Origin of the sequence: Vreelandella neptunia (genome assembly GCF_034479615.1) — a bacterium.
Taxonomy (GTDB): domain Bacteria; phylum Pseudomonadota; class Gammaproteobacteria; order Pseudomonadales; family Halomonadaceae; genus Vreelandella; species Vreelandella neptunia.
Map to the genome: position 1 here is coordinate 513972 of NZ_CP140255.1, position 230686 is coordinate 744657.

A 230686-nucleotide genomic window follows, 5' to 3' on the forward strand; every position below is an offset into this window, starting at 1 on the left:
TCTGGGGGCTAGCTATTTTCGCGCTATTGGCGAAGGGCAGGTTTATGGGCTTTCAGGGCGAGGACTTGCCGTTGATACAGGGCTACCTTCGGGAGAGGAGTTCCCTCGCTTCACGGAAATGTGGATCGTCGAACCTGGCCCGGAAAGCCAGTACTTGACTATTTTCGCACTGCTTGACTCACCTAGCGTGGCCGGTGCCTACCGCTTCGTGCTACGTCCCGGAGACGACACTCTGGTAGACGTACAGTCGCGCCTATACTTGCGCCGGGCTGTCGAGAAGCTTGGGATAGCGCCGCTAACCAGCATGTACCTTTACGGCCCAGAGCAGCCCTCTTCGACACAACACTATATCCCGGCAATCCACGACTCTAATGGCCTTTTGATCAATGATGCTGAGAATGGCTGGCTGTGGCGCCCGCTGGCCAATCCAGCCAGATTGATGATGAATAGACAGGCAACGCCTCAGTTACGCGGTTATGGCTTGATGCAACGTGGTCACAATTTTAGCGATTATCAGGATATTGCCGCACGCTATGATCTGCGCCCAAGTGCCTGGGTCGAGCCACAAAACGAATGGGGGGCCGGTAGTGTTGAGCTGATTCAGATTCCGACAGACAACGAGACCAACGACAACATCGTATCGATGTGGCTGGCTGATGAAGCGCAGGAGCCGGGAACACCGCTGGCATTCGATTACCGTATTACGTTCACAACCGATGAAAGCCGTCACCTTGATCCTCAGCTTGCGTGGGTTGAAGAAACGCGTCGCTCACGGGGAGAAGTGATCCGCGATAACCTGGTGCGCGAGCCCGACGGGACACTCGCTTTTGTCCTCGATTTTATCGGGCCCTCGCTTTCCGGTATCGGCAGCGATGCAAATATGAGCGTTGAGGCAAGCGTTGGCGATAATGGCGAATTAGCCAATAGTCGCGTTGTTTATAACCCGGCGACTAACGGTTGGCGTGTGTTTGTCAACGTAACACGTAGCAATGGCAGCCAGCCTTTGGATATCAGGGCCAAGCTAATGCTCGATGGCAAGCAAATGTCCGAAACCTGGTACTACAGGCTGCCCGCTAATGGCTGAAATGATGTCTTCATCGCAGGCAACGCCAACGGATATTTATTTAGAGCGCTTGGCGTTGGAAACCCAGGATCGTAAGGAGCGCTACAAGTTACTGGTCGGTGATCTAGATAAGCACGACATGGCGTCGCTACACGCTGCGTTGAGCGAGGATAGTGATGGACATGGTGAGGGGCATAGAAATTGGCAAAGCAATGGGCAGAGTGATGGCAATAGTGATCCGGCAGCGCTGTCAGTAGGTCGACGCCTGGCGCTTGCCTATGCAGAGCCGCCGCTAGCGCCGCCAGACGTGCTGTCTACGGACACCGTCGGCACTACCCGCCTGCAAACTGCGCCACCTATGAAGCGAACGCCGTTGGCACCCCAGCAGTGGTCGACCAATCCTTTCGTGAATATTGGTCGCCGCTTTAAGCGCTGGGCAAATGGTGATTTTCGTCGGCGCAGAAGAGAGTCACCCTCCGCCTCCTGGAAGTGGGTCGCCACCAGGCGTCGTTGGGTTTTGCTGGTGCTTATTTTCGGTCAAAGTATCATCGCCGCCAATCACATGCGTACCGTCCTCCCTGGCCAGGGCCTTCAGTGGCTTGAGATAACTATCCTGTCGCTGTTTGTGTTGCTATTCGCCTGGGTATCCGCCGGATTTTGGACCGCCTTGATGGGGTTTTTCCAGCTATTACGAAGCCATGATCGCTACGCCATTGACAGCGAGGTGGGCGACGAGCCGATTGATGATGAGGCACGCACAGCGCTATTGGTGCCAATCTGTAACGAGGACGTTGCCAGGGTTTTTGCCGGGGTGCGCGCCACCCTGGAATCCCTGCGCAGTACGGGCAATGACCGGCATTTCGACATCTTCATTCTGAGCGATACGTCCGATCCCGATATTGCCATTCAAGAAACCTATGCCTGGCTGGTGTTATGTCGTGATCTTGGGGCTTTCGGTCAGGTTTTTTATCGTCGTCGACAGCGTCGAGTCAAACGCAAGAGCGGTAATCTCGACGATTTTTGCCGCCGCTGGGGGGCGCTCTATCGTTATATGGTGGTGTTGGACGCCGATAGTGTCATGAGCGGCAAATGCCTGACGCGACTGGTGCAAATGATGGAGGTGCACGCCAGAGTCGGCATTATCCAAACAGCACCACGCGCTTCGGGGCGCCTCAATCTGTACGCTCGGATGCAACAGTTTGCGACACGGGTGTACGGACCGCTGTTTACTGCCGGGCTCCATTTTTGGCAATTGGGTGAGTCGCATTACTGGGGCCATAACGCGATCATTCGCCTCGCCCCGTTTATGCAGCATTGCATACTGGCGCCACTGCCCGGTAAAGGCTCGATGTCGGGTGAGATACTATCCCATGATTTTGTCGAGGCGGCGCTGATGCGGCGAGCCGGTTGGGGGGTATGGATTGCCTACAAATTGGAAGGCAGCTTTGAAGAAATGCCGCCTAATCTGCTGGATGAGCTCAATCGCGACAGACGCTGGTGCCACGGAAATTTGATGAACTTCCGGCTGTTTTTCTCGCAAGGTATCCACCCTGTCCATCGTGCCGTTTTCCTGACCGGTTTAATGTCTTATCTTTCAGCGCCGCTATGGTGTCTTTTTTTAGTGCTTTCTACCGCACTTTTAGCAGTGCATACCTTTAGCACGCCCGACTACTTTCCTGAGCCGGGAATGTTGTTTCCTGTTTGGCCACAGTGGAATCCAACCTTAGCGGTGGGGTTGTTCGGTGTTACGGCGTTACTTCTTTTCTTGCCTAAGCTGCTCAGCGTGTTGCTGGTGTGGATACAGGGGAGTCGTCAATTTGGCGGGCCACTCAAGGTATTGGAAAGTATGATTCTTGAGTCGCTATTCTCGATGCTATTAGCGCCAGTAAGGATGCTGTTTCACACCCGCTTTGTGCTGACGTCATTAATGGGGTGGGCGGTTCAATGGCGCTCACCATCACGTGAAAATAGCGACACGACGTGGGGGGATGCTTTCCGCGCACATTGGAGTCAAACCCTAATAGGGGCGGTTTGGGCAGCGGGTGTTTACGTTATGGAGCCTACATTTCTTTGGTGGCTCTCGCCCATCGTCTTCGCTTTGATGCTGTCTATCCCGGTATCGGCCCTGTCGAGCCGTGTCTCGTTAGGGCGGTTCTGCTTTCAAAAGCGGCTTTTCCGGATTCCAGAAGAAACACAGCCGCCCAGTGTGTTGCGGCGCATGGTGAGATTGCTCACCCGCATGAATACTGGAATGGCGGCGCCCTCTTTTGCCCAAATGGTGGTAGATCCTGTGCCGAATGCGTTGGCCACTGCTTTAGGGACATCACGGCATACCGATGCCGAGCCAATACGCAAGTGTCGGGCCGAACGGGTTGCACGCGGAGCCAGGATGGGGCCTGCGGCAATGAGTAAGCTGGAGCGTTTGGATTTTCTAGATGACCCGGTGATGATGTCGCAACTGCACTATCACGTTTGGGAAGACAGCAAGGCGCATCACAGTTGGTTTGACTGTGGTCTGCCAGGCCGTGAATCCAAGCACCTCCCAACCTTCAACTAAGCTGACTGTTTTTTAGCTACTCTCGTATTTAATCAGGCCGGCTGAGAGGCTGGCTTATATTGCCGCTCGCTGACTCGCTCAGAACGTTTTTGCACTGAGCGTTTGCGACGGGCTCTCCCCGAACTGCTGCTTGTAGTCGTGGGCGAACTGACCCAAGTGCCAAAATCCCCAGTAGGTGGCTATTTCCGTGACCGATTGCTGCGGAGATGCCGCGCGCAGCGCCCGGCGCACGCGGTTCAACCGGGTCAGGCGTAAAAACTGCAGCGGGCTGATGCCCAGGATGGTGGTAAAGCTGTACTGCAGGGTGCGGCGGCTAACGTGAGTGAGCTGACAAAGCTCCTCCATCGTCACCGGGCCATCCAAGTGCTCATCAACATAGCGTTTAACCCGGTCTACCACTTCCTTACGATGAGTGTAACTGGGTGGCAGCTCTGCGCCAGGCTGCTCGCCCTGCAGCAGTTCGAGTAACGCCATCAGCAGAATGTCTTGATGAATATGGCTAGCGATCGCCAGGGTCTGGCTGGTGAGGAGACGTTCAATAAGAAATGACACCGCATTGAGCGTTTCGCCAGCCGCTTGCCGACGCGGCTTTACTTGCCAGCGTTTATCCAGGCGCACCCCCTGCCGTTTAGCCGCCGCGGTCAATGCGGGCAACTGGATCACCAGCCCATAGATATCGAAGGCCTGTGGGGTAACCAGTTCAAAATCCCGACCGCCGGGGCGGCACATCACCTCGCCCGCGCTAAGCGTTTGACCATTGATACGCGTGCCTTGACGAGTAGTGGGAATCCCAATCCACAGCGAATTTGGCCATACCCGACAGTCCTGGCGTAGCGCTTGCCCGGTGTACTCCTTAAACACCTGCATCGTCTCTAATGCCACTTCATCCAGGCGACCATAGAAACTGCCAGGACTGAGCTGGTCGTACTCCTGCTGCCAACGCGTCAGGTTTTGCGCGTGCTCATCAGCATCAAACGCTTCCTGGACGCATCTTTTTGGTGCAAATGCGCTGTCGAGCGTGGTCATGGGTATCTCCTCAAGACGTAATACGCGCCCAATACTGCCTGGTTAACGCCTTAACTTTTTGTATTTATTTGAATTTATTAAATATTGAAGGGTTTGCCAAAACTCGATACTCCCTTTCTAGTGATAGCGCTATGGTAGAAACAAGCAAGTTTTATACCTCAACGCGCATGCCGTGACGCTGTGTCTGAAATATACGTAGAAATTGAAATATAAAAAAGGAAGGCCCCATGACGCAGACCTATCACACGACGGTGGGGAGCCGCAGCTATCGCTTTGCAAGCCTGGCAGAGCTAATGGCTAAAGCCACACCGCCCCGTTCCGGCGACCGTTTGGCCGGGGTAATGGCGGAGAGCGCCGAAGAGCGCGTGGTCGCTCAGATGGTATTGGCTGAACTCCCGCTCACCACCTTTTTGAACGAGGTCTTGATCCCCTACGAAGAGGATGAAATCACTCGGCTGATTATCGATGACCATGACGCCGACGCTTTCGCTCCCCTCCGTCACCTCACCGTCGGCGATTTTCGTAACTGGCTGCTCTCCGATCACGCTACCAGTGAGGTGTTAGCAGAAGTAAAAGCGGGGATTACCCCCGAAATGGCCGCTGCCGTCAGCAAGCTGATGCGCAATCAGGATTTGATTCTGGTGGCCAAAAAGTGTCGGGTCACCACCGCCTTTCGCAATACGATTGGCCTGCCGGGGCGGCTTTCCACCCGGCTTCAGCCCAATCACCCCACCGATGATGTGACCGGCATTGCGGCCAGTATTCTGGATGGCCTGCTCTACGGCAGCGGCGACGCGGTGATTGGCATCAATCCCGCGACGGATAACGTTGCCCAGAGTGTCAAGCTGATGCGCTTGATGGATGAAGTGATCCAGAAGTATCAAATCCCCACCCAGTCCTGTGTGCTTACCCACGTAACGAATACGCTGGAAGCGATCGAGCAGGGAGCCCCGGTGGATCTGGTATTCCAGTCGATCGGCGGCACCGAGGCCACTAACCGCAGTTTTGGCTTTGACTTGAGCACTCTCGCCGAAGCCGAAGCGGCGGCCCAGTCGCTCAATCGCGGTACGGTGGGGAGCAACGTGATGTATTTCGAAACCGGCCAGGGTAGCTCGCTCTCTGCCGACGCTCACCACGGGCTCGACCAGCAAACCTGCGAAGCCCGCGCATACGCTGTGGCGCGCAAGTTCAATCCGCTGCTGGTCAATACCGTGGTGGGGTTTATCGGCCCCGAGTACCTGTTCGACGGCAAGGAAATCACCCGCGCCGGGCTCGAAGACCATTTCTGCGGCAAGCTGCTGGGCGTGCCCATGGGCTGCGATGTCTGCTACACCAACCACGCCGAAGCCGACCAGAATGATATGGATAATCTGCTCACGCTGCTGGGCGTGGCGGGCTGCAACTTCATTATGGGTATCCCCGGCTCTGACGACATCATGCTCAATTACCAGACGACTTCCTTTCACGACGCGCTCTATGCACGGCGGGTACTGGGGCTCAAGGCCGCGCCGGAGTTTGAGCGCTGGCTCGAAGAGATGCAGATTTTCCAGGATGTCAGCACCCACCGGCTCAATGACCAGTTGCCCGCCGCCTTTGCCAACAGCCTGCGCCACCTGCCTAAGGAGCCGCGCCATGGCACATGATCCATCATCCCCCATCGTAGTGGAGAACCCTTGGGAGCGGCTGAATGCCTTTACCGACGCGCGAATTGGCCTGGGGCGTGCTGGGGTCAGCCTGCCGACCAGCAAGCTGCTGGCATTTCAGTTGGCTCACGCCCAAGCACAGGATGCGGTTCACTGTCCGCTTGATGTGGAAGCGCTCTCCGCAGAGCTGACCCAGGCCCTGAGTTTATCTGGGGCTCCGATTCGTCTGCACAGCCATGCCCAGGATCGCGCTATGTACCTGCAGCGGCCCGACTATGGCCGTCGCCTTAACGACGAAACCCGTGAGCACCTACAGAAAGCCGCCGCGTCTCAGCAGCGCTATGACCTTGCGATTGTCGTGGTCGATGGGCTTTCGGCGTTGGCTGTACAGCAAAACAGTGCCTCATTTCTTAGCGCGCTTTACCAGATGCTGAGCAGCGATGCCGTCGACTGGCAGCTAGCGCCGCTGACTATTGTCGAGCAGGGGCGAGTAGCGATTGGCGACGAAATTGGCGCCCTGCTCAATGCCGACGCCGTGCTCGTCATGATCGGCGAACGGCCGGGGCTAAGCTCGCCGGATAGCCTGGGGCTATATATGACCTGGGCACCGGAACCCGGGCTTAAGGATGACCGGCGCAACTGCATCTCCAATGTACGCCCGGCGGGTTTGCAAGTAGAAGAGGCCGCCCGGCGCTTTTTTCTGCTGTTAAAAGAGGCCCGCCAGCTCAAGTTGTCGGGCGTTAAGCTGAAAGACCGCAGTGAAGACGATGTGCTGGAAGGAGACTCCGCATCAGGCTCGACGCGTAACTTCCTGGTGGCGGACTAACGTCACCCAGCAAGCGACACCCTATAACAACGATCACACAACAAAACGGAACAACGTTAGTAAACCACAGCACGCCGCTGACGACGATTTCGTTCCACACTTAAAGGGCAAAACGATGACACAACCAACGATAGATCAAGCGTATCTGGCTAAACGCCAACTGCGCAAAGGCACCGCTGGCTGGATGTTGCTGGCGGGCCTCGGGGTTTCCTACGTAATTTCCGGTGATTTCGCCGGGTGGAACTTTGGTATTGCTGAAGCTGGCTGGGGTGGCTTTGCGATAGCCGCGTGTCTGATGGCGTTAATGTATCTGGCGCTGGTGCTGTCACTTGCCGAAATGTCGGCGGCGATACCCGCGGCTGGGGGTGGCTACAGCTTTGCCCGTCAGGCAATGGGGCCTGCTGGCGGCTATCTAACTGGGCTGGCCGTATTGATTGAGTATGCCCTGGCACCGGCGGCCATTGTGATCTTCATTGGTGCCGCCGTAGAGTCGTTGCTGGGTATCAACGGCCCGCTGGTCTACCTCATTTTCTACGCATTGTTTATCGGCATTCACCTGGCGGGTGTGGGGGAAGCGCTAAAAGTCATGATGGTCATCAGTGGCTTGGCAGTGTTTGCTATCCTGGCCACCGCCGTCGCACTGATCGGAGATTTTGATGCCGCCAACTTGTTCGATATTGCCCCCACCGATGCGGCGGGTGCGAGCACCTTTATGCCGTTTGGCTGGTACGGCGTCTGGGCGGCACTACCCTTTGGTATGTGGCTGTTTCTAGCGGTGGAAGGCGTACCGCTTGCTGCCGAAGAGGCGAAAGATCCTGCCCGGGACATGCCCAAAGGCATTATCGGCGCGATGTTGTTTCTGCTGTTCACGGCGCTGTTAGTGGTGGTGCTGCTGGCCGGTGCGGCGGGTGCCGAGATGATCGGTCAAAGCGGCGTGCCGCTGGTGGATGCGTTGAACGCAGCGGGCAATCCGACCCTGGCAACCGTGGTGAACGTGCTGGGCCTGGCGGGGCTAATTGCTTCCTTCTTCTCGATTATTTATGGCTACAGCCGGTTGGTGTTTGCGCTCTCACGGGCGGGGTACCTCCCCAAGGCCCTGTCGCTGACCAGTGGCCGTAAAGTGCCCTATCTGGCCCTGATCGTGCCCGGTGTGTTTGGCTTTCTGGTGTCGTTGAGCGGTGAAGGCGACCTGATGCTGGGCATGGCCGTGGTTGGTGCGACGATCTCTTATGCGCTCATGGCACTCAGCCATATTCTACTGCGGGTAAAACAACCCGACCTGCCGCGCCCGTATAAAACCCCTGGCGGTGTCGTCACCTCAGGGATTGCACTGGTGCTTTCCCTGGTTGCGCTCACCGGGGTATACGCCTTCGACCCACGCGCCTTTAACTACACCATTGTGCTGTTCATTGTTGGCGCAGCCTACTTCTTCCTCTACAGCAAGCATCACCTCGTAGCGAAAACCGCCGAGGAGGAGTTTGCGCTGGTGGTCGCTTCACCTGAAGATCTGGAAGGTAGTGATTCAGACCCAGCTGTCACGACAGCGAAGCTGTAATTTGCGAGGTTAATCGCCTAGGCTAAACAAGCCTCTTTGCCCTGCGGCAAAGAGGCTTTTTTGGCTAATGATAAAGGAGTCGTCATGACGTTGACATTTGATCGTCCCAGCGAGCAGCAGCGCTGGTATGCCGTTGATGATGACGTAATGGGAGGCGTTTCAAGGAGCGCTTTTCGCGTTACTGATGGCGAAGGACATTTTCATGGCGAGGTGTCACTGGAAAACGGCGGTGGCTTTGCCTCCGTTCGGCGCGAGCCCAACGGTTTTGAACCCACCCTGGCGGATGCCCAGGGTATAGCGCTGACCGTGCGCGGCGATGGACGTACCTATCAACTGCGCCTGAAAAGCACCTCCCTTGGCAATGCCTCAGCGTACCGAGTGAAGTTTACGCCTTCTCAAGATGCCTGGGAGACGCTGCACTTCTCATGGGATGCTTTTGAAGCGGTGCGGCGGGGAACGATACTGAGTGACGCCCCAGCAGTAACGCCAAGCGAGATTCACCAACTCGGCTTTTTAATCGCTGACCGCACCGCGGGGCCTTTTTGCTTACGGCTCAAACGTATTGCGTCAGTGAGCTAAGAAGGGGGCTACCCAACCAAGGTCGTCTCGCATGTCGTTTCCGGTTACGCCAAGCTGGTGAAAATAAACAGGAGCCCGGCCCGTGAAGCACTCACCTGCATACCGCTTAGCGACGACGATTTTGCATGGCTTCGATGAGTATCGCGCGCGTTTTAAAGAGATCACTGCCGATGCCAGCCGTCGTTTCCGTGACGCGGCGTGGCGCGAAACGCAGCAGGCATCCGCCGAGCGCATCAATCTTTATAAGGAAAAGATTGATGACACTCTGGGGCGCTTAAAGCGTACCTTTGATCCCGAGGTGGTGTCTCACTGCGAGTGCTGGCGCGAGGCGCGCAACCACTACGCTGAGTTGATCAGCCACCGACTCGATTATGAGCTCGCTGAAACCTTCTTTAACTCGCTGTTCTGCGCTATTTTCCATCATCGCCATATCCGCAACGACTGGATGTTTGTGTATAGCTCCCGGGAGGATGCCGCCCACCGCTCGGGAATTGACCTATGCCGTCGCAAACAGGTTAATGGCGACTGGCAGGCTGCCCTCAAATGGGCGCTTATCGATGCCCCCTTCGAAAATCGCTTTGCGGAAATAGATCAGGATACTCATCTCGGCGCCACCTTCTTACAGCAGCACTTACCCACGGCGATTTTGAACGCCGGTGATGCTGAAATCGAGTTGCTGAATAGCGTCTTTTATCGCAATAAAGGTGCCTATTTGGTGGGGCGAATCCTGGGCGGCGGCGAGCAGGTGCCGCTGGTGCTGCCGGTACTCCATGGCGAAGGGTTTGGCGAGCAGCAGGGGGGCGACCCTTGCCTACACCTGGATACGGTACTGATCGAAACCGACGAGGTGTCGATTATTTTCTCCTTCACCCGCGCCTACTTCCAAGTTGAGGTAGCGGTACCCAGGGAGTTTGTCGATTACCTGCAGCAGCTGATGCCGCACAAACCGGAAGGCGAACTCTACGCTGCCATCGGCTTCTTCAAACATGGTAAAACCGAATTTTTCCGGGCACTGAATCGTCAGGTGGCGAAGCGCGAGGATCAGTTTATTATCGCCCCAGGCGTGCGCGGCATGGTGATGGCGGTGTTTGTACTGCCTAGCTTTCGCACCGTCTTTAAAATCATTAAAGATAAATTTGATCCGGCCAAAGACGTGACCCACGCCGTAGTGCGCGAAAAGTATCGGCTAGTAAAGCGCCACGACCGGGTAGGGCGCATGGCCGATACTCAAGAATTCTCCAATTTTATTGTCCGCCAGGATCATTTTGCACCGGAGTGTCTGGAGCACTTACTGGAAGTGGCTCCCTCAACCGTTGTGTTGAAAGACGATAAGGTGATTATCAAACACTGCTACACCGAGCGTATGATGACGCCGCTGAACATCTATCTGGAACAGTGTAGCGACCCAGAGAAGGAGATGGTGCTTAAGGATTACGGCAATGCCATTAAACAAATGGCGGCGGCTAATATCTTTCCCGGTGATATGCTGCTGAAAAATTTTGGCGTGACACGCCATGGAAGGGTGATCTTCTACGACTACGATGAAGTCTGCTACCTCACCGAGTGTCGTTTTCGGCATATACCCAAATCCCAGGGTAATGACTTCCAGGGGGGGGATACGTTGTCCATCGGCCCTAACGATATTTTTCCAGAGGAGTTTGGCCCTTTCATGTTCGCTAATAAGGCGCTGCGGGATATGTTCACGGCCCAGCACCCCGAGCTATTTGATCCGGAGTACTGGCTGGAACTGCAGCAGGCCATCATCGATGGCCGTGTCATCGACGTTTATCCTTACCGTAATAAGCAGCGTTTTGCGGGCAGTATCGGCCAGCTAGTATATTAGGCCTCTATTTAAGGCGCAGTAGAACATAAACGACGAGGTAAGCATGGCAGCAAGCCCGCATTTGGTGGTATTTACCGGCTCGGGGATTAGCGCCGAGAGCGGGATTAAAACCTTTCGCGCTAGCGACGGCCTGTGGGAGAACCATCCGGTCGAGGATGTGGCGACCCCCCAGGCGTGGCAGCGCAATCCGCAGCAGGTGTTGGATTTCTATAATCAGCGCCGCGAGCAGATCCGTCGCGCCAAGCCCAACGCCGCCCATAAAGCGCTGGCTGCACTAGAGCAAGGTGGCTTTAGCGTCAGTATCATTACCCAAAATATTGATGACCTGCATGAACGTGCAGGCTCTCGCCATGTATTACATCTACACGGCGAGATTTTAAAAGCACGTTCGTCAATCGATGGACGCATGCGCTACCCGCTGCCGAAAGGTGGCATCGAACTGGGCAACGTGTGCGACAAGGGCAGCCAACTTCGACCCGACGTGGTCTGGTTTGGCGAGTCGGTGCCGCTGTTTGAAGATGCCTGCGAGCTTGTCAGTCAGGCTGACTTTCTGCTGGTCGTCGGCACGTCGCTGGCAGTCATGCCCGCCGCTTCTCTGCTCTCATATATTGACTACGACACACCCTGCGCACTGGTCGACCCGGAGGCGGATAGCCTCAGCCCGCCGGGGGTGCTGGCGATTAACACCACCGCTGGAGAAGGCGTGCCAGCGCTAGTGAATCGCTGGAAGCAGCAGGGTAATTTGTTGTTGTCTTAGGGCGCTTTCAGCCCCCTCCCACAATAGTTCGCAACCTGATACCAGTACTGGTGCCTAAAGCCACTTGTGGGAGGGAGCTTTAGCTCGCGAGTGGGCTCTTGGCCTAACGACACTGCCGCTTAGCGGCGGCTAAACCACGCCTTCATCACCTCGGTAATCTGGGTAATTTCCGCTTCCGAGGTGATATAGGCGGGCATGGTATACAGCCAGCGGCCAATGGGGCGCAGCCAAACGCCGCACTCGCGGGCGAAAACGCCTACGCCCTTTAGCGCCTCGGTGGAGTGCGCTTCGATCACGGCGGTGGCGCCGAGTACTCGAACGTCGGCTACGTCCGGATGTGCGTTCAGCGCCTCATCATCTAAAAGCTCACGGCGTAGTATCTGGTTTAAATGAGCAATCTTACCGAGATAGTTTTCGCCTTCAAAAACCCGCAGGCTTTCCAGCGCCACCCGGCAGGCCAGCGGGTTACCCATAAAGGTAGGCCCGTGCATAAAGGCGTGGTGGGGAGTATCGCCGATAAAGGCATCGTGGACGCGATCCGTGGCGAGCGTTGCGGCGTGACCCAAATAGCCGCCGGTCAAGCCTTTGGAAAGCACCAGAATATCCGGCGTGACGCCCGCGTGGTCGGCGGCAAACAGTTTTCCTGTGCGGCCAAAGCCAGTGGCGACTTCGTCAAAAATTAGCAGCACTCCAAACTCATCGCACAATTCGCGGGCGCCAATGACATAGCTCGGGGAGGTCATATTGAGTCCGCCCGCTGCCTGTAAAAGCGGCTCCATGAGCAGCGCGGCTATCTCATCATGGTGGCGCTCAAGTACGCAACGCAGGGCGCTAAGATCGTGCTCGACCTGCTCAGCGGTGGCATCAAATGGGGCCGTGGGGGCCGGGGCAAAATGGTGCTGGGGCAGTAGGCTGGCGAACAGACTGTGCATGCCTTCTTCAGGGTCGCATACTGCCATGCAGCCGGTGGTGTCACCGTGGTAGGCCTTCATCAGCGAGAGCATCTTTTGCTTGCCGGGGTGGCCGGTGAGTACCTGGTATTGAAGGGCCATTTTCATCGCCACTTCCATACCCACCGAACCGCTGTCTGAATAGAACACATGATTCAGCCCGTCCGGGGTAATGCGCACCAGTTCACGAGCTAATTGATCGGCGGGCTCATGCGTCAAGCCGCCAAGCATCACATGGCACAGCTCGCCTGCCTGCTCGCGAATGGCCGCCACCAAACGGGGGTGGCCGTAGCCGTGAATCATGCACCACCAGGAGCAGGTGGCATCCAGTAAGCGCTCGCCACTCTCAAGCACAAAGTGAGCACCGTCACCGCCAACCACCTTAGGTGCGGGCGTCTGGGTTTTTAAGTGGGCATAGGGGTGCCAAACCGGTGACTTCATAACGGCTCCAGGGAGAGATAGGGGGCGGCATTCGCGGCGTCGGGGGCATCAAGATGGGGAATAATGCCTAAACAGGGGGCTGCGAGTTTGGCGTTTAGATGGGCAATATTGGCCTCAAAGCGGGCTGTGTCAGCCGCAAAAGCGGGATCTACCACGCTGCCTGCCCATCCTGCTACTACCAAGCCGTCGGCGCGAATGGCTTCTGCCGTTAAGCGGGCATGATTCAAGCAGCCTAGCTTTAGGCCAACCACCAGAATCACCGGTAGCTCAAGCGCCATCGCCAGGTCGGCGAAATCTTCCTGTGCGTTTAACGGTACGCGCCAGCCACCGGCGCCTTCAATCAGGGTGACGTCTCTGGATGTTTGGTTAAGCGTTTCGTGCAGCAAGCTAACGATGGCGCTAATCTTGAGCGGCTTGCCGACCTCTAACGCGGCAAGATGAGGCGCGATGGCGGGGGCAAAGGTGATGGGATTAACCGTGGTGTAGTCGACCGGCGGCACGCTTTGATGCTGAAGGGCGAGAGCATCGCTATTGTGCAGGCCTTCAGGCGTCGCTTGGCTGCCCGAAGCGATAGGTTTTAAGCCCAGCGTGCTCAACTGCTGTTGGCGGGCGACATATAGCAATCCGCTGGTCACCAATGTTTTACCCGCATCGGTATCGGTGCCAGTCACAAACCAGACGTTCATAGCGATTTTTCCAAGTGCAGCGTTAAGCAGTGGTAGCTCACGGGTAGGCCTTCCGGCTGGCGGAGTTGTTCAAAGCGCGCTTGTGCGGCGGCGACGTCATTTCGGCTAAGGCTGGCCTGTGGCCGGGCAATCTGGGCGCCGACACCTTTGATAGATGCCATCACCGCCTTCAAGTCAGGGTAATAGAAGCGCTCAACGGTGGCCGCCTGGCGGGCAATGGTTAAGCCGCTTTCACCGATGGCTCTCTCGACGCTGGCGCGATCAGGTGTTTGCAGCAGCGCCTCCGGGCGCTGCCAGGCAAAGGCGATCTCCTCCAGGGTGCCGGGCAGCAGCGTCGTAATATGCGCCTGCCCGCCGGGTGTGAGAACCTGGTAAAGCTCCTCCATCACCGCGCCAATGTCGGGGCACCATTGCACCGCCAAGTTGGAAAACACCAGATCAAATGCATGCTTACCAAACGGCAGTGCCGCAGCGTCGCCCGGTTGCCAATAAATGCTTTCACCGTGGCGCTGGCGGGCCTGTTCCAGCATGCCGGGGGCTAAATCTAACCCCGTTATACGAGCATTCGGGTAACGTTCAGCCAACCGCTGAGTCCAGTAACCGGTACCGCACCCCATATCCAACACGTTAAAAGCGTGTGGAGGTAGCGAACCCCAAAGCTTCTCGCCTATTTGGCGCTGGGCAGTGGCGAGCACATCATAGCGGGGAGCAGCCCGGGAAAAGGCGTGGGCGACCAGTGCCTGCCAGTTGGCCTCACTGTTCAGCATTAGGTCGCTCATAAAACCGCCATGGTGGCGTTAGCCATCTGGTGGGCATGATGGCCAATCGTGGTGGCGAGTGCTTGGGGCTGCGAGAGCATCGGGCAGTGGCCGACACCGTTTAAGTTTTCGCTTATGCGGCGCTGGGCGGGGCTGATTAATGGATCATGTTCGCCGGTGAGACGTACCACCGGGCAAGGGGAAGCCACTAGGCGTGGGCGATTATCAATCGACCCCAGCCACTGCAGGCCGGTAGCCAAGGTGATGCTGTCGGCGGGCGGGGTATCGCCTAATAAATCACGTAGTTGCCGGTGAGCCTGCCGGGGGTTGGGCTCCCCTTGGGTCTGCCAGCGCAAGAAGTGTTGCCACGTCGCGGTGGGATCGCGCTGAAAGGCGCGTTGGAAGGCGTGCAGCTCGGCGCTAGTGACGCCTCCTTTGGCGCTGACCTCGTCTTTGACACAGAAAGCATCTCCCGCACCAAGCAGAATCAGGCCCCGAGGTGGGGGGAGGTATGCCAGTAGCGCCGTAGCGAGTAGTCCGCCCAATGACCAGCCGACCCAGACTGCATCGCTAGCTAACGGCTCGGCCATAGCGCCTGACAGCTCTTCCAGCGTCGCGTTGGCCCCCAGCGGGGGCGCATCGCCGTAGCCAGGCCACTCCACCTCCTGGGCTGCTAGGTGTGTGGGCCAATGCGCCTCAAGCGGCTGCCAAATACGCTGGTCGACTCCCCAGCCAGAGAGCAGGATTAAACGCGGGGGCTGCATAACGCCTCTTGATGCTGGCAGTGGTGGAGCGCGGCTAATAGCTGGTCAATATCGTCGTGCTGATGGCGAGCGCTTAACGTCACACGCAGACGGGCCTCACCCTTGGGCACCGTTGGCGGTCTAATCGCCCCCACTTGTATACCCTGTTGCTGGAGCTGCACTGCCCAACTTAGGGTGCGCGCTTCCTCTCCCAGGATCAGCGGCTGAATGGGGGTGGCCGAATCGCTGAGAGGTAGCCCCAGGTGCAGCGCCTCATGGCGAAAGTAAGCGATATTGGCATTTAGCTGGGCGCGGCGTTCCGGTTCTCCCTGAACGATCTCCAGCGCTTTTAACGTCGCGGCGGCGATGGCCGGAGGCTGGGCGGTGGTATAGACATAGCTGCGGGAAAACTGGATCAGGTGATCGATTAACTCGGTATCGCCGGCAACAAACGCTCCGCCGGTGCCTAACGCTTTGCCTAAGGTTCCGACCAAAATCGGCACCTCGACGCTATTCCAGGTGCTGCCCACGCAGCCGCTACCATTATCGCCAAGCACGCCAACGCCGTGGGCATCATCGATCATCAGCCAGGCGTTGTGCTGCTGACTCACTTCGACAAGCGTGGCAATATCGGCGATATCGCCATCCATACTAAAAACGCCATCGCTGACCACGAGTTTGTGCGCGCACTCACTACGCGCCAGTAAGTTTTCCAAGTCACGGGTATTGCGGTGATGAAAACGCCGCGAGCGGGCACCGCTTAACGCAGCGCCATCAATTAGCGATGCGTGGTTGAGGCGATCCTGGAAAATAGCCGTATGGCGATCAGCCAATGCTTGCAGCACGCCGAGATTGGCCATATAGCCGGTAGAAAACAGCAGCGCACGTTCGCGGCCTGTCCAGCGTGCTAATGCTTCTTCCAGGGCGTCGTGAACCTCCAGATGGCCATTGACCAAATGCGAAGCGCCTGCACCTGCACCGTAACGGCGAGCGCCCGCTGCCTGGGCCTCACTAACGCGTGGGTCTTGGGAAAGACCCAGGTAGTCGTTACCGGCAAAGTCGAGGGTATTGCTTTTGGCTACCTGTCGAGTGCGCCAGCGCTCCGTCTGTTGACGATGAGCGCGGGCGTCGGCCAGGCGCTGTTGCCACGCTTTAGACACTGGCGTCTACCGCCAGCTCGGCAACCCGTTCGGCGTGCACCTGCTGCTGTGCCTGTTGGGCAAGGCGTGCCGCTTGGGTATCTTCGCTCTCGCAGGTTTCGCGCTTTTCAGGGTGCAGGCCCAGCTTGGCAAACAGCGCACGGTCACGATCCACTTGGGGATTGCCGGTGGTCAGCAGCTTGTCGCCGTAGAAGATCGAATTGGCACCTGCCAAAAACGCCAGCGCCTGGGTCGATTCGTTCATCTGCTCACGGCCAGCGGAGAGACGCACATGGCTTTGCGGCATCATGATGCGGGCGACCGCAATGGCGCGTATGAACTCAATGGGGTCTAAGTCTTCGACATTTTCCAGCGGTGTGCCGGGCACTTTCACCAGCATATTGATCGGCACGGATTCAGGGTGCGGCGATAGCTTGGCCAGCTGTTGCAGCAGGGCGCTACGATCCTGGGCATCTTCGCCCATACCGAGAATCCCGCCAGAGCAGACCTTCATGCCCGCATCGCGCACGTTGGAGAGCGTTTCCAGCCGGTCGGAGTAGGTGCGGGTGGTAATGATCTCGCCGTAGAACTCCGGCGAGGTATCCAGGTTGTGGTTGTAGTAATCGAGCCCTGCCGTGGCCAAGCGACTGGCCTGTTCCCCGTCGACCATCCCCAGCGTCATGCAGGTTTCCAGACCTACCGCTTTCACCTGTCGAACCATCTCTTCGACCAGCAGTAAATCCTTATCCCGCGGGCTGCGCCAGGCGGCACCCATGCAAAAGCGGCTGGCACCGGCTTCTTTCGCTGCCTTGGCTTGTTCGACCACCTTTTCAATTTCCAGCAGCTTCTCTTTCTCCAGCTGGGTGTTGTAGTGGCCGGACTGCGGGCAGTACTTGCAGTCTTCCGGGCAGGCGCCGGTCTTGATCGACAGCAGGGTAGAGACCTGCACCGCGTTAGCATCAAAGTGGGCCCGGTGAACCTGCTGGGCTTGGAACAGCAGATCATTGAACGGCAGCGCGAACAGCGCGTTGATCTCTTCTAGCGTCCAATCGTGGCGCTGTTCGTGAAATCGCTCGTGGGGCACGGTCATGGTGTAAACCTTTTTAACTTTAATAGTTGACGAGACTTTAGCGGCGTTGCGCTTTGGGTGTCAACGTTGGAGGTTTTTTAGGTTTACGGTGGTGGCGAGGAAATATGCTAGCCTTTGCATAACCCCACCCTAGGTGAGCTACTATGCGTTTGAGCGACTATCAGCGCCAAATGATCGTCCAGTCAGTAAAAAGCTGTTTCGGCCCCAAGGCACGGGTGAAGCTATTTGGCTCGCGTACGGATGACAGCCGTCGAGGCGGTGATATCGACCTACTGATCACCACGGACATGCAGGATGTTAATGATATCGTCCGGGCCGAAATGCGTTGTCAGGTGCAACTTCAGCAGGCGCTGGGCGAACAAAAAATCGATATGTTGATCGACTACCCCAATAGAGGTCACTACCCAGCCATTTTCCGCATAGCCGAACAATCAGGTATTGCGTTATGACTCAAGATATTTCGCAACAGCGTTTACTTGATGCTTGGCGGGAGTGTCAGCGTCATCGGCATTTCATTGACTATGCGTTGTCGTCTTTGCAAGCGTCGCTACCTATTACCGGCGAGCGCCTTACGCGACTAAGTGATGCAGAGATCCAAAGCCTGGATCAATTCGTGCTTCGGTTTGGCAAATTGCAGGATGCTATTGGTACGCGATTGCTCCCTTCTGTGCTGCTGTATTTACAGGAGCCTTATGAGGATCGCCCCATGCTAGATAAGCTTCACCGCTTGGAAAAGCTGGGCTACATCGAAAACAGTGAGCAATGGCAAACGCTTAGAATACTGCGCAATCGCTTCGCCCATGAATATCCAGATGACCCCGATAAAAATGCGGCGATCCTGATGTTGGCGATTGAGTCAGTAGCCAGTTTGGGTTCTATTCTGGAGCGCATTGACCAAAAGCTTGCGCTTTCTTCTATCGCGTAATCATTTCCTTATAGCCCTGTTCTTATGGCTCTGCTCTTATGACAAAGTGCCTAGCTGATCAGCGCTACCCTGCTTTATACTCTGCGCCCTTTTCCATTCTCGTTAGTTCTTGTTTTAACTTTTTCACTCTTGGCTTTTTCACCCTCTGGAGCGCGGATGTCTGTTTTTGAAAGCTCTGTCGATAAAACCGCTGTGAATGATCGCTCTGTTGTTGGCTCGGGAGATAATTCAGCCACCGAGTATCCGCGTCCGCCGCGCCGCGAGTTCAAGGCGCGGGGCAGTTTTGTCACCCGCTGCGATCACTGCCAGCTACCCATACTGAATTGCCTGTGCCCCTATCAGGTGAAGGCGGAGAGCCATGCTCAGGTCTGGCTAATAACGCATCCGATAGAGCACTTTAAGCCGACCAATACCGGGCGCTTGATTCGCGATGTGATCACGACGACCCAGGTGTTTACTTGGTACCGCACGGCGCCGGATGCTCAGTTAGCTGAGTTGCTAAAAGACCCGCGTTACGCGCCCTTTGTGATCTTTCCGGATGATCAGCCCGATTACGCGGATCGGGTGGTGGGTATCGACGCGGTTCACTCGGCGAAAGAGCAGGCGCGCATTCCGGTGTTTATCATTCTGGATGGCACTTGGCGCCAGGCGCGGCGTATGTTCCGTAAAAGCGCCTATCTGGATGCGTTGCCTGTGCTGCCATTGCGAACCGAGCGCGAGACGCGCTACCGGCTGCGCAAACCGGCGTCAAAAGCACACCTTTGTACTGCGGAAGTGGCTATCGAGCTGCTGCGCCAGGGCGGGGATACGGTTGCTGCGGACGTGCTGGATGACTACTTTGAGGTGTTTAACGATAGTTACGCGGCGAGCCGATTGCATCATAAAATCGACCCGCCTACTGCAGCGATGCGGCGCCTAGCCGCCAAATAGAGCGCCGGCAATTCGGAATCCGGCCACCCAAGTGCCCACCGCGGAGCCTAGCGTGGCGAGAATAAACACCAGCAGAGTGCGCGATACGCGGTTTTGCCACCAGCCTTTCAACTGCGTGACATCGTGGCGTAGCGATGAAAAATCGCGCACTTTGGGTTTGCGCATATAGAGCTCAACCCCGGCGGCCACAAAGCCAGCGCCGATGGTGGGGTTCAGCGAGGTGAGCGGTGCGGCAAAGAAGGTAGCAATCACTGTCACCGGGTGGGCCATGGCGATAATCGTTGCACCGCCCGAGAGAATGCCGTTAATCAAGAACCACTCAAGCACCAGTTGCCAACCAAGATCAGTGTTTCGCGAAAAACCAATCGCAAAGCCGGTAAGCACCAACGCGGTAATCAGCCACGGCAGTGCTTTCCAAAGCTTGGATGGCGGCGGGGTGGCCTCAAGCGATTCGCGCTCTACCTTTGGCTCGGCGGGCAGCGGGGCTTCAAGGTGCTCGCCGGTGCCTTTGAGATGGCCTGCGCCGAGCACTATTAGCACGTGTTGGTAACGCCCCGGTGGCGCCTCTTCAGCTAAGCGTAACGCCATATAGCGGTCACGCTCGCGAATCAGTGGGGTATACAGCGCTTCCGACTCAGCGGCAAACTCGTTGAAGGTGGCTTCCAGCATATCGCCTTCTTTGAGTTTTTCGATATCTTCTTTAGAGACATCCTGTCGAGAGAGCACGCTGCCGATAAGGCCTGAAAACAGCGAGAAGCGCTGCCACCAGGGTACATTGCTGTAAATGCGTTTTAGCGTTATGCCGACATCACGGTCGACGAGCATCAGCGGCAGCTTCAGTCGGTTAGCTTCCTCAACTGCCGCACGCATTTCGGCCCCCGGCTGGATGCCGGACTGATCGGCAATCCGTTGCTGAAAGGCACCCAGTGCCAGGCTCGCAGCGACCATGCCCGCTTTGCCTTCTCTGAACACCTGAAACAGATCCTGCTCGCCCATGGCATCCGGGTTGGACATGCTGTGATGGCGAGCGTCGCAGAGCTCAATCGCCACTGCATCAAAAGCCCCGCTATCGAGTAGGGCTCGCACATCGTCGGCGCTTTCCGCCGACACATGAGCCGTGCCCAGCAGGGTGTAGCGTGTTTCGCCAACAGTGAACGTTTTTAACGGCCCACTGGTAGCTGGCAGCGAAGTCGGGTTTTCAGCCAGCGACTCCGCTTCAGCGTTGGGCGTTTCGTCGTGAGATGTATCTTTGTGGTTCATTAACAGCTCTCAAATCGGTCAATAAGGGGCAGGCGTGAAGCGCTTAACGCCGCCAGAAAGCGGGGGTAAACAGCACTAGAACCGTAAAAATTTCCAGGCGTCCAAGCAGCATGGCGAGTACCAGGATCCATTTCGCTATACTGGGCATGTCGCCGTAATGGGTGTGGGATTCACCCAGTGCAGGGCCTAAGTTGTTGAGGGCAGAGCCCACCGTCGACCACGCGGTCACCTGATCAACCCCGGTCGCCATCACTCCCACCAGCATTAAAAAGAACAGCATTACGTAAACCGAAAAGAACCCCCAGACCGCTTGAGCAATGCTGTCGGGAACGCTGACCTTGCCCACTTTGACCGCAATCACCGCATTAGGGTGGATCAGCCGCATGATTTCGCGCATGCCCTGTTTTATGATCAAAATAATCCGAATCACCTTCATGCCGCCACCGGTCGAGCCGGAACAGCCCCCAACGAACGCGGCCACAAACAGTAGAAAGGGCAGCGCACCGGGCCACATGGAGAAGTCGGCGACGCTAAAGCCTGCGGTGGTGGCCACAGAGACCACCTGGAAAACGCCGTGGCGAAGGCCGCGCACGGTGTCATAGGTGTCTGTCAGCCAGAGTGAAAGCACGGTGATCACACTCAGGGCGAGCAGAAATAGCATCAAAAAGCGCGCTTCGGGGTCGTGAAAATAGTGCATCAGGCTTTTTTCACGCCAAGCGATAAAGTGCAGGCTAAAGCTGAACGCTGAAATCAACATAAAGCCTACGCATATCATCTCGATGGTAGCGCTATCGAAATAACCGATGCTGGCGTCGTATGTGGAGAAGCCACCGATAGCGACAGTCGAAAAGCTATGGCTCAAGGCATCGAACCAGCTCATGCCCGCTAACATATAGGCGATCATGCAGGCCAGGGTGAGCGTGGCGTAGATGTACCACAGCGCCTTGGCGGTTTCGGTGATACGCGGTGTTAGCTTGGAGTCTTTTAGTGGCCCAGGGATCTCGGTGCGATACAGCGCCATACCGCCCACGCCAAGGGTGGGCAAAATGGCAACGGCTAGCACCACGATCCCCATGCCGCCCAGCCACTGGAGCTGCTGGCGATAGTAGAGAATCGATTCGGGTAAAAAGTCGATGCCGGTAATCACCGTGGCGCCGGTAGTGGTCAAGCCGGAAAACGACTCGAATACCGCATCGGTGATGCCCAGCGAGCCTTCGCCGAATAGCATCAGCGGCAGCGAGCCGAACAGCGCCAGCACGGTCCAGAACATTGCGGCAATAATAAAGCCGTCGCGGATGCGCAGCTCTTTTTGCGAGCGTCGATTGGGAAGGTAAAGCAGTAATCCCGTTGCTACCGAAATCGCAATGCCGCTAATAAAGGCGCTCCACACGCCGTCGCGAAACCAGAGTGAAATCAGCGTTGGGGGGAGCATGGTAAGGCTGAACAGCATCAGCAACAGCCCCAAAATGCGCAAAATAACCCGCAGACTCATGGTTGTCGCATGCTCCTGTTATTTGCAGCCAGTGGTCGTGGCGCGAGGGTTATCAAAAGAACGTCAAGCCGACCTGGAACAGGCGCTCCACGTCGCGAATGCGGCGCTTGTCGATCACGAATAGAATCACGTGGTCACCGCTCTCAACCATCACATCGCCGTGGGCGATGATGACCTCTTTGCCGCGCACAATCGCACCGATGGTGGTGCCGTCGGGCAGTGCGATATCGCGGATGGTACGGCCCACCACTTTTGATGACTGCTTATCGCCGTGGGCGATGGCTTCAATGGCCTCGGCGGCGCCCCGGCGCAGCGAGTGGACGTTGACGATATCGCCCCGGCGCACGTGGGTCAGCAGGCTGCCAATGGTCGCCTGTTGGGGAGAAATAGCGATATCGATCTCGCCCCCCTGCACCAAGTCCACATAGGCGGCGTTGTTGATCAGCGTCAGCACCTTTTTGGCGCCTAGGCGTTTGGCGAGCAGCGACGACATGATATTGACCTCGTCGTCGTTGGTCAGCGCGCAGAAGATATCGCACTCTTCGATATTCTCCTCTTCCAGCAGACGCTTGCTGGTGGCGCTGCCGTGGAGCACCACGGTGCGATCCAGCCGCTCAGAGAGGGTGGTGCAGCGCTCCAGGCTGTGCTCGATGATCTTGACCTGGTGGCTATGCTCCAGGTGTTCGGCCAGGCGCTCGCCGATATTGCCACCCCCGGCGATCACCACGCGGCGGAAGTCCCGCTCGACCCTCCGTAGCTCGCTCATTACCGCACGAATATCCCGGCGGGCGGCGAGGAAGAACACCTCGTCGTCGGCTTCGATGACCGTATCACCACGGGGAATAATCGGTCGGTTACGGCGGTAAATGGCGGCTACGCGGGTGTCCACGTTGGGCATATGGCGGCGCAGAAAAGCCAAATCCTGGCCCACCAGCGGGCCGCCGTAGAACGCTTTCACCGCGACCAGCTGTACCAGGCCACCGGCAAACTCCAGCACCTGCAGGGCACCGGGGTGCTCGATCAGGCGGCGCACATGGTCGGTAACCACCTGCTCGGGGCTGATCAGTACATCAATGGGGATCGCTTCGTGGGCAAAAAGGCCTTTACGGGTCAAATACGCCGTGGCGCGCACCCGGGCAATTTTGGTCGGCGTGCGAAACAGCGTATGGGCGACCTGGCAGGCGATCATATTGATCTCGTCGCTATTGGTGACAGCGATCAACATATCGGCGTCTTCGCAGCCCGCCTGGCGCAACACTATCGGGTAGGAACCCGCCCCGGTGACGGTGCGGATATCGATTTTGGTGTGCAGCTCGCGCAGTTTTTTGGCGTCAGTATCAACGACGGTGATGTCGTTCTCCTCGCGGGCGAGGTGTTCAGCCAGTGTGCCGCCGACCTGGCCGGCGCCGAGAATGATGATTTTCATTGCTGAGCATCGGTTCCATTAAAAGCGCCAGCGCGCGATGTTGTTGAGACCATACCCTGAGATCGGGACGGTCTATCATGCGCTGCAATAAAGACGGCGGCCAGTGTAAACCAGCCGCCGTCGAAAAGCAGGTGAGGATTATTCTAGCGTAAAGCCGACTTTAACCGTGACCTGCCAGTGGGCCACCTGGCCGTCTTCAATATGGCCACGGGTATCGACAACTTCCAGCCAGCGCATGTGCTTAATAGTCTCTGACGCCTTGGCCAGAGCGTTCTGAACCGCTTCTTCAATACCCTTCTCGGAAGAGCCGGTCAGTTCCACGTGCTTATAAGTATGATGACTCATAGTACCTCCTTCCTTGTCATAAATTCACTGCCTCGGCATCAGTGAGCGCCTAGGCAGTGCGCTTCTCTAGTCTGGCATAAAAAAAGCCATCGTGACTGCTCTGGGCCGGAAACAGCTGGCGACCTGCACCGCTGGCAATGCCCCAGGCAACGTCGTTAGGCGTGGTGACATGGGCGTCAGGGGTGCGGGCGAGAAACGCCTCAATCTGCTCACTGTTCTCCTCCGGCAGTACCGAACAGGTGGCATACAGCAGGATGCCGCCCTCGCGCAGCATCGGCCAAAGATTGTCTAACAGCTGGCGTTGAAGCTTGGCCAGCGGCCGGATATCGTCTTTGCGCCGCAGCTTCTTGATATCCGGGTGGCGGCGGATAACGCCGGTGCCAGAGCAAGGGGCGTCGAGCAGGATGGCATCAAACGGTGTGCCGCTCCACCAGTCGCGCTCGGTGGCATCGGCGTGTTCGAGTACCGCCTCAACGCCGAGACGGCTAAGGGTGTCCTCCACCCGCGCTAAGCGCTGGTTATCGCTATCGATAGCCGTTAGGGCAATATCAAACTGCTCTAGCAAATGAGCCGTTTTACCGCCGGGGGCGCAGCAGGCATCGAGTACACGTGCACCTGGTCGTGGCGCCAGTGCGGGGCCAAGTAGTGCCGCAGAGAGTTGGGCGGCTTCATCCTGAACGCTAACGTGGCCCTCTTCAAAGCCGGGCAGCGCGGTCACATCGCAGGGTGTTTCCAGGGTGATAGCGTCAGGGGCATGGGGGCATAAGTGGCCGTTCAAGCCCTGTTCGGTGAGCATACCCAAATAGGCTTCACGGTCGTTGTGGTGCTGATTCACCCTTAACGTCATGGGGCCGGCGTGATTGTTGGCTTCGATGATATCGCGCCACTGCTCTGGCCACGCCTGGCGCAAGGCGTTAAGCAGCCAGGGCGGATGCTCTAACGCGACGCTTTCATCCCGGTCTACCTGGGCCTGGAGCGCCTCGGATTCGCGCTGTAGCCGCCGCAAGCAACCATTTAAGACGCGGGTAGCCCACTCCTTATTCAGTAAGCGCGCAGCGCCAGCGGTTTCGCCTACCGCCGCGTGGGCGGGAATGCGCATGTAGAGCAGCTGGTAAATACCCAGCAACAGAAGCGCCTGAACATCGCTATCGCGCTTTTTAAACGGCTGCTTAAGCAGCACGCCCGCTAAAGCTTCCAGACGCGGCAAGCGACGGCAGGTGCCGAAGCAGAGCTCTTTGAGAAGTCCGCGGTCGCGAGCCACCACGCTGTGCTCATCCAGCCCCGCCAGGGAGCCCTGGTCGCTGAGCACCGGGGCCAGCGCGCGGGCCGCAGCGGCGCGGACTTCCTGACCACTGCCGCCTTGGGGGGAGCGCTTTTGGCTCATGGTGTTTCTCCTTCGCTGGCTTGCGCCGCAGAATTTTTAAAACGAGCATCAAGACGAGCACCAAGACGTGTGCCGGTAGCAAGGCGCGCGTGGCGCGCATTCAGTAAGTCACGTACGTCCATGGCTTTACCGCCGGGCAGCTGTGCTCTGGTCACACAAAGTACCTCGCGGCCGTTTGGGCCACAGGCAATCCGCAGATAATCGTCGCCGTGATCGAGTAGCGTGCCGGGCTCGCAGGGTGGCTGCTCGCCCTCTTCTACGTGCGCCATGAGCAAACGTAGGCGCTCCTCACCTAACGCGCACCAGGCCACCGGCCAGGGGTTAAAGGCGCGAATTTTACTGGCTAACTGCTGAGCGGGCTGGGCAAAGTCGAGCTCGGCTTCCGCTTTGCTCAGTTTGGCGGCATAGGTTACGCCCTCTTCGGGCTGAGGCGTTGCCTGCGCGGTGCCGGTGGCCAGGGCATCCAGCGTGTTGATCAGCGCATTGGCACCTTGAATGGCGAGGCGGTCATGCAAATCGCCGCCGGTGGTGCGGGCGGTAATGGGTGAGCGCACTTCCGTGAGCATCGCACCGGTATCCAGGCCAGCATCCATCTGCATGATGGTCACACCCGATACGCGATCACCTGCTTCGATCGCCCGCTGAATAGGGGCAGCGCCGCGCCAACGGGGCAGCAGCGAAGCGTGAACGTTAACGCAGCCGAGACGCGGTATGTCCAACACGGCCTGAGGAAGCAGCAGCCCGTAGGCCACAACGACCATGATGTCGGCATTGAGCGCGGCCAGCTCGGCTTGAGCCTCGGGCTGCTTTAGCGTCTGAGGCTGATAGACAGGCAGGCTGTGTTCCAGAGCCAGCTGTTTGACCGGGCTGGGCGTTAGCTTACGACCGCGACCCGCAGGGCGGTCTGGCTGGGTATACACCGCCACCACTTCGTGCTGACTTTCCAGTAGCGCGGCAAGACTAGAGGCGGCGAATTCAGGCGTGCCAGCAAAAACAACGCGCAATCGTGACATATAAAGAGGGCTACCTGGCTTGAGTAAGAGAAGTGTTAGGCGTCCTGCATCTGCTTATGGCGTTTCTGCATTTTCTTGCGGATCCGGTCACGTTTTAGCGGCGACAAGTAGTCAACAAACAGCACGCCCTCAAGGTGGTCGTACTCGTGCTGAATACAGTGTGCCAGCAGACCCTCTGCCTCTAACTCATAGGCATCGCCATTACGATCCAGCGCGTTGAGCTGCACCTTAAGGTAGCGCGGCACTTCTGCATAGTGCTCGGGAATCGACAGGCAGCCCTCCGAAAGCAGCTCTTTCTCGTCGCCAATCGGGGTGTAGCGCGGGTTGATAAGTACCAGCGGCTGGGAGTTATCGTCGCTGACATCCATGACGACAACACGGCGATGGACATCGATCTGGGTCGCGGCTAGACCGATACCACGGGCGTCATACATGGTCTCCAGCATATCGTCGACGAGCTGGCGTACCTCATCGTCGACGGTTTCCACCGCAGCGGCCTTGGTGCGCAGGCGCTCATCGGGGAATTCAAGAATAGGAAGTTTGGCCATGGCGTTACAATCACCGTTATGCTGAGTCTAAATTAAGTCAAGCTAGGCAGTGACGAGCGTCTTCTAACCTAGGTACTTTATGATGGGTCACTATATCATGCTGTCAACGTTTCTGGGCATGGGCGCCCTATGCGCAAAGGTTCCAGCAGCAACATAATGACTGCGCTTATGCAGCGTTTCGACATGGAACTAAGAGTGATGCATTTTATTGGGGAGAGCAGGATGGCGGCAAAACAATACGCCTACCGAAGGGTTTTGAGTGGTTTGCTGCTGAGTGCAGTGGTGCTGGTGAGTAACAATGCCACCGCTTGGGAGCGTGATCAGGCAGTGATTAAACTCTCGCCGCAGGTGCGTACCTTACCCCATCGTGAAGCGATCGAGCCTATCGCCTTGGAGGAAGCCCAGGCCTTTTTGCGCGAACACCGGGTTGTCGATGATGCCGAGGCGTTGCAGGAACTGGCTTACGTAGTGGCGGGAGACGATCGCCGTTTGATCAGCGGCGCGGGAGATCGGTTATACGTGCGTGGTGATGTGCCACGCCATGGTCAGTTGGGCATCTATCGGCAGTCGGAGCCCTACCTGGCGATGGATGGCATGCCGCTGGGCTTAGAGCTGATTAACGTTGGCATCGCTCGCCACGTCAGCAGTGAAGGCGATATTGCGCAGCTTGAAATCGTTAGCTCCCATCAGGAAGTAAGGGTTAACGATATTGTACTGCCCTTGGAGGAGCATGAGTTAAACCGTGAGTTTATGCCCCGCGCGCCGCTCAATGCGGTTGAAGGACATATTATTGCCGTGCCAGGTGGCGTGCGTTTTATTGGCCGTTTTCAGATCGTTGCGTTGGATCTTGGCACCCTGGATGGTTTACAGGCGGGACATGTCCTGCGAGTCAATCAGCAGGGTGAGCTGATCAACGACCCACGTACCCAGGAGCTAGTGCAACTGCCCAGCACAGAAGCGGGCAATGTAATGGTTTTCAAGCCCTATGATCGCGTCAGCTACGCCCTGGTGATGCAGGCCTCTCGGGTGCTGGAAGTGGGCGATGAGGTTGGGTCAGCGACGAACTAGCGGCCGGTAAATAAAGACGTTTAAAGATAGGAGGGAGTATGGACGCCCAGGCGTGGCTGGTGGTCAATGCGTTGCCGGGTATGGGGGCGCTGCGTATCGCGCAATTATTAGCCCGTCAGCCGCAGTGGCCGGAAGGGTGGCTGGCAGCGCTGCCCAGTCGTGCAGCCAGCGAGTTGCGCCTGTGGCTTGAGCATCCCACGCGCAGCCCGTTGCAAAATGTGGTTGATGAGACCCTGGCGTGGCAGCAGAGCGGGCCTAGTCGCCATGTGCTGCATCGCGACCACCCCGCCTGGCCTGCACTGTTAAATGAGTTGCCCGACCCGCCCGTAGTGCTCTGGGCCCAGGGAGATCTTAGCGCACTGGAGGGCCCCAAACTTGCCATGGTAGGCACCCGACGCCCCACCGGCGAAGGTACCCATAACGCCCAAACCTTCGCTCGCGATCTAGCCCGCCGTGGCTGGTGCGTGGTCAGCGGTATGGCCTTGGGCGTTGATGGCGTAGCCCAGCGCGCAGCGCTAAATGCCGGTGGACGCACGATCGCTGTACTCGGCTGCGGCGTGGATGTGATCTATCCCGCCTCCCACCGTGATCTTCACGAGCAGCTTAGTTCTCTACCCGGTGGCCTAGTGGTGTCGGAACATCCACCAGGTACGCTGGCGCGCCCGGCGTTTTTCCCGCGGCGCAACCGCATCGTTACCGGTCTCTCGCTCGGTACATTAGTGGTCGAAGCCACCGAAAAAAGCGGTTCGCTGGTCAGTGCACGGCTCACTTTAGAGCAAAATCGCGAACTGTTTGTGCTGCCCGGTTCGCTACACAACGTACAGGCCCGCGGCTGTTTGGCACTACTGCGCCAGGGCAGTGCCCATCTAGCCTGTAGCGTCGACGATATTATTAGCGACCTTGGCCACTGGGCCAGTGAATTTATCCCGGCCGATGACGCCATGCAGCAAACCTTACTAACGTCTGCAGAAAAACCACCTGAGCAAGAATCGCTGCCTGATGGCGTGTCTGGCGATAGCTTGCCAGATTCATTATTAGCGTCTTTATCCGCCACGCCAACGCCTATTGATCTCTTGGTACACGCCACCGGTGTGACGGTCAGCGACTGCCAGCAGCGCCTGCTGATGCTGGAGTTGGAAGGCTGGGTTGCTCAGCAGGCGGGAGGCTGGGTGCGGCTGCCGCGGCCATGATAGGATAAAGTCATTAAAGGCCTGTTAGCCGTGAGGAGAGAGCATGAGTTTGGCGACCGATCTAGCCCCTGCGATTAGCGCGCTGCGTAGTGGGGGAGTGATTGCCTGTCCCACTGAAGCGGTGTGGGGGCTTAGCTGTGACCCCGAAAACGACGCAGCCTTAGCCCATCTAATGCGTATGAAAGAGCGCGACCCTGCCAAGGGCGTGATCCTTGTTGCCGCGAATATCGAACAGTTCCAACCCTGGTTGAGCCAGCTCCCATTAGCGATGCACGCTCCCCTAGCGGCAAGCTGGCCGGGGCCCAATACTTGGCTAGTGCCTGATTATGGCCGCAGCCACGGACTGGTGCGTGGCGCCCACGAGCGCGTAGCGCTGCGGGTGACCGACCACCCAGTGATGAAAGCCCTGTGCGAAGCCTTTGGGGGCCCGCTGGTATCCACCTCGGCCAATCGTTCGGGGGAACCGCCTGCGATGAGCGCCGCTGAGATCACTGAAATCTTTGCTGATGAAGTGGCCCATGTAGTGCAAGGCAAGCTGGGTGGCAATGCCAAACCCAGCACCATTAGAGACCTAGCCACTGGTAAAATCATGCGCTCTTAACCGGCACTCCATCCATTCACTATTCACCACTCACTCATTACTACTCACTAATGCCCCAGGAGTTACCGTGGCCCACGAGCACCTTGATGACGTTAAACGCTACCTTCTTGATTTGCAGGATCGGCTCTGCGCCGGATTGGCGAAAGCCGATGGGGCTGCACAGTTCCAGGAAGATAGTTGGGAGCGTGCAGAGGGGGGCGGTGGTCGATCACGGGTGATGACCCATGGCGGCGTGTTTGAAAAGGGCGGCGTCAACTTCTCCCATGTTTATGGCACCCAACTGCCGCCTTCGGCCACCGCCGCGCGCCCTGAACTGACCGGACGCAGCTTTCATGCGGTGGGGGTCTCCTGGGTGCTGCACCCGGAAAACCCCCATGTACCCACCAGTCATGGCAACGTGCGCTTCTTTATTGCCGAAAAAGTCGGTGAGCCGCCGGTATGGTGGTTTGGCGGCGGCTTTGACTTAACGCCGTTTTATCCCGTGTTGGAAGACGTGGTGCACTGGCATCGGGTGGCCAAAGCCGCCTGCGACCCCTTTGGGGACGATGTTTATGCGCGCTATAAGGCCTGGTGCGACGAGTACTTCTACCTTAAGCACCGCGATGAAACCCGCGGTGTCGGCGGGTTGTTTTTCGATGACCTAAATGAAGGCGAGTTTGCCGACTGCTTTGCCATGCAACAGGCGGTGGGCGACAGCTTCCTAGAGGCTTATTTACCCATCGTTGAGCGCCGCAAAAATGACGCCTGGGGCGAGCGGGAGCGCGATTTCCAGCTTTACCGCCGTGGCCGCTACGTGGAGTTCAACCTGGTGTGGGATCGCGGCACGCTGTTTGGCTTACAAAGTGGCGGGCGTACGGAGTCAATTTTGATGTCTATGCCGCCAATGGCGCGCTGGGAATACGCCTTTGAGCCAGAGCCCGGCAGTGCCGAAGCGCGCTTGCAGGATTTCTTATACCCCCGGGACTGGCTCGGCGAATTCGCTGAGGATGCAGGCCAAAGAAAAAGCGGAGAGCTCTCATGACTGATCGCTACTGCGTGTTTGGCAACCCGGTCAAACACTCTAAATCCCCGCAGATCCACTCTGAGTTTGCCCATCAAACCCAACAGGCTCTTGAGTACACCGCTGAAGAAGCACCGGTGGATGGCTTTGCCGGTGCCTGGCGGGCATTTATCGACGCGGGCGGGCGTGGCGCCAATGTTACCGTGCCGTTCAAGGGTGATGCCTTTGCGCTTTGCGACACCTTGAGCCACCGCGCCCGTCGTGCAGGGGCGGTGAATACGCTGATCCTGGGGGGGAATGGCCGTACCTACGGCGATACTACCGATGGCATTGGCCTAGTGCGTGATTTGGCCTATCACCGCGTGGCGTTAGCGGGAAAGCGCATTTTGGTGGTAGGCGCAGGTGGCGCCGTGCGCGGCATTCTGGAGCCCCTGCTTGTCGAGCAGCCCAGTAAAGTCGTCGTGGTCAACCGCACCGCCGCCAAGGCCGAGCAGCTGGCCAGCGATTTTGCTGATCTGGGGACTGTCACTGGCGGCGGTTTTGACACTCTTGACGGTACTTTTGATGTGGTGATTAACGGCACCAGCGCCAGCCTCTCAGGCGATTTACCGCCGTTGCCTGATACGTTGTTCAATACTAATGCCTGGGCCTACGACATGATGTACGGGGCCGAGCCGACGGTGTTTTTACAATGGGCAGGCCCGCGTGGCGCGAAGTTGCTTGATGGCTTAGGCATGCTGGTCGAGCAAGCCGCCGAGTCGTTTTTTCTATGGCGCAATGTTCGTCCCGAAACGGCACCCGTGCGCGAAATGCTGCGCCAATCGCTTAACTATTCATAGCCGCATCCAGTTAACACAACTTAAAAAGCGGGGGCGGATACCGTATCCGCCCCCGCTTTTTATGTGTGCCGCTAATAACGCTTTACTTAGCGCGCTTGACGTACAAACCCACCATGCACATTACCAGCCCCACCACCGAGAGCAGCATGCCGCCATTGACTAACAGCGGCGAGCGCTGCAGCCAGGAGACGAACGGTTGCGGTGCGTCTCTACAAACACTCTCAATATAGTCCCAATGGCCGCCATCAAGCTGACAAGCACGGACGTCGTTGAGCTCCCAGAAATACACACCCATCAGCACAAACAGCGGCAGCACTAGCAGCAGTAAACCTAACTTGATCATCTAAACCTCAAGAGCCGTTAAGGGCGTGGGCAGTTGGGGGTGCGACCATTGCTGCGTGCTTGTTGGTAGCGTGCCAGGGCATGATCCATATTGGCTTGCAGGCCTTCAATGCGCTGGCCTTGGCCAGGGTGAGTCGACATCCACTCGGGGGGCGCACCGCCACCTGTGGCCGCCTGCATATTTTCCCAAAGGGTCACGCTTTCACGGGGATTGAAACCGGCTTGGGCCATAAGATCCAGGCCAATCACGTCAGCTTCGCTCTCATGAGCCCGGGAAAAAGGCAGTACGATGCCGTACTGCGCGCCCATGCCGAGCACGCCCATGAGTTGCTGGCCACCGGCAGACTGCATGCCCGAGGTGCTGGAAATTACCGACAGGCCTAACGAGGTGGCGCTCTCGGTTGAGGCGCGCTCATTGGCATGGTTGGCCAGTACGTGACCAATTTCGTGGCCGATAACGGAAGCAAGCTGATCCTGATTTGTAGCAATATCCAGCATACCGGTATTCACGCCCATATAGCCGCCGGGAAGCGCGAAGGCGTTGGGCTGTTCGGACTCAAACACGCGGATTTGCCAATCTAGCTGTTGCTGCTGGGCGGGGAGCTCCGCCACGATGGCATCGGCAATACACTGGACATAGCGATGACTGGCTTGGCCGGCGGTAGGCAGTTTCTGCTGATATTGAGTGAACGCCTGGCGGCCCATCTCATTGAGTTCGCTATCGGAGAGCAACAGTAGTTGCGAGCGTCCGGTAGGCGAGGTGGAGCAAGCGGCGATGGACGCGCATAGCGCGGTAATAGCAAGGGGGCGAAGCCAGCGCATGAGACGGTTTCCTTATAGACGAATGGGTTTCTTGGACACAAGATAACCGCTGATAGCAGTAAATCAATCCCCCATCATAACCCACCTAGAGGGTGAGTATGGATGCTGAATTAACCATCCTTTTCTGACCCAATGCTAGGCACCAGACCGTTGGCTGCGAGCTCCTAGACATAACCCTTCAGCGCTGGGGTACTAACTGCCCATCGGCGCCTACATTGAGGCGAATAGTGGGCGTCAACAAACCGGCAGGTAACCGCATACCTAAACCGCGCAGATCCCCTGGTGTGATGGCCAGTTGACTGCCGGGCGGTAGCTCGCCTTGGGACGCCAACTGACTGGCAAGTTCCAGCATGGGGGCCATGCGTTGGGTGTCGGTGGCGAGGACATCAAAGGCAACCGGTAGGCGTAAGTTAGCATCATCACCAGAGGTCAGCGTGACGTCCTGCTCATAGTTCCCCTGCACAGGGTCAATGCCCGGCATATCCAGCGCCCAGCGAAAGCCTGACATCTCCACCGGTGGCATACCTGCGGGTAAGCCCAGCCCCATGGCAATGGTGGCCTGAACGGGCAGACTGCCCGCGCCGAGGCTAGACGCAATCAGGCTGGTTAGATCACTTGTATCTAGCCCCGCATTGATACTGTAAGGCCCAATGCGAACATCCTCGACCCCCAGGGAGGTTACTGCCAAACGAAACGCAAACAGGCCGGTTTGGGGGAGGGCGAGACAACCCGTGAGTAGGCTGGCAAAGCCAAACAGAGTCAGCCATCGCCAATAGCGAGCAATATAAAGCATAAGAGTCCCCTTCAATAGGGCGTAAGTAAGTAGTGGGGTAGCAATGCTAAGAGTAAGGTGTTGTTGCGCACTTACTAGGTTCAGGCTAATAAGCGCGGCTATTTGAGGGCTGAAGCCATATTCTGTCAAGACAATTTGCGTGTTCAGGTGCTTATTGAAGGCTAGAACCAAAACGCCCGCTTGGCGATGCAAACGGGCGGGTTCAAAAGGCAGCTACTAAAATGATTAGCGACGGCTTTTGCGCGCCTCTTTGGTGCGGTTAAGCTCGCGCTTTTTGGCCTTCTCTTTGTCGCTGGCGCCCGCCATGTCATCAAACGGGTTACTGCCGGAGCGAAACTCAAAGCGAATCGGCGTGCCGCGCACCTTGAGCACCTTGCGGAAAGTGTTGGTCAAATAGCGGCGGTAGGCTTCGGGTAGCGACTCGGTTTGGTTGCCGTGGACGACGATAATCGGCGGGTTGCTTCCACCCTGGTGAGCCATACGCAGCTTGATACGCCGTCCGTGCACCATCGGCGGTGGGTTTTGGCTGACCGCGTCCTGGAGCAGGGTGGTGAGGCGGTTGGTCGACCAGTGGGCGTTAGCGGCGTCAAAGGCGCGATCAATCGAGGGGTAGAGATCACCCACCGCCGTGCCGTGCAGGGCAGAGATAAAGTGCAGTTCGGCATAATCCGCAAAGCCTAGGCGGCGCTTCACTTCAGTGCGCATTTTATCCTTGGCTTCGGTCTCCAGGCCGTCCCACTTGTTGACTGCCAGCACCAGTGCACGACCGGTGGTCAACACATAGTCCAGCAGGTGCAAGTCCTGCTCCACCAGGCCGCTGGAGCCATCCAGTACCATGATTACCACATGGGACTCTTTGATCGCATCCAGGGTCTTGATGATGGAAAATTTCTCGGCGATTTCGCGCACGTTCTTGCGCCGCCTAATACCCGCGGTGTCAATCAGTACATAGGGCTTGCCGCGGCGCTCAAAAGGAATCTCGATGGCATCGCGGGTGGTGCCCGCTTCATCAAACACGACGACCCGATCTTCGCCTAGCAGGCGATTGACCAGGGTCGATTTTCCCACGTTGGGGCGGCCAATCACGCCGATGCGAACGCCTTTGCTGCCGGTGTCGGCAGGAATGCTGGCGTCACGCTCGGGAAACGGTTCGAGTACCACATCAATCAGGGTGGAAACGTTGCGCCCGTGGGCGGCAGCAATCGGCCAGGGATCGCCGAGGCCGAGCGACCAGAAGTCGCCCATGGCCGAATGCTCTTCCAGCCCATCGGTTTTATTCACCACCAGCCAGGTTTTTTTCTGATTGACCCGCAGGTGGTTGGCAATCGCCTGGTCAGCGGCGATAAGGCCGGCGCGAGCGTCGACCATAAACAGCACAATATCGGCTTCATCAATGGCGGCGAGTGACTGCTCCGCCATGGCAGCGTCGATGCCTTCTTCGTCACCGCTGATACCGCCGGTATCAATCACGGTATAGACCTTATCGCCCAGCATGCCATTACCGTACTTACGGTCGCGGGTGAGGCCAGGAAAGTCGGCCACCAGTGCATCACGCGAGCGCGTTAGGCGGTTAAACAACGTCGATTTGCCCACATTGGGGCGACCGACTAAAGCAATGACGGGTGTCATGGAGTTACTTCCAGGGTTTCCAGGCGACCATTGTTGGCCTGGACATGAATGGTGCTGCCTTCAGTGACCGGGCGTACGCTGATGCCCGAGCTGTGCACGCGAGTGCGACCCACGATATCGCCTTCGCGAGCGTCGATCAGGTGAAGATAACCGTCAAAATCGCCGAATACTAAACGCCCATCGGCGAAGGCGGGGGCGGTTAACCAACGATCTTCTAAATCGTCGTTGCGCCAAATTTCGCGGCCGCTGTTAGCGTCGAGGGCGACGACTTGGCTGTCATCGGTGACCACAAACAGAAAGTCGCCGACCAGAATCGGGGTATGGCGGCTGGAGAGATCCGCTTCCCAAAGTACGTCGCCTTGGGTTGCTTCCAGCGCCACCACCCGGCCGTTATAGCTGGTCACAAACAGGCGGCCATCGGGGCTGATGACCGGCTGGCCAGAAAGATCCACCAGGCGTTCCACTTCGCTACGCCCTTGGGGAGTGGCAATCTGCATTTCCCATAGCGGCTGCCCGCTACGGTTATCCAGGGTGGCCAGACGGCCATTGGCTAGGCCAACAAAGCTGACTGGATCAATGACCATTGGCGTGCCGGTGCCGCGCAGGGTGAGTGACGGCTGCGAACTGGTGTATACCCAGCGTTCTGCACCCGTGGCGCGATCCAAAGCCGTGACACGGCCATCGACACTTTGCACAATCAGCAACTGCCGGTTGGCCTGGGGCGCGGCCAGCACTTCGCTGGATACCCGCGAACGCCACTCTTCGCTGCCGTCACCTTGATCCAACGCGATCACTTCGCCGTTGCCAGTGGCCAGATAGACCTGACCGGCAATCGCCGTTAGCGCGCTGGAAATAGTCGTATCAAGGTCGATTTCCCACTTGACGTCGCCGCTATTGGCATCCATCGCCATTACCACGCCCTCGACATCGGCTGCAAACACGGTGTCGCCTTCACGGGAAGGCGCGATGGGGTAACGGGCATGGCCCAGGCCATCGCCCACTTTGCGATCCCATTGGGTCTCTAGCGAAGAGGTTTCGTCGAAGCTACGCAGCTCTTTGGGCGTATAAGCTGGCTCACCTTTACTAGCGCAACCGACTAGCAGTGCCAGCGACAGCGCGCCTAAACTTGCGCGTACTAGCTGTTTTGTTGGGATACCAAACGTCATTGTGTCGCCTCCTCAGCGCTGAGATCGTCAAGCTTGAACTGCACGCCGTAAAGCGGCTGGTCTTGGGTTTGTGACACTTCCAACGCCGTTTCCCAAGCATCGCGGGCTGCATCAGTGTTGCCTTGAGCGGCGAACGCATCGCCGCGTACGTTAGCACGCTGTGCTGCCAGGGCGTCAGTAATTGGCTCATCCAGCAGCGCATGCGCCTGTGTGGGATTGCCGTCGGCAAGCTCAACACGCGCTAAGCGAAGCCACGCCAGGCTTTGCACATAGCGGCGCGAGGAGTCGGCTGCGCTTTCCAGTGCGGTACGTGCTGCTTCCAAGTCGCCTTGCTGAACAGCCAAGCGGGCGTCGAGCAGAAGGGCGAGTTCGGCGTAGAGCGTATCGCCATGCTCGTTGGTCAGCTCGCTGACCATTTCCCGCGCGCTTGCTAGTTGCTCCTCGTTAAGCTCGTTGCCAGCGGTCATATTAACCAGCTGCTGATAGCGCATGGAGGCCGCTTCAGCTTGGCCCTGTTGATAGTTCTGCCAGGCATTCCAGCCGAATACTCCAGCCGCCGCCAGAACAGCGCCTGCAATCAACGACATGCCGTTCTCTTTCCACCAGCGCTTAACGGCGTCTAGCTGCTCTTCTTCGCTTCTCAGCTCCACCACGGGCGGGCTCCTTTCTTCTAAAGTCGTATGTTTAGACCGTCGCATGCAAGCAGGCTGCCTGCAGGGCTTATGCGTTAGCCGTTAAAAGCTCGCCCAGCGTGCGGCCTAATGCGGCTTGAGGAACGCTTTGCTGTTCGCGGTCATCGCGCAGAAACTTGACCGTTGCCGACCGCGCTGCGATTTCATCTTCACCGATCAGTATGGCTATCGTAGCAGCGCTCTTGTCGGCTTTTTTGATTCGGCTTTTAAAGCTGCCGCCGCCGCAATGAAGCTGCAGACGCAGTTCAGGCAGCTCGCCACGCAGTTGCTCGGCCAGGGTAATGGCTGCTGTGGTGGCGCTATCATCCATGGGCAGTAAATAGACATCGCAGCCGCCAAGGGCGTTCTCAGGGATCAGCTCAAGCGTTTCGAGCAGTAGAATCAGCCGCTCAATGCCCATGGCAAAGCCCACCGCTGGGGTAGGCTTGCCGCCCAGCTGTTCGACCAGGCCGTCGTAGCGTCCGCCGGCACATACGGTGCCCTGGCTGCCCAGCGCAGTCGTGGTCCACTCGAACACGGTACGGCAGTAGTAGTCGAGCCCCCGCACTAAGCGCGGGTTGATCACATAGGCAATGCCTGCTGCTTCAAGCATTCTGGTGAGCTGCTCAAAGTGTTCCTGGGATTCGGCATCCAGGTGATCCATCAACTGCGGCGCGCCGTCGAGCATCTCAGCCATGGCCGGATTTTTGGAGTCGAGAATACGCAGCGGGTTGCTGGTCAAACGGCGCTTGGAGTCTTCATCGAGGACGTCTAGGTGCTGCTCAAAGTAGGCCACCAGCGTATCCCGGTAGGCTGCCCGCGCCTCAGACGAACCCAGTGAGTTGAGCTCCAGGGTGACGTGCTCCATCAAGCCGAGTTCTTGCCATAGGCGTGCCGAAAGCAGGATCACCTCGGCGTCGATATCCGGGCCATCAAAACCGAAGGTCTCGACGCCGATCTGGTGGAACTGGCGGTAGCGGCCTTTTTGCGGACGCTCATAGCGAAACATCGGCCCCTGGTACCACAACCGCTGAGTTTGGTTATACAGCAGGCCGTGCTCCATGGCCGCGCGCACGCAGCTTGCGGTGCCTTCGGGGCGTAGAGTCAAACTCTCGCTGTTGCGATCGTCGAAGGTGTACATCTCTTTTTCGACGATATCGGTAACTTCACCGATAGAGCGTGCAAACAGCGCGGTTTGCTCAACGATAGGCGTGCGGATTTCATTAAAGCCGTAACGCAGCATTAGCTGGCGTACTTTGGCTTCAAAAAATTGCCAGCGTGGGCTGTCGCTGGGCAGTAGGTCGTTCATACCACGAATGGCTTGAATTTTTTTAACGGCGGACTTGCTCAAAGAAAACTCCTTATTCTGCCATCAGGCGTGGTTCACCCAGGCTGGCAGCCAGCCCCAGCGGTTAAACGCTGCGGGCAATCATATCGTCTTGCTGCTGCTGTTTTTCGCGCACTTTTTCGCGAATCAGCTGCTCCAGGTCATCTACCAAGTGGTCGTTGCGCAGCTTGCTGGCGGGCTTGCCGTCGATATACACCAGGTTGGCGGGGCTGCCGCCGGTCAGGCCGATATCGGTCTCTTTGGCTTCGCCGGGGCCATTGACCACGCAGCCGATCACCGAGACGTTAAGCGGCGTCATCACGTCTTCCAACCGCTCTTCGAGCTGGTTCATGGTGCTAATAACGTCAAAGTTCTGGCGCGAGCAGCTGGGGCAGGCAATAAAGTTAATACCTTTAGAGCGCAGTTTGAGGCTGCGGAGCATATCAAAGCCGACCTTGATCTCTTCCACCGGGTCTGCCGCCAACGAGACACGGATCGTGTCACCGATGCCGTCCATCAGCAGCATGCCCAGACCAATCGATGACTTGACCGTGCCCGAGCGCAGACCACCGGCTTCGGTAATCCCTAAGTGCAGCGGTTGCTCGATGCGCGCGGCCAGGTCGCGATAGGCGGCCACGGCCATAAACACATCCGAGGCTTTGACGCTGACTTTGAAGTCGGGGAAGTCGAGCCGATCCAGGTAATCAATATGGCGCATGGCGGACTCCACCAATGCCGCCGGGGTAGGCTCGCCATACTTCTTCTGCAGGTCTTTTTCCAACGACCCTGCGTTGACACCAATCCGGATCGGAATGCCATGGTCGCGGGCGGCGCTAACCACCGCGCGTACGCGGTCTTCACGGCCGATGTTGCCTGGATTGATGCGCAGGCAGTCGACGCCGAGTTCGGCGACACGTAGGGCTATTTTGTAATCAAAATGGATATCGGCAACGAGCGGTACATTGACGAGTTTTTTGATCTGACCAAAGGTTTCGGCGGCGTCCATATCGGGTACTGAAACGCGCACGATATCCGCACCGGCTTTTTCCAACTGCTGGATCTGGGCCACGGTCGCGGCGACATCCAGGGTGTTGGTATTGGTCATGCTTTGAACGGCAATGGGGGCATCACCGCCCACCGCGACGTTTCCAACCTGAATCTGGCGGGAATGGCGGCGCTTTATCGGAGAAGGGGCGTGCATAAGACGGGTCACTCTCCCAAGGTGAATCGGGCAACATTGTTGGCGCCTGCGCGGGCGGGAAGGTCAACTTCCTCGCCTTGGTAGCGCAGCTCGACGCCGGTGGCATTGCCTACGGTTAAGCGAAACGGGGGCTCGCCTTCGACGGTTGTCGAGGTGCCGGGCGTTTGCAGGCCAACGAAGACGCGCTGGTTGGTGGCGTCAAAAATCTCCGTCCACGACTGCTCGTTAAACGTTAGCTCAAGGACGTTGGCATTGGCGGTCTGCTCGGCGGCAGCGGTTTGTTCGCTATCAGTGTCGTTCTCTTCAACACTGCTTGGCTCAGGCTCGCTCGGCTCATCGCTATCCTCCGCGGTGCTGGCCGTATCGGTGGTGCTATCCAGTGCGGATTCGTCAAGGCCTGTAATCGCGTCAACATTATCTTGAACGCTGGGCGCTTGTTCTTGCGCAGCCGTCGGTGAAGGCGCGACGTTGGTGCCATTGCTGGGCAACGTCGCGCTTTCATCGCCACTGGTGAAGCTTGAATCCGTACTCGCTGCAGTGTCATCGGGCTCACTGGTCGGCTCTGCTGGGGCGGTAGCGGTCTCTTCCGTAGAGGTTGAGCCAAAGCCCGGTGGCTCGTTGCCACCCCGGCTTTGCCACCACATCACGGTTACAGCGATAAGTCCCACAATTACCAGCAGGGTAACCAGCTTAAACAGCCACGCGCCAACCCGGGAGGGCGGCCTCGCCGTAGAGACCGGGGTCACTTTGCGTTCGGTGTCGGTACCGCCACTGCGGGCTTGATAAGCCTCAAGCACTAGCCGGTCATCCATGCCCAGGTATTTGGCGTAAGAGCGCAGGTAGCCGCGTCGATAAGCGGCGACAGGAATCTCTTGATAGTCATCCTGCTCAAGACCTCCCACGACGGCGGGGCGCAGGTTGAGCGCCCGGGCCGCATCGGCAAGCGGAATACCAAGCTGCTCGCGCTGGCGAGCAAGAAGTTCGCCAGGAGAGGCGCTAGTGCTAGGGCTATCAATGACGTTTTCTTGTGACTGTGTATCGCTCATGGCTGAGCATCCTTCATTAAATAAGCGGTGATCAGGGCGTCAATCAGTCAGTCGTTGCCAAGCAGGCGCTGGTATTCAGCGGCGACGCTATGCTCGCCGCGCTTCTGTGCGATATCAACCGCCATTCTTAGCGCTGCTTGGTCGGGCTCGGCGAGCTGCAAATAGGTTTGCAGCGGTGCCCAGGCCTGAGAGTAATTGCCCTGCGAATATTCGAGTTCAGCTAACATTAAATAGCCGCGTGAATTACGCGGATCAATACTTTGCGCACGCTCCAATCGAGCGCGCGCCTTATCAAATTCTTCCAGCGCCATGTAACACTGCCCTAAATTAGTAAATAGCTGGGCACGGTTGGCGTACTGGGCATCCTGTGATGCGGTTTCTAACTGCTCACAGGCGGCATTGAACTGACCCTGACCGTATAAGAACGCCGCATAGTTGTTGCGGGCGCGGGTGAAGTCAGGTTCGGCATTCACCGCCTGTTGAAAATAGTCGTTGGCAAGTGCACTTTCGCCCTGGCGTTGATAAACCAGTGCCAGTGCTTGCAGCGCTTCTGCATGGTGAGGGGCAATTTCAAGTGCCCGATCCAGTGCGTTGAGGGCGCGGGGAAGATTATCGCGCTCTAGATAGGCGACGCCAAGCTGGGTATAGGCTTCTGCCGCCGCGGGGTTGGCTTGCGGTGTAAGGTTGTTGGACGAGGCACAGCCGGCTAGCCACAAGCTACCGATAAGCACGGTGAGCATGGGCACCCGCGATGGGTGTTGGCGCCTGCGGTGAGCGATCATGTAAATCCTCGTGTGGTGAACGTCCAACTGCTAGTAAGGCAATACTGACAAACAGCAGTGCTAATCTAAATAAAAACCGTGACCATCAAAGCGCCGTGCCAAGCGGAAGTCAAGATAAGCCCGGTTTTCTACACTCCCACCTTAGGCTTAGTACGCAAACTGCCTTCGTTCGCCGACTTTTCGTACAAACCCTAGTCAGCATCGAGCTGGACTGACTGAATATAGCGCGCGCTGCGTTTGGTGCGGTCTTTCACGCGACCAACGAGCTGGCCACAGGCAGCATCGATATCTTCACCTCGGGTTGTTCTAACCGTGGCGTTGTAGCCTAAATCATACAACCACTGCTGGAAGCGCATCACCTGGTTGCGTGACGGTTTTTCGTAACCCGAATTGGGGAACGGGTTAAACGGAATCAGGTTGATCTTACACGGCAACTCTTTCAGCAGTGCAGCAAGCTGCTCGGCGTGCTCCTGCTGATCGTTGACGTCCTTGATCAGCGTGTACTCAATAGTGACCTGACGATTATCCGGGCACTTGGCAAGGTACCTGTGGCAGGCATCCAACAGCGCACGGATATTGTACTTACGGTTGATGGGCACCAGCTCATTGCGCAATTCGTCCGTAGAGGCATGCAGCGAAATTGCCAAGCTAACGTCCATTTCGTCGCCAAGCTTGTCGATCATTGGCACCACGCCAGAGGTCGACAGTGTCACGCGGCGCTTGGACAGGCCATAGCCGTTGTCATCCAACATCAGCTTCATGGCGGGCACAACGTTATCGAAGTTGAGCAACGGCTCGCCCATGCCCATCATCACCACGTTGGTCACCGGACGGTTTGCCGTATCCCGCCGCGGGCCAACGCTGCGCTGGGCAACCCATACCTGGCCGATAATTTCAGCAGCGGTTAAGTTGCGCTGAAAACCCTGCTTGCCGGTGGAGCAAAAGCTGCAGTCCAGCGAGCAGCCGACTTGAGAGGAAACGCATAGCGTGCGGCGTTTACCGTTCTCAGCCGGAATCAGCACCGTTTCCACATAGCTGCCGTCCTCCACTTCCAGCACCCACTTACGGGTACCATCGCTGGAAGTACCTTCATAAATCACCCCTGGGCCACGAATTTCTGCCAGCCGGGCCAGTTTTTCACGCAGCGCTTTGGAGAGGTTCGTCATGGCAGCAAAGTCATCACTGCCTTCCTGGTGAATCCACTTCATTAGCTGTGCGGCACGGAACTTCTTTTCGCCGATCGACAAAAAGAAAGCTTCCATCTGCTCGCGGGACATGCCAAGCAGGTTTTGCCGCTCAGGCGTCGCTTTTTCAGCAGATTTGCTGGCGGCGCCAGTACTATCGGCTTCAGTACTATCGGCGCCTGGACGGGGGGCGGGCGTATGTTGGGCTACAGTGGTGGTCATGGCGGTCAGCGTTATAGAAAGGGGCGGGGGACTAGCCCCCGCAAAATGGCCGGCAACGAAAGTTGTTTCGGCGGCGCTACCTTAAAGGCTTAGCGCGGGCAGATTTCGTCGTTGCCAAAGAAGTAGCTAATTTCGCGCTCAGCGCTTTCTGGAGAATCAGAACCATGGACAGCATTGGCGTCGATTGTTTCCGCAAAATCGGCGCGAATAGTGCCGGGTGCTGCTTCTTTAGGGTTAGTTGCACCCATCAGATCGCGGTTTTTAGCAATAGCGCCTTCACCTTCAAGCACTTGTACAACCACCGGGCCAGAGGTCATGAAGCCAACCAGGTCTTTAAAGAACGGACGCTCTTTGTGCTCTGCGTAGAAGCCGCCAGCCTTCTCTTCTGAGAGATGTACCATTTTGGCAGCGACGACTTTTAAACCCGCTTTTTCGAAGCGAGCAATGATGTCACCGATGGCATTTTTAGCAACGGCGTCAGGCTTGATAATAGAAAGAGTGCGTTCAGTAGCCATGTAAATGGTCTCCTCAAAAAGGCTTAAGCAAAAAGTGCCGCCCTAGAAGGCCAGGGCGGCCCAGAAGATGATTCAGTTAATAGCGCTTCGGCAGCTAGCGTTTTTAAACACTAATGCGTCAAAAAAGTATGCGGGCATACCCCGGCTGCCTGAGCTTATGTATCCAGGTGCGCGATTATAGCGCTTAAGCCGGGGGATGAATACCGGCGATGAAGCTGACCAAGCAATGCTTAGACGGTAAAGCTCTCTCCGCAGCCGCACTCATCTTTGACGTTAGGGTTGTTAAAGCGGAAAAAGCGGTTCAGCCCTTCGCTGACGTAATCCACTTCGCTGCCGTTAAGCATCTCCACCGCATCGGGAGCAACATAGACGCTGGCACCGTGGGCTTCAAAATGGATCTCTTCGTCGCTGACGGTGTCAGCAAAATCGAGCACGTAGCTATAGCCTGAGCAGCCGCTTGGCTTGACCGAGACGCGCAGGCCAAGGCCTTGCCCGCGCTCGTCGAGCGCGTGGCGAATCTGTTGTGCGGCAGCCGGGGTAATATTGAGTGTTGCCATGAGGCGTCCTCCTTAAAAATAGTCAGCTAGTCAGCCGCTTGACGGGGCGGTGTACGTAAACCGCTCACCGCATGGCGTATGAGCGTTAGCGCATAATCAATGTCGGCTTCGGTGGTAAAGCGCCCGAAGCTAAAACGCAGCGATGAGAGCGCCAGCGAGCGTGGCGTGCCGATGCCGAGCAGCACATAGGACGGATCGACGCTGGCCGAGTTGCACGCCGAACCGGTAGACACCGCCACATCGCGCAGCGCCATCAGCAGCGATTCACCGTCGACGCCTTCAAACGCCAAGTTGAGAATGTTGGGCACTGAGCGCTGCTCTTTATCACCCAATGGCGTGTTGGAAAACACACCGTCGACGCCTTCAAGGCCGCGCAGAAAGCGCTGCTGCAAGGCCGTTATATGGGCGTTGTCTTCGTCGTACTGCTGCTGCATCAGCGCAAAGGCTTCACCCATGCCTGCGATCTGGTGTGTCGGTAGGGTGCCGGAGCGCATACCGCGCTCGTGGCCACCGCCATGAATCAGCGCCTCAACGCGAATGTCCGGATGGCGCTTCACATACAGCGCTCCGACGCCTTTAGGGCCGTAGGTTTTATGGCCAGATAGCGACATAAGGTCAATCTGCTGGGCCACTACGTCTAAGGGAATACGCCCCACCGCCTGGGCGGCATCGGTATGAAAGGCCGCGCCAAACTCATGGGCAACGGCCGCCAGAGCCGCAATGTCGTTGATGCTGCCCAGTTCGTTGTTAACCGCCATCAGTGAGACCAGCGCGGTGTCGTCGCGCATCGCTGCGCGCAGCTGTTCGGGTTCAATGCAGCCATCCCGGCCCGGCGTTAGCCAAGTGACCTCAAAGCCCTCTTTCTCCAGCGCATGGGCAGTGTCAACGATAGCTTTATGCTCAATCGTCGAGGTAACCAAGTGTAGGCCGTGCTCGCGGTTGGCGCGCATAAAGCCTGTCAGCGCCAGGTTGTCTGCTTCGGTGGCGCCGCTGGTCCAGACGATTTCTCGCGGGTCGGCGCCAATCACATCGGCCACCTGGCGGCGTGCCTGCTCCACCACCTGCTCTGCCTGCCAGCCCAGCATATGGCTGCGTGAAGCCGGGTTGGCAAATAGCTGATCAACCGTCAGGTAGCGTTGCATCACCTCAACCACGCGGGCATCCGCCGGCGCGGTGGCGGCGTAATCCAGGTAAATGGGCAGCGTGGGTGTGGTCATCGTTACGTTCCAGCGGTTGATCGGTCAGGGCAATCGGGATTGTGTCTTGGAGTCAGGGTGAAGAGGCGAGAATGCCTGCCTCTGCACGCTGTTTCTGTCGCGACGCAATACGTATGACATCAGGACGCAGCATCAGTTGTGCCAGGGTCATATCGTCAAGAAAATGGCGTATCTGTACGGAGAGCTCGCACCACAAATGATGCGTCAGGCAAGTATCGCCCTGTTGGCAGTCAGAGAGCCCCTGGCAACGGGTGGCATCTACGCTTTCGTTCACCGCGTCTATCACTTTTGAGACGCTAATCGCGTCTGCAGGCTGCGAAAGCAGGTAGCCACCGCCCGGGCCGCGCACGCTGTTGACCAAGCCTGCACGGCGCAGGCGAGCAAAAAGCTGCTCTAAATAGGAGAGCGATATCTCTTGACGCTGGGAGATATCGCTTAGGCTGGTCGGGCCGTTGTGGGCATGCAAGGCTAAATCGAGCATGGCAGTAACGGCGTAACGGCCTTTAGTGGTCAAGCGCATGGCAAGCCCCTCGACGCTGAAAACTCAGCGCACTAACGGCAAATGTGCTGCCATTATGGGAAAACCTGAGTGCTTTGGTCAACCATTACGCGGCGGCAGTGTTTCTTACTCGGCTGATGGCGGAGTGGCCGAGTGCTTGCCAACACCGGGGCAGCCGGTATCGTTCTCGTCCAGAACGTCGGCAAAATCTTCATCGCGCAGCGCCGGTAGCTGGCCGTCGCGGTAGTTGTCATCTAGCTTACGCAGGGTAGAGCACATGCGCTCAATGCGCTCATCCACGGCGTGCATATGGTCGAGCATCGCCTGCATCGAACGGGCTACGGGGTCGGGCATATCCTGGCTGACGCCGTAGGCATCAAAGCCAAATTTTTGGCAGATGGCTTCTCGGCGGGCGGGATCCACATCCAGTGCTTCTTCCACATCGGGGTCGGCGCGTTTAACGATTTTGCCGGGTATGCCCACCACAGTGGCGCCGGGGGGCACTTCTTTTGTGACCACGGCATTAGAGCCAATTTTCGCCCCAGCGCCGACCGTAAAGGGCCCCAGTATTTTGGCACCTGCGCCCACAATCACGCCATCGCCCAAAGTGGGGTGACGCTTGCCTTTGCTCCAGCTGGTGCCGCCCAGGGTGACCCCTTGATAGAGCGTGACGTTATCGCCCACCAGCGCCGTTTCGCCAATCACCACCCCCATGCCGTGGTCAATAAAAAACCGCCGACCAATCGTGGCGCCCGGGTGAATTTCAATACCGGTGAGCCAGCGTGAAAACGTCGATAGCGTCCGCGCCAGCCACTTGAGGTTTTTTTTCCACAGCCAGTGGCCGCAGCGATGCAGCAGCAGGGCGTGCAGGCCAGGGTAGTTGGTCAGCACCTCAAGAAAGTTACGTGCGGCCGGGTCGCGTTCAAATACGCTGTTGATGTCTTCACGTAGACGTTGAAACATGAGGTGTTCCTTGGCGTTATAAAGGCGGCGTCTAGCTATTGAACTATTAGAACGGATTCTTGAAATATCGCCGGTTCTTGGAATATCAATAGAGAAAATCAATAGAGAAATCACATTAGCAGAATAGCGAAGTTGGGGCACGCAGCATCAACTTCAAGTTTAGCGTTTCCTGTCTAATAAATTACGGCTTGCGTGGCTTGGTATTCGCAGCCTTTTCGGTGGCCGATAGAATTCCACGCAAAATATTCATTTCCATGCGCTCTGGGCGGGCGCGCAGGTACAGGCGGCGCAGTCTCGCCATTAGCTGTCGCGGCTGCTCAGGGTCGTGGAAATCAATGCCAATCAGCGTGCGCTCTAAGTGCTCAAAGTAGCGCTCTAGCTCGGCGTGGGTGGCCAGATCATCGTCATCATTTGGCACAGTTGGAGGTGCATCCGCTTGGCCATCTGATTGGCTTAGCCACGCCATGCGACACTCATAGGCAAGCACCTGCACCGCTGCGGCCAAATTGAGCGAGCTAAAGTTGGCATTGGTAGGAATATGCACGTGAGCGTGACAGCGTTGTAATTCAGCATTGGTAAGGCCGCTGTCTTCTCGGCCAAACACCAGTGCCACCCGGGCGCCTGCGAGCTGGCACTCGTCGGGCAGCCGGTCAGCTAATTCCCGCGGTGAAATCATCGGCCAGGGTAGGGTGCGCGAGCGTGCACTGGCACCCACGGCCAGGGTGCAGTCGGCTACTGCGTCTTCCAGGGTTGCGTGAACCTGGGCTTGGTGAAGCAGGTGATCTGCGCCGGAGGCGCGGGAAATGCTGTCCTGGGTAATCACCTCACAGCGGGGGGCGACCAGGGCCAAATCTGCCAAGCCCATATTGTGCATGGCGCGGGCGACGCCGCCGATGTTACCAGGATGGCTAGTGCCGATTAAAATAATGCGGATGCGCTCAAGCATGAATAAGGCTCGGTGAATAAAGAGGGTGATTATTATCGCGTAAAGCGCGCAGTCTAACATGAGTCGGTGGTATGCCCGAGAGCGGTCTGCTAGAATTGCGCGCCAAAGGCGGCACCTGCGCCTACTTATGCTTTAGCATCACGTTCTTTAACATCACTGTCACAAGGCCCGATCATGAATCCGATGGTCCAATTTACGCTGCGTGCTGCACGCAGCGCTGTTGAACACTTCCTCCGCGTACGCGAACGTATTGAAAATGCGCACGATGAATTTAACCTTGACCGCCTGCTCGACGAGACGGCGCGCAAGGCCGAAGCGACGATTGTGCAGCAGTTGGAGCGCGGTTATCCCCAGCACGGTGTTACCGGCCGCTTTACCCCGCACCGCGCGGGTGAAGGCGAAGGCGCGGACATCGTCTGGAAAATTGAACCGATGCACGGCTACTCCAATTTAGCCGTTGCCGGTAAGGGCTTTGCACTCTCAGTGGTGTGTCTTATCAAAGGTCGTCCCGAGCACGCAGTGATTATCTGCCCGTTCGCCGACGACGAATATATCGCCAGCCGCGGCCGCGGCGCCCAGCACAACGACAAGCGCATGCGCGTTAGCAAGCCAACCGCCATTAGCGGTACGCGTATGGCCATGAGCCTGCCGGAAGTCTGGCTACGCCCGCGCAATTTACCTGCCTATTTAACCGTTTCACAGCAACTTGCTCCGCAGATAGAAAATCTGCTGGCCACGGGCTGTGGGCTGCTGGATTTGTGTGAGTTGGCCACCGGGCGAGTGGATAGCGCTTTTGTACTCGGCTTGGAAGAGCAGGATATGCTGGTAGGCACGCTGTTCCTGAAAGAGGCGGGCGCCTTGATGGGCACGCCGGACGGCCAACCCACAGTGAAAGTGGAAGGGCAGTTAATGGCCGCTGGGCCGCGTCTCTACAAGGCGCTGATCAAGCAGCTAACGCCGCACTTTTAAGTAAGTAGCCATGCTAAGCTTTTAAAGGTAAAAGCGTTAAAGACGACCGTTTTTAAAGACAAAAAAAAGCCCCTGCTGGGTTTCCAGTAGGGGCTTTTTTGTAGGCTAAATAAGAGGAGTAAAGAGATGCGCCGTTAAGGCAGCTCTTCCTCTTCTTCGTCCAGCTCTTTCTTGGTGGGAATCAAATCTTCCCGTGACAGTTTTAGCGGTAGCAGAAGCGCCGCGGCAATGTAGATAGACGAGAACGTGCCCACTACGATACCGACCAGTAGTGCAATGGCAAAGTTCTCAATCATATCGCCGCCCAGCAGCAGCAGAGCGAGCAGTACCAGGACAGTGGTCCCAGAGGTGGCCAGAGTGCGCGAGAGCGTGGCGTTAATCGCTTCGTTGAAGATCTGCGGCATATCGTCGATGCGCGAGGTACGGATGGCTTCGCGGACGCGATCATAAACCACGATCGTATCGTTCAACGAGTAGCCGATCACTGCCAGGATGGCCGCCAATACGGTAAGGTCGAAATCGAGCTGAAACAGCGCAAAAACGCCCACCACAATCAGTACATCGTGTAGCAGTGCCAGCAGTGCACCAATCGCAAACTTGTACTGGAAGCGGAAGGCGACATAGAGCATGACCACGCCGAGTGCGACCAGCATGCCCAGTCCGCTCTGGTCGCGCAGTTGGTCACCCACCTGGGAGCCAACAAACTCGGAGCGAATAAGATCCACGCTATCGCCACTGGAGCGCAGCAGGTTAACGACCTCGCCGCCTACGTCGGCATCAAATGCCTGTTGTAGGCGAATCAATACTTCGGTTGATGCCCCAAAGGTTTGCACTGAGACATCCTGGAAGCCGCTCTCCTCGAGCAATACCCGAATGGCATCTAATGAAGGTGCAGCACCGTAGCGCACCTCAATCAGCGTGCCGCCAGTAAAATCCAGCCCGAAGTTAAGCTGTTGAAAAACGATGGCAGCAATCGACGCGATTATCATTGCAGCTGAGACGATATACGCAAATTTACGTCGCCCCATAAAGTCGATTTGCAGATGTGATAGGGGTTTCATTACCACCTCTTAAGTTCTGGGCTAGGCACGTGGTTCAAATCCATGCATTTCAAATCCGTGCATTTCAAATCCGTGCATTTCAAATCCACAGCTTTTTGACGGGTTTGCTGCCATAAACCAGGTTAACCATGGCGCGAGTCACCATTAGAGCAGTGAATAGCGACGTCAAAATACCGATAGAGAGCGTGACGGCAAAACCTTTGACCGGGCCGGTGCCAATTGAAAACAGGATTACGGCCACCAGCAGTGTGGTGATGTTAGCGTCGACGATGGAGGTGAAGGCTCGTTCGTAGCCGGCTTGAATGGCCTGCTGAACCGACATTCCATTGCGTAGCTCTTCGCGTATTCGCTCGAAAATCAGTACGTTGGCATCTACCGCCATGCCCAGCGTCAGTACGATGCCGGCAATGCCCGGCAGTGTCAGCGTGGCGCCCAGCATCGACATCACCGCGACCAGCAGCGTTAAGTTCAGCGCCAGGGCAATGTTGGCAAACACGCCAAACACCTTGTAGCGCACCAGCATAAACAGCACGACCAGCAGTAAGCCGATCTGTACCGAGAGCAGGCCCCGCTCGATGTTTTCAGCGCCCAGGCTTGGCCCAATGGTGCGCTCTTGAACGAAGTAGATGGGTGCCGCAAGTGAGCCAGAACGCAGCAGAAGCGCCAGTTCAGCCGCTTCTGTCGGCGAATCCAAGCCGGTGATACGGAAGCTGTTGCCCAGGGCGCTTTGAATCGTTGCCAGACTAATCAGGCCGCGCTCAACGTAGGGCTCGCGCTCGATGGTCTCTTCGCCGGTTTCCGGGTCGGTCACCACGGTGTCTTCGCTCTTGTGCTCAATGAACAGCACCGCCATATTGCGACCGATATTGGTGCGTGTGGCGCGGTTCATAAGCGTGCCACCGGTACCGTCCAGATCAATGTTGACCTGCGGGCGGCCATTCTCATCAAAGCTGTTGCTGGCACTGGAGACACTATCGCCGGTAATGATCACATCGCGCATTAGTTCAGCAGTGCGCGAAGGCTCATTGCGAAAGGTGAGGGTTTCCGTTTCGTTATCCGGCGTATCGTTGCGCGCTTCCAGGCGGAACTCCAGATTCGCCGTTGCGCCAACAATGCGCTTAGCTGCCACGGTGTCCTGGATACCCGGCAGCTCCACCACAATCTGGTTGGGGCCTTGGCGCTGCACCATGGGCTCCGCGACACCCAGTTCGTTGACCCGGTTGCGTAGGGTGGTCAAGTTCTGGTTGATCGCGTAATCCTGAATTTCGTTAACCGACTGATCGCTAAGGGTCATAACCAGCGTTGAAGCGCGGCCATCGCCTTCACTGCTGTATTCAAACTCAGGAAAGTCACGGCTGATCAGGCTGCGTGCCGTGTCGCGGTCTTCGGCACTGGCAAAGTCGATCGACAGCGAGCGCTCTTCGATATCGGTATTACGATAGCGAATCCGCTCGTCGCGCAGCAGCTCACGCATGGCGCTAGCGTTGACTTCCAGGCGCTGGGTCAGCGCGGCATCCATATCCACTTCGAGCAGGAAGTGCACACCACCGCGCAGATCAAGACCCAATGTCATGGGCGAGGCGGAAAACGCCTGCAGCCATTCAGGTGTTGCTTCAGCGAGGTTGAGGGCTACCGTTGCGTCATTGCCTAATAGCTCAGTGGCGATGTCGCGTGCGGGGAGTTGATCGTCATCGTGACGCAAACGAATAAGCCACTGCCCGTTCTCTTCTTCGAGGGCTTTGATCTCAATATCGTTTTCGTTGAGCGCGGTTTCAACACGGTCTATCTGACGCTCATCCAGCGAATCGCCTTGGGCGCTGCTAATTTGGATGGCGGGATCTTCGGGGAATAGATTGGGAAGCGAGTAGATAAGGCCAACCACCAGGACGACCAGTATCAGTAGATACTTCCACAGGGGGTAACGGTTGAGCATGCAAGCCCTGCCTTCAATTACAAACGGAATGCTGTGCACGAACACGCCGCGCACAGCAAAGTTCACCATCATTCATACCATGTCACCCCTGCCGGGGTGGCTGGCACTGGCTCGGCAGGGGTATTACAAGGTTTAGATGGACTTGATGGTGCCTTTAGGCAGTACGGCGGCAACGGCGTTCTTCTGCACGTTAACTTCGGTGCCTTCAGAGATCTCGATGGTCAGGAATTCGTCGCTCACCTTAGTGATACGACCCACCAAACCGCCGCCAATGACGATCTCATCGCCTTTGTCCAGGTTGCTGACCAGTTGCTTGTGCTGCTTGGCGCGTTTGGCCTGCGGGCGCCACAGCAGGAAGTAGAAAATCAGCACGAAGCCGACCAGCATGACGATTTGCGCAATACCACCGCCAGCGGCGGCTTCTTGGGCATGGGCTGGTGAGATGAAGAAATCCAGCATTGTAGAGAGCTCCTGAGTTAGAAAAAGCTTAGGTTTTTAAAGGCTTAGTTATGAAAGCTTGGTTGTTAAAAGCTTGGTTCAAAAAAACATAGTCGAACAGTTTAAACCACGCGCCAAGGCGCGTGGCGATTAATTCGCTTGATTTTAGGTAGCAAGGGGAGGCACTGGCAGGCCGCGCCGTGCATAGAAGCCTTCCACAAAGGTCGTCAATGTACCCGCTTCAATTGCCGCGCGCAAATCAGCCATCACACGCTGGTAGTAACGTAAGTTGTGGATGGTGTTGAGCATTGAGCCGAGCATTTCATTGCAGCGGTCTAAATGGTGCAGGTAGCCACGCGAGAAACTCTTGCAGGTATGGCAGTCGCACTCTTCATCGAGCGGACGGGTGTCAAAACGGTGCTTGGCGTTACGAATTTTGACCGTGCCTTCCGAGGTGAACAGGTGGCCGTTACGCGCGTTGCGGGTGGGCATTACGCAATCGAACATATCCACCCCTCGCCGCACGCCTTCCACCAGGTCTTCGGGTTTGCCGACACCCATTAAATAGCGCGGTTTGTCATCCGGCATCCAGGTGGGCAGGTAGTCGAGCACCTTGATCATTTCTTCTTTAGGTTCGCCTACGGAAAGCCCGCCAATCGCAAGTCCGTCAAAGCCGATCTCTAACAGCCCTTTGAGCGAGCGCTCGCGCAGCTCAGGGTGCATCCCGCCCTGGATAATGCCGAACAACGCGGAAGGCGAGTCTCCATGGGCATCCCGCGAGCGTTTGGCCCAGCGTAGCGACAGCTCCATGGACTTCTCGGCTTCGTCAAAGGTGGCCGGGTAGGGCGTACACTCGTCAAAGATCATCACCACATCGGAGCCTAGCGAACGCTGAACCGCCATGGACTCTTCCGGGCCCATAAAGACTTTGCTGCCATCCACCGGCGAGCGGAAGTGCACGCCCTGCTCAGTGATCTTGCGGGTCTCGCCCAGGGAAAAGACCTGAAAACCGCCGGAGTCGGTGAGGATCGGTTTGTCCCACTGGGCAAAATCGTGCAGATCGCCGTGAGCTTCAATTACCTCGGTGCCGGGGCGCAGCCATAGATGAAAAGTGTTGCCCAGGATGATTTCGGCGCCAATTTCTTTGACGGAATCGGGCGTCATGCCTTTCACCGTGCCGTAAGTGCCCACCGGCATAAACGCCGGTGTTTCCACCGTGCCACGGGGGAAGTGGAGGCGGCCACGGCGGGCGCGGCCATCGTCGGCCAGGCGCTCAAAGCGCATAAAGCATTCATTTCGCATATAAAGTAACTCGTTAATCTCGTTCGTTTGGCGCGACGGGTGCAGGGCAAGCGGGTCAACAATCAGCAACAATACCTAGCGGGTTAACAACATGGCATCGCCGTAGCTAAAAAACGCATAGCGCTCGGCCACTGCCCGTTGATAGGCGTGCATGATGGTGTCATAGCCGACAAAGGAGGACACCAGCATCAGCAGCGTCGATTCGGGTAGATGGAAGTTGGTAATTAAAGCATCCACGCAGCGCCACTGGTAACCGGGGTAGATGAAAATATCGGTGTCGCCGCTATAGGGCGCGATCTGCCCATCGCTGCTTTTCATGCAGGCGCTTTCCAGGCAGCGCACGCTGGTGGTGCCCACTGCCACCACGCGCTTACCTGCTGCCAGGGTCTCGCGCACTTGCTGACAGGTGGCCTCCGTGACCTCAATCCACTCGCTGTGCATATGGTGTTCAAGGATGTTGTCGACGCGCACCGGCTGAAAAGTGCCTGCGCCTACGTGCAGCGTCACAAAGGCACGATTAATGCCTTTATCGGCAAGGGCATCCAGCAGCGGCTGATCAAAGTGCAGCCCGGCGGTCGGCGCCGCCACCGCGCCGTCACGCCGAGCATAGACGGTCTGGTAGCGCTCACGGTCGCTGAGTTCGTCTTCGCGGGTAATGTAGGGCGGCAGCGGCATATGGCCGTGCTTTTCAAGCAGCGCAATCATCGGCGTATCGCCCAAAAATCGCAGCTCAAACAGCGCATCACGGCGGCCTTCTACAATGGCGTGAATATCACCCTCGAAAATCAGCTCGGTGCCGGGCTTCGGGGATTTACTCGAGCGAATATGCGCCAAACCGCGGTGGGCATCCAGTGGGCGCTCCAACAGCATCTCCACTTTGCCGCCGCTGGCCTTATGGCCGTGCAGGCGCGCTGGAATTACCCGGGTGTCGTTAAACACCAGTAGGTCGCCGGGTTCCAGAAGCTCAAGCAAATCGGGAAAACGGCGGTGTTCCAACGCGCCGCTCTGGCCATCCACGCACAGCAAACGGCAGTCGCTACGCTGTTCAGAAGGGTAGCGAGCAATTAATTCGTCGGGTAGCTCGTAATGAAAATCCGCGCGCTGCATGGCGTATAACTCTTAACGTTGATCAAACAGGCGGCATAGGATAGCGCTTTGGCTGCATAAAGTCAGTCAATGTGATTGACCTACCTCGTTAATTACGTATAATGCGCATCCATTGCCGGTATGGCGGAATTGGTAGACGCAGCGGATTCAAAATCCGCCGCCTTTACGGGTGTGCCAGTTCGAGTCTGGCTACCGGCACCATCTTTAAAATCAGGCACTTAGGTGCCTTCTTTTGTGTCTGCGATTTGAGTTTTTCCCTTCCTAAGTCCCTGATTGTGTCCACAAAGTGTCAACGGAGAGTTCGGCGCTTACTTTTTCTTCTTAACCAAACTTTCAACCACCAGCTTTCGATAAAGAGCAACCAGCTCGGCACTTTTGGAATCTTCGTGCCAGCTAGCGGCGTAGGTGTGGGCGCGTTCGGTTAGCTGTTGGCGCAGGGTTTCATCATTTAGCAGGTGGTTGACCTTGGCGGCGAAGTCGTCATGGTTATCCTCGGCGATCAGGCAGCCTTCTCCTTCTTTTAATACATCCAGCGTGCCCATCATGGCGGTGGAAACCACCGGTGTGCCTAGCGCCATCGCTTCCAGCAGCACTAGCCCCTGGGTTTCCGTGCGTGATGCAAATACAAAAACGTCGGCGGCGCGGTAGGCGGCTTGCAGTGGGCCGTGGCGGTCGAGATAGCCAAGGAAAAGTACGGCGTCTGCCACGCCAACTTCCTGGGCGCGCCGGACAAGCGAGTCATGGGCCGGGCCTTCGCCGGTAATGATCAGCCGGGCGGTGGGGTGTTCGGCTAATACCTTGGGCAGCATATCGATCAGAAAATCGATGTTCTTCTCAAAGGCAGCGCGGCCTACATAAAGCAGCAGGCGCGCATCTGTAGGCAGATCGTAGTGGGCTCGAAAGTCGCTATCATCCTGGGCTCCTTGAGGGTGGCAGAACGCCTCCAGCGACAAACCGGTGGGAATTACCGTGGAGGGCGTGGTCACGCCGTAGCGGGTAAGGGCTTCCTGCATTGCCCTTGAAGGAGCGACCAAGGCGTCGAGCTGCTGGCACTGGTGCACTGAAAGACGACGCGCGGCAAGTCGCAGCCAGCGTCGTGGAAGCCAGCGGATATAGTGGTGAACATACTCCTCAAACAGGGTGTGGTAGGTCGCTACCACCGGAAGCCCGAGCCGACGCCCCAGCGCTACACCGGCATAGTGAGCGGTAAACGGCGTATGGACATGAATAAGGTCAAAGGCTTCGGCGGCAAGCTGCGGTGCCAGGGCGATCAAGTCCCGATAGCGCATCATGCGATCCTCTGGGTCGCCGGGTACCTGGCGCGAGTCGATGCGCAGTACGCCCGGCTCGTCCACTTGGCCTACGGGATAATCGGGACAGATCAGCGTGACCGAGTGGCCCAAACGCTCAAGGGCACCGCGAAAACTGGCGATAGAGGTGGAAACGCCATTAACGCGAGGGAAGTAGACATCCGAAATCATCAGTATCTTCATACCGCTCAGCGGCGTCTCGGTCGTTGACGCCACTGAGTGAAACAGCGTTAAAGCTGACGCCAGCCGTGCCTCGCGGTCGGCTTTACGCTGCAGGTGAAGGGCATTGCCGTTGGCTAATTGCGTTAGGGCCGCGACTTCCTGGTCACTGAGAGGAGAGCTGAGAGAGGGGCGTCGGCGCTGTGGCATGTTGTTTGGACTCTTTTGGCAGCTTATTGCCACGCTAACCTGAGTCCATGACTGGCGGATGACAGCCAGTACCCAGCTTGCACCCATCAAGCTGAGTGTTTGTACACAGTGGACGGCTCCCTCGCTTTTTGTTGCCTAGCCGTTTTATAGTGCTGAAACAGCATTCGACGAAATACGGTAACCTTCCATGGCCCTTTTTGAGCTGCACAGCCGCAACTTAGCCCAAGAACAGGTGGCCCATACCCACGACTTCCATCAACTTATTCTGGCTACCTGTGGCGTTACGGAGCTCTCGATGGAGGGGCACGGGGAAAGGGTGACCGCCCGCCGTGGGTGTCTGATTCCTTCGTCGCGCCACCACGAGTACCAGGGCGATGGCAGCAACCGTACCTTGGTGTTGGATATACCCGTTGCCCAGTTAGCGTCGCTTGAGAAAGGCAGCGAGATTGAGCGCCTCTTCGATAAACCGCGCTTTTTCAGCGTCCCTCCCGCGTTAAACCAGCTCACTCACGCCCTGGCCAATCAGCTTGAGCAGTGCCCTGGGCTGCAGAATGAAATAGCTATTCTGCTGCTACGCGCGCTGACCATGTATCTGCATGACGCTACTCCCGCAGCGGTTGGGCAGTTGGGCCAGCACTGTATTAGCGAACGCCTCGACCTTGCTCGTTTGGATGCCTGGCTGGATCAACATCTGGCTGAGGAGATCCGCGTGGAGCAGCTCGCCTCCCTATGTGCCTTGAGCCCAGGGCACTTCCACAGCTGCTTTCGTGAGCTAACTGGAGTGACGCCGCTGGCGTATGTACAGCGCAGGCGCCTAGAGCACGCCCGTACGCTGGTTCGCCATAGCACGCTGAGCCTGGGGCATATCGCTATGCTGGTGGGCTTTCGCGATCAGGGCAGTTTCTCCCGCGCTTATCGGCGCTATTTTGAAGTCTCTCCTTCGTCTGATAGATAGACCCTCTCTTAGATAGCCATACCTCCCAGATAGCCGCTTTCAGTAAATGGCTTCTTCCTGAAAACTGCCTGCATGACTTGCGGGCAAATCTACCGCAGTGTCGGGCAAGTAATTTGTCGGCGAGCGCACTAGTCTTTGATGATCCCTTTTAAATCAACACAACCTCTTTCAAGGAAAACACCATGGGCGTTACCTACCAAGACAGCAATGCACGTATGAGCCAAGTGGCGATTCACAACGGCACCGTTTATCTGGCTGGCCAGGTTCCACCTGATGCCACGGCGGATATGCGCGGCCAAACCGAGCAGGTGCTGGCGCGTATCGATCAACTGCTGGCCCAGGCGGGCACCTCGAAAGAGCATTTGATCTCAGCGCAAATCTGGGTCACCAGCATGGCGGAGTTCGACCAAATGAACGCTGCTTGGGATGCCTGGGTCGTGCCCGGTCGTCCGCCGGTGCGTGCCGCGCTTGAAGCCCAGCTCGCCAAGCCCGAGTGGAAAGTTGAAATTATGGTGGTAGCCGCGCTGCCGGAGGCCTGATATGCGGGTTGTTTCTGCCGAAGAGGTCACGCGCCACCTGACGTGGGATGGCTTGATCAAGCGGCTACAAACGACGTTCGTGAACGGCGTGGAGTCTCCTCCCCGCCATCACCACGCGATGCACCGGCCGGATGGCGAAGCCACTATGCTGCTAATGCCCGCCTGGGAAGCGGCGGGCTATATCGGCGTAAAAATGGTCAACGTGTTTCCGCAAAATGCCGACCACGGTATCCCGGCGATCTCCGGACTTTACCTGCTCAGCGAGGGTAAGCACGGCCAGCCGCTGGCGTGTATCGATGGCAGTGAGCTCACCCGGCGTCGCACGGCGGCTGCTTCCGCGCTGGCCGCTCAGGCTTTGGCCAATGAGAACGCAGAAACGCTGCTGGTGGTGGGTACCGGCAAGTTGGCGCCCATGGTGATCGAGGCCCACGCCAGCGTGCGACCCATCAAGCGGGTGCTGATCTGGGGGCGTAACCCCAGCAAGGCGGCGGCGATTGCCGACGAGTACGCCGAACGCTTTGAGACCCACGTAGTGGAAGAACTCGCAGAAGCGGTAGCCGAGGCAGACATCATCAGCTGCGTAACGCTCTCCAACCAGCCGCTGATCAAAGGTGAGTGGCTGACGTCTGGCACTCACCTGGATCTGATTGGCGCGTTTCGGCCGCAAATGCGCGAGACCGATGCGCTGTGTCTGCGTCGCTCAGAGGTATTTGTGGATACCTACGCCGGTGCCAAGGGCGAAGCGGGCGACATTCTGCAAGCCATTGAAGAGGGTGAATTCCAGTTCGACAAGATTCAGGCGGAGCTTGCTGAAGTGCTGACCGGGGCTAAGCCGGGGCGTTCTGCACCGGAGGCCATCACGCTATTCAAATCGGTAGGTGCTTCGCTGGAAGATTTAGCCGCTGCCATTGAAGTGTGGGAGTCGCTGCCAGAACAGTCATAACGATTGCCATAAAAACAACACCATCCCTACCCGATGGGTAGCAACGCCACTCATAACGAAGACCGACCAATAATCAAAACGAGGTGTGTTATGAACGCTAAAAAATCCGTATTTATCGCCGCCCTGGCGGCACTCCCACTGGCGATTGCCAGCGCCAATGCCCAAGCGCAATCCTATGAAATGGTGATTGCCACGCAACTGCCCGAGGATATGAGCAATAACGAAATATATCCGGCGCTGGTGCACTTTAAAAACCTGGTAGAGGCGCGCACCGACGGGGATCTTGAGGTCACCATTTTCGGTGGCGGCCAGCTAGGTTCCGAGGTGGAGAATGGCTCGGAAGTGCAGGGCGGACGAACGCTACAGTCGACGATTATGTCTGCGGGGGCGATGTCATCCTTCTACGAAGACTATCAAGTCGTCACGGCACCGTTCCTGTTCACCAACTGGCGGCAGGCGTGGAGCTTCTTTGATAGCGAGTGGTTCGCCGACTTTATGTCCGGCACCATCGAAGACGCCGATTTGCGCTACTTGGGCACCTTCGATGATGGCGGTGGTTTTGTCGCCTTCACCAATAACGTGCGCCTAATAAAAACCGTCGAAGATTTAGAAGGTCTGAATATTCGCACCGAAGAGAACCCTGCCCACGTGGCGATAATGCAATCGTTAGGTGCTTCGGCCACTCCGCTGCCCTGGGGCGAGCTGATCACTGCGTTGGAAACCGGTCTTGCCGATGGGCAGTTCAATGCGCCGGTGCTCAACACCACCTTCAACTTTGATGCGGTCACCGACTACACCACGCTCACCGGGCATGTGTATAACAGCGCCCCCTGGGTGGTCAGCGAGTCGTGGTACCAATCGTTGCCCGAAGAACATCAGCAGGCGGTGATCAGCTCCGCGCGGGAAGCGATCCAGTTAAGCCACGGTATGTCTGGTGCCCTGGCTACCGCGAGTTGGGTGGAGTCCTGTGAACGCTTTGAAGAGTGCTACCTGATGCCCGACGCTGAGCGCGAGCGGATGGCGGAAATTGCCCGCCCCGCTTGGCAAGAGTGGATCGTCGATGACTTCGGCATGGACGAAGCCCGCGTACAGGGGCTGCTTGACGAAGTTGAACGTGTCGGACAACAGTTGGCAGAAGACGACTACCGCATTTATGGTCAATAAAGCCGGGGCCAATAACGGTTAGCGAACGATAAACGCTGGGGCGATGTGAGGCCCCAGCGTGAGGAAAAACCATGGGCGTTTTAACTCCTTTGCGCCGCGTGAGCGACCTCGTCAATCAGGTGGCTATCGTGGTGTGTGTGGGCTGTATTCTGGCGATGCTGGGCATCTCGTTCACTGCGTTTCTCTACAAGCTGATCACCGGCAGCACGCTTAGCTGGACCTACTCGCTGGCGCGGCTGTTTCTGCCCTGGATCGGCTTTCTCTCCATGACGATTTCGCTGCGCTACGGCGAACATGTCGCCATGACATTGCTGGTTCGCAGTTTGCCCCGTGTGATGGTGCAAGTGGCTGCCGGGCTGTGTTTGGCAGTCATTGGACTGTTTGCACTAATGCTCACTTGGTACGGCTGGGGCTATTTCACCAGCGCCACCCAGGTCTACATGGTTTCCGACCAAATCCAAATCCCTAGTAAGTTCACCGCAATAGTGGTGCCCATCAGCGGCGTCATGATGCTGCTGCATCTTGTGCAAGGCTTTGCTCTGCTGGAACACTTCATTGATGAGCAGGACGTGATTGGTGGACTCATCGACACCACTGACGGGGAGCACCGCCCATGACCCCTGCAATTATTGCGTTTGTCGTGCTGCTGTTTATCGGTGCGCCGGTAGCCGTGGTGATGGCCATGTCGGGTTTGGCGGGTGGCTTTGCCATGGGAGGGGAGAGGATGCTCGGCATCATCGCTGATCGCATGTTCTCCGGCGTTTCGGGCTTTCTGCTGATTGCCGTGCCCTACTTTATTTTCACCGCTGAGCTGATGAACCAGGGCGGGCTGACCCACAAGCTGATCGCCTTCAACAATGCGCTGTTCGGCAGGGTGCGCGGGTCACTCTCCCACGTTAATATCTCGGTCTCGGTGTTCTTTGCGGGCCTCACCGGCGCGGCGGTCACCGATACCGTCGCCATCGGCAAAATCATGATCCCTGAGATGAAAAAGCAGGGCTACGATGCCGAATACGCCGCTGCGGTGACCGCCTGTTCTTCCATCATCGGGCCGATTATTCCCCCTAGCGTGGTGATGGTGGTGTACGCCACGCTGCTGCGGGATATTTCGGTGATTGACCTGTTTGCCGGTGGCATTATTCCCGGCCTGTTGATGGCGCTGGCGCTGCTGGGTGTTAGCTTCTTTTTGGCCTGGAAGCGCAACTACCCGAAACAGGCGCCGACGCCGTTTAAGATGGCCGTGATGTCGTTTGTGATGGCTCTGCCCGCCATGGTGGTGCCGCTGATTATTCTCGGCGGAATTCTCTCGGGGCTCACCACGATTACCGAAGCCTCGGGGTTTGCGGCGGTTTACGCCATCGTGATTGGGATGGTCTTCTACCGGAATCTGACTTGGCGCAAAATCTGGGATGCGCTGGTGACCACGGTGCGCTTCTCCGGCGTGGTGTTTTTTCTACTCGCAACGTCAGCAGTATTGGGCTGGTTTGTCACCCGTTCAGGGATAGCCAGGGATGCGGCCAGTATCATCACCACTTTCAGCGATGCGGCCTTTGTGCAACTGATGCTGGTGTGTCTGCTACTCTTGGTGATTGGCACGGTGATGGATGTGCTGCCCGCACTGGTAGTCATTGCGCCGGTGCTGGTGCCAGCGATGATCCAGCTGGGCTTTGACCCGCTCCACTTCGCGATCCTGATGATAGTGGTGCTCAATATCTCCAACGTGACACCGCCAGTGGGGATGACGTTAATGACCGCCGCGCGAATAGCCGAGGTGCCTTATGAACGGGCAATCGTGGCATCGCTGCCGTTTTACGTGTCGTTTCTGGTGGTGATTGTGTTGCTGGCGGCGTTTCCGGCGCTCTCTACCTGGATTCCGTCACTGCTGTAATTTAGCTAAGGACTGCGACCCATGAAGTGTTTTTATCACCCTGATCAGGCGTTGCATGCGCCGCCGACCTTTCTGCTGCGTGGCCAGCCTGCGCCTTCGCCGGAAGGCCCTGTGCGCGCCGAGCTGCTTAGCCAAGGTTTGGCCAGTGCAGGGCTTACGTTGACCACACCCAACAAGGCGGATTCGCCTACGCTGCGCAAGCGCCTGGAACAGATCCATACGCCGCGCTACCTCACTTTTTTGAACACCATTTACGCCCGCTGGCAAGCTCTGCCCAATGCGGCAGAGGTAGTTGCGCCTAATATTCACCCCTGTGGTGGCGGCTACCACTACCCGCGCCACCCGATTGGCCAGGCTGGCTGGCACCTTCACGATATGGCCTGCCCGCTAAGTGCGACCAGCTTTCAAGGCGCGCTGGCGTCGGCTGCCAGTGCCGAAGCGGCGGCAGAAGAGGTGCTGAATGGAGTGCCAACGGCCTATGCGCTGTGCCGCCCGCCTGGACACCATGCCGGGCCGGAGCGCGCTGGGGGCTTTTGCCTGCTGAACAATTCAGCGCTGGCCGCCACGGTGCTGCGCGAACGCTTCGCCAAAGTAGCGATCATCGATGTGGATCTGCACCACGGCAACGGCACCCAGGATATTTTTTATCACCGCAGTGATGTCTGGACAGGCTCGCTGCACGCCGACCCCAGTGATTTCTATCCGTTTTTTTGGGGCGGCGCTGATGAAGAGGGTGATGAAGAGGGTGTAGGCGCAAACGTTAATCTGCCCTTGCCGGTCGGCAGCGACGGGGAGGTCTATCTGGACGCCCTGGCGGTGTTAATTGATCACCTGCAGCGCTACGAGCCCGATGCCGTGGTGGTAGCGCTAGGTTTGGACGCCCATAAAGATGATCCCCTGGCGGGGCTCACGGTGGAAACCGAGGCTTTTATCGAGGTGGGCAAGCTCTTGGCGGCCCTCTCGCTGCCCACGGTGATTGTTCAGGAAGGCGGTTACCCCACTAAGCATCTAAGCGCCAATCTGACCGCCTTTATGCAGGGTTTTACGGCATGAGCAGAACCGGTTTCTACTGGCATGAACGCTGCTTTTGGCATGATCTGGGCGCGATTGGGGTATTTTCCGCGCCCGGTGAATTTTTACAGCCCCAGGCCGCCTCGGAAAGCCCGGAAAGCAAACGACGGCTGAAGAACATTCTTGAAGTCAGCGGGCTGATTGATGAGCTGAACGTGGTGAAACCACCCGCCGCTTCGCTTCCTGACCTGCTGCGTTTTCACACCCCGCGTTACCTGGATGAACTGCAGACAGGGGATAAAGCCCGGGGCGGCAACGGCGGCGACTGTGCACCTTACATGCCCGGCAGTTGGGCGGCGGCCACGCAGTCCGCAGGGCTGGCCATTGCCGCCGTTGAAGCTGTGGCGCAGGGCGAGGTGAGCAACGCCTATGCCCTATGCCGCCCACCGGGGCACCATGCCGAAGCCGATCAAGGTCGTGGGTTCTGCCTACTGGGCAATATACCCGTGGCGGTGATGCGCGCTCGGGCCTTGGGGCAGGTTAACCGTGTGGCGATACTCGATTGGGATGTTCACCACGGCAACGGCCAGCAGGCGGCGTTTTATGACGAGCCCGATGTGTTGACCCTTTCAATTCATCAAGCCGCAAACTACCCGCTGGAAACCGGCAGCTTTGACGAACAAGGCGAAGGAGCAGGCCTGGGCGCTAATCTCAATCTGCCGCTGCCACCGGGCTGTGGCCTGGGCTCCTACGCCTACGCCATGGAAAAACTGGTGCTGCCCGCGTTGGAAGCCTTTAAGCCCGAACTCATCGTGGTGGCCTGCGGTTACGACGCCTGCGCTAAGGATCCCTTAGGCAAAATGCTGCTCAATAGCCAGGCGTTCGCCACCATGACCGCCCAGCTTAAAGCGCTGGCCGAGCGTTGCTGTGAAGGCAAGCTGGTATTTATTCACGAAGGCGGCTATTCGGAAGGCTATGTGCCGCTCTGCGGCCACGCGGTGATCCAAACCCTGGCGGGCAGTGCCATTGCCGTGCCCGACCCACAAAACGATGAAATTGCCGCTTGGGGCTATCAAGCCCTGCAACCGCACCAGCAGACGTTGATCGATGACTGGTGCCAACAGTGGGAGCAACGCAAACAATGACACCGCTTTATGACCGCGATGGCTGGATTTGGCACGACGGTGAATGGCTGGAGTGGCGCGAGGCCAAGGTGCATGTCTTCACCCATACGCTGCACTACGGCATGGGCTGTTTTGAGGGTGTACGCGCCTACGCTGGCCCCAGCGGTACGCATCTATTTCGTGCTGCTGAACATACCCGCCGCTTGGCAGAAAGTGCTCATTCGCTGGATATGCCGCTGCCGTTTAGTGAAGCGGAGCTGATCAACGCCCAGCGCGAGTGCCTGACCAAAAACGGCCTGAGCAATGCCTACCTGAAACCTACCGTGTTTTTTGGTGCAGAAGGTTTAGGGCTACGCGCCCAAGGGCTGACTACCCACGTGATGGTTGCAGCGTGGGATCTAGGCCCCTACATTTCACCCCAGGCCGCCACCCATGGTTTGCGCGCGCTGACCTCTTCCTGGGCGCGCCACCACGTCAATATCAGCCTGTGCCGGGCGAAAACCAATGGCCACTACGTCAACTCGATACTGGCGCTGAATACCGCGATCAAAGCCGGGTTTGATGAAACCATCATGCTCGACCCGGAAGGCTATGTGGCCGAGGCCTCGGCGGCCAACGTCTTTTTACTCCGCGATGGCGTGCTGCATACCCCGGAAGTGACCTCCTGCCTTCAAGGCATCACCCGGGATAGCGTGATTCAGCTGGCGCAAAAGGTGCTGGGTATTGAAGTGCGCGAGCGGCGAATAACCCGCGACGAGCTGTATACCGCCGATGAGGCATTTTTAACCGGCACCGCCGCCGAAATACTGCCGCTTCGGGAACTGGATGGCCGCCGTATTGGTGGACGTGCTGGCGCACCGCCCGTCAACGAACCCATCAGCCCCAACAGTGTCACGGCTCAACTGCAGGGCTTATATCGCCAGGCGGTACGCGGTGAGCTGGACGATTTCAGGCATTGGTTAACGCCTTAGGAGTATTCTGGCGGGCAATCAGCATGCCCCGGTGCGAGGGCAGGTTTCCGCGAGGGCGCTGTGAACCCGTCCATGGGCGCTACTTTTGTCATCCATGACAAAAGACCCTCGCTCCAACCTGCCCTCGCCCCTAGTGATCAAATTTACCAAGTTAATCAGGCGTGCTCTTTAATCGCCTGTTCGAGAGCCGCCAATCTTCCCGGTTCCAGTGCGGCTTGTACCGCCGTAATGCGTATTACATTGGCCAGCTCTGGGTGCGCCAGGCGAGCGACCAAAACGCCTTCGGCGAGTAGCTGCTGGTGTACCTCGGCGGCGAGGTCGGCGCTGGGCAGGCGGATGCCGATAAAGTTGGTGGCGCTGGGCAACACATCGGCCCCTAGGGCGCGAAAGTGCTCCGCCAACTGCTCACGGCGGGCTTTTACATCGGTAACGTGTTGGTGAACCTCGTCAGGGTGGTCGAGCACCACTTCGGCGGCGGCCAGGGTCAATGACGATACCGCGTAGTGAATGCGCACCTTCATCATCATCGTCAGTACTTCAGGGTCGGCGATGGCGTAGCCAATGCGCAGGCCCGCCAGGCCATGAGCCTTGGAAAGCGTACGCAGGCGAATCACCCCTGGTATTGCTTTACCAGCGAACTCGCTGTTGGCATCGTCGCGGAAGTCCCCATAGGCTTCGTCCAGCAGCAGCCAGCAGGTATCGGGCAGCGCTTCGCGCAGCTTGAGGATGGCATTGTCGCTATGTAGATGACCGCTGGGGTTATCCGGATTGGCCAGATACACCAGCCGGGCGTTTTCCTGATGCGCCGTTGCTGCCAAGGCTTCCAGATCGGGGGCCAGCACGCCCGGTGCTTCAAAATAGCTGGGCTCGATCAGGCGGCAGCCCTGGCCTTTGGCGAAATAGCCAAAGGTGGGGTAGGTACCCGCCGTGCAGACCACCGTTTCACCGGGCATACAGGTAGTGCGCAGGGCCAGAGCGATCAAGCTGTCAGCGCCGGCGTCTACCAACAGCGTTTCCAGCGGAATACCTTGCTGAGTACTCAAGCGCTGGCGCACGCCCAGCGCTTCGGCATCGCCGTAGCAGTAAACGTGTTCGGCAAGGGCATCGCCAAAGTGATCGCGCAGGGCGCGGTGGGGCATATCCAGGCCTTCGTTAGAGCCCAGCCGGTGGGGGATCTCCTTGCCAATGCGGCGCTCTAATACTTTGATGCCTGGGAAGGGGTTATGCGGGCCTTCGCCAGTTAAGTGCTCGGGGTAACGGGACATGTTGATTCCTGAAAACACAATGAATGTTTAACTTAAAATGTTTATTGAAGTACTTTACCGCGGTTCAATAGATTAAGTGGGTCGAGCGCTTGCTTGAGGGTATGCATCAGTTCGATCTCGGCGCTGGAGCGACAGGTGCTCAGCCATGGCCGCTTCTCCAGGCCAATGCCGTGTTCTGCGGAGACTGAACCGCCCAGTGTGGCTAGCGGCTGGTAAACCATGGCTTCAACCTCTCGCCGAACTTCGATCTCAGCACTCCCCACGCTAACGGAAATATGCAGGTTGCCATCGCCGAGATGGCCAAATACCACCAGTTTCGCCTCTGCCCAGCGCTGGGTTAGCTGCGCTTCCAAGGCATCCGTGTAACGCTGCATATCGGCAATCGGCAGGCTGACATCGAAGGTAAGCACCGGCGCAAGGCCCTTGACCAGCCCCTCGATATCTTCACGAATCGCCCATAGTCCATCGCGTTGGGTAGTCGACTGCGCGATCACCGCATCGACAATCAGCTCGCTCTCTAACGCACTTTCTAATGCTTCGCTAAACTGGTTGGCATTGCGCTCGGCATCGCTGCCCAGGGAATCAATGATCACATAAAACGGATGCTCGGTGGCAATCGGCGGAGTGTGGCGGCCCAGGGTTTCAGTGAGCAGCCGGTAGTGGTTTTGCCACATCACCTCAAAAGCGCCGAGGCCTCCGCCAAGCGCTTTGCCCATATGGCTGAGCAGCCCGGTAAGCGCCTCAAACGAGGGGCAGGCCACCATCGCCGTTTGCTCGCTTGGGGTAGGTGGCTGCAGGCGCAGCACTGCGCGGGTCACAATCCCCAGGGTGCCTTCGCTACCGATAAAAAGCTGCTTTAAATCGAAACCGGCGTTGTTTTTCAACATGTGGTTCATGGAGCTGACCACCCGGCCATCGGCCATCACCGCCTCCAGGCCGAGCACTTGCTGGCGCATCATGCCGTACCGAATCACCCGCACGCCGCCTGCGTTGGTGGCGATATTGCCGCCAATGGTGCAGCTACCCCGAGCGCCCAGATCCAGCGGGAACTGTAGGCCAACCTCTTTCGCCGCTTCTTGAACCCGCTGCAGCGGAGCGCCTGCCTGTACGGTGAGGGTGCCGCCCACTTGATCTATTTCTTCGATCGCGGTTAGCCGTTCCAGGGAAATCACTAGCTCATCGGGGCTAGCTTCTGCGCCGTGCACCAACCCGGTTAAGCCGCCGTGGGTGACCACCGGCTGCTGCACGGCGTAGCAAGTCTGCATCACGGCAGCGACCTGCTCGGTATCCGCTGGGCGAACGATCGCCCCGGCTTGGCAGGGCGCTCCGGTCATCCAGTCCACGCGGCGGCTGTGTACATCGTCGCCGGTCAATACATGGGCCGGGCCCACAATAGCGCGCAGCGCCTCCAGGGTTATTTGCATTGGGTATCCTTTTTACCATTAAACAATTTACGCAGTGGCCGCCACGGGGGCCTCACGGCCGGGAATCGCCCTGAGCAGATCCTGGGTATACGTCTCTTGCGGATCAAGAAAAATCTGCTCGGCGCTGCCTTGCTCAACAATGCGGCCATGCTGCATGACCACTATGCGGTCGCAAATCTGGGCCGCAACGCGTAGGTCATGGGTGATAAACAGCAGCGAGAGCGAGAGCCGCTGTTTCAGTTCCTCCAGCAGTTCCAGTACCTGGGCCTGGATCGACACATCCAGCGCAGAGACGGCTTCATCCGCCACAATCAGCTCGGGGTTGAGCGCCAGCGCCCTGGCAATACCGATACGCTGACGCTGGCCGCCGGAAAACTCGTGAGGAAAGCGCTCCACGGCGCTGGCGCCCAAGCCCACCATGTCGAGCAGCTCGCCCGCCTGCTTGAGCGCTGCGGCTTTGGGCGTGCCGTTGGCAATCGGCCCCTGGGCTATCGCCATGCCCACTTTGGTGCGTGGGTTGAGCGAGGCGTAAGGATCCTGGAATATCATCTGCACCCGGTGGCGTTCCCGGCGTAGCGCATCGCCTTTGAGCTGGGAAAGATTCACCCCATCCAGCAGCAGCTCGCCGCTGTCGGGGTGCTCCAAGCGCACCACGCAGCGTCCGAGGGTGGACTTGCCCGAGCCGGATTCGCCTACGATGCCCACCGTTTCTCCCCGCGCCAGGGTGAGCGAAACATCGTTAAGCGCATGCACTTCCCGGGCAGGTTTGAGCCAGCCGCCCCGAGAGCGAAAGACTTTATTGAGCTGCTTGATCTCCAGCAGCGGGGCGACCTGGCTGGTCTCACGGTGAGGCGGCACCGCATTGCTGGGAATCGCGGCAATCAGCGCTTGGGTATAGGCGTCTTGCGGGTTCTCAAGCACCGACTTGGCGTCACCCAGCTCGACGATCTTGCCGTGGCGCATGACGCAGACGCGATTGGCGATTTCGGCCACCACGCCAAAGTCGTGGGTGATAAACATCACCGACATACCGCGCCGCTGCTGTAGGTCGCGAATCAGCTCCAGAATCTGCGCCTGGGTGGTGACATCCAGCGCCGTGGTAGGCTCATCGGCAATGAGCAGAATGGGCTCCAGCGCCAGCGCCATGGCGATCATCACCCGCTGTCGCTGGCCCCCGGAAAGCTCAAACGGGTAGGCTCGAATGGCCTTTTCCGGCTGTGGAATTCCCACTTCGATCAGCAGTTCCAGGGCGCGGGCCTGGCGCTCTTTGGGGTTGAACTGGCCGTGGGCCTCGAACACTTCGGCAATTTGTGCGCCTACCCGCATCAGCGGATTCAGGGCAGTCATTGGCTCCTGGAAGATCATGCCGATTTTTAGCCCACGCAGGGCGCGGTGCTGTTTTTCCGACAGGGCAAGTAGATCCTGCCCTTCAAAGAGTATCTCGCCCTGGGTGGCGTTCACGCCCTTGGGCAGCAGCCCCATCACGGCGTTAGCGGCCATCGATTTGCCGGAACCGGACTCGCCCACCACGCACATGATTTCGCCGCGCTTCACGTCGTAGCTAACGTCCTCCACCGCCAGGGCGCGATCCGCCCCTTTGGGGAGTGCAATGTTGAGGTTGCGAATGCTGAGGACGGTGTCAGCCGATTGATTCTCTGTAATAGGCATATAAAGTCCTTAGCGCTCGCGGGATAGTTTGGGGTTCAAAGCGTCGTCCAGCCCTTCACCCACCAGGTTTAACGCCAGCACGGTGAGCAGAATCGCCACGCCCGGAAAGAAGCTTAGCCACCACGCCTGACGAATCACCGTGCGCGCCGCGCCGATCATATAACCCCAGGACATCACGTTAGGATCGCCCAAACCCAGAAACGACAGCGCCGACTCCAGCAAAATCGCGGTGGCGACCATGAGCGATGCCAGCACGATAATCGGCGACAGCGTGTTGGGCAGAATCTGACGCAGAATGATCGTGGTGTTGGACTGGCCGACCAGGCGCGCGGCTTCGACATACTCGCGGTTGCGCAGCGACATAAACTCGGCGCGAACCAAGCGGGCCACCGGCGGCCAACTGACAATCGCAATCGCCAGTACAATCGAAGTGATGCTGGGTTGCATAATCGCCACCAACACAATTGCCAGCGCGAAGTTGGGGATGGTCTGGAAGAACTCGGTAAAGCGCATCAATACATCATCAATGATGCCGCCGTAGTAGCCTGCAATCGCCCCTAGGGGAACGCCAATCAGCAGTGCCACGCTGGTGGATACCAGCCCGATCAATAGCGATACCCAGGCGCCGTGCATCAAGCCGGATGCCACGTTGCGGCCCATGGTGTCGGTGCCTAGGGGAAAGCCATCCTGGGAGAGCGGTGGCAAAAAAGGCCGTTGAACCATGCGCCAGGGCGACTCAGGAAATAGCAGCGGGGCCAGTATCGCCATGGCGATAATGACCAGCAGAATGATCAGGCCCACCAGGGCGCCACGGTTTTGCGCGAAGCGTGCGAAAAAGCTCATGCGGCCCCCTTCTTGATACGTGGATCAGCCAGGCTGTAGACCAAATCGGTGATGATGTTGAAGACAATCACCAAGGCCGCCGAGAAGAAGAAAATACCCAGCAGCAGGTTGTAGTCACGTTGTTCAAGGGCTTCAAACATCAGGCGGCCGATGCCCGGCCAGGCAAACACGGTTTCGGTCAGGATGGCCCCGCCGACCATCTGCCCCGCCTGCAGGCCTGCCAGGGTAATAATCGGTAGCAGGGCGTTACGCAGCACATGGCGACGCTGAATAATGCTGGGCTTCAAGCCTTTGGCACGGGCGGTTTTGACGTAATCCTGCTGAGCGGCATCGAGCATGGAAGTGCGCGTCATACGGGTGTAAATCGCCATAAAGAACAGCGCCAGTGTGGTTGCCGGGAGCACCAGGTGTTGGGCAACATCGAGCATCAGCGCAAACCCGGTGTGATCGGCCCCGACGGTATAAAGCCCGTAGGCGGGCAGCCAGCCCAGGTAGACCGAAAAAACCACCACCGACATCAGCGCCACCCAGAAAAGCGGGGTAGCGTAGAACACCAGCGCCAGCGCCATAATCAGCGAGCCAGAGGGTTTTTTGACCCGTGCCGCGGCCATGGAGCCCGCCACGATGCCCAATACCAGCGAAAGCACAAAGGCGGTGCCGGTGAGCAGTAGGGTGGCGGGTAAGCGCGCCATAATAAGATCAAACACCGGGACACCCAAGCGGTAGGAGTAGCCGAAATCGAGCATGGCAATACCCGATATATAGCGCCACAGCTGCACGTACATTGGCTGATCAAGACCGAATCGCTCGCGCAACTGGTTGAGGAACTCCTGATCGGCAGCGCCCGCTTGCCCAGCCAAAATAGCCGCCGGGTCGCCGGGGGCCATTTGAATCAGGAGAAAATTGAAAATAACGATCAAAAACAGAACGATAACGGCTTTAAGAAGCCGCATGGCAATTAACCTAGCGTAAACCATAGACACCTTCCTGATGTAGCTGAAATACCCAGGCGGTGTCGACCGCCTGGGTATGGCTAAGCCCTAGCGGTCTAGCCAGGCATCTTTAAAGCCGTCGTTAACCCCTACGCCGGAGGTGACCAGGTTTTGCACATCGCAGCGGTAGAGCGTCGGGAAGCCTAGCTCCATCAGCCAACCAACGGGCACGTCTTCGTGCAGGATTTCCTGCACTTCACCATAGAGTTTTTCGCGCTCTGCATCGGGGAATGCCGTGGCGGCCTCGTTAAACAGCTCATCGACACGCTCGTTTTCGTAACCTTCCACGTTATTCCAGGGCGAACCCTTGGCGATGTTGTCGGAAAGGTAAGTGCGTGAAATACCCAGTGCCGGGTCGCCGTACTGGTAGAGATAGGTGAAGGCGAGATCGTAATCCCAATCGCCCAGGCGCTGGTTCCAGCCGCCCACATCGGTGGCTTGGGTTTCAACGTTAATACCCACTTCGCGCAGGTTTTGCTGCACGGCTTCGGCCCAGCGCGTCCAGGTTTCCCCATAGGGCAGCGGCAGAATAGTGATCTCTTCGCCGTCGTAGCCCATTTCATCCAGTAGCTCACGGGCGCGTTCGGGGTTGTGATCGTAGGGTTCCAGGTCGTCGTTCTGGAAGCGCGCATTGGAGCCAAAGGCGGAGAGCGGCACATTACCCAGGCCGTTCCACAACACATCTTTGGCGAACTCGCGATCCATGGCGTACATGACCGCCTGACGGAAACGTTTATCCGCCGTGGGGCCTTCGCGGTTATTCATCCACAGCATGGCGAAGGGGCTGAAGTACTCATGGCCCTCTTCGGTCATGCAGACGTTATCCATCTCGGCCAGGCGGGGAATATCGAAGTTCTCGACGGTACCGCTGGGCAGCACATCAATGGTGCCGTTCTCGAATGCTACTGCGCGGGAGGCTCCGTCGGGGATGACGTGCCAGTTAACGCCGTCCAGGTAGGGCAGGCCGTCTTCGTAATACTCTTCGTTCTTAACCAGTTCGATCACCGTGCCGCGTTCCCAGTTGTCGAACTTGAACGGGCCGGTGCCGATGGGGTGATCATTGTGCTCGTTATTGCGGAAATCGGTACCCGCATACAGGTGCTCAGGCACCATGGTAAAAGTGCCCGCTTCAAAGGAGAGCAGGAAAGGGCCGAAGGGTTGAGTCAGAGTAAATACGACGGTGTGGTCGTCCGTGGCTTCGATGCTCTCCACGTGCTGCAGCACGGCGCGGGCGCTGGGGTTCAACTCACGGTGGAAGACATCGGCGGAGAACACGACGTCATCGGCGGTAAAAGCTTCGCCATCGTGCCAGGTAACGCCTTCACGCAAATGGAAGGTGTAGGTACGGCCATCGTCGCTGACCTCCCACGACTCCGCCAGCTGCGGCATGGGTTCTAGGTCGGTGGTATAGCGCAACAGGCCTTCGTAAATATTGCCCGCCACGGTGCGGGTTGGGGCATTTTGTACCATGCCCAGCACCAGGCCGGGCGGTTCCGGCTGGATAATGGTGTTAACCACGCCACCCTCTTTGGGGTCATCGGCCAGGGCGGCGGAGGTAAAAGCGAGTGCTGCAGCGGAAATAGCCAACGCTAAAGGTTTCTTCATGTTTCCTGCTCCTCGGTTATTAGCACGTAATGAGGTTACGTCGTCGTTAGGCGAGCGAGGCGTGATGTGTCAGGCCCTGTTGTGAGGTTTTTTGGGGGCCTGCTTTGACCATAGCAGCACACGGTAAAACTGTCGACAGTCGGCAATCGTTCGTCGACAAGTGGCTTTTTTTCGTCATACTGGGAAGAACACGTCATACCCCATGAGTGAATGCGATGGCTTCTTCTACGTCGGCTCCCAGGGCCTTTATCCAGCAGCAAAACCTCGTCGAACAGGTCGCTGACTACTTAACCCAAGCGATTATTCAGCAACACTTTTTACCCGGTGAGCGACTTTCTGAAGTGCAGCTTTCCCGCGACTTGGGGGTCAGTCGCGCGCCGGTTCGTGAGGCCGCTCGTTTACTGGAAAGCCGTGGTTTATTGATCTCGAAGCCGCGCCGGGGCTTCTTTGTTCGCGCGTTGAATGCCGTTGAACTCGAAGACGTGTTTGATTTGCGACTGTGTCTGGAACGTCACGCTATTCAGCGTCTGGCCGAACGCTATACGCCAGAGGCCCAACGTGCTTTGAAACAACAGGTAGACGTACTTTGTGAGGCGGCCGTGGGTAACGATGGCACCCGCCGCATCGAGGAGGATTTGCAGTTTCATCGCTTAATGCTTCACTACGCGGGCAACGAGCGGCTGCTGCGCGCCTTTGATGATTTAACCCATGAACTGCGTCTATGCATCACTTTAATCACCAAGACCCATGAAGCCCCCGACACTATCGCGACCAGCCACTTTAAACTGCTAGATGCGCTGGATAGCGGCAGCCCTGCCGCTTGCCGCGAGGCGATTGACTACCACATAGGCGTTGCCCGCCATTTCGTGGTGAAGGGCGTGGGCGAAACCGGAGATAGTTCTGATGAAGATAGTGCCGATGAAGACGTTCTTCCACGCTGACCAACTGCTTCATCAGCCGCAAACTTACTTCTCCCGTGGCAAGATGCGCATTCCCCAGGAAGTGCCTGAACGGGCTACGCAGCTGCTGGCCGCTGCCAAGCAGCTAGGGTTTGATATTCAGGCTCCCGCGGATCATGGCGTGGCGCCTTTAAGGGCGGTGCATTCCCTGGCCTATCTGCGCTTTCTGGAAAGTGCCCATCGGCGCTGGCATGTCCTTGGTGAAGACTGGGGCGAAGAGGTTATCTCCAATATTTTTGTGCGTTCGCCCAATGCTCTGCACGGCATATTGGCGGAAGCCGGGCGCTACCTGGCCGACGGTAGTGCGCCAGTGGGCCAGCATACCTGGCAAGCCGCTTATTGGTCGGCGCAAAGCGCGGTCGCCGGGGCTGAGGCTCTGTTAGCCGGGGAGCGATTTGCCTATGCGCTATCGCGCCCGCCGGGCCACCACGCAGGTATCGATTCCGCCGGTGGCTTTTGCTTTCTCAATAATGCCGCCATTGCCGCGCAGCGCCTCACCTCACGATACCCCCGCATCGTGGTGCTCGACCCCGATATGCATCATGGCCAGGGCATTCAGGAGATTTTCTACCAGCGCGACGATGTGATGTATATCTCGATCCACGGCGATACCACCAACTTCTACCCGGCGGTAACCGGCTTTGAAGACGAGCGCGGGCAGGGCGCTGGGCTGGGCTATAACCTCAACCTGCCAATGCCCCATGGATCAGAAGAAGCGGTGTTCTTTGATCGCCTGGAGGAGGCCTGCCAGGCCATCCGTCTGTTCGAGCCTGACGCCATCGTGCTGGCGCTGGGGTTTGATATCTACGAGCGCGACCCCCAAGCCAAAGTGGCTGTTTCCACGCCGGGGTTTGGTGAACTGGGCCGCCGGGTCGCGGGCCTCAACGTACCCACCCTGGTGGTACAGGAAGGCGGCTACTACTTGGAAGGGTTAGAGGCCAATGCAGTGAGTTTCTTTGAGGGACTGCTAACCAATAGGTAATGAGTAAGACAAGCCATCAAGGTGTCTGGCAAAATGGCTGCTTTCAGCGATCAGCAAAACGATCCTGATCGCCCTTGAAATCGTCATCGAAAGGACACGGCATGGCCCACCTGCTACGCATCGTGATGATTCACGGCCACCTGGAAGGGGTGGTCGAACTGAGTGTGGACGGTCACACCAATATTTGTGGCACCAACGCCTCCGGTAAAACCACGCTGCAGCGGCTGGTGCCGGTGTTTTATGGTGAGCTACCCAATAAAGTAGTGCCCAAAACGCGCATGAAGTTTGATGCGTTCTACCTGCCCCACCGCAACAGCTACCTGGTGTACGAATACCGCCGCGAAGCGGGCAACATCTGCCAGGCGGTGCTGACCCGCAAGGCCGAGGGCGGGGTGGAGTACCGCTTTGTCGGCGCGCCCTACCAGCCGGAAGACTATCTTGTGGAGAGCGACGCGGGTGTGGCGGCGCTGGACTACACCCAGTGGGCCAGCGGCCTGCGGCGCAACGGCACGCCGGTGTCGCCCAAGCTGGGCGCGACCTCTGAATTTCGCTCGGTGATCCAAAACGACTTTACCCAACTGCACGGCAACAGCCGCGACGGCCTGAAGCTGCGCCAGATCGCGTCGCAGTTCAGCCTGGTGAAACCCGAGCGGCGCATCCGCCATATCGAAAAGCTGGTTTCTGCGGTGCATGCCAAAGAGGGCAAGATGGACACCCTCAAAACCATGCTGGCGGCGATTTTCGAAGAGGATGGTGTCGAGCTGCCGGTGACCCGGATTCGCAACACCAAGGCGCGGGAGTGGATTGCCCAGATGCGCCAATCCATGCGCCTGGAACCGCTGCAGGCCTCGCTGGCCCGGCTCGCCGGTATTGATCGTGAACTCGCCGACCTGGATGCCACGCTGTGGCAACTGAAGCCCCAGCTCGAAGATGACCGCCAGCGGACCGAGCGCCAAATGGCCGATCTGGATGCCGAGCTGGCCCGCCACCAGCGCGACTTCCAGCAGCGGGAGAGCGACTACGCTGAAGCACGGGATAAGCTGAACGACCGCCACAGCGAAGTGGTCAGCGATTTACAGCAGACCCAGCGCCGTCTCAACGACCTGCAAACCCAGTACGAGCAATACGCTGATGCAGACATGCCCGCCCTGGAGCGCGACATCAACGCGCTGCCCCAGTGGCGGGAGCAGCGCGACCAGTTGCGCACCCACCTGAACGTGATGCAGGACGCGGTAAAAGAGAGCCAGGCGCGCCTGGACGGGCGGCTGCGCGAGCTTTCCGAAGCGCTGGCCCGCCAGACCCGTGAATCCCAGGAACTGATCGACGCCCTGGTCGAAGAGAAAGCCCTGCGCCGAGAGCAGCAGTGGGAGTCCGAACAGCAGCTCAACGAACGCTACCAGCAGGAGCGCCAACGTCTTGAAGGCGAGTACCAGGCGCAGCTGGAACTCGGCGTCGAGCAGCTAGCCGAACTAAAGGCACAGCTCTCGCTCTCGACCCAGACCGCCGAAGAGGCTTCCGAGGCGGAGCTTGCCCAGGCGCGCCTTGATCAGGCCCAGCAGGAGCGCAACGCCTCGGCTGCTACCCTGGATGGCCTGCGTCGGGAGTTTGAAAGCCGCAAACGCGAGCGCGACAGTGCCGAACAGCAGCTGGTGCAACTTCGCCAGCAGTTGGAGCGCGCCGAGCAGCGCTGCTTTGCGCTCTACCAGCAGCGCGACCCGGAGCAGGGCAGCCTGCGCCACTTCCTGCGCTACCACCGCCCCGGCTGGGAGCAGCAGCTAGGCAAGGTGATTGCCCCGGAGCTACTGGAGCGGCGTGACCTCGCCCCGCAGTTGGCAGAAGGCGCGAGCGATGATCTGTTCGGGCTGGCGCTGGATCTTTCCGCGATTGCTTTGCCCGATTACGCCCAGGATGAAGCCAGCCTGCTGGCCGCCATCGAAGAAGCCGATGGCGCCAAGCGCCGGGTACACACGGAGAGCCAGGCCGCCGAGAAAGCCCTCAAGCAGCAGAACGAGCGGGTGCAGCAGGCCGACGAAGCCCAAGATCAAGGGCGCATGGCCCACAAGCGCGCCGAGCAGGAAGTCGAGTTTGCGATAGAGGCCCGCCGCCAGCAGCAGGAGCGCCATACCAAGCGCCAGCAGGAGCGCCGCGCCGCCCATCAAACCGCATTAGCCCGCCAGGAGCAGACGCAAAAGGAGCTGCGCGAAGAGAAGCAGCAGGCGCTCGCCGCCCTTAGCGAGACCCATCAAAGCCAACTGCTGGAGCTCAAGGCCGACGGCCAGAGCCAGGTAGATAGCCTGGATGCCCAGCTGCACCAGTATAAGCAGCAGCTTAAAGATGCCAACGCCGAGCACCAGCGCCAACGTGCAGAGCTGGAAGAGGCCTTTAGTCAGGAACTGGCCGACCAGGGTGTCGACCCCGCCAAGCTAAAAGATACCAAGGCGCGGCTGGCAAGCCAGGAGGAGCGCATCCGCGTCACCGCCGCCCGTCAGGATGAGCTCACCGAGTACACCCGCTTTATGCGCGTGGAGTGGGGCCAGCACAAGCCGCAGCTGGTCGCGCAAGAAGCCGAACTGGAGCAGGCGGAGCAAAAGCTGCAGCGCGATAAAGAGCACCTGAAAAACGACTTCCAGGCGGCGCGCAAAACCCACCAGAGCACGGTCAGCACGCTGAAAACCCAGCGTGAGAGCGAATACGCCTGCCTGGAAGCCTTGAAGCCGCTACTCACCCAGCTGGAAACCTTGGCCATTGAACCCGATGGTCAGGCGCCCGGCACGCCACTGGGCGATGTGGACGAGCGTATCGAGCGCGCCCGCCAAGCATTGGGCAATCGCCACCAGCAAATCGAGCAGCTGCGCCGTGGCTGCCTGGAAGTCGAAAGCCAACTAATCAAGGACGCCAGCAGCGGCTTCGCCGAAGCGCTGGAGAGCGAGCGCAGCAAGCTGCAGAGCGATAACCCGCGCCTACAGCTGCCGCTACTGCGCGACATGCTCAAACTGCTCGAAGATCAACAGCAGCAGCTGATTCAGGAAGGCCGCAACCTAAGCGACGACCTGGATAAATTCTTCACCGTATTCCGCGATTTGAACCGGCGCATCAGCGCCCAAAGCCGTAGGCTCTCTGAAGAGGTTGCCGATGACCTGCGCCTGGAAGGCATCACCAAGGCCGAAGTGCGCATTCAGTCCACCATCGATGAACTCGGCTTCTGGGAGCCGCTGAAGCTGTTCGCCCAGCGCTATAAAGAGTGGCGGGAATCCGGCCAGACGCTACCCAGCGACGACTACCTCAACGCCCTGGCGGATGTTGTCGATCTGCTGCGCAGCGACCAGCAGTACAGCTTCGAAAGCCTGCTGCGCCTGGAGCTGCACCTGAACGAAGGCGGCACCGATCTGGTGATCAAGAACGACCGCCAACTGCTGGAGTCCTCCAGCCACGGCATGGCGTACCTAATTCTGTGCAAGTTCCTGCTCGCCTTTACCCGCCTGCTGCGCGGCGATGCGGAAATCGCCATCCACTGGCCCATCGATGAGATCGGCACCCTGGCCTACCACAACGTCGAAAAACTGTTCGACGCCTGCGACAGCAACCGCATTCATATCGTCGGCGCGTTTCCCAACCCCGAGTCCGATGTGCTGCTGCTGTTCGCCAATCGCTACCTGATTGATCGCGATGAGGCCAACCCCAACAAGCGGGTATTAAAACGCATCGAGCCACGGCTAAGCCGCCTGGCCGAACGGCTCCAGGAACGCCAGCAGGAGGTGACGGTATGATCGAACATGGCCCACTGCTTGAACGCCTGCTGGCGGGTGAGTTTGTCTGCCCGATCAGCGATGAGAGCGGCTATCGGCATCTCACCAATGAAGAGACTCGCGAAGAGATCGATACCTACCTGCGGCCGCTTAACCGGCGGCTAGCCAGCAATGAAGACGGCAGCGTCTACTTTCTAGCCTGGCGTCAGCTCAATGACAACGCTCGGGATCAGCTCTCCCGCCAGCTAGGCGATACGCTCAATAGCCTGCTGCCGCTGCTGGAGTGGCTGCAGTTGGTTCAAGAGGCGCTGGGCCGCGATACCCTGGCCGCCCCCGGCGATGTACTCAAACCCGCCGAGTTCAGCGCCAAGTGCGAAGACAACCAGAGCCTGCGCGAACGTCTGGAGCGCCTGGCCACCGACAGCTTTTTTGGCTCGCAAAGTGACCAACTCGATGCCCAGGTAAAGCAGGTCTTTAAGCGTCTGAAAGAGCACGGCTACCTGCTTCAGCCCCATTCAGAGCGGCAGGTATTCGTGGTTACCGGCAAGATCGACTACCTGGTGGATCTGGTGCGCTTTATTCGCGATGAAGAGAACCTGCCCATTGAAGAGGGTAGCGAGGAGGGCTCCGGTTCCCAGGAGGCCCTGTTGTGAGTTCGAACGGAGAACATGCCCTGGAAAGCCGCCTGCTCAAAACCGGCAGCGAACGGCTGGCGCTGCTCGGCAAGCATGCCGATGTGCTGATGCAGGCCTATACCCGTGATGAAGTGCCGCTGGAATCGCTCAGCGACAGCGCGCTACGCAAATTGCTGGCGGCGCGCATTCTATGGCGGCCGGATGAGCAGAGCGGTGTGAAGCTGGCGCCCAAAGTGCGCGAACTGATCGCCGAGATGCTCGCCGACGAGACCCGCCGCCATGTGAACGCCGATGTAGCGGAAACCCTGGAGCTGATTCGCGCCCTGGTGCACAGCTACCGGGAGGCGCGTAGCCGCGGCGAACACTGGCGGCTGGAGCAGCAGTTGATGCGCCTGCGCCAGGAGGTCGACGACCTGAACGGGCGCTTCGCCGATGCCATCGACAGTTTATGGCAGCGGCTGAATAGCGATTTTGGTTTCGTCAGCCAGCTTAACGACAAAATCCGCGAAAACGACCGCGCCCAGAAGCAGATCGCGCGGCTGCTGGATGGCCTGGCGTTGATCGATTTCGACGAGCTGATCGAGCTAGTGGGCAGCGACGGCGGCCTGCGCAAGCTATTGATCAGCCAGCTACAGCAGCAGCTAAGCCACCACTACACCAGCCTGCGCGAAGTGCAGCGGCGATTGATCGAACTGATGGCGCGCTTTCGCAAGCAGCAGGCGCGCAGCCGCCTGATCAGCGGCATGGCTGCCTTTATGCGCGAACACCCCGGCTTTGTGCCGGGCAACTATGCCCGGCGTAGCGAGGTACCAGGGCTGGTCAATCAAGCCGCACCGCTAAGCGCCGCCGCCGCCCCGGCGCTGGATCGCAACCTGGATAGCCGATTGCTCGCCGATCTGCTGCACCAGCTTCCCCAGCCGCGCCACACTACGCAAACCGTTGAAGCCGCGGCCCCGGCCCAAGCCCAGAAAAGCAGCCTCGCCACCGCTCGCCAGCAGGCGCTCAAGCAGGATGTGGAACACTTCTATTTGAGCGTGATCGACCAGCCCCAGGCGGCACCGGTCAGCGCCCTTGAGTACCTGCGCGAAAGCCCGCTGGAGTGGCCGGATGAGATTTGGCTCTTCCAGGTGATTTCCGAATACCAGGGCCTGCCGCGCAGCGACCAGAAAGCCTTTCGGCTCAAGCAGCAGGAGAGCCAGGCGAGCCAATTCAACCACCTGCGCCTGATCCACGATGTAGAACTGCAGCTGGCCGTATGAACCTACCCAGCCGCGCACGAAATGGGCTTAACGGCGTCGCCCGCGAACTTCTCCGCCAGCACGCGGTGGAGAAGCCGCGCCGCCAGTGGGTAGACGACGTAGTGGCCTGGTGCCACCAGCACGACATTGACCTGGCCACACGAATCAACGGTAAAACTCTACGCTTTGACGCCGCCTTGTTGGCGCAGATCAATGACGTGTTAGAGAGCGCCCGCCTAGCACCACTAGGCCGCTCACTCAGCGGCCTGAGCAGCAGCGCCCAGGCAAAAGAAGGCGTGGAAGAAGACAAAGCCACCCGCGAAAGCCCCCGCGCACGGCGGGTGCTCGTCAGCTTTCCGCCGCAGCCAATAGCAGGGCTTGCCAACGAACCATGTGCTATTCGCGATGTAGATGTACTCGGCCTAAAGCTAAGCGCGTTCAGCGCCCTAATTCAGGTCGAAAACCTGGACAGCTTCTATGAGTTTTCGCCGCATATTTCAGCGCTAAGTGGCTACGTTAACCCGCTGGTTGTCTACCGCGGCGACAGCCACTACGGCGGCGGCTTTGCGTTACTGGCTGATGCTTGGCACAAAACCCGTCGAACGCATATCTACGCCGGTGATTTCGATGTAAAAGGCATCACGCTAGCGCTCGACAGCAGCGCCACTCATTTACTCCTGCCCGACATTGAATGGCTTGCCCAAAACGCCACGCCGTTGCACGTGACTGCTGAACAGTTTCCTTATCAGCGCAGGCTGCGTAAGCACCTTGCTGCGCTGCCATCTGCTCATCCATTGCGTGACTACCTTACACTGTTGTTGGAAAAGCAGCGGGGGCTTAAGCAGCAGTGGTTTGGTGGGGAGGTGAGGTGTGTGGGGATTGGCTAAAATTGGGAGGAGCAAAACAATACGGCACACGAATTTTGGCTATGCCACCGAAATTTACTTTGCAGGCAGAAGAATCAATGAGGTAGAGTCATTTTGGTGGCTACATAACCCCAATCATTGCGCCCGCACGTTCATTGAGGTTATAGGATGGGTGTGTAATTACTTTTAAAAGATATTACGGAGATACTATCAGTGTTAATAAAAAAAATATCGATCAAAAACTTTAGGTCTATAGAAAATTGTCGGATAACCCCTAGAAATATGAATGTTTTCTCTGGGTGCAATGATTCGGGAAAATCAAACCTTCTTAAGGCTTTGAATCTGTTCTTCAATAATCAGACCGATCATAATACAAATTTTGATTTTGAAACTGACTTTTGTCATTTTTCAACAGTTCCTAATAAAACTGCTAAAGAGATAAAGATAGAGCTTACTTTAAGTCCCCCGTCCTCTTATAGAGATTCAAGAGATATAGTGTGGAGGAAAAAGTGGCGTGAGGATTTTATTGATGCGTATGAAGACAAAATGTTTGTTCCGCCGTCTCCTAATACGCAAGTTCACTATTCTTCCAAGAATTGGGCTAAAAAAATAAGATATAGATACGTTCCTGCTATGAAAGGTGATAATTATTTTCCACACCTATTGCGAGACCTCCATAATACTATGGCGATCTCCATAGATGCTGAGCTTAAAGGAGCGTCAGAAAAATTTGTGGAAACAATAACAGATAATACAGCCACTATGATGGAAGCGCTCAACGAGCAGCTTCATATAGGAAGTCGAATACAGCTTCCAGAAAATCTAAGCAGTCTTTTTGAGGTTTTAGACTTTGGTACAAATCATAACGGAGTAAGTATATCTATAAATAAACGTGGAGACGGAATAAAGGTTAGGCACATACCTAGTATATTGGCATTTCTTCATGAAGAGGAGAATAGGGTAAAGACGCGAGGCTCAGTTAAGGTTAACACCATATGGGGATATGAAGAGCCAGAAAATAACTTAGAATTTTTGTCTGCATTTTCTAAAAGTGATGAATTACTTGCTATTTCAGAAGAGATACAGATGTTTATATCATCTCACTCGCCTGCATTTTATGGGCTAAAAGAAGCAGGAGATAATGTAAGGCTTTATTATACAACACAAGATGAATTAGGTACTGATTATACCCAAATAAAGTCAGACGAAGACATAGTTTTGGCAGATGAAAATATGGGACTGCTTCCTATTGTCGCTCCGTATATTAAAGAAAAAGAAAACGAGTTAAGAGCGACGAGAGATGCTGTCGATAAATTAAAAGAATCGCAGACACATAATGCGGACACACTATACGTCGAAGGAGAAACTGATAAGCTCGTAATAAAATATTATCTCGAAAGCATTAATGCCGAAAGTATTGACATTGAGGTTAGATCGGATGTGTCGGCCGGCTCTTCTTGGGTAAGAAATAATCTACTAGCTTGGGCATTGAGTCCTGCTGTCGAAAGAACAAGCCATAAAGCTTACGGCATGTTAGATAAAGACAAGGCAGGAAAATCGGCTCATGATTCTTTTATTGAGTATATGGCGCATACAGACAGGAAAGCACATGAAGGAAAGGTAAAGTCATCGCTGCTAACCCCTCCGCCACACATAGTTAGTATACTTAGAAAGCCTGGTTTTAAGATTGACTTTTCACTGGAAGAGCTATTTCCTCCGGAAATATGGGATCACGCTATGAAATCAGGATGGCTTGTTGAGAGGAGTCTTGTGGACTGTTATGACATTAGTAGGCTGCCGAATGATAAATCGCTCGCCCAAGTTATAGATGAAGAATTTGGTCAAGAAAATTCAGCTATATATGTGCGTTATCGTGTAGCAGAAGAACATAAGAGAAATTTTTCTAGATATATTACCAAACAAACAGATCCTTCGATCTTCGAAGGTGTAAAAATTAATATCGACAATGTGATAGAGTTCATGCGTAAAGGCCGCTCTTAATAATTTCTGCTCACGGAGAAATCACTCGCTTCACTCCCGGTTTCCTGGTGAGCAAAGCGTTAGGCACTACTGGAGTATAAATATTGAGTGAAGTATTCGAAGGGAAAGCAATTGTTTTGCTGGGAGCAATGTTTGCGGCACTGGTCGCTGGCTTCTTTGCTTTCACTAACCTTGTTGCGTCCAAAGAAAATAAAATTTCGGAGTTCAGACAGGACTGGATAAACTCACTCAGAGAATCAATTTCCTGTTACATCTCATCACTCACGTACTTATCTACTTTGTATATTCATTATTCTGCCCGCCAAGAAGAGCATCGAGATAAATTCGAAATGGCTAGGGATGTGGAGGAAGTATATGCAAAGGTCAACCAGTCGTATAACGACATAATTTTTCGAATTAACGATAGCGAAAAACGAAAAAAAGGAAAAGATTTAAATGATGCCTTCCTTACTGCGTTGAATAAGACTCGCGAGTATTATCTTAATAATAATTTGGTTGAGGCGCGTTCCGCGTGTGAACCGCTCCGAAAAGCTAGCAAACCCCTTCTAAAGCATGAGTGGAAGCGAGTAAAGGCTGGTGAGTGGAGTTATAGAATATCCAAATATTTCGCGATTCTTGTATTAGTTCTGGGACTAGCAGCAGCTCTTACTAATGCATATTTTATATGGAACGAAAAAGCTTCATCTGCTTCGAATATAACCCGAGAAATGCCTAAGGATGCAATACAGACGACTACTTATATGACGATGGATTGAGGCGTTATGAGCTACCAGCGTTGATCTTTAAACTTAGCTAGCTGGCAGCTTAGTGGCGTAGCTAAAAAGTGGGCGTACCAGAGAGCACGAACAAAATATGAACTTACTCTTCCTAGGCACCTCCGCAGGCGTGCCCACCAAGCAAAGAAACGTCTCCGGAATCGCTTTGCGAGAGAGCAGGGGGAAGGGCTGGTATCTGATCGATTGCGGTGAGGGCACCCAGCATCAGGTTTTGCACACGAAGCTGTCGTTCCATTCTTTGAAAGCCATCTTTATTACCCATGTACACGGCGACCACTGCTATGGGCTGCCGGGCATACTGGCGAGTGCGGGCATGGGGGGCCGGAAAGCACCGCTGACCATTGTGGCACCCGCAGGTATCAAGGTATGGCTGGAAGCCACCTGTGAGGCCACGCAGCTTTGCTTGCCCTTCGCCCTGGAGTTTATCGACTCTGACGAGCTGCCCAGCGTTGAGTTTGAAAGCATCGCGGTTACCACCTTCAGGCTTTCACACCGGGCGCCGTCCTATGCTTATGGGTTTACAGAGACAAAGGTCGATGCTGCCTTGGATGTGGATAAGCTAGCGCAAAAGGGTATTCCGAGAGGGCCGTTGTGGGGGCAGTTGAAGCAAGGGTTTGATGTTGAGTTCGAGGGCGAGCGGTTAAAAAGCCATGACTACCTGATCTTCAAGCACAAGCCGAGAAAAGTGGTGATCGCTGGGGACAATGACCAGCCTGACTTGTTGTTTGAGGCGTGCAAGGGCGCGCAGGTGCTGGTGCATGAAGCCACCTATACCGAAGAGATGGCACAGAAGGCCGGTGATGTGGGGCATAGCTACGCCAAGCTTGTCGCTGAGTTTGCCGAATCGGTAAAGCTGCCTAACTTGGTGCTGACGCACTTTAGCCCCCGCTACCAGATCAACCCCCAGGCGTCGCCTTCCATTGAGGACATCCGAGAGGAGGCCCAGCGCTTATATTCGGGTTCCCTTTACCTGGCGCGGGATTTTGACGAATACACTTTGGATAAAGCGGGTTACTTTTCTGAACTGGCGGGTGAATAGTCTTTTCGTATGTCGATCATTCTTGAAAGCAGCGTGCTACTCGAAAATGCATAGCTCAATTGCTTTTGCTCGCGTTCGTTCATAAAGTCATCGGTAGCGCTTTCGCCACCTGAATCCATAGAATCACGGCAACACTTTGGCTAGTGAGGTATGTGTGAGATCACCGCAGTCGGTTAAGACACTCGAAAGTCTAGGACGCGTTCGTCTTTCGGAGTCTTTTTTTATGCGAGATTTCTTATACTCCGAAATCTCCCAGATTGAAGGGATACCCAATATTCCCGACAATCCATATCTTGCGATTGAAGCTGGTAGGTTTCTTTGCGAAGAGGTTCTCGAACCTATCCAGCAGCACTTTGGCCGTATCAGTATTCGCTCCGCTTATCGATCAAGTGCCGTTAATGCCAAAGGAGCAGAAAATAAGAACCAATATAACTGCGGCAGCAACGAGCACAACTATGCTCATCACATATGGGATTTTCCTGACAAGAACGGTCACATTGGGGCAATGGCGTGTATCGTCGTTAATAAGTACGTGCCGTACTTTGAGCGGACTGGGAACTGGCAAGCACTTGCTTGGTGGGTGCATGATGCCGTGCCAGGTTATGCGTCGATGTATTTCTTTCCCAAGCTCTGTGCCTTCAACATCGGCTGGCATCAGAAACCTGAAAAATCCATACGAAGCTATATTTCGCCAAAGGGGTGTCTCACCAAACCCGGTATGTCCAATTTCGAAGGAGACCATAGTGCGGAGTATTCGGACATGCTCCGCGAGTTAGGGTTAGGTCTTTAACTTTATACACGTACCATGCTGGACGTTAACTGATTTCGGGCGCCCAGCCCGCCGATGTGTTGGTCGATGTGCTTCGTCAGGTGGCCGAGGAAAACGCTAGCCGCTAACATCCACCACCCCTTGAGTGCTTGCCGCGCAGGTCAGTCGCGGCAATAGCCTTCACCTGTTGCGACTACCAGGCAGTCTTCCTTTTCCAATAGCCACTTCATGCCGGTGGCTTCGCCGTCGCCCGCTCGAAGCAGCTGTTGGCCGCCCTCGCGGTTGAAGCGAATGCTCTCGGCGGAGGCCTGTCCTTCGAAGGTGTCGATTTGATCGGCATCCAGGCCGTAGCGCATGTGAAGGAGATAATGGCCCGGGCCTGCAGAATCGTCCTTGCTGATTTCCAGGAATAACCCTTCTACGCCAGTCCGTCGGCCGACCCATTGATCGGTCACTTGGTGGGGCTGGTTTTGCTCGGTTGTAGTATCTGAAGCGGGCGCGTTTGATGCGGAGGTGTTGCTGTTGCTACACCCGCTTATCAGCATCGTAGCGATTAGCGCTAATAATGCTTTTTTCATAGCTGGCTCCTTATCATTACTGGGTGTTGCTCAGTGTAGGACGAAATTTACTCTCATCAGTTTGAACGTATTTGGGTATATGTCGATGGGCTATGTGCTGCTGAGGTATTTTAAAAAGTTACACACCGGCTTGCTGATTATGAACAGGGGTACGCCCGGTGATTGCTTCAAACACTGCTGAATTTATTTTTGCTCGTGAGGGAATCAATGGGGTAGAGTTAAATTAATTTATGAAATCACTGTTAGTTAGATATCTTCAGGATTTCCCATGTCTTCAGACCACTGGCTTCAACGCTGGTTACCTCTTATCACTGATCGAGCTCACTGCGGGCCAGTCCTAGAGCTTGGTTGTGGTGCTGACCCATATCGCGAAGCGCTCAACGTGAAGAAGCTTGTTGCGGCCTGAAATAGCACATAGCCAGGTCATTCTCCAGGTGTCATATCCTTCGAGTCGCAGCGGTTTTGCCGCTGGTGATGGCAGGCGCTATAAGTTTCTATAGCGCTTGAGAGTGCCAAACTGTAAACGGTTTTTCCCAAAATAGACAAATTTAAATGTTACTTAATATTCCAAGTAAATCCCGGTTAAACTGCTGGTTAGTGACAACACCCTGCTCTAAATCAAAATTGTCGAAAAAGCTTGGTAAGGTAAGCGCGCCTATAACGGTTGCTGAAAAATAGGGTGCTGACGCTTGAGCGGAAGCTAAAACACTTTGTGCCCCACTTTGGCCAGGGGAGGTAGATAGCATAAGAACGGGTTTATTTTGAAATACTTTCATATCTATTCGTGATGTCCAGTCAAATAGATTTTTATAGGCTGACGAATAGGATCCGTTGTGTTCCGCGAATGACATGACAATGACATCTGCCTCACCGATAGCGTTGTAAAAAGCGTGCGCCAATGCAGGGATGCCAGACTCCTTTTCTCTCTCTTCGCTAAATATTGGCATTTCAAAGTCGTTAAGATCGATTAACGAAATATCTGCATCGCTGATTTGTTGTGCTGCATAAGAAGCCAGCTTTTTGTTAATGGAGCTTTTGCTGTTGCTAGCGCCGAAGGCAAGTACTTTCATTTTAAATCCTCTGGGTTGATTTTTCCAAGGGTGTGGTGTGGTTTGGTTTTAGTTACACGTGTTTAATAAAAATATTATCTGAAGCGATAAGCTTGAGTTGGCTTTGACGTAGGGCTATTCTGAAACCTCAACTTAGGTTGAGGTCAAGAGGGGGGTGAAAAATAAACTGATAGGCATTTTATTTGAGCTTGAAGAGCTTCCGAATCATACCCGTATCACTCTTGTTGATTGGGACAAATTGGGCTCTAGGTGGCGAGGCGAGCTAAACAGGAAGATAACGCAGTTAATTGAACTGAGAGATATGATGACAGACTGCATCGGGTGTGGTTGCCTTTCTCTTGATCGCCGCGTTTTCCGAATCGACAGAGCTGCCCACCTGGTGCTGACGCACTTTATTCCTCGTTATCAGTTCAACCCCCAGCGTTGGAACCAGTAAGCTGCTAAGCCGTGAGTAAGAGGCTTTTGCTTTCCAACGCCGTCAATGGGTTGGAAAAAGTGCACAACCGACTGGGCGGATTGCGTTTAGGTGTTGCTTGATAAAATCCAAGGCTTAGCGCAGTTTGTGCGCTGATGACCGAACCCAAGGAGGAGATCCATCATGCAGAAGGTAAGAATTGATCTAGTATCCGATGTCGCCTGCCCGTGGTGCGCGATCGGCTATCGGCGCTTGGAGCAAGCGCTAGAAATCCTTGAGGGCGAGATCGACGTTGAGCTCTTCTGGCAGCCCTTTGAACTCAACCCGGATATGCCGCCCGAGGGCGAGCCGATTTTAGAGCACTTGTGCCGCAAGTACGGTAAGGATGCTGCCAGCATGGCGCAGTCCCAGCGTGAGATTATGGCGGTGGCCGAAGAGCTTGGCTTAAATTTTCGTGGCGCCCAGGAGCGTCGGGCGAACAATACCTTCGCTGCCCACCGCGTGCTGGCGTGGGCCGCAACGCAAAATCTAGAGACGCCCCTGCAGTTAGCACTTTTCGATGCCTACTTCGGTGAGGCGAAAAACCCTTCAGACCCAGAAGTTCTGCGGGAGAAGGCCATTGAGGTCGGGCTTGACGGTGGTGTTGCCGAGGCCATCGCCCGGTCTGATCAGTACGCAGACGAAGTACGCGCGGCAGAGCAGCATTTCATGGAAGCGGGTGTAAGCGCCGTGCCGGGATTCATTCTGGATGGACGTTACCTGATTCCTGGTGCCCAGCCAGCTGACGTGCTTGTCGATGCGCTTCGCCAGGTAGCCGAAGAGAACGCTAGCCGATAATGTTTTAGCGGCTCTGGCCTGAGATGAGGATAGCTATCGTTGTCGCTGCTAAGCGAGCATGGACGCAATAATTTTGAACCTTAAATCCCAGTAACGGCGAGATTAAGCGCACCTACAATCGGGCCCCTAAAATGTGAAAGGGTACCGACGGGGGTTTTGAGGTGTTTCTCTGGTACGGATGAGACCTGCGGTGTCAGTAACAACAGCTCCTGACCGTTGAACGTTATTTCCGGCGTGAGGCCTTGCATGGCGTTGCCACTAAAAGCCGCCCGATTACCCAGTGGGATCACATTGCGTGTTGCCAGATCCGTGAGGAGGCTACTTTGGATATCCACCAGGTAGGGGGAGTGCGCCCTGCTGGTCTTGCTGGGGTTAGGGTAAACATCGAACTGAGCCGTCAAAACTCCCGAAACTCGTCACCGAAGCAGCCATGCTGCTCGACAAGTTCGTTGTAGCTTGTGATTGCAGCTCGGTTGTCTTCAACCCACTGGGAAGCCTCGCATTTTGCCAACTCTTCTCTCAATGCGCGTTCTAGTGTGGCCGAGAGGTTAATGTTCAACGCGCGAGATTTTTGAAGCAAGTCGCTGCTAACTGAAAAATTTTCGGCCTTTTTCGGTGCTGCGGTGTTAAATAGCGCGGCCATTGCAGCCCCCTGTGCCTGTCATAAGCATAGAAATAGGATATGCGCACGGTAGTGCGCACTCAAGCGGTTAACACCATAAATATTGTCAGCTGCACTTGGGCGCTGGCTTTAACCAAAAAGCCAGCGCTCACTCAGTTAGCGCAAAAACGCCCGCAGCGTATCGCTCGCTTGCTCGATGGAAACAACGCCATCCAAGTGGCCGCGATTGCCTTCCAGGGTTTCAAGCGTCACGTCGGTGCCGTCTGCTTCAATCAGCTCGGCAGTGCGGCGCACGCCTTGGGGGGCGAAGACGAGGTCGTTTTCGCTATACAGCATTAGCGTTGGTGCTTCGATGGCGGCAAGCCCTTCCTCTAACGATTCGCCATGGCCCGCCATAAAAGTTTGGTTGGCGCGCACCAGGTAGAGCAGGTGGTTGGCGTCAGAAGTGGCAGCCCGGGCAGCAGCAATGTCATCCAGCGTTTGCTCGATGGCGTAGCGGGCGTTGATATCCTCAGCCGGGTTGCGTTCTTCATCGGCCCAGTCGCGGTTGAAGGTTTCGTTGGCCCATTGCCAGTGGTTGGCGTTGAGTGTCACCAGTTTCAGCGCTTCTTTTAGGCCCTCGGTAGGCGGTTCGCCGTCGTAGTAATTACCCTCGTTCCAGTTGGCATCCAATCTAATCGGCGCTGCCCAGGCGCTCAATGTGGCCAGCAGCCAAGGGTCGGCAACGCCGCCGCCAATCACTGAGATTAGCCGCTCTACGCGATCAGGGTAGGCGCTGGCCCACTCGATGGCCTGTAGCGCGCCCATTGAGGCACCCATCACCGCATGCAGTGATTCAATCTCTTGGCTCTCTAACAGCTCGCGCTGTATCTCGACAAAGTCGCGGATGGTGACGACCGGGAAATCCATCCCCCAGGGCTCGCCGGTGTCAGGGTTGATGGAGGCGGGCCCGGTGGTGGTGACGTTGGGGTCATTGGCATTCAGGTTAACCAGCGTATCCGAGGAGATGATGTAGTACTCATCGGTATCGAGTGGCTTGCCGGGGCCAATGATGGCATCCCAGTAGCCGGTCGGCTGCCCATCTATCTCATAGCGGCCTGCCGCATGGCTGGTGCCTGAGAAGAAGTGGGTGATTAGAATGACGTTATCGCGGGCGTCGTTGAGTTCGCCGTAAGCTTCCCAACCCACCGTGACGTTGGGAATCGTCTCGCCGCCCTGGGTAGTGAAACTATCCATTTCGAAGGTCTGTTTCTCGACGACGCCATCCCAAGCCCAAAGGGGGAAGGCCATCAGCAGACCAAGGCCCGTGATTACGCAAGAGTGTCGCTGTGTACTTCGCATGAGACGTCCTTTACTGAGAAATTGTCATTGTTATTGGCCGCCAGGGGCGGCGCTTACTCAGCATAGTCAGGTTTAGCGCTTTTTATATCAAAACAGCCCACCGAGGGGGGGGCTGCTTAAGGAGGGTTTATGGTGCTAGTAGGCGTGATGGGCCAACGCCATTGAATTATCCCCTTCGCTAACCTTGAAGCGGCCCACCATGTCGGCCATATCGCCTGCCTGATCGTCGAGCGAACGGCTCGCGGTGGCCACTTGCTCGACCAGCGCCGCGTTTTGCTGGATTACTTCTTCCAACTGGGTCAACGCCTGGTTGATTTGTTCAATACCGTGTGACTGTTCGTTAGTGGCAGACGATATTTCTGACACCAGCGCGGCGGTGTGCTGCGCGCGTTCTGCAATAGTTTTTAGCGTTTCACTGGTGGACGTTACAAGGTTGCCGCCTTCCTTGATGCTTGCCACATTGTTTTCGATGAGCTTACGGATTTGCTTGGCTTCTTCTGCACTGCGGCTGGCTAGATTGCGTACTTCGGAGGCCACAACAGCGAACCCTCGACCTTGCTCTCCCGCACGCGCAGCTTCGACGGAGGCGTTCAAGGCGAGCAGGTTAGTCTGGAAGGCAATGTTGTCGATAGCTTCAACGATCGCCGTGACTTTTTCGTTGGCTCTTTCGATCTGCTCCATTGCCACGCGGGCCTGTTCGGCTATCACGTTCGCATCATTGGCCTGATTAGCCATGTCTTGTGTGGAGCGACGTGCTTCCTGGGCGGTATCTGCACTCTGTTTTACGGTCGCCGTAATCTGTTCCATGCTGGACGCCGTTTCAACCAGCGAAGCGGACTGCTCCTCTGTGCGTTGCGCGAGATCTGCATTGCCATTCGCAATCTCTTTACTGGCTAGCTCAACGGATTGAGCGCCCTGTTTGATGCCAGCCACTAACTCTTCTGTTTTACTCGTCGATTCATTGAAGGCTTGATAAAGCTGAGACAGTTCATCGCTACCAGGCACGGCTAGGCGCTGAGTGAGGTCGCCACCGCGTGTTTGGACATTTTTAAGTGCTATTTGTAAGGGCCGCGCGATACTACGGACAATCAGCACCGATAGCACAATGGCTAAAATCGCGGCTGCCAAAGACAAAACCAAGTAATACGTCAGTTCACTTACCGCTTTATCACGCAAGTTTTGAGCCGTCTCAAGCAAAACCTCGGCTGCCTTCTGTCCAACCACTGCGATTCGGTCAATGAGTGCGGTCTGCTGTTCAAACCATTGTTGGTGGTCAACGTTAAAATTGCCCGCCGTCCCTTGTTCAATGGCGATACCACGCATCTCTAACAGGTTTTGGGCAAGATCGCTTGCCAATACCCCAGCCAGCTCGTTTTGAATACTCTCATTCGCAAAACTGTTAAAACTGCTGATATACACGCTAGAACGGCCCGTTAAAGAGAGAAGGTTGGAGTGCATATCGCTAGACATGGCATCAGTACTGAACGCGGTGGTTAACATGGCGCGCTCTATGCCAGCCAGCTCTTTAATGTTCAATAAGTTGTAGTAAGCATTGAGCTGTCTGATAACTTCGCCTTGTTCGACGCTGAATGTTAATTGGCTAACAATACTAATTAAGAAGTTATTAATGCTTGTGTAGTAGCCATTAGATTGCTCACCTACTATATCCTGGCTATCAACGCGCTGGCGGTGGGTGGTTAACTCTTTTAAAAGGCTGTTGGCCTGGTTCACCTGGGCTTGAACTTCGGCATCAGCGTCAGTAAAGACTAGGCTAGCCGTATAGGTGTTGAACTCGTTGAGTCGCTTGTCAGTTTCTCGGCGCTGGTCGGGGAGTTCCGCACGGAAATTATTCCCATTGCTACCTAGAAATGCCGCTGACATTCCTCGCTCACGCTGAAGCTCATGAACCAATTCACCGGCATATTGGCTTAGCACGGTCATTTCCTGAAGGTGGCTCATTTCAGAGACAAGTTCTTTTCGTTCCAAAATACCTGCCACGGCTAACCATGTCATGGCTATCAATGGTAAGGCTAGAACTAATATAAATTTACGCCCTAATGAAACACGGTGGAGTGCCTGCAGCATTATCTTTTCTCATATAGGAAGGGGAGTCATGAAGCTTGCGGGAAGAGCCCTGTAAACCGCATGGTGGGGGAGCACCCAAGGCTCCTTTTCTACTATCGGCACCCAGGCTTGGTGCTAAAGAGTTAAAGTAAAAAAACTTCCATTAGGCTGACATGTATAAGGTTTATAAGATTGGTGCTACTCACGAGTAAGCTTGCACAGTGAATACTGCTGTTGTCTTTAACGTTTCTTGTTATAGGTTTTAGAATTCGCTAATAGTTAAAAGAATAATGAAACTCATTTTTATCCTTATGAAGAGGAATTGGTTAATAGAGTTGAAAGATGGCTGTTTTGTAGCCGCATTGCGCTAGTGCGGACGGGGATAGGTTGGATGGCTTAAGCCTTGTTGTAGAGTTGTTAAAACCGCCAAGCTGGATTATGGCGAAGCGTTTTGTGGGGCAGAGGGCATCGTGAAGGCTACAAGCGCCTCTATATCTTTCTGCAACCCTTACTGCTCGGTTCAGAGCGAAAAGCTGATGCCCTAATAGTCAGCTAAGGGCAGGGCTTAACCGTTTGGCCCTTAGCTGAATAAACGCATACTGCCCGCCATTAGCGCATTTTAAACGGATTCAACCCGTTGGCTTGTTGCATCATCATGCGTTTGGCGAACGGGAAACGCTCGGCGAGCTGCAGGCTTAAATCGCCTAACTGGCGCAGCGGTTTGGCGCCGGTAAATAGGTGGTGAAAACTATCGGTGGCGGCGATCATCGCCTGGTTAGCCGCCCGGCGCTGGCACTCAAAGCGGAGCAGGTTGAGGTAATCGCCGGGGTCGCGACCCTGAATGACAATCTCGGCAAGAGTGTCGGCGTCGTGCAGGCCAATATTTAGTCCCTGACCTGCCAGCGGGTGTACCACGTGAGCCGCGTCACCTATTAGCGCTAAACGTTTACCGATATAGCGCTTGGCGTGCTGGCGCTTAATCGGGAAGCTGGCGCGCGCGACTACCCGGGTGATATTCCCCAGGCGGCGGGGGAAGGCGCCCTCAATAGCGGTTTTTAGCGTCGCGTTATCCATCGCCTCGCGGGCACGGGTGGCGTCTTCGTGGTCGTACCACACCAGTGATGCGCGGTGGCCGGGTAGCGGCAGCATGGCAATCGGGCCGGTCGGCGTGAACACTTGCCAACTGACATCCTGCTGGGGCAGCTCTGTTTCCACGTTAATGATCATGGCGCGCTGGTGGTAATCGTAGCTCTCCACTGAAATCTGGGCCAGCTCGCGCAGGGTCGAGCGGGCGCCGTCAGCCCCAACCACCATGGGCGCGCTCAGTGTCTGACCGTTATCCAGTTCAAGCTGGCGGGCAGACGTTGCCGCAATAGTGCTCAGTGGCGCACAGTGGGTGTAACAAGTGACGCTGGGCAACTGCGCCAAGCGCTGCCAAAGGGCGTACTGCAGAGCGCGGTTTTCAATAAAAATGCCGAAGTCATCCATACCGCTATCGGCGGCGGAGAACAGCGCGTGGCCGGTGCCGTCCTGGTTGGCGACATCGATATGCCGGAAAGGGCAACTACGCTCTTCGGGGAGTGCTGTGCCGCTGGCCTTTACAAAAGCGAGCGAACGGGCGTTTAGCGACGAGATACGCAGATCATAGTCGCCGCAGGGCTCGCTTGGCTCGGCACCTTTCTCTACCAGCCCGACAGAGAAGCCCGCATGACCCACCCGCGCGGCCAGGGCGGCGCCCACCATGCCGCCACCGACAATAATAATGTCATGATCGTGCTGCATAAGAGTATCTCCTGGGTGCACAATAACCGTTGAAGGGCGCGTTGCATGGCCCGCTGTTGCTATACAGTATCGTTGAGTTCGAGCCACATTGCCTAGAGGTGAACGATTGACGCAGGCCGTGGAAATTGCAGAAAGCGTTGCCCAGGCGGGCGAGGAACTGGCTGATTTTATTCAGCGGCACCCAAAACTGTGGGTGATTACCGGTGCCGGTGTGAGTACCGATAGCGGTATTCCGGACTATCGCGATGCGGATGGCCAGTGGAAGCGGCCACCCCCGGTGCAGCATGGCGACTTCATGAGCTCTCATCACGTTCGCCAGCGTTACTGGGCCCGCGCACTGATCGGTTTCAGCGCCATGCGCGAAGCCCAAGCCAGCGGCGCGCACCGTGCGCTCGCCGCGCTGGAATCCCAGGGCTACATCCAGCAATTGGTGACCCAAAACGTTGACCGTTTGCATCAACGCGCCGGTTCCCGCCGAGTGATCGACCTGCATGGTCGGGCGGACATGGTGAAGTGCATGGTGTGCGACTATCAAATGATGCGCCACGCCATGCATGCCGAAATGGCGCGCATGAACCCAACATTTGCTGGTTTGCAGGCAGGGCACGCCCCGGATGGCGACGCTGACCTGGAAACCGACTTCAGCACCTTTCATATTTTCGATTGTCCGCGCTGCAGCGGCATCCTGAAGCCTGACGTAGTGTTTTACGGCGATGTGGTGCCCGCCGAACGGCGGCTGGCAGCGCAGGTGGCGCTGGCCGAGTCGAATGCGGTACTGGCAGTGGGCACCTCGTTAATGGTGTTTTCCGGCTACCGTTTCTGCCGCGCCGCCCATGAGCGGGGCATGCCGCTAGCATCGCTCTCCCTCGGCGTCACCCGGGCAGATGCGCTATTGACCCACCAGTGGCGGGCGCCGTTGACGCCGGTGCTCGAGAAGGCTGTTCGCTGTTTGCAACGGCGTTAACTTGACTAAAGTGCTAGGGTATTAGGTAGATATCGCCATCAACAGCGGAGCCTAACGTGCTGTCATTTGAACATCTCTATTCCACCTTACCCGAACCCCTGTGGGTTGCCACCCAGGCAACGCCTGTATCCAGCCCTGAGCTGATCGCGTTTAATGCCCCGCTGGCTCATGAGCTAGGCGCCAAAGAGATACCTGACTCCGAAACGCTGGCCCAGTGGTTTAGCGGCAACCAGCTCATGCCAGAAGCCAAGCCGGGGGCGTTAGGCTATGCAGGCCACCAGTTTGGCAACTTTGTGCCGCAACTGGGCGATGGCCGTGCGCTGCTGCTGGGTGAAGTGATCGACCAGAACGGCGTGCGCCGAGATGTGCAGCTAAAAGGCAGCGGCCGCACGCCATTTTCCCGTGGTGGCGATGGCCGTTCGCCGTTAGGGCCGGTGTTGCGTGAATATTTGGTTAGCGAGTTTATGGCCGCCATGGGCATTCCCACCACCCGCGCTCTGGCAGCGGTGACCAGCGGCGAGCGGGTGATACGGCAGATGGCTGAGCCCGGCGCGGTGTTTACCCGCGTGGCCAGCAGCCATATCCGCGTAGGAACCTTCCAATTCGCCGCCTCACGGCGAGATGAAGCATTGTTAAAAGCGTTGGCGGATCATGTCATTGAACGCCACTACCCAGTTGCCGCCAACGCCGAAGATCCTTATTTAGCACTGCTGGAAGCAGTCGTTGCCCGCCAAGCGGTGCTGATTGCACGCTGGATGAGCGTTGGGTTTATCCACGGGGTGATGAACACCGATAACTGCAGCATCGCCGGGGAGACTATCGATTACGGTCCCTGTGCCTTTATGGAGCAATTTAATCCGCAGAAGGTGTTTAGCTCCATCGATCAAGGTCGCCGCTACGCATTTGACAACCAGCCCGCCATTGCCCAGTGGAATCTTGCCCGCTTTGCCGAAACGCTACTGCCGCTGATGCGTGAAGAAGGCGAAGCGTTGGTAGAGCAGGCCACCGAGATTATTCGCCGCTTTGAGCCACTGTTTGATGCTGAACAGCGCCGTTTGCACGCCGATAAGTTGGGCCTCACGCCAGAAAGTGATCAGGCAGTGCCGCTTATGGAAGGGCTAGAAAGCCAAATGCACCAGGGGCGAATGGATATGACGGCTACCTTTGATGCGCTCACCCAATACGCTAACTCAATGAGTGATAAACACCGCGAGGCCCTGCTGGCGCTAACGACCCAGCCCAATGAGCTAACCGCGTGGCTAGATACGTGGCAGGTCGAGCAGGCAGCTAATCAAGACAGCGAGCGATTAGCCGCGATGCGCCACGCTAACCCGGTGATTATTCCCCGTAACCACCGGGTACAAGAGGTCATTGATGCCGCTTACGACGGTGATTTTGTGCCTTTCCATACCCTTCTCGCGGTGGTGACCAAGCCGTTTGATGAGTCGGTTGAAGCGCGTCGTTTGGCAGCGCCTGCGACGGAAAATGAGCAGGTGCTAAGAACCTTCTGCGGAACATAAAAAGCTAATCCCTGTGATAAACTGTGATTTTTTACAGTTAGAAGGGTAGCCGGTGCGCAAAATCATTCACTGCGACTGTGACTGCTTTTATGCAGCAGTGGAAATGCGCGATAACTCCGCGCTGCGGGATATCCCAATTGCCATTGGCGGCAGCGTCGAGCAGCGTGGGGTGGTCGCTACCTGCAACTATCCTGCCCGCGAGTTTGGCATCCATTCAGCGATGCCAATGGCCCAGGCACTCAAACGCTGCCCCCATCTCACCGTGATTCGCGGTGAGATGGCCAAATACAAAGAGGTCGCCCGCCAGGTCTTCGCCATTTATCGCGATGTAACTGAACTGATTGAACCGCTCTCCTTGGATGAAGCCTTTCTGGATGTCTCGGAGACCACCCTGCATCACGGCAGCGCGACGCTAATGGCCGAAGCGATCCGCGAACGGGTCAGCCGCGAAGTGGGGATTACTGTTTCAGCGGGCGTAGCGCCCAATAAGTTTCTGGCCAAAATCGCCAGCGACTGGAACAAACCCGACGGCCTTTGCGTAATTACGCCGGATAAGGTCGATAGCTTCGTACAACAGCTGCCGGTCAAGAAAATCCATGGGGTAGGGCCGCGCACGGCCGAAAAGTTGGCAGGGCTGGATATCCACACCTGCGCCGACCTGCGTACCCGCACGCTGACCGACCTGGTTGAGCATTTCGGCCGTTTTGGACGGCGGCTACACGAGCTAAGTTGGGGGCGGGACGAGCGCCCGGTAAAAACCCACCGTGAGCGCAAATCGGTCAGTACCGAACAGACCTACGCTCAGGATTTACCCGACCTCGACGCCTGCCGCCGTGAACTCCCCGCGCTGATCGAAGATTTAGAGCGCCGCTACGCACGGCTTGACCCACCACTGGCGGTGCGCGGGCTAATCGTCAAAGTGAAGTTTAGCGACTTTACCCAAACCACCGTCGAGCATGCCGACCCCGCGCCCAACCTTGAACAGTTTGAAACTCTGCTTAACGTCGGTTGGGCCAGGGGCGAGCGTCCCGTACGCCTGCTTGGCGTAGGGTATCGGCTGGCGGACAACAGCCAGGAGCATCAACTGTCGCTGTTTTAATTAGCCTGTTAACCCTTATGCTCATTGACGCTCATTCAGTAGCGCGTTAAAACAGATGTATGATAGGCGGCGTAAATAATCATATTTCACATTAGCCGTCTTCCTGCCTTTTTAACGCGCGAGCCTTGCCATGTCTGCTAATGCTGCCCAACGTCCCCGTTTAGTGTTTGCTCACGCCAATGGTTTTCCAGGGTTAAGCTATCGCAGCCTGTTGAATCCCCTGGCAGAGACCTTTGATCTGCACCCTCTGGATCGCCTGGGTCACCACCCTGACTACCCCGTAAACCACAACTGGGGCAATCTGGTGGATGAGCTGCTGAGCTACCTACCTGAGAGCGATACGCCGCTGCTGGGCGTGGGGCACTCGTTGGGTGGCACCTTGATGGCCATGGCCGCGGATAAACAGCCTGAGCGCTTCTGCGGGGTGATCATGCTCGACCCGCCCTTGATGCTGGGAACGGACGCCTGGGCAATGAAAGCCGCCAAGCGGTTTGGCTTTGTGGATCGGGTTACCCCTGCAGGTAAAACCCTGGGTCGGCGCACCGTGTGGCCGAGTCGCGAAGCGATGGCAAGCTCGCTGGGTCGCCGGGGGCTGTTTCGTCGCTTTACCCCGGAGGCGCTCAACGACTACATTGAAGCAGGGACGCGCTTACTGGATGACGGCAGTGCTGAACTGACCTTTGACCCGAGTATTGAGGTGGAAATTTTCCGCCATTTGCCGGATCACCTTTCGCGCCTGCCCCAACGGCTGGGCGTGCCGTTAGAGCTGGTGGCGGGCAAAGAGTCCCACTTACTGACCGCTTCACGGATAAAGCGCTTGAAGCGCAAGGGGTTAACGGTGAGCGAGGTTCCCGGTACGCATATGTTCCCGATGGAGCATCCGGACGAGACCCGTGCCGCTATTGTGGCTGCCTGGCAAAGATTATCCGTAACCAGCAGGCCCTCAAACACAGCGTGAGGAGGCGTTATGTATCTTTCCGTACAGCTTAGCTACTACCCACTGGCCGATGACTTCAAGCCGGTGGTCAAAGAGGTGGTAAAACGCCTGGAAGCGACGGGATTGGAAGTACACCCGAATCGCATGAGCACCCAGGTATTTGGCGAGTTCGACGAAGTAATGGCAGCGTTAAGCGAGGTGATGAAGTGGTCGTTTGAGACCCATGGCAAAGCGGTCTTTACGGCTAACTTTTTGGAAGGCGATCGTCGGCCTCGTTAAACCAAAACGCCGCCCAAATTGGGCGGCGTCGTATTCACGTATGCACTAACGTCAGTTAGCTTGGCGTTACACCAGTGAATCCAGGCAGGACTCAATAATATCTAGGCCTTCATTGAGCACATCATCTTGAATGGTGACGGGCATCAGGAAGCGGATGGTGTTGCCGTACATGCCGCAGGAGAGCAGGATCAAGCCCTCTTCACGGGCTTTCTTGCACAGCGCGGCAGCCAGTTCCGGGTTAGGTGTGTGGTCGGCTTTGTTCGACACTAGCTCAAATGCAGCCATGGCACCCATGTTGCGCACATGGTCGATGCAATCAAACTTGTCTGCCCACACATTGAAGCGCTTGGCCAGCTTGTCGCCCAGGGCCTGGCTCTTCTCCAGAATGTTCTCTTCTTCAAACACTTCCATGACTGCCAACGCGGCCGCACAGGCGGTGGGGCTGCCGGTGTAGGTACCGCCCAAGGAGTTAGGGCCTGAAGCGTCCATCACCTTGTCAGTACCCACGATGGCGGAGATCGGCATGCCGTCGGCCATACTCTTGGCCATGGTCATAATGTCCGGCTCAACGCCGCTATGCTCGATGGCAAACATTTTGCCAGTACGGCCAAAGCCCGACTGTACTTCATCGATGATCATCAGCATGCCGTGCTCATCGCAGATTTCGCGAACTTTGGTCAGGAAGCTAGTAGAGGCCGGGTAGAAACCGCCTTCACCAAGCACCGGCTCGAGCACGATGGCCGCGGTATCTTTCGGGTTGGCATCGGTTTTCAGCGTCATCTTCAGACCACGAATGGCCTCGTCCTCGCTAACGCCGTGGTAAGGCACCGGGTAGGGTGCACGGAACACGGTGCCCGGCATCGGGCCGAAGTCGCTCTGGTAAGGCGCCACCTTGCCGTTCATTGCCATGGTGAAGAAGGTACGGCCATGGTAGCCGCCATCGAAACAGATAACGTTGGAGCGGCCGGTGGCGGCGCGGGCGATCTTGACCGCGTTTTCCAGCGCTTCCGCACCGGAGTTGGCCAGCATGACTTTAGCATGACCACGCACCGGTACGATGTGGCTGAGCTTTTCCGCGACCTTCACGTAGCCTTCATAAGGCATGACCGTTTGGCAGGTATGCATCAGCTTATCGAGCTGGGCTTTTACCGCTGCGACTACTTTAGGGTGGCGGTGACCTACGTTGAGTACGCCAATGCCGCCCGCGAAGTCGATAAAGCGATTGCCGTCCGCGTCCCAGATTTCAGCATTTTCAGCGTGGTCAGCAAACGCCGTTGCGGGGCTAGCGGCGCCTGCAGCGACGTATTTATGTTTTAGCTCGTTCAGTTCGGCATTGCTGCTCATGGCTTACTTCCTAATTGAAGATGAATGTTCTTTCAGCATAGTACTTATAAGCATAGTGCTTAATAGCTTTGATTACATTGATGACTAGGCAATGACAACACGATTACGTCCCGCCTGTTTAGCTTGGTACATGGCTTTGTCGGCACGTTCGAGGAGTCTTGAGCCCGAGCCTTCAGCGTAGCTGGCAATCCCCGATGAGAGCGTTACCGTTAATTGATGTTCGGTAAATGACTTTTGCGCAATGCTTTTACGCACACGCTCCATGCCCTGATAGGCTTCTTCTGCGGTTACGCCTGGCATAATGATGAGAAACTCTTCGCCGCCTAGGCGGATATGCGAATCTGTGTCGCGCAGTATCTCGCTGATCAAGGTTGTGATCTGTTGCAGAACGCTGTCGCCTGCGCTGTGCCCGTAGGTATCGTTGAAGGCTTTAAAGTCGTCAAGGTCATACATGGCGATACTTAAGGGCGTGCCATAACGCTTAAAGCGCTTAATCTCTTCATCCATGCGCTGCAAGCCAGCACGGCGATTGAGTAGTTCGGTTAGCTCATCGTGGTGGGCCAAGTGATCCAGACGTTCATTAGCCTGCTTTAGCCGCTCCTCTAGCCGCTTGCGCTGGGTAATGTCGATAATAAAAGTGACTTTACGCGGCTCTCCATCGTCAGCTTCAATGCGTGCGGCTTCGGTAATAACGGTGCGCCTCTCGCCGTTTTTAATGACAACATCCCACTCTTGGCGCAGTTCCTGGTTCTCGTTGCCCTGCATAAACTCTTCATGCAGGGCTGATAAAACCGCCCGGCTCTCTTCAGGTACTACTTGAGTAAAGTGCTGACCTAAAAGCTCTTCTGGCTGGTAGCCATAAAACTCGCAGTACGCTGGATTGACCATTTCAAAGTGGCCAGAGGGGGTCGTAATACAGATCCCAATCGGCGCTGCTTTGATAACATTTTCGGTATTACGCTTTGAACGGTTAAACAACTGGTAGAGTTGATCAGGGCTAATCTCTTTCATTCACCGCTCCTGTGCTGGTCTCTACGTCACTTTTTAACTCCGTTAGCTCTCTTTTTAACCCCATCAACAGAGGGGTAATATCGGTGCCAAGAGAATTAATTGCGGGTTTCGCGAAATAGAAACCCTGTTGACGAACAATCCCCGCGCGGGCCAGCCATAAAGCTTCAGCGCGGGTCTCCACACCTTCGGCGATGAGGGTCATATCAAGCTCTTGAGCGAGCAGGATGATCGCGTTTAACAGCGCCTGGCGGCGAAAATCGCTATCGCAATTCATGACCAGTTCGCGGTCAATCTTGAGCTTATCCGGCGTTAGATCGGTCAATAAGTCTAAATTGGCGTACCCGTTGCCAAAATCATCTAGCGCCGTTTTAAAGCCCATGGAGCGGTAGGCATCAATGATATTGCATAGGTGCTGCCGGTCGCGGACGCGTTCGGTTTCGGTGATTTCAAAAATTAGCCGATGGGTTGGCCAGCCCACGCGCTTGGAAACTTCTAACGTCGCCTGGATACAAGCTTTCGGCTCATAAACGGCGTTGGGTAAGAAATTGATCGAGAGATCGGTTTGCATATCCAGTGCGCTGGCCATTTCGATCGCTTTTACCCGGCAGGCCTGATCAAAACGGTAGAGGAGGTCATCAGTCACCTGTGAAATAACGCTCCAGGCGGATTCTCCGCGCAAACCACGAACCAGTGCTTCATAGGTGACGATTTGGGCCAGCGATAGATCCACGATTGGCTGAAAGGCCATGGTGAACTCAAAGGGCAAGTCGCCTTCACAGCGTTTGCAACTGCCATTAACGCGTGCGCACTGGCTCATAGCTGCTCCTGTGGATGGGTGTTGGATGAGGCTATTAATGCCTTAACATTAGATAACATAATGCCTACAGCCTACACTGAAGCATTCAACGCTATTTAGCTTAGCTCTTGATATATGTTTTGTATAGGAATTGTACAGCTTTTGATCGCGAAGCACTAGCCAATTGCTCGCCTCTTGGTTTGCCATGTTGGCCGGTATCTGTGGCTTAAAAAAAAGCGCCGGGTGAGGCGCCTAAGAGGGGATGCATTGACCTTTGGGTCATTAAATGATGCCAGCTGCGCGCATCGCAGTGCGCTGCTCCAAGCTAATGCCGAGCTCTTCAAGCACGCTTTCAGTATGCTGACCTAGGTGGGGCGGCGCCGTAGTGGCGCTCATTTGGACACCGTTAAAACGAATCGGGTTAGCAACCAGATCCACCTGACCCGCTTGGTCGTGGGGCAGGGTTTGCTTAAGTCCGCGGGCTTTCACATGGGGGTCGTCAAACACCCGATCCAGCGTATTGATCGGCCCGCAGGGCACGCCTACGGCTTCAAAAGCGGCTAGCCATTCATCAGTGCTGCGCTGGGCCAACGCCGCTTCCAACTGCGGCACGAGTAACGCGCGGTTATTTACCCTAGCCCCATTGGTGGCAAAGCGCGGATCTTCCGCCAAAGCCGGTAGCGAAAGCACCGCGCAAAAACGCTTGAACTGCTCGTCGTTGCCGACAGCCGTGATCATATGGCCATCCTGGGTGGCAAACGCCTGATAAGGCACGATGTTGGGGTGGGCATTACCCAGCCGTTGGGGCACATTGCCGGAGGTGAGGTAGTTCAGTGCCTGATTGGCGAGCACGCCTACCTGGACATCCATTAGTGCCATATCGATATGGCAGCCCTCGCCGCTATCACGGCGCTGATAAAGCGCCGCTAAAATTGCATTAGCGGCATAGAGCCCCGTGAAAATATCGGTAAAGGCAACGCCGCTTTTTACCGGGCCACCGCCGGGTTCACTGTCGGGCTTGCCAGTTAGGCTCATGATCCCGCCCATGGCTTGGATCATAAAGTCATAACCGGCGCGGTGAGCGTAAGGGCTCTCCTGGCCAAAACCGGTGATGGAGCAGTAGATCAGTCGTGGGTTCAGCGCTTTCAAACTGGCGTAATCCAGACCGTAGCGTTTCAGGCCGCCGACCTTGAAGTTTTCTATCAACACGTCGGAGTTAGCCACGAGCTGCTTGATCACTGCCTGGCCTTCGGGTTTGGCCATATCGACGGTCACCGAGCGTTTACCCCGGTTAGCGCACAGGTAGTACGCCGACTCTTCGCTGCCCGCCAGCCAAGGAGGGCCCCAGTGGCGGGTGTCATCGCCGCTACCGGGACGCTCTACCTTAATCACATCTGCCCCCATATCCGCGAGCATTTGTCCGCACCACGGCCCGGCCAGTACGCGGGAAATATCGAGTACTTTTATACCGGCCAGTGGTTTGGTTAGCTCGTTCATAGAGGCTCCGTTAATAAGTGACAAGTGATCAAGGTGCGGTGATTAAAAGAACGACTGAATACCCGTCTGCGCGCGGCCAAGAATCAGAGCATGCACATCGTGGGTGCCTTCGTAGGTATTTACCGATTCCAGGTTGACCATATGGCGAATGACGCCGTATTCGTCGGAGACGCCGTTACCGCCGTGCATATCGCGGGACTGGCGAGCGATATCCAGCGCTTTGCCGCAGTTGTTGCGTTTGATCAGCGAGACCATTTCCGGTGCCCAGTTGCCGCTATCCATCAGGCGACCTACTTGCAGGGCTGCCTGCAAGCCCAGAGTGATCTCGGTCTGCATATCGGCGAGCTTTTTCTGGATCAGCTGGTTGGCGGCCAGTGGGCGGCCAAACTGCTTGCGGTCGAGGGTGTATTGGCGCGCCGCGTGCCAGCAGAACTCGGCCGTGCCCATCACGCCCCAGGCGATGCCATAGCGCGCTTTGTTTAAGCAGCCGAACGGGCCTTTCAAGCCGCTGACGTTAGGCAGCAGGTTCTCTTCGGGAACGAAGGCGTTGTCCAGCACGATCTCACCGGTAATCGAGGCGCGCAGCGAGACTTTTCCTTCGATTTTGGGCGTGGTGAAACCTTCGGTGCCGCGCTCGACAATAAAGCCTTTAATCTGATTGTCGTGGGCTGCTGATTTCGCCCATACCACCGCGATATCGGCAATCGGGCTGTTGGTGATCCACATTTTGGCGCCGGTTAGGCGGTAGCCGCCATCGACTTTTTCCGCGCGCGTGATCATATTGCCGGGATCAGAGCCGTGGTCAGGTTCGGTCAGGCCAAAGCAGCCGACCATTTCACCGCTGGCAAGCTTGGGTAGGAATTTTTGCTTCTGCTCTTCCGAGCCGTAGGTCTCGATGGGGTACATCACCAGCGAGGACTGCACGCTCATGGCCGAACGGTAGCCGGAGTCTACGCGCTCTACTTCGCGGGCAATCAAACCGTAGGCCACGTGGTTAACGCCAGCGCCGCCGTACTCGGGGGAAACGGTAGCACCCAGCAGACCAAGCTCGCCCATCTCGGTCATGATTTCGCGATCGAACCGCTCTTCACGGAAGGCGGTCAGTACGCGGGGCTGAAGGTTTTCCTGGCAGTAGTCGTAGGCCGCATCACGAATCTGGCGCTCTTCATCGGTGAGCTGTTGTTCCAGAAGTAGTGGGTCGTCCCAGTTGAAATGCGTCATGGCGTAGATTCCTCGGATAGTGGGCAGGAATAGATGCAAAATAGCTTGCAGTCAATGTATCGCCGTTTTTTTAAAATATCTACATTTTTTTAAAACGTAGAACTTTGGTCTGGGGCGAAGAGCCGAAGCGAAAAGCTCAACTGATGCCGCGCTCTTGAAGGACGCGGGTAATTATCGGTACGGGGGTCATCAGGTGATCGCGCATCAGGGTGTCGGCTTCGGCGGTATCGCGAGCCAGAATGACCTCGACCAATTCGGCGTGCTCCTGGCGCTTAAGCTCCAGCGCCTGGGATGACATCACGGTTTCCTGCAGCCACAGGTGGCGATAGCGCTCTACCTGATCAAACAGAGTATTGCGCATTTGTAGCAGGTGAGGGGAGTTGCAGCCGCTGGCAATGGCGGTGTGGAACGCTTTGTGGCGCTGATCCCAGATATCCAGCAGGTCATCGGGGGTGTTGATGTCGGTGACCTTGGCCAGCCGATGCGCGGTGGCCAGTACGGTGGCCTCCCAGTCGTCGTCGCCGCGCTCAATGGCCAATCTCAGGATCAGCCCTTCAAGCTGAGCCCGTGCGTCGTAAATATCGTTGAGTTCGGCCAGCGACATGGGAGCTACCCGGTAGCCGCGCTGACTGATAGCGACCACAAGGCGGTCAGAAACTAACTGTGACAGCGCTTCCCGTAGCGGCCCGGTGCTGGCGCCGTACTGCTCTTTGAGGCGGCTCATCAGCAGTTTCTGCTCTGGCGCATAGCGACCACGAATAATGTCGTGCTTGAGTTGGCGGTAAGCACTAATGGCCAGGTTTTGCCGCGGCGCGTCTTTTTCCCGACTACCTTCTTCTTTAAAACCGGGCTCCATAGCAGTGTGGCTCCTATCCTGAATCAACAATAACGATGGGGTGGGCGAAATTAACGGCCATTTTTAATAAATAATAACAATTCGGCATAAAATAAGACATTTATGCTGAATTTCATGATTTTAATAGTTTTGGCTATTCGATCTAACTGCTGGGCGGTTACACCTTCTTAGGCACTCACGGCTGTAGAGGTAAAGGCGCTGCTGCGCTGATAACGCCTATTAGCATCTAACGCATAAGCCGTGCTAACTTCACTTCCACCGCTTCCGGTTCGTCGTGACGGCAGCCAGAAGCTGGGGCTTCAACACCTCCTTTTATCGTCAACCATACCTATAAGTCCAAGCAGGACGGAGGAAATGCTCATGAAAACTCTACGCTCTCTATACGCCACAGCCGCTGCCGCTTCTATGCTCGCGGTCGCGCTTCCAGCAAGCGCTCAACAACTCTCAATCGCGACTGGCGGTACCGGTGGCGTTTACTACCCTATCGGCGGTGGTTTTGCCGAAATGATCAACAACCATATCGAAGGCGCTCAGGCGACGGCTGAAGTGACCGGTGCCTCGGTTGAAAATATGGGGCTGATCATGCGCGGTGACGCGGATCTTGCCCTGGCTCTGGCCGATACGGTCTATCAGGCTTATACCGGCACGGATGATTTTGAAGGCCGTCAGGTTGAGAACATCCGCGCGCTCGCCTCGGTTTATCCCAACGCGGTACAGCTGGTAACGCTGGCCGAGTCGGATATTGAATCGATTGCTGATCTAGCGGGCAAGCGTGTTTCCGTCGGTGCACCGGGTAGCGGCACCGAGCTCAATGCCCGTGCTCTGCTTGAAGCCAATGGTATTAGCTATAGCGATTTCACCCCCCAGCGCCTTAACTTCAACGAAACTGCAGATGCCATTCGCGACGGTGATATCGACGCCGGTTTCTGGAGCGTTGGGCCGCCCACCAGCTCGATTCTCAACCTGGCAGCCACCCGTGATATTCGCCTGATTGGCCTGTCCGATGAAGAAGTGGCCAATGCTCGGGAAGAAGAAGAAGTCTTCGCACCTTACAAGCTTGCCGCCGGTATGTATGACGGTATGGACGAAGCCGTGCAGACCCTGGGTATTCCCAACGTCCTCGTCGTTAACTCTGACATGGACGAAGAGCTGGCTTATCAGTTGACTCAGCTACTGTTCGAAAACACCGACGAGCTGATTGCCGTTCACCCGGCGGCTAACGACACCACCATTGAGTTCACTATGGAGTCGACTCCTGTGCCGCTGCACCCCGGTGCGCTGCGTTATTTCGAAGAAGTTGGTGCTGAAATCCCGGATCGTCTGCGTCCTTAATCGCTAACGTGCATTGAAGGATATTGCCATGCAGTGGCAGCAACGACTGATGGCACTACTGATTGCATGTTGTCCGTTCGCCGAAGTGGGGGCTTCCCCCGCTTCGGCGTCGGCGTTTATGCGCCTAGCGGTGGTGACCGAACAGGGCGACACGCTAGTGGATGAGGCAGTACCTGCTGGCGGTCGCTGGTGCATCAAGTGGCAACACTCCGTTGAACATTTCACGGTGCTGGACTGCTATCGTAATGTAGCGGGTGTCATGCAATTGGAGCGTAGCCATCAACCCGATTTCGCCGCAGGGCTTGGGCATATTTTTGGCCGCGGTGAGCAGGTATCAGACGGTGAAGGCGGTTATTGGATTAATGCCATTAACGAGCCTGTCACCAATAACCGTTATGTGTTGAGGGTAGGTTCACCGGCTGTTAATCATCGCGTGGTGTGGCCAGGCGGTGAGCATGCGCCAGTCAGCCTAAGTGAACACGCCGCTGGGCAACGCGTGACCATTCAGTTGATAGACCCTCACGCATCCCCGCGTGAATAAAAACGACATTAGTTAACGCTTCCGAGGACTTCATGAGCGAATCCAATCAACCGTCGAGCGTGGTGCCGGGCGGTAATGTGATTCAACCCCGCATGGTGCTGTGGTCGATCACCATTGTGGCGGTGGGTCTTTCCCTGTTTCAGCTCTACTCTGCTGGCATTCAGCCCTTAGGGCTTTTTTATCAGCGCAGTATTCACCTGGCACTGATTATGGTGCTGGCATTTTTAATGTTTCCAGCCTTCGGCCCCACCCGCAAGCGTGGTGTATTGGGCTGGGGGCTTGATCTGCTGTTTTTCGCCGGGGCTATTCTCACCGGTGGTTACTTGGTACTCAACCTGGATGAGATTTTTAGCCGTGCAGGTTTTTGGAACAGTACCGATATTCTGGTCGCCTGTATTGCCACGGTGACGGTATTGGAAGCCAGCCGCCGCGCGGTAGGTTTTGGTATGACCGTCATTGGTCTATTGGCGATTGTGTACGCCTTTGCGGGGCCGCGGGGCGAGCTACCGTGGCTTGGTGAGTGGATGCCGGGCATTCTTGAGCACCGCGGCTATACCATTGACCGGGTCGCTGGTCAACTTTACCTGGGGCAAGAGGGTATTTTCGGGCTGCCGCTGGGCGTGGCCGCGACCTATATCTTTATTTTTGTCCTCTTTGGTGCTTTTTTGGAGTGTACCGGAGCGGGTAAGTTCTTTATCGATATGGCCTATGCGGCGACCGGACGCCAGCGTGGCGGGCCAGCCAAGGCGGCGGTATTAGCGTCGGCAGGCATGGGCTCTATTTCTGGCAGCGCGATTGCCAACGTGGTCACCACCGGTGCTTTTACCATTCCGCTGATGAAGCGATTGGGCTACAAAGCCAAGCAGGCAGGCGGTATCGAAGCGGCGGCCTCAACCGGTGGGCAGATCATGCCGCCGTTGATGGGGGCAGGGGCGTTCCTGATTGCTGAGTACACCAATACGCCGTACCTGGATATCGTCAAAGTCAGCATCCTGCCGGCAATTATGTATTTCGCCACGGTCTATCTTTTTGTGCATATTATCGCTCTTAAGCAGGGCATGCAGGGGCTACCCAAGGATGAGCTGCCGCAGATGCGCCAGGTCATGAAGGATGGCTGGCACTTCCTGCTGCCGTTGGCGGTGCTGGTCTGGCTGCTGGCCATGAGTATGTCGCCCATGCGGGTGGGCTACTACGCAGTGATTACTATTTTGGCGGTAGCGGTATTGCGCTATGTGCTGTGGTTCTTCTTTGTGGCGCCCAGGCAGGGCCAGCCGGTGACAGCAACAGCGATTAAAGACGTGGTACGTACAGGCTTTGCCAAGCTGATCGAAGGCCTGGAGCTAGGCGCGCGCAATGCGGTAGCGGTTTCCATGGCTTGTGCGGTCGCCGGGATTATCGTTGGGGTCGTGGGGTTAACCGGCCTGGGGCTGAAATTCTCCTCCATGATGCTGGCTTTCTCCGGCGGCAACCTGGTATTGGCGCTGGTGATGGTGCTGTTGGCAAGCCTGGTGCTGGGGATGGGCCTGCCTGTTACTGCCAGCTATATCGTACTCATTGTGCTCGTCGGGCCTGCATTGACAGCCGAGTTTGGTGTGCCGCTGCTGGTCGCTCACTTGGTCGTGTTCTGGTACTCCCAGGACTCCAACGTGACGCCTCCCATCGCCTTGGCAGGCTTTGCCGGGGCGGCGATTGCGGGCAGTAAGCCGATGGAAACCAGCTTTCAGGCGTGGAAGTTTGCCAAAGGTCTCTACCTGATTCCGCTGTTTATGGTCTTCAACCCTGAGATTATCATTGGTGGCCCGGTGCCGGTGGTCATCTGGAATGGGGTGATTGCCATTCTGGCATTAGGTGCCTTTGCCGCGGCGTTGGAAGGGTATCTGTTTACCAAAATGTCATGGCTACCACGCATTGCGATTACCGCTGCGATTTTTGGGGTGTTCTACCCTAATCTGATGACCGAAATTGCCGGTGTCGCGGTCATGATTGTCGCCATAGGGGCTAACTGGTTGGCCAGTAAGCGCGAAGCGCCTGCGACACCCGTTAGTGGTTAAACGCTACAGACAGACCCAAAGGTAGCCAGCAACAGAAAAGGCCCGGAGATTATCTCTCCGGGCCTTTCGTTTGGTGTACTACGGGATTGGCAGGTCTAGAAGACTGAGTTAGAAGATCGACTCAGCGGTACCTGACCCCTGAGAACCACTGGCTTCTTCCAGCTCGCGGCTAATGCGGCGCTGCTGGTAATCCGGCAGGTGATCCTGATGGAACAGCTCGGTAATCCCGCCAGACTGGCCGTCTGCTAAGCGTTGGCCTGTATCCGGATCCACGCGGGCGGTGACAATCGTCGCGGGCCGCTCGGGTACGGCGTTCGGGGTGCCTTCCAGGGCATCACCCATGAACTCTATCCAGATAGGAAGCGCGGCCTGAGCCCCATATTCAGAAATGGTCTCGTTGCTGTCTTTACCCACCCATACCGTGGTCACCAGGTTGCTGTTAAAGCCCGCAAACCAGGCATCACGCTGGCTGTTCGTGGTGCCGGTCTTGCCGACGATATCCTCACGGTTAAGGCTAAGGGCACCGCGGCCAGTGCCCGAGGTGATAACGTCACGCAGCATATCGCGCAGAATGTAGACAGCGGCCGGGTCGGCCACCCGTTTGGCGATCGGGTATTCGCGGCCATCAATTTCCACCGTCTCCTGGTCTTCGGCACAGCTGGAGCAGGCAACCTGTGGCGTGGCTTCATCGATCAGCTCATTGTCGTCGTCGCGGGTAACCCGCTCAATAAACCAGGGCGACACCTGGAAACCACCGTTTGCGAGCACTGCGTAGGCATTGGTCATCTCCATCGGCGTTAAGCTTGCGCTGCCTAGCGCTAATGATAAGCCACGGGGGAGCTGGGCAGGAGAGAAGCCGAAGCCTTCCAAAAAGTTAATCGTGTAATCCAGCCCCATGGTTTGTAGAACGCGAATAGTGACCAGATTGCGCGAACGGGCAAGTGCCGGACGTAAGCGCATAGGGCCCTGGAAGTCACGGCTGGAGTTGACTGGACGCCACAATGAGTTACTGCCGTCGTCAAGAACCACGGGGGAATCATTAACGACGCTGGCGGCGTTCATCTCTCCATCTTCAAGGGCCGCTAAGTAAATAAACGGCTTGAAGATAGAGCCAGACTGGCGTCGTGCCTGTACAGCACGATTGAACTTACTGGCGTTAAAGTCGAAACCGCCCTGGAGTGCCAGGATAGCACCCGTTTGTGGGTCTTGGGCGACCAGCGAGCCTTCCGCATCCGGCTGTTGAGAGAGGCGTAGCGATCCGTCTTCATTCTCAACTACGCGGATCATATCGCCTCGTACTGCGATCTCCTCCGCCGAGCTGGGCTCGGCTCCGCGGCTCCGCGGGCTCAAATAGGGGCGTGCCCAGCTCAGACCTTCCCAACCGATCGTCTGTAGACCGTCGTCGCGAGTGAGCACCTGCATTTCACGGCCGCTGCTCTCTACCACGATGGCGGGCTGGAGCAGACCATAGTTGGGCGTGCGCTCAAGCACCTGCACCCAGTTGCTGACGTCGCCATCGATACCTTCGACTTGGGTTTGACTGCGCTGGGCGGCTTGCCGTGCGGTCTCGCGAATCTCGGGTGACTCGGCAAGCTCCTCTTCAAGGCCTTGGGTCGCGGTTTGCTCCTGTGCTTCGACAAGGCTTGCGGCAATCTCACGCTGTTCTGGCCCGCGCCAACCGTGGCGTAAGTCATAATCCGTTAGCCCATTGGCCAACGCTTGACGGGCAAAGGGCTGCAACTCGCTATCAATAGTGGTGTAAATGCGATAGCCGCCGGTGTAAGCCTCATCGCCGAAGCGCTCCACCGCATACTGACGCGCCATCTCTGAAACATAGGCAGCATCGACTTCGGCTTGGGTGTAGTGACGACGGGCCGTGACGGGTTCCTGAACGGCCGCTTGGTAGGTGGCGTCGTCGATATGCCCCAGCTCGCGCATACGGAATAGAATCCAGTTGCGACGAATCAGCGACCGCTCGGAGTTAGCCAGCGGGTTAAAGGCAGAAGGTGCCTTGGGTAAACCGGCAATCATGGCCGTTTGTGCCAGGCTAAGCTCGGCGAGTGGTTTGTCGTAATAGGTTTCGGCGGCGGCAGCGATACCGTAGGCGCGGTTGCCCAGGAAAATCTTGTTGACGTAAAGCTCGAAGATTTCCTCTTTATTGAGGATCTGCTCCATTTGCAGTGCCAGCAGGATCTCACGAATTTTACGCGTAAAGGTCTGATCGAGCGTCAGCATATAGTTACGCGCGACCTGCATGGTGATTGTCGAGCCGCCTGATTGAATATCACCACTCATCGTCAGTTGAACTAAAGCCCGCGCCAAGCCTCTGGGGTCGACGCCAGCGTGGTCGAAATAGCTGGCATCCTCGGCGGCGGTCAAGGCGTTGATCATATCTTGTGGAACTTCATCAAAATTGATCGCCATGCGGCGCTCTTCACCAAACTCACCAATCAATTTACCGTCCTGGGTAAAAATGCGCAGCGGCGTGTGCAGTTCAAAGTCTTGCAACTGGCGAACGTCGGGCAGCCCTGGGGCAAAGTAAATGGCGGCGCCAATCACGGCTAGCGCGCTAGCCCCTACCAGCGACACAATCATGAAAAACAGCGACAAAATAAGGGTTCGAAGAAACGTCATGTACGGAGAGCACCCTGGGAAGAATGAAAAGATCGGCATCTAAAACGGCCGTATCATGCAATTGGCAGCCATTATAGGAACCTGAGGCGGCGGCCACCAGTGTTGATGTGCGCTAAGTTGGTTCGCGTGTGACGTAACTAAAAATCATGTAACCTCAAACGACATGTAATAAACGGGCGACAATCAGGCGGAGCCAGACCCAATATGCGCTTTCTTAAATCTGGTAAAGGGTTGATCGGCGTCGATATTACCTCGGCGACCGTCAAGCTGCTTGAGCTAAAACAGTGCCACGATAATTACCAGGTAGAAAGCTATGCCGTTCGACCACTGCGCGAAGGGGCCGTGGTGGAGCGCCGTATCCGCGATATCGATGACGTCGCCAGTGTGCTTAGCCGTGCCGTGGAACATGCCAAACCCTCTACCCGCAAAGCAGCGGTGGCTGTTCCAGCCAGCGCTGCGATCACTAAAACGCTGAGCTTCCCTATCGGGCTGAGTGAAGAGGAGATTGAAGAGCGCATCGTGGCCGAATCCGACCGCCATATTCCATTTCCGTTCAATGAAGTAGCGTTTGATTTCGAGTGTCTTGGGCCCGCGCCCTTTGACGATGAGCAACAGCAGGTGGTGCTGGTCGCCTGCCGGCAGCAGGATGTGACGCAGCTCACCGACACGCTAGAGCGGGCAGGCTTAGAGCCCGCAGCAGTGGACGTGGAAACCTTTGCCATGGAGCGATCGCTTGCCGAATTGCGCCGCCAGCTAAACGTAGAGAATGATCCTACCGCCTGCGTTGGGCTGGTGGATATTGGTGCCAATATGAATGCCTTCCACGTCGTTCGCGGTGGGCATATCGTCTATACCCGCGACACGGTTTTTGGCGGCCGCCAACTCACCGATGCCATTCGTGACCGCTACGATTTGAGCATGGAGGAGGCGGGGTTCGCCAAAAAGCGCGGCGGACTGCCTGATGACTACCATGAGCGTGTGCTCAACCCTTTTTTGGAAACCGTGGTGCAGCAGGTAGGGCGCTCTCTGCAGCTCTACTACACCGCCGGGCGTCAGCAAGAGGTGAAACACATCGTATTAGCGGGCGGTTCGAGTGTGATTCCAGGGCTTGCCGAACGCATTGCTGAAGATAGTGGTATGTCGGTGACCATTGCCAATCCCTTTCAGCGCATGCGGGTCAACAAGCGCTTGAACCTTCAGGCGTTGACCAACGATGCCCCGGCGATGCTCACTGCGGGTGGCTTGGCGATGAGGGTTAGCCAATGAGCATGACGATTAATCTTCTGCCCTGGCGGGAAGCGCAGCGTGAACGGCGAACCCGCAAATTCTACGTCGTGGTAGCCGCCATGCTGGTGGTGGGCGTCGTGCTTGGCCTACTGATCGCGCATTTTTACCAGCTCAAGCTGGCAGCCCAGCAGCAGCGTAATGCTTATATTAGTGACCACATTGAGCGTCTTAATACCGATATTGCTGGCGTATCACGCTACGCCAGTGACGCCGAGCGCTTAGGTGAGCAGATCGCGGTGTTTCAGGCGCTGCAGTCTGAAAGGACGGATGCCGTGCAGCTATTTAATGACGTGGCGGAGAGTGTGGCCAATGGCGTCATTTATCAACGCTTAGCTAAGAACGGTAATACTGTCAGCGTAACGGCAGTGGCCGGCAGTGAGCGCCAGGTTTCCGAACAACTGCGCCGTATTGCCGATCTACCTGGTTTGGCAGTGCCCTCGCTCTCGGCAGTAGAGAGTGAGCAGAATGGCTCAGGCCGCGTATTTCGTTTTGAGGTGGAACAGACCGCCAGCGAACTGTCGCAGGGCGTTGAGGAGGCGCTTCCATGAGGTTTAACCGCGAGCGGTGGGCGCTTGAATGGCAGCGTCTGCGCGATGTTGATTGGCGGGATCTCGACGTTAAAGAGGCCGGTAGCTGGCCGTGGCTACTAAAAGCATTGTGCGGCTGCTTGGCGCTGCTGGCGGCACTGAGTGTGATGATGTGGCTGGTGGTGAGCGAACAGCGCGAAGCCGTGATGGCCGCCCAGCGCCAAGAAGCCAGGCTGCTGAGCGAATACCGCAGCAAAGCTTCACAAGCGGCATTCCTGCCAGAAATGCGTGAGCAGTTGGCGACCCTGGAAGAGCAGATGGGGCGTTTTCGCACCATGCTTCCCACCGATGCAGAAATCCCGTCACTGCTGGATAGCATTAGCGATGCCGCCGTCGATAACCGCTTAACCATTGAAACGATTCGGCTGCGTCCAACGCAAGCCCAGGCCCATTATGTCGAGCAACCGCTGGATATACAGGTGCGGGGCGGCTATCACCAGTTGGCGCGCTTCAGTGCCGACATTGCCTCGCTGCCCCGCATGGTGACCCAGCACGATTTTAGCCTGGAACCCGTCGATGGCCGTGGCGATGCGCTGCGCCTTTCGCTCTTGGCTCGCACTTATCGCTATGTGGAGGAGGGCGACCAAGCCTCCGCAGAGGGGGCGGGGGAACCATGAGGGCTAAACAACTACCTTTTGCGGTAAGGGCGGTCTCTTTCATGGTCTCCGCAGTGGCGCTTACAGGCTGTGTGGACGCCGATTTGGCACAACTTGAAGGCACGCTGGCCGATATTCGTCAGTCCCCTGGCGGGCAGCCGCCGGTTATGGCTGTTGCGCTGCCCGAGAGCGCGGATTTGTCCTATTTATATAGCAACGAACGTAGCCCCTTTTTACCCCCTGAAGAGATTGCTCAGGGGAGCGCTGATCGAAGCGAAGGGTCACTTGCCCCTGACCGGCAGCGCACGCCAGAGCCACTGGAGCGCTTCTCGCTGCAAGAGCTGCGATTGGTCGGTACCATGCGTATGGGAGGGCGACAAGTGGCCTTGATTGCATCCCCAGATGGCAGCGTGACCAGCGTTAAAGAGGGTAACTATATGGGCACCGACTATGGACGTATTGCTCAGATCAACGCTCAAGAGATACGCGTGACAGAACGGGTGTTCACCCAGCCTGAAGGGTGGCAGGAGCGGCAAGTGTCGCTAGTCATCAACGAAAACAACGAGTAAGCGGATAATAGCTCATGGCAGTTACAGCTTGGCGAATCACTTTCTACATGGCCATGGCCGCACTATGCTCACTGTTGCCCTCAATGGCGGCTGCCTCGGTGCTGACAGATATTGGCGTTCAGCCCGCCGAGAACGGTGGTGCTCACCTTGACCTGCGTTTCACCGGTGGCGTGCCTGAGTTACGCAGCTACCGATTGGACTCCCCTCCTCGAGTGACGCTGGATTTGGCAGCAACCCAAAGTGGACTATCCAATCGGCGCATTAATGTTAACAACCTCGGTATCGAGCAAATTACCGCTCTGGAGGGCAGTGGCCGCACGCGTTTGGTGGTCAATCTCCGCGAATCGCAGACGTTCACATCCAGCGTGCTGGGTGATCGTCTACGTATTACCTTTGCTTCAGGTGCCAATCGCTCGCTTAGCCCTTCTCCCAGCATCGCTTCAGCGGGACTTGAAACCGACGAAGGGCCGCAGATTGAGAATATTGACTTTCGTCGTGGTGAAGACGGCGCCGGACGGTTGATAGTGACCTTTGATCGCGAAGGCGTCGAGGCGAACGTGCGAGAAGGCGGCCCCGATCAAGTGATGGTGGATCTGCGCGATGTGGCGATTCCAGACTCGCTTAACCAAGTCTACGATGTCACCGATTTCGCCACCCCCATCACACGGATTACGCCCCGTGCCCGCCAGGATGCCACGCAGCTAGCAATCGCTACCCAGGGCGCTTATGCGATGATCTCCTCGCAAAGTGGGCGCACCCTGACCGTAGAAGTGCAGCCCGCCAGTCAGGAGGCGCAACCCTCTCAGGCAACCGGAGAGCGCTTCACCGGCGAGCGGCTGAGCCTTAATTTTCAGGACATCGAAGTACGCTCGGTGCTAGCGACGCTGGCTGAATTTACCGGGCTAAATTTAGTCGCCAGCGACAGCGTAACGGGGCGTGTAACGCTCAATTTAAATGATGTGCCCTGGGATCAGGCGCTTGAGCTGATTCTGCAAAGCCAGGGGCTATCGAGTCGAGAGCAGGGCAATGTGATTGTGGTGGCGCCCGCTAGTGAGCTGGCCGAGTTGGAGCGCCAGGAGTTAGAGGCGCGCAACCAGCGTGAGACGCTCTCGCCCCTGGTCACCGAGTTTATCGAGATCAAATATGCGCGGGCTGAAGATTTAGCTCAGTTGCTGCGCGGGGGCGACGGTGACGGTTTTGGTCTGCTCACCGAGCGGGGGCGCGTCAGCATTGATAACCGGACTAATACGTTGCTGGTGCAAGATACCGCTGATCAAGTGCGCGATATTGCCCGTACCATTGACCGTCTGGATGTTGCCGTTCGGCAGGTACAGATTGAGGCACGCATTGTCATTGCGAGGGACACTGCTTCCCGTGAGCTGGGTATTAACTGGGGTATGTCGAGTACCCGCGGCTTTCAGGAGGGGGAAGACGGCACCTTCAGCCGACGTGATATCAACCCCGATGGCATCAACCGGGCGCAGGGCGGCTTAGCGGTGGATTTAGGCGCTGCCACAGGGCCGGGCACCGGCTTTAGCTTTGGCTATTTATCCGGCGATATCCTGTTGGATTTAGAGCTGCGCGCACTGGAAAGCGAAGGTAAAAGCCAGACTATTTCTCAGCCTAGAATTATTACCGCCAATCAACGTACCGCCAAAATTAGCCAGGGTGAAGAGCGTGCCTTCCAGAGTGTGGATGGCAACGACAATCCGGATACCGAGTTCAAAGAGGCCGAACTTTCGTTGGAAGTTACCCCGCAGATTACCCCGGATAACCGCATTATTATGGATCTGGTGATCAAAAATGACAGCTTCCGTGAATCGGAGTTTGGCGGTGAACCGCCGATTGATACCAACCAGATTGAGACCCAGGTGTTGGTAGATAACGGCCAAACGGTGGTGTTAGGCGGAATTTTGACCACCGAAGAGCTACGCCAAATCGCCAAAACACCGCTTTTGGGTGATATTCCTTTGCTCGGTAGACTGTTTCGCTATACCGAAGAGAGCAATGAAAAGGTAGAGTTGTTAGTCTTTATTACTCCACGACTCCTAGACGATGGCTTAACGGTTCGCTGATGCAGGATTTACCCAATTTATTTCTCATAGGCCCCATGGGGGCTGGCAAAAGCACTATTGGTCGCCTATTGGCGGCTGAGCTTGCGCGCCCGTTTTACGACAGTGACCACGCCATCCAAGACCGCTGCGGGGCAGATATCCCGTGGATTTTTGATGTCGAGGGCGAGCAGGGCTTTCGCCTGCGGGAAATTCATATGATCGATGAATTAACCCGGCTCTCACCGGTCGTCGTCGCCACTGGCGGCGGTGCGGTGCTCCGTGAAGAGAATCGCCGCGCACTGCGCGAGCGTGGCACGGTGGTGTATCTGCTGACCACCGTCGACCAGCAGCTCAAACGGACAGCGAAAGATCGCAACCGGCCGCTATTGCAGTGTGCCAACCGCGAGCAGGTGCTTAACGATATGTTTGCCCAGCGCGACCCGCTCTATCGCGCCACCTCGGATATTGCCGTGCGCACCGACCGGCGCAGCCCGCGAGCGGTGGTCAATGAAATTCTGCGCCGGGTGCATCGCCTGGTGGATCCACTCGAGCCCTCATCGTCATCGGCTGGAACGTTTAACCATAAGGTATCGCAATGACCTCGACTGCCAGCGCGCAACGCACCCTTCATGTTGCTTTAGACGAGCGCAGCTACCCGATTCATATTGGCACCGCGCTAATGGGGCGTGCCGAAATGCTGACGCCTTATCTGGCCGGCCAGCAGGTGATGGTGGTGACCAACGAAACCATCGCACCGCTCTACCTGGAAAAGCTCTGCGCTAGCCTGCCGGATCATCTGGAAGTGCGCACCGTCGTGCTACCGGATGGCGAGCAGTATAAAACCATCGAGCAGGTCAGCCGTATTTGGGATGCGCTGCTAGAGGCCGGTTTTAACCGCCGCTGCACCCTGATCGCCTTAGGCGGCGGGGTGATTGGCGATATGGTCGGCTACGCTGCCGCTTCCTATCAGCGCGGCGTGGCGTTTATCCAAGTACCCACCACGCTGCTTTCCCAGGTGGACTCATCGGTAGGCGGTAAAACCGGCGTTAACCATCCGCTGGGTAAAAACATGATTGGCGCCTTCTGGCAGCCCAAAGCCGTGCTGGTGGATATTGATACGCTGAAGAGCCTGCCCCGTCGCGAGCTCTCCGCTGGTCTTGCCGAGGTTATAAAGTACGGCTTGATCCGCGACGAAGCGTTTCTAAGCTGGCTGGAAGCCAACATGGCGGCACTGCTCAACGTGGAGCCTGAGGTCGTCGCAGAAGCCATTGCGCGCAGTTGCCAAATCAAAGCAGACATTGTCGCCGAAGATGAGACCGAACAGGGCGTCCGTGCGCTGCTCAATCTGGGCCACACCTTTGGCCATGCCATTGAGGCGCATCAGGGCTACGGCAACTGGCTACACGGCGAAGCCGTGGGCGCGGGCATGGCCATGGCGGCAACGCTTTCCCGGCGCTTGGGCTGGCTCACCGATGCAGCGCTAGCACGTAGCCTGGCGGTGATCGAGAGCGCCGAGCTGCCGCTAGCGGCACCGGCGAATATGACCAGCGATGACTTTTTAACCCGCATGCGGCTGGATAAAAAAAATACCGGTACTCGGCTGCGCCTAGTGCTGCTTACCGCCCTGGGTGATGCCTGCGTCAGCGATGCAACGCCCGTTAGTGTTCTTCGCACGTTGCTTAACGATTATCCGCGCTGCTGAGAGGCAACCTAATCCTTTCAAAAATCTCTTCATCAGGCTCGGTTATTGCAAACCCCGTCAGCAAAACCTAGTCAGCGATACCGTCCAAGAAACCGCTTCTTACGTTGAGTGGTTTCATTGGGCGGTTTTTTATTCGCTCGGCTACATCGTGAGCCCATTTGTCGAACACTGTTTTATATAATCCGTATGCCTTATGCGCTATCGGCATGGGTTTGTGGACGCCATTTAGACTAAAGTTTAATGGAAAATAAAAAGCGTTAAAATAGCGTTTTACCATACTACAAGTGGTTGAAGTATATATATTTTTTCCTTGGGTGAGGGTGCAAATACAGGATTTGAAAAGAGTTTCTCTAACGATGTGGGCGCCAAGAGATTGCGCAAAGTGGTTAGCAATCGCTATGCTGACCGGCCATTTTGTTGCGGCAGCGAACGTGGGAAGTACCCCATTCTGGGCAGGTTATAAGCACTATAAAAAAAGCGAAACCGTCCTTTATACCATAAGCACGCTGCTAAAAAAATACGCTGACTAGTAGAGGCACGCCCATGAATAGAGGTCTTCACCAGCCTGGCGAGTTTCGCGATAACTGTGGTTTTGGCCTGATTGCCCATATGGAAGGCCAGGCTAGCCATGATTTGCTGAAAACTGCCATTGAATCCCTGACCTGCATGACCCACCGGGGTGGTATCGCTGCCGACGGCAAGACCGGCGATGGCTGCGGTCTGCTGTTGAAAATGCCCACCCCGTTTATGCAGGCGCTGGCCAAAGAGGCGTTTGATGCTGAGCTTGGCGAACGCTTTGCTGTGGGTGTGGTGTTTCTACCCAACGATGATGCCCGTGAAGCGCATGCCCGCGATATCCTGACGGGCGAGCTGGAAGCACGTGGGCTGAACGTGGTTGGCTGGCGTGATGTGCCCACCGATTCCAGCGTGTGCGGCCCCATGGCGCTGGACTGCCTGCCGCGTATTCGCCAGCTGTTTGTGCAGCCAGGCGAGGGCGAACACTTCGATGTTGACCTGTTTATGGCCCGCCGCCGCGCCGAGCAGGCGCTGCGCGATGAAGAAGACTTCTACGTCGCCTCACTGTCGTCAGAAGTGGTCTCTTATAAAGGTCTGGTGATGCCGGAAGACCTGCCGGCGTTTTATCAGGACTTGAATGACCCGCGCCTGGAAACCGCTATTTGCGTGTTCCACCAGCGCTTCTCGACCAATACCGCGCCGCGCTGGCCACTGGCGCAGCCGTTCCGCCTTTTGGCCCACAACGGTGAGATCAACACCATTGAAGCCAACCGCGGCTGGGCGAACTCGCGAAAAGCCAATTTCGTTAACGACCGCCTGCCGGACATCGCTGAGCTGGACGAAATCGTCAACACCACCGGCTCCGACTCCTCCAGTATGGACAACATGCTGGAAGTGCTGCTGACCGGCGGTATGGAGCTGCACCGCGCAGTACGCATGATGGTGCCGCCCGCCTGGCAGAACGTCGAAACCATGGACGCCGAGCTACGCGCCTTCTACGAATACAACTCCATGCATATGGAGCCGTGGGACGGCCCGGCGGGCGTGGTGATGACCGACGGACGTCAAGCGGTGTGTATGCTCGACCGTAACGGCCTGCGCCCGGCGCGCTGGGTAATTACCAAGAATGGCTACATTACCCTGGCCTCTGAAATCGGCACCTACGGCTATAAGCCGGAAGACGTAGTTGCCAAAGGCCGTGTAGGTCCTGGCCAAATGCTCGCCGTGGATACCGAAACCGGCGAAGTGCTGCATACCACGGATATAGATGAACGGCTGAAGTCTGCTTATCCCTATAAGCGTTGGCTTAAGCAGGAGGCGAACTATTTAGAGTCGGCGCTGACCGAGCTGGCGCGTTTCCAAACCATGGATACCGATTCGCTCAACGTGCAGCAGAAATTGTTCCAGGTTAGCTTCGAAGAGCGTGACCAGGTGCTGCGTCCGCTGGCGGAAAGCGGCCAGGAAGCCGTTGGTTCCATGGGCGACGATACGCCCATGGCGGTGCTTTCAAGCCGACCGCGCCTGCTGACGGACTTCTTCCGTCAGAAATTTGCCCAGGTCACTAACCCGCCCATCGACCCGCTGCGCGAAGCGATCGTCATGTCGCTGGAAACCTGCTGTGGCGCCGAGCTTAACGTCTTTAAAGCGACGCCTGAGCACGCCCACCGCTTGATCTTGACCACGCCGGTACTGTCGCCACGCAAATTTACCGCCCTGGTTAGCCAGGACGATCCGGCGTTTGCCAGCTATACGCTGTCGTTGGGATACGACCCTGAGCAGCAGAGTCTGCATCAAGCGCTAAAAGCGCTGTGTGAAGAAGCCGAAGCTCAGGTGCGCGCCGGTAAAGTCATTCTGGTGCTCACTGACGCTGAACTGACGAAAGGGCTGATTCCCATTCAGGCCGCCCTGGCCGTGGGCGCCGTGCACTCTCACTTGGGCCGGTTGGCGCTTCGCCCCAACGCTAACATTGTGGTGGAAACCGGCTACGCTCGTGATGCCCACCAAATGGCCGTGCTGTTTGGCGTGGGCGCCACGGCGGTTTATCCGTGGCTCGCCTATCAGGTCATGGCGGATATGCACCGCACAGGCGAACTGACCGGTAACCCGGCGGACGGTCGTGAGAACTACCGTAAAGGCCTGCAGAAAGGTCTGTTCAAGATCCTGTCTAAAATGGGTATCTCGACGCTGGCTTCTTATCGCGGGTCGATGCTGTTTGAAGCCGTGGGCTTGGCAGATGAAGTGATGGATCTGTGCTTTGTCGGTATGGCTTCGCGCATTCAGGGCGCCGGTTTTGCCGAGCTGCAGATGCAGCAGGCGCTGCTGGCTAAAGATGCCTGGATTCCCCGTAAAGGCATCTCCCAGGGCGGCATGTTCAAGTATGTTCACGGCCACGAGTACCACGCCTACAACCCCGATGTAGTGATGTCGCTGCAGGCGGCGGTTCAGGAAGGCAGCTATACCAAGTGGAAGAAGTTTGCCCAGCTGGTGAACGAGCGTCCGGTGGCCACCATTCGTGACCTGCTCAAGCTCAAGCCTGCTGAGACACCGATTGCGCTGGATGAAGTAGAGCCGGTTGAAGATCTGCTGCCGCGCTTTGATAGCGCCGGTATGTCCCTGGGCGCGCTATCGCCAGAAGCCCACGAAGCGCTGGCCCAGGCCATGAACGAAGCGGGCGGCCGCTCAAACTCTGGTGAAGGCGGCGAAGACCCGTCGCGCTACGGCACTATCCGTAGCTCTAAAATCAAGCAGATCGCCTCCGGCCGCTTTGGCGTCACCCCGGCGTACTTGGTCAATGCGGAAGTGCTGCAGATCAAGGTTGCCCAGGGTGCTAAACCCGGCGAAGGCGGTCAGTTGCCCGGCGGTAAGGTAAACCAGCTGATTGCACGGCTGCGCTACGCGGTACCCGGTGTGACGCTGATTTCACCGCCGCCGCACCACGATATTTACTCTATCGAGGATTTGGCTCAGCTGATTTTTGACCTTAAGCAGGTCAATCCGGATGCCCAGGTGTCGGTGAAGCTGGTCTCCGAGCCGGGGATCGGCACGATCGCCACCGGTGTGGCCAAGGCCTACGCGGATCTGATTACCGTGTCTGGCTACGATGGCGGCACCGCGGCGAGCCCGCTGACCTCGATCAAGCACGCCGGTTCGCCCTGGGAGTTGGGGCTGCCGGAAGTGCACCAGGCGCTGCGTATCAACGGCCTGCGCGACAAAATTCGCCTGCAGACCGACGGCGGTCTGAAAACCGGCCTGGATGTAGTGAAAGCGGCGATTCTGGGCGCTGAAAGCTTCGGCTTCGGCACCGCGCCCATGGTGGCATTGGGCTGTAAGTACCTGCGTATCTGTCACCTCAACAACTGTGCCACCGGTGTCGCCACTCAGGATGATTTCCTGCGCGGCGAGCACTTCCGCGGTACGGTGGACATGGTCAAAAACTACTTCCGTTTTATCGCCGAAGAAGTGCGTGAGCTGATGGCGGCGCTGGGTGTGCGCAAACTCACCGACCTGATCGGGCGTACCGATCTGCTGGAAGTACTGGAAGGCAATACCGCTTCCCAGCGCAAGCTCGATCTAACGCCGTTGCTGGCTAATGACTTTGTACCTAAAGATGCGCCGCAGTTCTGCAAGGTCAGCCGTAATGTGCCTCACGACCCGGGCGCTAAAAACAAAGAGGTGCTGGCGGCGCTGAAAGATGCTATCGAAAGCCAGTCGGGCGGTGAGTTTGATTTCACCATTACCAACTGTGACCGCAGCGTGGGCGCACTCACCTCGGGTGCCATTGCCAAACGCTACGGTGAAGAGGGGCTGGAAGCGGCGCCGGTCACGGCTAATTTCGTCGGCGTGGCGGGGCAGAGCTTCGGGGTATGGAATGCTCGGGGTCTGAATCTTTTCCTGGAAGGCGACGCCAACGACTACGTCGGCAAGGGCATGAACGGCGGCAGTATTGTGATTGTGCCGCCCAAAGTGAGTCAGTTCGAGAGCCATAAAACGGCCATTATCGGCAACACCTGTCTGTACGGTGCCACCGGCGGGACGCTGTTCGCCGCCGGCACTGCGGGTGAGCGCTTTGCGGTACGTAACTCCGGCGCTTCAGCGGTGATTGAAGGCGCAGGCGACCACTGCTGCGAATATATGACCGGCGGCTTGGTCTGTGTGCTGGGAGAGACCGGAGTCAACTTCGGCGCGGGCATGACCGGTGGGTTTGCCTATGTGTTGGATGAAGAGCGCACCTTCGTGGACAAGTACAACCACGAGCTGGTCGAGATCCACCGCGTTAACACGGAGGCAATGGAGGCGTATCGTCGTCACCTGCGTGAAATGATCGAAGCCTATGTGGCCGCGACGGGTTCCGCGCGTGGGGCGGCTATTTTGGAAGACTTCAGCGACTATGCGCGCCACTTCTGGCTGGTTAAGCCAAAAGCGGCCAGCTTGGGTAGTTTGCTGGATCAGTCTCGGCGTCAGCCGGAATAACCCGCTTATGCCCCTCACGCTGACAGGAGAGAGATCATGGCTAACCGTTTAAATAACGATTTTCAGTTTGTTGATGTGGGTCGTAAAGACCCGGAAAAGAAAGACGCCCGCGCCCGTGCCAAAGAGTTTGCGGAAATTTACGAACCGTTCAAACCCACCGATGCGGCCAGTCAGGCGCATCGCTGCCTGCACTGCGGTAACCCGTACTGTGAGTGGAAGTGCCCGGTGCACAACTACATTCCCAACTGGCTACAGCTGGTGGTGGAAGGCAACATCATTGAAGCCGCTGAGCTGTCGCACAAAACCAACTCGCTGCCCGAAGTGTGTGGTCGCGTGTGCCCGCAGGATCGCCTATGCGAAGGCGACTGCACGCTGAATGATGGTTTCGGCGCGGTGACTATCGGTTCGGTGGAGAAGTACATCACCGATACCGCGTTCGCCATGGGCTGGCGCCCGGACATGTCCCACGTTACCTGGACAGATAAAAAAGTCGCCATCATTGGCGCAGGCCCTGCGGGCCTGGGCTGTGCGGATATTTTGGCCCGTAACGGCGTTAAGCCGGTGGTGTTCGACAAGTACCCGGAAATCGGTGGCCTGCTGACCTTTGGTATTCCCGAGTTCAAGCTGGAAAAAAGCGTGATGGAGCGCCGCCGCGCGGTCTTTGAAGAGATGGGCGTCGAGTTCCGCCTGAATACCGAGATTGGTACCGATATCGAGTTTGAGACCTTGATGCAGGAGTACGACGCCGTGTTCCTGGGTATGGGGACTTATAAATACATGGAAGGCGGATTCCCTGGTGAAGATCTGCCGGGCGTTTACAAAGCCCTCGATTTTCTGATTGCCAACGTCAACCGCTGCCTGGGCTTTGAAAAAGACCCCGACGACTATATCTCCATGGAAGGTAAGCGTGTGGTCGTGCTGGGCGGCGGTGATACGGCGATGGACTGTAACCGTACCTCGATTCGTCAAAACGCCACCAGCGTGACCTGTGCGTACCGTCGTGACGAAGGCAACATGCCGGGGTCGCGCCGTGAAGTGTCCAATGCTCGTGAAGAGGGCGTTGAGTTTCTGTTCAACCGTCAGCCGGTGGCGGTCGTCGGTGAAGAGAAGGTCGAAGGCGTGAAAGTTGTGCGCACACGCTTGGGTGAGCCGGATGAAAACGGCCGTCAGCGTCCTGAAGTGGTACCGGGCTCTGAAGAGATCATTGCGGCGGATGCTGTGGTTATCGCTTTCGGCTTCCAGGCAAGCCCGGCACCGTGGTTCGATAGCGCCAATATTCAGGTCGACGAGCGAGATCGCGTCACCGCGCCGGAGCACGGCCAGTACGCGTTCCAAACCAGCAACGAAAAAATCTTTGCCGGTGGCGATATGGTGCGCGGCTCTGATTTGGTGGTCACAGCGATTTACGAAGGCCGCCAGGCAGCCGAAGGTATTCTGGATTACCTGGGAGTGTAAATCGGAGCAATGGGGTGCCTGCGGCACCCTTCGCCGAAATGTCGAACCACGCTGAAGCTCCCTCCCACAATTGCTGCAGGCACTTCTTAGTCTCACCAGGCTAAGGAATATTGTGGGAGGGCGCTTTAGCGCGCGATGGGTGCCGAAGGCACCCCTTAATTTCATCGGGCTGGCAGCCCACACATTCGCGAGCTAAAGCTCCCTCCCACAAGGGCAACAAGCACCACCTGAGTCCCATCAGGATTCGAACTGAAGCTCCCACAAGGGCTGCAAGCACTCCTTACTCTCATCAGGCTCGGAACTATTGTGGGAGGGAGCTTTAGCTCGCGATTGACCTTTTATACAGGCGAGCCAATCGAAGAGTAGTTCAAATTGAGCCTTAGGTCGTAATCTGCTAGTCTGTCGACCCATCCTGGCGTGGCTTTCTGCCGTGCCTTCTGATCACGTTTCGACAGGTTATCCATGACACGATATATCTTCGTGACCGGCGGCGTTGTGTCCTCTCTTGGCAAGGGCATCGCCTCCGCCTCGCTTGCGGCGATTTTAGAGGCCCGCGGCCTTAAGGTCACCATGCTCAAGCTCGACCCGTACATCAACGTGGATCCGGGCACCATGAGCCCCTTCCAGCACGGTGAGGTGTTCGTCACAGAAGATGGCGCCGAAACCGATCTTGATCTCGGGCATTACGAGCGCTTTATTCGCACCAAAATGACCCAGCGCAACAACTTTACGACCGGCCGTGTTTACGAGCACGTACTGCGCAAAGAGCGCCGTGGCGACTATCTTGGTGGCACCGTTCAGGTCATTCCGCATATCACCGATGAGATTAAACAGCGCGTTTACGCGGGCGGCGAAGGTTTTGATGTGGCGCTGGTAGAGATCGGAGGAACGGTCGGTGATATCGAATCGCTGCCTTTCCTTGAGTCGATCCGCCAAATCCGTAGTGAACAGGGTGCCAACCGCGCGCTGTTTATGCACCTGACCCTGGTGCCCTACATCAAAACGGCAGGTGAGACCAAAACCAAACCGACCCAGCACAGCGTTAAAGAGCTGCGCTCTATCGGTATCCAGCCGGATATTCTGATTTGCCGCAGCGAAGTGGAGCTGGAAGAGAGCGAGCGCCGCAAAATCGCCCTGTTCACCAACGTCGAAGAGCGTGCGGTGGTACCGCTGCAGGATGCCGATACCATCTATCGCATTCCGCTAATGCTCCACGAGCACGGCTTAGACGAGATCGTTTGCGATAAGCTGCGCCTTGAAGCGCCTGACGCCGATTTATCTGAATGGGTGAAGGTGCTGGATGCCAAGCTCAACCCGCTCAAATCCGTCAGCATCGCCATGGTCGGTAAGTACATGGAGCTGCTGGATGCCTACAAGTCGCTCAACGAAGCGCTGATTCACGCCGGTATCCAGGGCCGTATCAAGGTCAACGTCGACTATATCGATTCCGAAGATATCGAGCGTCATGGCACTGAGCGCCTGGCAGGTAAAGACGCCATTCTGGTGCCCGGTGGCTTTGGCGAACGCGGCGTAGAGGGCAAAATTATGACCGCTCAATTCGCCCGGGAAAACAGCGTACCGTATCTGGGGATTTGCCTGGGTATGCAGGTAGCGGTGATTGAGTTTGCCCGTAATGTGGCAGGCTGGAACGACGCCAACTCTACTGAGTTCACCCACGACACCCAGCACCCGGTAGTCGGTTTGATCACCGAATGGCTAAGCCCGGAAGGCAAAATCGAACTGCGCGATGCGGCGTCCGATCTGGGCGGCACTATGCGCTTAGGTGGCCAGGTATGTCATTTGGCGTCGGGTTCTAAAGCGCGCGAAGCCTATGGTTCCGACGAGATTGTTGAGCGTCATCGTCACCGCTTCGAGGTCAATAATCAGTTTATCGATGAGCTTGAAAAAGCCGGGCTGGTTATCTCGGGTAAGAGCGTTGATCAGTCGCTGGTGGAAATGGTCGAGTTGGCGGATCACCCCTGGTACGTGGCCTGTCAGTTCCATCCAGAGTTCACGTCGACGCCCCGTGATGGACACCCACTGTTCTCGGGCTTTGTTAACGCCGCCCTGGATCACAAAACAGCGCGTAGTCGTGCCCATGCGAATGCGCAGGAATAAGAGGGCAAAAGCATGGCTTCTCAAGATGGATCGCAAGAGCGTCATATTAATGTTGCCGGCTTAACTGCCGGCAATTCATTGCCGCTAATGCTGCTGGGTGGCATGAACGTGCTGGAGTCTGCCGAGCTTGCCGACGAAGTTGCCCAAGCTTACGTCACGGTGACCCAGAAGCTGGGTATGCCCTACGTGTTCAAGGCCAGCTTCGATAAAGCCAATCGCAGTTCGATTCACTCCTACCGCGGCCCGGGTATCGAGAAAGGGTTGCAGATCCTGGCCGATATCAAAGCTCGCCACAACGTGCCGGTCATCACCGACGTGCACGAGCCCTGGCAGGCGCAAGCAGCCGCTGAAGTGGCTGACATTATCCAACTGCCGGCCTTTTTGGCTCGCCAAACCGATTTGGTGGTCGCCATGGCCAAAACCGGTGCGGTCATCAATATCAAAAAGCCGCAGTTTTTGGCGCCCCATGAAATGCGCCATATCCTCAGCAAGTTCCAGGAAGCCGGTAACGACCGGCTGATGCTCTGCGAGCGCGGCTCAAGCTTTGGTTACAACAACCTGATTGTTGATATGCTGGGCTTTGGTGATATGAAGCAAACCGGCTATCCGGTAGTTTTCGATGTGACCCATGCGCTGCAGCGCCCCGGTGGGCGTGCCGACAGTGCTGACGGTCGTAGGGCACAGGTGGCCGAATTGGCCCGAGCAGGTGTGGCTGTCGGCCTTGCAGGGCTGTTTTTGGAAGCCCACCCTGACCCAGACAACGCCAAATGCGATGGGCCCTGTGCGCTGCCGCTGGATCAATTAGAGCCGTTCTTGACTCAACTTGTGCAGTTAGATGCGCTGGTTAAAGGGTTTGAGCCGCTAACGATTCGCTAGGGCGTTATATTAATAATTTTATCTGACTAACAGGAAAGGATACTGCCATGACCAAAATTGTTGCTATCAGTGCGTTGGAAGTGCTGGATTCTCGTGGTAACCCGACCGTGCAAGCGCACGTCCGTCTAGCTAGCGGTGCTGTCGGTGAAGCCTGTGCCCCCAGCGGTGCCTCAACCGGCTCCCGGGAAGCGTTAGAGCTGCGCGACGGCGATAAGTCGCGCTACCTGGGCAAGGGCGTGCTGAAAGCAGTCGATGCGGTCAATGGCAAAATTCGTGATGCGCTGCTGGGTATGGACGCGCGTGATCAGCGTGGCCTGGACGATGCCATGCTGGCGCTGGACGGCACTGAGAACAAGGCGAACCTGGGGGCGAATGCCATTCTAGCGGTTTCCCTGGCGGCGGCTAAAGCAGCTGCGAATGCCAAAGGCGTGCCGCTGTATGCTCATATTGCCGAGCTCTACGGCCAACCTGGCCAGTACAGCATGCCGGTACCAATGATGAACATCATCAACGGCGGCGAGCACGCGGATAACAACGTCGATATCCAGGAATTTATGGTGCAGCCAGTGGGCGCCCCTAACTTCCGCGAAGGGCTGCGCATGGGCGCGGAAATTTTCCACGCGCTGAAGAAAGTGCTCTCGGCCAAAGGCCTCTCTACATCCGTCGGTGACGAGGGTGGCTTTGCGCCTAACCTGGCGTCTAACGCCGATGCGCTAGCGGTTATTAAGCAGGCCGTTGCCGATGCAGGCTATGAGCTGGGTAAAGACGTAACGCTAGCACTGGACTGCGCGTCTTCCGAATTCTACAAAGACGGTCAATACAACCTTTCCGGTGAAGGCAAAAGCTACGACGCCCAAGGCTTTACTGATTACCTGGCAGGCCTGTGCGCCGATTACCCGATAGTGTCCATCGAAGACGGCATGGATGAATCCGATTGGGCAGGTTGGAAAGCGCTAACCGACAAGCTGGGCGATAAAGTGCAGCTGGTGGGTGATGATCTATTCGTCACCAATACCAAGATTCTCAAGCGCGGTATTGATGAGCAGATCGGTAACTCTATCCTGATCAAGTTCAACCAGATCGGCTCGCTCTCCGAGACGTTGGATGCGATCAAGATGGCTCAGGATGCAGGCTTCACGGCGGTTATTTCTCACCGCTCCGGTGAAACCGAAGACACCACCATTGCGGATTTGGCAGTGGGCACCTGTGCCGGTCAGATCAAAACGGGCTCACTGTGCCGCTCTGACCGGGTTGCCAAGTACAACCGTCTGTTGGTGATTGAAGCGGAGCTGGGTGATGTGGCCTACCCCGGTTTGAAAGCCATTAAAGGGCAGTAAAACGTCGATATCGAGCGAATTTTTAGAGGTGCTTGTAAGAGATGTCTCAAAATTTTGTAAGAGATATCTTACAAATGCCGACGAGATTCGCTCGGTTTGGGGTAAGAAATAGCCTAATTTACCACTAATTTAAATTTAATTTATTGTTTTTAAAGTACTTTTTGAAAATTGGCGAGTCGACTAGACTCGCCTTTTTGGATTTTGGCTTTGTTGAGAAGCCGCTGTGATATGCCACAATATACACAGGACAAGGGGAGGCAAGGACGCTTCAGTCAGGATGCAGCGGGATGTAGGCAGATGCGCCGGGTGATACAGTGAGGTAAGCCCCGGCAAGGAAGTCATCTGAGGAGGTTGATCCAGGGAGTGGTCAGAGGAAGTGCTTGGAGCGGGCGGCCTACGGGCCGCCTTTTTTTGTCCGTAATTTGGCGGCACATCTTTGACGCGGTACTTTCGATGTCACAAAAAAACCAACGCAGTTTTTAACAACAAGCGTTGGTTTTAAAGGTGGTTTTTAAAGAGAGCCTTTAAAAAGAGCGATGTGCTGATGTTAAATCGTCGCAGCGTTTAGCGCTCTAATTTCTCAAGCTTCCCGGGCTTGCCATCCCACTCTTCGGCGTCTGGCAGCGGATCTTTTCGCTCGGCTATGTTCGGCCATACTTCGGCCATCTCAGCGTTAATCTCGATAAAGGCCTCCTGCCCATCCGGCAGCTCATCCTCGGAGAATATCGCCTCGGCGGGGCACTCGGGCTCACACAGCGCGCAGTCGATACACTCGTCAGGATGAATGACCAGGAAGTTCGGGCCCTCGTAGAAACAGTCGACCGGGCAGACTTCCACACAGTCGGTGTATTTGCACTGGATGCAGTTCTCGGTAACGACAAACGTCATCTTGCTATCCCTCTTGCAGGGCCGGGTAACTCCCAGCCATGGTCAATCGTGAATGGTTATAAATCAGCCGTTTTTTATAAGCTAAAAGTTTGAGCGACATTCTAGAGGTGCGCCTACCTGGCGGCAAGCGCCATCTGAATCCAGTTGGTAGCAATGCCAGTACAGGCTTCCGCGAGGGCGCCGTGAGCCCCACCGTGGGCGCTACTTTAAACGGCTCTGTCGAAAGACCCTCGCTTCAACCTGCCCTGATACCTGAATCTCACTTATCGCCTTTCATGCTATAAGCACCATTAGATCAGGTCTCGCCACTGATACAACAGCGATAGCGCTTCCCGCGGCGTTAAGTCATCCATATCGACGTTTTCCAACGCCTCGACCACCGGGTGTGGTGCAGCGGCGAACAGATCGTTTTGCTGCGGTGCGGTTCTCGGTGCCTGCGCCGTATTATCCACATCGCGCTGCTCCAAACTTATCAGTTTCTCGCGGGCACGCTTAATCACATGGTTGGGTACACCCGCTAATTGCGCCACCTGCAAACCATAGCTCTGGCTGGCCGGGCCTGTTTCGATGCGGTGCATAAACACAATGCTGTCGCCATGCTCGGTCGCCGTTAGGTGGATATTGGCCACCCCTTCCATATGCTCAGGCAGCGCCGTCATTTCAAAGTAGTGGGTCGCAAACAGCGTTAGCGCACGCCCTTTGGCCAAATGTTCAGCGCTTGCCCAAGCCAGCGACAAGCCGTCAAAGGTGCTGGTGCCGCGGCCAATCTCATCCATCAGGATCAAGCTTTGCTGGGTGGCATTATGGAGAATATTAGCCGTTTCGGTCATCTCGACCATAAAGGTAGAGCGTCCGCCCGCCAAGTCATCCGATGAGCCAATGCGGGTGAATATTCGATCCAGCGGGCCGATCTCGGCGGCGTCGGCGGGCACAAAGCTACCGCAATGGGCCAGTAGGGCGATGAGCGCCGTCTGGCGCATATAGGTCGATTTACCGCCCATATTGGGGCCGGTAATAATCAACATATGCTGGTCAGGGTTGAGCGTCACGTCGTTGGGTACAAAGGGCGTCTCGCTGACCTGCTCGACTACCGGGTGGCGCCCCGCATCAATTTGAATGCCGGTGGATTCACTTAGCGTTGGGCGTACCCAGTTCAACGCCTCGGCGCGTTCGGCAAAGGCGCACAGTACGTCCAGCTCGGCTAGCGCTTGAGAGGTGCTTTGTAGCGCGTGAAGGCTGTTGTTAAGGTCGCCCAGCAGTTGGTCGTAAAGCCATTTTTCGCGAGTGAGCGCACGAGATTTGGCCGATAGCGCCTTATCCTCAAACTCTTTAAGCTCAGGAATAATAAACCGTTCGGCATTTTTCAGCGTTTGGCGTCGAATATAGTCGGCAGGCGCCTGCTGGGCTTGTGAACGCGGTAGTTCAATGAAGTAGCCGTGCACCCGGTTGTAGCCCACTTTGAGATTGGCTAGCCCCGTGCGCTCACGCTCGCGAATCTCTAGCTGAATCAGGTAGTCGCCGGCGTTCTCTGCCATGCCGCGATGCTCATCCAGCTCGGCATCAAAGCCGTCGGCAATTACGCCACCATCGCGGATCACCACCGGCGGATTTTCTACCAGCGCGCGGCTGAGCATATCGGCCATTTCTGGGTAGGGGCGAATATGCGGGCGCAGGTTATCCAGCGCGCTGCCGCTCTCAACCTCGCTAAGCTGCTGCTCCAGTTCCGGGAGTGTTACCAGTGCATCCCGCAGCCGCGCCAAATCGCGTGGACGGGCACTATATAGCGCCACCCGGGCCAAAATGCGCTCCACGTCGCCCACTGCGCTCAACGTCTCGCGCAGCGGCATATAGGCAGCGTCCAGACTTAGCAGCGCTACCCCCGCATGACGGGCCTGGACAATCTCGCGTTGACGCAGCGGGCGGTTAAGCCAGCGTTTGAGCAGCCGCGAACCCATGGCTGTGGTACAGGTGTCCAGCACGCTGGCCAGGGTGTTGTCGCTACTGCCGCCCAGGTTGATATCAATTTCCAGATTGCGGCGGCTGGCAGCGTCGATCACCACTGCGTCGTCGCGGTTTTCAACGCTGATCGCGGTTACGTGGGGCAGGCGCGAGCGCTGAGTGTCACGGGCGTAATCGATTAATACCCCGGCAGCAATCAGCGCGGTGGTTAAGTGTGCACAGCCAAAGCCGCGTAAATCCTGTACTTCAAACTGATCACACAGGCTGCGGGTGGCGCTTTCCAAATCAAACAGCCACTCGCCCTGGCGGCGCAGGCTGCGCTTTTGTGACCAGGCATCGGGTAGCGTTAGGCTTTCGGGCACCAGCAGCTCGGCCGGGGAGAGGCGCGTCAGCTCGGCGAGCATTTCGGCTTCGCTGTCTACTTCCAGTACGTTGAAGCGGCCGCTGGAAAGCTCCAGCCAGGCAAGGCCCCAGCTCTCTTTTCCAGGCGAAACGGATACCAGTACGTTGTCGCGGCGCGCATCGAGCAGCGCTTCATCGTGGAGCGTACCGGGAGTGACAATACGCACCACCTGGCGCTCAACAGGCCCTTTGCTGGTAGCAGGGTCGCCAATTTGCTCACAAATAGCCACCGACTCGCCGCCGGCGACCAAGCGCGCTAGATAGCCCTCAGCACTGTGGTAGGGTACGCCCGCCATCGGGATCGGCTTGCCGCCAGACTGCCCGCGCTGGGTGAGGGTAATATCCAGCAGCGCGGCGGCGCGCTTGGCGTCGTCGAAAAACAGTTCGTAAAAATCCCCCATGCGGTAGAACAGCAGTACCTCGGGGTGCTCGCGCTTGATCTTTAAATATTGCGTGATCATGGGCGTGTTAGGGGGAATGGCCTGTGACATGGGCGTCCTGATTGAGCAATTTCTTTGAGAAAGCTAAACGCAGTATTCTACGCTGAACAGACGACTCACTTGAAGGAGCGACCATAGTGCCCAGCGAAACTAGCCTGAAAAATCTCGATTTAACCCTGTTAGCTCAGCGGCTGGGGCGGCTGTGTAAGCAGCAGGATGTGGAAGTGACCGCTGCGGAATCATGCACGGGGGGCGGTATTGCCAGCGCCATTACCGAGGTGGCGGGTAGCTCAGCTTATTTCACGACGGGCTATGTAACCTATGCGAATGCCGCTAAAACTCGCTTACTGGGTGTGCCCGAGACCACGCTGGCCGATCACGGTGCCGTCAGCAAAGAGGTCGTTAAAGCCATGGTGATAGGCGCATGCCGTGAAAGTGGTGCAGGACTAGCCGTTGCCGTTAGCGGTGTGGCTGGCCCAGATGGCGGTAGCGATGCGAAGCCGGTGGGGACGGTGTGGCTGGCCTGGGGAGATACCGCTTCCCAGGAAGCTGAGTGCTTCCACTTTCCTGGAGATCGCTCGGCAGTTCGGGAGCAAGCCGTGCGTCAGGCCTTGGTAGGGCTGGTGGCACGCCTGAATGCGAGTGAAAAAGCGAGCAAGACGAACTAACCGTAAGAAAAAGGTGCTTAGGCAAAAAAGAGTGTTAAGAAAATAGATGAGAGAAAGCGCGATCAAGGATTTGTTTACGGCGTAATCTTTGGCATACTACTGGCTAATTATACAGCTTGTTATGAGGAATCTCTGAATGGCTCAGGATGACAACCGCACTAAAGCGCTAAACGCTGCACTCACCCAAATCGACCGTCAGTTCGGCAAGGGCACCGTCATGCGTCTAGGCGACGCGCCGCGTGTCGTCATGCCGTCGGTTTCCACCGGTTCATTGGGTCTGGATATCGCCCTCGGCATCGGCGGCCTGCCGTTTGGCCGTGTGTGTGAGATCTTCGGCCCGGAGTCGTCGGGTAAAACGACCCTGACCCTTTCGGTGATTGCTCAGGCGCAGAAGCAGGGCAAAGTGTGTGCCTTCGTGGATGCCGAACACGCCCTTGACCCCAGCTACGCAGAAAAACTGGGTGTTAATCTGGATGACCTGCTGGTTTCCCAGCCGGATACCGGCGAGCAGGCGCTGGAAATTACCGACATGCTGGTTCGCTCCGGCGGTGTTGATGTGATCGTTATCGACTCGGTCGCAGCTCTAACGCCGCGGGCTGAAATCGAAGGCGAAATGGGTGATTCCCACGTTGGCCTGCAGGCGCGTTTGATGTCTCAGGCGCTGCGTAAAATCACCGGTAATATCAAAAACGCCAACTGTTTGGTGATCTTCATCAACCAGATCCGCATGAAGATCGGCGTCATGTTTGGTAGCCCCGAAACCACTACCGGCGGTAACGCGCTGAAGTTCTATGCCAGCGTGCGTCTGGATATTCGTCGTACCGGCTCGGTGAAAGTGGGTGATGAAGTCACCGGTAACGAAACCCGCGTGAAAGTAGTCAAAAACAAGGTGGCGCCGCCGTTCCGTCAAGCTGAATTCCAGATTCTTTACGGTAAGGGTATCTACCACGCCGGTGAGGTCATCGACCTGGGCGTGCAGTGCAACCTGGTCGACAAAGCCGGTGCCTGGTACAGCTATAAAGGTAAGAAAATCGGTCAGGGTAAAGCCAATTCAGCGCTCTATCTGGAAGAGCACCCGGAGATCATGCTCGAAATCGAAACACAGATTCGTGAACAGCTCCTGGCCAAGCCCGATCCTAAAAAGGAGAAGGAAGATGCACCTGCCGAAGCAGCGGCAGAGCTGGATGCGGGTGATGACGATCTGCTTTAAGCCGATTCTACCCAAGCCGACGATGTCCAAGACAAACTGATGGCATTCACCTCCCAGCGTGATGCCACGCCCCGTGATATCGCTATTGGCTTACTGGCTCGGCGCGAATACTCCCGCGCCGAGCTCGCCCAGCGCCTGAAGAAAAAATCCTTCGACGATGCCGCTATTGATGAATGCTTGGATGCCTTGGTTGAGCAAGGGCTGCAGTCTGACGGGCGCTTTGCGGCCAGTTTCGTGCGCTCGCGCATTCTGCGTGGCCAGGGCGTGATTCGTATTAAAGGCGAGTTGCGCCAACGCGGTGTTGACCAGGAAACCCTTACTGCCGCTTTTGAAGAGGTGGAGGAGGGCGAGCAGGTCGACTGGTTTGAGCTGGCCAGGGAAACCCTGGCGCGGCGGTTTGATAGCCCCGGCGAGACGCCGAAAGAGCGCGCTAGGCGCGAACGCTTTCTCGCCAGTCGCGGCTTCGATTTCGAACAAATTCGCTACGCGCTCTCCTGTCTTTAATACGTTTTCCCCAGCCTGTAAAAATCCCCCTCTTACATTTCTAATGGCGCTCTAATACGCTTGTTCACCTGGTTGACCACACCGCTGATTTCCTTTCTGCCACTAAGTGCGGCTTTAGTCGTTTGACAACTGCGCTATAATGGCTGCTTTGCGACCCCTGAGGGTAGCGGCAACAGCGCCCTGGGACATCACGCTTTCTTGTTACGGATACCCTATGAAAAGCGCAGAGATTAGACAGGCCTTTCTTTCCTTCTTCGAAGAGCAGGGGCACACGATTGTACCCACCAGCTCCTTAGTGCCGGGCAACGACCCGACGCTGCTGTTTACCAATGCCGGTATGGTGCCGTTTAAAGATGTGTTTCTAGGCCGCGACCCGCGTCCTTACGTGCGCGCCACCTCTGCGCAGCGCTGCGTTCGTGCAGGCGGTAAGCATAATGATTTAGACAACGTCGGCTATACCGCGCGCCACCACACCTTCTTTGAGATGCTGGGTAACTTCAGCTTTGGCGACTACTTCAAGCGCGACGCCATTCGCTTTGCCTGGGTGTTTTTAACCGAAACGCTGGGGCTCCCCAAAGACAAGCTGTGGGTAACGGTACACATCAGCGATGACGAAGCTGAGCGCATCTGGAAAGATGAGATCGGCATCGACCCTGAGCGCTTCTCCAAGCTGGATGAAGATAATTTCTGGCAGATGGGCGACACCGGCCCCTGTGGCCCCAGTTCGGAAATCTTCTTTGATCACGGCCCTGAGGTTTGGGGCGGCCCGCCGGGCAGCCCGGAAGAAGACGGCGACCGCTACATCGAAATCTGGAACCTGGTGTTCATGCAGTTTGATCGCGATGCCCAGGGCACGCTCAACCCGCTGCCCAAGCCCTCCATCGATACTGGTATGGGGCTGGAGCGTGTTGCTGCCGTGATGCAGGGCGTGCACTCCAACTATGAGATCGACCTGTTCCAGAACCTGCTGCAGGCTGCAGCTAAAGCGACCGGACACCCTGATACTGCTACGCCCTCGCTGCGCGTGATTGCCGATCATATCCGCTCCTGTGCCTTCCTGATTGCCGATGGCGTGCTGCCTTCCAACGAAGGGCGCGGCTATGTACTGCGTCGAATCATTCGCCGCGCGATTCGGCACGGCCATAAGCTGGGCGCAGTAGAGCCGTTCTTCCACAAGCTGGTTGAGGCGCTGGATGCGGAGATGGGCGATGCCTATCCGGAGCTACGTGAAGCGAGTGATCAAATTGCCCGTGTACTGCTAAAAGAAGAAGAGCAGTTTGCACGCACCCTGGATCACGGTATGGGGCTCTTAAATGCGGCTCTGGCCGAGCTGGATGGCAAGGTGCTGCCCGGTGAGACGGTGTTTAAGCTTTACGACACCTACGGCTTTCCCTTCGATCTCACCGCCGATGTTTGTCGTGAGCGCGGCGTTAGCCTGGACGAAGATGGCTTTCAGCAGGCGTTAGAGGCCCAGCGTGAACGCGCGCGGGCGGCAAGCCAGTTTGGCGCCGACTACAGCGCTTCCATCGAGCTGGAGGGTGAAACGGCCTTTACCGGCTACGACCGCTTGGAAGATCAGGCCAAGGTAACCGCGCTGGTCGACAGCGAAGGCAATGCACTGGCCGCGCTGGAAGCGGGGCAGAAGGGTGTCGTGGTACTAGACCGTACGCCATTTTACGGCGAGTCAGGCGGGCAGGTGGGCGATACCGGCTACCTGTACGTTGACGGCGGCCGTTTCCAGGTCACTGATACCCAAAAGCAGAGCGGCCATCATCTTCACCAGGGCGTGATGGTGGAAGGCTCGCTAAGCGTCGGTGCCAGTGTGCGCGGTGAAGTGGACGCCAGCCTGCGTACAGCCACCCTCCGCAATCACTCGGCCACCCATCTGCTGCATCAAGCGCTGCGTATGGTGTTGGGTGATCACGTGCAGCAAAAAGGCTCGCTGGTTAACGCCGAGCGCCTGCGCTTCGACTTTAGCCACTTCGAGCCGATGACCGCCGAGCAGCTGGCGGAAGTCGAGCGGCTGGTCAACGAACAGATCTTGGCCAACGCGCCGACCAAGATCGAACAGATGAGCCTGGATCAAGCCAAGGCCAAGGGCGCAGCAGCGCTGTTTGAGGCCAAGTACGCCGAGAACGTGCGGGTACTGACCATTGGCGCCGACGACTTCTCTATCGAATTGTGCGGTGGTACCCATGTGGCACGCAGCGGTGATATTGGCTGCTGCCATGTGATGAGCGAAGTGGGCATTGCTTCCGGTGTGCGCCGCATCGAAGCGATTACCGGCGAAAATGCGCTGGCCTACTTCCGCGAGCAGGAAGCCCGCCTCGAACGCTTGGGTGAACGCTTGAAGACCAAGCCCGAACAGGTTGAAGCGCGGGTAGAATCACTGGTTGAGCGCAACCGTAGCCTGGAAAAAGAACTTGAGCAGCTCAAGGCCAAGCTAGCCAGCGCGGCAGGTAGCGATATGCTCAGCCAGGTGCAGGAGATCAACGGCGTTAAGCTGCTGGCGACGCAGCTGGATGGCGTGTCAGGCAAAGATCTACGCGGCGTCCTTGATCAGCTTAAGAACAAGCTAAGCTCTGGGGTGATTATCCTCGGCGTTGCCGATCAGGCGGCGGGCAAAGTGAGCCTGATTGCTGGGGTGACCCAGGATCTGACCGGCCGAGTGAAAGCCGGTGAGCTGGTTAACCATGTTGCTTCCCAGGTGGGAGGGAAGGGCGGCGGCCGCCCCGACATGGCCCAAGCGGGAGGTAGTCAACCCGACGCCCTGCCGGATGCGTTGAAGAGCGTACCGGTATGGTTGGAAAACGTTCTTAGCTAAACCTTAAGGCCGGTGGCATTATTGCTACCGGCCTTATTATTTATTTAAAACTGATGACACTTTCACCCTCCATTCCCGAACGCATAGGAAAAACGGCATATGGCACTATACGTACAGAAGTTCGGCGGCACTTCGGTGGGCTCTGTCGAGCGTATCAAGGCCGTAGCGGAAAAGGTTAAGGGTTTCCGCGATCAAGGCCACCAGGTAGTGGTCGTGGTCTCCGCCATGAGCGGCGAAACTAACCGCCTTACCGATATGGCCCAGGCGCTTAACGACGATCCCGCACCGCGCGAGATGGACATGCTGCTGTCGACCGGCGAGCAGGTCACTATTTCACTGCTCGCCATGGCGCTTCAGCAAATCGGTGTGCCAGCCACTTCGCACACTGGCGCCCAGGTAGGTATTCATACCGATAGCGCCTATACCAAAGCGCGTATCCAGCGCATTGAAACCGAAGACCTAAAGGCCGACCTGGAAGCAGGGCAGGTAGTGGTCGTAGCCGGTTTCCAAGGGGTCGATGAAGACGGCAATATCACTACCCTGGGTCGCGGTGGCTCCGACACTACTGGGGTAGCCCTTGCTGCCGCGTTAGGTGCAGATGAGTGCCAGATTTACACCGATGTGGATGGGGTATACACCACCGACCCCCGTGTCTGCTCCAAAGCCCAGCGTTTATCGAGCATTACCGTGGAAGAGATGCTGGAGCTGGCCAGCCTCGGCTCTAAAGTGCTGCAGATTCGCGCGGTAGAGTTTGCGGGTAAATACAACGTGCCCCTGCGGGTGCTGTCGAGCTTTGAAGATGGCCCCGGTACCCTAATTGTTGCAGAAGCAGACCAAGACGAGGACGCTATGGAAGAACCACTGATCTCCGGTATCGCTTTTACCAAAAATGAAGCAAAATTAACCCTGCTCAATACCCCGGACGTGCCGGGTGTCGCATCGCGCATCCTAGGTCCTATTGCCGATGCCAATATCGAAGTTGATATGATTGTGCAGAACGTGGCGCCGGCCGGTGACTATACCGACTTTACCTTTACGGTTGCTAAGGGCGACTATAAGGCCACTAAAAAGCTGCTTGAAGAGACGGTGATCCCTGATTTAGGTGGCGGTGAGCTGCGTGGCGATGACAATATTGCTAAGGTTTCTTTAGTGGGTGTGGGTATGCGTTCTCACGCTGGCGTGGCGTCAAAAATGTTCCGCGTTCTCGCCGACGAAAACGTCAATATCCGTATGGTCTCCACCTCTGAGATTAAAATCTCGGTCGTTATTGATGAGAAGCATATGGAGCTGGCTGTTAACGCATTACACAAAGCTTTTGGTTTAGATAAGGCAGATATCGAATCTGAATAACATTTATGCCTTAAACCTTCTACGCTGAAGGGGTACTTGCTGCCGTGTGGTGGTGAGCTTTCTTTCAACGGGAGGTATAAGGTGTCATGGAGCCGGAGTCTTTGGTGATAGGCAACGCTATGCCGCATAATGGCGTAGTGTTGCCCCCGGCTGACATATCCCGTTGCATAAAACGTCTGAAAAGGAGATCAGCCATGCTCATCCTAACTCGCCGTGTTGGCGAAACCCTGATGATCGGTGATGAAATCACCGTCACCGTGCTAGGTGTGAAAGGCAATCAAGTACGTATTGGCGTTAATGCGCCTAAAGATGTGGCAGTTCACCGTGAAGAGATTTACCAGCGTATTCAGCGTGAACGAAACAGTGAAAACGAAGTGGAATAAGACTTGCGGGCTTGCATAATGACTCAATGCTCAAGGCGTAAGATTATATGTAAGATATGGCCGGTGCGAAAAAAATCCGTATAGGACTAGACACAAGTAGGCTAAATCGGTAATATTCGCGCCGTGCCGTTAAGGAGAGGTGGCCGAGTGGCTGAAGGCGCTCCCCTGCTAAGGGAGTATAGGGTTTATAGCCCTATCGAGGGTTCGAATCCCTCTCTCTCCGCCAACCGCATGGCCAGTACTTAGCTAGTAAGTGGTATTTAGTGAGTATGTGGTCACAAGGTATGCGCCCGTAGCTCAGCTGGATAGAGTACCTGACTACGAATCAGGGGGTCGGAGGTTCGAATCCTCCCGGGCGCGCCACCTTACTATAGAAGCAGATGTTCGATAAAAGCAGGTGTTAGTCATCTGTTGGTTAAAGCATTAAAAGTGCGAACAGCACATTGAAAATGTAAGCGCTAAAAACGTTAGACGCAACATTACGCGCCCGTAGCTCAGCTGGATAGAGTACCTGACTACGAATCAGGGGGTCGGAGGTTCGAATCCTCCCGGGCGCGCCAGATTCCAAAACCCGCTCTCTTATTGAGAGCGGGTTTTCTGTTTCCAGCCTGACCGGCAGTTTCTAGCCTGACCGGAAGTAGCTCGCGCCCCGGTCTTGCGATCGTGTGTAGCGCCCCCGCTTTGCGGTAGGGCGCTTTTTTTTGCCTGTTGATTGGGTAGGTGTGATCGAGAGGGGGTTAGGCCGGTTCGGCGTGCTGTTCGTTGACGACAAGGCTGTCGAGCAGTTGATCTAACTCGGTGAGGCGCTTTACACGCTGAAAATTGTGTTCGGCTGCACTGCTGCCTTGGCGCATTTGGGCGAGCCACTGCTTTACCAGGGAGGCCACAACGCGGTCTGGAAGCTGTTGGCGCTGAAGGGCGGCGTACTCTTTGAGCACGTTGGCACGCATCGCCCAGCTGCTTTCGGGGAGCCGCTCGCCGGTTTGTAGCCAGTGGCGAATGCGTGGCGCCAACCAGGGATCGGCCAGCGCGCTACGCCCTAGCATCACATCACTGCAGCCTGAAAGCGTGCGGGCTTTCCAGTAATCTTCCAGTGTCCAGATATCGCCGTTAGCGACCACCGGAATGCTCACCTGGCGGCGAATTTTGCCGATCCACTCCCAGTGTGCCGGTGGTCGGTAGCCCTCGTCTCGGGTGCGCGCATGAACGACCAGCTGGGCTGCACCGCCCGCTTCTGTGGCCTGAGCGCAGGCAACTGCTAAGCGGCGGTTAGCGAAGCCCAGACGAATCTTGGCGGTCACCGGGATTTCACCCTCTAAAGCGTCGTGAACGGCTTTAACCGCCTTATAGACTCGATCAGGCTGGCGTAACAGCGAGGCGCCGCCATCGTGCCGGTTAACCAGTTTGGCAGGGCAGCCGAAATTAAGGTCGATGCTTACCGCGCCTAAGCTAAGCGCCTGACGCGCATTAGCCGCCAGGGCGACTGGGTCAGAGCCTAGTAGCTGTAAATGTACGGGAATGCCGCTCGGTGTGGCCACAGGCGGTTGCTTAAGCTCGGGACAGTGCTTATAAAACACTCTTGGTGGCAGGCGGGCATCAACAACGCGGACAAACTCGGTGACCGTCCAGTCGAACCCGGCATGTCGGGTAAGCAGGTCACGAGTCAGTGCGTCGATCACACCTTCCATCGGGGCTAGGCCGATTCTGCCGTTATGTAGTAAATTAACAACCATGACTTCCACTATCGCGCCATTGCATTCTATTCTGGGTGTGGCAGGTTAGTGTATTCCCCTTACTGCGCCAAGCGCCTTTCTTCGTATTGGCATAATGATGTGCGTAAGAATGCACTTGAACGGTAGCTAAAGACAGTTTTGAAAACATAGGAGAGCGCCTTATGCAGGATCTAGAGTTATTGCAAGATGGGTTGGCATTGATGGCGCTCGGTATGGGCGTAGTGTTTGTTTTTCTTACTATTTTGGTCATTAGCGTTACGCTGATGTCGAAGCTTATTGGGCGTTTTCAACCCGTTCCCGCCGCGGTTGATACGGGTAAAAAACCGATGCCAGCTTCGGCTCCCTCTGCCCAAAGCGACGAGGTTATGGCAGTGATCAGTGCTGCAGTGCATCGTTATCGCTCAACGCGGCGTCGTTAACTTTCTCAATTTTTTTCATTTTGGCCCTCTTGTGGCTATTTTTTTGTTATTTTTACTACAAACTTACAATTCTACTACTGTGAGCCAAGACCATGAACGAACAAAAACGCCCACTAGGCATTACTGATGTCGTGCTGCGCGATGCCCATCAATCGCTATTTGCCACGCGAATGCGGTTGGACGATATGCTACCGATCGCCGAAAAGCTGGATCGCGTTGGCTACTGGTCGTTGGAAACTTGGGGTGGCGCCACTTACGACGCCTGTATCCGCTATTTGGGCGAAGATCCGTGGGAACGCATTCGTGCTTTGAAAGAAGCCATGCCCAATACGCCCCAGGCCATGCTGCTACGTGGACAGAACCTGCTGGGCTACCGTCACTACGCCGATGACGTTGTCGATAAGTTTGTCGAGCGGGCGAAAACCAATGGCGTTGATGTCTTCCGCGTTTTTGATGCGATGAATGATCCGCGCAATCTCGAAAGCGCCATCCAGGCAGTGCGTAACGTGGAAGGCCATGCCCAGGGCACTATCTCTTATACAGTGAGCCCGGTGCATACCCTGGATAGCTGGGTCGATCTGGCTAAAACCATTGCCGGTTTGGGCGCGGATTCATTGGCTATCAAGGATATGGCGGGGCTATTGACGCCCTACACGGCATTTGATTTGGTCACAAGGCTCAAGAAAGAACTATCGATACCGGTGCACCTACACTGCCACGCCACCACCGGTCTTTCTACGTCGACTATTTTGAAGGCGGTAGAAGCGGGTATCGATAACGTCGATACCTCGATCTCGTCCATGTCGATGACCTACGGTCACAGTCCCACCGAGTCAGTGGTCGCGATGTTGAAGGACACCGGTCGCGATACCGGCCTGGATCTTGACCTGCTGGAAGATATTGCCGGTTACTTCCGCGAAGTACGTAAGAAGTACGCCGCCTTTGAAGGCTCGCTGCGCGGTATTGATTCGCGCATCCTGATTGCTCAGGTGCCCGGCGGCATGCTGACCAATATGGAAGGCCAACTGAAAGAGCAGGGCGCGGGCGATAAGCTGGACGACGTGCTAAGCGAGATTCCCCGCGTGCGCGAAGATCTTGGCTTTATTCCGCTGGTGACGCCGACGTCGCAAATCGTCGGCACCCAGGCGGTAATGAATGTGATGATGGGGGAGCGCTACAAGTCGATCTCCAAGGAAGTCCAGGCGCTACTCAAAGGCGAATATGGCGCTGCCCCTGCCCCCTATAACGCCGAACTGCAGAAGCGCGTGCTAGAAGGCGGCGAGCCAATTACCTGTCGCCCGGCGGATAACCTCTCGCCAGAAATGGATAGACTGGCCGCCGAGTTGAAAGAGAAGGCCAGTGCTGAAGGCATTCGTTTGGCTGAAGGCAAGCGCGAAGTGGATGACGTTCTAACCTACGCGCTATTCCCGCAGATCGGCTTGAAATTCCTGAAAAATCGCGACAATCCAGACGCCTTTGAGCCTGTTCCCCAGGCCGCTGCAGTCAATGCTGAAAAGCCCCTCGCTAAGGTAGAGAGCAAGGCACCCGTGGCTAGCAGTGGCCCGGAAACCTACACCGTTAAGCTCAACGGTAAAGCCTTCGTGGTGGAAGTGTCTGAAGGTGGTGAACTGGGCGAAGTGCAGGAGCAAACGGCAGCCACTACTAGCGCCCCCAAAGAGGAAGTATCTGCACCCACTGGTGAGAGCATCGATGCGCCGCTGGCCGGTAATATCTTCAAGGTTAATGTACGCCCTGGCGATAAAGTCGCTGAAGGGGATGTGGTGATCATTCTTGAAGCGATGAAAATGGAAACCGAAGTGCGTGCCAGTATCGCAGGCACTGTGTCTAAGGTTAACGTCAGCGAGGGCGACAGCGTAGCCGTAGGTGATGCGCTGATCGAGCTCTAAGGGCCCCCCAGTACTGGATAAAAAGTAATGGATAAATTAGTAACGTTATGGGAAGGCTCTGGGCTGTATAACCTTGAGCTTGGCCAAGCCATGATGATTATGGTGGGGCTACTGCTGCTCTACCTGGCCATCTATAAGAAGTTTGAGCCGCTGCTGCTGGTGCCGATTGGCTTTGGTGGCATTCTGGCCAATATCCCAGAGGCGGGGCTAGCGATTTCAGCGCTCGATCAAGCGATTGAGGTGGCGAAGCCCGCGGTGCTACAGCAGATAGCGGCAGCGCTGGGCGCGACGTTGGATCCGCTAGCGAACGCGGAAGCCTGGCGTGAATCGTTAAAAGCGATTGCCCACGACGGCGTTGCACCGGATCAGGTGCGCGCCGCACGTGACATTGCCGTGGGCGTCGGCTATAGCGATGGCATGCTTTACAACTTCTATAAAGTAGCGATTGGCTCGGGTATTGCCCCGCTGATTATCTTTATGGGCGTGGGTGCCATGACCGACTTCGGCCCGCTGTTGGCCAATCCGCGCACGCTGTTTTTAGGTGCGGCCGCTCAGTTTGGTATTTTTGCCACGCTGTTTGGTGCCGTGGCGCTAACCTCGATGGGCATCATGGATTTTTCGCTCAATCAGGCCGCCGCCATTGGTATTATTGGCGGTGCCGATGGGCCGACCTCCATCTACGTCTCCAGCGTGCTGGCGCCGGAGCTGCTGGGTGCTATCGCGGTGGCTGCCTACGCCTATATGGCCTTGGTGCCGCTGATACAGCCGCCCATCATGCGTCTGCTGACCACCGACAAAGAACGTCAAATCAAGATGACCCAGCTGCGCCCTGTTTCCAAGCTGGAAAAAGTGGTCTTCCCGCTGATGCTGTTGATTTTGGTCGCGCTGTTTCTGCCCGATGCAGCACCGCTGCTGGGCATGTTCTGCTTCGGTAATCTGATGCGTGAGTGCGGCGTAGTCGAACGCTTGTCGGATACTGCGCAAAACGCCTTGATCAATATCGTGACGATTATTCTGGGGCTGTCGGTAGGCTCCAAGCTGATGGCCGAGAGCTTTCTGGCGTTTGAGACGCTGGGGATATTAGGTCTGGGCATTGTCGCCTTTGGTATCGGCACGGCTGCCGGAGTATTGATGGCCAAGTTGATGAACCTGGTGAGCAAAATGCCCATCAACCCATTGATCGGTGCCGCGGGCGTTTCCGCCGTGCCTATGGCGGCGCGGGTGGCGAATAAGGTGGGGCTGGAGTCCAACCCGCATAATTTCCTGCTGATGCACGCCATGGGCCCCAATGTGGCCGGTGTTATTGGGTCGGCAGTCGCAGCCGGGGTAATGATTAAATACCTGGGTTAATACTTAATGGGCTAATGCTTAACGAGTGACCAAATGAGCGCGGCGTACTGACACTTTCAGTATGCCGCGTTTTTTTGATGGGCTATTTCGATGGGCTATCTAGTGGGTGAGAATGTCGATAGCGCTCTTCAGGCGGTTTTCTAACGGGGCAAGATCAAGCGGACAGTCCCTTGGCCAGCCTATGGTCAGGCGAACGCCATCACCATCGTAGTCGGCTTGCTCAATAGGGATGTCGTGCTCTTCGCACCAGCCGCGGGCAATCGCTTCATTGGCAAAGGTAAGGCGCAGAGTGTAGGTGTCGCGCTCAACCACTTCCCGGGTAGCAAGTGTCTCAAGGGCATGGCTAACTGCCTGAGCGTAGGCGCGGGCTAAGCCGCCGGTGCCGAGCTTGGTGCCGCCAAAATAACGAATGACCACACAGCCGATCTGGCCCAGTTGGCTCCCCTGGAGTACCTGATACATGGGGCGGCCAGCGGTGCCGCCAGGCTCGCCATCATCGGAAAAGCCAATCAGGTTTTGCTCGCCGGGTGGCCCGGCAATGTAGGCAGTGCAGTGGTGGCTGGCATTAGGGTGCGCGGTTTTTGCCGCATTCAGCAGATTAGTGAATGCGTTAATATCGGGAGCGTGGCAGATCCAGGTGATAAATTGGCTCTTTTCTACTTCAATGTCAGCCGTATGCCATGACCCTGTGGGTAGCTCGGGAACCCGATAGCGCATTAATGCTCCGTGAAGGTAGTCTCACTTTTCACACCCATTACCATGCCGAGTACCTGAATATCCCGGTTGTGCAAAAATAGCGCTGGCTGCAAAGTATCTTCTGGCCATAGCTCCACGCCAAAGCGGCTGATAGTGAGCTGTCTCAAGGCGATTGTTTGCTGGTTTATTTCGGCAACGGCAGTTTCTGTCTGGGTATCGTGTTGATATCGCCGGATAATAATGACATCGCCATCGAACAAGTTGCAATCACACAGTGCATTGCCACGCACTTTGAGTGCATAGGTGTTGCGTCGGGTAACGCTAGGTGCCATCGCGTATGGGCGCGGTGCAGGTTGTCTACGGCCGAACGTAGCGGTAGGTGCTGCCATCGATAGGGTCATTATGAAATCTCCATTGCATGTTTTTTCATACAGTGGTTTTCATTGTAGACCTGTTTTTGCATACAGTGCTAGAGGTAATTGGTCTTAAGGCATCTTGACGGAGATCACGCTGCGACCCAGCGCCGCATTGTGTGAGTGGCGAGAAAGGGGCTTTACGTGTAGAGTTCGACGCGAAATCAATATGCCAGGAGAGACGCTTGAGCCTGTGTCTACAAGCCCGACAGCTTGCCTGTGAACGCGACGATCGTTGGCTGTTTCAAGGGTTGGATCTTGATATTCGCAGTGGTGAAATTGTGCGTATTGAGGGCCCCAATGGCAGTGGTAAAACCAGCCTGCTAAAAATTCTCTCCGGGCAGCTCAGCGACTATCAGGGCGAGCTGTTCTGGAATGGCGCTGCGATGAACGAGGCGCGTGAACATTTTCTGGCAAATTTGCTCTATTTAGGACACGCCCCAGGCATTAAGTCAGGGCTTTCCCCGTTAGAAAATTTAGCCTGGTATCAGGCGTTGAGCGGGGAGAACAGTAATGAAGAGCAGCGCCTGGATGCCCTTGAAGGGGTTGGTTTGGCAGGCTTTGAAGACGTGCCCTCCGGGCAACTCTCGGCAGGTCAGCAGCGCCGTGTAGCGCTGGCGCGCTTAACGTTAACACCGCGCGCCCTATGGGTACTGGATGAACCCTTTACCGCGATAGATCGACACGGCGTCGCTGATCTAGAGAAACAGCTGGTTGCCCATGCTCAGGCAGGGGGCTGCGTGCTGGTAACGACACACCACGAGTTAACCGCTTCACCGTTGCTCAGACGGATATCCCTAGGGTAGAAAGCAGGACTATCTCAGTTGGAAATAGCGGCTTAAATAACTCTCAACAACGTGGTGCCAGGGGAGGTTGAAGCGAGGGTCTTTTGTCATGGACGACAAAAGTAGCGCCCAAGGAGGGGTTTACAGCGCCCTCGCGGAAACCTTCACTGGTACCGATGCTTATCTAGGGGAGAGGAGAGAGGGTTGCACAGCTCTTTACATGGCGCTTCAAATAGCTCTTCACATGGCTCTTCACAAAGCTCGGAGACCCCTCAACAGGTTTCAGCAGTGCCACTGCGTGAGCATAATGGTGGGCTAATGACCGCAGTGAAGGCCACGCTCGTGCGTGACTTAACGCTATTGCTAAGACGCCGTGGCGAAGTGCTCAACCCGCTGGTGTTTTTTGCCCTGGTGATCACGCTGTTCCCGATCGCTATTTCGCCCGACCCTGAGCTGTTAGCGGTGATTGCTCCAGGTTTGCTGTGGGTCGCAGCTTTGTTAGCCGCGCTGCTTTCACTGGATAGCCTGTTTCGTAGCGATTATGACGATGGCAGTTTGGAGCAACTGCTATTGGCGCCGCAGTCGTTAGTCGCGCTAAGTTTGGCCAAAGTGGCCGTGCACTGGCTGCTCACGGGTCTACCGTTGGCGCTGATGGCGCCGATATTGGGTATTATGCTGGCGCTGCCGGCGGGCAGCTACGCCGTGCTGGCGCTGTCGCTTGCACTGGGTACGGCAAGCTTGAGTTTGATTGGTGCCATCGGTGCAGCGCTAACCGTTGGCCTGGCACGGGGCGGAGTGCTGCTCTCGCTACTGGTGCTACCGCTGTACATCCCGGTACTTATTTTTGGCGCAGGTGCGGTGCAGGCGGCCATTTTCGGAGAGGGTGTCTCCGCACACCTGGCTATCCTGGGCGCGCTGCTCGCCGCCTCACTCATGTTGGCGCCGTGGGCGATTGCCGCATCGCTGCGTATCAGTATTAACGGTTAAGGACAGGACACGCTATGTGGGCCTTTATACATAAGCTGGGATCACCCAAGTGGTTCTACGGCATTAGTGCCAAATTACAGCCCTGGTTTTGGAGCGCGGCGGCGCTGTTGATCGTCACTGGCTCGCTGTGGGGGTTGGCGTTTGCCCCTGCAGATTACCAGCAGGGTAATAGCTTCCGAATTATTTACGTCCATGTGCCAGCGGCTTTTTTGGCTCAGTCTATTTTTATTGCCATGGCGGTTTCCGGCCTGGTGTTTATGGTCTGGAAAATCAAAATTGCCGATATGGCTGCGGCGGTGATGGCGCCTCTTGGCGCGGCCATGACCTTTGTCGCGCTATTTTCCGGCGCCGTATGGGGCGTGCCCACTTGGGGAACCTGGTGGATGTGGGATGCACGACTGACGTCAATGCTGATTCTGCTGTTTTTGTACTTGGGTGTCATTGCGCTGCGTGGGGCTTTTACCAGCCGCGATAGCGCCTCACGGGCAGCCTCGGTGCTGGCCATGGTGGGTGTGATCAATATTCCCATCATCAAATACTCGGTGGACTGGTGGTACACCCTGCACCAGCCCGCTTCGTTTACGCTGACCTCGCGCCCGGCCATGCCTACTGAAATGTGGCTGCCTCTGGTCATTATGGTGCTGGGTTTCTACTGCTTTTTCATTGCCTTAACGCTAATGCGCACACGCAGTGAAATTTTGCGCCGCGAAGCTAACAAACGCTGGGTACAGGAACTGGTGACCGGCCAAGTGGTGAAAGTACCGGCAGAGGAGATCCGCTAATGGCATTTGACTCATTTTCCGAATTTCTCGCCATGGGTGGTCACGCGCCTTATGTATGGTCTGCCTGGGGCGTGACTGCGCTACTGCTGCTCGTCACCGTATGGCATGCGCGTGCTGAACAGCGCCAACTGATCAAAGGCTTGAAACGCCGTGCAAGACGCGCAAATAGCGCAAGGGGGAACGCCCAATGACGCCTAAACGTAAACAGAAACTCTTTATTATTCTGGGGCTTGTGTCGCTGGCCGCGATCGCTGTGGGGCTGACCTTGTACGCGCTGCGCGCTAACATCAATTTGTTTTTTAGCCCGGTACAGATCGCCCAGGGTGACGCGCCAATGGAGCGGCAGATTCGCGCCGGTGGCATGGTGAAAGAGGGCTCGGTCTCCCGTGACCCCGAAAGCCTGGACGTCGAGTTTGTCGTCACCGATTACGTCGATGACCTGGAGGTCTACTACAGCGGCATCTTGCCCGACCTGTTCCGCGAAGGCCAAGGCGTGGTGGTAGTTGGTGAGCTTCAGGCCGATGGGCGTCTGTACGCCGATAAGGTGCTTGCGCGCCACGACGAGAACTATATGCCCCCTGAAGTCGCCCAGGCGCTTGAAGAGGCAGGCTATTCGCCAGCCGACTATCAGGCCAAAGCTGCCGAGGTGGGTAAACGCCTGGACGAAGAAGGCGTACCCCAAGCAAGTGAATACTAGTTTCCGTCCCTCAGGGTTGGCAACAAAGCCGGAGCACACATGCTTATTAAATTAATCCCTGAAATTGGCCACTTCGCCCTGATTATTGCGCTGCTGATGGCGGCAGTGCAGGCGGTAATGCCCCTGGCCGGTGCGGCGACTCGACGCCCACTGTGGATGGCCTATGGTCAGCCCATGGCGGTGGGGCAGTTTGTGTTTATTGCCATTGCCTACGCCTGTTTGACCGCCAGCTATATGCTGGACGACTTTAGCGTGGCGAACGTGGCCAACAACTCCAACTCGCTGCTGCCCTGGTACTACAAGTTCAGCGCGGTGTGGGGCAACCATGAAGGGTCGGTGCTGCTGTGGAGCTTTATGCTCGCGGGCTGGGGGTTTGCGGCCAGCCTATTTACCGGCAATCTGCCGCGGGATATGGTCGCGCGGGTAATGGGCGTGATGGGCATGGTTTGTGTCGGCTTCTTACTGTTTATTCTGATGACATCGAATCCCTTCGAGCGGCTACTGCCCGATATGCCCCAGGATGGCGCCGACCTTAACCCATTGCTGCAAGACTTCGGGCTAGTAGTTCATCCGCCGATGCTCTACATGGGCTATGTGGGCTTTTCCGTGGTCTTTGCGTTTGCCATTGCGGCGCTAATGGGCGGGCGTTTAGATGCAGCCTGGACTCGCTGGGCAAGACCTTGGACGAATCTGGCCTGGGCGTTCCTGACCGTGGGTATCGCGCTGGGCAGCTGGTGGGCCTATTACGAGCTTGGCTGGGGTGGCTGGTGGTTCTGGGATCCGGTCGAAAACGCTTCACTGCTGCCCTGGCTGACGGGAACCGCGCTGGTTCACTCGCTAGCGGTCACCGAGAAGCGCGGCTCGTTTAAAAGCTGGACCGTACTGCTGGCGATCTCGACCTTCTCACTGTCGCTAATGGGCACTTTCCTGGTGCGCTCTGGGGTGCTGACCTCGGTGCATGCGTTTGCCAACGACCCGGCCCGCGGTTTCTTTATCCTGATGCTGCTGGCCATTACGGTAACGCTGTCGTTGCTGGTGTTTGCCCTACGCGCACCGCGGGTGAGTCATAAAGTAGGCTTTAACTGGCTCTCCCGGGATGCGCTGCTTCTGGTTAATAATATCTTTCTGGTGATTATGACCGTCACCGTGCTACTGGGTACCGTCTATCCGCTGATTCTGGATTCTCTGGGACTGGGGAAAATCAGCGTGGGCCCGCCTTACTTTAATGCCCTGTTTGTGCCGCTTACCGTGTTGATGTGTATCTTTATGGGGCTCGGCTCGGTAACACGCTGGAAGAGCATGGCGGCAAGGGATCTGATTCGGAAACTGTGGCTAGCAGGTGTGGCCGCATTGGTGATCGGTATATTAATGCCGCTGCTCTACCGCGGCGAGTGGAACCTGTTTGTCTCCCTGGGCATTGTCTCTGCGCTCTGGATTGTGCTGCCAATGATGCGGGATGTGTTCGATAAAACCCGCCACGCCAGCTCGTTTTTGGCCGGTGTACGTAAGCTCTCCCTGGCTTACTGGGGCATGGTGCTGGGGCACGTAGGTGTTGCGGTCACTATCGTCGGCGTGACCGTAGTGTCCAACTATAATATTGAGCGCAATGTGCGCATGTCGCCGGGCACCACGGTCGAAGTCGCGGGCTATCAGTTCACCATGACCGAGTTAACCGAGCGTCGCGGCGCTAACTTCCTGGCGGACACCTCGATTCTACAAGTACAGCGCGGCGACTCAGGCCGCAGCTTTACCATGCGGCCCGAAAAGCGCCTCTACCTGGCCACCGGTATGCCGATGACGCAAGTGGCCCTGCGTCCAGGGCTGTTTCGCGACCTCTATGTAGCCATGGGTGAGAACCTCGGCGATGGCAGTTGGGCAATGCGGGTACAGTATAAGCCGTTCGTCCGATGGCTCTGGCTGGGCGCACTGCTAATGGCGTTCGGCGGTGTATTGGCGGTGCTCGACAAGCGCTACCGCCGCACCGCAGCCAGCCGTGAAGCGCCCAAAGTGGCCAGCCAAGGCGATAGTGCTCAGAACAGTGCTCAAAATAGCGCACAGGAGGCCACGGTATGAAGCGACGGCTACTGCTATTACTGCTGCCGGTGTGCTTTTTAGGTCTGGCGCTGTTCTTTTACCAAGGCCTCTCGCTGGATCCCTCCCAGCGAGATTCAGCGCTGATGGCGCGGGAGTTCCCAACCTTTGAAGCCACCACGCTGCGTGATGAAAATCGCCGCGTTGACCAAACGCTGTTAGAGGGCGAAGTGACCCTGGTGAATGTGTGGGGCGAGTGGTGCCCCGCCTGTAAGCAGGAGATGCCGCAACTGCTTGAACTGGCAGATAACGGCATTCGCATGGTCGGGGTTAACTACCGGGATACCCGCGAGAAAGGCATGCAGTTTCTCAGTGAATTTGGCGATCCGTTTGAAGTTAATATTTTTGATCCGGAAGGCGAGCTAGGGTTTGATCTTGGCGTCTACGGCGCCCCGGAGACGTTCCTGGTCGATGCTGACGGGGTCATTCGCTATCACCATAAAGGCTACATATCTCCGCAAGACGTGCGCGAGCGAATTCTTCCGGAGGTGGAAAAATGGCGCTAATGCGAACCATGGCAGCGCTACTACTGCTGGTCATAGCGTTTGGCGCAGCGGCGGGTGGTATCGAACTGCGCGAATTCGACGACCCGGTCATGGAGAAGCGCTATCACGATTTAACCGCCTCCATGCGCTGTCCGCTGTGTGAAAACCAAGCCATTGACGATTCCGACGCCCCCATTTCAGGAGATATGCGCGATCGGGTTTATCAACTGCTGCAAGAAGGGCAGTCGGATATCGAAATTATCAACCATATGGTGCAGCGGTTTGGCGAATATATTCTCTACAACCCGCGTTTAGAGAGCCGTACTTATCTGCTTTGGGGCTTGCCCATCGCCCTGGTGCTGCTAGGCGTTATCGTGGTCGTACTGATGGTGCGCGCCCGCCGCAACGCCTCTGCTAAAGCGTTGAGCGCCGAAGAGCGCCAGCGTATAGACGCGCTGACTAACCGTAAGAGGTCTTCATGACGCTGCTCTGGATAGCCATTGCCATTCTACTGCTCCCCGCGCTGTGGCTGCTGGTTTCACCGCTAAGAAAGGCGCGTGCACTGCATGACCAGCAGCGTGATTTTGAAGCCAACGACACCTCCGCCGAGCAGAACGTGGCGATTTTCAAGCGTCGCTTGGCATCACTGGAAGCGGCTCTTGAACGCGGGGACATAGATGCCGCACGCTTTGAGGAAGACCGGCTGGAACTTGAGCGCAGTCTGCTAGAAGACACTGCTTTTCGCGAGCGTCGGCCGCTAAAGGCTGCCAGCGCCGGCCGTATTGTCGTGCCTGTGGTGATGCTCGCTGTTGTCGCTGTTAGCGTCATTTGGTATCAGCAAAAGGGCGCTGAGGGCGACCTGGTGCTACTGGCCGTGCAGCAAGAAGTTCAGAACGACCCTGAGGGATCGCTTGCCATGTACATCGAGCGCATGGAGGAGCAGGCCGAACGCCAGCCGGATAATCCCAATGTTTGGAGCGAGCTGTTTCCGCTCTACCGTGAAACCGGACAAATGCCCAAGGCGGTGGACGCCCTGGAGCGCCTGATCGAGATTGAAGGGCGTATTCCACCGCTGCTGGCGCAGTTGGCACAAATTCGTTTCTTTATGGCTGAGCGCGAGCTTACCGACGAAGTACAAGCGTTGGTCGATGAGACCTTGGAGCAAGACCCCCGCCAGCCCACCGTGCTGGGATTACTGGGTATTAATGCCTTCGACAACGGCGATTACGAGCAGGCTATAGACCACTGGCGCCGGGCGATTGCCAATATCGAGGATCCTAATACAGTGTCCTCGCTGCGCGACGGCATTCGCGTGGCTCAGGAGCGCTTGGGCGTTGAACCTGAAGAAACCGTCGCTGAGGGCACCGGCATTCGTGTCCGTGTCTCGCTGGATGAAGAGCTCGTTGGGCGCGTAGATGACGATGCCAGTGTCTTTATCACCGCCCGCGATATTGAAGGCGAGTTGCCGCCCCTGGCCGTGGTGCGGGCGCAAGTATCCGAGCTGCCCATGACCGTGACGCTAGATAACAGTGCTGCGATGTCCCCCCAGGCGCAAATCTCCCAGGTACAGGAAGCCCGTTTAGTGGTGCGCGTTTCGCCCTCTGGTCAAGCAACGCCCCAGCCGGGGGATCTGTTTGGTGACCTTGAGAACGTCAGCATCGGGCCGATTGCAGACGACGAAGCGGCCGAAGTGGTGATTAACCGTGTCTTTGAATAATCGCAACGGGAACGCCGCTTCGGTATGCGCTTAACGTCGATTCGTTTAGTCGGTTTTAAATCCTTTGTGGATCCCGTCACGGTACCCTTCGATGGCAATATGACTGCTATCGTGGGCCCCAACGGCTGCGGTAAATCCAACATTATTGACGCCGTGCGCTGGGTGATGGGGGAGTCATCCGCCAAAACCCTGCGCGGCGAATCCATGGTCGACGTTATCTTTAACGGCTCCACCGGCCGTAAACCGATCAGCCAGGCGTCCATAGAACTCAAGTTCGACAACCGCGACGGCGGCATGGGCGGTGTTTACGCCCAGTACGCGGAAATTGCCGTTAAGCGCTTGGTCACCCGCGACGGACAATCCAACTACTTCTTTAACGGCCAGAAATGCCGTCGGCGCGATATCGCCGACCTGTTTATGGGTACCGGTCTGGGGCCGCGCTCCTACGCGATTATCGGCCAGGGGATGATCTCGCGGCTGATCGAAGCCCGCCCCGACGATCTGCGCTCGACGCTTGAAGAGGCCGCGGGTATCTCCAAGTACAAGGAGCGCCGCCGGGAAACCGAAAACCGCATGCGGCGCACCCAGGAGAACCTGGAGCGTCTTGACGATATACGCGAAGAGCTGGATAAACAGCTAGAGCGTCTCAAGCGCCAGGCCGAAGCCGCCAAGCGCTATCAAGATCTCAAGGAGCAGGAGTATCGGCTCAAGGGCGAGCTGGCGCTATTGCGCGGGCGCGCCCTGCGTGCCGAGCAATCGCATCAAGAGAGCCGTGTCCGCGAACTGGAAATAGCCGTTGAAAAAGATGTCTTCGGCGTCCGCCAGTGCGAAACCCGCCTGGAGCAGGCCCGGGAGCAGCACGATGAACTTTCTGAGGTGCTCGATCGCCATCAGCAGCAGTTCTTTGAAACCACTACGCGCATCGCCCGTTTAGAACAGGATCAGGCCCACCGGCGTAGCCGTGAAACCCAGCTGGCCAGCGACATCGCCACGGCTCGGCGCGAATTGGACGAGCAGCGCCGCGTTAGCGAAGGTGATCAGGAGCGTTTAGCTGCCATTGACGAGCGCTTTGAAGATCTGCTCCCCGAGCATGAAGCGCTGGAGGAGCAGCTAGAAAGCCTGGAGCAGGCGCTGGCCGACGCGTCTCCCGCGCTGGAAACCGCCGAGCAGCAGTGGGCCGATGCCGAAACCCGCTGGCGGGATGCCAGCCGCGATGCAGATCGCAGCCAGGATCAGTTGCGCGACCTTGAGCAACGTATTCAGCGTTTACAGGCTGAAAATCAGCGCCGCCGTCAGCAGCGTAGCGAGGTAGCCGATCTCACCGCGCTACGCGAAGAGCACGCTGTGTGCCAGGCGCAGTTGACCGAAGCCGAGGAGCAGGCGGAAGGTTTTCAAACCCAGCGCGATCAATGGCAGCAGCGCTACGGCGATGCTAAAGCAGCCTACCAGCAGGCCACTCAGACGCGGGACAATCAGCGCGCCGAACTCAGTCAGCGCCAGGGTGAGTTGGCCTCACTTCAGGCGTTGATTGACGCTGCCCTGGTGGATCACGATCCTGCTATTGGTACGACCTTAGAAGCGTATGGTTTAGCGGATGCCCCTCAACTGGGTGAAGCACTGCAGGTTGAGCCCGGCTGGGAAACGCTGGTGTCCTGGCTGCTCGCGCCCTGGCTCAATGCCCGTCTGGTAAACCGCCACCAACTGGCCGCTTTACCTGAAGCCTTAGCCACGGAGTGGCGGCTGATTGATCAGACACCGCCAGCCGCCTCAACCTCTGGCCAGCGATTAGACAGTTTGGTCAAAGGCGCCGGTGCGTTGGGCGAGTGGTTAGCAAGCATTCACTATACGCAAACGGCAGAACAAGCGGAGGCGCTGGTAGCGCACCTCGCACCCGGTGAAAGCGTGGTAAGCCAGGATGGCGTTTGGCTGGGCCGCGGCTGGCTGAACCAGCAGGCCAACGGCGAAGGTATCGACGGGCTGCTATTAACGCGCCGCCGCTACGCCGAACTGACCGCCCAACGCGAAAGTGAAGAAGAGGCGCTGGCGCTGGCAGAAGCGCAGTGTGAAGCGGCCAGTGAGACCATTGAAACGCTGGAGCAGTCCCGTGAGCAGCAGGCCGAACAGGAACGCGCCCACGCCGCCACCCTGCAACAGCTGGCGGTAAAAGAGCGCAGCCTGGCCCAGCGGCTGGAGCATCTTGAAAGTCGCGCCACTGAACTCGATGAAGAGCTTGCCCAACTGCAAGAGGATGAGGCGGAGTTAGCGCTTACCATCGACGAGCAGCGTGCCCGCTGGCATGTGGCGATGGAACAGTTGGAAAGCGCGGCGCAAGCGCGGGAAACCAGCGCTGAGCAGCGCAACCGGCAGCGTGAAGCGCGTGACCAGTTGACCCAGCAACACGCCCCGCTCAAAGCGCAGCAGCAGGCGTTGGCGCTGGAACGCGAACGCTTAAGTGCCGAGCGCGATAGTCTGCGCTCACAGCAGGCGCGTTCGAGTGACTCTGAAGAGCGACTCTCGCTGCGTATTGCTGAGCTGGAAGAGTCACGGGAAATGCTGATCGAGCCCGACGAGCTGGCCGGTGAAGAACTCGAAGAGCTGCTTCATCAGCGCGAGCAGCAGGAAGGGCGCTTAAACGCCACTCGTCAGCAGGCTCAGACGCTGGCAGAACAGCTGCGCAATGACGAACTGGCCCGCCAGCAGCACGAGCGCAATCTGGAACAGAGCCGCGAGCAGCTACAGCAGCGGCGAATGGAAGCACAGGCGCTGGCACTCAAAGCCGCGACTCAGGACGAACAACTGGCTGAATTAGGACATAACGTCGAAACCCTCACCGAGCAACTGCCTCAGGAAGCCACTGAGACACGTTGGCAGGAGCGCCTTGAAAGTACCACGGACAAAATTCGCCGCTTGGGGGCAATCAACCTCGCTGCCATTGAGGAGTACGACCAGCAGGCCGAGCGACGCAATTATCTGGAAGCGCAGCACGCTGAGCTGACCGAAGCGCTGGAAACCCTAGAACGGGCGATTAAGCGTATCGATCAAGAAACCCGCGTGCGTTTCCGCGAAACCTTTGATCAGGTGAATACGGGACTACAAACCCTGTTCCCGCGGGTATTCGGCGGCGGTGCCGCCTGGCTAACGCTAACCGGTGATGATCTGTTGGAAACCGGCGTGGCGATTATGGCCCGCCCGCCGGGTAAAAAGAACAGCACCATTCATCTGCTCTCGGGCGGCGAGAAGGCGCTGACCGCGCTGTCGCTGGTATTTGCCATCTTTCAGCTTAACCCCGCGCCGTTCTGTATGCTGGATGAAGTCGATGCCCCCTTGGATGACGCCAACGTGGGCCGTTACGCCAGGCTGGTCAAAGAGATGTCTGAAAACGTTCAGTTTATCTATATCACCCACAACAAGATTGCCATGGAAGCCGCCGAGCGCTTGATGGGGGTCACCATGCAAGAGCCCGGCGTTTCGCGGTTAGTCTCGGTGGGTATTGAAGAAGCGGCGGCGCTGGTCGATTAAACCAACTCGCTTACCTACTAGGCAGCAGTGAATGGCTTCTGACTGAGTCCAGGAAGGATCTAGCCTAAGCAGCAGAGCTCTCGGAAGAGAACTTCAGTTGAGGGCATTTTATCAAGAAGGCTATTGTCGAAAGCAGTTTTGGCGTTAGCACTATTGACGATAGTAGAGAGAGCAAAGCTGAAGCGACAAATGCCATGTAGATAAACTTTTGTTGGCAAAACGCGTAAAAAAATGTCCTAAAGCGTTCTTCTTAACTATATTACCCCTACTAATAGCGCGCTTGAGATGGTTAAACGGCTTATAGAAGGAATCCGCAATGGCGGGTGTGTCGGTTGTCAAAACGGCTTTTCTTGCTTCATGGATTCCTTTATAAAGCTATTTATAGATGTTAGGTCTAATGATCGTGGCACTTTTGTTTGAAGTTAAGGTCAGATTTCTCTGGCTTAAAGAGAGGCAAAATTCTGCCATGGCGTGAAAATCGCGTTAAATGCAGCAAAAATTGGCCCTTTTGGTAGTAATCGCGCTATGCTTGGCTTTATTGATAGCAGGTAATTATTCAATAGCCGTTACCTATATTCAGGCATGACATTTTAGACACCGTGCCTTAGCAACCGGCAAGACGACCATGGAACGTTCGACATGGAACTAAGAGAGTGGCTAATCATTTTAGGGCTGGCGTTGGTATCGCTCATCGTTATTGACGGTGCGCGAAGACTTCAACGACAGCGACGTGTACCCCGTCTGGATCAGGCGGAGAAAGACCTTTCCGGCAGTTCGCTAGATGATCCCGAGGAGGCTGCTAAAGCCGCGGAGATCAATTGGGAACTTCCAAATGGCGGTGCTCGAGTTGTTAAACCCGCAGACTATAGTGGCTTAGGAAATAAACCAAAGTTAGAACGTCAAGAGCATCCTGGGCCCTCTAGGGTGCTTTCAGAGTTTAGACGTTCCGCCTCTGCTAAAGCCGCCAAGCGCAAAGCTGATAAGGCAGATAAACTCGATAAAGTGGCATCAGCTGCTAAGTCCGCACCAAGCGTAGCCGTTAAGTCAGAGCCGCCAGTCACTTCTGCGGCGACGTCTTCTGCTAGCTATGCTACCCACCATGCGCCCACAGAACATGAGCGCCGTGAGCCCAGTATCTCAATGACTGACTCTTCACACGCTGGTTCTGCTCAAACTAACTCTACTCAAGCTGACTCGTCTCTAACAGAGAGCCCACAGTTCAAGGCATCAGAATCCGCGCAGCCTGAACCACAAATCGAGCAGCCTACGTATTCTGCTGCAACGCCTAGTTCTCCGGTGGCAGAAGAGAACCTTGAAGCGTCTCAACCTGCTGCTTCAGAGGCTATCTCGCTCACTGTCAATGAAAAAGACAGCGAAGTGTCGACCCAGCCTCAGCAGGAGCCAGAGCATACCCAAGAGCCTGTGCTGCGGGCTGAGCCAGAAGATGCCGTATTTGCTAAGCACGCCAATGAACATTCGCCGAAACGGCGTCAGTTGCGTTCTGATACAGCGGGCGAATACGACGACTTGGATGATGACGAAGTTGATGAGTATCGCTTGGTCGACTTTGAAGGCATGGGGCGCTCGCTGAAGCGTCGTTTGATTGCGCGGCGTAAAGAGAAGCAGCGCAAGAAAGCTGAAAAAGCGGTGCGTGATCAAGCCTTGGCCAAGCAGAAGGCCGAGCGCAAGGCTTTGGAAGCAGAGCAGAAGCGTGAAGCTAAAGAAGCCGCTGACGCAGAGCGTGCCCGCCTTGCTCAAGAGCAGGCCCAAGCTCGTGAAGAAGCGGCGGCCAGTGCGGCTGCCGCCGACAGGCTAGCCGCCCAGCAGCATGCTGCTGACGAAGAGGCGCGTCGCTACGCAAGCCATGAGTACGCAGCCCACGAAGAGGGTTATGAAGAAAGCTTCGAGGCTGACGATTATGATGGCCAAGCCGCTGGCGAGCGTGGGGTGAACGAGCGAGTCCGCGTACATCCAACATTAGAGAAAGCGCTGCGCCATGATGTGAACGGTGAACACGCTAAAGAAACGCTGTCCAATGCCGACGAAGTCGTAGTGATTAGCGTTCTTTCCCGTGATCCAGAAGGCTTCGATGGCACCAAGCTGCTTGAGCTGATGATGGTGTGTGGTTTGCGCTACAGCAGTGAAATGGGTGTTTTCCACCGCTTTGAAACCGAGAGCGACGATAGCGAGCTTCAGTTCTCGATGGTGAATGTGGTTAAACCGGGTACATTCCCCATTGAAGAGATGGGTGAGTTTATGACGCCCGGTATCACGCTGTTGATGCCACTGCCTGGCGCCATTGATAGCGCCGCCGCCTTTGAGGCGATGGTAGAAACCGCCATGGTGGTGGTACGCCATATGGGCGGTGAGCTAAAAGACGAAAACCGCAGCGTAATGACCGCACAAACGATCGAATTTGCCCGCCAGCGGGTACGTGAGTTTGAGCGTCGCCACCGCCTGCATCGTCAACTGCAAGCCCGCTAATCGTCGCCCACTAATCGTCGAAGCGGTACTTGCTGTGAAACACCCGCCTTCTTGCCAGAAGGCGGGTGTTTCTGTTCAATAAGCTCTACTTTTAGACACGTTCTGTTTTATTTTTTTAGGCTCTGCGTTTTCGCTGCCGTTTTAGCTAGTACTGGAATCCACTTTAATGAGTCAACCTCTGGAAGAGATTACCCAACTGCGGGCCGCCCTGGACGAGGCCAACTACCGTTACTACGTGCTGGATGAACCGACGCTGACGGATGCCGACTACGATCGCAAGTTTCAGCGCTTACAGCAGTTGGAGACTGAGAACCCGGAGTTGGTCACTCCCGATTCTCCCACCCAGCGTGTGGGCGCTGCCCCCGCGGATGGCTTTCCGTCGGTGGCCCACGCTATCCCCATGCTGTCGCTGGATAACGCCTTTAGCCGTGACGATATCTTCGCTTTTGCTGAACGGGTGGCCGAACGCCTTGAATGCACGGCGGACGACCTTGAGTTTACCTGCGAGCCCAAGTTGGACGGCGCGGCCGTTTCGCTGGTGTATGAACAGGGCATGCTGGTGAGCGGCGCGACTCGCGGTGATGGCCGCACCGGCGAAGGTATTACCTCTAACCTGCGCACGCTGCGCTCGGTACCGCTCAAGCTGATGGGTAAAAACGTGCCCGCGCTGTTAGAGGTGCGGGGCGAGGTCATAATGCGCCATGCGGGCTTTGAAGCGCTGAACGAGCGCGCCCGGGAAGAGGGCAGCAAGGTCTTTGCCAATCCGCGCAACGCGGCGGCAGGCAGCCTGCGCCAGTTGGATCCACGCATCACGGCAAAACGCCCGCTAGAGTTTCACGCCTATCAGGCTGCACGCCTGGAGCCGGATTTAGGTGATACTGCGCACAGCGAATTAATGCAGCGTTTGTCCACTTTAGGTTTTCGCGCCAGTGCAGAATTGAAGGTGGTCAAAGGCCCGCAGGCGGTTGCCGATTACTGTGAACAGTTGGGCGAAAAGCGCGACGGCTTAGGTTTTGATATCGACGGCGTGGTGATCAAGGTGAACGACCTGCGCCACCAGCGTGAACTTGGTTTTGTTGCCCGCGCGCCGCGCTGGGCGGTGGCGTTCAAGTATCCTGCTCAAGAAGAGGTCACCACGCTTAACGATGTGGAGTTTCAGGTCGGCCGTACCGGAGCGATTACGCCCGTGGCCCGCCTGGAACCGGTCACCGTAGCCGGTGTGACGGTGTCTAACGCGACGCTACACAACGCTGATGAGATCAAACGTTTGGATGTCATGATCGGCGATACGGTGTCAATACGCCGGGCCGGTGATGTGATTCCCCAAGTGGTGAGCGTGCATACCGAGCTGCGACCAGCGGATGCCAGGAAGATCATTTTTCCCGAACACTGCCCGGTGTGCGGTTCGGATATCGAGCGTATTGAAGGCGAAGCGGTGGCGCGCTGCTCTGGCGGCCTTTACTGCGCGGCGCAGCGTAAAGAAGCGCTCAAGCATTTCGCCAGTCGCAAAGCGCTGGATATTGACGGCTTGGGCGAAAAGCTGATCGTGCAGTTAGTGGATTTGGATTGGGTGGAATCCCCGGCGGCGCTGTTTCACCTGACAGTAGAGCAGCTTCAAAGCCTGCCGCGTATGGGTGAGAAGTCAGCCACCAACTTGGTCAACGCGCTAGAAACCGCTAAGTCGACCACCTTGGCGCGGTTTATTTATGCGTTAGGTATTCGTGAAGTAGGCGAGGCAACGGCGGCCAATCTCGCCAACCACTTTGGCACCCTTGACGCCATTCAAGCCGCGGAGTTGGAAGCGCTGGAAGCGGTCAACGATGTCGGCCCGATTGTAGCCGCCCATGTGCACACTTTCTTTCGCCAACCGCACAACCAGGAAACCATTGCCGCCTTGATTGAGGCGGGCATTACCTGGCAAGAGGCGGAAGTCACCCAAGGCCCCACGCCGCTGGAAGGCCAGACCTGGGTGCTTACCGGCTCGCTTGAGAGTATGACCCGGGATGAGGGCAAGGCGCGTTTGCAGGCGTTGGGTGCTAAGGTGGCGGGTAGTGTATCGAAGAAGACGACCTGTCTGGTCGCAGGCGAAGCGGCGGGCAGTAAACTTACCAAAGCTGAACAGATGGGCGTGGAAGTTGTGGACGAAGCCACCTTTATCGAACGTTTGGCAGAGTGGGAGCAGCGTTAATGAGCCGTTTTATTGAAGTACCCGCCCGAATGCTGCCACCGGACACCCTCAATGCCCTGCTGGAGGCGTTTGTGACCCGCCAGGGCTACGACACCACCGATACAACGGGCGAGGGCATGCACGGCTGGGTCGTCGAGCTGAAAAAGCAGCTTGAGCGCAATGAGCTGATTATCGCCCACGACCTTGAGCTAGAAATGACCGAAGTGATGACCCTGGCTCAGTGGCGTTCGTTTGGGCGCGATATCGCCGACGACGAGGAAGAGGGCGATATTTAATAGTAATCAGCTATTTTGTGTCTCACGGTTCAGGATGAAGCCACTAAGCTATCTATTTTTTTGTGGGAGGGCACTACAGCGTTGTAAGGCTGGCAGTCTAAACGGTCGCGAGCTAAAGCTGCCTCTCACGGGTGCCGTTATCAGGCTGGCAGCTAATTGTGGGAGGGCGCTTCAGCGCGCGAAGGGTGTCGAAGACACCCTAGTGTTGTAAGGCTGGCAGCCTAAACGGTCGCGAGCTAAAGCTGCCTCCCACGGGTGCCGTTATCAGGCTGGCAGTCTAAACGGTCGCGAGCTAAAGCTACCTCCCTCGGATGCAGTTATCAGGCTAGCAGCTAATTGTGGGAGGGCGCTTCAGCGCGCGAAAATGGTTGCGAGCTAAAGCTGCTTCCCACCATAGCTATTAGCAGATTTGTTGATTAAGCATTCTCACCGCGAATAATCCCACTAATAATCCGCCGCCCTGGGTGTAAATGGTCTACCAACGGTGCCTCTAGCGGCATTGGCTCATCGCAGATTCGTGAGGCGATTACCTCGGCACAGAGCGGCGCGCTGGCGAGCCCACGCGAGCCGTGGGCGGTGGATATCCACAGACCGGGATAATGCCTGCCAGGTGTCTCCGCCACGCGGGTGGCATCCTTGCTCAGCAGCGAATAATCCGTTCGCCACGCTTCTGCTACCGGCACCGGCCCTGCGTAAGGGGTTTTGTCGGGGCTTGCTGCACGCACAGCTGCACGGCCTTTAAGATTGTCTGGGCTCAGCTCAATGCCTGCCTGTTCCAATTCTTCTACCAGCGCCGGCAGCGTTTGGCGCAGCTCATCGATATTGCGCTGGTGGTCTTCAGCCGTGACATCAGTCGTCGCATTATTGGGTACAAAGCTAGCGCCGAAGGTCAGCACACCATCTAGAGCTGGCGCCACATAGCCGCCAGCACAGACGACGTGTTTAGGGCCCGCCATCTCATCGGGTAGCGTTAGCTCGCTAATCTGACCGCGCACCGACTGCAGCGGTAACTCCGCCGTTTGTGTAAAGCGGTTAGCCAAATGGGCGCTGGCAATCACCACCTGATCCGCCTCCAACGTGCTGCCATCAGCCAAGTTGAGCTGCCATCCGGTCTCTCGCTGGGTAAGGGAGCTAACCTCACCTTGCTGCAAGCTAATGCCTGCTTGGCTAAGCAAGTGCTCACACAGCGCCTTGGGCCTTACCCAGCCTGCCTGTGGATAATAAAGCCCGTGAGGTGCGCTGACGGTGATTGCCGCCGTCTCGGTTAACGCCGGGTTTTCCATGCTCGTGACGACTTCAGGTGGCAGCGGGTGTTGCTCGATAAAACGCTGCTGGCGGCGTGCCTCTTTATCGCTGCTTGCTAGCTGCACCACGCCGCAGGGCTGCCATAAGGTTTGGTTAGCGTGTTGTTGCGCCAGCCAGCGCTGGCTATACAGCAGCCCTGCGAGATAAACCCGGCTTTGGTGGTTGGTTTCGGCGGCGAGCTTTACATATAGCGCGCCCTGGCGGTTACCCGAACCGCCCGCACCGGGTGCTTCGCGCTCCACCACTGTCACTTTAATGCCCCGCCGTGCCAGCGCTGCCGCCACGCTGCTTCCCGCCAACCCGGCGCCGACTATCACAACGTGCTTGGCCGGTGCCGCAGGCGGTGGGGTAAACCAGGGCGTGGCCTGACGACGCTGATCCGTTGGCGGGGTTTCGATACTGCCCGCCAGCATTTCCCGCTTGCGACCATAGCCCGGCACTTTCTTCCAGCTAAAGCCCGCCGCTTTAAGGCCCCGCTTAACGATGCCTGCGCAGGTAAAGGTGGCGAAAGTTGCGCCGGGGCGTGAACGGGCGGCCATGGCGTTGAACAATTCAGGCTGCCACATATCGGGGTTTTTAGACGGCGCAAAGCCGTCTAAAAACCAGGCATCGACCTGGCCATCCAACTGCTCCAGGCGCTCGGTAGTATCGCCGAAATGCAGATCAAGGGTGACGCGATCGGTTAAGTGCAGGCGGTGAATGCCGCTCACCGCAGCGGGCCACTGGGCACACAGCGCCTGTGCATAAGTCGCCAGCGAGGGCCAGCTCGCCAATGCTTGTTCAAGGGCAGCTAGATCAAGGGGAAACTTCTCTGTGGATAACAGATGTAGCCGTGCACTGGGTGGCGCATGTTGCTCAAAACAGGCCCAGGCGCAGAGCATATTGAGCCCGGTACCAAAGCCGGTTTCGCCAATCACAAAGGGCCGCGCGGCTTCCCAGGCGGCAAAGCGTTCGGGTAGGTGGTTGGCACCTAGAAAAACATGTTCAGTCTCTGCGCGCCCGTCACCACGGGTGAAATAGATGTCATCAAACGCCGTTGCGTGGGGGGCGCCCTCGTTCCAGGTAAGGGTTGGCGTCGTTAATGCCGCAAGCGGTGGCAAAGCGTTTGAACGTTGGGTCACGCAGGTATCCGTATTGATGAACAGGTGGTTAAAAAATGATCAATTTGTCAGCGCTGGCGTTATCTCTGGCTTAGCGCAAAGCGTCCGCCGGGTTTGCACAGAGTTTTCCACAGGCTCTGTGAAAAAGCCGGCGAACCCTCCACACTCGCCTATTGGCGTCAAGGCATAACTTTCTTGAACGGCTTAACAATTACCTTGGCATACACCCCTGCAATCATGTATGGGTCGGCGTCGGCCCAGGCCTGGGCATCTTCCAAGCTGCCGAATTCCGCCACTACCAAGCTGCCGGAAAACCCTGCATCACCAGGATTTTCAGCGTCGATGGCAGGGTGGGGGCCCGCCAATACCACGCGGCCTTCAGCGCGCAGTGCTTCCAGGCGCGCCAAGTGGTCGGGCCGAGCCGCCAAGCGACGCTCTAAGCTATTGGGTACATCTTCACTCATAATGGCATACAGCATTTAGGGTTAACTCCTTGATAAGACGAGGATGCAAAGTAACCGTTAATTGACCGCACTGGCATAAGCGCGCACCATATCTTACCCATTGCGAAGGGGTTATTCACAGCTGAAAAGCGCATTCTGACAAACTGGCCACACGGCGTCATGCTTATGCCTCGACTTCCCACTACCTTTGATGCCGATCAGCGCTACCCAGTTGATTTGCACATGCACTCAACCGCTTCCGATGGCGCCTTATCGCCCACCGAGCTGGTAACCCTGTGTGCTGAACGCGGGCTGACGCACATGTCGCTCACCGATCACGATACCATGGACGGCATTGAAGAAGCGGGCCACGCGGCGGAGCAAGCAGGGCTATGTCTTATCCCCGGCTGTGAGTTATCCACACGCTGGCAGGGTGTCAATATCCATGTGGTGGCGCTGATGCCCGGTGGCTTACAGGGGCCAATGGTAGAAGGCCTGATTAAGCAGCGTGAAGCGCGGATTCAGCGTGCAGCTGTGATTGCCGAAAGGCTGGAAAAAGTCGGTTTATCCGACGCGCTTGAAAAAGCGCGCCTGCACGCAGGCAGTGATCGCCCGCTAGGCCGCCCGGACTTTGCCCGCGCGCTGGTGGCAGAAGGTGTGGTGCCGGACTGGGCCAGTGCCTTCAAGCGCTATTTGGGCAGCGGCAAAAAGGGCGATGTTAAAGCTCACTGGCCGGAAATCAGCGAAGCGGTGGGCTGGATTGTCGATTCCGGAGGCGTCGCGGTCATTGCCCATCCACTGCGCCACGGCTTAACCCGGCGTAAGCGTGGCCTGTTGATGGATACCTTCCAGGCGGCGGGCGGCCAAGCGGTCGAACTGGTCAGCGGCCAGCAGAACCCAGATAGCACCCGCGACCTGGCGCGTCAGCTAGTGGAGCGCGACCTTTACGCCTCCATGGGCAGCGATTTTCACTTCCCTGGCAGTCATGTGGCCCCCGGTAGCATGAGCCTAGTGCCGCGCACGGCGGCGCCACCCATATGGCAGCATCCCCGGTTGGTTCACCTGCGCGATGCTCCGCCAGGTAGGCTGGAAGCGGAATGATTCGCTTAGCGCTTAAGCTATGCTGTATGAATAATGCCTACGGATAGGAGTAAGTAATGAGTCAATATTTTCAGATTCACCCGGAAAACCCCCAGAAACGCCTCATCGACCAGGCGATTGCGATCATTCGTAAAGGCGGTGTGGTCGCGTACCCCACCGATTCTGGCTATGCCCTTGGCTGCCACCTGGGTGAGAAAAAAGCCATTGAGAAGATTAAGTGGATACGTTCGCTGGACGACAAGCACAACTTCACCCTGGTGTGCTCAGATCTTTCGGAAATTGGCACCTACGCCAAGGTGGATAACGATGTGTTCCGGTTGCTGAAAGCCCATACCCCAGGCCCTTACACCTATATTCTGGATGCTACATCAGAAGTACCGCGCCTGCTGCTGCATCCCAAGCGTCGCTCCATTGGCGTGCGTGTACCGGATCATCGCATTACCCACGCGTTACTGGCCGCCTTAGGCGAGCCGTTGATGAGCGTAACGTTGATTCCGGTAGGCGATGACCTGCCCATGAACGATCCGGAAGAGATCCGCGAACGTTTTGGCGCCCACCTGGATGCGATTATCGACGGCGGCGCCTGCCATTTAGACCCCACCAGCGTCATCGACCTGCGCGAACTGCCGCCGAAAATCATCCGCGAAGGGCGCGGCGATATCTCTCCTTTCGTCGTTTAAAAGCACACTTCAAGGCAAATCCCCGGTTCCTAGTATTAGCGAACGGGGGATTTTCTGACGTTTTAGTTATTTGATTGTTCAATGAAAATAAAATATGATCCTAACGGTTCTTTTCGATAATAAATCGTGATCCTTTAAGGCGAGGAATCGCCTCGTCTTTTTGAGATTGCCCAGCCCAGGAGATCATTCAATGACGATGCCATTCCCTTCTCGCCTCTGCACCCTTGCAGCCCTAGCCAGCCTTGCCGCTTTACCGCTGACCAGCCACGCGGATAGCGATGACGCAGAAATGTGTGCCCAGGAAGCCTATGCAATGGGCCTGCGCTATCAACAGCAGTCTGCTGAAGCCGCTGCTCTGCAGCGTCAGGGTTTTGCCCTCGCCACCTACCGGCTTGAAGATCAGATTGAGGCGCATGGCGGCAGTGACGACTTGGCGATCATTACCGACCTGGATGAAACGGTGCTGGACAATAGCCCGCTGTTGGTTCGCGACATGCAGGCATGCCACGACTACACCACCTGGGATACATGGAAGCATTGGGAACGTGAAGGCGAGCCGCGTTTAATGCCGGGGGCTAAAGCGTTCCTGGATTACGCGGATGAGCAGGGCGTGGCCATTTTTTATGTCTCTGATCGCTACCAGGAGAACGAGGCCGACACTATCGCCACCTTGGAAGCGCTAGAGCTGCCCCAGGTCTCTGAACAGAGCGTGATGTTGCTGGGGCCTGCCAAGGCGGAGCGCCGCGCGGAAGTGGTGGATAACCACACGCTGGTGATGCAGCTGGGTGATTCCCTTCACGATTTCGCAGGTGACTTCGCGGGCGCCGACCTTGACCAGCAGCATGCGCTTGTGGAAGAGAATGCCGAGCGTTTTGGCAACGACTGGATCGTGTTCCCCAACGCTACCTATGGCGCCTGGAGCGAGGCTGAGTTAGACGCCTGGGAAGCCCCGCACGAAGTGGAGTGATCGATTAAGTAACTACTCCGTTCCGCGCCCCTGGTTTGGCTATCTAGTTTAGCTGTCCTGGGGCGCATTTTTGTCGACGTCTTTTTTGCGCGGGTCTTCGCTGTCTTCGTCTAACCAAGTGCCGCAGCGCAGGCAGTAGCGGGCGCGTTTTTCATGGCGTTCGTGACCGCAGCCGGGGCAGGCTTCTTCTGAGTAACGCTCTTCACGGATCGAGCGAATCACCTGAGCGGAGAATACCCCCGTAGGCACGGCAATGATTGAGTAGCCGAGCAGCATCAGAATCACGGTAATGGATTTGCCCAGCGAGGTAGCAGGCACAATGTCGCCGTAGCCGACGGTGGTCATGCTGACGATAGCCCAGTACATGGACATGGGAATACTGGTAAAGCCCGCCTCGGGAGACTCTATGGTGTACATCAAGGCTGCGAAAAGCGTGATGACCATCAAGATGGCGCTAAAGAATAGCAGAATCTGACGCAGACTCCGTTTGAGTGCATCCAGCAGCAGTCGCGCTTCGCCGACAAACTCCATCAGGCGCAGAATACGAAAAATACGCAGTACCCGCAGCAGACGAACAATCACCAGTCCGTGGGCACCGGGTACCAAAAGCACTAGCCATGTGGGCAGCACGGCAATCAGATCGACGATCCCGTAAAAGCTTCTTAAATAGAGCGTTGGCTTTTCCAGGCAGTAGATACGTAGCGCCAGTTCAATGGTGAAAAGCAGCGTAAACGTCCATTCAAGGTAGAAAAACACTTCACCATAGCGTTCGTCATAACTCTTGATACTGTCCAACATTATGACCGTGACACTCATCAGAATGGCCACGATCAAGGCGATATCAAACGCTTTTGCCCCCGGCGTGTCAGACTCAAAGATGATATGAAATAGGCGGGTGCGTAGGCCTTCTGCACCGGGTGTTGGGTGAAAATTCATCGCATCATCCTGAAGTGAGCCTCAATGCTGTTCTAAAAAGGGTGTTAAACGCTAGCGTAGCGCGGTTTGGTACGCCAAGCGATGGGCGAGTGCCAATGCCGCTTTACCGTAGGCCTCCTTGGGCTGGCCGTGCGCATCGAGCGCGCCAGAAAGCGCCTGAGCATAAGCGCGTGCGGTGGCATCCAGTTCGGGGTGCTCGGCGAGGGTGGCCAGCGCCTGCTGAGCATCGTTTAGAAAACTGGCTTGTTGGCTGTCGTGGTAGGCGTCCAGCGCCAGCGTGGCACGGTGGAGCCACTCCGCCGGGGAGTGCGCTTCGGGGAGAGGCCAGTGTCGGGTGCTAAGCGCGTTACCACGGGCCGCTTTGCTACTGTCCGAGGGCCGTAGCGGCACCTGTTCAGCCAGGGTTAATGCCAGCGCCCACAGTGCTTCAGGCTCGCCGCCTTTTAATTCGAGCTCTGCTTCGCGTATCGGCGTGCGGTAGCCACCGCTAATAATTTCGCCTTCATCCAATACCAGCTCGATATGGCTCTCCTGACCTTGTACGCCCTCTTTTAGCTGCCAGCTATGCCGTGTGAAATCGGTGCTGAGTTGGGGAACGAGGGCATCTAGCACGCCGCTAAGCTCGCCTTGAAAAGGAGGGAGTTTGGCAATGGAAGCGAGATCCAACTGCGGGCCAGCCACCTGCCACTCCCACTCTTCGCGCTGGGAAAGACCGCCACCACCCTGGCCTGCGGTTTTTACCGTTTGCAGCACCTGGCCGTCTACTTGGCGAAGACGCAGCGCAATGCGAGCCTTGGCCAAATCACCCTGAGGGGTATCAAAGTAGGTATTGGTCAGCGATTGTTTATGAGCGGCGTGGGAAGCGAGATACGGGTGTTGAGTAAGCGCCGCAGGGCCTGTGGGGGCAAGGGCCAGCTTAAGTTCCACTTCCATGGGGTTTGGGCTTTTCATGATGCTCGCCACCTCGTTATCGTGACATTTAGATGAATATTTGATTACATTTGTGAACTTTTCATGACGGCGGCGGGCGCACTCTTTATACTGGCGCCGCCATTTCCCGGCTCCCCGAAAATAGGCTAAAAGGCATTATGGTTACCTCCAATCCTTTTTCTTCGATGTTTGGCCGCTCGCCATTCCAGCCGCTATTGGCCCATATCGTCAAGGCGAATGAGTGTGCCGATCAGCTGTTGCCGTTTTTTGAAGCGACCCTGGCTGATGACTGGGACAAAGCAGCTGAGCTGCGCGAAAACGTCACCCGTTTAGAGCATGACGCCGATACGCTTAAAACAGAGCTGCGTCTGAACCTGCCCAACACCATGTTTCTTCCGGTGTCGCGCTCTGATCTGCTTGATCTGATCAGCGTACAAGACAAGATCGCCAACAAGGTGCGTGACATTACCGGCATTATGCTGGGACGTAAAATGCGCGTGCCGGATGAATTGGCCGAGCCAATGCGCAACTACATCCGAACCAGCGTTGCTTGCGTGGCACAAGCGCGTCAAGCGCTGGAAGAGCTCAAGGATCTACTTGAGTCCGGCTTTGGCAAAAACGTCTCGGATGTGATGCAGAAGATGATCCGTGAGCTGCACACCCTCGAACACCAAGCCGACGACCAGCAAATCACCATTCGCCGCCAGCTGTTTTCGCTTGAAAGCCAGCTACCACCAGTGGATGTGATCTTTCTTTACAAGATCATTGAATGGGTTGGCGAACTATCCGACCGCGCCGAGCGCGTGGGTAGCCGTCTGCAGATCCTGACTGCCCGCTAAGGGGACTTTCATGCTGATTATTGCCCAGCACGGTGAAATTTTTATCATCCTGGCCTGTTTGTTTGGTTTTTTCATGGCCTGGGGCGTTGGCGCCAACGACGTCGCCAATGCCATGGGAACCTCGGTAGGGTCGAAAGCGATCACTATCAAGCAGGCCATCCTGATTGCGGTCATTTTTGAATTCCTGGGTGCTTGGCTAGCCGGTGGCGAAGTTACCAATACGATTCGTAAAGGTATCATCGACCCCGAGCTGCTACAGGGTGACCCGCAATTGCTTGTCTACGGCATGCTGGCAGCACTGCTGGCGGCGGGAACATGGTTGCTAGTGGCCTCCATGAAAGGCTGGCCGGTTTCCACGACGCACTCGATTGTCGGTGCGATCGTCGGCTTTGCGGTGGCAGGGTTAGGCCCTGCCACCGTGGACTGGGGCGCGGTAGGCAAGATTGCCGCCAGTTGGGTGGTCTCCCCCTTGTTGGCAGGCACCATCGGTTTCGTGCTGTTTAAATCGGTACACCACCTGATTTTCGAGGACGCCAACCCATTCACGGCTGCCAAACGCTACGTACCCGGCTATGTGTTTCTGGTAGGTTTCATCGTCTCGATGGTCACGCTGACCAAAGGGTTGTCCCACGTGGGGCTGGATCTAACCTTTAATCAGAGCTTGCTGCTGTCAATTCTGCTGGGTCTGGTGATTATGGGCATTGGCCTGATCATGCAGCGGCGTATCAAGTTTGAGCACAATGCCAACGACCACTTCGGCTATGCCAACGTAGAGCGTGTGTTCGGCGTGCTGATGATCTTCACCGCCTGTGCCATGGCCTTTGCCCACGGCTCCAACGATGTTGCGAATGCGGTTGGCCCATTGGCGGCAGTCATCAGCGTGGTGCAAACCGGCGGTGAAATTGGCGGCTCTGCACTGGTGCCCTGGTGGGTGCTGGTACTTGGCGGCGGCGGCATTGTAGTGGGTCTGGTCACCTACGGTCATAAGGTCATCGCTACCGTGGGTACCGGGATTACGGAGCTGACCCCCAGCCGTGGCTTTGCCGCTACCTTGGCGGCCGCTACTACGGTGGTGCTGGCCTCGGGCACTGGTCTGCCGATTTCCACCACCCACACGCTGGTGGGCGCGATTTTAGGTGTTGGCCTTGCACGCGGCATGGCGGCGTTGAACCTAAGGGTTATCGGTACAATTGCAGCGTCGTGGCTGATTACACTGCCCGCAGGGGCAGGTCTCGCGATTCTGTTTTTCTTTATGTTCAAAGGCATGTTCGGCTAAAGTTAGGCTCGAACGCTTTTAGACACCGATAAGCAATACCATCACAGCGGCATCTTCATGTTTATCTGCATTAGATTGAGCAGATTTGCATTTGAAGGTGCCGCTGTTTTTTGTGCTCTGGTAAAGTACTCCATTGGACGTAGTAAACGTTGGATTTTTCTTTCACCTGCTGCCGGAGAGCGGCCCTTGGATACGCGCTTCCCCTTTGTTGATTGGTTTCGTAACGCTTCCCCCTATATCAATGCCCACCGGGGGCGAACCTTTGTCATCTTAATTGAAGGCGAAGCCATGGCGTCTGGCCGAGGGGAACAGCTGATTCAGGATTTGGCGCTGCTGCATACTCTGGGTGTTCGCCTGGTCGTCGTGTTCGGCATTCGCCCCCAGGTGCATGAAGCGCTAACGGCCGCAGGCGTAGAGCCCACGCGTATCGATGGCCGCTGGGTCGCCGACCGTGCGGTAATGGCCCATGTGGAGCAGGTCGCCGCCCATCAGCGGCTATGGCTGGAAGCGCGGCTTTCGCTGGGCTTGCCCAGCACACCGCTGCACGGTGTGGAACTGAGCGTCATCTCCGGCAATCTTGTCACCGCCAAACCCCTTGGCGTGCGCGAAGGGGTGGATTTCGACCACAGCGGTGAAGTGCGCCGGGTGCGCGCCAGCGCCATTGAAGGCCTGCTGGAAAAAGGCTCGCTGGTGCTACTGCCGCCGCTGGGGTTCTCCAGCACCGGCGAGGTGTTCGATCTGGATGCTTCTGAAGTCGCCCAGCACGCCGCCGTGGCGCTAAAGGCCGACAAGCTGATTCTGCTTGGTGAGTCGGAAGGTTTGGAAGATGAACAGGGCGCGCTTTTGCGTCAGCTTTCGCCAGCGGAAGCCGAACCGCGTTTAAGTGCCGCAGTGCCAGGCAGCGAGCTCGCCCGCCATTTACAGGCCGCCTGCACCGCCGCACGGGAAGGCGTGGCGCGCACCCACCTGCTCTCCTGGCACAACCATGACGCCCTGCTGGGTGAGTTGTTCACCCGGGACGGTGTGGGCACCATGATTACCCAGCACCGCTACGAGCAGCTGCGTCCGGCCACGCTCAATGATGTGGCGGGCCTGCTGGAGTTGCTGGAACCGCTAGAGCGGCGGGGCATGCTGGTGGCGCGCTCCCGGGAACGCCTGGAGCACGAAATCGATGACTACATGGTGATCGAGCGCGACGGTATGGTGATTGGCTGCGCCGCGCTGCATGTATTTACGGATACCACCATTGCCGAACTCGCCTGCGTGGCAGTGCACGACAGCTACCGCGGCGGCGAGCGGGGCGAGCGCCTGGTGGAGGCCATGGAGCGCCGCGCCCGCCAGCGTGGCTTAACTGAAATATTCGTGCTGACCACCCACACCGCCCACTGGTTTGTCGAGCACGGCTTCCGCGCCGCCAGCCTGGAAGACCTACCTACGCTAAGGCGTGAAACCTACAACCACGCCCGCAAATCGAAGGTGCTGGTCAAGCAACTAACCTAACCCGCTTTTTAAAAGGCTCTCCGTCGTATTTACTACGCATTAGCTATTTTGTGGGAGGGAACTTCAGTTCACGAATATTTGAGCTCCTAACATGATGAAGCCAAGGGGGTGCCTGTGCGGCACCCTTCGCGCGCTGAAGCGCCCTCCCACGGGAGCTAACCATCAGGCTGGCAGAGTTAATTCCACACTGAGTGACGTAGAGCCCTTTAAAAGAGGCAACCGTTAGCACCGCTGATTTATGAGGTGGCCCCCGGCGCTATTGAAAACAGCGCCGGCTGTTTTTGTGCTTCTTGTTGAATAGTGTCATCTATCGGTGTGTTGTAGGTTTTGAGTAGATAGCCCAGCACCGAATAGAAACCCACCATGGCGATCAGGTCGATCACTGCCTTACGCCCGATCGCCTCAGCAAGTTCTGCTTCCTGCTCCTGGGCCAGCATGCGCTCATCGAATAACGCATCCACGGCGTTGACGATAAGACCGTCAATGCCTTCGGGAGTACCGCGAATAGCAGTGATCCGCTGTTCGGAGAATCCCAGCGCGAGTGCACGACTAACATGATGGGCCCATTCGTAGGCTGAGCCCATACGCAAACCCGCACGTAAAATCACCACTTCGGTCAGTTCCGGGCCTAACGCATTCTCCTTAACAACGTGTTGGCGCAAGGGTGCCCACGCCTCAAGCAAGGCCGGGTGATGGGCCATGGTGCGATAAACGTTGAGTGCGCCAGCAAAGCCCTCGCGTAAATCAGTGATCTCCTCAGGCCAGTCGGCGTCGGAAATAGGTGGGCAGGGAGAAGAGGGCATGGGTGGTCTCCTTTCAGACTGGTTATTCAAATCGTTATTCAGTGTGTCATCACTCGGCGATGGCGGCGTCTATGGCGTCGGCAATACGCTCAATGATCAGATCGACTTCATCAGGGGCAATGATATAGGGCGGTGCCAGCAAAATATGGTCGCCGTGAATACCATCAATGGTGCCACCCATCGGGTAGCTGATCAGGCCGCGCGCCATGGCCTGCCGCTTGATCTTGGCGTGAAGCTTGCGAGCTGGATCAAAAGGCGCTTTGCTCTCTCTGTCCGCCACCAGCTCGATACCGCGAAACAATCCCCTGCCGCGAATATCACCAACATGGGGCGATGCGCCGAGCGCCGCTTCAAGGCCGCTCTGCAATCTCATGCCCATGGCATTGACGTTAGCCAGCGTCTCCGGCCGTGCGATGATCTCAACCACTTTGTTAGCGGCAGCGGCGGCCACAGGGTGACCAAGATAGGTATGGCCATGCTGAAACAGCCCAGACCCATTGGCAAAACTGGCGTAGATGTTGGCCGATAGCATCACCGCGCCGATAGGCTGATAGCCGCCGCCCAAACCTTTGGCGATCGTGACGATATCCGGCGTTACCCCATCTTGTTCACAGGCGAAGACGGTGCCGGTTCTTCCCATGCCGCACATCACTTCGTCGAGAATCAGCAGTACGCCGTACTTATCGCAAATGGCACGCACGCGCTTGAAGTAATCCGCCTCAGAGGCAACCGCCCCTAAGGTGGCGCCGACGACGGGTTCGGCAACGAAGGCCATTACCTCTTCAGGGCCAAGTTCCAGAATCTTCGCCTCAAGCTCCTCGGCAAGCCGTGCAGCGTAGGCCTCGGGCGTCTCATCGTTGGCCCTGTCGCGATACGCATAGCAGGGCGATACATGGTGGGTTTCGGGCAGGATGGGCTGAAACTGCTGGCGCCGCATGGCATTGCCACCGGTTGCCAAGGCACCGATGGTATTGCCGTGGTAGCTCTGGCGTCTGGCAATGATATGTCGCCGCTGGGGCTGATGAATCTCGACAAAGTACTGCCGGGCCATTTTCAGCGCCGCTTCAACGGCTTCTGAACCGCCCGACACCAAATAGACGTAATCCAGCCCTTTGGGAGCTAAATCCACGAGCTTTTCCGCAAGCGCTTCGGCGGCATCGGTAGTGAAAAATGAAGTGTGGGCGTAACAGAGGCTATCGATCTGCGCGCGCATGGCGGCCAGTACTTCCGGGTGGGCGTGCCCGACGCTGGTGACCGCAGCGCCTCCCGACCCATCCAGATAGCGACGCCCCGTGGTATCGGTGATATAGACGCCCTGTGCCGACGCAGCATGAGGCAGTTTCCCGCCGATACCGCGGTGAAGAATACGCGTCATAGCCTCTTTTCCTCATTATCAAACGGTGAGCCCTTCATATGACAGTGAGATTGGCACACTCACAAAGATATTTGCAACAAATAAATCATTTAAATATAGTGTGAAACACATGGATCATTGTTTCTAAAAGAGCCCATCACGATGCAGTCAAGCGATTCGCTAAGAGAGCAGATTATTGCCCAGTACGATGCCATGTCTGCGCAGCTGCAACAGGCCGCTCGCTACGTGCTTGAGCATCCGGAGGAAGTGGCGCTGGTGTCCATGCGCGAGGTAGCGCGCAATGCCTGCGTGCAACCCGCCACCATGACCCGGTTGGCCAAGTTTTTGGGGTTAGCAGGGTACGACGATATCCGGGCGCAGCATGCGGCGGCGCTGCGTCAGGGCAGCGATGGCTTTGCGGCGAAGGTTCGCCAGCGGGCCGATGAAGGCAGTGAAAGGGGAGCAAGCGATACCGCCTCGCACATGCTTCAGGGGCTGAGTGCCCAGCTTGCTAAGCTCTGTGAGCCCGATTCGCTACGGCGGCTGGAAGCCACCGCCGATAGGCTGAGGTCAGCGAGAAAGATCTACGTGCTGGGTTTACGTTCCAGCCATGCCGTTGCCTGGCACTTCCATTACGTGATGACCCTACTGGGCGAGCGTTCGGTTCACCTGGATGGGCCTGGAGGAACCGGCGGAGACGCTTTAATTCGCGCTACTCCTGAGGATGTCATGCTTGTTATCTCCATCAAACCGTATGCCACAAGGACGCTGGAACTTGCTCAGCTGGCAAAAGATAAGGGGGTAGGCATTGTTTCGATTACGGATAGCCAGGTGTCGCCGCTGGTAGCGCTGTCAGAGCAGGCTGTTTTTTGCCCCACGGACAGCGATAGCTTTTTCCATACGCTAACCCCGGCATTAGCGGTCTCCGAAGTACTGTGCAGCTTATTGGCGGAATTCGACCGGCCTAAGACGCTAGAGGCTCTGCAGCAAGCGGATGAACACCTCTTGCAGCTCAATACCTATTCGGCGGCTATCCCCAGGCGGCGGTGAGACGCGAGGCCAGTCAGTCATATTGATCCGGATAGAACATTACTTAAGCCGACCAGCGTTTTGTCATTTTTTGGCAGTTTTGTTTAATGCGCCGAGACAGGCGCTCTAACAATACATGCTCTGTACCTGGCGTTGCGACCTCCTGCAGGGCCTCTATCACAGCGGGTAAAACGCTGAGTATCTCATCGGCGAGACGTGCGCCTAAACTCATGAAGTAAGCAGGTTTAAATCCCAACGCCTGGGCGAGAGAAGCAAGGTGTGAGCGTTCGATACTGCCGGGCTGATCAATGCCTGACACTCGAAATGCAAAGCGGTTCGAGAGACCGCTATAGAGCGTCGTGCACATGAGATCGTAAAACGGGGCTAGTTGAACGCCCTGCGGCGTTTGCAATATAGAGAGGTTTTTGGCGTGGCTGTCATTGTTACCAATAAACAGGTTGAAAAAAAACCACTGAGAAAAACGCAGCAGGTCTTTTGCGGGTACGCCCGCCGCCTGAAGTAACTGCCGACACTCAATGAGACCAGGCCCTCCGTCGCTTTCGTATTTGAGGGTGGAAGGTGTCCCTGCTAATTGGCAAATATCTAGCTGGTGATAACGCTGTAAGTTGCCGTGCTCATCGTAAAAACGGTCATAGCGCTTAACTAAACAGGCGCGTGTTTGAGGCTGGAAGGTCGTTTCAGCTACTCCTAGCGCTAATGCGGCGGCTAGTTGCATACAGAGCGTTTCATTTAGCGCAGAACACCAAACGCCTTTCAAACCCCGGATATCCGGTTTCAAAATATGGCTTGAAGGCGCGGCCCCTTCAGGCAGCGCCGGGCTGCCATCATCGAGTACCATTAGTAGCAGTTTATTTTGAGCGCCCGCTAATGAAATTCGCGCTTGGGGAGCAAGCTGCCCGGTTAATTCACCCTGGGTTTCATTATGCAGAAAGTCGTTTATAGCTTCCCAGTTCGTCTTGCGATAGCTGGCTGGTCGAGGCGTTTCACCTTGCGGGAGTAGGGTGTAGCCACTCGCCGTATCACCGCCAATCGACTTTAAAAGACCAAAAACAGTGGTGGTGTGGTGGCGTAGCTCAATATAGCGACGTAGTTCGCCCTCAGGCAGTAGGTTTTCGAAGTATGCCAGCACACTATCGCCGCTATGCCGTTGTTGAGTCAGCGGTAGCTGGGGCGAAAGGCTATTCGCTTGATTATTGGCTAGCCACTCCTGGGTATAGTCAAATCGCAATGGCTGAGTGTTATACAAACGCCCGACATGCAGTTCCCCCCAGAACAGGTCAAGCGCTTCGCTATGGGCGGCCATGGTGATTCCCTTTGCGCTGTATAACCACTTCCAATCCCATTAGATCCAACACATCGAGTACTTTTTGTAGCTGCAGGGTTGGCTTGCCGCGCTCAAGATCGACGATAAAGCGGTTGCCTGTACCCGCAAGCCCGGCAATATCACTTTGCAGCAGTGATTGATCACGCCGGGTTTGTTGAACTAGCTTGCCCAGCTCTTCACTGCTGCGAATACGTTTTGCACTCTCTATTTGGGAGGTCATAGCGACTGTCCGATAAAATTACCGTACGGTAATGATAGACCAAATTAGTGATCAAAGCGCTATGATTATTCCCGATCGGTAATTTTCAGTGATTGGAGAGGCTTTCTGGAAGGAAATATTCCCGAGCGGGAATATTGTAGTAGTGCAGTGCTTTTATGCACCGTGTTCTAACAAAAGGGTGGCTTAAAGCCACCCTGGAAATGCGCGCTATATCTTATATAAGAAACGCTTAAGTATTTAAGATAACGCCACCATTCAGGTGCATGGTCTGGCCACTCATGTAGGAGGACTCCTCGCTGGCCAAGTAAACATACGCAGGCCCCATTTCGCTAGGCTGCCCGGCGCGCTTCATGGGTACCTGGCCACCGAATGAAGCCACTTTCTCATCCTCAAAGCTTGCCGGAATCAGCGGCGTCCATACCGGCCCCGGCGCTACGGCGTTCACGCGGATACCGCGATCCATCAGTGACATCGCCAGCGAGCGCACCAGCCCCTGAATGGCGCCCTTGGTGGCGGTGTAATCGATCAGCGTATCGTTGCCCTTAAAGGCATTGATTGATGAGGTGGCAATAATGGTGTCGCCTTCACTGAGATGCGGCAGGGCTGATTTGGTGAGATAGAAGTGGCTGAAGATATTGGTCTGGAAGGTGCGCAGCAGCTGATCATCGGGGATCTCGGTAATGTCGTCCCAATCGTACTGCTCTGCGGCGTTATTGATGACGATATTGATCTTGCCGAAGTGGTCGAGGGTGCGCTTGACGATCTCACGGCAAAACGCTGGCGCTGCCACATCGCCTTTCAAAACCAAGCAGCGACGACCTTCGGCTTCCACCAGTCGCTTGGTCTCTTCCGCATCTTTGGTTTCTTTAAGGTGCACGATCACGCTATCGGCACCTTCGCGGGCATAGTGAACGGCGACTGAACGCCCTATGCCGCTGTCGCCACCGGTAATAATCGCGACTTTGTCCAGTAACTTATCGGCGCCCCGGTAGCTTTCACGGATGTATTCGGGCTCTGGGCGCATGGCGTATTCATCACCCGGCTGTTTATCCTGATGCTGGGGAGGTTGGTGTTGATCACTCATGTGCGGTCACTCCATTGTTGGCACAATTTGGTTTGCACATACGGTTAGTCATCGTAAAACATCACGGATTAACCGCTGCTCTGGCCCTCGTATCCTCGAGTGCCTTCACGCTGTTAACGTAGACCAGGGTAGTAACATCGGCAAACCAGGAAGCGAATGCTGAGCAATAAAACGGTTGGTCATCCATAGGCCTGATAGCGACAGGTTATTAATGCTATCAAGTTTGCTCATATACTTGGTGTGACGTCTTTTTTAATTTTAAGTTTTTGTTTTAATTATTTTTTAATTGATGGTGGGGCTGGCAGTGTTGTCGGGTCAGCACGGAGGGGAATTGCAAGTTGAAGAGTAAACACTACAGTTAAGTCAGCCAGGATAGGAGGCAGCACAAATGCCTCCCACCCTTTCGCTCACCCATAATGGTAAGGAAGAAGCGATGACTCAAGTTCCCGAGAACGATAAGAAGGCCCCTAAAGAGAAGGATGACCATCACGATGAGGCCAACCCGATGCCGGATACCCATCATGTAAACCCGGAGTCTGATGACGATAAAAAGTCAGGTAGGGATTCCAAGAAGTAAGCTATACAACATTGTTTAGGCCAACGCTAAACAACAAAGGCGCTACTTCCGGTAGCGCCTTTTCTATTAGCGCTAAACTTCTATGTTGATAGAGGTCGTTGATACGGAAACGTCATCTAGGGAGGTAGGCAGCAACTGCCCCAGTGAGGAGTAGAGGGCTTCAGAAGTGGATGCTGCAACCACCCGATCCGTCTTATCCATGGCTTCTTCAGCTTTCTTTAGCTCACGACGAGCTTCTTTATCTTCTTCATTCAGCCGAATCTTGAGTTCGTTAACCGCTTCGCGCAACGCTTTCTGCGCGTCAGTCAGTACGCCGCGGAGTGCGTGTTCACTAGCGCTGGGGCCATTGGATTTTGAGCGGTTGTCTTCATTCTGAATGAGAGTGGGTAGGCTAGGTAATACGCTGAGTTCGGTGGATTCATCACCGTCAGACTCGCCCGCTGCTTTTTCGGCCTCTTGTTCAGCAGCCTTTTCAGCATCGTCTTCGGCTGTTTCCGCATTCGCTTCGGCTTGCTGCGCGTCACTGGAAACCGTTGCCTGGGTGCTTTCATTGCCACCCGTCTGAGCCCCGGCGGATTCGGCTCCGCTGGTTTGAGTCACGGCCGGTTGAGCTGCTGTCGTTTGAACGGCTGTCGTGGGAACGGCTGTCGTGGGAACTGCTGGCGTTGCAACCACGGACGGGATAGCGGTCATGCCTGCACCACCGCCACCTTGATTGTTCAACAGCTTAGCCGCACCGGCAAGCTCGCGGGCGATGCTCTTGAGCTCCTTGGCCATGTTTTTAAGCTGTTCAGGAGAGGCGAAGGCCATCATGGCTTTCAGCATTTCAATCCGCTGGCGCAGGAAGCCCACTTTATTGGTGGCCTGCTGCTGGGCGGCTTCCTTTGGCGTGGGTAGTGAAGCTAATTTCTCCAGCGCTTCCTGCTGCTTTTTAAGACGCTTGGTGAACGGGTCTTCTTCCGCAGGCGCGGCGGCAGGCTCTCTCTTCTGCGGTTCAGCGCGGGTAGAGGCTAAAAACTGCGGCTTATCCTGGCGCTGATTAATCAGTGTAAAAGACGAAAATCCAATCTTCATGGCGGTATCCTCTCCTCATTGTTAGAAGATATCGGCCATTTAACTTAGGTCTTTAGACGCCGCTTAACTTCCACGCTTAGCCTGCCTTCACCAAGCTTCAATTTCAGCTTCTGGCCGGGCTGGGTATCTTCCGCGCGGCGAATGACCTGGCCCTGTTCATCCTGGGCAATCGCATAGCCGCGCCCCAGCACCGCCAACGGGCTGACCGCGTTTAACTCCCGCGCGGCGGCTTTCAAACGTGCCTGTCGGCTCTCCAACTGGCGCTGCATCGCACTCCCCAATCGGCGCTGTAACTGGCTCACCCGCTCGCTTTCCGCGCGATGCAACCGCGCCATATCCTGGCTGGCCAAGCGCCTGCTCAACTGCGCCACCTGGGCTTTTTGTTGGCTAAGCGTTAACTGCATGGCGCGATTCAAGCGCTGATTGAGGGCGGTTAAGTGCTGGCGCTGACGGTTGAGCTGTTCGCCGGGGTGGCGCAGCTTGGCGCGCAGGGTATCCAGCCGCTGGCTGTCGCGCTCCAGACGCGCCTGCATGGCCCGCTGCAAGCGGCTGTGTTGATGTTCAAGCTGGCGCTTTAGGGTGTGCTGGTCGGGAACTAAGCGCTCGGCGGCCGCCGAGGGGGTAGGCGCGCGCATATCGGCGGCAAAATCTGCCAGGGTAATATCCACCTCATGGCCCACCGCCGACATGACCGGCAGCCGGGAGTGAAAAATCGCCCGCGCCAAGTGTTCGTTATTAAACGCCCAGAGGTCTTCCAGGCTACCGCCGCCGCGGGTGATCAAAATCACATCCCGCTCTGGATCTAGTCGTGCTTGGCGGTTGAGCAACGCCAGTGCCGAGATCATCGCCGGGGCCGCCTCGGCACCTTGAACGGGCACCGGAATCAGCGTCACGTCCGCCAGCGGCCAGCGCGCTTCCAGCACCGCCAGCACATCACGAATCGCCGCCCCGGTGGCGGAGCTCAAGATCAGCAGCTTGCGGGGCGGTAAGGGCAGCGGCCGGGCGTTGGCAAACACGCCTTCACCTTCCAACTGCGCTTTTAAACGCTCAAAGGCCGCCAGCAGCTCGCCCAGGCCCGCCGCCTGCACAGCATCGGCAATTAGTTGGTAGTCGCCGCGGGGCTCGAACAGCGACACCCGCCCGCGCAGCTTGACCTGATCACCGTCGCGCATAGGTGCGGAGACGAACCGCGCCCGTTGACGAAACAGCGCACAGCGAATCTGCGCCCGGTCATCCTTCAGGGTGAAATAGACATGCCCTGACGCCGGGCGGGAAACGTTAGAGAGCTCGCCCTCCACCCACACTTCGCCCACATCGCGCTCAAGGGTTTGCTTGGCGCGCTGGTTGAGTTGGCTGACGGAGAGTGCCTGGGGAGTAGGGGAGGCCATAGGGTTAAGCCCGCTCTAATAGAAAACGTTTGAGGGCGGCGGGATCAGGTACGCCCTGAATCACTTCGCCATCGATGACCAGGGTAGGCACCGACTGAATAAGCGCTTCTTCTACGGCGTGGCGCTGGGCCGCCTGATGCTGCTCGCGGTAGCGGCCTTCGGCCAGCGCATCCAGCACCGCTTGGCGCTCCAGGCCTACCGACTCGCCAATATCCGCCAGCACTTCCGGGTCGCCAATATCGCGCTCCTGCTGGAAGAACGCTTTTAAAGCCGCCATGGAGTAGGCGTGACCCAAGCCCTGCTCTTCGGCCATGGCGAATACTTCAAAGGCTTTGTCGGTGCGTGGCTGGGGCGAGATATTGGGCAGCGTAATGGGCACACCGAGCTTTTTGGCCATGGGGTAAACCGAATCCTGCCATATTTTAGGCAAGTAAGGGTCTTCCACCTTCAGCGTGGGCACCGGGGCTGGGCGCAGCTCAAAGGGCCGCCAGCGGATTTCGACATCCATACCGTCGGTTGCCTGAACAATGGCCTCTTCGGCTAGCAGGCAGAAGGGGCAAACGTAATCGGTGTAGACAATAATCTGTTGAGACAAAAGGCCCCCTTTAAATAAAAAAAATAACCCACTAACAGCCTACCAGCATACGTCATTAGCATTTGGTATAAGCACAACAGCCTGACTGCATTGCTGGGATGGCCCTCAAAACGCTATAATAGGCGATTAACCTTTCACGCCCCACTTCCTCTCAATCAGGGTGTTGCCGCTATGCTACGTATGGCCCAAGAAGCACTAACGTTCGATGACGTTCTCCTCGTTCCCGGCTTCTCCGATGTCCTCCCCAAGGATGTCAGCCTCAAAACCCGCCTGACCCGCAATCTTTCGCTCAATATCCCGCTCCTCTCTGCCGCGATGGACACCGTTACCGAAGCGCGTCTAGCGATTGCGATGGCCCAGGAAGGCGGCATCGGCATCATCCATAAGAGCATGGCCATGACCCAGCAAGCCGCTGAGGTGCGCAAGGTCAAAAAGCACGAAAGCGTGATTGTAAAAGACCCGGTCACCGTTAGCCCGAAAGCCAAGCTCGAAGACCTGCTCGCCATGGCCCGTGAATACGGCTTCTCCGGTTTCCCCGTTGTAGAAGGCGAAACCCTGGTGGGTATCGTGACCGAGCGTGACATGCGCTTCCAGCCTAACCACGGTGACAGCGTCGAAGCGATCATGACACCGCGCGACCGACTGGTTACCGTTAAAGAAGGTACCGACCTCGAAACCAGCAAAGCCAAAATGCGCGAACACCGCATCGAGAAAATGCTGATCGTTGATGACGAGTTCCACCTGCGTGGCCTGGTCACCTTCCAGGATATCGAAAAAGCCCGCACCTACCCGATGGCCGCTAAAGACAGCGACGGCCGTTTGTTAGTCGGCGCAGCGGTCGGCACCGGCCCGGAAACCCCGGATCGCGTCGCGGCGCTAGCTGAAGCAGGCGTGGACGTGATCATTGTCGATACCGCCCACGGCCACTCCCAAGGCGTTCTCGACCGCGTTCGCTGGATCAAAGAGCACTTCCCGCAGATTCAGGTGATTGGCGGCAACATCGCCACCGCCGGTGCTGCCCGGGCGCTGGCCGAAGCAGGCGCGGATGCCGTTAAAGTCGGTATCGGCCCTGGCTCAATCTGCACCACTCGCATTGTAGCCGGCGTTGGCGTACCGCAAATTACCGCGGTTTCCAACGTGGCCGAAGCGCTCAAAGAGTACGACATTCCGCTGATTGCCGATGGCGGCGTGCGTTACTCCGGTGATTTGGCCAAGGCGATTGCCGCTGGCGCCAGCGCCGTGATGGTCGGCGGCCTGCTGGCTGGTACCGAAGAAGCCCCCGGCGAAGTCGAGCTTTACCAGGGCCGTACCTACAAAGCCTACCGTGGCATGGGTTCCATGGGTGCCATGTCGCAGAGCCAGGGCAGCGCCGACCGCTACTTCCAGGATAAGAGCGAAGGCGCCGAGAAGCTGGTGCCGGAAGGCATCGAAGGCCGTGTTCCCTATAAAGGCATGATGAGCGCCATCGTTCACCAGCTAATGGGCGGGCTGCGCGCCTCCATGGGCTACACCGGCTGCCGCGATATTCAGGAAATGCGCACCAAGCCGGAGTTTGTACAAATTACCGGCGCTGGCTTTAACGAATCCCACGTTCACAACGTGCAGATCACCAAGGAAGCTCCCAACTATCGGGTGAGCTAACCAGCGTATTTAGTTAAAACGGCGGCGGGCACAACAGCTCGCCGCTTGCTTTTTGGCCTTACCAGCGGCACCCACACCGCTTAACCGAGACCCCGCCATGAGTGACATTCACGCCCATAAGATTTTGATTCTCGACTTCGGCTCGCAGTACACCCAACTGATCGCCCGTCGCGTACGCGAGATTGGCGTCTATTCCGAAGTCCGCGCGTTTGATATCACCGAAGAGGAGATCCGCGAGTACAACCCCAACGGCATTATCATGGCCGGTGGCCCGGAATCCGTGACGGAACTGGACTCCCCGCGTGCGCCGCAGTGCGTGTTCGAGATGGGCCTGCCGGTGTTTGGTATCTGCTACGGCATGCAGACCATGGCCGAGCAGCTGGGCGGTAAGGTAGAAGGCTCTAACCAGCGTGAATTCGGCTACGCGCAGATTCAGATCGACGAAGATAACGCGCTGTTCAAAGACATCAAAGACCACGTAGACGCTAAAAGCGGCAAAGCCCTGCTGGACGTATGGATGAGCCACGGCGACAAGGTCGCCCAAGCGCCCGCAGAGTTCACCGTGACCGCCTCCACGCCGAGCTGCCCGATTGCCGCCATGGCCTGGGAAGAGAAGCAGTTTTACGGCGTACAGTTTCACCCGGAAGTGACCCACACCCTGCAGGGTCAGCGCATTCTTGAGCACTTCGTGCTGGATATCTGTAAAGCCGAAAAGCTATGGACGCCCGCGCAAATCATCGAAGACCAGGTTCAGCGCGTGCGCGAACAAGTGGGCGATCGCCACGTACTGCTTGGCCTCTCCGGCGGTGTGGATTCTTCTGTGGTTGCCGCGCTGTTGCACAAGGCAATTGGCACCCAGCTGACCTGCGTATTCGTCGATAACGGCCTGCTGCGTAAAGCGGAAGGCGACCAGGTCATGGAAACCTTCGCCAAGCACATGGGCGTGAAGGTGATCCGCGTAGACGCCGAAGACCTGTTCCTCGGCAAGCTGAAAGGCGAAAAAGACCCGGAAGCCAAGCGCAAAATCATCGGCAATACCTTTATCGACGTATTCGATGAAGAGGCCAGCAAGATCGACGGCGTCGAGTTCCTGGCCCAGGGCACCATCTACCCGGACGTGATCGAATCCGCCGCTTCTAAAACCGGCAAAGCGCACGTGATCAAATCCCACCACAACGTAGGTGGCCTGCCGGAAACCATGAAGCTCAAGCTGGTCGAGCCGCTGCGCGAACTGTTCAAAGACGAAGTGCGCAAACTCGGCCTGGAACTCGGCTTGCCCTACGATATGGTCTACCGCCACCCGTTCCCCGGCCCCGGCCTGGGCGTGCGTATTCTGGGCGAAGTGAAGAAAGAGTATGCCGACATCCTCCGCGATGCCGACGCCATCTTCATCGAAGAGCTACGCGCCTCCGGCTGGTACGAAAAAACCAGCCAAGCCTTCGCCGTGTTCCTACCGGTGAAATCCGTAGGCGTAGTCGGCGACGGCCGCCGCTACGAATGGGTCATCGCGCTACGCGCGGTAGAAACCATCGACTTCATGACCGCCCGCTGGGCGCACCTGCCTTACGAGCTGCTGGAGAAGGTTTCCAATAGGATTATCAATGAGTTGGAAGGGGTTTCTCGGGTGACTTATGACGTGAGCAGCAAGCCGCCTGCTACTATTGAGTGGGAGTGAACGAAAATTAGATTTGTAAATAACACTTCATTGCAAGCGGTTTGATTGGTTAAAGGCTGCTGTATATTTTGATCTTAGAGTGTTTGCTGTTTTTAAATAGTGAACACTCTATCATTTATTGTTAAATTTGTTGGAGCATATTTAATGCGTGAAAAGATTCAAGAAATCTTTAATATGCTTATAAAAGAGTATAGAAGCTCTAACAAATCATCGGTTGAGGTTGATTTTAGAAAGCTGATGACCTGGATGAAAAGTGGTGATCAGTTTACTCATTATATCCACCCTTATCCTGCAAAGTTATTACCGTGCATTGCCAATTTTTTTTCTGGACTTGATAATAGGCCAGAAGAGAAAAGTCTGTTAGACCCTTTTTGTGGCTCTGGGACAACTTGTCTAGAAGGCTCTTTAGCTGGCTATAACGTTTTACATGCCGATGCTAACCCATTAGCGAGACTGATTACTGAAGTTAAAACCACCCCATATTCAGTTGATAAGCTTAAGTTAAAGCTTGAGTTGATAGTAAGCGAAGCAAGAGGAAAAATTAGCGCATCTGAGATTCATATTGTTAATCATAAACTTTGGTATTCGGATAAAAATAAAAATAAGCTAGAGAATCTCATTGAGACAATAAATGAAGTTTGTGATGATTATACAATTAACTTTTTTAAAGTATGCTTTTCTACAGTCGCTAAAAAGTTTAGTTATGCAGATCCGGCTATTTCTGTGCCAGTAAAACTTAAAGCGAAAGAGAAATTTTCAAAAAAAAGAAATGAAATGATTCTAGAGCGACTTAGCTGGATCGACACTGCATGCGTAATAGATGAGTTTTTTAAGTTAACAAGCTCGAACATAGAGAGAGTGGATAATACAAATCAGTTATATCCAGAGAGAAAAAGCTCTCAAAGTGTTGGCTTTGATGCTAAAAAATTAGTTAGCAAATTTGATAGAAAGACCCAGATGCCTGATTGTAGTGTATCTTGCATCATTACATCTCCTCCATATGGGAGTGCACAAAAATATATTAGGGCCTCTAGTTTATCGTTAAACTGGCTCCAACTTGCTAGCCCTAAAGAGCTTTCTGCCTTAGAAGCATTATCAATTGGGCGCGAACATGTTCCTGCCTCGCGAGTAATTGATTACGACTTAAAGCTAGATGTAGATTATCAAAAATTTATAGATAAAGTCGATAGTATAAATCCTAGACGAGCTAAAATAAATTTTTATTATTTGATCGAACTAATGTTGTCTCTTAGAGAGATGGCGAGAGTAATTCATCCTGGTGGTCGCATTGTAATAGTTATAGGAAATAATAAGGTTTGTGGTCTAGACTTAAGAAATGATATTTTCGCAAAAAGAATACTAATAGAGAGCGGTTTGGATTTAGAGCTTGCATTAGTGGATACGATAAAGTCAAGGGGCTTAATGACTAAGAGAAATAAAACTGCTTCTATGATTTCTCGAGAAAATGTACTTGTATTCAGGAAGTCGATTAATGGATAGAAAAACATACGAAAGAAAGCTTCGTGACTTGGTCGATAATGCTTGGGATCAAGAAGTACAATGGAGAGAAGTAAGTGCTTGGATTGATAATTTCACAGGGGAAGTTATTAGTGAAAGTGAAGAAAGATTGTACTTAATGTTTTTCTTGACTCGTTTCGTCTATTTTAGTAAGCGTTTAATGAGAGAGATGTTGAAATCACTCTATCGGGATTATTTTGTTGCGCCTATTTGCCAACGAATTAGGAGAAATTGTAATGATTCTATGAATATTTCTCAAATACAATTTCTTTTTGATCAAGAGCTTGCTGCTACTAAATTCATAGGAATAGGTAACCCATCTGAAAGTGGGGCACATCTACTTTACTATTTTAGACAAGTTAATCATTTAAGTAAGGAGCAGTTCTCAGATTTCCATGGGGCGTTTACAAAAAGAGCAAATCGCTCGGAAGTTGACGGCGTTAGCATTTTACCAAAACAAAGCAATATCAAACGTTATGTTATGTTTGATGACGTCGTTGGTTCTGGAACACAGGTCACTGATTACTTATCGAGTGACTTGCGAAAGTTAAAGAAAGATAAACAATTAGATATAAGGTTTATCTCCCTTTTTGCGACAACCGCTGGCCTTGAGAAATTAAATAAAAAAGAAATGTTTGACGGAAAAGCATCATGTTTGTTTGAGCTAGATAGCTCATACAAGGCTTTTGAGAGTGATTCTAGATACTTTTCGAACAGTCCTGATTGGTTTGATATTGACATCCTGAAAAGAATAGTTAAGGAATATGGGGAAAAGCTACTTCCAAAGTGTAATATGGCTTTAGGATATAAGGATGGTCAGCTTCTCCTTGGTTTTTCTCACAACACACCTGATAACACTCCACCTATATTCTGGTATGAAAGCCCAAAATCAAATTGGTCACCAGTGTTTTTGAGATATAATAAAATATACTAGGAGGGAATATGGACAATCCTTTTTCTTTAGTTCGTGCTTCAGATTATACTAATGAGCAGATTAATTCGCTTTGGGTTGAACTCGGTGAGAATATAATTGATACAATAATTGAACCTAAGTTAAAAATATCCAAATTTATTCTTGGTGGTAAGGGGTCGGGTAAAACTCATCTTTTGAGATATTACTCCTATCCAGTTGTTAGACTCAGGAATACCGAATTAAGTGGCTTGGAAACTATAAAGAAACAAGGCTTTCTTGCAGTCTTTTTAAGGGCTACAGGATTAGATGCTGCTAGGTTTGAAACTGGCTCGGGATCAAATCTGAAATGGACTCAATTATTTGCTATATACCTTGAGCTAAGGCTTGCAGAGGCAGTGTTAAATTCGCTCTGCGATATAGCCGCATCCTCAGATGAGAATTTTAATGATGAAGAGTTCATTAAAGAAATTGGTGATGGGATAAATAATAAAGATTTCTTTGAATGTAGCAACGTTGCTGATGTTAGAGAGTGGGCAGTGAATGAGAAGAAGAAGATTGATGAAGCTGTAAATAATGCTGCTTTTACAGATACTCTTGACGTTAAGATTCCTTTTTCACTGGGTAGCTTGTGTTTGGCTTTGAATCATGCTTTGTATAAGTGGTGTCCTAATCTTAAGCATATTCCTGTTATTTATCTAATAGATGAAATAGAGAATTTTTCTGTAGAACAACAAAAAGTCGTTAATACTTTGATTAGATATGGCGAAGGTTATATAACTTTTAGAATTTCTGGACGTTTATACTCAAGAAAAACTTCTAAAACGTTAGGCGATGGTGAAGAGAATAGAGAGGGATCCGAGTACAAGATTACTCAACTTGACTATATGTTAAGGAATTATAAAGAGTTCAATAACTTCGCTAAAAGATTTATAAGCAAAAGGTTTTTGGCTACTGCTAACATTAATGAAGGCGACATAAAAGCTTCTTTTGATCCTTCTCTTTCTATGGATGTGGTTAGTTCAAATGATTATTTCTTAGGGGTTATTGAAAAGCTAGATTTTGAGGATATTGAAGCTTTAGTCAAAAGTAAATTCCATAATGCTTTATATAAAAATGGGAAATCAGGCGTATTGCTAAAGGAGGTTGATGAAATAGTTGAAACATTAACAGTTGGTTTTCCTTTGATTTTACAGAAGCTTAACTTTCTTATTTTCTGTAAGAGGATTAATAAAGCTGATAGTTACATAGGTTTGGCGCATTGGGTTAAAGAACAAGCTAGCTTACACATGAGTAATAGTCTTGATAGTAAAGACTATTATTTTGTTAGTTATAGTCACTACTCTTATGATCTTCTGGCGCAGATAACCAAAGAGTCTAAAAACTCAGTGGATTTCCCTTACGCTGGTTTTGATACTTTTGTCAAAATGTCTTCAGGGAATATGCGCAGTTTATTAATAATTCTTGGTCGGTTATTTGCTATAGCAAAATTTAAGGGGGTTGATTTTGGCGGGCCTGAAAAACTAAGTGTAGAAATGCAAACTGAAGCAGCGATTGAATCTGCTCAGTTTTTGTATGAGTCTGACTCGAATTTTGGCGAAGCTTCCGATAAAGCCAGAGAGGCAGTGCTAAGGTTAGCACAGCTATTAAGGACAGCGCGTTATGCTTTAAACATTCCTGAAGTGTCACCTATTACTGTTAGTTTCTCTGATTCAGATTTGAATGAAACTGCTAGGTTTGTTTTAAATAATGCTCTTAATTATTCATTTGTTTTTGAAATATCTAGTGGTAGACCAGATCGTAACAGTCAAAGAATAAATAGAAAAATACAGTTAAATCCATTGCTGTCACCAAAATGGGGGTTGCCAGTAGGCCGGCGTGGAGATTTAAGCTTAAATGCTGAAACTTTGAACTCTATTTTTGATCAAGCACATTATCAAGAGTTTAAGCTTATATTGGCAAAGTTAAGAGATAAATGGAATGATCCCTTTAAGAAAAGTGTTCCAGAAGTAGATCAGGGGGAGTTGTTTTGATTATAAATGAATATTTTTTATATTATCGTCGTTCTATAGATGTGGACTCGATTAATTGTGAGTTAGGTCCTTTCGACGTGTTTGTATCAGCATACAACAGCAGTGATCGTGTACGTACTGTTTTTGAGGATGTTAGAGCATCACGTAAAATTTGGCTTATGCATCCTGAGTATAAGTACGCTCCAATAGAATATCCTGATAACGGTGAGTATGTAGCTCCTGAAGAGCGTAATGAGAAATCTCAAGTTGAGGAGCTGATTCAAGCTTTGGAAGGGACTGATTTTAATAATATATGTATAGATATTACAGGATTTATGAGACATGTCCTTATTTTTCTAATTGCTAAACTAAAATTCATTGGGGTGAAAAAGCTAAAAGTTGTTTATTCGGAGCCTAAGTTTTACAGAAGTCAGGAGGACACCCAGTTTAGCACAGTTACAAGTGGTACTGTTGGGCCTGTTATGGGAATGGCACAGGGTAGCGACTCAGAAGGTGATGATTACTTACTTCTTGGTGTTGGTTATGATCATGAGTTAATAGGAGAGGTAGTTAATAATAAGGATAGTGCAAAAGTATACCCAATTTTTTCATTTCCCTCTTTGAGTCCTGATATGTATCAGCAAAGTGCTCTCAGGGCTTCAAAAAGTGGAGATGTTGCTTTAGAAAAAATTTGGCAAGTCAATAAACGTTTTTTTCCAGCTAATGACCCCTTCGCAATTGCGTCTATTCTTAGTGATGTTGTAAAGGAAGTGACTTACAAAGATCCAAAAGCTAATATTTATATTTCACCGCTATCGACTAAGGTGCAAGCTTTAGGTTTTTCTTTTTTTTGGTTGAAAGAGTCAAAGAAATATTCTTCTTCATTAACTATCATACTTCCACAGTGCATAACTTATTCGAGGGAAACGAGTAGTGGTATTAATAGGCTGTGGGAGTATCAGATTGAGTTTTGAAGCTTATATGACTTTTATTTTTAGTGGTTCTTGTTCTTTTCTATTAATGTCTCCTACTAAATAGGACGCTCCCTTTGATGCCGCTTTTTTTGAAGAGAAATAATGGCAATAAGTAATTGAACCGGGCTGAAACAACACCTTCTTAGGGCAAAAGAGCTCATCCGCCCTAGGTGCTCTGTGCTTTACTACCTGCAACGCTTATTCATGGAGAAAGCCCTATGGGCGGTTTAATTGGATTACTGGATGACATTGCCGCATTGGCGAAGTTGACCGCAGCATCATTGGACGATGTGAGTGCCGCCGCTGGGCGTGCGACGGCGAAGGCGGCCGGGGTGGTGGTGGATGATACGGCGGTGACGCCGCAATATTTGCAGCGGGTGGCAGCGGAGCGTGAACTGTCGCTTGTGAAGCAGATCGCGCTGGGCTCCATCCGCAACAAGCTGATTTTTATCCTGCCGGTGGCGCTGCTGCTGAATCACTTTTTGCCCGCGCTATTGCCGATCATTCTGATGGTGGGTGGCACCTATCTGGCCTTTGAAGGTGCGGAGAAGGTCTGGCACAAGCTCTCCGGCAACAAGCCAGCAGTAGAGAAGGGGCCGACGGCCAATAAAAGAGCGCTGATAAAAACGGGACAGTCTAGAGTGATGAAATGCGAACAACCTTCATTGGCGTTGACAGATACTGGAGCAGTGCGATGCAACTCCCGTCGCGGCGCTAGTCTGTGAAGCCGATGCGCTTATGCAGCTTATAAATTTATTGTGTCGGCTTTAAAACCCATATTATTAAGCCTGCGCATACGATAATAGCTCCCCAAGTTGTGTAGAGGATGGAAATAGAAGTAATGGGGAAGATAGTTGGTATAAGATATATGATCATACCCCCCAGATTTGTTAGAACTGAGGTAGTAGCTCGAATCCTACCAATCATGTCTTCAGAACAGAACGTTAATAATTTTCCGTCGAACCTCGCTCTAGTAATGGAAAAAAGTCCTCCCATAATTGCGTAAAGCAGTATCAGTGCAGGAATGAAGCGTAGAAAAGAGAAAATAATCATTGTACTGCCAAGCAAGCACAAAAGAAGTGCTTCAAAATTAGTTAGAGAAGTGGGGTAGCGTTTGAAGGCGGCAATAAGGAGTATAGACCCTCCTCCGATAGACCAAGCCATTTCTAATAAGCCATATACATTGCTGCTAGCGGAGAGCTCATTTTGTACGAATCCAGGAATAAGCACATTTGTCATTTGTGCCACTGAAAAAGTTAATGATACTCCAAATATTGCAATATATAATTTTTTGTCACTGATTGCATATTCAAACCCTTCTTTCCAAAGTTGTAAGGCATTGGGGGAGATGCTTTGCTTTATTTGTTTCAAGTTTTTCAGAAATGCTTCGCTAATAAAAAAACGTATTATAGATACTAAGAGCAACAGTAATACGCAAATGCTGGCACTGGTTTGTTCTAATAAAAAACCACTACCTCCCATTCCAATGGCTAGTCCTAATTGGCGTATGATAGAGACTCTTACAGACATTGAAATTCTTTTTTCTTTGCAAATAATCGATTGAAAAATGCCGTCTATCGAACCTGCTTTTACTGACATGCTGGCAGTGTTTAGTATGCTGAATATATAAAGAAAGGGAGGCAAACTATGTCTTTGAGTTATGCCGAAGAGTAGGATTGCCAAGGCAGTGATTTGAGTAACTAATCCTAGTCTAACAACGATTTTTCTGTTCCAGCTGTCCGTTAGTATTCCTCCTATGATTGAAATAACTATACCAGTAACGCTAGACAAAAGAAATATTCTACCTAATACTGATATCGAGCCGTCTTCAACCGCTATCCATGAAATTGTGACGAAACTACTGCCAATAGACATAAAAGTTAAAAACAAGAACGCTACATAGAAATATAAGTCCAGCTTTCTTGATGACATGTTGATAATTCCCTTTGTTGACGTCCTTGTTCGGTCAATGGTAGGTTGTTAACTTTGATAAGTTATACCTATTTGCTTCCCCTCTAGAGATATTGATCGCATAAAGGAGCGTGTATAGCGCGTTCCAGGAATGTAATCGTTGAAAATATCTCGTGAATGAGCACCAGCAGAGTTCTTCATAAGGATTATTCTTCTTGCCTTTTGAGGGATATAATAGCGATTGGGGTTTTTCTGCATAGATTCTTTTAACGCATTAATTAGTTTTTTTATGTCAATTTCACTTTCGTTCTTAGTTATTTCTCCATTTAAAAACATGCTTTTATTATTGCCCTCGTTAAAGAAGATTGGTGCTTTAACAAACGACTGCCCTAAGTTTTCAACCTCACCATCTTTTCCAGGATAAACAATTGGTGTCAATTCAGTTTTATAGGGTACGTTCCAGCCGATGGCTTCTGCGTAACTTTCAAATTCATTCCATAAGGTAAAGGGAAGCCAATAAAAGTTTCCGGTTTTTTTATATGCTATGAATAGGTTGTAAATGGATAATAAATCAGGTAGATAGACGTTTGAGTTGTCAATTCTTCCATCTGTGTGAAATCCGAGCTTTTCTTCAGGTGAGTAGAATTTTAACCCTGCTTCTTTTAATTTTCTTTCTCCTTCCTTAGAGGCATTATAGAGAGTGAAAGGAGTATGGTTTCTTCTGTCCATCGCAGGGGACATAAATTTATTAACTATTGCTTGAGCAATGATAGCGCCTAGAAGTGTATCCTGCGTAGGATTGCTATTCACTCCTTGTGGAATGTCAAGTGCCACTATGCCGCAAGATGTATCATTCAGTGCAGTACTTATATCAGTATGTATGTCTTCTACGATATTGGAGGATAAATGCTCTATCTCTTTAATAATGCTAGCCGACTTGAATATGTCTAGAGAGCTTGGATTTATGCTATCCTTTTGCAAAGATTTTATGAAATCTTTGCAAGCATTCAAGGATACGTTTAATAATGGCGCTTCGATGTTAGCGTCATTACTGTTTGTGATATATTGATACATGTTTGATCCTCCTATGGAAATTAGCCCTCCGCCGTATGGACGGAGGGCTACTATAACGTGATAGATTAACCCAGATTTCCACCTCCACCGTCTGTGCATTCGGGGGATTGCAGGCAAGCATCGAGCGAGCCGGCAATAGTGTCCAAGTTGATTTGGCAAAGAGTTTCTTGTGACATGTTACACCTCGTTTTAAGTGATTTAGGTTTTACCAATGGCGCTTATTTTGTTAAACGCCAAGAAAGGTATAGCAATTTTTTTGACTCTATTATGTAAGAAAAAGCTGACATTTCTTGTAAGGAAAATCTGATGCATTTCGTAAGAAATAACTTACACATGTAAGAAATAACTTACATCTATGAGCTGTTGGCATGGCTATTGGCTTTACTGTCTCCTCTCACGCTTTATCTTAATGAGCATGGGGCAGAAGAGGGTATCGGCGTAGCGGATGGCTTTGTGGTGCTAAAAGGCTCACTGTCCCGCGCTGAAGGAGCTGTGTCTATTCACTACTGCATGAGTGAGCAACGCCAGCTTTTCCAAGAGCGATGCATATTGGCTCCGTTGGATGTAAAACGAGTATTCACGCAGGGTTTTCGTTTTCCCTCCCCTCAACAGCAGCTGACATATTGGTAGGCGGCAGCGCCAATGGTCGGCTGGCTTGGAAAGATGCTAGCGGTAAAATCTTGAAAGCCATTCAGGATGAGAGCTTGGCGAGTATTTAATATGTGCTTACCGTGCTTCCCTCAGGCTCAATACAATCCTCCACCTGATGCCGCTTTTGAGCATACTCAGCGGGTGACAGTTAATTGAGAGGGAGACTGAAACAACACTGCACTTGCGGCAAAAGAGGCGATGCGCCCAAGTCGCTGTGTGCTTTACTATCTGCACTTGTTATTCACGGAGGAAGCATCCATGGCCATAGGTGGCTTGATAGGATTACTGGATGACATTGCCGCATTGGCGAAGTTGACTGCAGCATCACTGGACGATGTGAGTGCCGCCGCTGGGCGTGCGACGGCGAAGGCGGCCGGGGTGGTGGTGGATGATACGGCAGTAACGCCGCAATATTTGCAGGGGGTGGCAGCGGAGCGTGAACTGTCGCTTGTGAAGCAGATCGCGCTGGGCTCCATCCGCAACAAGCTGATTTTTATCCTGCCTGCGGCTCTGCTGCTGAATCACTTTTTGCCCATGCTATTGCCGATCATCCTGATGGTGGGCGGCACCTATCTGGCCTTTGAGGGGGCGGAGAAAGTCTGGCACAAGCTTTCCGGCAAGCATGACGATGACAAGCCAGCGGTAGAAAAGGGGCCGGAAGCCGAGAAAAAGATCGTGAGTGGTGCCATTCGCACCGACCTGATTCTGTCCGCCGAAATCATGGTGATCGCGCTTTCCACCGTTTCCCATCAGGGGTTCTGGTCACAGATGGTCAGCTTGGTGGTGGTCGCATTTGTCATCACTATCTTGGTGTATGGCGTGGTAGCGCTGTTGGTCAGGATGGATGATATCGGTCTGAGGCTCGCCCAACGGGAAAGTTCGGGCGTGCAGAAGCTGGGCCGTGGTCTGGTGACGGCCATGCCCAAGGTACTATCGACCATCGCAGTGGTGGGTACCATTGCCATGCTGTGGGTGGGTGGGCATATCCTGATGGCCAATCTGGGGGCCGATGGCACGGGTTGGTTCAACGCCCCCTATGAGTGGGTTCACCACATTGAGCATGGCATTCGCGAGGCAACCGGTGCCTTGGGCGGTACGCTGGGCTGGAGCTTCAATACACTGTGCTCTGCAGTGATTGGCTTTGTGGTCGGCTCGGTGGTGGTGGGCGTGGTGCACCTACTTCCTGTTAAGAAGGCGCATGTCGAATAGGGTTGACGCCGGTGTTTGCGGTGGTGCTTTTTAACGGCTCAGAGCACTGAAAGTGTCGGGATCAGTGAACTCTGTTGGCTCTCCCTCTCGTGCCTCTTGGCGAAGCGTTCTTATGTCACGCGCAGGGGGCGCGCCGAACAGCCGAGAATATTCTCGACTGAATTGCGACAGACTCTCGTAGCCAACCGATAAAGCGACGGCGGTGACACCGCCAGATTCAGTGAAGAGCATTCTGCGCGCTTCATAGAGTCTGATCTGTTTTTGATACTGAAGAGGCGACAATCTAACCGTCGCTTTGAAGCGTCGATGAAACGCTGAAGGGCTCATATTCACTGTCGCCGCAAGCTCCTCAACCCGGAATGCCGTTGCGTAATTTTGCCGAATCCATGTGATAGCACGCCTGATTTGGAAAAAGCGATCATCGATGCCTGCTATTTGTCTTAGCACCGTACCTTGTGGGCCGCGCAGCATTCGATACAGGATCTCATGTTCGATGAGAGGCGCGATTAAAGCTATATCCTCCGGCTGATCGGTAAGGCGAACCATCCTGTACCAAGCATCGGCAAGATCGTCACTCACGTAGTCAATGCAGAAGCCTCTCGTCTCAGACATGCTCAAAGGACTATCCACCTTGCACAAAATCTCAGTGACTAAAGCTTGGTCAAGAGATAGGCGCAACGCCAAGTAGGGAGTGGCCGGACTCGCTTCTTCGACTTCTCCAACCACTGGCAGCTCGACTGATGTAATAAAGCTTTGGCCTGCCTGATAGTTGACGACTTGATCTCCGATGACAATCCGCTTGCTCCCTTGCAGGATCAGGCTAATCAGGGGCTGATAGATCTCAGGAAAAAGCTCGGTCGGTGCGCAAACCCGGAGAATATTCAAACGCGGGATATGAGTTTGGGTAAGCACGCCTTTCGCACGTTTTTCTACCAGCGATTTTAGTTTTTCAATCGAATTATTCATGTCATTACTTCTAGCATGGCTTGCATTGCGCATCCATGAATTAAGCAGGAATGTGCAATTTATAGGCTGGAATAGACACGCCACTTGTTAGGTGCGCTGTTATAAATATTGACGATCCCGTTGGGCTCTTTAATGGACGCTCTAGCGTTACAGACCTGTTTATTTTCACAAGTTCACGTCTTACAGAAAGGGAATACGCTATGGAACTTAAAAATTCGGTAGTCCTTGTGACGGGGGCTTCATCAGGCATTGGTGAAGCGACAGCACGCGCGGTCGCTCAAGCTGGCGCGAGTGCTGTGTTGTTGGCGAGACGTCAAGATAGGCTCGACGATTTGGCGAGTGAGCTGGGAAATGATGTTCTTGCCTTACCCTGCGACGTCACCAATCCAGTCGAGGTTAAAAAAGCTGTCCAGATCGCGCAGGAGAGGTATGGTCGAATCGATGTCTTGATCAACAATGCGGGACAGGGGCTATATGCCTCGATTGAAGACATCGGCATTGAAGATTTTCGGGGACTGCTCAATCTAAATACAGTTGCACCACTGATTATGATGCAAGCGGTGATCCCTCTTATGCGCAAACAAGGAGCCGGATGCATCGTCAATGTTAGCTCGGGCGCGACTTTAGCAACTTACCCCGGTGTGGCAGCTTATACGAGCTCAAAGTCAGCACTCAACATGATCTCAAAAGTTGCACGGCTTGAGCTGGCGGATGCAGGCATCACCGTATCGTTGATACACCCTTTCATGACAGCGACAGAGTTCTATGGCTCGGTGAAATCAGGCCTGAGCACAGCACAGGAGCAAGAGGTTGGGGCAACGTCGATAGCTCACCCACCGTCCTTGGTCGCGCAAATGATCGTCAACCTTATCAGGACTGGCGACGAAGAGGCTGATCTTGTCCCGAGAGAATATGGGGGAAGTTTCGAGGGGTAAGAAGGGCTACTAAAGCAGCGGCATAGAAAAGCGCTGCGTGAGGAGGGGCATGGGGTTTGGGCGCAATCACTTTACTGCTTAATAGATCGTGAACAGGTTCTAAGGGGGCATTCAGAGAAGTGAAGTGGTTCAATGACTCCGGACACCCATCGCCCCAGCACGATGCTATCGCCCTATACACACGCCAGGGCGCGCCTCAGCGCCCTGGCAGTGAAGCGTCATGGGGCTGGCTGTGTGAGGTGTTGTGTGATGAGGTTTGTACGAACTCACAAAGAGCATATCGATAAGATGTTTACTCGCTGGCTTAAAAGCCACTTGCAGCGGTTCGCGGCTGAGGTCAACTTCAATTAGCTAAACAGTTTGGTGGCGGATAAAGCCATGTTGGCCGACAACTTCTTGTGTGTACTTTAGTCATAAGGCTTTCTTGAATTAGTGTTGGGGTTTAAAAGGGAGTGTTGTTAGATTTAATCGAATTTTTTAATTAAGTATAATTTATCATTTTTTTAGTGTCGTAAGGGCTGCCTCTCTCAGTTTATGCGCTGCTGAAGCGCCATTATTTAAACTATTCTTGGCGTAAGTGTGAGGCCGGTCTTATTTTAAAATGACGCTGGGAACACGAAATTACATAAGCTTTCGATGTAACATTTGTTCACTTTTCAATGGTGACAGCTTCGAATTTTTTTATGATAATGACAAAAAGGTGCTACAAAGTTGGGAGCATGTGAAAAAAATCTGAATCAACTGTAGTACAGCACGTTAGCGTGCCTATGTCTAAAAACGGACTTATTACCAATAACCCCACGGGGGATAAACTTACTCTGCCTGTTTTGGCCAAGATCTGAGTATCCTGAGAGAAGGTTTGCACCTCATGCTCGCTTTCCACGAGGAAGCAAGAGGGAGTCGGCGATGCTTAATATAAAAAGACTCTGGTCGCTTGGTGTTCAAAAAAACTCGCCAAGAACGAGGAGACAGATACAGCTTTGTAATCAGATTGCGCTACTTTTTACCCTGGCTACCGTGTTTCCGTACCAGCTCTTTTATTTTATCTATGATTATACTCTTTATCACGATGTGTTTGTTGCCAATCTGATCTTTATAATCGTGTACTTGTCGGTTCTGCTATTAAATCATAAACGTCGATACGCTACTGCAAAAAAAGTGTTACTGGTTAACACCTGTTGTCAGCTGTTACTTGTTAATTATTACATCAGCTCGGAGGCGGGGGTGCATCTATATTATTTTACCCTAGCTGGCATATTGCTTTTTCTTTATCAAAATCTTCGTACTCTGGTGTATTTTGTACTCCTGGCAACACTCGGGACGCTTTTTACGATCACCCATTTTCTCTTTTCACCGGACACCGCGATCACACCGATTCCTTCTCCATGGGTCGAGATCATGTATGCAGGTAGCGTGGCGGCTGTGCTGGGATTGTTGGGTGTCTTTTTAATGTTCTTTCGAAATCAAATTAATCAGGCTGAAAAAGAACTAAATGAGAAGAATGATTACTTAAAAATGTTAAGCAATACCGATCCATTAACGGGGTTAGCGAACCGCCGTGTACTGGATGAAGCCCTTGATACGGAGTGGTACCGGCTGTCACGAAACCCTACGCCATTGTCCGTCATTATGTGCGACGTAGATCATTTTAAGCTATTCAATGATCGCTATGGTCATAACAGCGGCGATCACTGTTTGAAACAAGTTGCGGCTGTGTTGAAAGGGGTTCTGTTTCGGCCTTCTGACTTGGCGGTGCGCTATGGTGGAGAAGAGTTCGCGGTGGTTTTACCTGGCACAGATGAAGCAGGGGCCCGGCACATAGGGGAAAGGCTACGTGAGGCAGTGGAGTGCCTGAATATTCCCAATGAAGATGTCGGGGCTGATGCTTATGTGACTGTTAGCGTCGGTGTTTCTAGCTTTGATCATTTTAATTGCCACTCGGGTGGCCCTGTTCGCCTGCTGAACAGCGCTGATAAAGCACTTTACCGGGCGAAGTCCAGTGGTCGTAATAAGGTGGTTTTCCTGGGCTATGACAGTTAGCGTTCTTTTGTCGGTGATGCCTCCTAAAGCGGCTCATCTAGAGGGATCACTTATCCCGGCTGGGCTCTTTCGTATTTCTCCTTAGCACAAATAGCGTAACCCCCTAACAAGCTATCCGTAAGATAGATCTGAAAAGCCTAAGGGTTCATTCAGAGACGCTCTCGCAGTTGTCGCGATAAAGAGGGGCATCGATGCCCAAGGCCAGTTGCTTGGTGGCGCTGTTGTAGTAGAAGTGGCCGAGCTCGACGCTTGAATGCGCATAGTCGCCGCATACACCATAGCCCTTGTTGACTCGCTTCAAGTTGGAAATCTCAGCGGGTGTCTGGCTGTCGAGGCTGTCAGATATAGTCGCGGCGATGTGGGCATCACGCTGTGCCTCGGAATAGGCCTGGCTACCGAATACCAGGCCAGCAACGATGAAAATGGCAACGACGGGAATCCATAGGTTATGCATTGAGTGTCCAGTTAAAGGATATAAGCGTGCATGATGCAGCAGAAAAATTAGCGGCAGAAACATTATTTAGCGGGAGAATAACTTTTTAACCATCCCATCCCATCCCATCCCATCCCATCCCATTTCATTGGCTGGCTAATACTTGGTTTACATAAGGGCCTGCGAACCATTGCATGCGGCGTCCCACAGCTTCATGAGCTCGGTAATAGAGGCATTGAAGACCGATATCTTGACGCCGTCTCTCGCTGATATCGACACACCCAGCAGAAAGCTACTGAACGCCGTACCCATGGCCTGGGCATCGGTACCTTCCGAAAGCTCGCCCATAGCAATGCCGCGCTCAACGCAGCGTACAAACCCGGCATGAGTACGCGCACGTGAGACGGCCAGCGGCTTTGTGACATGAGCATGCTCATTTTTTGGCGCACTCATGGTTCCCAAGGCCACCATGCAGCCTTTTGGATGTCCCGATTCGCACTGCATTTTCGTTGAGCGACGCAGCGTCAATTCGACCGCGTCTCTGGGAGCTATTTCATCGTCCCATAGGCCGTCTGTCACGCGGGCATAGCTCTCCAGGTAGCACTGCACAGCCTCTTTGAATAAGGCCTCCTTAGATCCGAAAGCGGCATAAAAGCTTGGCGCAGAGATGCCTCCACCGATCTGAGCTTTGAGCTGGCTCAAAGACGTTGTCTCGTAACCCTGCTCCCAGAAAAGGTGCATCGCTTGCTCGATGGCTTGCTGCCGATCAAACGCTCTGGGACGCCCCATCTGTGCCATTGATAACTCCAGTACGTCACTAAGATATGTGAGTTATAGACTACTCGATACAAAACTTATTGACAATAATCTGGCGGGTACCTCATATTTATACCGATCGATACATAAGTTTCATGGAATGCTCTGGGTGCTTGCTGCCTAGCGCTAAACTTCATCTTCGAAAAGGTATTTTTTGTGGACTCCTCATCTATTCAGGCTGAATCAGCGGCGGCCGATAAGCTTCCCATGTCTGCACTGCTGGCCTTGGCCATGACGGGCTTTATCTGCATCGTGACAGAAACGCTGCCTGCGGGCTTGTTACCTCAAATCAGTGAAGGCCTCGGGATCAGCCAGGCTTTGGCAGGTCAAATGGTGACGGCTTATGCGCTGGGGTCGTTGTTAGCGGCGATTCCTTTGACGATTGCGACGCGTGGTTGGCGACGACGTAATGTCTTGCTGCTCACCATTATCGGGTTCTTGGTTTTTAACTCGATCACGGCGCTATCCAGTAGCTATGCCATAACGTTGGTTGCCCGCTTCTTTGCGGGTGTTGCCGCTGGGTTGGCTTGGAGTCTTCTCGCGGGTTATGCGCGGCGTATGGTTGCTCCCCATCAACAAGGGCGCGCCATGGCTGTAGCGATGGTCGGCATCCCCATTGCGCTTTCTCTAGGGGTGCCTCTTGGGACATACATGGGCTCTGTCGCCGGTTGGCGTACCGCTTTCTGGGTCATGTCTGCTTTGACACTGGTGCTGGCAGTATGGGTAATGGCCAAGGTTCCCGACTATCCCGGCCAGCCGAAAGGCGAGCGTATGCCATTGCGAAAAATCTTTACGACCCCGGGCGTTCGGCCCGTGCTTGCCGTAGTCATGGCATGGATGCTGGCCCACAATATTCTCTACACCTACATTGCGCCGTTTGTGGCGACAACGGGCCTCGGCGAACGGGTTGATCTGGCGCTATTGACCTTTGGCGTTGCATCGCTGGGTGGCATCTGGATGGCCGGCAAGCTGGTGGACAGCCATTTGCGAATCACGGTACTGGTAAGCCTGGCTGCGTTCGCGATCACCGCATTCATCTTTGGTGTCAACACGCAAAGCTCCGTTGTCGTCTTTATCGGTATTGTGGTGTGGGGGGTTACCTTCGGCGGTGCTTCCACATTGCTGCAAACGGCGCTGGCCGATACGGCCGGAAGTGGCGCGGATGTGGCGCTTTCCATGAATGTAGTGGCCTGGAATGGCGCGATTGCGGGCGGTGGCGTCGCTGGCGGTATGCTCCTTAATGCATGGGGCGTCAGCGCCTTCCCCTGGGCTCTGGTGGTCTTGCTGATTATCGGTTTCATCGTCGCATGGGGGGCGCGTTCACATGCTTTCAAACCAGGCCGCCGACATGGAGACACCCAGGTTGCTGCGCATTGAGCCAAGGTTGCTCGGTCGATGAATGCTTGCCATCGCTGAAGAGCTCCACGTCGCTCGTGCGGTAGAAAAACTGAACACTAGGTAGTTGCCACTGTCGCGCACCACCCAGGAAGTGGAGGAATATCTGGGCTGAGACAGTACCCGTAATCTGCTCAAACTGAGGGTCGTAGTGATGGGCAGATTGCTGAGGTGGCAGGCTTGGCGCTAGATGAAGTGGTGAAGCTGAGCATGGAGAGTAAGCGCTGATCTGCTTTAGTTCCCGTATTCCCGCTTCCTGTATAGAACGAAAGGGCAGTCCAAGTGACTGCCCTTTCTGTTTCTGTATTTGCAACAACTGCCGGGCGGCAAAGAGCCGCCAGCCTGATCCTGCCAAGAATTGATTAAGAGTACGATGGCTTGATGGGGGCATCAGGCCCCGAATAAATGCGCACCATATTGAGCCCTTTAGCACAAAGTTGGTGCGAATTTAGGCATAGATACGTTCAACAACCCGCAGAATCCCTCATTTTTCAAAGTGGCATGATAATTGCTATTTCTTTAAGTAAGTAAATAGTTACTTAACTCGCTCCATGAAGAGTGTTTTCTGAATGGGCGCAATGGCAAGGATCACACCATGAAAAAGCAATTTAAGAACATGAAGCTGAAGGCTCTCGCTTGTAGTTTTGCGTTGGGCACCTTGGTACACACCGGCATGGCGAGTGCCGATATTAATATCAAGTTTCACCATGATTTGCCTGAAGATAGTGCGCAACACTTGGCGGCTGAGCGCTTCAGGGACATGGTAGCTGAGCGTAGCGGCGGTGAGATTTCAGTCGAAATTTTCCCCAATAACACTCTCGGTGATGATGTCGAAGTCACTCAACAGTTGCAGATGGGGGCTGTGGAAGCAGCGATTATTCCGACCGCCAAGCTATCGGGCTTCGTTCCCGCCATGCAGATCGTCGACCTGCCTTTCTTGTTCCCTTCGCCCGATATCGCCCACACCGTTCTTGATGGGCAGGCCGGTGATGATCTATTGGCGACTGTGGAACAGGTGGGTCTGAAGGGGGTTACTTTTTGGGAAAGTGGTTTCAAGCAATTTACCTGTGACCAACCCGTTAATGGCCCTGAAGACTTCGCAGGCCAAAAGGTACGCGTGATGCAAAGCCCTATCATCATGGAGCAGTTTAAAGCGATGGGCGCTAACCCGGTACCGATTGCCTTCGGCGAAACCTACAACGCGCTGCAACAGCGCATTGTCGACTGCCAGGAAAATCCGCTGGTATCGATTACGCAAATGAAATTTTATGAAGTGCAGTCGGATGTGGTCATCAGCAACCACGCTTATCTGGCCTATGCATTTCTGTTTAGTCAGCGTTGGTTCGATAGCTTAAGCCCTGAAAACCAGGCGCTATTAACGGACGCTGCACGTGAAACTACTGCATTCCAGCGTGAAGAAACCGCTCGCCGTGAAACGGGCTACATTGCCACTATCGAAGCCAGTGGCACTAACGTGAGTACACTGGATGATGCCCAACTGATGGCTTTCAGAGAGTCGACAGCGTCGGTGCATGATGAGTTTGCCAATGAAATTGGCGCAGATCTAATGGCGGAATTCCAGCAAGCCATTGCTGATACCGAATAGTAGCGCGTCACCCATTAAAGGGCTGATCGGTGATCCCGGTAGCCCTTTCTTCCTCGTTGTTTTTCATTGCTGGTGGAGACCGCTATGCGCAAACTTGATCGCCTCATATCGCGTGCCGAGGAGGTTTTGATTGGCCTGCTGATTTTATCTGCCTCTTTCATTCTTTTCGCCAACGTCATTGCCCGCTACGTGTTCAACGATGGTTTTTCATGGGCTGAGGAGTTGGTGCGTTACCAAATTGTATGGATGGTGCTGCTTGGCGCTAGTGTCGCAGCGCGGCAAGGGATTCATATCGGCATCGATATTCTGCAAAGGTTTTGTCCTCCACTGTTAGCGAAATGGATAGGGTTGCTCGTTCATGCGGTTTCTATCGCTTTTTGCCTTTTCCTGGTGCTTTACGGTTTTCAGTTAACCGAGCAAACCCATCGGTTTGGTCAGGTGAGTTCTGCTCTACAAGCGCCCATGTGGATCGTTCAGTTGGCCATTCCGGTGGGCGCGCTCTTAATGGGTATTCGCTTTACCCAGCATTTCTTCCGGACGTTGCTTGGTCGAGAGCAAGCCTCTGCCCACCTTGATCAAATTGGATAAGAACATGGTCATCACATTCCTGGTGCTATTAGCTGTTTTGATGTTAGTGGGAACGCCCATCTTTATTGCATTGGCGGGTTCCGTCACGGTGGCGATGGGGAGCTTTAGCCATATTCCATTGGCGATCGTGGCTGAGCGCTTGTTTGCCGGGTTGGATAAGTTCCCATTGATGGCAATACCCTTTTTTATTCTTACCGGTAGTTTGATGAGTGCGGGTGGGTTATCGCAGCGGATCATCCGCTTGGCCAACTTGTTGGTGGGTCGTTTTACCGGTGGTATGGGGATGACAGCGGTATCCGCGAGTATGTTTTTTGGTGCTATTTCCGGATCGAGCCCGGCCACGGTGGTGTCGGTGGGCTCACTGCTCTATCCGGCCATGCGCAAGGAAGGATATTCCGGTCAATTTTCGATTGGTGTGCTGGTGTCTGCTGGTTCATTGGGCATCATCATTCCCCCTTCGGTTGTAATGATCGTCTACGCGGCTGTCACCGGGGTGTCGGTGGGTGCGCTGTTCATGGCAGGGGTCGGTGCCGGTTTATTATATGCAGCATGCTTATTGCCTTACTGTTGGTACCGCGCCAAGAAGGACGGTGTAACGCCCGTGGAGCCGCCCAGTTGGGGCGAGGTTTTAGCAGGATTCAAAGATGCTTCGTGGGGGTTAGGGGTTCCTCTCGTCGTCTTGGGTGGAATTTATCTCGGTATCTTTACGCCCACTGAAGCCGCCGCTGTATCGGTGATCTATGCCCTGTTGGTCTCAGCCCTGATTTATCGTGAGAAGAGCTTTGCAGAGCTATTCCAAAGCATGATTGAAGCGGCGACCACAACGGCTCAGGTAATGATTATTCTTGCTGCTGCCTCGGTGCTAGCGTGGTTTTTGTCCAGTAATGGGTTAGCGGCGATGTTGGCCAACGCTATCCTGTCGTTATCCGAGAATCCGTACCATATCTTCCTGCTGATCAATGTGACGGTACTGATTGCCGGTATGTTCCTAGATGCTTCCTCCATTATGGTGATTCTTGCACCCCTGTTTTACACCGTGGGTATGCGCGTGGGTATTGACCCTGTCCACCTGGGGGCAGTACTGACCGTGAATGGGGCGATTGGCATGTTTACGCCGCCATTTGGCCTCAACCTGTTTGTGGCGGGCACTATCAACGGCGTCGATTACGTCCAGGCGGTACGTGGTGCGTTGCCCTTTATTGGCATTGCTCTGTTTGCCTTGATACTGCTGACCTATATTCCTGCGATCAGCATGTGGCTACCCAATATGGTGTATGGCGGCTAAACAGCCCGAATAAGGAGGGTAGCAATGTCTATTAGCATCACTTCATCAGCGTTAGCGCATTCCCATGAGGGGGTGGTGACCAGTCCCCATACGCTGGCAACAGAAGCGGGTCTTAAGGTACTTCGTGAAGGGGGCAACGCGGTCGAAGCGGCGATCACCATGGGGGCCTGCCTGGCAGTGACGTATCCGCATTTTACCGGCCTTGGCGGCGATGCCTTCATGATCATCGCGGATGCAAACGGTGGTGTGCAAACCCTGTCAGGCATTGGCCAGGCGCCACAGGCTAAGTTGCAACTGTCTGGTCAATTGCCTGCGAGGGGCGCTGGTTCCATGTTAACCACAGCTGCCACGGTCGATACCTGGGGGCAGGCGCATGAGATTTCCCGTCAGAACTGTGGCGGCCAAATGGGCTGGGCAGCGCTGATGGAACCTGCGATACAGCTAGCGAGGGAAGGCTTCCCGGTGACGCCTTCGCAGCGCTTTTGGCTTGATTTTCGTAGCGATGAGCTATCGATGATGCCAGGCGTACGAGAGCACTTTATGCCAGGCGGGAAGATTCCCCATGAGGATGAAAAACTGTACCAGCCACAGCTGGCCGCTTCACTGCAGTCCATTGCGACCCACGGGTACCGGGACTTTTATGAAGGGCAGTTGGGGGCGAAAATCGCCGCTGGGCTGGAAGCGGCAGGGTCTCCACTCACCGGCGCTGATCTGGCGGCTACCCGAGCACGAATAGAAATGCCGCTGTCTGTTCCTTACCGTGGTGGCGAACTGCTGGCCCATCGTCCCCCAACCCAGGGTATGACGACACTAGAGATAATGGGTATCCTGGCGCGTTTCGATCTTTCCAACATTGAGGAGGGCAGCGCTGATTATTACCACTTGCTGGTGGAGGCGGTAAAGCGCGCTTTCCTGGATCGTAATAGCTACCTGGCTGATCCCGATTTCGCGTCGGTGCCTTGTGAAAGGTTGTTATCGCCTGCCCATCTTGATGCTGAAGCGGCAAAAGTGGAGGCGGGGAAAGCATTGGATTGGCCCTTTGCTTATCAGCATGGCGATACGGTTTATCTGGCGGCCGCTGATCGTTTCGGTAATGCCGTCTCCATGCTGCAGACGATTTATTACGACTGGGGCAGTGGTGTCAGTGTCGGTGATACGGGGATTTTGTGGCACAACCGTGGTGCCGCGTTCAGTCTTGATCCGGCTCATCCGAATGCGCTGGCCCCCGGAAAGCGTCCTTTTCATACCCTTAACCCGGGTATGTATCGTGTCGATGGAAAGCCGCGTTTACTTTACGGTACTCAAGGCGCTGATGGACAGCCGCAAACCCTCGCTGCCGTACTGACGCGCTTGATAGACTATGGCATGGATCCGCTCAGTGCGCTTAAAGCGCCGCGCTTTCTACTGGGGCGAACCTTTTCCGATGGCCGTGACACGCTAAAACTTGAGCAGGATGCGGGAGAGGCGGTCTTCGCTGAATTGACCCGGCGTGGTCATCAGGTGAGCCTGCTACCCGCACAGAGTGCCTTGGCTGGCCACCCCGGCGCGGTCGTTATCGACCCGGCGAAAGGCTTTTACGCCGCTCATGACCCTCGCAGCGATGGCATCGCGTTAGGGCTATAGCACCAATAGAAACAAGGATGTGTACATGACAAAAAGCGATACGCTCGATGTGAAACAGAGTGCCCGTATCCGGGGAAAAACCCGCCGTAATGCTCATGAAACACGCGAGCGCCTGCTTCAAGCGGCGACTCAAGAGTTTTCCGAGCGCGGCTACGATGGTGCTCGCATGGAACGTATCGTGCGTGCAGCCGATTGTAATGTGCGCATGGTGTATCACTACTTCGATGACAAGGAAGGTCTTTACCTGACTGTTCTCGAACGAGTCTATGAGGAGTTGCGTGCCAAGGAGCAGGCACTCAATTTAAGCTATCTTGAGCCCGTTGCAGGTATGCGCGCGCTGGTCGAATTCACCTTCGATCATATGGCCGAGCATCCCGAGTTCACCAGCCTGGTGCGCAATGAGAACTTGCTGGGTGGACGCATGCTGCGCAAATCGAGCAAAGTCGTCCAGCAAACGACGCCGCTCGTAGGCATGATCCGGGATACCCTAAAGCGAGGGGAAGCAGCAGGGTTATTTCGCTCCGCTGTAGACCCTACCCAGCTCTACATTTCTATTCTTTCGCTATCAATCATTCACATCAATCAACGCGACACGCTATCCATCATCTTCGAGCAGGATCTGGCTGACCCGGATTGGCTTGCCGAGCGGCGTGCCCATGCGGTCGAGGTAATACTTTCCTATCTATGTGTTGAGTCCCTGGTGATCAAGTAAGCGACAAGGACTATCTGCAGGGCTCCGAATACCTCATCTACTTGCCCATCTGCTGCATAAATTTACGACAGCAAACCAAGCCAGAACCGCCGCCTTCCTCCGGCGGGCGACTAGCCGCCCGAACAAAAGCGCTGGGAGATTGACCGAGTACCTTGCGAAACATGCTGGAGAAAGCGGCTGGGCTGTCGTAGCCGAGTTCCAGTGCGGTTCGGGTAACGGAACTGCCAGACAGCAGCCTGGGAATTGCTGCCATCAGGCAGGCCTGCTGGCGCCATACGCCAAAGGAGAGTCCAGTTTGCTGACGAAACAGACGATTGAAGGTGCGCTGACTGCAATGTAACTGCCGCGCCCACTCCTCCGGAAGAGTGTGAATGCTCGGCTGGCCGAGAAACTCTCTGCACAGGCGGGCGAGCGGAAGGTCATGGGGCAAAGGCGCAAACAGTGGCAGGGCCTGAGCCTGTTCCAGTTCGTATAGGAGTAGCTTAGCCAGGGCACCATCGCGGCCGTTTTCGTCATAGAGTGCGGGGATGTGGGCGGAAGCCAGCAGCAGGTGATGCAGGAGAGGCGTCACGACCAGCACCTCGCAGTTGCTCGAAGCGCGTGGCGCGACGTGGGGTTCGATATACAAGCTTCGGGTGCTCACCCCGTTCATGCGCACTTGGTGGCGCTTGCCTGCAGGTAGCCAGACGCCGCTATAGGGCGGCACCATCCAGGTACCGTCATCCGTATTGACTTCCATCAAGCCGGTCATGCCATAGAGAAACTGGGCACGGCGATGGGTATGAAAGTCCAGGAGGGTGCCGGGGCGGTAGTCAGTGCCGATGGCCACCACGGGACGTGCAACATGATCCACCTCTGACAGGGGCGTATTGAGCATTAGCGTGAACCTGGCTGAAACGCGTTGATGGTTGTCCGAATGACGAATGTCGGCCAAACCTCGCCAGCATATAGTGCCTGCTGTTTCGTTTCATCAGGAGAGTGCCGGTGTATAGCGTATTGCTACTTTGTGGCGGGGTGGCAGGAGTGACCACCGTATTGTTCGGTTTCGGTGGCGGGTTCGTGGTGGTTCCCTTGCTGTATACCCTGCTGATTTACGTCCACGGGCCGGAAAGTGGTATCGGTCAGGCGGCCATGCATATCGCGGTGGCCACCTCGACGGCGTTGATGATCTTTGCTGCTTCCCTGTCCACATGGCGCCACCATCTAAGGCAAACCGTGCAATGGCACCTGGTGCGGCAGCTGGTGGGCTATATCGCCGTGGGCGCTGTGCTTGGTGCGGAGGCGGCCGTGTCGTTAAGTGGCGAGTGGGTGCGCTGGGCGTTTATCGGCTATCTGAGTATTACGATTGCGGATGCTGTTCTGCGACCCGGTTTTCTGCATCAGGCGGAGAGTGATGTGCGTCCTATGGGTCGTGGGGTAACGGCGATGACGGGGACACTGATTGGTGCGGTGGCCGCCTTGCTGGGCGTTGGCGGCAGTGTGATGACCGTACCGCTCATGCGCCGTAGAGGCGCGAGTATGACGGCAGCCACTGCCATGGCCAATCCGTTGTCGTTGCCCATGGCGGTGAGTGGCACCGCGACGTATGTGTTGCTGTCGGCAAATCACCCAGCGTTAGGGGACGGGTATGCCGGTTATGTGGATCTGCGCGCCTTGCTGGTACTTGCATTGGGCTCATGGCTCGGTATCCGCTTGGCGTCGACCTGGATTGGGCGCATTCCTGACCGTCTTCATGCCCGGGTGTACTTGCTATTGCTGACCATGGTGCTGGTGGTGATGGTTTTTGTTCATTGAGTGTTGCTTGCTTGGGAGATGCCTGTTTGGGAGATGTGTGGCGCTTGACATTCAGGGCGTCGCGCAGTCGAGAGAGTTTGATTTATTTTGTCAGTAGTTTCTTATGAGATCTTGTTGACATGGTTGCCAAAAGCAATCAATTATGTGCTTAAGGCAACTAACTCGAGGCCTCTTCCATGGCCGTAGAACAACGCTTGCATGAGCGAGCTGGAACGGTGCGAAGCTTCAACCGTTTCTACACACGTCAGATCGGTGTGCTGCACGAGCATCTGCTGGAAAGCTCATTCTCGCTAACGGAGGTTCGCATTCTGTATGAGCTGGCGCATCGGTCGATGCTTACCAGCTCGGATATTTGCCGGGAGCTGGGGCTCAATGCCGGTTACGTGAGCCGGGTGCTGAAAGGCTTCGAGAAGAAGGGGCTCATCACCAGGATTCCCTTGCCCTCCGATCGCCGGGCGGCGCAACTGCAATTGACTGATCTTGGGCGGGAAACTTACCTGCCGTTGAGTGATGCGTCTCAGCGCGAAGTTGTTGCCATGCTCAAACGGCTTTCGGAGCCTGAGCAACATCAGTTGATCGAGGCTATGCATCAAATCGAGAGCCTGCTTGGTGATACGGATTCGAACTACATGCTGCGCGATCCGCAGCCGGGCGATATGGGATGGATTGTTCATCGGCAGGCGGTTCTGTATGCCCAGGAGTACGGCTGGAACAGTGAATATGAAGCACTGACAGCAGACATCGTCGCCAAGTATCTGCGTGATTATGACCCGCAGTGGGAACGGTGCTGGGTCGTCGAGAAGCAGGGAAGCGTCGTTGGCTCCGTGTTCGTCGTTAGGGAGGACGAAGCGACCGCAAGGCTGCGGTTACTCTATGTCGATCCCTGCGCCCGAGGTCTTGGAATAGGTGGCCGTCTCGTCGATGAATGCCTAAGATTCGCCCGCCAAGCTGGCTACAAAAAAATCATCTTGTGGACCAACAGCGTACTTATCGGTGCGCGAAAGATCTACGAAAGGGCAGGTTTCGAACTGGTTGAGGAAACGCCCCATCACAGCTTCGGTAAGGATCTTGTCGGTCAGGTGTGGAGCCGTGAGCTGTAGTACCCACGTTGCGAAGCATCGCTCTGTCTAGGCAACGGTCGTGTGCCGGACAGCAGAGGGGGCGATAAATGACGGTTCTGTGGGTACTTGTCTGCAGATCCTTGCCTATATTCTAAGTGGCTTCCCCCCACAGCCCTGCCAGAGACCCACCTACCGGAGAATCCTCGGGTAAGGCCACAGCAGCCACTCGTTCTTGTGCCGCCGCAAGCTGTGCGGGGTCGCCGCGCTCTATTTCCGGATTTTGGTTGGGTGGGTAGGCACCTACCATGCAGAAATCATCATCCGCCTCTAGGCTGGCATGCCCGACCCCCGCTGGCAGCACCAGCACATCGCCTGGGTAAAGCATCAGCTCCTGGCCGTTTGGGCCACCCAGCCGTGCCCGGGCCTGCCCGCGGAAGATGCCCAGTGCTTCATGAGCGGTGGAGTGAAAGTGGTCAAAGTCATACAGGTGGTAGCGCCACGCAGGTGGCCAGCCGTGCTGTTTGAACATGCTTTCAAAGGTATCGGCCCGCTCCTCTGCATTGCTGATGTCGAGAACTTGACGATAAATCAGCACCGGTAGAGGGGAGTTGGGGTAGCCGGTCGCTGCATCGCTGTCGAGGTGAAGTCGCTCTGGCTGGGGGGTAGACATCCTTGCCTCCTCATTTCTCGTTGGGGGTGTGCTTTCAGCATGGTTTTTAAGCTTGGTTTTAAGAACGGTTTTAAGCACGTTTTTAAGAATAGTTTTTAATGCATGGTCGAGCAAACCGATAACAAACTGGCTAGGTGTTTAGTCGATTACCGCCCCGCAGCCCACCCCCCTCATTTTCTATTCGATTGCCTTGATAGTATCAGTCGGTATCATATTGCTGATGTTGTCCATCATTACGCCCTTTTACCGCGAGCTTCTATGACCCAATCTAAAACGCCTTTCATTGTGGTGCTGAGTCTGGCAATGACCATGATGCTGGGCCCGTTTTCCATGGACACGTACCTGCCGGCCTTTCCGGTCATTGGTGAATCGCTGGGGATTTCTCAGCAGGCGGTATCGTTGAGTGTTTCGGTGTATGTATTTGCGTTGGCGTTGGGTCAGTTGATCGGCGGTGCGCTTTCAGACCGCTTCGGGCGGCAGCGGGTGCTGATGAGCGGACTGGCGATTTTTGCGCTCTCAAGCATTGTCATTGGTATGGCGGATTCCTTGAACACCCTGCTCGGCGGGCGGGCAATTCAGGCCATTGGCGCCGGTTTGACTCTGGTGTCGGTACCGGCGTTAGTGCGCGACCGGGTGGCGGGCCGCGACGCCGCGAAGCTGTTCTCGATGATGGGCTTTATCATGGTGCTGGCGCCTGGAATCGCTCCGAGCGTAGGCAGCGCGATTCTGGCGCTGGGTTCCTGGCACTATATCTTTTTCGCCTTGGCGGTATACGCGGTGCTTTTGGTGCCGTTGCTGGTGCGGGTGATTTTTACCGGCACGGGCAAGGTGTCTCGCGCGAAGAGCCCTAAGATGAGCTTGCTGGCGCGCTATAAACTGGTGTTGTCGACAAAGCCGGCCCTGCCGTTCATCGTTTGGCAGGCCGCCTCTTTTTCTACCCTGATGATGTTCATCACCTATGCGTCATTTATCTATCAGGGGCATTTCGGCCAGTCGCCTTCAAGCTTTTCAATGCTGTTTGCGGCGAATATCGTCGCGATGCTTATATTCAACATTCTCAATCGAGTGTTGCTTTCCAGGCTACCGTCACTGCGTATCCTGCAGTTGGCAACGGGCTGTCAGGCAGTGGGCATACTATTGCTGGTGATGGCTGCCTTTATGGATTGGTCGCTTTACGCCTTCCTCGCCGCCATGATGCTGACAATCGGCGCGGTGGGGGCGATCTCGCCGAATATTCAGGCCTGCTTTTTGGAGTTCTTTCCCACCAGCAGTGGGACGGCCGCAGCGCTGCTGGGTGCCGCACAGTTCGGCATCGCTGGGATTCTGAGTGGATTGTCTGCACTGCTACCGCATACGCTTGAAGCGGTCATTTTGGCCATGGCCGCCTGTGGTTCGGTGGGGTATCTGATGCTTGCCCGCTCAATCATCAAGGGGCGCGCCGCTGTCGAGGCACACTGAGTCAGGCCTCCCATGCCGCCCGAGCGGTATCATCATCGGTTTGCCGGTGACGGGGTCTTCGATAACCCGGCTTTCCAGGCCAAATACCTCGCGCACCATCTGCTCGGTCAGAATCTCCCCCGGTGGGCCTGCCGCGTAAACCTTGCCGTTAGCCATGGCAACCAGTTGGTCGGCGTAGCGAGCGGCCAAGTTGAGTTCGTGGAGCACCATCACGATAGTGGTGCCGCGCTGTCGGTTTAGGTCGGTGAGCAGGTCGAGTACATCGACCTGGTGGTTGATATCCAGAAAGGTGGTGGGCTCATCCAGCAGCAGCACCTTGGTTTGTTGGGCCAGCGCCATGGCTATCCATACCCGCTGGCGCTGCCCGCCGGAAAGCTCGTCCACGTGGCGTTCGGCCAGCTCGCTCAGGTGGGTGGCGGCCAGGGCGTCGGCGACGGCTACTTCATCGGCCGCGCTCCAGCGTTTGAAAAGCCCCTGGTGCGGGTGGCGGCCCCGGCTGACCAGCTCGAGCACGCTAATGCCTTCCGGGGCGATGGGCGATTGCGGCAGAAACCCAAGTTGTTGTGCCAGCCGGCGGGTGGGCAGTTGGTGAATGGCGTTACCCTCCAGCAGCACGCTGCCCTGCGCGGGCGTCAGCAGCCGTGAAAGCACGCGTAAAAGCGTCGATTTTCCGCAGGCGTTGGCGCCCACAATGGCGGTGGTCTGGCCGGCAGGCACCGTCAGGTTAACGTCGTCCAGAATGGTGCGTTCCCCATAGCCTGCCACCAGGCCCTGGGCGAGTAGTGAGCAAGCGCTCATAGAGTGCCTCGGGTTTTGTTGTCGCGAAGTATCAGATAAACGAGATAGGGCGCGCCTAATACGCCGGTCACGATGCCGACCGGGTAGCGGGCGGGGAGCAGAAACTGGCCCGCATAGTCGCCTAACAGCACCAGTAGAGCGCCCACCAGCGCGGAAGGGATCAGCAGTGAGGCGTTGCGGCCCATCAGGCGGGCCGCAATGGGACCGGAAAGGAACGCCACAAATGCCACCGGGCCGGAAACGGCGGTGGCAAACGCCACCAGTGCCACAGCGGTGATGACCACGACAACCCGCGTAATAGCCAGGCGAACCCCCAGCCCGGCGGCAAGGTCGTCACCCATGCGTAGGGTTTCAAGGTCGCGGTGGCGGCTCAATAGCAGCCCGCCGAACAGGAGCAGGGCGATCAAAAGCGGCAGCGCTTGATCCAGCTGAACGCCGTTGACGCTGCCAGTGAGCCAGCGCAGGGCTTCTTGCAGTGTCCAACTGGGTGCGCGCATTAAAAGATAGGCGGTAATACTTTGCAGCATCGCGGCCAGGCCAATGCCGATCAGAATCAGCCGTCCGCCGGTCACGCCCTGGCGCCAGGAGAGCGTGTAGATCAACATCGCCACGCCCAGCCCCGCAGCAATCGCCACCATCGAAACCGCCGGGCCGCTTAGCGAGAGCACCACGATGGCAAACACCGCCCCAGTGCTGGCGCCAGTGCTGATACCAATGATATCCGGGCTTGCCAGCGGGTTGCGCAGCAGGGTCTGAAAGGCGATGCCGCCCAGGCCGAAGCAGGCGCCCACTAATACTGAAACCACCGCTCTGGGCAGGCGCAGCTCACGCACGGTGAAACCAGCGCCCGGCACCTCGGCGCCGCCAAGTATGCGTACCACCGTGGTTAGCGGCGTGAAGGACTGCCCCACCATCAGGGTTAACAGTACGCCTGCCAGTAGGCAAGCGCTAAGCACTGCAATCATGCGAGCGCGGTGCCTAGCGCTCGCCCTTCTAATATGTCGGAAATGGCTGATCGCGCTAAGAGGCGGCTGGTTCATAGCGAGCCTACCTTGCGGTTGCGCACAATCCAGATAAACACCGGTGCGCCGATAAAGGCTGTCACTATACCCACGTCCAACTCCGAAGGATGGGCGATCAGCCGCCCGGCCACGTCTGACAATGTCAGCAGTACCGCACCACCCAGGGCAGAGAAGGGCAGTAACCAGCGATAATCGCCGCCCGCTAGCAGGCGGCAGGCGTGGGGTACGACCAGCCCTACAAAACCAATCGGGCCGCACACCGCCGTAATCGGGCCGCACAGCAGTACCGCCCCCACTGCCGACATGGCCCTGGCCACGGCTACTTTTTCCCCCAACCCCGCTGCAGTGTCATCGCCCAGGGCCAGCATATTGAGTTTGCGCGCGGCGAGCAGGGTGATCACAAAACCCGTCACTAGAAAGGGCAGCACCGGAAGAAGCTGCTCATAGGTCGCGCCACCCACACCACCCACTAACCAGGATTGCACCAGCCCGCCGATATCACCCCGTGGCAGCACCACGGCGGTAGCAAGCGAGCTAAGCGCGGCGGTAATGGCCGCGCCTGCTAGTGCCAGCCTGAGCGGCGTGGCGCCTCCCTGGCCGAGGCTGGCTATGGCGTAAACCGCACTGGCAGAGATAGCGGCGCCTGCAATGGCTGTCCAGATGTAGCTGGTCGTCTCGTCAATACCGAACCAGGCAATGCCAATCACCACCGCCAGCGCCGCCCCGGCGTTAACGCCCAGAAGGCCGGGGTCGGCCAGCGGGTTGCGGGTCAGGCCCTGCATGACCCCACCGGAAATCCCCAGGGCGGCTCCGGCCAGCATGGCAAGCAACGTGCGCGGCAGGCGGCTGGCTACGGCAGCGTCGCCAACGGTTGCTACCTGGCCGCTCAGCGCGGCGGCGATTTCCGGCCAGCCCACTTCCCGGGCCCCAAACGCCACAGAGAGCATGGCGGCAAGCCCGAGCAGAACAAGCAGCGCTGCGCCGCCAGACAACCGACGGGCAGCGTTGCGTTTGATACGAAGAGCGACCGAGCGATTAACGCTTGAGCCAGACGCCGGGCCGCTACCGTTGTGACTTGCGTGCGGCTTCTGAGAGCAGGTCTGCATAATCGTCCAGTAACCATGAGATCGACATGGGGGTAGGGTTGGCCGCTGTGCCCAGCGGGGTATTGCCGAGCATGACAATGGCGCCGTTTTCTACTACAGGCAGGCGGGAGGTAAGCGGGTGCGCGTTGAGCTGATCGATCAGCGGCTGACCGCCGTAGGTGACGAGAATATCCACATCGTTGAGCTCATCGATCAATTCAGAGCTGATTTCGCCAGCAAATTTACCGGGGGGAGAGTTCTGTTTGACGACTTCAGGCGAGGCCAGCCCCAGGTCATGGAAAAACCGCACCCGCGCGTCGTTGTCGGTGTAGAACGAAATGCGCCCTAGGTTGGTGGGGTCAAGGTGGGTCACGAACATGGCTGTCTTGCCCGCAAGGTTAGGATGGTCGGCGGCGGTATCGGCAATCTGTGTCTCGATTTGCTCGATGAGCGCCTGGCCATCCTCCGCCATGCCGAGCCCTGCGCTGTTCAGTTGAATCATCGCGCGCCAGTTGGTTGCCCAAGGGCCTTGGGGGTAGGCTACCACCGGGGCAATCTGGCTCAGGGTGGTGTAGTCCGCCTGGCTAAGCCCTGAGTAGGCCGCCAGAATCACATCGGGCTGGCTGGCAGCCACGGCTTCAAAATCAATCCCGTCGCCTTCGTCGAACAGGGCGGGGGGCGTGGCATCCAGCTCGTCAAGCCGGGCTTCCACCCAGGGCAGTAGCCCGTTGTCGTTGTCGTCACCAAAGTTGGCGGCCGCGAAGCCGACCGGTACCACGCCAAGGGCCAGCGGCACTTCGTGATTGGCCCAGGCCACGGTCGCTACCCGCTCGGGCTTCTCGGAAAGCACGGTGGTGCCCAGGGCATGTTCGATTTCAAGGGGATATTGCTGCGCGCCAACGGGCAAAGCGCCGAGGCTGCACGCAGCGATAAGCGCCACGTAAGCACTCAGACTTCTATGGAACAGAGCCATAGCCTTCTCCAAAAGCTTAAGACGTAATGACGAATAATCCTCACTGCGTGGTAAGCACGCAGCGCCTAGATATATGACGGGTAGTCCGGGTGATGCATGACGTCACGGTGTATTGTAATTATTATCAAAAGTTCAACTAAATGATTGTGATTGACATTATCACTCTTGACTCGGGGATGCTAGCTTTGGATACTCTGCCGGCCTTTCAAAACAGAACCACAAGGCGAGCAGGGTAGGTTTATTCATTTCAAGGGATCTTCAACATGACTGATAGCAATAGCACAGTCCGGCGCAACGCAAGTCGGGTACGGTGGCAGCAGACCACTACCGCCATTCTGTGCGGCACAACGCTGGTGAGTATTCCCATGCTCGGGAACGCTCAGGAAACCGGCGAAGGCAGTGACGATAACGAGGGATATCGCCTCGCCCCCATTATCGTCAACGCCCAGGCCTACGCTGATGATGATGCCAATTCGATAGTAGCTCAGGAGCTTTGGGTGGGTGGTAAGGTCGCCACCAGTATTCTTGATACACCTGCCTCAGTGTCGGTCATTACTGAGAAAGAGATTGAGCAGCGCAACGCCTCTACCACTGAGGAAGTGCTGCAATATACCCCCGGCGTCCTCACCGATTATTACGGCACCGATGACCGTAATGACTATTTTAAAATTCGCGGATTCCAGGCGACTACCTACCGTGACGGGCTGACGCTAGGCTCAATGCGCGGTGTACGCGAAGAGCCTTACGCCTACGAGCGAGTTGAGGTGTTGCGTGGCGCCAACTCCACCCTGTTTGGCCCGGCGGATCCGGGTGGCTCGGTCAACTTCGTGAGCAAACGGCCACGGTTTGAGCGTTTTGGCGAGGGGTATCTCTCCTACGGATCATTCGACGCCAAAGAGGCCGGTGTTGATGTGGGTGACACGCTGAACGCTGACGAGACAGTGGCCTACCGCTTTACCGGCACCCTCCGGGACAGCGACCGCGAATACGATCACTCCAAAGACAACAATGGTTTCTTGATGGGTGGCTTGGCCTGGGAGCCGACGGAGTACACCTCAGCAAGCGTGATCTTCGATTACTTGAAGCGTGACGACACCCCCAATAGCGGTGGTTATCCGCTTGACCGGGAGTACGACCGCAGCGACTTCTTCGGCGAGCCTGGCTTCAACTATCATGATGTCGAGCGTACCAGCCTCACCGGGCAGCTCACCCATGATTTCAACAACGGCCTGACGCTGCGCGGTAATCTGCGCTATAGCGACCTGACCGACGATTTCGGATACGTCTATATCACTGACTCTGCGGCGCGAGTTGGCAGCGTGGTGGATCGCGACTATTTTGGTACCGACAACGAAGCTCAGGAGTTGATCGGCAACGCTATCCTGCAATACGACGCCCGCTTTGACCGGGTTGATAGCAGCACGTTGGTGGGTGTTGAGTATCGCGATGCTTCCACCGAAGATAGTTCGTTTTATGGCGATGCGACCTCCATTGATATCGCAAACCCCGTCTTTAGCGGTGCCCCGAGTAGCCTGAACGTCTATAGCAGCAATAAGCAGGACTTCACCACCGAGTCGGTTTTCCTGACTCAGAATTTGTCCTTTTATGATCGATTCATTGTGACAGCGGGTGTGCGCAACGACTCGATGGATGTCTCAAGCACCAATATGGATGGCGTTCGCGATTCCGATGACTTCTCTGAGACCTCACTTCGCGGTGCGCTGACCTATCGCGTCACCGACGAAATTTCCACCTATGTCAGCATGGTTGAGTCGGTCGCACCGCCCACGATTGGCGTCGATCCCGAAAGGGGCGAGCAGTACGAAATTGGTGCGAAATATTCCCCCTTTGGTACCAATGCGCTGTTTTCGGCGGCCATCTATGACCTAACCAGGGACGACGTCACCATCTCGGTTGTACAGGACAATGGCGTTATCAAGCGGGAAACCGTGGGTGAGTCCCGCGTACGGGGTCTTGATCTGGAAGCGAAAGCTGAGTTGACCGATAGCTTTAGCGTGGCCGGTGGTTACTCCTATATGGAGTCGGAAGTGGTACGCGACAGTAACGCAGCCAGAGAGGGTAACGAGTTCACCGCAGCACCCAAACATACGGCGTCGCTGTGGGGCTACTATACCTTGCCAAGCCAGGATATGAGTGTTGGCCTCGGCGCCCGTTACATCGGCTCCTACTACTTTGATGTCGCCAATACGTCAAAAAGCAGTGCGGCAACGCTCTTCGATGCAGCCTTCAGCTATCAGCTCACCAAAGACGCCGATCTAGCCGTCAATGTCAGCAACTTGCTCGACGAGCAGCACGTGGTCGGTTCAAGCACCGCCGATTACTATAATCCGGGTCGCGAAATCAGCGCGAAAGTGAGCTATCGCTGGTGATGTAATTCCGCCTATATCCCAGAGGTAAAGCAACGGCAAAACGCCCCGACTTGAACATTCAAAGCGGGGCGTTTTTGGTATTTAGGCTTCTGTTAGGCCATCAACGATAAAAACGCGGTAGTCGGCGCCCTGAAAGCGGTGTTTGCGGGCTTCCTGGTAGGCGGGGCTTTGATACCAGGCACGGGCGGCAGCCATATCCGGGAAGCGTAGAATGACCGCTCCTTCCATTGCGCTGCCTTCCAGTACTTCAAAATCGCCATAAAAAGCCAGCGGCTGTGGGTCGTGGCCTTCACGGGCGGCTTTTGCCTTCTCGCCGTAGCGCTCCATTTCCTGGGCGTCGTGAGTGTGTTCTCGAGTCAGTACGACATAAGCGGGCATTAAATTCTCCTTACGTAACCATTAAAAAGCAGCGATAGCATATCATTAGCCCAAAACTGGGCTGCATGAGAAAAGCACAATCGACCGTTACTCGGCTTTTGTAGGGCCATTGGCAGCGATACTTAGCGTTTGTTCAGACGCGGGTACTACCACAGCTGCGGTTTCCAGCCGGTTTTTTTCCAGTGCCGCCAAGGCGATTTCATAGCAATCGTCGATATGGCTGTTACCCATGTACTTCATGGCTGTAAAGCTAATACTGCCTGCCACAGCGCTGCCTACGAAGGGTACGAACTTAGCAACACCCTTTGCTGCTACCTTGCCAGCCATCTTATTTAGCAATACCACGATAAGCTTTCTGGTGATGTATTTGCCCGCCATCTTGCTGCCGGTATTGGAAATGACCGTCATCACAAAAAGCTTTGATTCTGTATCCAGGCTGTCGATCTGTTCAGGCGTTAAGCCAAATTTTTCATTAATTTTGGGAATTAAACGCATCAATATGGCGACGTCTGAACCAATGTCTAAGCCCGGTATGGGTATAACCGCAGTGCCAGCTGACAGGCTTGAACTCTTTGTCACCATCGAACGGCACGACTGTTTAATGGCTTCTAGCTCTTCCAGTGACTCGATCATATAAGATCCTTTTTTCACAAGTATTGCGCCATTTCTTGATGACGAGCTCATCGTGAGAATCAGCATGGTATCAACGCCAAGCTTTGTCACCTAACCAGTGCAATTGCTTCACGGCTGTCCATGCAGAATTCGTGAGAGTGAGGACTCTATATGGCGTTGCATTGCCGCTCGTGCCTTTGCCTCGTCTGCTTGGCGAATCGCTTCGATGATGTCGTTATGCTCTTCTGTGACCTGCTTGGATTGCAATATTCGCGGAAGATCGGACGTTTTTTGCCCGAGTTTGACGGAGAAGATAACCCCCGTTTGTAGAGCTAGCACCGAGCTAAGTAAAAATTTATTGCCGGATGTTTTAGCTATCTGTACGTGAAAGTCGAAGTCTTCCTGAGTGCCTTGGCCCCCGTTTTGATTGACTCTTCTTAAAATACGGCTCTTTTCCTCAATGCGCTCAATATCACTATCGTTACGCTTTGAGGCGGCCAGGGCCGCTGATTCCGTTTCAATTAGCAGCCGGAAGTCAAACAGCGCAATAAGGTCGCTGAAGTTATTAACAAAGTTTGGCGCATCGAGCGCTGTTGTGGGCCGGGCGACAACAAACAGGCCTGACCCTTGACGGGAGGCGACAAGACCTTCGGTTTTTAGTTGCGCAATCACTTGTCGCGTGGCGCTACGGCTAAGTTCATAGCGGCTTGCCAGTTCGGCCTCTGTTGGCAGGCGCGCTCCACGCAGATATTGCCCGCGAAGTATCCAGTTGCGCATATCTTCGTATAAGTCTTTAGTCTTTTCGACTTTTGTCTTTGTTGTCACGTTGTAAAACTCCTTACTTTGGCTGTTTTTATTTAAAAACATATATTTACATGTATTTTTGAAAGTTGATTATAAACAAATTGATAAATTTGTTTAGCCAGAGTGTACTGAGGTTGGTGATTCAAGCCATAAATAAGGAGACAACAATGCGTGCACGTCATCAACTTACAACACTGCTTTTAGCACTATCTATAACGCCTTTCACTCAAGCGAATGATTTCGTTTTTGGCCATGTATACGAAGCGAGCCACAGTCACCACAAATGGGCCGAGTGGGCAGCTGATGAAATTGAAAAACGTAGTGAAGGTCGCCATCACATTGAAGTGTTCCCTTCCTCCCAGCTAGGTAATGAGGTTGAACTCAATGAAGGCCTCGGCTTAGGCACGCTGGATATCATCTATACCGGTAATGCTTTCGCTGGAAACGCTTATCCACCGATTGCGCTAGGCAGTGCTCCTTTCGTTTTCCGAGACTTTGATCACTGGATCGCCTATTCAAAAAGCGATCTCTTCAAAGAGCTTTCCCAAGGCTACGAAGAGAGCACGGGGCATGTGCCGCTTGGTTTGATCTATTTTGGCCAGCGCCATGTGACTGCCAACAAGCCGGTGCTTACTCCCGAAGACATGCAGGGCATGAAAATTCGCGTGCCTGATGCGCCGCTGCTGCTGATGTTCCCAAGAGCCGTTGGCGCCAACCCTACTCCGATTGCCTTCTCGGAGGTCTATCTGGCGCTTCAGCAGGGCGTAGTGGATGGCCAGGAAAATCCGCTGCCGATCATTCGCGCGATGAAGTTTGAAGAAGTGCAGTCGGACATCTCGCTGACCGGCCATATCTATGACAGCCAGCCGATCATTATGAGTAGCAATGCCTGGGCGAGTCTTTCCGCCGAGGATCAGGCACTTTTCCGGGACGTCTTTCAGGAGGCTGCTGAACAGGGGAGCCTGGATATCCAACAGCAGGAGCAGGATCTGGTGCCCTGGTTCCAGGAGCAAGGAACCCAGGTACACGAGGTTGATCGTGAAGCGTTTGCCGAAGCGGTAAGGCCGAGCCTGACGGGTGAAGACGTAGGTTGGACGGCTGATCAATACCAGCGCTTGGGGGCGATTGAGTGATGCAAGGGGATAAAGACACTCGTCAAGGTGAGGTGACGGCGATGTCAGTAGAGCCCGGCCGCGAAAGTGCGGCCGGAGGTGAATCTGGGCTATCGCACAATACTGCGACAGCGACACCACCGCCGAAATGGGTCTTCGAAGACCATGTAGCGCTTGGGGTCATGATCCTGCTGGGAAGCGTGGTTTTTGCGCAGTTCCTGTCACGCTACGTGTTCAACCACTCGATTGGCTGGACTGAAGAGGGCGCCCGCATGTTGCTGGTGCTGCTGGTGTTTATCGGCGCGGCTGGTGCTGCCTCGCGAGGAACTCACATCAACGTTGAGATTCTTGAGCTAATCGTGCCTGCAAAGGCAAAACGTTGGCTGCGTGGGTTCAATAACCTGCTTAGCGCTGGGTTCTTCGGCTATGTGGCCTGGCTTGCCTGGCAGGTTGGACAGCGGGTATGGAATTCCAGCATGAGCACGCTGCCGATCTCGAAAGGTTGGCTTTACACCGTGATTGCCGTGGCCTGTGCGGCAATGGCATTGCGTATGGCCCGCCAGGCCATCGCCTGCTGGCGTGGCAAGGAGGAGAAATGATCATTCTGCTGTTTGTAGCGCTAGCGTGTTTGTTATTGATTGGTGCCCCTGTTGCGGTCGCACTGGCCGGGTCGTCGCTGGTTTATCTGCTCGCCTCCGGCAAGATTCCGGACATTATTCTGATTCAGCGCATGGTGGGTGGGGTGGACAGTTTCCCACTACTGGCGGTGCCGTTCTTTATCCTGGCTGGCAACCTGATGAATGTTTGCGGTGTGACCGAGCGTATCTTCCGCTTCGCTGATTCAATGGTGGGATGGACCCGCGGCGGCCTGGGCCACGTTAATGTAGGCGCTTCGGTCATCTTTGCCGGCATGTCGGGCGCGGCCATTGCTGACGCTGGCGGCTTGGGTGCCGTTGAAATAAAGGCGATGCGTGATAAGGGCTATGACGTTGATTTTGCCGTGGGGATCACCGGGGCATCCTCAACCGTGGGCCCCATCATTCCGCCGTCGCTTCCGCTGGTGGTTTACGGGGTGGTGGCATCGGCCTCCATTGGTCAACTGTTTATTGCAGGCATTGTGCCGGGCTTACTGATCGCAGCAATGTTGATGCTGATGGTCGCGGTTATTTCGCACCGACGCGGTTACCCGGTGGGTGAGCGCTTTTCTGTGGCGCGCCTGCTGTCGTCATTTATGCATGCGGCCCTTTCGCTCATGATCCCGGTGATCATCGTGGGGGGTATCGTTCTGGGGATATTCACCCCGACCGAGAGCGCTATTGCAGCCGTGGCTTACGTGCTGGTGCTGGCAACGCTGGTATACCGTAGCGCCGGCTGGCGCCAGATCATTACGGTATTTCGTGAAACCATCGAAATGACCTCAGTGGTGCTGTTGATCGTTGCCGCCTCGTCAATTTTTGCCTGGATTCTTACCCGCGAAGGCGTGCCAGCGGCGTTCGCAGAATCGGTAATGGCGGTGGCCGATAACCCGATTGTCATTCTTCTGCTGATCAACCTGATTCTCTTGATCGTTGGCTGCTTCATGGAAACCGTGGCAGCGATCACCATCCTGACACCTGTGCTGCTGCCGCTGGCCGTCCAGGCAGGGGTCGATCCTGTTCAGTTCGGCATCATCATGGTGCTCAACCTAATGATCGGGCTTTTGACACCGCCGGTGGGGCTGGTCCTGTTTATTCTGGCGCGGATTGCCGATATCTCTTTCCCCCGTGCGGTTAAGGCCACGCTGCCCTTTATCGCGGCACTGTTAGTGTCGCTTTTGCTGATCACCTTTATTCCCGCTTTGACGCTATGGCTGCCTAGCCTGATCTAGTTTGGAGAATCAGTTGCATGAATCATCTGCATAGTAATCCTTCTGTGGCCCGTGATGCGATTATCGAGGCCATCGATATGGTGCCCATCGGCAGCTATTTGCCGGCGGACGGCGGCTATGGAAGCGCGCGGGAAATCGGCCACGCACGCATGGCTACCCTGGTGTTTGTACGTTTTTCGGCAGGTATTGTCGGTATTGGCGAGTGCTATGGCCCGCCCAAGACCACGCTGGCCTATTTGGACATTCTGCGCGAAGCCTATGTGGGGCAAAGCGCCTTCGACCACCGTGTGATCTGGCGGCGAATGACCAATGTGCTCTACCACGTGCGCGCCCAGAGCCAGCTCGCCGCGGCAGTCAGCGGGCTGGATATTGCACTGCACGACGGCCTTGGCAAGCTGCTGGGTCTGCCGGTTTACCGGCTGCTGGGCGGGGAAGAGCAGGACTCCGTGCAGGTCTACGCCTCCGGTGGCTATTTTCATGAACCGGCGGCGCTGCCTCTGGAAGCGCAGCTTGAGCGCGTGGCGGGGCAGTTTGATGGCTACAAGATCAAAATTGGTCACGGCATCAGAAGCGACCTTGAGCGGATGCGGAGCGCACGGCGGATTCTGGGCGATGACGTGGCCATCATGGCCGATATCAACGGGGCCTACACGGCGGACATCGCGCTGGAATCCATGGCCGCTTTGGCGCCGCTGCGCCCTTACTGGATCGAGGAGCCGGTGGCACCTGAAGATCTTCCGGGTTTCCGCCGCCTTGCCTCGCGCCGAGAGGGGCGTATTGCTGCGGGCGAGGCTTCGGTCAATGCTGTCGAGTTTCGTGAGCTGGCCGCCACCGGTGGTGTGGATGTGCTGATGCCGGATCTCAACCTATGTGGCGGCTATGTAGAAGCGCTGCGCATTGCAGACATGGCCCAGTTAAACGGCTTGAGAATCTCGCCTCACGTATGGGGAAGCGCAGTGGGCATTATGGCCGCCGCCCACTTCGCCGCCGCGCTGCCGCCGCATCCGCATCCCGACCGTAACCATACGCCTACCTGGGTCGAGTTTGACGTATCGGCCAATAACCCCCTGCGTGAAGCACTTTTAACGTCGCCGTTAAGCCTTGACCATGGGCGTCTTGCACTGCCCAGCGCTCCAGGGCTGGGTATCGAAATCGATGACGAGAGGCTGCAGGCGCTTAAGATTGATATTTAAGTAAGCCAATGCGCTTAGAAGCCGATACGCCAGGGGGATGCTCTGTTTAATCCGCCCACTGCCAGGGCGGTTCATCTAGCCACCCCTGGCCTAGGATAACGGTCTCACCAAACTCTTTATCCAGCGCGATAGAGTTACAGGCCTGATCTTGTTCCAGTGTCGCCACTAAGCGTGGCGCGTGGGAGACCACCCACACCTGGGTTTCCCTCGATGCACGGATAATCAGGCGGCCCAAGGCGGGAAGCAAATCCGGATGTAGACTGGTTTCTGGCTCATTCAACACTAGCAAGGAAGGCGGCCTGGGGGTGAGCAGCGCCGCCACCAGCAACAGATAGCGAAGCGTGCCGTCTGATAGTTCGGACTGGTTTAAGGGGCGCAACAGCCCCTTTTGTAGAAACTGCAGTAGAAAGCGATTACCAGCGTCGGCTTCAAAATTAATAGTGGCGCCGGGAAAGGCATCTTCAATCGCCTCGTACAACGCCTCGCGGTCGCCGATCTCGTGGATAGTTCGCAATGCGGCCACTAGACTGAGGCCATCGTGATCCAGCACCGTGGTGCGGGTGCCGATTTGCGGTGTGCGGATGAGGGAATTTGGATCGGTTCGGAACTGATCGTAGAAGCGCCAATGACGAATGGCTTGCCGAACAGCGTGGACTTCAGGCACGGCGACCGGGTCACTGATTTCGTTCAAAATGCTTTCGTAGCTATTAAGGTGGGCATCGTAAACCTGCCATTTACGACCTGCACGCACTTTGACCACAGACCCAACGCGGTCAATCAAACAGCTACTGGGTCGGCAGACATCGCCTGCCCAAATGCATTCCCGTTTTATCTCGGGGTCGAACTGGAACATGGACGGATCTTGGTAGCCCGCAAAGCCCTGAGAGGCGGGCATCCCCAATGAAATGGCGTAGCCGAAATCTTCACCCACAAAACCCAGCCTAAGCCGGGGGCTGTTTTTCTTAGCAGATCCCTCAATGGCAGCGGAGCCCTCTCGCATGTCTTTGGTGAGTTTTTCCGGGCCAGCCCAGAAGGTGTAATCAAGCCCGCCCTCTTGAGCAATCGATGAGATAAGATTGCCTTTGGCTGTTTCTGCCAATAATCGCAGCGCTTTGTATAGGTTGGACTTGCCGCACCCGTTGGGCCCCGTCACTACATTAAGACTCGACAGGGGAGAAACAATTTTTTTCAAGCTGCGGTAGTTGGATACGGCAAAGGTGTTGATCATAGGCTCTGCGGCGTTGGGGGCTGGCTGCTCTGAGCAGCGTGAAAATAACAGTTTAGCCCCAAGTGCCCCCTCACTAGAAGACATCGATAGCTGGAGATCTTAAGTGCCAATTGAGAGGCGGAATGTTCATATCCTCGATTTCGGTGAGGGTTTTGGTCGGCAGTTGCCTTTATTCTGTACTAGCTCTCTGACGAGAGTTTCATGCGGGCATCACTTCTTCTCAGTATTAAAAGATTCTCGGAAATATACCGAAAGACTGGATCAGGCAAGAACGAAAGAGTATTTGGCATTCTGATCCGTTCATTTTGAATCTATCATTCATATGCTGATGAAGCGACTAGCAAACCAAGCCTTCTTCTCTAAAAGAGCTAATTAACTCACATGTAGGAGATTAGAGGGGGAAGCGATCCATGAGGTTGCTTTTAGCTCAGTAGGTTGATCGAGTAGTTAAACGTAAGGAGTGAATCATGAAATTTTTAAATGCGGCCTTAATCATTGCATTACTGCTTTCTTCAGGCGTAGCACTTGCTGAAAGAGGCTCGGATGAAGATAACAGGATTGTTTATTCTGGATCGACATCTACAGATAGCGGTAACCAGGACATTCCAGCCTCCCAGGTGCTTTCTGACAACCCTTAAATCGAGCTAAATAGCTCAGTTGTAGGTAGTTTTTTTTTGAAGTAACTTAAAGTCATTGAAACTGCTCGGTGGCTTGTGGATTTTAAATTAATCACATGTCGCAGAGTTGGTCGAATGATGGATGGTTATTTAGGATAAGGAGTAAATTATGAAGATATTAATTGCAGCCTAAATGGTTATATTAGTACTTTTCTAAGGTGACAAAGTCCGTTGAGAGAGGTTCCGATGAAGATACGGAGGTTGCTTGCCTCGAGTCAATGTCTTCGCAGCAAGCGAAAGGAGTTTTTCATTATCTGAAACGCTGGTTATAAACCTTTAAGCGAACTATTGATTTTGATTTAGAAAACAATGCCGGGCGGGCCTAGTCTTTTTAGGCCCGCCCATTTATTTTCAGGCTTCCAGTTGATTCAGTAAGATTGATCTCTACGCAATGATACCCACCCTGCAATACGCTGTTGCACGCTCATGGCGACTACCATCAAACTGGGTAGGAACGTCAGAGTGATGAGTGTGGAAAACGCGATGCCAAACATCACGATGGCACCCAGGCCGCGGTAGAGTTCGGTGCCCGCACCGGGAATCAGTACCAGAGGGGCAATGCCGAAGATGGTGGTCAGGCTGGACATCAGGATCGCCCGCAGACGTATCCTAACCGCTTCGTTGACGGCCGCGACGATGGATTCCGAGCCTTCCTCCAGTCGCTGGTAGGCTTCCTGAACGATCAGGATCGGATTGTTGACGACGGAGCCGAGCAATACCAGAAAACCGAGCAGTGTGATCATATCGAAAGGCTGGTGGATGCCAAACGGAGCGCCGACGCCGTTGAGTATCGCCAAGCCAAGAATCCCGCCCGCAAGTCCCAGGGGAATCGTGGCCATGACGAATAACGGCCGCCCCCAGTGACGGAAAATCGCTACCAGCATCAGATAGCACAACAAGACCGCGATCATGAAATTACCCGAGACCGCTTCGCGGGTGGCTTGCAGTTGGTCGCTAGCACCGGTGATATCTATCGAGACGCCGTGCGGGAGCTCACCGTCACTGCGCATAGCCCCGATTAACTCGCTTTCCACGCGTTCGACGCCCGTTTCCAGCGCCACCGAACGCGGCGGCACTATATTCAACGTCACCGTACGGCGCCCATCCAGCCGCCGAATGCTGTCCGTATCGATGGACTCGTTCAAATCGGCCAAAGCGGAAAGTGGCAGTACGTCGCCAGAGGGTGTGGCAATGGGCAGGTCTCCTAGGCGCTCCGCCCGCTGCTCGCTACCCGCGCTGCTGAATAGGTAGATGTCGACCCGGCGGTCATCCAGGATCATCTGGTCGGCAAAAGCACCATCGCTTAGCGCCGCCACGGAATAGCCAAAGCGCTCAGCGTCGAGCCCGACTTCCACCAGACGCTCCCACCGAGGCTGGATCTCCAGCAATAACTGATCCAGGCTGAGTGAGCTCGGTTCGGAACCAATTTGCGCGTCTTCGAACAGTGCTCCTGCGCGGGCATAGGCAAGGCTCGCGACCTGATAGATCTCGGCAAGATCAGAGCCGGAAATGTCCATGTTGATACTGCGCGTACCGCCATCGTTGGTAGAGATGATGGAGCCCCGTGAGGCGAATGCGCGCATGCCCGGCCAGGCCGTAAAGCGTGCCTCGAGGGCGCCCATTAACGCTTCCAGATCGGTGGGATCTTTCGGGTCGGTAATAACACGAATGCCCTGGGCGTCGACGAACATGGCGAAGAAGCGTAGTGCGGGCATATTCGTTTCGCCACGGTGAAAGCGTGCCGGCTCGTCATCAAGACGCTGCTGCAGTTCCGGGATTAGCTCCTGCGCGATGGATTCCATCTCTGTCAGGTTGTAGCCCGGCGGTGCGATCATTGTAGAGAAGATGCGTGCCTCTTCGCCTTCAGGCAAGTACTCCGCCGGTGGGGTTAGCCACACCACGACCCATGCTGACAAGCCAAGCGTGCCGACTAGAATCGTTATTCGCCGTATCGGGCGGCAATAGGCGCGGGCGATCCAGCGACCGATGCGATCAAAGACGCCTTCCTCTACGGTAGCACCTGACTGGATTGCCGGTAGCAGTCGCGCCGCCATCGCCGGAAGCACGGTCACCGCCACG

At 55.7% G+C, this 230686-nt stretch carries 202 protein-coding genes, 4 tRNA genes and 1 pseudogene (2 of these 207 only partly in view); 117 read left to right on the plus strand and 90 right to left on the minus strand.

Translation table 11 applies throughout. The features are described from left to right. Both SR894_RS02485 and mdoH read left to right on the plus strand, forming a co-directional pair. Positions 1 to 1084 carry the 3' portion of a glucan biosynthesis protein G gene (locus tag SR894_RS02485; protein ID WP_223287967.1) on the plus strand. The gene continues 503 nt to the left of window position 1, outside the view, so only the last 1084 of its 1587 coding nucleotides appear in the window; the start codon falls outside the window, past its left edge; it ends in the stop codon at positions 1082 to 1084. After that, positions 1077 to 3620: a glucans biosynthesis glucosyltransferase MdoH gene (gene mdoH / locus SR894_RS02490; RefSeq protein WP_223287966.1), complete on the plus strand. Its 2544-nt coding sequence runs from the start codon at positions 1077 to 1079 to the stop codon at positions 3618 to 3620. Before SR894_RS02485 ends, mdoH begins: the two co-directional genes overlap by 8 nt. A 78-nt stretch (positions 3621 to 3698) precedes the next feature. On the opposite strand, the gene SR894_RS02495 is transcribed toward mdoH, so the two are convergent. Further along, positions 3699 to 4646 carry a helix-turn-helix domain-containing protein gene (locus tag SR894_RS02495; protein ID WP_133730881.1) on the minus strand — a complete coding sequence of 316 codons (948 nt, stop codon included), beginning with the start codon at positions 4644 to 4646 and terminating at the stop codon, positions 3699 to 3701. 227 nt (positions 4647 to 4873) lie between these two features. Here SR894_RS02495 and SR894_RS02500 point away from each other — a divergent pair, with 227 nt between their 5' ends. From SR894_RS02500 to SR894_RS02525, 6 genes are all read left to right on the plus strand, one after another. Next, a complete protein-coding gene (locus tag SR894_RS02500) occupies positions 4874 to 6289 on the plus strand; it encodes an ethanolamine ammonia-lyase subunit EutB (protein WP_223287965.1) in 1416 nt (471 codons plus the stop codon). Continuing rightward, the gene (gene eutC, locus SR894_RS02505; RefSeq protein ID WP_223287964.1) at positions 6279 to 7115 is read left to right on the plus strand and encodes an ethanolamine ammonia-lyase subunit EutC; all 837 of its coding nucleotides are present in this window, start codon (positions 6279 to 6281) and stop codon (positions 7113 to 7115) included. Before SR894_RS02500 ends, eutC begins: the two co-directional genes overlap by 11 nt. A 115-nt stretch (positions 7116 to 7230) precedes the next feature. After that, complete coding sequence (eat, locus tag SR894_RS02510) at positions 7231 to 8670, plus strand: ethanolamine permease (protein WP_223287963.1); 1440 nt, start codon at positions 7231 to 7233, stop codon at positions 8668 to 8670. An 84-nt stretch (positions 8671 to 8754) separates the two neighbouring features. Beyond that, a complete protein-coding gene (locus SR894_RS02515; protein ID WP_133730877.1) occupies positions 8755 to 9249 on the plus strand; it encodes a CIA30 family protein in 495 nt (164 codons plus the stop codon). Positions 9250 to 9331: 82 nt separating this feature from the next. Beyond that, positions 9332 to 11092, plus strand: a complete 1761-nt coding sequence (gene aceK / locus SR894_RS02520) for a bifunctional isocitrate dehydrogenase kinase/phosphatase (RefSeq protein WP_133730876.1) — start codon at positions 9332 to 9334, stop codon at positions 11090 to 11092. 43 nt (positions 11093 to 11135) lie between these two features. Then, a complete protein-coding gene (locus SR894_RS02525) occupies positions 11136 to 11849 on the plus strand; it encodes an SIR2 family NAD-dependent protein deacylase (RefSeq protein ID WP_133730875.1) in 714 nt (237 codons plus the stop codon). Positions 11850 to 11968: 119 nt separating this feature from the next. Here the strand turns inward: SR894_RS02525 and bioA are convergent, their stop codons facing one another. Genes bioA through bioB form a run of 6 tightly spaced genes read right to left on the minus strand, consistent with a single transcriptional unit; the run spans position 11969 to position 17656 of the window. Then, entirely contained in the window at positions 11969 to 13240 is a 1272-nt protein-coding gene (gene bioA / locus SR894_RS02530; protein WP_223287962.1) for an adenosylmethionine--8-amino-7-oxononanoate transaminase, read from the minus strand. Further along, complete coding sequence (bioD, locus tag SR894_RS02535; protein WP_223287961.1) at positions 13237 to 13926, minus strand: dethiobiotin synthase; 690 nt, start codon at positions 13924 to 13926, stop codon at positions 13237 to 13239. Before bioD ends, bioA begins: the two co-directional genes overlap by 4 nt. Next, positions 13923 to 14705 (minus strand): methyltransferase domain-containing protein, encoded by a 783-nt coding sequence (locus SR894_RS02540; RefSeq protein WP_223287960.1) that lies wholly within the window; start codon positions 14703 to 14705, stop codon positions 13923 to 13925. Before SR894_RS02540 ends, bioD begins: the two co-directional genes overlap by 4 nt. Beyond that, positions 14702 to 15448, minus strand: coding sequence for an alpha/beta fold hydrolase (locus SR894_RS02545; RefSeq protein WP_223287959.1), 747 nt, complete (start codon positions 15446 to 15448; stop codon positions 14702 to 14704). Before SR894_RS02545 ends, SR894_RS02540 begins: the two co-directional genes overlap by 4 nt. Next, the gene (gene bioF, locus SR894_RS02550; protein WP_223287958.1) at positions 15430 to 16587 is read right to left on the minus strand and encodes an 8-amino-7-oxononanoate synthase; all 1158 of its coding nucleotides are present in this window, start codon (positions 16585 to 16587) and stop codon (positions 15430 to 15432) included. Before bioF ends, SR894_RS02545 begins: the two co-directional genes overlap by 19 nt. Further along, entirely contained in the window at positions 16580 to 17656 is a 1077-nt protein-coding gene (gene bioB / locus SR894_RS02555; RefSeq protein WP_223287957.1) for a biotin synthase BioB, read from the minus strand. The genes bioF and bioB overlap by 8 nt, the downstream gene beginning before the upstream one ends. A 143-nt stretch (positions 17657 to 17799) precedes the next feature. On the opposite strand from bioB, the gene SR894_RS02560 reads away from it, so the two are divergent. The 3 genes from SR894_RS02560 to SR894_RS02570 all read left to right on the plus strand — a co-directional run bounded on the left by SR894_RS02560 (position 17800) and on the right by SR894_RS02570 (position 19511). Next, on the plus strand, positions 17800 to 18105 hold the full coding sequence (locus tag SR894_RS02560) for a nucleotidyltransferase family protein (protein WP_088698345.1): 306 nt from the start codon (positions 17800 to 17802) through the stop codon (positions 18103 to 18105). Next, positions 18102 to 18581 carry a hypothetical protein gene (locus SR894_RS02565; RefSeq protein WP_223287956.1) on the plus strand — a complete coding sequence of 160 codons (480 nt, stop codon included), beginning with the start codon at positions 18102 to 18104 and terminating at the stop codon, positions 18579 to 18581. The genes SR894_RS02560 and SR894_RS02565 overlap by 4 nt, the downstream gene beginning before the upstream one ends. Before the next feature lie 156 nt (positions 18582 to 18737). Then, positions 18738 to 19511 carry a tRNA-uridine aminocarboxypropyltransferase gene (locus tag SR894_RS02570; protein WP_223287955.1) on the plus strand — a complete coding sequence of 258 codons (774 nt, stop codon included), beginning with the start codon at positions 18738 to 18740 and terminating at the stop codon, positions 19509 to 19511. Here the strand turns inward: SR894_RS02570 and SR894_RS02575 are convergent. The 7 genes from SR894_RS02575 to def form a co-directional block, all read right to left on the minus strand. Beyond that, a complete protein-coding gene (locus SR894_RS02575; protein WP_223287954.1) occupies positions 19497 to 20771 on the minus strand; it encodes a TraB/GumN family protein in 1275 nt (424 codons plus the stop codon). The genes SR894_RS02570 and SR894_RS02575 overlap by 15 nt on opposite strands. A 43-nt stretch (positions 20772 to 20814) precedes the next feature. After that, complete coding sequence (locus tag SR894_RS02580) at positions 20815 to 22263, minus strand: TrkH family potassium uptake protein (RefSeq protein WP_223287953.1); 1449 nt, start codon at positions 22261 to 22263, stop codon at positions 20815 to 20817. 52 nt (positions 22264 to 22315) lie between these two features. Beyond that, on the minus strand, positions 22316 to 23689 hold the full coding sequence (gene trkA / locus SR894_RS02585; protein ID WP_022523027.1) for a Trk system potassium transporter TrkA: 1374 nt from the start codon (positions 23687 to 23689) through the stop codon (positions 22316 to 22318). Positions 23690 to 23827: 138 nt separating this feature from the next. Beyond that, a complete protein-coding gene (locus tag SR894_RS02590) occupies positions 23828 to 24034 on the minus strand; it encodes a dodecin (protein ID WP_008959783.1) in 207 nt (68 codons plus the stop codon). Positions 24035 to 24083: 49 nt separating this feature from the next. After that, positions 24084 to 25418, minus strand: coding sequence for a 16S rRNA (cytosine(967)-C(5))-methyltransferase RsmB (gene rsmB / locus SR894_RS02595; protein ID WP_223287952.1), 1335 nt, complete (start codon positions 25416 to 25418; stop codon positions 24084 to 24086). Next, complete coding sequence (gene fmt, locus SR894_RS02600) at positions 25415 to 26431, minus strand: methionyl-tRNA formyltransferase (protein ID WP_223287951.1); 1017 nt, start codon at positions 26429 to 26431, stop codon at positions 25415 to 25417. Before fmt ends, rsmB begins: the two co-directional genes overlap by 4 nt. A gap of 35 nt (positions 26432 to 26466) precedes the next feature. After that, the gene (def, locus tag SR894_RS02605) at positions 26467 to 26979 is read right to left on the minus strand and encodes a peptide deformylase (RefSeq protein WP_133730863.1); all 513 of its coding nucleotides are present in this window, start codon (positions 26977 to 26979) and stop codon (positions 26467 to 26469) included. Between the two features lie 222 nt (positions 26980 to 27201). Between def and SR894_RS02610 the strand changes: the two genes are divergently transcribed. The 5 genes from SR894_RS02610 to aroE all read left to right on the plus strand — a co-directional run bounded on the left by SR894_RS02610 (position 27202) and on the right by aroE (position 31677). Then, complete coding sequence (locus tag SR894_RS02610; RefSeq protein WP_223287950.1) at positions 27202 to 28047, plus strand: peptidoglycan-binding protein; 846 nt, start codon at positions 27202 to 27204, stop codon at positions 28045 to 28047. 38 nt (positions 28048 to 28085) lie between these two features. Continuing rightward, positions 28086 to 29237, plus strand: a complete 1152-nt coding sequence (gene dprA, locus SR894_RS02615) for a DNA-processing protein DprA (RefSeq protein ID WP_223287949.1) — start codon at positions 28086 to 28088, stop codon at positions 29235 to 29237. 43 nt (positions 29238 to 29280) lie between these two features. Then, positions 29281 to 29838: an L-threonylcarbamoyladenylate synthase type 1 TsaC gene (gene tsaC / locus SR894_RS02620; RefSeq protein ID WP_223287948.1), complete on the plus strand. Its 558-nt coding sequence runs from the start codon at positions 29281 to 29283 to the stop codon at positions 29836 to 29838. Positions 29839 to 29905: 67 nt separating this feature from the next. Further along, positions 29906 to 30859, plus strand: a complete 954-nt coding sequence (gene hemF / locus SR894_RS02625) for an oxygen-dependent coproporphyrinogen oxidase (protein WP_223287947.1) — start codon at positions 29906 to 29908, stop codon at positions 30857 to 30859. Continuing rightward, entirely contained in the window at positions 30856 to 31677 is an 822-nt protein-coding gene (aroE, locus tag SR894_RS02630) for a shikimate dehydrogenase (RefSeq protein WP_223287946.1), read from the plus strand. Before hemF ends, aroE begins: the two co-directional genes overlap by 4 nt. Positions 31678 to 31759: 82 nt before the next feature. Here the strand turns inward: aroE and SR894_RS02635 are convergent, their stop codons facing one another. The 17 genes from SR894_RS02635 to SR894_RS02715 all read right to left on the minus strand — a co-directional run bounded on the left by SR894_RS02635 (position 31760) and on the right by SR894_RS02715 (position 47559). Beyond that, the gene (locus SR894_RS02635) at positions 31760 to 32020 is read right to left on the minus strand and encodes a hypothetical protein (RefSeq protein ID WP_133730857.1); all 261 of its coding nucleotides are present in this window, start codon (positions 32018 to 32020) and stop codon (positions 31760 to 31762) included. 17 nt (positions 32021 to 32037) lie between these two features. Beyond that, positions 32038 to 32841, minus strand: coding sequence for a M48 family metallopeptidase (locus SR894_RS02640; protein WP_133730856.1), 804 nt, complete (start codon positions 32839 to 32841; stop codon positions 32038 to 32040). A 178-nt stretch (positions 32842 to 33019) separates the two neighbouring features. Beyond that, positions 33020 to 33634, minus strand: coding sequence for a hypothetical protein (locus SR894_RS02645; protein WP_223287945.1), 615 nt, complete (start codon positions 33632 to 33634; stop codon positions 33020 to 33022). A 225-nt stretch (positions 33635 to 33859) separates the two neighbouring features. Beyond that, a complete protein-coding gene (gene der / locus SR894_RS02650) occupies positions 33860 to 35263 on the minus strand; it encodes a ribosome biogenesis GTPase Der (RefSeq protein WP_071695367.1) in 1404 nt (467 codons plus the stop codon). After that, a complete protein-coding gene (bamB, locus tag SR894_RS02655) occupies positions 35260 to 36429 on the minus strand; it encodes an outer membrane protein assembly factor BamB (protein ID WP_223287944.1) in 1170 nt (389 codons plus the stop codon). Before bamB ends, der begins: the two co-directional genes overlap by 4 nt. Then, a complete protein-coding gene (locus SR894_RS02660) occupies positions 36426 to 37082 on the minus strand; it encodes a YfgM family protein (RefSeq protein ID WP_223287943.1) in 657 nt (218 codons plus the stop codon). Before SR894_RS02660 ends, bamB begins: the two co-directional genes overlap by 4 nt. Positions 37083 to 37149: 67 nt before the next feature. After that, positions 37150 to 38451, minus strand: coding sequence for a histidine--tRNA ligase (hisS, locus tag SR894_RS02665; protein WP_133730852.1), 1302 nt, complete (start codon positions 38449 to 38451; stop codon positions 37150 to 37152). A gap of 61 nt (positions 38452 to 38512) precedes the next feature. Next, a complete protein-coding gene (ispG, locus tag SR894_RS02670) occupies positions 38513 to 39628 on the minus strand; it encodes a flavodoxin-dependent (E)-4-hydroxy-3-methylbut-2-enyl-diphosphate synthase (protein ID WP_027957428.1) in 1116 nt (371 codons plus the stop codon). An 8-nt stretch (positions 39629 to 39636) separates the two neighbouring features. Next, on the minus strand, positions 39637 to 40674 hold the full coding sequence (locus tag SR894_RS02675; protein WP_223287942.1) for a RodZ domain-containing protein: 1038 nt from the start codon (positions 40672 to 40674) through the stop codon (positions 39637 to 39639). Between the two features lie 47 nt (positions 40675 to 40721). Next, on the minus strand, positions 40722 to 41456 hold the full coding sequence (pilW, locus tag SR894_RS02680) for a type IV pilus biogenesis/stability protein PilW (RefSeq protein ID WP_133730850.1): 735 nt from the start codon (positions 41454 to 41456) through the stop codon (positions 40722 to 40724). Between the two features lie 191 nt (positions 41457 to 41647). Continuing rightward, positions 41648 to 42862, minus strand: coding sequence for a dual-specificity RNA methyltransferase RlmN (gene rlmN / locus SR894_RS02685; protein WP_133730849.1), 1215 nt, complete (start codon positions 42860 to 42862; stop codon positions 41648 to 41650). An 89-nt stretch (positions 42863 to 42951) separates the two neighbouring features. Further along, the gene (gene ndk, locus SR894_RS02690) at positions 42952 to 43377 is read right to left on the minus strand and encodes a nucleoside-diphosphate kinase (protein ID WP_022520077.1); all 426 of its coding nucleotides are present in this window, start codon (positions 43375 to 43377) and stop codon (positions 42952 to 42954) included. A gap of 230 nt (positions 43378 to 43607) precedes the next feature. After that, the gene (locus tag SR894_RS02695) at positions 43608 to 43934 is read right to left on the minus strand and encodes a HesB/IscA family protein (protein ID WP_133730848.1); all 327 of its coding nucleotides are present in this window, start codon (positions 43932 to 43934) and stop codon (positions 43608 to 43610) included. 26 nt (positions 43935 to 43960) lie between these two features. Beyond that, complete coding sequence (locus SR894_RS02700) at positions 43961 to 45151, minus strand: aminotransferase class V-fold PLP-dependent enzyme (protein WP_223287941.1); 1191 nt, start codon at positions 45149 to 45151, stop codon at positions 43961 to 43963. Positions 45152 to 45203: 52 nt separating this feature from the next. After that, the gene (gene iscR / locus SR894_RS02705; RefSeq protein ID WP_022520074.1) at positions 45204 to 45671 is read right to left on the minus strand and encodes a Fe-S cluster assembly transcriptional regulator IscR; all 468 of its coding nucleotides are present in this window, start codon (positions 45669 to 45671) and stop codon (positions 45204 to 45206) included. A 105-nt stretch (positions 45672 to 45776) separates the two neighbouring features. Next, complete coding sequence (cysE, locus tag SR894_RS02710) at positions 45777 to 46613, minus strand: serine O-acetyltransferase (RefSeq protein WP_223287940.1); 837 nt, start codon at positions 46611 to 46613, stop codon at positions 45777 to 45779. A gap of 181 nt (positions 46614 to 46794) precedes the next feature. Continuing rightward, the gene (locus SR894_RS02715) at positions 46795 to 47559 is read right to left on the minus strand and encodes an RNA methyltransferase (RefSeq protein WP_223287939.1); all 765 of its coding nucleotides are present in this window, start codon (positions 47557 to 47559) and stop codon (positions 46795 to 46797) included. A 174-nt stretch (positions 47560 to 47733) separates the two neighbouring features. Here SR894_RS02715 and SR894_RS02720 point away from each other — a divergent pair, with 174 nt between their 5' ends. Next, on the plus strand, positions 47734 to 48528 hold the full coding sequence (locus SR894_RS02720) for an inositol monophosphatase family protein (protein ID WP_027957423.1): 795 nt from the start codon (positions 47734 to 47736) through the stop codon (positions 48526 to 48528). Positions 48529 to 48662: 134 nt separating this feature from the next. Here the strand turns inward: SR894_RS02720 and secF are convergent, their stop codons facing one another. The 5 genes from secF to queA all read right to left on the minus strand — a co-directional run bounded on the left by secF (position 48663) and on the right by queA (position 54369). Then, on the minus strand, positions 48663 to 49589 hold the full coding sequence (gene secF, locus SR894_RS02725) for a protein translocase subunit SecF (protein WP_223287938.1): 927 nt from the start codon (positions 49587 to 49589) through the stop codon (positions 48663 to 48665). Positions 49590 to 49668: 79 nt separating this feature from the next. Continuing rightward, positions 49669 to 51522 carry a protein translocase subunit SecD gene (gene secD / locus SR894_RS02730; RefSeq protein WP_223287982.1) on the minus strand — a complete coding sequence of 618 codons (1854 nt, stop codon included), beginning with the start codon at positions 51520 to 51522 and terminating at the stop codon, positions 49669 to 49671. A 132-nt stretch (positions 51523 to 51654) separates the two neighbouring features. Next, positions 51655 to 51981 carry a preprotein translocase subunit YajC gene (gene yajC, locus SR894_RS02735; protein ID WP_071695382.1) on the minus strand — a complete coding sequence of 109 codons (327 nt, stop codon included), beginning with the start codon at positions 51979 to 51981 and terminating at the stop codon, positions 51655 to 51657. 144 nt (positions 51982 to 52125) lie between these two features. Next, positions 52126 to 53244: a tRNA guanosine(34) transglycosylase Tgt gene (gene tgt / locus SR894_RS02740; protein WP_479694296.1), complete on the minus strand. Its 1119-nt coding sequence runs from the start codon at positions 53242 to 53244 to the stop codon at positions 52126 to 52128. 93 nt (positions 53245 to 53337) lie between these two features. Next, the gene (gene queA / locus SR894_RS02745) at positions 53338 to 54369 is read right to left on the minus strand and encodes a tRNA preQ1(34) S-adenosylmethionine ribosyltransferase-isomerase QueA (protein WP_009286722.1); all 1032 of its coding nucleotides are present in this window, start codon (positions 54367 to 54369) and stop codon (positions 53338 to 53340) included. Between the two features lie 114 nt (positions 54370 to 54483). Here queA and SR894_RS02750 point away from each other — a divergent pair. After that, positions 54484 to 54570: transfer RNA gene (locus tag SR894_RS02750), tRNA-Leu, on the plus strand. Positions 54571 to 54677: 107 nt separating this feature from the next. Here the strand turns inward: SR894_RS02750 and SR894_RS02755 are convergent. Next, positions 54678 to 56048, minus strand: coding sequence for a glycosyltransferase (locus SR894_RS02755; RefSeq protein WP_223287936.1), 1371 nt, complete (start codon positions 56046 to 56048; stop codon positions 54678 to 54680). A gap of 187 nt (positions 56049 to 56235) precedes the next feature. Between SR894_RS02755 and SR894_RS02760 the strand changes: the two genes are divergently transcribed. The 9 genes from SR894_RS02760 (at position 56236) to SR894_RS02800 (ending at position 64643) form a co-directional block, all read left to right on the plus strand. Then, positions 56236 to 57003, plus strand: coding sequence for a helix-turn-helix transcriptional regulator (locus SR894_RS02760; protein ID WP_223287935.1), 768 nt, complete (start codon positions 56236 to 56238; stop codon positions 57001 to 57003). A 182-nt stretch (positions 57004 to 57185) separates the two neighbouring features. After that, entirely contained in the window at positions 57186 to 57542 is a 357-nt protein-coding gene (locus tag SR894_RS02765) for a RidA family protein (RefSeq protein WP_008959745.1), read from the plus strand. Position 57543: 1 nt separating this feature from the next. Then, positions 57544 to 58485 (plus strand): bifunctional Delta(1)-pyrroline-2-carboxylate/Delta(1)-piperideine-2-carboxylate reductase, encoded by a 942-nt coding sequence (gene lhpI / locus SR894_RS02770; RefSeq protein ID WP_223287934.1) that lies wholly within the window; start codon positions 57544 to 57546, stop codon positions 58483 to 58485. 90 nt (positions 58486 to 58575) lie between these two features. Then, the gene (dctP, locus tag SR894_RS02775) at positions 58576 to 59649 is read left to right on the plus strand and encodes a TRAP transporter substrate-binding protein DctP (protein ID WP_223287933.1); all 1074 of its coding nucleotides are present in this window, start codon (positions 58576 to 58578) and stop codon (positions 59647 to 59649) included. 71 nt (positions 59650 to 59720) lie between these two features. After that, positions 59721 to 60266, plus strand: coding sequence for a TRAP transporter small permease (locus tag SR894_RS02780; protein ID WP_223287932.1), 546 nt, complete (start codon positions 59721 to 59723; stop codon positions 60264 to 60266). Beyond that, positions 60263 to 61537 carry a TRAP transporter large permease gene (locus SR894_RS02785; protein WP_223287931.1) on the plus strand — a complete coding sequence of 425 codons (1275 nt, stop codon included), beginning with the start codon at positions 60263 to 60265 and terminating at the stop codon, positions 61535 to 61537. Before SR894_RS02780 ends, SR894_RS02785 begins: the two co-directional genes overlap by 4 nt. Positions 61538 to 61558: 21 nt before the next feature. Further along, positions 61559 to 62590 (plus strand): histone deacetylase family protein, encoded by a 1032-nt coding sequence (locus tag SR894_RS02790; RefSeq protein ID WP_223287930.1) that lies wholly within the window; start codon positions 61559 to 61561, stop codon positions 62588 to 62590. Beyond that, positions 62587 to 63693, plus strand: coding sequence for a class II histone deacetylase (locus SR894_RS02795; RefSeq protein WP_223287929.1), 1107 nt, complete (start codon positions 62587 to 62589; stop codon positions 63691 to 63693). The genes SR894_RS02790 and SR894_RS02795 overlap by 4 nt, the downstream gene beginning before the upstream one ends. Continuing rightward, entirely contained in the window at positions 63690 to 64643 is a 954-nt protein-coding gene (locus tag SR894_RS02800; protein ID WP_223287928.1) for a branched-chain amino acid transaminase, read from the plus strand. Before SR894_RS02795 ends, SR894_RS02800 begins: the two co-directional genes overlap by 4 nt. Before the next feature lie 155 nt (positions 64644 to 64798). On the opposite strand, the gene SR894_RS02805 is transcribed toward SR894_RS02800, so the two are convergent. The 6 genes from SR894_RS02805 to SR894_RS02830 all read right to left on the minus strand — a co-directional run bounded on the left by SR894_RS02805 (position 64799) and on the right by SR894_RS02830 (position 72440). Next, on the minus strand, positions 64799 to 65908 hold the full coding sequence (locus SR894_RS02805) for a pyridoxal phosphate-dependent aminotransferase (protein ID WP_223287927.1): 1110 nt from the start codon (positions 65906 to 65908) through the stop codon (positions 64799 to 64801). 41 nt (positions 65909 to 65949) lie between these two features. Beyond that, positions 65950 to 67332, minus strand: a complete 1383-nt coding sequence (locus SR894_RS02810) for an FAD-binding oxidoreductase (protein WP_223287926.1) — start codon at positions 67330 to 67332, stop codon at positions 65950 to 65952. A gap of 27 nt (positions 67333 to 67359) precedes the next feature. After that, positions 67360 to 69000, minus strand: a complete 1641-nt coding sequence (locus SR894_RS02815) for an ABC transporter ATP-binding protein (RefSeq protein ID WP_223287925.1) — start codon at positions 68998 to 69000, stop codon at positions 67360 to 67362. Positions 69001 to 69009: 9 nt separating this feature from the next. Then, the gene (locus tag SR894_RS02820; protein ID WP_146876019.1) at positions 69010 to 69843 is read right to left on the minus strand and encodes an ABC transporter permease; all 834 of its coding nucleotides are present in this window, start codon (positions 69841 to 69843) and stop codon (positions 69010 to 69012) included. After that, on the minus strand, positions 69840 to 70820 hold the full coding sequence (locus SR894_RS02825) for an ABC transporter permease (protein ID WP_223287924.1): 981 nt from the start codon (positions 70818 to 70820) through the stop codon (positions 69840 to 69842). Before SR894_RS02825 ends, SR894_RS02820 begins: the two co-directional genes overlap by 4 nt. Before the next feature lie 63 nt (positions 70821 to 70883). After that, entirely contained in the window at positions 70884 to 72440 is a 1557-nt protein-coding gene (locus SR894_RS02830; RefSeq protein WP_223287923.1) for an ABC transporter substrate-binding protein, read from the minus strand. 215 nt (positions 72441 to 72655) lie between these two features. Between SR894_RS02830 and SR894_RS02835 the strand changes: the two genes are divergently transcribed. From SR894_RS02835 to SR894_RS02885, 11 genes and pseudogenes are all read left to right on the plus strand, one after another. Further along, on the plus strand, positions 72656 to 73381 hold the full coding sequence (locus tag SR894_RS02835; protein ID WP_133730827.1) for a GntR family transcriptional regulator: 726 nt from the start codon (positions 72656 to 72658) through the stop codon (positions 73379 to 73381). Then, positions 73359 to 74381, plus strand: coding sequence for a histone deacetylase family protein (locus SR894_RS02840; protein WP_133731088.1), 1023 nt, complete (start codon positions 73359 to 73361; stop codon positions 74379 to 74381). Before SR894_RS02835 ends, SR894_RS02840 begins: the two co-directional genes overlap by 23 nt. Before the next feature lie 101 nt (positions 74382 to 74482). After that, positions 74483 to 78148: an ATP-binding protein gene (locus tag SR894_RS02845; RefSeq protein ID WP_223287922.1), complete on the plus strand. Its 3666-nt coding sequence runs from the start codon at positions 74483 to 74485 to the stop codon at positions 78146 to 78148. Next, positions 78145 to 78780, plus strand: coding sequence for a condensin complex protein MksE (locus SR894_RS02850; RefSeq protein ID WP_022520046.1), 636 nt, complete (start codon positions 78145 to 78147; stop codon positions 78778 to 78780). Before SR894_RS02845 ends, SR894_RS02850 begins: the two co-directional genes overlap by 4 nt. Continuing rightward, complete coding sequence (locus tag SR894_RS02855; RefSeq protein ID WP_223287921.1) at positions 78777 to 80021, plus strand: hypothetical protein; 1245 nt, start codon at positions 78777 to 78779, stop codon at positions 80019 to 80021. The genes SR894_RS02850 and SR894_RS02855 overlap by 4 nt, the downstream gene beginning before the upstream one ends. Then, entirely contained in the window at positions 80018 to 80887 is an 870-nt protein-coding gene (locus tag SR894_RS02860) for a DUF7281 domain-containing protein (RefSeq protein ID WP_223287920.1), read from the plus strand. The genes SR894_RS02855 and SR894_RS02860 overlap by 4 nt, the downstream gene beginning before the upstream one ends. 192 nt (positions 80888 to 81079) lie before the next feature. After that, positions 81080 to 82867 (plus strand): ATP-dependent nuclease, encoded by a 1788-nt coding sequence (locus SR894_RS02865; RefSeq protein WP_223287919.1) that lies wholly within the window; start codon positions 81080 to 81082, stop codon positions 82865 to 82867. 83 nt (positions 82868 to 82950) lie between these two features. Further along, positions 82951 to 83622: a hypothetical protein gene (locus tag SR894_RS02870; RefSeq protein WP_223287918.1), complete on the plus strand. Its 672-nt coding sequence runs from the start codon at positions 82951 to 82953 to the stop codon at positions 83620 to 83622. A 97-nt stretch (positions 83623 to 83719) separates the two neighbouring features. Then, complete coding sequence (locus SR894_RS02875) at positions 83720 to 84682, plus strand: ribonuclease Z (RefSeq protein ID WP_223287917.1); 963 nt, start codon at positions 83720 to 83722, stop codon at positions 84680 to 84682. Between the two features lie 223 nt (positions 84683 to 84905). Then, positions 84906 to 85472, plus strand: coding sequence for a hypothetical protein (locus SR894_RS02880; RefSeq protein WP_223287916.1), 567 nt, complete (start codon positions 84906 to 84908; stop codon positions 85470 to 85472). A gap of 29 nt (positions 85473 to 85501) precedes the next feature. Next, a pseudogene (locus SR894_RS02885) lies at positions 85502 to 85579 on the plus strand (DsbA family oxidoreductase); the annotation flags it as partial. 33 nt (positions 85580 to 85612) lie between these two features. Here the strand turns inward: SR894_RS02885 and SR894_RS02890 are convergent. Together SR894_RS02890 and SR894_RS02895 are read right to left on the minus strand one after the other, a co-directional pair. Then, on the minus strand, positions 85613 to 86029 hold the full coding sequence (locus SR894_RS02890) for a putative periplasmic lipoprotein (RefSeq protein WP_223287915.1): 417 nt from the start codon (positions 86027 to 86029) through the stop codon (positions 85613 to 85615). Between the two features lie 548 nt (positions 86030 to 86577). Then, entirely contained in the window at positions 86578 to 87099 is a 522-nt protein-coding gene (locus SR894_RS02895; RefSeq protein ID WP_133730819.1) for an NADPH-dependent FMN reductase, read from the minus strand. Positions 87100 to 87697: 598 nt separating this feature from the next. Here SR894_RS02895 and SR894_RS02900 point away from each other — a divergent pair. Next, on the plus strand, positions 87698 to 88351 hold the full coding sequence (locus SR894_RS02900; RefSeq protein WP_223287914.1) for a DsbA family oxidoreductase: 654 nt from the start codon (positions 87698 to 87700) through the stop codon (positions 88349 to 88351). 80 nt (positions 88352 to 88431) lie between these two features. On the opposite strand, the gene SR894_RS02905 is transcribed toward SR894_RS02900, so the two are convergent. From SR894_RS02905 to SR894_RS02925, 5 genes are all read right to left on the minus strand, one after another. After that, positions 88432 to 88752: a CcdB family protein gene (locus SR894_RS02905; protein WP_223287913.1), complete on the minus strand. Its 321-nt coding sequence runs from the start codon at positions 88750 to 88752 to the stop codon at positions 88432 to 88434. Continuing rightward, positions 88749 to 88994 carry a type II toxin-antitoxin system CcdA family antitoxin gene (locus tag SR894_RS02910; protein WP_223287912.1) on the minus strand — a complete coding sequence of 82 codons (246 nt, stop codon included), beginning with the start codon at positions 88992 to 88994 and terminating at the stop codon, positions 88749 to 88751. Before SR894_RS02910 ends, SR894_RS02905 begins: the two co-directional genes overlap by 4 nt. Before the next feature lie 135 nt (positions 88995 to 89129). Then, positions 89130 to 90314 carry an E22 family MetX-like putative esterase gene (locus SR894_RS02915; RefSeq protein WP_223287911.1) on the minus strand — a complete coding sequence of 395 codons (1185 nt, stop codon included), beginning with the start codon at positions 90312 to 90314 and terminating at the stop codon, positions 89130 to 89132. A 135-nt stretch (positions 90315 to 90449) separates the two neighbouring features. Beyond that, positions 90450 to 92327, minus strand: coding sequence for a methyl-accepting chemotaxis protein (locus tag SR894_RS02920; RefSeq protein WP_246638025.1), 1878 nt, complete (start codon positions 92325 to 92327; stop codon positions 90450 to 90452). A 660-nt stretch (positions 92328 to 92987) separates the two neighbouring features. Further along, the gene (locus tag SR894_RS02925; RefSeq protein WP_133730812.1) at positions 92988 to 94160 is read right to left on the minus strand and encodes a UbiH/UbiF/VisC/COQ6 family ubiquinone biosynthesis hydroxylase; all 1173 of its coding nucleotides are present in this window, start codon (positions 94158 to 94160) and stop codon (positions 92988 to 92990) included. A 106-nt stretch (positions 94161 to 94266) separates the two neighbouring features. Here SR894_RS02925 and SR894_RS02930 point away from each other — a divergent pair, with 106 nt between their 5' ends. From SR894_RS02930 to SR894_RS02950, 5 genes are all read left to right on the plus strand, one after another. Continuing rightward, positions 94267 to 95124 carry an NAD-dependent protein deacetylase gene (locus SR894_RS02930; RefSeq protein ID WP_133730811.1) on the plus strand — a complete coding sequence of 286 codons (858 nt, stop codon included), beginning with the start codon at positions 94267 to 94269 and terminating at the stop codon, positions 95122 to 95124. A 56-nt stretch (positions 95125 to 95180) separates the two neighbouring features. Beyond that, positions 95181 to 96644 carry a protein adenylyltransferase SelO gene (locus SR894_RS02935; protein WP_223287909.1) on the plus strand — a complete coding sequence of 488 codons (1464 nt, stop codon included), beginning with the start codon at positions 95181 to 95183 and terminating at the stop codon, positions 96642 to 96644. A 52-nt stretch (positions 96645 to 96696) separates the two neighbouring features. Continuing rightward, the gene (gene dinB, locus SR894_RS02940) at positions 96697 to 97743 is read left to right on the plus strand and encodes a DNA polymerase IV (RefSeq protein ID WP_223287908.1); all 1047 of its coding nucleotides are present in this window, start codon (positions 96697 to 96699) and stop codon (positions 97741 to 97743) included. A gap of 130 nt (positions 97744 to 97873) precedes the next feature. Beyond that, positions 97874 to 98701 carry an alpha/beta fold hydrolase gene (locus SR894_RS02945; RefSeq protein ID WP_133730808.1) on the plus strand — a complete coding sequence of 276 codons (828 nt, stop codon included), beginning with the start codon at positions 97874 to 97876 and terminating at the stop codon, positions 98699 to 98701. A 9-nt stretch (positions 98702 to 98710) separates the two neighbouring features. After that, positions 98711 to 98959 (plus strand): YkoF family thiamine/hydroxymethylpyrimidine-binding protein, encoded by a 249-nt coding sequence (locus tag SR894_RS02950; protein WP_133730807.1) that lies wholly within the window; start codon positions 98711 to 98713, stop codon positions 98957 to 98959. A gap of 66 nt (positions 98960 to 99025) precedes the next feature. On the opposite strand, the gene gabT is transcribed toward SR894_RS02950, so the two are convergent. The 6 genes from gabT to csiR form a co-directional block, all read right to left on the minus strand. Then, positions 99026 to 100303, minus strand: a complete 1278-nt coding sequence (gene gabT / locus SR894_RS02955) for a 4-aminobutyrate--2-oxoglutarate transaminase (RefSeq protein WP_133730806.1) — start codon at positions 100301 to 100303, stop codon at positions 99026 to 99028. An 84-nt stretch (positions 100304 to 100387) separates the two neighbouring features. After that, positions 100388 to 101314: a sensor domain-containing diguanylate cyclase gene (locus SR894_RS02960; protein WP_133730805.1), complete on the minus strand. Its 927-nt coding sequence runs from the start codon at positions 101312 to 101314 to the stop codon at positions 100388 to 100390. Beyond that, entirely contained in the window at positions 101301 to 102131 is an 831-nt protein-coding gene (locus SR894_RS02965; RefSeq protein WP_133730804.1) for an EAL domain-containing protein, read from the minus strand. Before SR894_RS02965 ends, SR894_RS02960 begins: the two co-directional genes overlap by 14 nt. A gap of 261 nt (positions 102132 to 102392) precedes the next feature. Next, positions 102393 to 103607, minus strand: a complete 1215-nt coding sequence (locus SR894_RS02970) for a CaiB/BaiF CoA transferase family protein (protein ID WP_133730803.1) — start codon at positions 103605 to 103607, stop codon at positions 102393 to 102395. A gap of 42 nt (positions 103608 to 103649) precedes the next feature. After that, on the minus strand, positions 103650 to 104828 hold the full coding sequence (locus SR894_RS02975) for an acyl-CoA dehydrogenase (protein WP_035576748.1): 1179 nt from the start codon (positions 104826 to 104828) through the stop codon (positions 103650 to 103652). Between the two features lie 136 nt (positions 104829 to 104964). Beyond that, positions 104965 to 105684, minus strand: a complete 720-nt coding sequence (gene csiR / locus SR894_RS02980; protein ID WP_133730802.1) for a DNA-binding transcriptional regulator CsiR — start codon at positions 105682 to 105684, stop codon at positions 104965 to 104967. Positions 105685 to 106044: 360 nt separating this feature from the next. Between csiR and SR894_RS02985 the strand changes: the two genes are divergently transcribed. Genes SR894_RS02985 through SR894_RS02995 form a run of 3 tightly spaced genes read left to right on the plus strand, consistent with a single transcriptional unit; the run spans position 106045 to position 109608 of the window. Continuing rightward, the gene (locus tag SR894_RS02985) at positions 106045 to 107016 is read left to right on the plus strand and encodes a TAXI family TRAP transporter solute-binding subunit (RefSeq protein ID WP_133730801.1); all 972 of its coding nucleotides are present in this window, start codon (positions 106045 to 106047) and stop codon (positions 107014 to 107016) included. Positions 107017 to 107044: 28 nt separating this feature from the next. Continuing rightward, a complete protein-coding gene (locus tag SR894_RS02990; protein WP_223287907.1) occupies positions 107045 to 107557 on the plus strand; it encodes a DUF1850 domain-containing protein in 513 nt (170 codons plus the stop codon). Between the two features lie 32 nt (positions 107558 to 107589). Continuing rightward, entirely contained in the window at positions 107590 to 109608 is a 2019-nt protein-coding gene (locus tag SR894_RS02995) for a TRAP transporter permease (protein WP_223287906.1), read from the plus strand. 108 nt (positions 109609 to 109716) lie between these two features. Here SR894_RS02995 and SR894_RS03000 read toward each other — a convergent pair whose 3' ends face one another. Further along, positions 109717 to 112242, minus strand: coding sequence for a penicillin-binding protein 1A (locus SR894_RS03000; RefSeq protein WP_223287905.1), 2526 nt, complete (start codon positions 112240 to 112242; stop codon positions 109717 to 109719). Between the two features lie 204 nt (positions 112243 to 112446). Here SR894_RS03000 and pilM point away from each other — a divergent pair, with 204 nt between their 5' ends. The 12 genes from pilM (at position 112447) to eno (ending at position 129809) form a co-directional block, all read left to right on the plus strand. Continuing rightward, entirely contained in the window at positions 112447 to 113508 is a 1062-nt protein-coding gene (pilM, locus tag SR894_RS03005; protein ID WP_133730797.1) for a type IV pilus assembly protein PilM, read from the plus strand. Continuing rightward, the gene (locus SR894_RS03010) at positions 113505 to 114077 is read left to right on the plus strand and encodes a PilN domain-containing protein (protein ID WP_133730796.1); all 573 of its coding nucleotides are present in this window, start codon (positions 113505 to 113507) and stop codon (positions 114075 to 114077) included. Before pilM ends, SR894_RS03010 begins: the two co-directional genes overlap by 4 nt. Beyond that, entirely contained in the window at positions 114074 to 114733 is a 660-nt protein-coding gene (locus SR894_RS03015; RefSeq protein ID WP_223287904.1) for a type IV pilus inner membrane component PilO, read from the plus strand. The genes SR894_RS03010 and SR894_RS03015 overlap by 4 nt, the downstream gene beginning before the upstream one ends. Then, positions 114730 to 115281 carry a pilus assembly protein PilP gene (locus SR894_RS03020; protein ID WP_223287903.1) on the plus strand — a complete coding sequence of 184 codons (552 nt, stop codon included), beginning with the start codon at positions 114730 to 114732 and terminating at the stop codon, positions 115279 to 115281. Before SR894_RS03015 ends, SR894_RS03020 begins: the two co-directional genes overlap by 4 nt. Before the next feature lie 14 nt (positions 115282 to 115295). Then, entirely contained in the window at positions 115296 to 117356 is a 2061-nt protein-coding gene (locus SR894_RS03025; RefSeq protein WP_133730793.1) for a type IV pilus secretin PilQ, read from the plus strand. Continuing rightward, on the plus strand, positions 117356 to 117934 hold the full coding sequence (aroK, locus tag SR894_RS03030) for a shikimate kinase AroK (protein ID WP_133730792.1): 579 nt from the start codon (positions 117356 to 117358) through the stop codon (positions 117932 to 117934). The genes SR894_RS03025 and aroK overlap by 1 nt, the downstream gene beginning before the upstream one ends. Continuing rightward, positions 117931 to 119037 (plus strand): 3-dehydroquinate synthase, encoded by a 1107-nt coding sequence (gene aroB / locus SR894_RS03035; protein WP_223287902.1) that lies wholly within the window; start codon positions 117931 to 117933, stop codon positions 119035 to 119037. The genes aroK and aroB overlap by 4 nt, the downstream gene beginning before the upstream one ends. A 543-nt stretch (positions 119038 to 119580) precedes the next feature. Beyond that, a complete protein-coding gene (gene gltB, locus SR894_RS03040; protein ID WP_223287901.1) occupies positions 119581 to 124023 on the plus strand; it encodes a glutamate synthase large subunit in 4443 nt (1480 codons plus the stop codon). 36 nt (positions 124024 to 124059) lie between these two features. After that, the gene (locus SR894_RS03045; RefSeq protein ID WP_133730789.1) at positions 124060 to 125478 is read left to right on the plus strand and encodes an FAD-dependent oxidoreductase; all 1419 of its coding nucleotides are present in this window, start codon (positions 124060 to 124062) and stop codon (positions 125476 to 125478) included. Between the two features lie 462 nt (positions 125479 to 125940). Then, complete coding sequence (locus tag SR894_RS03050; RefSeq protein ID WP_223287900.1) at positions 125941 to 127596, plus strand: CTP synthase; 1656 nt, start codon at positions 125941 to 125943, stop codon at positions 127594 to 127596. 12 nt (positions 127597 to 127608) lie between these two features. Next, positions 127609 to 128472, plus strand: a complete 864-nt coding sequence (gene kdsA, locus SR894_RS03055) for a 3-deoxy-8-phosphooctulonate synthase (protein ID WP_133730787.1) — start codon at positions 127609 to 127611, stop codon at positions 128470 to 128472. A gap of 47 nt (positions 128473 to 128519) precedes the next feature. Further along, positions 128520 to 129809: a phosphopyruvate hydratase gene (eno, locus tag SR894_RS03060; protein ID WP_223287899.1), complete on the plus strand. Its 1290-nt coding sequence runs from the start codon at positions 128520 to 128522 to the stop codon at positions 129807 to 129809. Positions 129810 to 130373: 564 nt separating this feature from the next. Here the strand turns inward: eno and fdxA are convergent. Further along, positions 130374 to 130697, minus strand: coding sequence for a ferredoxin FdxA (gene fdxA, locus SR894_RS03065; RefSeq protein ID WP_007111508.1), 324 nt, complete (start codon positions 130695 to 130697; stop codon positions 130374 to 130376). Between the two features lie 290 nt (positions 130698 to 130987). Further along, positions 130988 to 133549 (minus strand): DNA mismatch repair protein MutS, encoded by a 2562-nt coding sequence (gene mutS, locus SR894_RS03070; protein WP_223287898.1) that lies wholly within the window; start codon positions 133547 to 133549, stop codon positions 130988 to 130990. A gap of 83 nt (positions 133550 to 133632) precedes the next feature. Between mutS and SR894_RS03075 the strand changes: the two genes are divergently transcribed. The 9 genes from SR894_RS03075 (at position 133633) to SR894_RS03115 (ending at position 140997) form a co-directional block, all read left to right on the plus strand. Then, positions 133633 to 134166, plus strand: coding sequence for a CinA family protein (locus tag SR894_RS03075; RefSeq protein WP_223287981.1), 534 nt, complete (start codon positions 133633 to 133635; stop codon positions 134164 to 134166). A 136-nt stretch (positions 134167 to 134302) separates the two neighbouring features. Next, complete coding sequence (gene recA / locus SR894_RS03080; protein WP_133730783.1) at positions 134303 to 135376, plus strand: recombinase RecA; 1074 nt, start codon at positions 134303 to 134305, stop codon at positions 135374 to 135376. 39 nt (positions 135377 to 135415) lie between these two features. Continuing rightward, on the plus strand, positions 135416 to 135880 hold the full coding sequence (locus tag SR894_RS03085) for a regulatory protein RecX (protein WP_223287897.1): 465 nt from the start codon (positions 135416 to 135418) through the stop codon (positions 135878 to 135880). Between the two features lie 214 nt (positions 135881 to 136094). Beyond that, entirely contained in the window at positions 136095 to 138704 is a 2610-nt protein-coding gene (alaS, locus tag SR894_RS03090) for an alanine--tRNA ligase (RefSeq protein ID WP_223287896.1), read from the plus strand. A gap of 99 nt (positions 138705 to 138803) precedes the next feature. Beyond that, positions 138804 to 140054, plus strand: coding sequence for an aspartate kinase (locus SR894_RS03095; RefSeq protein ID WP_133730780.1), 1251 nt, complete (start codon positions 138804 to 138806; stop codon positions 140052 to 140054). Positions 140055 to 140248: 194 nt separating this feature from the next. Further along, a complete protein-coding gene (gene csrA / locus SR894_RS03100) occupies positions 140249 to 140437 on the plus strand; it encodes a carbon storage regulator CsrA (protein ID WP_007111501.1) in 189 nt (62 codons plus the stop codon). A gap of 133 nt (positions 140438 to 140570) precedes the next feature. Next, a tRNA-Ser gene (locus SR894_RS03105) sits at positions 140571 to 140663 on the plus strand. A 60-nt stretch (positions 140664 to 140723) separates the two neighbouring features. Continuing rightward, positions 140724 to 140800: transfer RNA gene (locus SR894_RS03110), tRNA-Arg, on the plus strand. Positions 140801 to 140920: 120 nt separating this feature from the next. Beyond that, positions 140921 to 140997 (plus strand) — tRNA-Arg (locus SR894_RS03115). 177 nt (positions 140998 to 141174) lie between these two features. Here SR894_RS03115 and SR894_RS03120 read toward each other — a convergent pair. Then, positions 141175 to 142170, minus strand: a complete 996-nt coding sequence (locus tag SR894_RS03120; RefSeq protein WP_246638023.1) for a tRNA dihydrouridine synthase — start codon at positions 142168 to 142170, stop codon at positions 141175 to 141177. A 161-nt stretch (positions 142171 to 142331) separates the two neighbouring features. On the opposite strand from SR894_RS03120, the gene SR894_RS03125 reads away from it, so the two are divergent. The 3 genes from SR894_RS03125 to SR894_RS03135 all read left to right on the plus strand — a co-directional run bounded on the left by SR894_RS03125 (position 142332) and on the right by SR894_RS03135 (position 145846). Then, positions 142332 to 142589 carry an OadG family protein gene (locus tag SR894_RS03125; protein WP_223287895.1) on the plus strand — a complete coding sequence of 86 codons (258 nt, stop codon included), beginning with the start codon at positions 142332 to 142334 and terminating at the stop codon, positions 142587 to 142589. 92 nt (positions 142590 to 142681) lie between these two features. Beyond that, positions 142682 to 144496: a sodium-extruding oxaloacetate decarboxylase subunit alpha gene (gene oadA / locus SR894_RS03130; RefSeq protein ID WP_223287894.1), complete on the plus strand. Its 1815-nt coding sequence runs from the start codon at positions 142682 to 142684 to the stop codon at positions 144494 to 144496. Between the two features lie 27 nt (positions 144497 to 144523). Further along, positions 144524 to 145846 (plus strand): sodium ion-translocating decarboxylase subunit beta, encoded by a 1323-nt coding sequence (locus SR894_RS03135; RefSeq protein WP_223287893.1) that lies wholly within the window; start codon positions 144524 to 144526, stop codon positions 145844 to 145846. Positions 145847 to 145945: 99 nt separating this feature from the next. Here SR894_RS03135 and SR894_RS03140 read toward each other — a convergent pair whose 3' ends face one another. Both SR894_RS03140 and SR894_RS03145 read right to left on the minus strand, forming a co-directional pair. Next, positions 145946 to 146563, minus strand: a complete 618-nt coding sequence (locus tag SR894_RS03140) for an IMPACT family protein (protein ID WP_133730777.1) — start codon at positions 146561 to 146563, stop codon at positions 145946 to 145948. After that, entirely contained in the window at positions 146563 to 146943 is a 381-nt protein-coding gene (locus SR894_RS03145; RefSeq protein ID WP_227404362.1) for a LexA family protein, read from the minus strand. The genes SR894_RS03140 and SR894_RS03145 overlap by 1 nt, the downstream gene beginning before the upstream one ends. A gap of 197 nt (positions 146944 to 147140) precedes the next feature. On the opposite strand from SR894_RS03145, the gene ccmA reads away from it, so the two are divergent. From ccmA to SR894_RS03210, 13 genes are all read left to right on the plus strand, one after another. After that, complete coding sequence (ccmA, locus tag SR894_RS03150) at positions 147141 to 147761, plus strand: cytochrome c biogenesis heme-transporting ATPase CcmA (protein ID WP_223287892.1); 621 nt, start codon at positions 147141 to 147143, stop codon at positions 147759 to 147761. A 297-nt stretch (positions 147762 to 148058) separates the two neighbouring features. Beyond that, on the plus strand, positions 148059 to 148727 hold the full coding sequence (ccmB, locus tag SR894_RS03155) for a heme exporter protein CcmB (RefSeq protein WP_246638022.1): 669 nt from the start codon (positions 148059 to 148061) through the stop codon (positions 148725 to 148727). Positions 148728 to 148741: 14 nt separating this feature from the next. Then, a complete protein-coding gene (locus SR894_RS03160) occupies positions 148742 to 149509 on the plus strand; it encodes a heme ABC transporter permease (RefSeq protein WP_223287891.1) in 768 nt (255 codons plus the stop codon). Further along, a complete protein-coding gene (gene ccmD / locus SR894_RS03165) occupies positions 149509 to 149700 on the plus strand; it encodes a heme exporter protein CcmD (RefSeq protein WP_133730774.1) in 192 nt (63 codons plus the stop codon). Before SR894_RS03160 ends, ccmD begins: the two co-directional genes overlap by 1 nt. Further along, positions 149697 to 150206, plus strand: coding sequence for a cytochrome c maturation protein CcmE (gene ccmE / locus SR894_RS03170; protein ID WP_133730773.1), 510 nt, complete (start codon positions 149697 to 149699; stop codon positions 150204 to 150206). Before ccmD ends, ccmE begins: the two co-directional genes overlap by 4 nt. Before the next feature lie 39 nt (positions 150207 to 150245). Then, positions 150246 to 152279 (plus strand): heme lyase CcmF/NrfE family subunit, encoded by a 2034-nt coding sequence (locus SR894_RS03175; RefSeq protein ID WP_223287890.1) that lies wholly within the window; start codon positions 150246 to 150248, stop codon positions 152277 to 152279. Further along, positions 152276 to 152803, plus strand: coding sequence for a DsbE family thiol:disulfide interchange protein (locus SR894_RS03180; protein WP_223287889.1), 528 nt, complete (start codon positions 152276 to 152278; stop codon positions 152801 to 152803). The genes SR894_RS03175 and SR894_RS03180 overlap by 4 nt, the downstream gene beginning before the upstream one ends. Continuing rightward, entirely contained in the window at positions 152794 to 153264 is a 471-nt protein-coding gene (locus SR894_RS03185; protein WP_133730770.1) for a cytochrome c-type biogenesis protein, read from the plus strand. Before SR894_RS03180 ends, SR894_RS03185 begins: the two co-directional genes overlap by 10 nt. Beyond that, positions 153261 to 154499 (plus strand): c-type cytochrome biogenesis protein CcmI, encoded by a 1239-nt coding sequence (ccmI, locus tag SR894_RS03190; RefSeq protein WP_223287888.1) that lies wholly within the window; start codon positions 153261 to 153263, stop codon positions 154497 to 154499. Before SR894_RS03185 ends, ccmI begins: the two co-directional genes overlap by 4 nt. A 24-nt stretch (positions 154500 to 154523) precedes the next feature. After that, on the plus strand, positions 154524 to 158018 hold the full coding sequence (gene smc, locus SR894_RS03195) for a chromosome segregation protein SMC (protein WP_223287887.1): 3495 nt from the start codon (positions 154524 to 154526) through the stop codon (positions 158016 to 158018). A 639-nt stretch (positions 158019 to 158657) separates the two neighbouring features. Next, positions 158658 to 160502, plus strand: coding sequence for a cell division protein ZipA (zipA, locus tag SR894_RS03200; protein ID WP_223287886.1), 1845 nt, complete (start codon positions 158658 to 158660; stop codon positions 160500 to 160502). A 166-nt stretch (positions 160503 to 160668) separates the two neighbouring features. Continuing rightward, positions 160669 to 162690 carry an NAD-dependent DNA ligase LigA gene (ligA, locus tag SR894_RS03205; RefSeq protein ID WP_223287885.1) on the plus strand — a complete coding sequence of 674 codons (2022 nt, stop codon included), beginning with the start codon at positions 160669 to 160671 and terminating at the stop codon, positions 162688 to 162690. Continuing rightward, a complete protein-coding gene (locus tag SR894_RS03210) occupies positions 162690 to 162965 on the plus strand; it encodes a YheU family protein (RefSeq protein ID WP_035576829.1) in 276 nt (91 codons plus the stop codon). Before ligA ends, SR894_RS03210 begins: the two co-directional genes overlap by 1 nt. Positions 162966 to 163381: 416 nt before the next feature. Here SR894_RS03210 and mnmC read toward each other — a convergent pair whose 3' ends face one another. Continuing rightward, on the minus strand, positions 163382 to 165391 hold the full coding sequence (mnmC, locus tag SR894_RS03215) for a bifunctional tRNA (5-methylaminomethyl-2-thiouridine)(34)-methyltransferase MnmC2/FAD-dependent 5-carboxymethylaminomethyl-2-thiouridine(34) oxidoreductase MnmC1 (RefSeq protein WP_133730765.1): 2010 nt from the start codon (positions 165389 to 165391) through the stop codon (positions 163382 to 163384). Between the two features lie 158 nt (positions 165392 to 165549). After that, on the minus strand, positions 165550 to 165849 hold the full coding sequence (locus SR894_RS03220) for a YciI family protein (RefSeq protein ID WP_133730764.1): 300 nt from the start codon (positions 165847 to 165849) through the stop codon (positions 165550 to 165552). 144 nt (positions 165850 to 165993) lie between these two features. Here SR894_RS03220 and SR894_RS03225 point away from each other — a divergent pair, with 144 nt between their 5' ends. From SR894_RS03225 to SR894_RS03235, 3 genes are all read left to right on the plus strand, one after another. Further along, positions 165994 to 166914, plus strand: a complete 921-nt coding sequence (locus tag SR894_RS03225) for a PHP domain-containing protein (RefSeq protein WP_133730763.1) — start codon at positions 165994 to 165996, stop codon at positions 166912 to 166914. Positions 166915 to 166970: 56 nt separating this feature from the next. Further along, positions 166971 to 167594, plus strand: a complete 624-nt coding sequence (locus SR894_RS03230) for an L-threonylcarbamoyladenylate synthase (RefSeq protein ID WP_035576837.1) — start codon at positions 166971 to 166973, stop codon at positions 167592 to 167594. 190 nt (positions 167595 to 167784) lie between these two features. Further along, positions 167785 to 168561 carry a 5'-nucleotidase, lipoprotein e(P4) family gene (locus tag SR894_RS03235; protein WP_133730762.1) on the plus strand — a complete coding sequence of 259 codons (777 nt, stop codon included), beginning with the start codon at positions 167785 to 167787 and terminating at the stop codon, positions 168559 to 168561. Between the two features lie 48 nt (positions 168562 to 168609). Here the strand turns inward: SR894_RS03235 and SR894_RS03240 are convergent, their stop codons facing one another. Together SR894_RS03240 and SR894_RS03245 are read right to left on the minus strand one after the other, a co-directional pair. Continuing rightward, positions 168610 to 169497, minus strand: coding sequence for an ion transporter (locus tag SR894_RS03240; RefSeq protein ID WP_133730761.1), 888 nt, complete (start codon positions 169495 to 169497; stop codon positions 168610 to 168612). Between the two features lie 51 nt (positions 169498 to 169548). After that, positions 169549 to 170448 carry a CYTH domain-containing protein gene (locus SR894_RS03245; RefSeq protein WP_133730760.1) on the minus strand — a complete coding sequence of 300 codons (900 nt, stop codon included), beginning with the start codon at positions 170446 to 170448 and terminating at the stop codon, positions 169549 to 169551. Between the two features lie 137 nt (positions 170449 to 170585). Between SR894_RS03245 and SR894_RS03250 the strand changes: the two genes are divergently transcribed. From SR894_RS03250 to argA, 3 genes are all read left to right on the plus strand, one after another. Then, positions 170586 to 171266, plus strand: coding sequence for a TIGR00153 family protein (locus tag SR894_RS03250; protein ID WP_133730759.1), 681 nt, complete (start codon positions 170586 to 170588; stop codon positions 171264 to 171266). A gap of 10 nt (positions 171267 to 171276) precedes the next feature. Continuing rightward, positions 171277 to 172542 (plus strand): inorganic phosphate transporter, encoded by a 1266-nt coding sequence (locus SR894_RS03255; RefSeq protein WP_133730758.1) that lies wholly within the window; start codon positions 171277 to 171279, stop codon positions 172540 to 172542. Positions 172543 to 172728: 186 nt separating this feature from the next. Further along, positions 172729 to 174042, plus strand: a complete 1314-nt coding sequence (argA, locus tag SR894_RS03260; protein WP_133730757.1) for an amino-acid N-acetyltransferase — start codon at positions 172729 to 172731, stop codon at positions 174040 to 174042. Between the two features lie 236 nt (positions 174043 to 174278). Here the strand turns inward: argA and SR894_RS03265 are convergent, their stop codons facing one another. Next, a complete protein-coding gene (locus SR894_RS03265; protein ID WP_223287884.1) occupies positions 174279 to 174845 on the minus strand; it encodes a carboxymuconolactone decarboxylase family protein in 567 nt (188 codons plus the stop codon). Between the two features lie 49 nt (positions 174846 to 174894). Then, entirely contained in the window at positions 174895 to 176220 is a 1326-nt protein-coding gene (locus SR894_RS03270; RefSeq protein ID WP_223287883.1) for an aspartate aminotransferase family protein, read from the minus strand. A 141-nt stretch (positions 176221 to 176361) separates the two neighbouring features. Between SR894_RS03270 and SR894_RS03275 the strand changes: the two genes are divergently transcribed. Then, complete coding sequence (locus tag SR894_RS03275) at positions 176362 to 177249, plus strand: MurR/RpiR family transcriptional regulator (protein WP_223287882.1); 888 nt, start codon at positions 176362 to 176364, stop codon at positions 177247 to 177249. A gap of 43 nt (positions 177250 to 177292) precedes the next feature. Here the strand turns inward: SR894_RS03275 and SR894_RS03280 are convergent, their stop codons facing one another. The 3 genes from SR894_RS03280 to SR894_RS03290 form a co-directional block, all read right to left on the minus strand. Next, the gene (locus tag SR894_RS03280) at positions 177293 to 178552 is read right to left on the minus strand and encodes a type II toxin-antitoxin system HipA family toxin (RefSeq protein WP_223287881.1); all 1260 of its coding nucleotides are present in this window, start codon (positions 178550 to 178552) and stop codon (positions 177293 to 177295) included. After that, positions 178539 to 178793 (minus strand): helix-turn-helix domain-containing protein, encoded by a 255-nt coding sequence (locus SR894_RS03285; protein WP_088700681.1) that lies wholly within the window; start codon positions 178791 to 178793, stop codon positions 178539 to 178541. Before SR894_RS03285 ends, SR894_RS03280 begins: the two co-directional genes overlap by 14 nt. A 229-nt stretch (positions 178794 to 179022) precedes the next feature. Next, complete coding sequence (locus tag SR894_RS03290; RefSeq protein WP_088700682.1) at positions 179023 to 179877, minus strand: SDR family oxidoreductase; 855 nt, start codon at positions 179875 to 179877, stop codon at positions 179023 to 179025. Between the two features lie 388 nt (positions 179878 to 180265). Here SR894_RS03290 and SR894_RS03295 point away from each other — a divergent pair, with 388 nt between their 5' ends. Further along, complete coding sequence (locus SR894_RS03295) at positions 180266 to 180454, plus strand: hypothetical protein (RefSeq protein ID WP_088700683.1); 189 nt, start codon at positions 180266 to 180268, stop codon at positions 180452 to 180454. A 72-nt stretch (positions 180455 to 180526) separates the two neighbouring features. Here SR894_RS03295 and SR894_RS03300 read toward each other — a convergent pair whose 3' ends face one another. From SR894_RS03300 to SR894_RS03310, 3 genes are read right to left on the minus strand one after another with little or no spacing between them, the layout of a single operon-like run. Continuing rightward, positions 180527 to 181528, minus strand: a complete 1002-nt coding sequence (locus SR894_RS03300; protein ID WP_223287880.1) for a hypothetical protein — start codon at positions 181526 to 181528, stop codon at positions 180527 to 180529. 44 nt (positions 181529 to 181572) lie between these two features. Beyond that, entirely contained in the window at positions 181573 to 182916 is a 1344-nt protein-coding gene (xseA, locus tag SR894_RS03305) for an exodeoxyribonuclease VII large subunit (protein ID WP_223287879.1), read from the minus strand. A 4-nt stretch (positions 182917 to 182920) separates the two neighbouring features. Next, complete coding sequence (locus SR894_RS03310) at positions 182921 to 183511, minus strand: DsbA family oxidoreductase (RefSeq protein ID WP_223287878.1); 591 nt, start codon at positions 183509 to 183511, stop codon at positions 182921 to 182923. A 171-nt stretch (positions 183512 to 183682) separates the two neighbouring features. Here SR894_RS03310 and guaB point away from each other — a divergent pair, with 171 nt between their 5' ends. The 7 genes from guaB (at position 183683) to SR894_RS03345 (ending at position 192966) form a co-directional block, all read left to right on the plus strand. Further along, positions 183683 to 185152, plus strand: coding sequence for an IMP dehydrogenase (gene guaB, locus SR894_RS03315; RefSeq protein ID WP_022519926.1), 1470 nt, complete (start codon positions 183683 to 183685; stop codon positions 185150 to 185152). 97 nt (positions 185153 to 185249) lie between these two features. Then, a complete protein-coding gene (gene guaA / locus SR894_RS03320) occupies positions 185250 to 186827 on the plus strand; it encodes a glutamine-hydrolyzing GMP synthase (protein WP_223287877.1) in 1578 nt (525 codons plus the stop codon). 144 nt (positions 186828 to 186971) lie between these two features. Continuing rightward, a complete protein-coding gene (locus SR894_RS03325) occupies positions 186972 to 188327 on the plus strand; it encodes a hypothetical protein (RefSeq protein ID WP_223287876.1) in 1356 nt (451 codons plus the stop codon). Further along, complete coding sequence (locus tag SR894_RS03330) at positions 188320 to 189279, plus strand: phosphoribosyltransferase-like protein (RefSeq protein WP_223287875.1); 960 nt, start codon at positions 188320 to 188322, stop codon at positions 189277 to 189279. Before SR894_RS03325 ends, SR894_RS03330 begins: the two co-directional genes overlap by 8 nt. An 8-nt stretch (positions 189280 to 189287) precedes the next feature. After that, positions 189288 to 191288, plus strand: a complete 2001-nt coding sequence (locus SR894_RS03335; RefSeq protein WP_223287874.1) for an ORC-CDC6 family AAA ATPase — start codon at positions 189288 to 189290, stop codon at positions 191286 to 191288. Further along, on the plus strand, positions 191285 to 192241 hold the full coding sequence (locus tag SR894_RS03340; protein WP_223287873.1) for a hypothetical protein: 957 nt from the start codon (positions 191285 to 191287) through the stop codon (positions 192239 to 192241). The genes SR894_RS03335 and SR894_RS03340 overlap by 4 nt, the downstream gene beginning before the upstream one ends. Before the next feature lie 218 nt (positions 192242 to 192459). Beyond that, positions 192460 to 192966 carry a DUF808 family protein gene (locus SR894_RS03345; RefSeq protein WP_246638021.1) on the plus strand — a complete coding sequence of 169 codons (507 nt, stop codon included), beginning with the start codon at positions 192460 to 192462 and terminating at the stop codon, positions 192964 to 192966. A 28-nt stretch (positions 192967 to 192994) separates the two neighbouring features. Here SR894_RS03345 and SR894_RS03350 read toward each other — a convergent pair whose 3' ends face one another. Both SR894_RS03350 and SR894_RS03355 read right to left on the minus strand, forming a co-directional pair. Continuing rightward, entirely contained in the window at positions 192995 to 194173 is a 1179-nt protein-coding gene (locus SR894_RS03350; protein ID WP_223287872.1) for an MFS transporter, read from the minus strand. 48 nt (positions 194174 to 194221) lie between these two features. After that, positions 194222 to 195226 (minus strand): hypothetical protein, encoded by a 1005-nt coding sequence (locus tag SR894_RS03355; protein ID WP_223287871.1) that lies wholly within the window; start codon positions 195224 to 195226, stop codon positions 194222 to 194224. Positions 195227 to 196135: 909 nt separating this feature from the next. Here SR894_RS03355 and SR894_RS03360 point away from each other — a divergent pair. After that, the gene (locus SR894_RS03360) at positions 196136 to 197086 is read left to right on the plus strand and encodes a DUF808 domain-containing protein (RefSeq protein WP_223287869.1); all 951 of its coding nucleotides are present in this window, start codon (positions 196136 to 196138) and stop codon (positions 197084 to 197086) included. A 30-nt stretch (positions 197087 to 197116) separates the two neighbouring features. Here SR894_RS03360 and SR894_RS03365 read toward each other — a convergent pair whose 3' ends face one another. Next, positions 197117 to 198052: an AraC family transcriptional regulator gene (locus tag SR894_RS03365; protein ID WP_246638020.1), complete on the minus strand. Its 936-nt coding sequence runs from the start codon at positions 198050 to 198052 to the stop codon at positions 197117 to 197119. A gap of 200 nt (positions 198053 to 198252) precedes the next feature. On the opposite strand from SR894_RS03365, the gene SR894_RS03370 reads away from it, so the two are divergent. Next, a complete protein-coding gene (locus SR894_RS03370; RefSeq protein WP_223287867.1) occupies positions 198253 to 198987 on the plus strand; it encodes an SDR family oxidoreductase in 735 nt (244 codons plus the stop codon). Between the two features lie 906 nt (positions 198988 to 199893). Next, positions 199894 to 201027, plus strand: a complete 1134-nt coding sequence (locus tag SR894_RS03375; protein ID WP_223287866.1) for a GGDEF domain-containing protein — start codon at positions 199894 to 199896, stop codon at positions 201025 to 201027. 145 nt (positions 201028 to 201172) lie between these two features. On the opposite strand, the gene SR894_RS03380 is transcribed toward SR894_RS03375, so the two are convergent. After that, positions 201173 to 201481: a hypothetical protein gene (locus SR894_RS03380; protein WP_088701336.1), complete on the minus strand. Its 309-nt coding sequence runs from the start codon at positions 201479 to 201481 to the stop codon at positions 201173 to 201175. Between the two features lie 147 nt (positions 201482 to 201628). Beyond that, positions 201629 to 202258 (minus strand): TetR/AcrR family transcriptional regulator, encoded by a 630-nt coding sequence (locus tag SR894_RS03385; protein WP_088700700.1) that lies wholly within the window; start codon positions 202256 to 202258, stop codon positions 201629 to 201631. Positions 202259 to 202432: 174 nt separating this feature from the next. Here SR894_RS03385 and SR894_RS03390 point away from each other — a divergent pair, with 174 nt between their 5' ends. The 6 genes from SR894_RS03390 to SR894_RS03415 all read left to right on the plus strand — a co-directional run bounded on the left by SR894_RS03390 (position 202433) and on the right by SR894_RS03415 (position 209485). Next, positions 202433 to 203653: an MFS transporter gene (locus SR894_RS03390; protein ID WP_223287865.1), complete on the plus strand. Its 1221-nt coding sequence runs from the start codon at positions 202433 to 202435 to the stop codon at positions 203651 to 203653. A 613-nt stretch (positions 203654 to 204266) separates the two neighbouring features. Beyond that, positions 204267 to 205277 carry a TRAP transporter substrate-binding protein gene (locus SR894_RS03395; protein WP_223287864.1) on the plus strand — a complete coding sequence of 337 codons (1011 nt, stop codon included), beginning with the start codon at positions 204267 to 204269 and terminating at the stop codon, positions 205275 to 205277. An 84-nt stretch (positions 205278 to 205361) separates the two neighbouring features. After that, positions 205362 to 205865 (plus strand): TRAP transporter small permease, encoded by a 504-nt coding sequence (locus SR894_RS03400; protein ID WP_223287863.1) that lies wholly within the window; start codon positions 205362 to 205364, stop codon positions 205863 to 205865. Between the two features lie 4 nt (positions 205866 to 205869). Then, positions 205870 to 207150 carry a TRAP transporter large permease gene (locus tag SR894_RS03405; protein ID WP_088700703.1) on the plus strand — a complete coding sequence of 427 codons (1281 nt, stop codon included), beginning with the start codon at positions 205870 to 205872 and terminating at the stop codon, positions 207148 to 207150. A 24-nt stretch (positions 207151 to 207174) separates the two neighbouring features. Next, positions 207175 to 208773 carry a gamma-glutamyltransferase gene (ggt, locus tag SR894_RS03410; RefSeq protein ID WP_223287862.1) on the plus strand — a complete coding sequence of 533 codons (1599 nt, stop codon included), beginning with the start codon at positions 207175 to 207177 and terminating at the stop codon, positions 208771 to 208773. Positions 208774 to 208798: 25 nt separating this feature from the next. Next, positions 208799 to 209485, plus strand: a complete 687-nt coding sequence (locus SR894_RS03415) for a TetR/AcrR family transcriptional regulator (protein WP_133733003.1) — start codon at positions 208799 to 208801, stop codon at positions 209483 to 209485. A 37-nt stretch (positions 209486 to 209522) separates the two neighbouring features. Here SR894_RS03415 and SR894_RS03420 read toward each other — a convergent pair whose 3' ends face one another. After that, on the minus strand, positions 209523 to 210362 hold the full coding sequence (locus SR894_RS03420) for an AraC family transcriptional regulator (protein ID WP_133733004.1): 840 nt from the start codon (positions 210360 to 210362) through the stop codon (positions 209523 to 209525). Between the two features lie 107 nt (positions 210363 to 210469). Here SR894_RS03420 and SR894_RS03425 point away from each other — a divergent pair, with 107 nt between their 5' ends. Then, the gene (locus SR894_RS03425) at positions 210470 to 211279 is read left to right on the plus strand and encodes a sulfite exporter TauE/SafE family protein (protein ID WP_133733005.1); all 810 of its coding nucleotides are present in this window, start codon (positions 210470 to 210472) and stop codon (positions 211277 to 211279) included. Positions 211280 to 211455: 176 nt separating this feature from the next. Continuing rightward, positions 211456 to 212379, plus strand: a complete 924-nt coding sequence (locus SR894_RS03430) for a bifunctional helix-turn-helix transcriptional regulator/GNAT family N-acetyltransferase (RefSeq protein ID WP_133733006.1) — start codon at positions 211456 to 211458, stop codon at positions 212377 to 212379. Positions 212380 to 212491: 112 nt separating this feature from the next. Here the strand turns inward: SR894_RS03430 and SR894_RS03435 are convergent, their stop codons facing one another. Then, entirely contained in the window at positions 212492 to 213010 is a 519-nt protein-coding gene (locus SR894_RS03435; RefSeq protein WP_133733007.1) for a cupin domain-containing protein, read from the minus strand. 258 nt (positions 213011 to 213268) lie between these two features. On the opposite strand from SR894_RS03435, the gene SR894_RS03440 reads away from it, so the two are divergent. After that, positions 213269 to 214468 (plus strand): multidrug effflux MFS transporter, encoded by a 1200-nt coding sequence (locus SR894_RS03440; protein ID WP_133733008.1) that lies wholly within the window; start codon positions 213269 to 213271, stop codon positions 214466 to 214468. Here SR894_RS03440 and SR894_RS03445 read toward each other — a convergent pair. From SR894_RS03445 to SR894_RS03460, 4 genes are all read right to left on the minus strand, one after another. Then, on the minus strand, positions 214430 to 215266 hold the full coding sequence (locus tag SR894_RS03445) for an ABC transporter ATP-binding protein (RefSeq protein WP_133733009.1): 837 nt from the start codon (positions 215264 to 215266) through the stop codon (positions 214430 to 214432). The genes SR894_RS03440 and SR894_RS03445 overlap by 39 nt on opposite strands. After that, the gene (locus tag SR894_RS03450; RefSeq protein ID WP_244286586.1) at positions 215263 to 216231 is read right to left on the minus strand and encodes a FecCD family ABC transporter permease; all 969 of its coding nucleotides are present in this window, start codon (positions 216229 to 216231) and stop codon (positions 215263 to 215265) included. The genes SR894_RS03445 and SR894_RS03450 overlap by 4 nt, the downstream gene beginning before the upstream one ends. A gap of 71 nt (positions 216232 to 216302) precedes the next feature. After that, positions 216303 to 217394 (minus strand): FecCD family ABC transporter permease, encoded by a 1092-nt coding sequence (locus SR894_RS03455; protein ID WP_244286587.1) that lies wholly within the window; start codon positions 217392 to 217394, stop codon positions 216303 to 216305. Then, positions 217351 to 218346: an iron-siderophore ABC transporter substrate-binding protein gene (locus SR894_RS03460; protein ID WP_133733011.1), complete on the minus strand. Its 996-nt coding sequence runs from the start codon at positions 218344 to 218346 to the stop codon at positions 217351 to 217353. Before SR894_RS03460 ends, SR894_RS03455 begins: the two co-directional genes overlap by 44 nt. A gap of 263 nt (positions 218347 to 218609) precedes the next feature. Between SR894_RS03460 and SR894_RS03465 the strand changes: the two genes are divergently transcribed. Further along, positions 218610 to 220736: a TonB-dependent siderophore receptor gene (locus tag SR894_RS03465; RefSeq protein WP_133733012.1), complete on the plus strand. Its 2127-nt coding sequence runs from the start codon at positions 218610 to 218612 to the stop codon at positions 220734 to 220736. 81 nt (positions 220737 to 220817) lie between these two features. Here SR894_RS03465 and SR894_RS03470 read toward each other — a convergent pair whose 3' ends face one another. From SR894_RS03470 to SR894_RS03480, 3 genes are all read right to left on the minus strand, one after another. After that, positions 220818 to 221114, minus strand: a complete 297-nt coding sequence (locus SR894_RS03470; protein ID WP_133733013.1) for a DUF1330 domain-containing protein — start codon at positions 221112 to 221114, stop codon at positions 220818 to 220820. A gap of 87 nt (positions 221115 to 221201) precedes the next feature. Next, positions 221202 to 221747: a hypothetical protein gene (locus SR894_RS03475; protein ID WP_133733014.1), complete on the minus strand. Its 546-nt coding sequence runs from the start codon at positions 221745 to 221747 to the stop codon at positions 221202 to 221204. A 108-nt stretch (positions 221748 to 221855) separates the two neighbouring features. Next, positions 221856 to 222593 carry a FadR/GntR family transcriptional regulator gene (locus SR894_RS03480; protein ID WP_133733015.1) on the minus strand — a complete coding sequence of 246 codons (738 nt, stop codon included), beginning with the start codon at positions 222591 to 222593 and terminating at the stop codon, positions 221856 to 221858. A 104-nt stretch (positions 222594 to 222697) separates the two neighbouring features. Between SR894_RS03480 and SR894_RS03485 the strand changes: the two genes are divergently transcribed. The 4 genes from SR894_RS03485 to SR894_RS03500 are packed head-to-tail and all read left to right on the plus strand — an operon-like array spanning position 222698 to position 226702. After that, entirely contained in the window at positions 222698 to 223663 is a 966-nt protein-coding gene (locus SR894_RS03485) for a sialic acid TRAP transporter substrate-binding protein SiaP (RefSeq protein WP_133733016.1), read from the plus strand. Beyond that, positions 223663 to 224241, plus strand: coding sequence for a TRAP transporter small permease (locus SR894_RS03490; RefSeq protein WP_133733017.1), 579 nt, complete (start codon positions 223663 to 223665; stop codon positions 224239 to 224241). Before SR894_RS03485 ends, SR894_RS03490 begins: the two co-directional genes overlap by 1 nt. Continuing rightward, positions 224238 to 225509 (plus strand): TRAP transporter large permease, encoded by a 1272-nt coding sequence (locus SR894_RS03495; RefSeq protein ID WP_133733018.1) that lies wholly within the window; start codon positions 224238 to 224240, stop codon positions 225507 to 225509. Before SR894_RS03490 ends, SR894_RS03495 begins: the two co-directional genes overlap by 4 nt. Before the next feature lie 17 nt (positions 225510 to 225526). Next, a complete protein-coding gene (locus SR894_RS03500) occupies positions 225527 to 226702 on the plus strand; it encodes a mandelate racemase/muconate lactonizing enzyme family protein (RefSeq protein ID WP_133733019.1) in 1176 nt (391 codons plus the stop codon). Between the two features lie 46 nt (positions 226703 to 226748). Here the strand turns inward: SR894_RS03500 and SR894_RS03505 are convergent, their stop codons facing one another. Then, entirely contained in the window at positions 226749 to 227930 is a 1182-nt protein-coding gene (locus SR894_RS03505) for an AAA family ATPase (protein WP_133733020.1), read from the minus strand. A 467-nt stretch (positions 227931 to 228397) separates the two neighbouring features. Between SR894_RS03505 and SR894_RS03510 the strand changes: the two genes are divergently transcribed. After that, positions 228398 to 228568, plus strand: coding sequence for a DUF2790 domain-containing protein (locus tag SR894_RS03510; RefSeq protein WP_022519819.1), 171 nt, complete (start codon positions 228398 to 228400; stop codon positions 228566 to 228568). Between the two features lie 407 nt (positions 228569 to 228975). Here the strand turns inward: SR894_RS03510 and SR894_RS03515 are convergent, their stop codons facing one another. Beyond that, on the minus strand, positions 228976 to 230686 hold the 3' portion of the coding sequence (locus SR894_RS03515; RefSeq protein ID WP_133733021.1) for an efflux RND transporter permease subunit. Its footprint extends 1439 nt past the window's final position; the window shows 1711 of its 3150 coding nt (coding positions 1440-3150); the start codon falls outside the window, past its right edge — the gene reads right to left on this strand; the stop codon is at positions 228976 to 228978.

Bases quoted from the DNA above. Each gene is read 5' to 3' on its own strand.
- mdoH (WP_223287966.1), top strand. From the start codon at position 1,077: ATGGCTGAAATGATGTCTTCATCGCAGGCAACGCCAACGGATATTTAT.
- SR894_RS02495 (WP_133730881.1), bottom strand. From the start codon at position 4,646: ATGACCACGCTCGACAGCGCATTTGCACCAAAAAGATGCGTCCAGGAA.
- SR894_RS02500 (WP_223287965.1), top strand. From the start codon at position 4,874: ATGACGCAGACCTATCACACGACGGTGGGGAGCCGCAGCTATCGCTTT.
- eutC (WP_223287964.1), top strand. From the start codon at position 6,279: ATGGCACATGATCCATCATCCCCCATCGTAGTGGAGAACCCTTGGGAG.
- eat (WP_223287963.1), top strand. From the start codon at position 7,231: ATGACACAACCAACGATAGATCAAGCGTATCTGGCTAAACGCCAACTG.
- SR894_RS02515 (WP_133730877.1), top strand. From the start codon at position 8,755: ATGACGTTGACATTTGATCGTCCCAGCGAGCAGCAGCGCTGGTATGCC.
- SR894_RS02525 (WP_133730875.1), top strand. From the start codon at position 11,136: ATGGCAGCAAGCCCGCATTTGGTGGTATTTACCGGCTCGGGGATTAGC.
- bioA (WP_223287962.1), bottom strand. From the start codon at position 13,240: ATGAAGTCACCGGTTTGGCACCCCTATGCCCACTTAAAAACCCAGACG.
- bioD (WP_223287961.1), bottom strand. From the start codon at position 13,926: ATGAACGTCTGGTTTGTGACTGGCACCGATACCGATGCGGGTAAAACA.
- SR894_RS02540 (WP_223287960.1), bottom strand. From the start codon at position 14,705: ATGAGCGACCTAATGCTGAACAGTGAGGCCAACTGGCAGGCACTGGTC.
- SR894_RS02545 (WP_223287959.1), bottom strand. From the start codon at position 15,448: ATGCAGCCCCCGCGTTTAATCCTGCTCTCTGGCTGGGGAGTCGACCAG.
- bioB (WP_223287957.1), bottom strand. From the start codon at position 17,656: ATGACCGTGCCCCACGAGCGATTTCACGAACAGCGCCACGATTGGACG.
- SR894_RS02560 (WP_088698345.1), top strand. From the start codon at position 17,800: ATGCGTTTGAGCGACTATCAGCGCCAAATGATCGTCCAGTCAGTAAAA.
- SR894_RS02565 (WP_223287956.1), top strand. From the start codon at position 18,102: ATGACTCAAGATATTTCGCAACAGCGTTTACTTGATGCTTGGCGGGAG.
- SR894_RS02570 (WP_223287955.1), top strand. From the start codon at position 18,738: ATGTCTGTTTTTGAAAGCTCTGTCGATAAAACCGCTGTGAATGATCGC.
- SR894_RS02575 (WP_223287954.1), bottom strand. From the start codon at position 20,771: ATGAACCACAAAGATACATCTCACGACGAAACGCCCAACGCTGAAGCG.
- SR894_RS02580 (WP_223287953.1), bottom strand. From the start codon at position 22,263: ATGAGTCTGCGGGTTATTTTGCGCATTTTGGGGCTGTTGCTGATGCTG.
- trkA (WP_022523027.1), bottom strand. From the start codon at position 23,689: ATGAAAATCATCATTCTCGGCGCCGGCCAGGTCGGCGGCACACTGGCT.
- SR894_RS02590 (WP_008959783.1), bottom strand. From the start codon at position 24,034: ATGAGTCATCATACTTATAAGCACGTGGAACTGACCGGCTCTTCCGAG.
- rsmB (WP_223287952.1), bottom strand. From the start codon at position 25,418: ATGAGCCAAAAGCGCTCCCCCCAAGGCGGCAGTGGTCAGGAAGTCCGC.
- fmt (WP_223287951.1), bottom strand. From the start codon at position 26,431: ATGTCACGATTGCGCGTTGTTTTTGCTGGCACGCCTGAATTCGCCGCC.
- def (WP_133730863.1), bottom strand. From the start codon at position 26,979: ATGGCCAAACTTCCTATTCTTGAATTCCCCGATGAGCGCCTGCGCACC.
- SR894_RS02610 (WP_223287950.1), top strand. From the start codon at position 27,202: ATGGCGGCAAAACAATACGCCTACCGAAGGGTTTTGAGTGGTTTGCTG.
- dprA (WP_223287949.1), top strand. From the start codon at position 28,086: ATGGACGCCCAGGCGTGGCTGGTGGTCAATGCGTTGCCGGGTATGGGG.
- tsaC (WP_223287948.1), top strand. From the start codon at position 29,281: ATGAGTTTGGCGACCGATCTAGCCCCTGCGATTAGCGCGCTGCGTAGT.
- aroE (WP_223287946.1), top strand. From the start codon at position 30,856: ATGACTGATCGCTACTGCGTGTTTGGCAACCCGGTCAAACACTCTAAA.
- SR894_RS02635 (WP_133730857.1), bottom strand. From the start codon at position 32,020: ATGATCAAGTTAGGTTTACTGCTGCTAGTGCTGCCGCTGTTTGTGCTG.
- SR894_RS02640 (WP_133730856.1), bottom strand. From the start codon at position 32,841: ATGCGCTGGCTTCGCCCCCTTGCTATTACCGCGCTATGCGCGTCCATC.
- SR894_RS02645 (WP_223287945.1), bottom strand. From the start codon at position 33,634: ATGCTTTATATTGCTCGCTATTGGCGATGGCTGACTCTGTTTGGCTTT.
- der (WP_071695367.1), bottom strand. From the start codon at position 35,263: ATGACACCCGTCATTGCTTTAGTCGGTCGCCCCAATGTGGGCAAATCG.
- bamB (WP_223287944.1), bottom strand. From the start codon at position 36,429: ATGACGTTTGGTATCCCAACAAAACAGCTAGTACGCGCAAGTTTAGGC.
- ispG (WP_027957428.1), bottom strand. From the start codon at position 39,628: ATGCACGCCCCTTCTCCGATAAAGCGCCGCCATTCCCGCCAGATTCAG.
- SR894_RS02675 (WP_223287942.1), bottom strand. From the start codon at position 40,674: ATGAGCGATACACAGTCACAAGAAAACGTCATTGATAGCCCTAGCACT.
- pilW (WP_133730850.1), bottom strand. From the start codon at position 41,456: ATGATCGCTCACCGCAGGCGCCAACACCCATCGCGGGTGCCCATGCTC.
- rlmN (WP_133730849.1), bottom strand. From the start codon at position 42,862: ATGACCACCACTGTAGCCCAACATACGCCCGCCCCCCGTCCAGGCGCC.
- ndk (WP_022520077.1), bottom strand. From the start codon at position 43,377: ATGGCTACTGAACGCACTCTTTCTATTATCAAGCCTGACGCCGTTGCT.
- SR894_RS02695 (WP_133730848.1), bottom strand. From the start codon at position 43,934: ATGGCAACACTCAATATTACCCCGGCTGCCGCACAACAGATTCGCCAC.
- SR894_RS02700 (WP_223287941.1), bottom strand. From the start codon at position 45,151: ATGACCACACCCACGCTGCCCATTTACCTGGATTACGCCGCCACCGCG.
- iscR (WP_022520074.1), bottom strand. From the start codon at position 45,671: ATGCGCTTGACCACTAAAGGCCGTTACGCCGTTACTGCCATGCTCGAT.
- cysE (WP_223287940.1), bottom strand. From the start codon at position 46,613: ATGTTTCAACGTCTACGTGAAGACATCAACAGCGTATTTGAACGCGAC.
- SR894_RS02715 (WP_223287939.1), bottom strand. From the start codon at position 47,559: ATGCTTGAGCGCATCCGCATTATTTTAATCGGCACTAGCCATCCTGGT.
- SR894_RS02720 (WP_027957423.1), top strand. From the start codon at position 47,734: ATGAATCCGATGGTCCAATTTACGCTGCGTGCTGCACGCAGCGCTGTT.
- secF (WP_223287938.1), bottom strand. From the start codon at position 49,589: ATGAAACCCCTATCACATCTGCAAATCGACTTTATGGGGCGACGTAAA.
- secD (WP_223287982.1), bottom strand. From the start codon at position 51,522: ATGCTCAACCGTTACCCCCTGTGGAAGTATCTACTGATACTGGTCGTC.
- yajC (WP_071695382.1), bottom strand. From the start codon at position 51,981: ATGCTGGATTTCTTCATCTCACCAGCCCATGCCCAAGAAGCCGCCGCT.
- tgt (WP_479694296.1), bottom strand. From the start codon at position 53,244: ATGCGCTTTGAGCGCCTGGCCGACGATGGCCGCGCCCGCCGTGGCCGC.
- queA (WP_009286722.1), bottom strand. From the start codon at position 54,369: ATGCAGCGCGCGGATTTTCATTACGAGCTACCCGACGAATTAATTGCT.
- SR894_RS02755 (WP_223287936.1), bottom strand. From the start codon at position 56,048: ATGCCACAGCGCCGACGCCCCTCTCTCAGCTCTCCTCTCAGTGACCAG.
- SR894_RS02760 (WP_223287935.1), top strand. From the start codon at position 56,236: ATGGCCCTTTTTGAGCTGCACAGCCGCAACTTAGCCCAAGAACAGGTG.
- SR894_RS02765 (WP_008959745.1), top strand. From the start codon at position 57,186: ATGGGCGTTACCTACCAAGACAGCAATGCACGTATGAGCCAAGTGGCG.
- lhpI (WP_223287934.1), top strand. From the start codon at position 57,544: ATGCGGGTTGTTTCTGCCGAAGAGGTCACGCGCCACCTGACGTGGGAT.
- dctP (WP_223287933.1), top strand. From the start codon at position 58,576: ATGAACGCTAAAAAATCCGTATTTATCGCCGCCCTGGCGGCACTCCCA.
- SR894_RS02780 (WP_223287932.1), top strand. From the start codon at position 59,721: ATGGGCGTTTTAACTCCTTTGCGCCGCGTGAGCGACCTCGTCAATCAG.
- SR894_RS02785 (WP_223287931.1), top strand. From the start codon at position 60,263: ATGACCCCTGCAATTATTGCGTTTGTCGTGCTGCTGTTTATCGGTGCG.
- SR894_RS02790 (WP_223287930.1), top strand. From the start codon at position 61,559: ATGAAGTGTTTTTATCACCCTGATCAGGCGTTGCATGCGCCGCCGACC.
- SR894_RS02795 (WP_223287929.1), top strand. From the start codon at position 62,587: ATGAGCAGAACCGGTTTCTACTGGCATGAACGCTGCTTTTGGCATGAT.
- SR894_RS02800 (WP_223287928.1), top strand. From the start codon at position 63,690: ATGACACCGCTTTATGACCGCGATGGCTGGATTTGGCACGACGGTGAA.
- SR894_RS02805 (WP_223287927.1), bottom strand. From the start codon at position 65,908: ATGTCCCGTTACCCCGAGCACTTAACTGGCGAAGGCCCGCATAACCCC.
- SR894_RS02810 (WP_223287926.1), bottom strand. From the start codon at position 67,332: ATGCAAATAACCCTGGAGGCGCTGCGCGCTATTGTGGGCCCGGCCCAT.
- SR894_RS02815 (WP_223287925.1), bottom strand. From the start codon at position 69,000: ATGCCTATTACAGAGAATCAATCGGCTGACACCGTCCTCAGCATTCGC.
- SR894_RS02820 (WP_146876019.1), bottom strand. From the start codon at position 69,843: ATGAGCTTTTTCGCACGCTTCGCGCAAAACCGTGGCGCCCTGGTGGGC.
- SR894_RS02825 (WP_223287924.1), bottom strand. From the start codon at position 70,820: ATGGTTTACGCTAGGTTAATTGCCATGCGGCTTCTTAAAGCCGTTATC.
- SR894_RS02830 (WP_223287923.1), bottom strand. From the start codon at position 72,440: ATGAAGAAACCTTTAGCGTTGGCTATTTCCGCTGCAGCACTCGCTTTT.
- SR894_RS02835 (WP_133730827.1), top strand. From the start codon at position 72,656: ATGGCTTCTTCTACGTCGGCTCCCAGGGCCTTTATCCAGCAGCAAAAC.
- SR894_RS02840 (WP_133731088.1), top strand. From the start codon at position 73,359: ATGAAGACGTTCTTCCACGCTGACCAACTGCTTCATCAGCCGCAAACT.
- SR894_RS02845 (WP_223287922.1), top strand. From the start codon at position 74,483: ATGGCCCACCTGCTACGCATCGTGATGATTCACGGCCACCTGGAAGGG.
- SR894_RS02850 (WP_022520046.1), top strand. From the start codon at position 78,145: ATGATCGAACATGGCCCACTGCTTGAACGCCTGCTGGCGGGTGAGTTT.
- SR894_RS02860 (WP_223287920.1), top strand. From the start codon at position 80,018: ATGAACCTACCCAGCCGCGCACGAAATGGGCTTAACGGCGTCGCCCGC.
- SR894_RS02875 (WP_223287917.1), top strand. From the start codon at position 83,720: ATGAACTTACTCTTCCTAGGCACCTCCGCAGGCGTGCCCACCAAGCAA.
- SR894_RS02880 (WP_223287916.1), top strand. From the start codon at position 84,906: ATGCGAGATTTCTTATACTCCGAAATCTCCCAGATTGAAGGGATACCC.
- SR894_RS02890 (WP_223287915.1), bottom strand. From the start codon at position 86,029: ATGAAAAAAGCATTATTAGCGCTAATCGCTACGATGCTGATAAGCGGG.
- SR894_RS02895 (WP_133730819.1), bottom strand. From the start codon at position 87,099: ATGAAAGTACTTGCCTTCGGCGCTAGCAACAGCAAAAGCTCCATTAAC.
- SR894_RS02900 (WP_223287914.1), top strand. From the start codon at position 87,698: ATGCAGAAGGTAAGAATTGATCTAGTATCCGATGTCGCCTGCCCGTGG.
- SR894_RS02910 (WP_223287912.1), bottom strand. From the start codon at position 88,994: ATGGCCGCGCTATTTAACACCGCAGCACCGAAAAAGGCCGAAAATTTT.
- SR894_RS02915 (WP_223287911.1), bottom strand. From the start codon at position 90,314: ATGCGAAGTACACAGCGACACTCTTGCGTAATCACGGGCCTTGGTCTG.
- SR894_RS02920 (WP_246638025.1), bottom strand. From the start codon at position 92,327: ATGACATGGTTAGCCGTGGCAGGTATTTTGGAACGAAAAGAACTTGTC.
- SR894_RS02925 (WP_133730812.1), bottom strand. From the start codon at position 94,160: ATGCAGCACGATCATGACATTATTATTGTCGGTGGCGGCATGGTGGGC.
- SR894_RS02945 (WP_133730808.1), top strand. From the start codon at position 97,874: ATGTCTGCTAATGCTGCCCAACGTCCCCGTTTAGTGTTTGCTCACGCC.
- SR894_RS02950 (WP_133730807.1), top strand. From the start codon at position 98,711: ATGTATCTTTCCGTACAGCTTAGCTACTACCCACTGGCCGATGACTTC.
- gabT (WP_133730806.1), bottom strand. From the start codon at position 100,303: ATGAGCAGCAATGCCGAACTGAACGAGCTAAAACATAAATACGTCGCT.
- SR894_RS02960 (WP_133730805.1), bottom strand. From the start codon at position 101,314: ATGAAAGAGATTAGCCCTGATCAACTCTACCAGTTGTTTAACCGTTCA.
- SR894_RS02965 (WP_133730804.1), bottom strand. From the start codon at position 102,131: ATGAGCCAGTGCGCACGCGTTAATGGCAGTTGCAAACGCTGTGAAGGC.
- SR894_RS02970 (WP_133730803.1), bottom strand. From the start codon at position 103,607: ATGAACGAGCTAACCAAACCACTGGCCGGTATAAAAGTACTCGATATT.
- SR894_RS02975 (WP_035576748.1), bottom strand. From the start codon at position 104,828: ATGACGCATTTCAACTGGGACGACCCACTACTTCTGGAACAACAGCTC.
- csiR (WP_133730802.1), bottom strand. From the start codon at position 105,684: ATGGAGCCCGGTTTTAAAGAAGAAGGTAGTCGGGAAAAAGACGCGCCG.
- SR894_RS02985 (WP_133730801.1), top strand. From the start codon at position 106,045: ATGAAAACTCTACGCTCTCTATACGCCACAGCCGCTGCCGCTTCTATG.
- SR894_RS02990 (WP_223287907.1), top strand. From the start codon at position 107,045: ATGCAGTGGCAGCAACGACTGATGGCACTACTGATTGCATGTTGTCCG.
- SR894_RS02995 (WP_223287906.1), top strand. From the start codon at position 107,590: ATGAGCGAATCCAATCAACCGTCGAGCGTGGTGCCGGGCGGTAATGTG.
- SR894_RS03000 (WP_223287905.1), bottom strand. From the start codon at position 112,242: ATGACGTTTCTTCGAACCCTTATTTTGTCGCTGTTTTTCATGATTGTG.
- pilM (WP_133730797.1), top strand. From the start codon at position 112,447: ATGCGCTTTCTTAAATCTGGTAAAGGGTTGATCGGCGTCGATATTACC.
- SR894_RS03010 (WP_133730796.1), top strand. From the start codon at position 113,505: ATGAGCATGACGATTAATCTTCTGCCCTGGCGGGAAGCGCAGCGTGAA.
- SR894_RS03015 (WP_223287904.1), top strand. From the start codon at position 114,074: ATGAGGTTTAACCGCGAGCGGTGGGCGCTTGAATGGCAGCGTCTGCGC.
- SR894_RS03020 (WP_223287903.1), top strand. From the start codon at position 114,730: ATGAGGGCTAAACAACTACCTTTTGCGGTAAGGGCGGTCTCTTTCATG.
- SR894_RS03025 (WP_133730793.1), top strand. From the start codon at position 115,296: ATGGCAGTTACAGCTTGGCGAATCACTTTCTACATGGCCATGGCCGCA.
- aroK (WP_133730792.1), top strand. From the start codon at position 117,356: ATGCAGGATTTACCCAATTTATTTCTCATAGGCCCCATGGGGGCTGGC.
- aroB (WP_223287902.1), top strand. From the start codon at position 117,931: ATGACCTCGACTGCCAGCGCGCAACGCACCCTTCATGTTGCTTTAGAC.
- gltB (WP_223287901.1), top strand. From the start codon at position 119,581: ATGAATAGAGGTCTTCACCAGCCTGGCGAGTTTCGCGATAACTGTGGT.
- SR894_RS03045 (WP_133730789.1), top strand. From the start codon at position 124,060: ATGGCTAACCGTTTAAATAACGATTTTCAGTTTGTTGATGTGGGTCGT.
- SR894_RS03050 (WP_223287900.1), top strand. From the start codon at position 125,941: ATGACACGATATATCTTCGTGACCGGCGGCGTTGTGTCCTCTCTTGGC.
- kdsA (WP_133730787.1), top strand. From the start codon at position 127,609: ATGGCTTCTCAAGATGGATCGCAAGAGCGTCATATTAATGTTGCCGGC.
- eno (WP_223287899.1), top strand. From the start codon at position 128,520: ATGACCAAAATTGTTGCTATCAGTGCGTTGGAAGTGCTGGATTCTCGT.
- fdxA (WP_007111508.1), bottom strand. From the start codon at position 130,697: ATGACGTTTGTCGTTACCGAGAACTGCATCCAGTGCAAATACACCGAC.
- mutS (WP_223287898.1), bottom strand. From the start codon at position 133,549: ATGTCACAGGCCATTCCCCCTAACACGCCCATGATCACGCAATATTTA.
- recA (WP_133730783.1), top strand. From the start codon at position 134,303: ATGGCTCAGGATGACAACCGCACTAAAGCGCTAAACGCTGCACTCACC.
- SR894_RS03085 (WP_223287897.1), top strand. From the start codon at position 135,416: ATGGCATTCACCTCCCAGCGTGATGCCACGCCCCGTGATATCGCTATT.
- alaS (WP_223287896.1), top strand. From the start codon at position 136,095: ATGAAAAGCGCAGAGATTAGACAGGCCTTTCTTTCCTTCTTCGAAGAG.
- SR894_RS03095 (WP_133730780.1), top strand. From the start codon at position 138,804: ATGGCACTATACGTACAGAAGTTCGGCGGCACTTCGGTGGGCTCTGTC.
- csrA (WP_007111501.1), top strand. From the start codon at position 140,249: ATGCTCATCCTAACTCGCCGTGTTGGCGAAACCCTGATGATCGGTGAT.
- SR894_RS03120 (WP_246638023.1), bottom strand. From the start codon at position 142,170: ATGGTTGTTAATTTACTACATAACGGCAGAATCGGCCTAGCCCCGATG.
- SR894_RS03125 (WP_223287895.1), top strand. From the start codon at position 142,332: ATGCAGGATCTAGAGTTATTGCAAGATGGGTTGGCATTGATGGCGCTC.
- oadA (WP_223287894.1), top strand. From the start codon at position 142,682: ATGAACGAACAAAAACGCCCACTAGGCATTACTGATGTCGTGCTGCGC.
- SR894_RS03135 (WP_223287893.1), top strand. From the start codon at position 144,524: ATGGATAAATTAGTAACGTTATGGGAAGGCTCTGGGCTGTATAACCTT.
- SR894_RS03140 (WP_133730777.1), bottom strand. From the start codon at position 146,563: ATGCGCTATCGGGTTCCCGAGCTACCCACAGGGTCATGGCATACGGCT.
- SR894_RS03145 (WP_227404362.1), bottom strand. From the start codon at position 146,943: ATGACCCTATCGATGGCAGCACCTACCGCTACGTTCGGCCGTAGACAA.
- ccmB (WP_246638022.1), top strand. From the start codon at position 148,059: ATGACCGCAGTGAAGGCCACGCTCGTGCGTGACTTAACGCTATTGCTA.
- SR894_RS03160 (WP_223287891.1), top strand. From the start codon at position 148,742: ATGTGGGCCTTTATACATAAGCTGGGATCACCCAAGTGGTTCTACGGC.
- ccmD (WP_133730774.1), top strand. From the start codon at position 149,509: ATGGCATTTGACTCATTTTCCGAATTTCTCGCCATGGGTGGTCACGCG.
- ccmE (WP_133730773.1), top strand. From the start codon at position 149,697: ATGACGCCTAAACGTAAACAGAAACTCTTTATTATTCTGGGGCTTGTG.
- SR894_RS03175 (WP_223287890.1), top strand. From the start codon at position 150,246: ATGCTTATTAAATTAATCCCTGAAATTGGCCACTTCGCCCTGATTATT.
- SR894_RS03180 (WP_223287889.1), top strand. From the start codon at position 152,276: ATGAAGCGACGGCTACTGCTATTACTGCTGCCGGTGTGCTTTTTAGGT.
- SR894_RS03185 (WP_133730770.1), top strand. From the start codon at position 152,794: ATGGCGCTAATGCGAACCATGGCAGCGCTACTACTGCTGGTCATAGCG.
- ccmI (WP_223287888.1), top strand. From the start codon at position 153,261: ATGACGCTGCTCTGGATAGCCATTGCCATTCTACTGCTCCCCGCGCTG.
- smc (WP_223287887.1), top strand. From the start codon at position 154,524: ATGCGCTTAACGTCGATTCGTTTAGTCGGTTTTAAATCCTTTGTGGAT.
- zipA (WP_223287886.1), top strand. From the start codon at position 158,658: ATGGAACTAAGAGAGTGGCTAATCATTTTAGGGCTGGCGTTGGTATCG.
- ligA (WP_223287885.1), top strand. From the start codon at position 160,669: ATGAGTCAACCTCTGGAAGAGATTACCCAACTGCGGGCCGCCCTGGAC.
- SR894_RS03210 (WP_035576829.1), top strand. From the start codon at position 162,690: ATGAGCCGTTTTATTGAAGTACCCGCCCGAATGCTGCCACCGGACACC.
- SR894_RS03220 (WP_133730764.1), bottom strand. From the start codon at position 165,849: ATGCTGTATGCCATTATGAGTGAAGATGTACCCAATAGCTTAGAGCGT.
- SR894_RS03225 (WP_133730763.1), top strand. From the start codon at position 165,994: ATGCTTATGCCTCGACTTCCCACTACCTTTGATGCCGATCAGCGCTAC.
- SR894_RS03230 (WP_035576837.1), top strand. From the start codon at position 166,971: ATGAGTCAATATTTTCAGATTCACCCGGAAAACCCCCAGAAACGCCTC.
- SR894_RS03235 (WP_133730762.1), top strand. From the start codon at position 167,785: ATGACGATGCCATTCCCTTCTCGCCTCTGCACCCTTGCAGCCCTAGCC.
- SR894_RS03240 (WP_133730761.1), bottom strand. From the start codon at position 169,497: ATGAATTTTCACCCAACACCCGGTGCAGAAGGCCTACGCACCCGCCTA.
- SR894_RS03245 (WP_133730760.1), bottom strand. From the start codon at position 170,448: ATGAAAAGCCCAAACCCCATGGAAGTGGAACTTAAGCTGGCCCTTGCC.
- SR894_RS03250 (WP_133730759.1), top strand. From the start codon at position 170,586: ATGGTTACCTCCAATCCTTTTTCTTCGATGTTTGGCCGCTCGCCATTC.
- SR894_RS03255 (WP_133730758.1), top strand. From the start codon at position 171,277: ATGCTGATTATTGCCCAGCACGGTGAAATTTTTATCATCCTGGCCTGT.
- SR894_RS03265 (WP_223287884.1), bottom strand. From the start codon at position 174,845: ATGCCCTCTTCTCCCTGCCCACCTATTTCCGACGCCGACTGGCCTGAG.
- SR894_RS03270 (WP_223287883.1), bottom strand. From the start codon at position 176,220: ATGACGCGTATTCTTCACCGCGGTATCGGCGGGAAACTGCCTCATGCT.
- SR894_RS03275 (WP_223287882.1), top strand. From the start codon at position 176,362: ATGCAGTCAAGCGATTCGCTAAGAGAGCAGATTATTGCCCAGTACGAT.
- SR894_RS03280 (WP_223287881.1), bottom strand. From the start codon at position 178,552: ATGGCCGCCCATAGCGAAGCGCTTGACCTGTTCTGGGGGGAACTGCAT.
- SR894_RS03285 (WP_088700681.1), bottom strand. From the start codon at position 178,793: ATGACCTCCCAAATAGAGAGTGCAAAACGTATTCGCAGCAGTGAAGAG.
- SR894_RS03290 (WP_088700682.1), bottom strand. From the start codon at position 179,877: ATGAGTGATCAACACCAACCTCCCCAGCATCAGGATAAACAGCCGGGT.
- SR894_RS03295 (WP_088700683.1), top strand. From the start codon at position 180,266: ATGCCTCCCACCCTTTCGCTCACCCATAATGGTAAGGAAGAAGCGATG.
- SR894_RS03300 (WP_223287880.1), bottom strand. From the start codon at position 181,528: ATGAAGATTGGATTTTCGTCTTTTACACTGATTAATCAGCGCCAGGAT.
- xseA (WP_223287879.1), bottom strand. From the start codon at position 182,916: ATGGCCTCCCCTACTCCCCAGGCACTCTCCGTCAGCCAACTCAACCAG.
- guaB (WP_022519926.1), top strand. From the start codon at position 183,683: ATGCTACGTATGGCCCAAGAAGCACTAACGTTCGATGACGTTCTCCTC.
- guaA (WP_223287877.1), top strand. From the start codon at position 185,250: ATGAGTGACATTCACGCCCATAAGATTTTGATTCTCGACTTCGGCTCG.
- SR894_RS03325 (WP_223287876.1), top strand. From the start codon at position 186,972: ATGCGTGAAAAGATTCAAGAAATCTTTAATATGCTTATAAAAGAGTAT.
- SR894_RS03330 (WP_223287875.1), top strand. From the start codon at position 188,320: ATGGATAGAAAAACATACGAAAGAAAGCTTCGTGACTTGGTCGATAAT.
- SR894_RS03335 (WP_223287874.1), top strand. From the start codon at position 189,288: ATGGACAATCCTTTTTCTTTAGTTCGTGCTTCAGATTATACTAATGAG.
- SR894_RS03345 (WP_246638021.1), top strand. From the start codon at position 192,460: ATGGGCGGTTTAATTGGATTACTGGATGACATTGCCGCATTGGCGAAG.
- SR894_RS03350 (WP_223287872.1), bottom strand. From the start codon at position 194,173: ATGTCATCAAGAAAGCTGGACTTATATTTCTATGTAGCGTTCTTGTTT.
- SR894_RS03355 (WP_223287871.1), bottom strand. From the start codon at position 195,226: ATGTATCAATATATCACAAACAGTAATGACGCTAACATCGAAGCGCCA.
- SR894_RS03360 (WP_223287869.1), top strand. From the start codon at position 196,136: ATGGCCATAGGTGGCTTGATAGGATTACTGGATGACATTGCCGCATTG.
- SR894_RS03365 (WP_246638020.1), bottom strand. From the start codon at position 198,052: ATGAATAATTCGATTGAAAAACTAAAATCGCTGGTAGAAAAACGTGCG.
- SR894_RS03370 (WP_223287867.1), top strand. From the start codon at position 198,253: ATGGAACTTAAAAATTCGGTAGTCCTTGTGACGGGGGCTTCATCAGGC.
- SR894_RS03375 (WP_223287866.1), top strand. From the start codon at position 199,894: ATGCTTAATATAAAAAGACTCTGGTCGCTTGGTGTTCAAAAAAACTCG.
- SR894_RS03380 (WP_088701336.1), bottom strand. From the start codon at position 201,481: ATGCATAACCTATGGATTCCCGTCGTTGCCATTTTCATCGTTGCTGGC.
- SR894_RS03385 (WP_088700700.1), bottom strand. From the start codon at position 202,258: ATGGCACAGATGGGGCGTCCCAGAGCGTTTGATCGGCAGCAAGCCATC.
- SR894_RS03395 (WP_223287864.1), top strand. From the start codon at position 204,267: ATGAAAAAGCAATTTAAGAACATGAAGCTGAAGGCTCTCGCTTGTAGT.
- SR894_RS03400 (WP_223287863.1), top strand. From the start codon at position 205,362: ATGCGCAAACTTGATCGCCTCATATCGCGTGCCGAGGAGGTTTTGATT.
- SR894_RS03405 (WP_088700703.1), top strand. From the start codon at position 205,870: ATGGTCATCACATTCCTGGTGCTATTAGCTGTTTTGATGTTAGTGGGA.
- ggt (WP_223287862.1), top strand. From the start codon at position 207,175: ATGTCTATTAGCATCACTTCATCAGCGTTAGCGCATTCCCATGAGGGG.
- SR894_RS03415 (WP_133733003.1), top strand. From the start codon at position 208,799: ATGACAAAAAGCGATACGCTCGATGTGAAACAGAGTGCCCGTATCCGG.
- SR894_RS03420 (WP_133733004.1), bottom strand. From the start codon at position 210,362: ATGCTCAATACGCCCCTGTCAGAGGTGGATCATGTTGCACGTCCCGTG.
- SR894_RS03430 (WP_133733006.1), top strand. From the start codon at position 211,456: ATGGCCGTAGAACAACGCTTGCATGAGCGAGCTGGAACGGTGCGAAGC.
- SR894_RS03435 (WP_133733007.1), bottom strand. From the start codon at position 213,010: ATGTCTACCCCCCAGCCAGAGCGACTTCACCTCGACAGCGATGCAGCG.
- SR894_RS03440 (WP_133733008.1), top strand. From the start codon at position 213,269: ATGACCCAATCTAAAACGCCTTTCATTGTGGTGCTGAGTCTGGCAATG.
- SR894_RS03445 (WP_133733009.1), bottom strand. From the start codon at position 215,266: ATGAGCGCTTGCTCACTACTCGCCCAGGGCCTGGTGGCAGGCTATGGG.
- SR894_RS03450 (WP_244286586.1), bottom strand. From the start codon at position 216,231: ATGATTGCAGTGCTTAGCGCTTGCCTACTGGCAGGCGTACTGTTAACC.
- SR894_RS03455 (WP_244286587.1), bottom strand. From the start codon at position 217,394: ATGCAGACCTGCTCTCAGAAGCCGCACGCAAGTCACAACGGTAGCGGC.
- SR894_RS03460 (WP_133733011.1), bottom strand. From the start codon at position 218,346: ATGGCTCTGTTCCATAGAAGTCTGAGTGCTTACGTGGCGCTTATCGCT.
- SR894_RS03465 (WP_133733012.1), top strand. From the start codon at position 218,610: ATGACTGATAGCAATAGCACAGTCCGGCGCAACGCAAGTCGGGTACGG.
- SR894_RS03470 (WP_133733013.1), bottom strand. From the start codon at position 221,114: ATGCCCGCTTATGTCGTACTGACTCGAGAACACACTCACGACGCCCAG.
- SR894_RS03475 (WP_133733014.1), bottom strand. From the start codon at position 221,747: ATGATCGAGTCACTGGAAGAGCTAGAAGCCATTAAACAGTCGTGCCGT.
- SR894_RS03480 (WP_133733015.1), bottom strand. From the start codon at position 222,593: ATGTTTTTAAATAAAAACAGCCAAAGTAAGGAGTTTTACAACGTGACA.
- SR894_RS03485 (WP_133733016.1), top strand. From the start codon at position 222,698: ATGCGTGCACGTCATCAACTTACAACACTGCTTTTAGCACTATCTATA.
- SR894_RS03490 (WP_133733017.1), top strand. From the start codon at position 223,663: ATGCAAGGGGATAAAGACACTCGTCAAGGTGAGGTGACGGCGATGTCA.
- SR894_RS03495 (WP_133733018.1), top strand. From the start codon at position 224,238: ATGATCATTCTGCTGTTTGTAGCGCTAGCGTGTTTGTTATTGATTGGT.
- SR894_RS03500 (WP_133733019.1), top strand. From the start codon at position 225,527: ATGAATCATCTGCATAGTAATCCTTCTGTGGCCCGTGATGCGATTATC.
- SR894_RS03505 (WP_133733020.1), bottom strand. From the start codon at position 227,930: ATGATCAACACCTTTGCCGTATCCAACTACCGCAGCTTGAAAAAAATT.
- SR894_RS03510 (WP_022519819.1), top strand. From the start codon at position 228,398: ATGAAATTTTTAAATGCGGCCTTAATCATTGCATTACTGCTTTCTTCA.